Source organism: Janthinobacterium glycogeni (assembly GCF_051380725.1).
Lineage (GTDB): Bacteria > Pseudomonadota > Gammaproteobacteria > Burkholderiales > Burkholderiaceae_D > Janthinobacterium.
In genome coordinates, this window is sequence record NZ_JBNYXP010000001.1 from 1 (window position 1) to 228155 (window position 228155).

A 228155-nucleotide genomic window follows, 5' to 3' on the forward strand; every position below is an offset into this window, starting at 1 on the left:
AGCTGATCATCGGCGCCATGATGCGCAAGCTGGTGCACGTGGCATTCGGCGTGCTCAGGTCGGGAAAAATATTTGATCCGGCCTTGCACGCCGCTTGACGGGGATAACAGTATCTACATGCCAGGGGATACCGTAGGTCGGATTAGCGAAGCGTAATCCGACACATTGTTGCCATGAACAGCAACGTTCACTCCCCCGGCCGGTACCTGCGCTCCAGGTGCTTCGCCACGTCCTCGGGATAAAACAACACCTCCTTGAACTCGCCGCGCGCATACATGGCCGCCTGGTCCTTAAAGTGCGGCGACTTCGGGTCGCCGCTCTGGCCGCCCGCCAGGATGCTTTTCGCCTTGATGCGGGGGCCGAATTCCACGGCCGCGACAAAGCTGTTGCCGCGTTCGCCGTAAATCCTGCGCGTAGCGCTCTTGCTGCTCTGCCCATACGCGGCCAGCGCGCCCCAGTTGCCCGAAGCGTAAGGCACGGGCAAGCTGGGCTGCGCATCGTCGAACGGTTGCACGATATCTCCCGTCAGGCGCTGGTAGCGGTTGATCTCGCCCCACGGCGTTTGCCAGTGGCCGAAATCGCGCTGCAGCTTGGCCGCGGCACTTGCCAGGGCGTCCAGCCGCTGCGCCGCCGTGACCTTGTCCGTCGCCAGAAAATCGACCACGGGCACGCCCTGCTCGCGCGCCTGTTTTCCAACCAATTCGGCCAGTTCCTGGCCCCAGAACACGGCCAGGGACGTGGCGGTGGATGTCAGCGAATAGCGCCAGTCCCAGGCCCGCAGCAAGGCGATCTTGTCGGCCAGCGCCAGCTGTTGCGCGCCGCCGGCCGGCAGCGCATCGTATGCGGCGAACAGCGGCGGCAGCAGCGCTTCGAACGCCGTCAGTTCACTGTCATAGGAGGCGGCGATCAGGCTGTCGAGCGTAAAACCGGTCTTGTTCTGGAAGACCTTGACGGCGTGCAGGCCACGCGCGTTTTCGCCATACACAGACATGTAGGCGGGGTAATTGCCCTGACGGGGGCTGTCGGCGCCGGCCGCCGAATACGGCCAGTTATTCGTGTTCTGTATCCAGCCATTTTTCGGATTGAACAGCGTGATGGTTTGCGCCACCGTATGCAGCCCTTGCCATTCCGTGGCCGGGTCGCTGCCGTCGACGGGCTGCTTCCAGTTGAAGCGCGGGTCGCGCACGGGAATGAAATTGCCGTGAAAGTAGGCGATATTGCCGTCCGCATCCGCGTACACCGTATTGTTCGAGGAATTCGTGCGCAGTTCCATCGTCTTGTAGAAGGCCGCATAGTCGCGCGCCTTGGTGCGCGTGTACGACTGCGTGAGCGCCTTCAACGGTTCATGCATCAGGCGCACGGCCACCCATTTACCGTCCTGCGCGCGCACGATGGGGCCGTGGTGGCTGTAGTAGACGGTGATGGTTGTCGATCCCATGCGGCCATCGGCCAGTTTATAGGGCAAGGTGATCGGCACGGCTTTCAAAGGGCGCAGCCCGCCGTCATAACGGTAGCACCATGCGCCATCCTTGTCGACGATGCTTTCCAGGTATTCGTCGATGACGTCGCCGCCGCCCGAGGTATGCATCCAGCCCAGGCGGTCATTAAAACCCTGGTAGACGAAGAACTGCCCCCAGGTGACGGCGCCATATGCATTCAGGCCTTCCCCGCTGGTGACCTGCACTTCGGGACGGAAGTAGAACGAGGTGTGCGGGTTGATCATCAGCAGCGCATGGCCGTTTTTGGTAATCGCGGGCGCGATGGCGAAGCCATTCGAGCCGCTCGGCTCGGGGTCGAGGCCGGTCTCCACGCTGGTCAACGCCACAGCTACGGTTTGCTGGTCGTAGAACGCTTCGAGCTGCGCCAGGTTGATCGATTCGATATCGCCGCCGATGCTGCCCTCGCTGAAACTCAAGGCCATCCACGGTTCGAAATGTGCGATCAGCCGCGGTTTGACGTGCGGATGCGTGGCCAGGTAAAAATTGAGGCCGTCGGCAAAGGCATCCATCAGCTTGCGCAGCCACGGCGGGCTGGCGCGGTACTGCGCCTGCAGCTCAAGCGGATCGATGAACAGCTTCATGCGCAGGTCGCGGTACAGCTCCCGCTCGCCCTCCACTTCCGCCAGCCGCCCCATGGCGTTGATGTAATTGAGTTCCACGCGGGGGAAATCGTCTTCGGCCTGCGCATACATCAGGCCAAAGACGGCATCGGCGTCCGTCTTGCCCGTCACATGGGGCACGCCCCACGTGTCGCGCGCGATGCTGACGTTGGCAGCCTGCGCCTGCCAGCGGACCATGTCGGCGGCAGCAACGGCGGGCGCCGCCAGCGCGGAAGGAACGGCAACGATGCCGCAGGCGATGGCGGCGAACAAGGTACGGCTGTGCAGCATGCACTACTCCAATAGTCAGGATGCGTCGATCAAGGCGGCGATGCGCTGGTTGAGTTCCACATTTTCCGCCTGCAGCTGGGCCACCCGCTGTTTCAGGCTGGCGATCTCGCCGCGCAGGCGTTCCGCTTCGGACGGCGCCTGGGCTGCATTCTCGGCCCACGGTTCGTTGCCCGTTTCCGGCGTGTCCTGCGACACGTGGGGCGCTTTCGGCTCGCGCGGCGTGCGCGTGGCGGCGCGCTGTTCGCGGATTTCCTTGGCCGCCTGGCGCAGCAGTTTCTTGCCGCCGGCAACGGCGGCCACCTGCTCTTCCGGCGGCAAGGACGCCACGGTGGCCGCCGCGTTGATCGAGATCGTGCCCGAACGGACGGCTTCCACCAGTTCCGGCGAAGCGGCTTTCTGGATCTTCTCGATCTGGCTGATCTGGTTGCTGCTCAATCTCGCCGCCTTGGCCACCTCTTCGCGCGTGCTCATGGGGGGCTTCGGCGCGTTTTCGCCATCGGGCGCATCCTGGGCGCTGACGGGCGCCGGGCTGCGCGCGGCGACGATTTCCTTCTTGCGCAAGGCCAGCACGCCGCGCTGGAAGTCCGACACGCTGCGGCGCGCCAGGTGATTGTCGATCATCCACAGCATGACGTCGTCAAGCGAGGTAAAGCTGGTGTTCTGGATGGTCTTGAATTCGATGCCGTGCTGGCGGCAGATGGCGTAGCGGTTATGCCCGTCGATCAGCACGTCGTTCCACAGCACCAGCGCGTCGCGGCAGCCTTCGGCCAGCAGGCTGCGCTCGAGCGCCGCGTACTCACTGGCGGTGAGCGGGTCGATGTACGACTGCAGCACCTGATTGATAGTGATATTCATGGTTGTCCTCAATATTGCGGCGCGATGGTCCGCGCCGGCACGAATGCTACACCATCCGCCGTGCCTGGCCGGGTAAAATCACGGCGGCACAGCTCATACAAAAACACGGACCATGAAAAGAAAGTACGCCACCGCGATCATTTTTACCGTCGCCGCCATCGGCTTCACCTGGGTCAGTCCCTACATCGCCATGTACCGCATCAGCATCGCGGCGAAATCCGTGCGCCTGGAAAACCTGGCGCAGCAGGCCGACCTGCCCGCCATACGCGCCAGCGTGGCGCGCCAGCTGCGGGCAGGCGGCGAAACGGCGAATGAAGTGGATTTCAAGGAAATGCTCGACACCATCGTTTCGCCGCCCGGCATCACGGTGCTGATCCTGCATGGCAAGCAGGGGCCGGACGGCAAGCGCCACGATTTCGGCATGGCGTACCGTTCATGGAATGAAGTGGTGCTGCGGCGCGCCGGCGCCGGCCCCGCCGCCAGCCAGTTTCTGCTGCGCCGCCATGGCATCTGGGACTGGAAATTGATGGACATTACCCTGCCGCCGGAATTACTCTAAAGAAACTTGATCTAAAACAACACTTACCTAAACCGCCATGTTGATTTTGGGAAATATTATGTAGAATGCCAACACCTCAGGCGCACCGGGTCGCCAGGCATCCGAGAGATTGCACGATGAAAAGAATGATGCTTCTCGCTGTAGTGGCACTGGTCGCGCTGGCCGGCGCCTTCTATGGCAGCCCGTATTTCACCATGAACAAGATCCGCGCGGCGACCATGGACGAGGACACCCAGGCCTTGGCTGCGCAGATCGACCTGGCACAGCTGCGCGGCAGCCTGGGGCAGCAACTGCATGCGCTGTTCTCGGCGCCGGAAGTGGCCGACGACATCAGTCCCGACGTCATCGATCCCTTGCTCGATACCATGCTGATGCCCGAAGGCATCGTCGCCTTGATGAAGCTCAATGACCGCTACGAGAACCCGATCGCCAAGGTCAGCGACATCAGCGGCCGCAAGCGCAACACCAAACCCGACTACAGGCTGCGCTACACCTCATGGAACAGCGTCGTGGTGCAGCGCGCCCACAGCAAAAGCCATATCGGCGAACTGACCCTGACGCGCGACGGCCTGTGGCGCTGGAAGCTGGTGTCGGTGGCCCTGCCAAAAAACTTGCTGGCCGACGCGTAAAGCGCCCGCCTTTCGTATCGTCAATCCAGCGGCTATCCGACACCGTACACTGCTATCATCGGGTTTTGATTTCCAACGGAGGCAGCATGTCAGACCTGGTACAACACGCCCTGACCCACGCGGGCAAACCGGCCACCACGCCCTGGGTGGTCACCCTGGTCGGCGGTGAAAAACTCACCGGTCCCATTTCCCCGCTCAGCGACGGCTGCTACGCCATCGGCCTGGGTCAAATCAAGTATTTTTCCAGCGACAAGGTCGCCTGCCTGAATGTCTCGGGCGCGGGCGCCTTCCCCATCTGAACACCCTGGCAACGGACAAGACGCAGGACAGCGCAAGCCTGGCGGCGCAGCTGCTGGCGCTGGAAGCGGCGCTGCAAAGCCAGGCGGTGCGCGCCGACAGTGCCAGGCTGGCGGCCCTGCTGGCCGACGAGTTCGTCGAATTCGGCAGCTCGGGCAATCTCTGGACGCGCGCGGCAACCCTGGCGGACTTGCCGGCGGAAGACTTTTGCCAGCGCAGCATCCGCGATTTTCAAGCCCGCTTGCTGGCCGACGATGTTGCCTTGGTTACCTACCGCTCAGAGCGCCACGCCAGCGGCGCCCTGCCCGCCAGCGCCAGCTGGCGCAGTTCGCTGTGGACATGGCGCGACGGCCGCTGGCAAATGATTTTTCACCAGGGCACGCGCATTCCCGACTGATTCTCCTCCCCCAGATACTGTCCCATGCCCGATCAAGCGGCGCAGGAACCAGCATCCATGCCGAAAAGTTGTGTTTTGACACGCAAAATATCATTGATTTAATGAATTTTTTGTGCAACAATGAATTTAATAAATAAAACAAATAAATTATTGAAATCGGTTTTTTAGTTAATTCGATCCTCACACCACGAATCCGTGTTCTGGATAGAAAAGCACTGCGTAGGACTCGACCCGTCGCCAGGCAAGCGCCTGCCACCGGTCTCACGCAAGCCCCCTTTCTAATCATCACCACGTATTTTGGAGAGACATCATGGACAAATTCACCGTACGCACCCAGCTCACTCTGGCTTTCGGCCTGCTGGTCTTTTTCCTCATCGGCATATCAATCCTGTCCGTGCGGAGCTTTTCCAACTTCAACGCCAGTTTTGACCAGTATGTCAACGGCATCACCGCCCGCGCCAATACGGCGCACCGCGTACGTGACGCGATCGACATGCGTGCCGTAGCGGCCAGGAATCTGGTGCTCGTCACCAAGCCGGAAGACCTGGAGAGCGAACGCAAACAGGTCTTGCAGGCGCAGGCCGATGTCGTCAAGAACATGCAGCATCTGCTGCAGCTGACACAGCAGCCCGAGGTATCGGATGAAGTGCGCGCCATCGTCAACAAGATCGACGGCATCGAAAAACGCTATTCTCCCGTGGCGCTGGCTATCGTGGACCTGGCGCTGCAAAAGAAAACCGAGCAAGCCATCGTCAAGATGAACGAGGAATGCCGCCCGCTGCTGGCCGCCCTCGTCGCCGCCAGCGATGAATATTTCGCCCTGACGGACCGGCGCTCTACCGCCATCTTGCAGGAAGACAACGAGCGCTACATGCTCAACAGGAATATCCTCATCGGCGCCAGCCTGCTGTCCATCGTGCTGGCAGGCCTGGCGGGCTGGCTCATCACTCGCAGCCTGCTCAAGGCGCTGGGCGCAGAACCGAAGCAGCTGTGCGACGCCGTCAGCCTGCTGGCCGGCGGCGACCTGACGGGCAAACTCAACGTTGCACCGCACGATACCGCCAGCGTACTGTCGGCGCTGCAGCGCATGCAGGAGTCGCTGACCACGGTGGTGTCGTCCGTGCGCCAGGATTCCGACACCGTTTCTCTTGCCGCCGCGGAAATTTCCAGCGGCAACAGCGATCTGTCGCTGCGCACGGAACAGCAAGCCAGTTCGCTGGAAGAAACCGCTTCGTCGATGGAAGAGCTCACCAGCACCGTGCGCAAGAATGCGGAAAATGCCCGCGAAGCCAATGTGCTGGCCACGACGGCATCGGACGTCGCCAGCAAGGGCGGCGCCGTGGTGGGACAAGTGATGGGCACCATGGACCTGATCAGCGAATCGTCGCGCAAGATTGTCGACATCATCAGCGTCATCGACGGCATCGCCTTCCAGACCAATATCCTGGCCCTGAATGCCGCCGTGGAAGCGGCGCGTGCCGGCGAACAGGGCCGCGGCTTCGCCGTCGTGGCGACCGAAGTGCGCGGCCTGGCCCAGCGCAGCGCCAGCGCGGCCAAGGAAATCAAGGCGCTGATCGACGATTCGGTCAGCCGCGTCGATGCGGGCTCCAGGCTGGCGGCGCAAGCGGGCACGACGATGTCCGAGGTGGTCGCCAGCGTCGCCCGCGTCAGCAACATCATCGCTGAAATCACGGTGGCCAGCCAGGAACAGTCCGCAGGAATCGAGCAGATCAATCAGGCGGTGACCCAGATGGATAGCGTCACGCAGCAAAACGCGGCACTGGTGGAGGAAGCGGCGGCGGCGGCCGAATCGCTGCGCGAGCAGGCCGGCCACCTGGTGGAAACCGTGAGCATCTTCAAGACGCATGGCAGCCAGGTGGCGCCACCCGCACCAGCGCCAGCACCGGCACGCGCCAGCCACAAGCCGCTGCGCCTGGTACCGGCAGCGGCCAGCAGCCCCGCCAAGCGCCAGGCCGCACCGGCAAAACCCCGTGCGGCGCAAGCGGAAGCCGTGACGGCCGGCGACTGGGAAGAGTTTTAAGCAGATAGAGGCATGCAGCCACGCATGCCCCGCTTCACACGCACAGGGGAGAGCCGCAGCCGGCCTCCCCTGTCGCGTTGCAACAACACGCACCTCACATAAAAAATCCGCGGCAACTGTTGTATTTGTGCCGCCCCGGATCCCGCGACTACGCCGAAATGGCGCACGCTTTTTTGCGTCGCCGCAGGAAACCTCCGCGTCCTGTCCAGCCTTTTTTGTTCCCGCACAAGCCTGCCGGCACTCCACTATGCACCCGCCAGATATTGACGACAAATACGATTTTACTCGCGTATTGAGTCGAAACGGATATGAATAGCCATCATTGGAAAATGGCATGAATACCAAAATTTCCCGTGCTAGCATGATTTTTCGTTCAGCTGGCCAGCGCCAGCCTGCATGCCCCAACCATCTCGACCGACAGGAGCCGTTTCATGATGACACCGCACGCCAGCACAATACGCCACACCCTGATTGCCCTGGCAATCTGCGCCGCCTTCCCCCTGCAGGCGCAGGCCCAGGCCAGCAGCGCGGCGCCAGCCGCCGACGCGCCTGCCGCTCCGGCGGCACAGGCCGGTGCTGGCCAGCTGGAAACGGTGATCGTGACGGCGCAGCGGCGCGCGGAAAACATCAAGGACGTGCCGATGTCCATCGCCACCCTGAAGGGCGACAAGCTCGACACCCTGACGGCAGGCGGCGCCGACATCCGCTTCCTCAACAGCCGCTCGCCCAGCGTGTCCGTCGAATCGGATTACGGCCGCACCTTCCCCCGTTTCTACATTCGCGGCCTGGGCAATACCGACTTCGACCTGAACGCCTCGCAGCCGGTGGGCCTGGTGATGGATGACGTGGTGCAGGAAAACGCCATGCTGAAAGGTTTTCCCGTGTTCGACGTGGATCAGGTCGAAGTGCTGCGCGGCCCGCAAGGCACCTTGTTCGGCCGTAACTCGCCAGCCGGCGTGATCAAGTTCGATTCCGCCAAACCCGTCTTCAAGACGGAAGGCTACCTCAGCGGCGGCTTCGGCAAGGATGGCATGAAGAACCTGGAAGGCGCGTTCAACGTGCCCGTCAGCGACACGGTCGCCCTGCGCTTTTCCGGCCAGACGCAGCGCCGCGACGACCGCGTGCACAACCCGCGCCCCACCGGTACGCGCGACTTCGAAGGCTATGAAGACAGCGCCGCCCGCCTGCAGGTGCTGGTCAAGCCCACGCGCGACTTCACGGCCCTGTTCAACGTGCATGCGCGCAACCTCGACGGCACGGCCACCCTGTTCCGCGCCAATATCCTCAAGCAGGGCACGAACGACCTCGTCGACGGCTTTGATTACGACAACTACCCGACCGACGGCATCAACCGCCAGCACCTGAAAACCAAGGGTGCCAGCATGCGCCTGAAATGGGACTTGCCCGGCGTCACCCTGCATTCGATCACCGGCTACGAAAAACTCGATTTCTTCAGCCGCGCCGACGTCGACGGCGGCTATGGCGCCGTGTCCGCGCCGCCGATGGGCCCCGGCTTCATTCCATTCGTCGTGGAAACGGCCGACGTGATCCCCAACCACAAGCAGATTTCGCAGGAATTCCGCGCCGAGTCGTCTGCCCGCGGCCCGCTGCAATGGATAGCCGGCTTGTTCTACTTCAAGGAAGATATCCAGATCGACAGCATTGGCTTCAACAGCCTGGCGGCCGGCAATCCGCAAAGTCCGAACTACGCCACGCAAAACCAGAGCTCGAAGTCGTACGCGGCCTTCGGCTCGCTCAACTACACGGTCTCGGACGCCCTGAAACTGCGCGCCGGCCTGCGCTACACGACCGACAAAAAGGATTTCTCCGCCAAGCGCGTGGAAGCGACCACGGCCGGCCCCTTCGACTTGCACGACACCTCGCACAACGTCAGCTGGGACTTGAGCGGCACCTATGCGCTCACGCCGGAAACGAATGCCTACGCGCGCATCGCCACCGGCTACCGCGCGCCGTCGATGCAGGGACGCCTGAACGGCCTGGCCGACCGGCCCTCGTTTGCGGGCGCCGAGAAAGCGCTGTCCGTCGAGGCGGGCATCAAGCAAGACCTGTTCGACAAGCGCGCGCGCCTGAGCCTGGCCATATTCCAGTACCGCGTCAAGGACAAGCAACTGACGGCCGGCAGCGGCGCCGTCAACATGAACCAGCTGATCAACGCAGACAAGGCCACGGGCCGCGGCGTGGAACTCGATTTCCAGGCCAATCTCAGCGACTCCCTCAGCATGACCCTGGGCGGCAGCTACAACCACACGGAAATCCAGGACAAGAAGCTGTTCGTGCAAAGCTGCGGCAACGCGCAAAACAACCCGGCCAGCGGCTGCACCGTGACCGACCCGCTGGGCCCGTTCAAGGGCACGGCCTACATCGATGGCAACCCGCTGCCGCGCGCGCCGGAATGGCAAACCAACTTCACATTAAAGTACAGCATTCCCCTCGCCAATGGCGAGTTCTACGCCTACACGGACTGGGCCTACCGCACCAGCTACAACTTCTTCCTGTATGAAGCGAAGGAATACAAGGCCAAGGAACTGCTCGAAGGCGGCTTGCGCGTCGGCTACAAATGGGACAAATACGAACTCTCCGCGTACGGCCGCAACATCACCAACCAGGTCCAGTCGCTGGGTGCGATCGATTTCGACAACCTGGCCGGCATCGTCAACGAACCGCGCACGTATGGAGTGCAGTTCAAGGCGACGTTTTGACGGCGCGTAGATAAAACCGCGCCGTCCGGCGCAAACCGGACAGCGCGGCGCAGGCACTAGATGGCGTGATGCGCATCACCTGTGCTAGAATCTCGCCGCGCTGCCCGGATGGTGAAACTGGTAGACACTGGAGACTTAAAATCTCCCGCCTGTAAGGGCGTGCCGGTTCGATTCCGGCTCCGGGCACCAGCGCACAGAATTCAGAAACATCAACAAAGCCATTCATCCCAATAAAATCAACGGGTTAGTGGCTTTTTTTACGCCCCGATATTCCTGTTAATCCATACTAAACCCGACCAAAAACAGTAGCGATTACGCCAGATTTACGCCATGATTACGCGAGCGACGCCGACGCCGGCGCCGGCGCCATCATGGTGGCCCTGATCGCCTGGCTGAAAATCCACCAGCTCCACCTGATGGCCAACGAGGAAACCCGCAAACACGGCATCGCCTTCGAGGTGGATTTTAATAACCATGAAACGATCGACATTTCCATCAAGCTGGACCTGACCGAGCGCCTGGCCGTCAAGACCGGCGAGGCGGGCGCCTCGACATCAAGCACCTGGCTGAGATACAGCACATGCCGGCCTACGCGGACGAGTTCTGGAAGCTATACGCCGGCGAGACCCTGCTGGCCGAATGGCGCACGCCCGAGGCCACGCCATGAGCGGCGACCTGCACGCGCTGGAAGCCTGGGTCGGCGCCCTGCTGGCCAAGCTGCAACCGGCCCAGCGCCGCGCCATCAATCACAAGGTGGCCATTGACCTGCGCCGCAGCCAGGCTCAGCGCATCAAGGCGCAGCAGGGACCACATGGCGCCGCATATCCGGCGCGCAAGCGACGCAAGGAATTCAAGGGGAAGAACGGACGGATCAAGCGGCAGAAGGCGGTGATGTTTGCCAAAATCCGTACCGCCAAACATCTGAAAGTGAAGGCGACCGGCGATCAGATCGAGGTCGGGTTCTTTGGCTGGGTGGCACGCGTGGCGCATGTGCATCAGTTTGGCCAGCAAGACCGCTTGTCGAAAAAAGGCCCGTTGTACAAGTACCCGGAACGGCCGCTGCTGGGTTTGAGTGAGTCGGATCAGACTTTGATACGCGAGTCCATACTGAGACATATTGAAAAAAAATAAACTACACCAACACCAACTTCGACTGACTTTAGTTATCAAATGAGTTAGAGTTGTATGTTGCTGGTTATTTCGACCTATCAGCCAATATTCAGAATAAAACTCACAATTATTTAAACATGAAATTTTCCCAAGAAACCACCAAATTTCGAGAATATGCATTATGGGCTGGCATAATTCTTACTGCAGCCATTTTCATTCTTATTGCTTTGGCAATTTTTGATATATGTGAGATGCGTGGAAAGGTAAAAGATATTCAAACATTCTTGGGTGGCTTGGCAGTTCTCGCGGCAAGTCTTTACTCTTTCTATGCAAGTTCAGCAGCGGCTGCAGAAACTTTTCGAAAGAACTCTCAGGATGAAGAAACACTAAACAAAAACATAAGAGTAAATATGATTCTTATTGCTGAAACTCTAAGACAGCAAAGCCATGCCGGACTTACAGACTTAAATAATTATACAAATGGGTACACATTGCCGCAGATTCACTTTCAACATTTCGCTGGACTTGTCGTTACTGTTCCTGAGCAAGCGGCCCGCATATGGGAAAACATCGGAATAATTCCGCAAAATACCCAAGTGCAATATCTAAACTTAATAAATTTTTCAAATATGGTCGAACAAGCTCGCACAGGCGGAATGGCATTATGTAAATTTCTACGCGATGAAAACGCCATCCTCCTTGCAAAAGTAGAGAAAATCTTAGAAAAACAAGCCATCGAGGACCATATTCTTGACACCGCAAACAATTTAAATATCGAATGCAATAAAATTGAGTGGAATAGAATTGCTGGGCTTTTGGCAAACGTCAATAGCTCATCAATTGCACTTCTAAAGAAAATGGAAGAATCTAATCAATGGCAACCAGACGTACCACCTTACCCGCCAAACTTTAAACCACACGAGTACACAAAGCCTGAGATTAAAAGCTGACAAAGATTCTCGAATATAAATAAAATATGAAATCAAGACACCTTTCCTTAACGATATGAAATCACCATAGTCATTAAGCCACATATCACCCCCCCCCCGTGTGCATCCGCACGCGGACTTCGGCAACATGCACTGCATGAACGCCGACCTGCCCGACCTCCTCCGCTTGCTGCAAAACCTGATCCGCCTGGGCACCATCGCCGAGGTCAACGGGGCCAAGGCGCGCGTGCGGCTGGAGCCAGCCCTCACCGCCGAATGGCTGAAATGGCCCACCCGGCGCGCCGGCAGCACGCGCACCTGGTCGGCGCCGACCGTGGACGAACAAGTGATCGTCTTTTCCCCGGGCGGCGACCTGACACTCGGAATCATCATGCCCACGCCGTGCTCGCAGGCGTTTGACGCGTCCGAGTCCAGCCCCACCATCCACACCACGCATGACTCCAGTCGCCCGTGACCGTGCAAGGCTTCAAGCCGAGATCGACGCCACCGCATGACTACCGCTCAAGGGGATGCACAACCTGGACGGTAATGGTTTACTACGCGCGTGGAGCTTGAAACGAAAACGGAAGCGGTGGCGGCAGAACGCGAAGAGAAAAAGGAGCAGGACGAAGGCAGTACGGGCGTCGTCGCCACGTGGACAGATGTGGCGGAGAAAAAGACAGGGTAGCAATAGCCAGGCGCCAAGATACGCAAACAGCATGAACCTGCAACATATGCGCACGCTATGAGGCCACTTCCCCCTATTGGTTTGAGATGGAAATTCAGCCAGTCTGGAGTGCCCAGAGCCGCCGCATTGAACGACCGCCGACTGCTTGGCGGCCTGACCGTTGCCGCTCGATTTTTCAGCACAATAAGCCGGAAGCCGACATTCGCATCCAAACATGAAACTAATCCGGCTCCCTGCCAACTAATAGACAGCAAACCTATCGCATTGTAGCCCGAGCAAGCCCATCGCTACAGGCGGTACGAGCAAACATTCGCAATGCCTGGGGATTCTTCTGCCTTCTGGCAAGCCTCCACAGCATGAATTCAAATATAGCCTACGCGGGAGGAGTAATCATGCAGGATAGAAATGTTTATTGGGATGAGGTGAGGATGCAAAATGATTTTCATCAGCCATCGATTCTGGCAATTGGCGATAGCTGGTTTTGGTATTTATTTCCCGGCGGATCGCTCTTGAATAAACTAGGAAATTTAGTTGAGACGAAAGAACATTACATTCTGGCTCACGGCAACAATGGCGCCGCAGCCTACGATTATGTAGACGGAACCTACAAAAGAAGAATCCAAACCGCGTTACAACTGCATGGAGATTCGTTGTCAGCCGTATTTATCAGCGGCGGAGGAAACGACTTCGCCGGCCTGTCCGACCTGCGCCCGCTACTATTGAATGACTGCTCCGCTTGTACTACAGCTGAAGCCTGCTACCGGCATGGCGACGACGAGCAAAGCGTGGACTGGCTGTTAAACAAGGTGATCGCAAGCTACATCGCTCTTATCGACAAGATCATTGGAGCGACATGGAAGACGGCGCAAAATGCAAACGGGCCCACGAAGATCTATTTGCATAATTATGACTATGCCCGGCCAACCGGTGTCCATCTGCCATTTATCGAAAGTGCCAGCTGGCTGCGAGCTGCGCTAGTCGTCGCAAATGTGCCCATTCACCTGCAAGATGCCTGTATCCGTTTTTTGATCGACGAGTTCACCGCACGGTTGAAAGGGCTGGTCACTCGTTACCCCGGCCGTGTTCGTCTTATCGATAGCCGCGGCACATTAACTGACAACGACTGGGCGAATGAGCTTCATCCAACGCCGACGGGTTTCGGAAAGATTGCTCAAGTCTGGCGGCCCATATTGCAAGCCGACGGGCTTGCATCATAGTGAGCACTACCCACATGAAGGCTTTCTCATCTGAACTTCACCCATGCATGGGTGAAGTTGGTGCCAGAGCGAGCCTCCCGGACTCGCTCGCCCTACTTGCATTTTTACAACACCCTCCGAACCCCATCCCCCTTTTCTGCGGCCCCCTACTGATATAATACTTACAATCAAGTAATATTCCGAAATGTGCGCCTCCAGGCTCCCGCAACCGTCTGTGTACTGCTAAGCCCAGCCCATGCGCTCCCTTTTCGATCATGAGATCATCAAACAGCTGCACAGCGGTGCCCGCTCGCGGGTGTACCGCGCCAGGGCCGCCGATGGGACCGCGCTGATCGTCAAGAAGCCCAATCAGCAGTTCCCCTCCTTTCAGCAACTGGCGCAATTCAAGCGCGAGTATGCGATCGCGCGCCGCTGCCGCCATCCTGGCGTGGCGCATCCGCTGGCGCTGCAGCTGCACGGCGGGTGCTGGACGATGATCGTGGAAGATTGCGGCGGCCAGGCGCTCGACCAGGTGTTGCGTGCACAGGTGGCGGCGCGCAGGATGCCGTCGCAACCCGCATTGGCGCTGGACGACTTTTTCGACATCGCGCTGCAACTGTGCGCGGCGCTGGACGAGGTTCATCGTCAGGGCGTGATCCACAAAGACATCAATCCCGCCAATCTGGTGTGGAATGGCGACCGGCGCCTGCTGCAGCTGATCGATTTCGGCATCGCCTGTGAACTGCCTTACGAAAGCCATGGCATCGCCAATCTCCAGACCCTGGAAGGCACGCTGCGCTACATGGCGCCGGAACAGACCGGACGCATGAACCGGCGCGTCGATTGGCGCGCCGATTACTATGCGCTCGGCGCCACCTTCTACGAACTGCTGACCGGCCAGGCGCCGTTCGAGACGGGCGACGAGATGGAACTCGTGCATTGCCACATTGCACGCAGTCCCGACTGGTCGCACCCGGCGCTGGCAAGCTTGCCTGGCCAGCTGCTGCCGATCATCCAGCGGCTGCTGGAAAAAAATGCCGATCAGCGCTACCAGAGCTTGCAAGGCTTGCGCAGCGACCTCGAAGCATGCCGCGCGCAAAAGCCGACGCAGGCACTCAAGCTATCCGACCACAACGGCCGTTTCCTCGTGCCGCAAACGCTGCACGGGCGCGAGGATGCCATCGCCGTGCTGCTGGCGGCATTTGAACGCAGCGCCGCGGGCAGGTGCGAGATGCTGCTGGTGGCCGGCCATTCGGGCATCGGCAAGTCGGCGGTCGTCAACGAAGTGCAAAAGCCCATCATCGCGCGGCGCGGCTGCTTCCTGTCCGGTAAATTTGACCAGCTCCAGCGCGACGTGCCGTATGCCTCGCTGATCCAGGCCTTCCAGGGGCTGGTGCGCCAGCTGCTCGGCCAGCCCGAGGAAACGCTGCGGCAGTGGTCCGCCAAACTGCACGAGGCGCTGGGCAGCGGCATCGGCATGCTGGTCGAACTGATTCCCCAACTGGCGTTGATCGTCGGCCCCACGGACGCGGTGCCCGCGTCGGACCCGGCACAGGCCCAGCTGCGCCTGGACCGCCTCTTTCCCCGCTTCGTCGAAGTATTCGCCTGCGCCGGGCATCCGCTGGTATTGTTCCTCGACGACCTGCAATGGGCCGATGCGGCCACGTTGCGAATGATCGAACTGCTGATGGTCTCCTGCGACAAGAGCTGCATGCTGTTCATCGGCGCATATCGCGACAACGAAGTGAGCGACGCGCATCCGCTGATCGCGCAGCGCGACAAGCTGCTCGCGCGCGAGGTACGCCTGTCGACGCTGTTACTGAGCGCATTGACCGAGCCACAAGTTGCGCAGATGGTCTCCGCCACCGTGCGCGTGGCAACCCACGATTGTGCGCCGTTGACCAGTATTTGCTACCGCAAGACGGCCGGCAATCCCTTTTTCCTTAACCAGTTCCTCGCTTCGCTCAATGAGACGGGCCATCTGCGCTACCGGGCAGCCGACGATTGCTGGGACTGGGACCTGCCCGCGATAGAACAGGCCAAATATACCGACAACGTGGTCGAGGTGCTGCTGGAAAAAATCCGCCGCCTGCCCATGGTGACACAGCATCTGCTGCAACTGGCCGCCTCCTGCGGCAACCGCTTCACGCTCGATACGCTCGCGCTGGCAATGGACCGCGCTCACCGCAAAACGCAGCAAGACCTGTGGCCGGCGCTCAGGGCAGGCTTGATCCAGCCGCTTGACGAACGCTATAAGTACGTCAGTGGCGACAGCGATGCGGCCAACAGCGGCGTCGCTTACCGCTTCCTGCACGACCGGGTGCAGCAGGCCGCCTATCTGGTCGCCGACGACGATACGCGCGTGGCCAACCATCTGCTCATCGGCCGCTTGCTCCTGCGGCATACGGCGCCGCAGCACCAGGACGCAACACTGTTTGAAATCGTCGAGCAGCTCAACGCCGGTCGCGCGCTGATCAACGATGCGGACGAGCGTGTGCAGCTGGCGACGCTCAATCTCCAGGCCGGCGTCAAGGCACGGCGTTCCGCCGCGTTCCAGTCCACCCTGGAACACATGCGCATAGGTCTCGACCTGTTGCCGGCGCACGCATGGAGCGGCCACGCCAGCCTTTGGCTCGACCTGCAGCTGGGCGCGGCCGAAGCGGCTTACCTGTGCGGCCAGTTCGATACGGCCGAGGCGATCTACCCGCTGGTGCGCGCCCGCGCCTTGAGCCCCTTGCTGCAGGTGCGCTGCATTGCCATCCAGGCGCACCAGTATCAATTGCAGGGCCGCCTGCTCGACGCCATCGCCGTGCAGCGCGATGGCCTGGCGCTGCTGCACATCGACATTCCGCACGATGTGGCGCAGATGAAGGCGCGCTTCGCCGATATCCTCGCCGGCATCGGGCGTCAGCCTGGCGCGCATGCACCCGACACCTTGCTGGCAGCCGATGACATGTGCGAACCGGACGCCGTGGCCGCGATGCAGATGATGCAGGGCCTGTGGATGGCCAGCTACTACGCCGGCCAGCAGGATCTCAGCGCGCTGATGGTGGTGTCGATGACGCGGCTGTCGATGCAGCGGGGGAACAGCGATTTCAGCGCTGTCGCCTATGTCGGCTACGCGATGATGCTTGCGCTGTACAGCGGCGACATCGCGCGCGGCTACGCCTTCGGGGCGATGGCGATGGCGCTCGCCAGGCGCCGTGCCAACCTGCAGACGCGCACGCTCACGGCCCTGATGTTCGGCGCGCTCAGCAACCACTGGACGCAGCCGCTGCGCAGCTCCGACGCCCTGTACGAAGAAGCGTTTGGCTGGGCGCTGGAAATCGCCGACTTCGTGCAGGTCGGCGTGGTGGCGGCCGTGCGCGCCACCGACCGTATCATCCTCGGCGACTACCTGCCGCACCTGATGCACGACATCGAGCACGACCTGGCACTGATGCGCGCCAACGGCCAGCAGGCGATGGCCGATTGCTGCGTCGCCGCCGCGGTCCAGCCGATCAAATGCCTGATGGGTCTCCTGCCCCGTCACGACAGCTACGACGACGGGGCCTTCAGCGAGGCGCGCTTCCTCGATCAGTATGGCGACTCGCAGCTGTACCGCGCCTACTTCTTGCAGGGGAAAATACGCAACGCCTACCTGTTCGACAGCGCCGACGCCGAGCCGCTGGCCCGCCAGCTTGGCGGCGTCACCCAGATCATGCGCGGCCAGGCCAAGGTTGCCGAGTGCAGCTTCTACGCCGCGCTGATCCTGATCCGCGCCTTGCGGCGCGATCCTGCACGTCCCGATGCGGGCGATATGCTGGCCGTGGTCGACACGCTGCAAACGAGCCTCGCCGAATGGGCCAGGCAAGGCTCGGACAATAGCGACGCCAAGCATCTGCTGGTGATGGCCGAGATGGCACGCTACCGGGAAGACCTGCAGCTGGCCACGCGCCGCTACCAGCAGGCGATCGACGCGGCCGGCCTGGCGGGCTACGTCAACATGCAAGCGCTGGGCAATGAACTGTGCGGCGAAAGCTGGTGCGAGCAGGGACATGCGCGCGTGGCCGGCATCTTCATCCAGGACGCCATCGCGCACTACGGCCAGTGGGGCGCGCAGGGCAAGGTGGCGCAGCTGCAGGCGCGCCATGGAGCACTGCTGTCAAGGATGGACGGCCGCAGCGCGCAACGGCATTCCGTCTCCCACGCGCACGGCAGTTCTGCGCTCGACCTGGCGTCGCTGCTGAAAGCGTCGCAGATCCTGTCGAACGAAGTGGGCCTGCGCGGCGTACTGACGCGCCTCATCACCATCGTGTGCGAAAACGCCGGCGCGCAGGTGGCGCGTCTGCTGCTGCTGTCCGAAGGCAGCTACCAGCTGGAGGCCAATATCGATGGCGATGTCGTCACTGTCCTGCAAGCGCGTCAGTTCGACCTGAACGCCGCCAGCGACCCGCAGTTTCCGCTGTCGCTGCTGCGCTACGTCATTCGCACCGGCGCCGAGGTGATCGAAGATTGCATCACGGGCGTCTCGCGCTTTGCCGCCGATCCGTACGTGCAGTTGCACCGGCCGCGCGCCGTCATGTGCCTGCCGATACGGCACGGCGGCCAGATCGGCGGCATCCTGTACTTCGAGAACCGGCTTGCAGAAGCCTCGTTCACGGAGGAACGCATCGCGTTCCTGCGCATGCTCGGCGCCCAGGCGATGATCTCGATCTCCAGCGCCAGGCTGCATGACAGCCTCGAACGGCGCGTTGCCGAACGCACGGAACAGCTGGAAGACGCCAATCGCAAACTGGCGACCTTGTCCATCACCGACGGTCTGACCGGCCTGGCGAACCGGCGTCATTTCGACGATGTGTTGCGTGCCGAATGTGCGCGCGCCACGCGCATCGGCCGGCCGCTCGCCGTCATCATGCTCGATGTCGACTACTTCAAGCGCTTCAACGACAGTCACGGCCACCAGGCCGGCGACGCATGCCTGGTCCGGGTCGCGCATGCGCTGGCGGCCGGCATGCGGCGCGCGGGCGACCTGACGGCGCGCTATGGCGGCGAAGAGTTTTCGATCGTGCTGCCCAACACCGGCGCGGACGAAGCGCGCCAGATCGGCGAAGCACTGCGGCGGGCGATCGAAGATCTGCGCATCTCCCACGCGAACGCGGAGGCGCGGCAGGTGACGATCAGCGTCGGCATCGCGGTCCAGCCCGCACCGGGCACCGCCGATCCGGACGCCCTGCTGCGCCTGGCCGATGCCGCGCTGTACCACGCCAAGGACGAGGGGCGCAATTGCGTGGTGCTCAGGGTGCTGACGCCTGGCTGATCAGCATGTGGCACCTCAATCGCTGCCATGGCTGTTCTCGCGCGCCTGCTCCCGCGCTTTTTCGCTTGACGCCAGCCCGTTGAAGAACAGATTGAGCAGCACGGCGACGATGGCGGCCAGCAGGATGCCGCTGTGCAGCAACGGCGACAGGACTTTCGGCATGTGCTGCGCATATTGCTCGGCCACCAGCGGCAGCATGCCGAAGCCGATAGCCAGGGCCACGATGAACAGGTTGTTGCGGTTACTCTGGTAGTCGACGCCGGCCAGAATGCGGATGCCCGTGGCGGCGACCATGCCGAACATCACCAGCCCTGCCCCGCCCAGCACGAACGCCGGCACGGCTTCGGCCGTCTGCGCGATCTTCGGGATCACGCCCATGATGAGCAGAATGATGCCGGCCGCCACGCAGACCCAGCGGCTGCGCACGCCCGTCACGCCCACCAGGCCCACGTTTTGCGAAAACGAGGTGTACGGGAAGGTATTGAAAATACCGCCGATCAAGGTGCCCAGACCATCGACGCGCAAGCCGCGGCTGATGTCGGCCTGTTCGATACGCTTGCCCGTCATCTCGCCCAAGGCCAGGAACATACCCAGCGACTCGATCATGACGACGATCATCACCAGGCTCATGGTCACAATAGCAACCAGGTCGAAAGTCGGCATGCCGAACTGGAACGGCGTGACGATGGCGAAAGCCTTGGCGCTGGCCACCTTGGCGAAGTCGGCCTTGCCCAGCGCAAACGACAGGGCCGTGCCGGCGATGATGCCGATCAACACGGCGATATTCGACAGGAAACCGCGGCCATACCTGGCCACCAACAAGATGACGGCCAGCACGAAGAAAGCGATGCCCAGGTTGTCCAGCGCGCCGTAGCCGGGGTTGGCGATCAGGGGCGCGGGGCCGGCCGGCGCCGGCAAGCCGGCCGCCGTGGCGGCAGCGGCCATCTTGAGAAAGGCGGGATCGGCGATCTGCGCCATGGCGGGCGGCCCGCCCATGGCCCAGTTCACGCCCACGCGCATCAGCGACACGCCGATCACGGCGATGATGCTGCCCGTGACCACGGGCGGAAACAGGGCCAGCAGGCGGCTGATGAAGGGCGCGATCAGCATGGAAACGACGCCAGCGCCGATCACGGCGCCAAAGATGCCGGTGATGCCCAGGGCCGGATTGTTCGCCATGGCCAGCATGGGACTGACGGCGGCAAAGGTCACGCCCATCATGACGGGCAGGCGGATGCCGAAATGCTTGCCGATTCCCAAGGACTGAATCAGGGTCACGAGGCCGCAGCAGAAGAGGTCGGCACTGATCAGCGCCGCCACCTGCTCGGGCGGCAGCTTGAGCGCGCGGCCGACGATCAGCGGCACGGCGATGGCGCCCGCATACATGACGAGCACATGCTGCAAGCCCAGGGTGAACAGTTTTCCGGCCGGCAGCACTTCATCGACAGGCGATGGCGCGGCAGGAACGGCACCTGGCACGCTGCGGTGGATGGATTTCAGACGGGGGGAGGCCATTTACGCTCCATTTCCTGGGTTACCGCAGCCCGGATGGGTGCAGGTGAAAGGGAAAAGCAAGACAGAAACGGGACGACAGGAACACACTGGCGGCGGTTGATGCATGCGAAGCTCCTTGGGTTGGACGACCAGGGTATGCCATGCACGCTTCGTGCCAGGTGGAATTGTATACAGTTTGTGGCGACAAACCAGCATGAGGCGCATGGCGCCCTCCCCTTCGCACCGATTTCAGGCGCGCTGCCGTCAGCATGCACTAAAAGGGGACGCCAGCGCCGTCAGCGTCGCGTCCGCACCTCCTTGACGGCAGCGGCCGCATCGGCCGCCAGTTCACCGATATCCTTATCGCGGCGCCGGTCGAACCAGCGCACGCTGGCACTCACCAGCCACCACGCCGGCAAACCGACGAGCGCCATCAGCGGTGCGGCAATGAACAGAAAGCCCGTGGCCGGATCACAGCCATACAGCGCCGCCACCGTTTGCGCGCTGTCAAACAAGCCGGGCCACCACGCCAGCACCGCCGACACCAGGACGGGACCGGCAAACGTGGCAATGATGATGCTGGAGCAAATACGGATGAGCGCCTCCTTGCAGTTGCGTGGCCACATGACCATGAAGCTGAGCAAGGTGGCAAAGAAGGCGGCCAGCAAGGGGACGCCCAGCAGCTTGATCCAGGCAGCCCCTGCGGCGGTGATATCGATATGCATGATGTGCTTTCAGTTGCGGCAAAAAAAGCTGCGCTTGGCAGCTTGCTTGCTGTCATTCATTTGAGAAGGCGGCTTGCTGCCCTACCCTTGCGCCGGTCCGAACAGGGCCGCCACCAGCGGATCGCGGCGCGCCGCACCGCGCGGCCAGCTGGCCGTGCGCCGCACCTGCGGCGGCAGTTCGGCCCAGCCGTCAACCTCGTCGTCCTGCTCGCCCAGCGCATACAGGGCGGGCCGCTGGCGTCCCGGCTCCGTGCAATGGCGCTGCGCCAGGTGAATCTGCCCCATGCCGCACATGTGGCGCAGATAGCGGCTCATGGTGCCCGCATCGAGTCCCAGCAAGGCGGACAACTGCGCCGCGCTGGCCTGGCCCTGCTCGCGGATGTACTGCGCGATGCGGGCGATATGCAGCTGCGATTTCTTGCTGCGTCCCTGTAACTGGCGCCCCTGCCGCGGCGCCGCCCTGCTTTCAACCAACTGACTGCTGTTCAACATCTGCCTGACCTCCCGTGGTGCTGCCCGCCGGCAAACGCTGTAGTGCGTTTGCGACAGGCAACGAGTGGACTTTATCAATCGCTAATGTTAAAGTCAAGCATTTGGTAATTTATCAAACGGTAAATTTCAGGTTTAATGTGGAGATGAATATGTATCAATACAGACGCGACCGCCTGCTGGCCCTGATCCGCGAGCACTACGACAACACGCGCAAGAAGATTTCCGACGTCAGCGGCTGGAGCGAGGCGCGCATCTCGCAAATCCTCTCGCCCACGTACCGCGAGGGACGCGCCTTCAGCGAAAAGATCGCGCGCAAGCTGGAAGCGGACCTGCAGCTGGGCAGCATGTATTTCGACCAGGGCGCGGCGCCCGACCAGGCGGCCATGGCCGCGCGCGCGCTGGCCGGCGTGCAGCCCGTGATCGTGGAAGATGGCGAAGATGAGCGCTTCTACCCGATTCGCAAGGTGAAGCTGCGCCTGTCGGCCGGCATTACGGGCTTTGCCATCGAGCCGGAAACGCACGACGGCAGCACCATCAGCGTGCCGCGCAGCTGGGTCGAGCGCAATGGCTACCACCCTGAAAAACTGGTGGCGATCAAGGTCAAGGGCGAGAGCATGGAGCCGGCCCTGTACGAGGACGATGTGGTGATCATCAATACGGCCGACAACCGGCCGGCCGACGGCATCGTGTTTGCCATCAATTACGAAGGCGAGCCGGTGGTCAAGCGCATGGCGCGCGATATCGGCGAATGGTGGCTGACCTCGGACAACCCCGACCAGCGCAAATACCACCGCAAGCTATGCCGCGGCAATGAATGCCTGATCGTGGGCAGGGTCGTGCGCAAGGAAAGCGACCGGATTTGAGAACGAAGTTTATCGGTTGATAAACTTCGCTTTCTTCATGGCGTTTATGCCAGCGCCGCCTGGATCTGCTGCAGCGATGCCGGATCGTCCATCGACGTCAGATCGCCCGGGCTGCGGCCTTCGCAGATAGCCTGGATCGAGCGGCGCAGCAGCTTGCCCGAGCGCGTCTTCGGCAACTGCGCCACGAACAGCACGCGCGCGGGCCGCGCCACGGCGCCCAGCTGGCGGTCGACGACGCCCATCACTTCGCGTTCCAGCACCGCCTTCGCCTCGACGCTGTCATAGCCCTGCGGGTTCTTCAGGATCACGAAAGCCATCGCCACCTGGCCTTTGAGCTTGTCTTCCACGCCCACCACGGCCACTTCCGACACGTTCGGATGGCTGGTGATGCTTTCCTCGATCTCGCGCGTGCCCAGGCGGTGGCCGGCCACGTTGATCACGTCATCGGTGCGGCCCAGGATGAAGTAATAGCCGTCCGCGTCGCGCACGCCCCAGTCGAAGGTGGAATACACTTGCCGGCCGCTGAAGGTAGACCAGTAGGTGTCGACGAAACGCTCGTCGTCGCCGTAGACCGTCTGCATGCAGCCGGGCGGCAGCGGGCCTTCCAGCACCAGCACGCCCTTCTCGTTGGCGCCGCACTCCTCGCCCGTTGCCTCGTTGAGCAGCTTGACCTGGTAGCCGTACATGGCCATGCCCGGGCTGCCCAGGCGCGTCGGCGTGTCGGCCACGCCCTTGGCCACCGACAGGATGGGCCAGCCCGTCTCCGTCTGCCAGTAGTTGTCGATGATGTCGACTTTCAGTTCGTCGGCGATCCATTGCGACGTGGTTTCGTCGAGCGGCTCGCCCGCCAGGTACAGCGCCTTCAGCGAGGACAGGTCGTATTTGCGCATCAGTTCCACCGGGTGCTTGCGCAGCACGCGGATGGCCGTCGGCGCCGAGAACATGCGCGTGACCTTGTATTTTTCAACGATGCTCCACCAGATGCCCGCATCGGGGCAGATGGGCAAACCCTCGTACAGGATGGTGGCCATGCCGGCGATCAACGGGCCGTACACGATGTAGGAGTGGCCCACCACCCAGCCGATGTCCGAGGTGGCAAAGAAGGTTTCGCCGGGCTTGCCGCAGAAGTTGTACTGCATCGACGATGCCAGCGCCACCGCATAGCCGCCCACGTCGCGCTGCACGCCCTTCGGTTTGCCCGTCGTGCCCGAGGTGTACAGCACGTAGGACGGTTCGTTCGATTCGAGCCAGGCGACGGGCACCCGCGCGTCCAGATGCTGCTCGCGCAGGGCCGCGTAATCGACGTCGCGGTCCGGCGTCCGTTCCATCGGCACCAGGTGGCGGTCGACTAGCAGCACCCGCTGCGGCTTGTGCGCGGCGATGCGGATGGCCTCGTCGAGCAGCGGCTTGTAGGCAATCGCCTTGCCGTTGCGCGAGCCGGCATCGGCGGAAAACACCAGCTTGGGCTGCGCATCGTCGATGCGGCTGGCCAGGCTGTTGGCGGCAAAGCCGCCGAACACCACGGAATGGACGGCGCCGATGCGGGCGCAAGCGAGCATGGCAAACGCCGCTTCGGCGATCATCGGCATATAGATCAATACGCGGTCGCCCTTGACCACGCCCAGCGACTGCAGCATGGCGGCGCAGCGCTCCACTTCCCGCTGCAGTTCGCGAAAACTGTAGCTGCGCTCCGTGTTCGTTTCGGTGGAAATGGCGATCAGCGCGGCGGCATCGCCCTGCCGGTCCACCCAGCGGTCGACGGCGTTGTGGCACAAATTTGTGGTGCCGCCGACGAACCATTTGGCGAACGGCGGGCGGGAATAATCGAGGACCTGCGAAAACGGGGTATGCCAGTCGATCTTTTCCGCTTCTTCGCGCCAGAAAGCGTCAGGCGCGTCGATCGAGTGTTGATAGAATGCTGCGAAATTCATGTCTCCTCCGGTAGGCGTGCAATCTGTGTTTTTTGTTCGTGCAGGTTCTGCTTATCTGTTCATCTGCTTCCTCCATTGTGGCTATGCTGTGCGGCGAGCAGCTGCCCTGAAAACAATGCCGGCTGCGCCGCCGCGCAACTGTTGCGTTCCTGCGCGATCCGCGCGCGGTTTTCCTCGAGGCTGGCGTCATCGAGCGGCATGCCAAACTGCCCATCGCCAGGCGCATTATCCTGTGGCGACATCACGCGCTGCAGCACGATATCGCCCAGCGCCTTCTTGAAGTGTCCTGCCTCCCAGTACCAGCGCGTGGCAGTGCCCCGCTCATCGGCGGCGGGTATCGGCTCGCAGTTGTATGCGCCGTAGCCGCTGAAATCAGTGAGGGAAATATGCGCATCCGGGTAGCGCGCCTTGACTGCGCCAATTTCCTGCACCAGCTGTGCTTTCCATACTTCGAACAGGGGCCACAGCCCCGCAGCCTCGAACATGGCCAGCATTTGCGCGTGATACGGATAGATCACCAGCTTGATATCGGTCCCGGTGGCCGCCATCGCCAGCAAAAAAGTGCGCAGCAATTGAAAGTCCTCGGTGGCAAGCCCCCGCGTCGATTTGCGGCGCAAGTTGGCGGCGCTTTCCTGCGCCCGCTGCGTGAACATCTTGTGGTAGCCATCCCGGCGCGCATGGGCGCCGTACTCCAGCAAGGGATTGAAGCCATCGGCCGACAAGGTGGCAGCCTCATCGTCGTGCTGAATGCACAGCGTGTGCACCGCATCCTTGACGGAGGCCAGCGAAAACAGCGCATCGAAGCGCCAGAAGGCGCGGCCATGCGCTGGCGCGGCGGCCGCTGGCGCCGGACGTGCGGACGGTGCGACGGCGGGATTGAGAAAATCGATGAATTCCATGCCCACGATGACAGTGCGTGGCCGGACGCCGGCCTGGCGCAGTTGCGCAAACTGGCTGGCGGACGTCGCCAGGCCCGTGCCCGGAATCGCCAGATTGTAGCCGGCGCCCAGCGCCGACAAGGCGCTGGCGCGCGGATCGAAGCCGATCTCCGCGCGCGAATTACCGAGGATGATGAAGCGCGGCTGCCTGCGCAGCGCATGTTCCTGCTTGATCTGGTTCTGGTAGCGGCTCAGGCCCGGCTTGACGGCATTGAAATTATCGCGTCGGATGACGCCATACAGGCCATAAGGGTCGACGACGAAAACGAAGACGCCCACCAGCACGGCGCCCCCCGCCAGCACCAGCGCGAGTACGGCCAGATAGGATTTGAAAGGGGATGCCGTCATGATGTGCCCTTTCTAGAATTGAAAATACAGGAATTCAGCAGGCCGGTTCAGGGCCAGCATGCTCGCCAGCGCGAGCACGGCGATGGCGGCCGCCCAAGCAGGCGAGGCGCGCCAGGTGAGCCAGGCGCGCAGGTGTCGCCCGCCGGCAGAAAAATCCAGCGCCGGATCAAAGTGGCGCATGATCTGCTGCGTATTCGGCATGGAAAAAGTAATCAGCGCCGCCACCGCTATCCACGTCCAGCTTTCAATGAACACCGTGCCGCCGTCTAGGTAATAGCCCATGCCCATGGCGGCCAGCACAGGCTGAAGCGGCAGCAAATGGGGCGCCAGCGCATCGGGCAAGTCCAGGCCAAAACCGCCCGCCATGCCCTTGATGATTGTCAGGGCGGTTGCCATGTCGGGTGCGCGAAAGAAGACCCAGGCGACGCAGACGGCAATGAAAGTGAGGGCCGTCGCCAGGATGTTGCCAACGCGCGTATCGGACGGCAGGTGAAGCTTGCGCGTCACCGTGCTCCAGGCCTTTTGGATAGCCAGGTAAGCGCCATGCAGCGCGCCCCAGACGATGAAATTCCAGCCGGCGCCATGCCACAGGCCGCCCAGCACCATCGTGATCATGAGATTCAGGTAGCGCCGCACGGGCCCGCAGCGGTTGCCGCCCAGCGGGATATACAGGTAGTCGCGCAGGAAGCGCGACAGGGTCATGTGCCAGCGGCGCCAGAATTGCGCGATATTGCGCGCCTTGTAGGGCGAAGCAAAATTCAGCGGCAGCCGCACGCCAAATAATCTCGACAAGCCGATGGCCATGTCGGAATAGCCGGAGAAATCGAAGTATAGCTGGAAGGCGTACGCGAGCACGCCAGCCCAGGCGATCAGCAAGGATGGCGCGACGGGATCACTGAACAAGGGCGCCGAATAGGCGCCGACATTATCGGCAATCAGCACCTTCTTGGCCAGGCCGATGAAAAAAATCGTGCTGCCGATGGCGATATTGCTGGCCGACAGACGGAAGGTACGCCGGTCGGCGAATTGCGGCATCATTTCCTTGTGATGCAAGACAGGGCCGGCAATCAGATGCGGGAAATAGGTGACGAACAGCAGATAGTGGACGAAGCGGCTTTCCTGCGCCTTGCCTTTGCAGGTGTCGACCAGGAAGGCGATCTGCGTAAATGTGAAAAACGAGATGCCGATCGGCAGAATCACGTGCAAAGCGGGAATTGGCTGCTCCAGCAATTGCGCCAGACTGGCAACGAAAAATCCCGCGTATTTATAGTAGGCAAGCAAGCCGAGGTTGGCGGCAATGGCGACAGCCAGCATCCATGTCTTGCGCGGCCGGGGGCTGGCCGCCAGCCACGACGCGCAGCCATAGTTAAAGACGACGGAGCCCAGCAACAGCGGCAGGTAGCGGTAATCCCAGTAAGCGTAGAAGAACAGCGACGACGACGCCAGCCAGGCGGCAGCCCATAATTCGCTGCGTCGTCCCAGGATGAAAAAACCGGCCACCGTAATGGGCAGATACGCGAACAGGAAGACGTAAGAGTTAAATAACATCAGTTCACCCGTCGGGAAAAATGGGAGATCGCCGGCGTCTGCGCTGCACGCATCGCGGCTGACGCTCCCCCATTTTCCTTGTCGCTCAGTTTCTTTGCTAGCAGAAATATCAACTGATCTGCCTGCGCATCCGCCTACCTGGCCTTAAAACGCGTCGCCGGGGATGCGCACACGCCCTTCCATCAGCACGCGCGCGCTGCGGCTCATGATGGCCTTGGTGACGCGCCACTGGCCATCGACCTGCTGCGCTTGCGCGCCCACCGTCAGGGTGCCGGACGGGTGGCCGAAGCGCACCGAGTTGCGGGGTCCGCCGCCGGCCGCCAGGTTGACCAGGGTGCCGGGAATGGCCGCCGCCGTGCCGATGGCAACTGCCGCCGTGCCCATCATGGCGTGGTGCAGCTTGCCCATGGACAGGGCGCGCACGAGCAGGTCGATGTCGCCCGCCTCCACCTTTTTTCCGCTGGACGAGACATAGCGGGCCGGTTTGGCGACAAAGGCCACCTTCGGCGTGTGCTGGCGCTTCGCCGCTTCATCGAGATGGGAAATCAAACCCATGCGCAGCGCGCCATGCGCGCGGATGGTCTCGAAACGGGCCAGCGCGGCCGGATCGCCATTGATGGCGTCCTGCAGTTCCGTGCCTGTGTAGCCGATCGCGTGCGCATCGACAAAAATCGTCGGGATGCCGGCGTTGATCATCGTGGCTTTCAACACGCCGATGCCGGGCACGTCGAGGTCGTCGACGAGGTTGCCGGTAGGGAACATGGCCGAGCTGCCACCATCTCCGCCCTCCTCGTCCGCGGCCGGGTCGAGGAATTCCAGTTTCACTTCGGCGGCCGGGAAGGTCACGCCATCGAGTTCGAAGTCGCCCGTTTCCTGCACTTCGCCATCCGTCATGGGGACGTGGGCGATGATGGTCTTGCCGATATTGGCTTGCCAGATGCGCACCGTGGCGATGCCGTTTGCCGGCACGCGGGCGGCGTCCACCAGGCCGCTGGCAATGGCGAACGAGCCGACGGCGGCCGACAGGTTGCCGCAGTTGCCGCTCCAGTCGACGAAGGGCTTGTCGATCGAGACCTGGCCGAACAGATAGTCGACGTCGTGCTCCGGCTTCGTGCTTGTCGCCAGGATCACCGTCTTGCTGGTGCTCGACGTGGCGCCGCCCATGCCGTCGATCTGCTTGCCGTACGGGTCGGGGCTGCCGATCACGCGCAGCAACAGCGCATCGCGCGCTGCGCCCGGCACTTGCGCGCTGGCGGGCAAATCCTGCAGGCGGAAGAACACGCCCTTGCTGGTGCCGCCGCGCATGTAGGTGGCGGGGATTTTGATTTGAGGGGTGTGGGTCATAAGTTTTCCTGGAAAGAGGCAGGTCGGATCAGCGTGGCTTCGCCACGCGTAATCCGACACATTGTTGGCGCGTTTTGGCAGACAGCGTCGGATTACGCGCAAGCGCTAATCCGACCTACCGTTACGCGGCTTTCGAAGATTCGAGGAAATCCTGGGCAAATCGCTGCAGCACGCCACCGGCTTCATAGATCGACACCTCTTCCGCCGTATCGAGGCGGCAGGTGACAGGCACTTCGACCGTTTCGCCGCTCTTGCGGTGGATGACGAGGGTCAGGGTGGAGCGCGGCGTGCGCTCGCCCACGACGTCGTAGGTTTCGCTGCCATCGAGACTCAGGGTCTTGCGGTTCACGCCAGGTAAAAACTCCAGCGGCAGCACGCCCATGCCCACCAGGTTGGTGCGGTGGATGCGCTCGAAGCCTTCGGCCACGATGGCTTCCACGCCAGCCAGGCGCACGCCCTTGGCGGCCCAGTCGCGCGAGGAACCCTGGCCATAGTCGGCGCCGGCGATGATGATCAGGGGCTGCTTGCGCTCCATGTACACCTCGATGGCTTCCCACATGCGCGAAATCGTGCCTTCCGGCTCGATGCGCGTGAGCGAACCCGCCTTGACCTTACCGTCCTCGATGACCATCTCGTTCTTCAGGGTCGGGTTGGCAAACGTGGCGCGCTGCGCCGTCAGATGGTCGCCCCGGTGCGTGGCGTAGGAATTGAAGTCTTCCTCGGGCAAGCCCATCTTCGCCAGATATTCGCCAGCCGCGCTATCGAGCATGATGGCGTTCGATGGCGACAAGTGATCGGTGGTGATGTTGTCGCCCAGGACAGCCAGCGGACGCATGCCTTTCAATGGGCGTGCGCCAGCCAGCGCGCCCTCCCAGTATGGCGGACGACGGATGTACGTCGTCTGCGGACGCCAGTCGTACAGGGGGCTGACCTTGATGCCGTCGTCCACCTGCGCGGCAAACATCGGGATGTACACCTTGCGGAACTGCTCCGGCTTGACGCTGGAAGCGACGATGGCGTCGATTTCCTCGTCGGACGGCCAGATATCCTTCAGCAGGATAGCCTTGCCGTCCGCATCATGGCCCAGCACGTCCTTCTCGATATCGAAGCGGATGGTGCCGGCAATCGCATAGGCCACCACCAGCGGCGGCGAGGCGAGGAAAGCCTGTTTCGCATACGGGTGGATGCGACCGTCGAAATTGCGGTTGCCCGACAAAACGGCCGTGGCGTACAGGTCGCGCGATACCACTTCTTCCTGGATGACGGGGTCGAGCGCGCCCGACATGCCGTTGCACGAGGTGCAGGCAAACGCCACGACGCCGAAGCCCAGTTGCTCCAGCTCGGACATCAGGCCCGCTTCCTGCAGGTACAGTTCCACCGTTTTCGAGCCGGGCGCCAGCGACGATTTGACCCACGGTTTGCGCGTCAGGCCGAGGCGGTTCGCATTGCGCGCGATCAGGCCGGCGGCGATCATGTTGCGCGGGTTGTTCGTATTCGTGCAGCTGGTGATGGCCGCGATGATGACGGCGCCGTCCGGCATCTTGCCCGGCTCGTTTTCCACCACGCCGGAAATGCCGCGCGCGGCCAGTTCCGACGTCGGCACGCGGTTGTGCGGATTCGACGGACCGGCGATATTGCGCACCACGGACGACAGGTCGAAGCTCAGAACGCGCTCGTATTCGGCGTCTTTCAGGCTGTCGGCCCACAAGCCCGTCTCCTTGGCGTACAGCTCCACCAGTTTCACCAGTTCGTCGTCGCGGCCCGTCAATTTCAGGTACTTGATAGTCTGCTCGTCGATGTAGAACATGGCGGCCGTGGCGCCGAACTCGGGCGCCATGTTGGAAATCGTGGCGCGGTCGCCCAGGGTCAGGTGCGACGCACCTTCGCCGAAGAATTCCAGGTAGGACGAGACGACCTTCTGCTTGCGCAAAAATTCCGTCAGCGCCAGCACCGTGTCGGTCGCCGTGATGCCCGGCTGAGGCTTGCCCGTCAGCTTGACGCCGATGATGTCGGGCAGACGCATCCACGAGGCGCGGCCCAGCATCACGCTCTCCGCTTCCAGGCCGCCCACGCCGATGGCGATCACGCCTAGCGCGTCGACCATGGGCGTGTGCGAATCCGTGCCCACCAGGGTGTCGGGATAGGCCACGCCATCCTGCACCTGGATCACGGGCGACATGCGCTCCAGATTAATCTGGTGCAGGATGCCGTTGCCGGGCGGGATCACGTCGACGTTCTTGAACGCCTTCTTGGTCCAGTCGATGAAATCGAAACGGTCTTCGTTGCGGCGGTCTTCGATGGCGCGGTTCTTGGCGAAGGCGTCGGGGTCGAAACCGCCGCACTCGACGGCCAGCGAGTGGTCGACCACCAGCTGCGTGGGGACCACCGGGTTGACCAGGGCCGGATCGCCGCCCTGGGCCGCGATGGCGTCGCGCAAGCCGGCCAGGTCGACCAGGGCCGTCTGACCCAGGATGTCATGGCAGACGACGCGCGCGGGGAACCATGGGAAATCGAGGTCGCGGCGGCGTTCGATGAACTGGCTCAGCGAGGCGTTCAGGGTCGCCGGGTCGCAGCGGCGCACGAGGTTTTCCGCCAGTACGCGCGAGGTGTAGGGCAAGGTGGCGTAGGCGCCTGGGGCGATCGCATCGACGGCGGCGCGCGTGTCGAAGTAATCGAGCCCTGTTCCCGGCAAGGATTTTCGGTGCAGTGTATTCATGTTCGTAACCATTATTTACGGTCCTTGATCGGCACGAATTCCAGGTCTTCCGGACCCACGTAGTTGGCGCTCGGGCGAATGATCTTGTTGTCGATGCGCTGCTCGATGATGTGGGCGGCCCAGCCCGAGGTGCGCGAAATGACGAACAGCGGCGTAAACATCGCCGTCGGCACGCCCATCATGTGGTACGACACGGCCGAGAACCAGTCCAGGTTCGGGAACATGTTCTTGATTTCCCACATGACCGATTCCAGGCGCTCGGCGATGTCGAACATCTTGGTGGAACCGGCTTCCTGCGACAGCGAACGCGCCACTTCCTTGATGACCACGTTGCGCGGGTCGGAAATCGTGTAGACGGGGTGGCCGAAGCCGATCACCACTTCCTTGTTGGCGACGCGCTCGCGGATGTCCGCTTCCGCTTCGTCGGCATTGTCGTAGCGCTTCTGGATGTCCAGCGCCACTTCATTCGCGCCGCCGTGTTTCGGGCCGCGCAGCGCGCCGATGGCGCCCGTGATGGCCGAGTGGATGTCCGACCCCGTGCCGGCGATGACGCGGCTGGTGAAGGTCGAGGCGTTAAATTCGTGTTCCGCGTACAGGATCAAGGACGTGTGCATGGCTTTTTCCCACGACGCGGACGGTTTTTCGCCGTGCAGCAGGTGCAGGAAGTGGCCGCCGATCGAATCGTCGTCCGTTTCCACTTCGATGCGCTTGCCGTTATGGCTGTAGTGGTACCAGTACAGCAGCATGGAGCCGAACGACGCCATCAGGCGGTCGGCGATGTCGCGCGCGCCCGGCGCGTTATGGTCGTCCTTTTCCGGCAAGGTGCAGCCCAGCACGGACACGCCCGTGCGCATCACGTCCATCGGATGGGCGGCGGCAGGCAGCGCTTCCAGCGCCGCTTTCACGGCCGACGGCAGGCCGCGCAGGGACTTCAGCTTGGCCTTGTAGCCTTTCAGTTCGGCGGCGGTCGGCAGCTTGCCGTGCACCAGCAGGTAGGCGATTTCCTCGAACTCGCAGCTGTCGGCCACGTCCAGGATGTCGTAGCCGCGGTAATGCAAATCGTTGCCGGTCTTGCCGACCGAGCACAGCGCCGTGTTGCCGGCGGTGACGCCGGACAGGGCGACGGATTTTTTAGGCTTGAAAGTGGCGGCTTGCGGTGCGTTCATTGATTTCTCCAAAAATTGACTAGTCTCGGTTGCGTCACTGCGGGACCGGCTTGCGGTCCCTGCTTCTTTCTTTATTTCTTTTGCGCGGCGAACAGCGCATCGAGCTTTTGCTCGAAGTCGTGATAATTGATCGATTCATACAGTTCCATGCGCGTCTGCATGGTGTCGACGACATTCTTTTGCGTGCCGTCACGGCGCAAGGCGCGGTAGACGTTGTCCGCCGCCTTGTTCATGGCGCGGAAAGCCGACAGCGGGTACAGGGCCAGGCCCACGTGGGCGCTGCGCAGTTCGTCCAGCGTGAACAGCGGCGTGGCACCGAATTCCGTGATGTTGGCCAGAATCGGCACGTTGACGGCCTTGGCGAACGTGGCGTACATGTCCAGGTCCGTGATGGCTTCCGGGAAGATCATGTCGGCGCCCGCCTCGACGCAAGCGACGGCGCGCTCGAGGGCCGCTTCCAGGCCATCGACGGCCAGCGCATCGGTGCGCGCCATGATGACGAAGTTCGGGTCCGTGCGCGCATCGACGGCGGCCTTGATGCGGTCGACCATTTCTTCCTTGCTCACGATTTCCTTGCCCGGACGGTGGCCGCAGCGCTTGGCGCCCACCTGGTCTTCGATGTGCAGGCCGGCCGCGCCGAACTTGATCATCGATTTCACCGTGCGCGCCACGTTGAAGGCGGAGGCGCCGAAGCCTGTGTCGGCATCGACCAGCAGCGGCAGGTCGCACACGTCGGTGATGCGGCGGATGTCGGTCAGCACGTCGTCCAGGCTGGAAATGCCCAGATCGGGCAAGCCCAGCGAACCGGCCGCGACACCGCCGCCGGACAGGTAGATGGCCTTGTAGCCGGCGCGCTTGGCCAGCAAGGCGTGGTTGGCGTTGATGGCGCCGACGACTTGCAACGGGGATTCTTCCTGGACGGCCTTGCGGAATGCGGCACCTGCGGAGTATTGAGTCATGTGTTCACCTTATGGGTTTCGGATGGTCGCGAATGTTTCACGGAGTGGCTATGAGCATCAATATTGCAAATGCCGTGCCAGGCCAGCGCGGCACGGCGAAAAAGCCGTGACCGCAGATTGAAAACAAGGGACGCTGCGCTGGCCAGCGCCGTTCCAGCACTGTGCCGCCAGGGAACAGCGACGTCACGTTTGCCATGTGCAGCGTTTCATTTTTGTTTCAATATTTCATTTTGAAACATTATATTGAAACATGAAACAACACTGAGGGGAAAGAGGCAGGCCGACGCGCGGCCGGTAGCGCGCAAAAAAAACAGCCGGCGGATGCCGGCTGCGGGAACACAATGACTGAAAGAATAAAGAACTAGGCCAGCCGCACCAGCGGATTGGCGATGATGTTGTCGATCTGGCGCACGGCTTCTTCGCAGGCGGCGGCGATGGCGCCGTCCTCGTCGTCGCGCACGAATTGCATGGTCGAGCCTTCGAAGACTTCCAGGCCTTCCGCGGTAGCGCGTTCGATGTCGCAGCTGGCCGACCATTTGCCGTCGGTGGTGGGCACGGCCAGGGGAACGATTTCCCAGCCTTTATAGTGAATTTTAGAACTGCTATTCATGGGGTGCCTCCTTGGTGACTGACTCAATACTGGAAATCGTAGCATGAAGCGGGGCCGCTAGCGACGTGTTTCACGCGCCAGCGGGCAATCGGGCTAAACGATTTACGCTGGCTCAAGGACGCAGCAGATTGTCGACTTCCGTCCTGGCCACTTCCAGGCCAGCCGTGCAAGCGGTCTCGGGGGCCGCGTAGCCGCCCAGGGTGCGGCTGCGCGTGATCGCTTGCGCCGCAGGTTCGCCATCGCGCTGCAGGCGATAGGTAAAATCCCATAAATCGTCATTGTCCTTTTGCGGGGTCACGGAAATCGTAAAACCACGGTACTGTTCGCTGCGTGCAGTGATATCGTTCATGAATTCCTCCTTGGAAGAATGAGGTTACCATGCTGCAAGCGCCAGGGTGCGCACGACTGCGACGGGCGCTTATCTGTTTTTCGCATGCCAAATGTCACTTCGCAGCATTTTTTCAGCGAACTCTGGCGATATAATGCTATTCCCTTGCCCGCCCCTTGCTGCCGCGATGACTCCACAAATTCAAGCCTTCTTCGACCCCGCCACCGCCACCGTCACCTATGTTGTCTACGAGGCCGATGGCGGGGACTGCGCCATCATCGATTCCGTGCTCGATTACGACCCCAAGGCGGGCCGCACCTCGACCGCCTCGGCCGACAAGGTGATCGCCTTCGTGCGCGAACACGGCTTGCAGTGCCGCTGGCTGCTGGAAACCCATGCGCATGCCGACCACTTGTCCGCCGCGCCCTACCTGCAGCAGCAGCTGGGCGGCGACGTGGCCATCGGCGCCGCCATCCAGACGGTGCAGCGCGCCTTCGCCGCCGTCTACCACCAGGATGGCGCCAGGGCCGACGGCTCGCAGTTCGACCAGCTGTTCGCGCCCGACCAGGTGTTTCATATTGGCAAGCTGGAAGTGCGCGCGCTGCACGTGCCCGGCCACACGCCGGCCGACCTGGCCTATCAGATCGGCGACGCCGTCTTCGTCGGCGACACCCTGTTCATGCCGGATGTCGGTTCGGCCCGCTGCGACTTTCCCGGCGGCTCCGCTGCCCTGCTGTACCGTTCCGTGCAGCGATTGCTGTCGCTGCCGCCGCAGACGCGGCTGTTCATGTGCCACGACTACCCGCCCAACGGCCGCGCGCCGCGCTGGGAAGTGACGGTGGCCGAACAGCGCGCCGGCAACATCCATTTGCGCGACGGCATCACGGAAGAACAGTTCGTGGCCATGCGCACGGGCCGCGACGCCACGCTGGACATGCCGACCCTGATCCTGCCCGCTATCCAGGTCAACATCAACGCGGGCAAGCTGCCCGAGCCGGAAGACAACGGCGTGCGCTACCTTAAAATACCGCTGAACGCGATCTGATTGGCTCGGGCACTCCCCGCCCGCAGCTCTTCCTTTCTTGATACCACGCAAGTTCCACCTCAGGCAATCCGCATACAGTGCAGATTGCCTGGGTTTGCTTGGGCGCAGCTATTTTTCCTTCCCCATCCTGGATGGAGCGCCCGCATGTCGCCCGACCCTACGCTCGATACCAATTGCATCCTGCTCGCCGAAGCCGAAGGCACGACCTTGTTCAGCCATGCGCTGCTCAAGGCCGTCACGCGATTGCCGCGTCCCGGCATCATCATCTTTGTGCACGGCGTCAATTCCGACGGCGAATGGTATGAGCAGGCCGAACAAGGCCTGTGCGAAGGCCTGAATGCCCGCCTGAAACGCCGCGACGAGGACCTGGCAATCCCCGGCCCGGCCGCCGGGCAGATGCAGGCTGCCACTTACACACGCGAATTGACGGATGACGGTTTCCTCAACCCCAAGCGCAATGCCACCACCTTCCTGCAGGCCGACGACGCCAATTCGCCCGTGATCCGCTTCCGCTGGGGCTACAAGGCCAACGGCGAGGAATTGCAGGCATTTGGCGACGGCATCTATCTCAACGAAAAGAATTACTGGGGCGGCGGGCCGTTCGCCAACGGCTGCAGCGCCCTGCCCGATCTGTGGGGCCAGGGCTTGTCCGAGGAACTGTTCCTGTGGATGCATATCCAGCACATGAACCCGACGAATGACCGGCAAGTGTATGCCTGCCCGCCGCGCCCGTATTTCGTGTTCGCCGCGTGGCGCCTGGCGCATCTCGTGCAATCGATCAGGGCGTGCCAGCACGACGCACCCGTCACCATCGTCTGCCATAGCCAGGGCAATATGGTGGCCATGGCGGCCGCCTTTCTCGGTGAAACGCTGGGCGCTTCCGCCGTGGCCGACAGTTACGTGCTGTGCAATCCACCCTACAGCCTGCTCGACAGCAATTTCACGGAAAACTGGGTCAGCGGCCATCTGAAGGATGAACATGGCAATACGGGCCGGCAAAAGTACGAAGCACGCACGCAAACCTTGAAAGCGTTTTTCGACATCCTGCGCACACGCTCGGCCATGCAGCAGGATGCCGCCTTTGTCGACGAGTGCAGCGCCAATCGCAAGCCTGAACGCAAGGACAGCTACACGGCGGCGTTCGACCGCGCAGACCACGGCTTGCATGGCTCCACCTATGTGTATTTCAATCCGCACGACCAGGTGATTTCGGCCACGCCCGTGCAGGGCATAGGCTGGCGCGGCATGTCGGCGCAGGAAATTACCGATACGGGCGGCGAAGGCGTCTTCACGCAGCGCGTGTTTGCACAAAACCACCTTGTTGGCCAGGAAAATGAAAAGGACTACGATATCTGGCAGCGCCATGGCCAGCCCTTGACGCCGGACAGCCTCGATTTCTGGCACCCGCGTTCACTGGTCGCCGAGTACTCGATCGAAAAGGGCATGCGGGCCAGCAAAGGTATCGGGCGCAAGATACTGACCTTTTTGTTCGCGCCCATCGTCATCATTCTCGCCAAGACTGCCGGCACGCGCATCAACGCCCTGCCGCCCAAGTCCTGGCGGCTGCCGATGAAGGCGCCCAAGCTGCCCGAGGCATTCCTGCCGCACTCCAAACGCTTCGCCGACATCAGCGAACAATTTGACGAAGGCTGCGATGCCCCGGCCGACTCCCTGCACAAGGACCGCGCCGCCGAAGCCGATGACGCGTACGCGCCCTACCGTTCCCAGGGCAAGGGCGATGCGCAAGCCGAGGCGGCGCTGCGCTACGAACAGAATGGCATGCTGCGCATGCAGGCCAGGCGCGACGGCTTGGTCGAAAAAGGCAAGCCTGTGACGGCGGTGGACAAGCCGGAGGAGGCCAGCAAGGAATTCAATGCCTGGCGCAAGAACGAAATTCAGAACTACCTGGCCGCAAACATCGACACCCACGCCACCGATCACTCGACCATCATGACCAATCCCGAGCATGCGCAAAAGGCACTGGCGTATGACGTGGCGGTGGGGGTGTGCACGATCAGGCAGGAGGCGTTGCGCAAGTTACGGGTTGCGGCGGATTGGAGTCTGCTGAAGGGTGCATCTTTCGAGTCTGGAGAGTTCTTTGAATACTACGACAATGGCACATTTAAAAATGTATCTTTATTTACATGGGCAAATGACAAAGACAGCCCTGCCAGAAAGCCAAAAGACATCATAGACGAGCGTCAGAACGCCAGGCCTACCGACCCTTCCACCAACTTTGCGCTGAGGACTGACGGTGCGTAAGTTCATTGCCACGCCGCGCCAGCGATTGGCCTGGGCGCTCGCCGCATCTTTCATTGTCATTTGCCTTGCGCTCTGGCTCAACTGGCCAAGCTATGCAGATCACCAGACTATCCATTCACCTGGAGAACTCATGAAACAGTTCCTTGCGCTGCCCATGCTCGCCGCTGTCGCCCTGTACGCACTATTGACGGCCTGCGCCGTGCAACCTGTGCAGAAGGAAGATGATCTCCCAAAAAACACGACCCATGCTCCCTTCCGGGCACAAGTGGTGGGCCTGCAGTGGCTCAATCCGCTGCAGCGGCTCGACTATCCAACCGAGTGGCAACTGCTATGGACGTTGGGTCTGGCCAAACCCAACAAGAATGACGATATGGTCAGGACGGATCCCAGGGGCTTCAGTACCCTGCAGGCCGTCGCCCCCATTGCTCACGATCTCGATGGCACGGAAACGTTCAAGGGTTATCACCATAAATATCTGCGCGAGCTGATGAGCAATTTCCACGATATTTATTATTCCAGCCCCACCTACTTCTACCATGTCTATCCCAAGGATAAAAAACAGAACTGGCGCGAACTGGCGGGTATCCGCGTGGAATATGCCTTGCCTGAAGGAAAATTCGATCTGACAGAAGTACACCAATTCACGCAGCAAACCATCACCAACACCTTCAGCATCGGCAACACCCACTTCCCCACTCTCTGGACCCGCGCCACCCCACCCGACGTACGCATCACCCTGGGCGGCAACAATGCGGGCTTCGCCTCCCTGCAAGCCGCGCTGGCCTACCTGGAAGCGCATCCGCAGCAAACCGTGTGGGTCATGAACTGGGATGCGCCGAGCCGGCCAAAAACCATGCAGATCAATGAAAACCTGGTGCTGCTGGTGCTGGCCGGCCCCGATTACCAGACGGAGCGCGCGGCGCTGGCGTGGATAGGCTATCCGGCCACGAAAAGCATGGCGGACTTTGCACTGGCCAAGGACCAGCCGCCGCGCGGCGTGCAGGCCTGGCAGGCGCTATTTGCCGAGGCGGCACGCCATGGCGGCAAGACGGAAGAAGACATCGGCTACGTCATCCACGATGCCAATAAAACCCTGCCCACCTCCTCCGACCGTCTGGGTCAGCTGGCGCACGCGCTGACACTGGAAGTACCGGATTTCGACTTCCTGCCGCAGACCTTCAATACGCCTGCCCTGCTGGGCGAAATGGGTGCCGGCACGGCGCTGACCAATGTCGCCCTGGCCATCGCCCATGCGAACCACGTCGGCAAGCCGGTACTGGTGGCGGGCACCAGCGATCCTGCCAGCGTCACGGGCGTGCTGGTCTTGCCGCCGGCCAGCGTGCGCCCCATCAATCACGACAAGCCATGGTTCCGCGCGCGCGGCGAAAACAATGCGTATCTGCCGTGGTGGGGCATCCGCCACGATGCGGCGGACGATATGCAGGGCTACTCGCAGTGAGGTGGATTGATGGCTTACGTAATAAGTCAGCGCGAACTGCGCACATTGGCCGCCGTCGCCGCTTTCGCCATGTTTGCGCTATTGACGGCCTGCGCCGTGCAACCTGCGCAGAAGGAAGACGATCTCCCAACACTCACGGCCCACGTTCCCTTCCGGGCACAAGTGGTGGGCCTGCAGTGGCTCAATCCGCTACAGCGGCTCGACTATCCGACCGAGTGGCAACTGCTATGGACGTTGGGATTGGCCAAGCCCAACGAAAATGACGATATGGTCAGGACGGATCCCAGGGGTTTCAGCACCCTGCAGGCCGTCGCCCCCATTGCCCACGATCTCGATTGCACGGAAACGTTCAACGGCTATCACTATAAATATGTGCGAAAATTAACCAGCCTATTTCATGACATTTACTACTCCAGCCCCACCTACTTCTACCACGTCTACCCGAAGGATAAAAAACAGAACTGGCGCGAACTGGCAGGCATCCGCGTCGAATATGCCCTGCCTGCTGGCAAGTTGGACCCAGAAGAGGCAAGAAACACTACGCGCGAACGCATCACCGACACCTTCAGCATCGGCAATGTCAATTTCCCCACCCTCTGGACCCGCGCCACCCCACCCGACGTGCGCATCACCCTGGGTGGCAACAATGCGGGCTTCGTCTCCCTGCAAGCCGCGCTGGCCTATCTGGAAGCGCATCCGAAGGAAACCGTGTGGGTCATGAACTGGGATGCGCCGAGCCGGCCGAAGACCATGCAGATCAATGAAAACCTCGTGCTGCTGGTGCTGGCCGGCCCTGATTACAAAACGGAGCGCGCGGCGCTGGCGTGGATAGGCTATCCGGCCACGAAGAGCGTGGCCGATTTCGAACCGGGCAAGAACAAGCCGCCGCGCGCCGTGCAAGCGTGGCAGGCCGTATTTGCCGAGGCGGCACGCCATGGCGGCAAGACGGAAGAAGACATCGGCTACGTCATCCACGATGCCAATAAAACCCTGCCCACCTCCTCCGACCGTCTGGGTCAGCTGGCGCACGCCTTGAGCCTGGAAGTGCCGGGCTTCGACTTCCTGCCACAGACCTTCAATACGCCGGCACTGCTGGGCGAAATGGGTGCCGGCACGGCGCTGACCAATGTCGCCCTCGCCATCGCCCATGCGAACCACGTCGGCAAGCCCGTGCTGGTGGCGGGCACCAGCGATCCTGCCAGCGTCACGGGCGTGCTGGTGTCGCCGCCGGCCACGGTGCGGCCCATCCATCACGACCAGCCGTGGTTCCGCGCGCGCGGCGAAAACCATGCGTATTTGCCGTGGTGGGGCATCCGCCACGACGCGGCGGACGCTATGCAGGGTTACTCGAAGTGAGGAGACAAGCCGCCCCTTATTCCGACTGCTCCGGCGCCCGCCCGATCTCGCCGTCGAGATTGGCCAGGAACCACGCCAGCGACGACATCAGCGCCACGTTGCGCTTGAGGTTTTCCGGCTCGACCTTGTCCAGGGTGTCGGCCGGCGTGTGGTGGTAATGGAAATAGCTGTGGCTGTCGACCAGCGGCTCGAAGCTGGGCACGCCGCCCGTTTCCAGGCGATGCAGGTCGCCCGTGCCCAGCGCGTCGCGGCGCGTGAACGCGTGCGCGCCCATCGGCTGCAGGGCGGCGCGCAGCGGTGCGAACAGTTTTTCCGACTTCGGCCCGACGCTGGCGAGGATGCCGAACGGGCGGCCGGCGCCGCTATCCATCTCGATGGCCGCGTATTGTTTACCGAGCGCCTGCTTGTGGGCCTCGAAGTAGGCCTGGCCGCCACGGCCGCCGTTCTCCTCGTTCATCCAGGCGATCACACGGATGGTGCGGCGCGGGCGGTAGTCGAGCTTTTTCAGGGTTTCCACCACGCCCATGGCCGCCACGACGCCGGCGCCGTCGTCGTGCGCACCGGTGGCCAGGTCCCAGGAATCGAGGTGGCCCGAGACCACCACCACTTCGTCGGCCTTGTCCGTGCCCGGCCAGTCGGCGATCACGTTGTAGCTGTCCGCTTCCGGCAGGTTTTGCGGCGTCAGGGTCAGGTGCATTTTCAGCGGACCGCGCGCGGCCAGACGGCCGATCAGCAAGGCGTCTTCCACGGTGACGGCAGCGGCGGGAATGCGTTTATTCTCGTCCAGGCCCGTGGCGCCCGCGTGCGGGATGCGGAAGTTCGCGCCGCCGACCGAGCGCACCAGCGCGGCGGCCGCGCCCAGTTCCGCCGCCGTTTTCGGCCCGAGGAAGCGCGCGCGCGAACCCTGGCCATACGTGACGCCGGCCAGGCCCCGCTCGGCCATCTCCTGGTCGAACGGCGTGTCGATCAGCACGATGGTGCCCTTCACTTCCGCCGCGCGCGCCTTGAGTTCATCCAGGCTCCTGACGATGACCACGGGCGCCGTCAGGCCGGCGGCCGGCGTGGCGCCGGAGCCGCCCAGGGCCGTGAGCACCACGCGCTGCGACACGCCCTGCGGACGGCCCGCATAGTCGACGATTTCCGCCGTTTCCACGCCGCGCACCCAGTGCGGCACTTTCACGGGCTGCAAGGTGACGGTGGCGCCCAGCCGGCGCATGGTGTCAGCCACGTGCTGCACGGCGGCGGCCGCGCCGGCGGAGCCGGACAGGCGCGGGCCGATCAAGTCCGTCATGTCGGCCAGACGGGCGTAGGCCCAGTCGCTTTGCAGCGCCGTATCGCGCACCTGCGCCAGCGCTTGCGGCGTATTGCCCGGTGCGGCGGCAAAGGCGCCGGCGCTGACGAGGCAGCCAAGGGCGATGGATAAAACGGAACGGCGCAATGGCGCGCCAGTCAGGATGGTAGGCATGTGATGTCAGTTCCAGTCAACGAGGTCGAAGCGGGTACGCCGTGGCCATGGGCAAGGCGCGGCTGTCTACGATAGCGTATTTATTCTGTCATTGCAGCAACTTTTACCGGACCGATTGCCTCTTGCCCCCAGAGTCGATTACCATGAAGATTCGTGATCGCCACCGGAAACCGCCATGCTCAAGGGAACCCTCTGCTCCATCCGGCATTTGCAGGCCGCCGACCTGAATACCTATATTTCCCTCGTCAACGACCTGCCCTCGCGCGGCGAGTTTTTCTCGATGCAGTTCAAGTCGCCCGAGGCCATGCGGCGCGACTTCCTGCAATCGGGCTTTGTCACCGAGGACAGCGAGTTGTTCCTCATCGAAGATCACTCACAGCACATCATCGGCACGATCACGCACTTCAAGAGCCGCACGCCAGCCTCGCGCGAAATCGGTTACCGCCTGTTCGACCGGCAGCGGGACGGGCGCGGCTACATCAGCGAAGCGACGCGCCTGGTGGTCGATTACCTGTTCAGCGCCTATCCGTATCACCGGCTGGAGCTGCTGATGGACCCGCTGAACATCGGCTCCGAGCGGATCGCGCAAAAGAACGGTTTTACCCAGGAAGGCTTGATACGCCAGGCTTTCTTTATCAACGGCGTGATGCGCGACGTCAAAATGTACAGCCTGCTTCGTCCCGAATGGCAGGCGCGCCGGCGCTGACTTGTTACCGCCCCGCCCCGATTGTAATAAGTTGTATTAGACGTGGAACAAGCTTGCGGCAGCAGATATAGTCCAGTTCATGCAGATCATTGTGATCTCGCCGGAATGGAAGGAAATGCCATGTTGAACAAGAAACTCCTGGGTGCGGTAATGGTAGCGGCAGTGGCTGTGTCTTCGGCCGCAGTCGCCGGTGACCGCGACTTCAATACCGTTGCAGGCGCCGTTGTCGGGGCGGCCATTGGCAACAGCACCGGCGGACGCAATGGCGCCATCGTCGGTGGCGTGCTGGGCGCCGCCGTCGGCAACAGCATCAGCACGAATGACCGCTATTACGACCGTGGCGGCTATCGCGGCGGCTACCGCGAAACCTATTACGCGCCTGCGCCGCAACCGGTGTACTACGCCCCGGCGCCGCAGCCCGTGTACTACGCGCCGCCACCGCGCTACTACGGCCCGCCGGCTGTCGTCTACGTGCAGCCGGGCCGCGGCTACTACCGCGACCATGGCCGCTACGACTACTATGACCGTGGCCACGGTCACGGGCATGGCTGGGGCCATCGCCGCTAAGCACCGCCCTGCACCATGAAAAACCTGCGCCAGCCTGCTGCCGCAGGTTTTTTTGCGAAACAGGCAAGGTATCGCACCTGCACGATTTCGGCTAAGCTGTGTCCTACGATCAACATTGCTGGCCGCCTGGACCGCACCAACCGATGCATTTAATCAAAGACGAGCTCGACTTTGGCCCCTGGCTCGATGCCGCCGCCGGCACCAGCGTGGGCGCCGGCGCGATGCCGCGGCGCGAGAACCAGGATAACTTCCTGCTGATCGATGCCAGCGGCCACGCCGTCTGCCTGTCGCGGCAAGCGCCGTTCCACTGCCAGGTACCGGGCTGGCCGCGCGGCCATGTGCGTGCCGCCGTGCTCGACGGCATGGGCGGCCACGGCCATGGGCGCGAAGCGGCGGAAGCGGCCGTGCAAGGCTTGCTGACCATACCCGCCTGCCTCGACGCAGCCAGCCTGGCAGCCAGGCTCGACCAATTGCACACGCGGCTGCAAGACACCTTCGCCAGAACCGCGCCAGCCCAGGCGCGCCCGCCCGGCACCACCCTGACCTTGCTGGAAGTGCCGCCCGGCGAAGCGCCGCTGCTGTATCACGTGGGCGATTCGCGCCTGTATGAAATTGCCGACGGGGTTGCCAGCATCCTCACCGTCGACCACGTTCCAGCCACCGTGTACGCCATGCGCGGCGCGCTCGACGAGGCGCGCTGGCGGGCCGCCGTGCATGGCGAGCACCATCCGCAAATCTCGCAGGCCTTCATTTTAGGCAACGCCATCAGCGACAGCCTGCAGCTCGACAAGCCGCTGCGCGGCCTTGATGCAGCCACCTTGCCGCCCTTCCTGGCGCACCTGGGCGACCGCCGCGTGCTGCGCGTGCGCCCCGGCGCCCACTACCTGCTGGCCAGCGACGGCTTCTGGGCCTGCGAGGATCCGCTCGCCCTCACAGCCCGCTGGCCTGCCTTGTGTGCCGGCAAGACTGCGGCTCAGGCCGTCAGCACCCTGTTCGACGACTTCCTCCTGCATCCGCCAAAAGGCTTGTATAGCGACAACATTACCGTGGTGGTGCTGCGCTTCGATGCGGCATTCACCGTCCCAGGCGGCTAGCGGCCAGGTAGCCGGCCGTGGCCGACACGGCCGACAGCACGGCGCCCCACGCCATGTCGATCGCCGTCAAGGCCAGCGGCCAGTCGCGCAAGGTCGCATAGTTGCTCAAATCATAGGTGCCGTAGGCAAGCAGCCCGAGCAGCATGCCCAACGCCGCCGCCGTGCGTCCGCGGCGCGCCCGCAAGCCGGGCAAAATGGCAAACACCAGCAGCCCCGCCACGTACAGCAGGTAAAACAGCACGGCCGGCCCCCAGCGTGGCGTGTCCGCCAGCAACGGGCCCAGCGCCGCGGCGTATACGGGTTTCATCAGCACCGCCAGCCACAGGGCGTCGACGGCCACGAAGACGCACAAGGTGGCGCCATAGGCAATGGCAAGCTGGAATGGGCGTTGGGCAGGCATGGTCATCTTTCGGCGTCAGGCGGCGTTGTGGGCAACAGTTGCGCCAGCATAATGCAAAACGCCGCCACGCTCACGTCGGCCCGCATCAATGCAGCAGGCAGTGAACCATGCCCGTGGCGCGCGGTCTGATGGAAAGACCTCGCCAACGTCATAGGAGCATGCCATGAGCAACACCATTGCTACACCGCAGGCCGGCGCCGCCGGCGCACCCGACTACGCCGCCATCAAGCAACGCCAGCAAGCAGGCTGGGCCAGCGGCGACTTCGCCGTCATCGGCGTGACCCTGCAGCCGGTCGGCGAATCGCTGGCCGAGGCCGCCGATATCCGCGCCCTGGAAGACGTCATCGACATTGCCGCCGGCAACGGCAACGCCACCTTGGCGGCGGCGCGGCGCTTTGCCCGCGTCGTGTCCACCGATTATGTGCCGGCACTGCTGGACAAGGGCCGCGCGCGCGCCGAGGCCGAAGGGCTGGCCGTGACCTTCCGCGTGGCCGACGCCGAAGCCCTGCCCTTCGCCGATGCCAGTTTCGACGCGGCCCTGTCGACCTTTGGCGTCATGTTCGCGCCGGACCACCGGCGCGCGGCCAGCGAAATGCTGCGCGTACTGCGTCCCGGCGGACGCATAGCCATGGCCAACTGGACCCCGGACGGCTTCGTCGGACAACTCTTCAAGACCATCGGCAAATATGTGCCGCCCCCGGCAGGCGTGGTGTCGCCAGCCCGCTGGGGCGAAGAAGCGTATGTGCGCGACCTGTTCGGCCAGGCGGCCGAACAGGTGCACAGCCAGCGCAAGGTCTTCAATTTCCGCTACGCCTCCGCGCACCACTGGGTGCAGGTCTTCCGCGATTATTACGGCCCCGTCCACAAAGCTTTTGCCGCGCTGGACGCGCCTGGCGCCGAGGCGCTGGAGCAGGAACTGTTCGCCTTGCTCGAACGCCTGAATACGGCGGGCGCCCACTCGCTGGTGGTGCCGGGCGAGTATCTGGAAGTCATCGTCAGCAAACGGCGCAGCTGAACCCAGCAGGATTATCGATATCAAAATAACATATCCGGAAAGACATAAGATGTGTTTTTGAGCAATAGTTTCCATGGCATGCATGGCAAGATGTGACCAAGGGGATGAATTTGGGCAAAAAGAGCGCAGTCCGGCGCCGCGGAAGTTGCCAAGCAGGCGCAAAAGCGCGTAAGCTCTCATGTATAACAGAGGGCGCAATGTCCCCGCTCGATTCGAGTCAGAATGTCATGAAAAAATGCAGCAACCCGGCGCACCCGCACTGTACGTTCTGGGTCTTGCCTGGGGAAACCGTCTGCGCGGGCAACCATCCGCAGGCGACGAATGCCCCCAGCAGCTACGACCTGTTGACCGCACTGCGCAGCACCCGTTCCGAGCCATCGGCAACGGCGCTTCCGCACGCCCGCGCCCATGCCCGAGCTACTGCTATTCGCGATGCTGCTCAAACGGTGACGAGCCCCGTGCCGGCCTCGCCCTCCGCCGGCCTGCCAGCGTTTACCCCAGTGCCAGTTGCGCAGCCTGCCACTGCGCCCGCCTACCAGCCGATACAAGCGCACCTGCACATCAGCGGCTTCGACCCGCGCGCGGCAGGCGGACGGCAAACCCTGAAAATGGAATTGCGCGGCATGAGCGCCGCGTGCGCGCCGCAGCTGACCTTGCGCCTGCGCTCGGATCTGATCCCGCGCGGCGCCGTCCAGCATGATTTCGTGCGCACCACGCGCGGCGACTGGCGCCCCGTGTTTGTCGAGTTTTCTTCGCGTAACAAGGAACATGGGCAATACCAGATCGAGGTCGAAGTGCACAGCCACGTCGACGGCGCCGTCGCGCAGAAATGGGTGTGCACGTTTGTCATCCTCGTGCCGCGCCGCGACGCCACCCTGACGGAAATCCACCAGATTTTCCTCAGCACGCACAAGAACGTGCGCGTGATGGCCGACGACGCCTCGATCGCCCGCGTGACGGGCGGCGACGGCTGCAACCTCGACGTCACGGCGCGCAATGCCGGCATCGCCCACGTGGATTTATCCGCGCCGCAAGGCAAGATCGACATGGGCTTTACCACCATCGCCTGGGACGAGGAGTTGATCGAAGTCGACCTGCCCGCCGCCAGCCACTGCCATCCGCACCCGAGCCAGGCAGCCTGCCTCGTCAATGCGGCGCCGGAAGCGGGCGAACAGCGCCAGATCCGCCTGTTCGCGCTGGAAGAATGCATGCTGGGCCGCTTCGAGCTGGTGGACCCGGAAGCCGACGTGCTGCTCAGCCATTTCAGCCCCGACGGCCAGGACAACAATGGCTTGACGCGCCGCCTGTCAGGCCGCCATGCCATCATCCGGCGCGGCCAGCAAGGCTTTGAAATCGAAGACGTGTCGCGCTACGGCGTGCTGCTCGACGGCGTGTGGCCCGGCAAGCACAAACCCGTCGCCCTGCGTCTGGGCATGCGCATCGAATTGTCCGCCAGCATCAAAGGCATCGTCGTGCTCAGTGTCACGGCCCTGCTCGCGCACGGCGTGATCCTGCACCGCATCGACCACGGCGCCCGCGCCGAGTGTTTTTACCTGCTGCTGCCTGAGGCCCAGCCTGCACCGGCCAGCCACCTGGCCACGCCGCAGGCCAGCTGCCTGCCCGTACTATTCCACCGCCATGGCGGTTTCTGGCACCTGGACACGGCCAGCGGCAAGGAAACCGCGCTGGCCCCGGTCACGGCACTCGACAAGCTCAGCGGCTTCGCCCGGCACAACCGTTTCGCCAGCGAACCGTATCCGGAATGCTGGATCATCCGCACCGAAGGCGCGGCGCTGTGCGATAGCACCATGCAAACTGCCTGATACAACGCCTCCCGCCACCTGACCGCTAGCGTCTGAAAAATGGTCAGAGCAAGGCGCGCTGCCGAAGACAGTACGAATGTACGGCAAGGCAGTGCAACGCAGCTATGGCTTCGGACGCTAGCGTGGTACCAGCACGAGAAAAATCATCGACAGGCCGAGTATAAACACCGCTTCCAGCGTAAACACGATGGCGGGAATCTGCAATTCGCGCGGGATTTTCATGGCGAAACCTCTTCCAAACGTAGCACTGCTTTCAGCATAGCGCGCCCGGCGCCAATTACATTATCAGCCGCATAACACTCTTGACCGGCCGGCATGCCTTGCCCGGTTCGCTGGCAAGGCGGCCCCGACACATAATTTAACACTTTAATAGCAGATATTGCGCAAATAGCCCCAACGACGCCCTTGCGTACTGTATATTCATCCAGTTAATATCCATGACATTTCACAAAACGCCCAGAGGGCGTTTTACATTTTCTATGGCTTCCAACAAAGCGCATCATGCGACCGGTTGGGCTGCCGGCGTGATCGCCGCGGCCCTCGTCGCGCACGCTGGCGCCGGCGGTCCCTATCAAGTGCTGAGCATGCTCGCCTTTGTCATGGGAGCGCTGGGCGGCACGGCGCCGGACTGGCTGGAAGTGGCCTGGTGGGCGCGCACGCACAAGCTGTGGATCACGCACCGCACGTGGACGCACTGGGGCCTGGCCTGGATCGCCCTGCTCGTCTACACGTATCTGCAATTGCCGCACCACCTGTGGGCGCCGCCCCTGTTCGGCTTTGCCGCCGGCGGCATCATGCATCTGCTGGCGGACTGGCCCAATCCGCTGGGCGTGCCGTGGATTTTCCGCCGCCACTCGCTGCGCTGGTGGAAAAGCGGCCGCCACGACATCATCGTCATCATCGCCGCCTGGCTGGCCGCCACCATCGTGGCCGACCACGTGTTTTTCGACGGCATCCACTGGCAGCGCACCGTGCTGGCGTTCGAGGGCCTGCTGCGCTGGTCCGCCACTGCCCTGCAGCAAGCCTGGGCGGATCTGCAACAGTGGCAGGAGCGCTGGCGCCTCGGTGGCGGACAGTAATTGACGCCGCCCGCATGGCAATGTGATAATGAGTATCATTCTCAAACAGCCCAGCCAGCCGGCACCCCGCGTTCCGTCAGCCCAGCCCATCCCTTGCCTGGAGAACGCAGTGAGTACCGTCAGTCCCACCCATGCCAGCCACCTGAACACCTTGTACAGCGAACACCACGGCTGGCTGTATGGCTGGCTGCGCGGCAAGCTGGGCAACCGCGCCGAGGCGGCCGACCTGGCGCAGGACACGTTCTTGCGCCTGCTGGGCAAGCACGACGCGGCACCGCTGCGCGAACCGCGCGGCTACCTGGCGACCATCGCGCGCGGCTTGCTGATCGACCGCTACCGGCGCCAGGCGCTGGAACAGGCCTACCTGGAAGCGCTGGCCCAGCAAGCCGAGCCGATATCGATCTGCGCCGAAACGCACGCCATCATCATCGAAACCCTGCTCGCCATCGACCGCCTGCTCGACCGCCTGGGCGCACGCACGCGGGCCATCTTCCTGCTGGCGCAAATCGAGGAGCTCAGCTATGTGGACATCGGCCGGCGCCTCGGCGTGTCCCTGCCCACCGTGAAAAAGCACCTGGTGCGGGCCTACACGGAATGCCTGATGCTGGCGGCCGGCTGATGTTTCCCCCTTCCATCCCGCAGTCAGCGCCAATCCCCCGCACGGTGCTGGCCGCCGCCGCCCACTGGCATGTGGAACTCCAGTGCGGCAGCGCCGACCCGGCCGCCCTGCAGGCATGGCGCGATGCCAGCGCCGAGCATGACAGGGCCTGGGAACTGCTGCAGCGCATGGACGGCCAGCTGGCCACGATACCGGCAGCGCTGGCAATTCCTGCCCTGCAGGCGGCGCAGCAGCGCCGGCGCGCCGCCGCGAAAGTGCTGGCCATGCTGGTGGCGGCCGGCGGCGGCATCGCACTGGGCCAGGCAGGCTTGCAGTCCGCACCCTGGCAAGCGTGGACGGCCTCCTTGCGCACGGCGCCGGGCCAGCGCCGTCACGTGGCGCTGGCCGATGGCGGGCGCATGGAGATGAACACGGACAGCGCCGTCGACGTCGATTACAGCGCTGCGCGCCGCCGCATCCGCCTGCATCACGGCGAAATCATGATCACGACGGCGCCCGATGCGCGCCCCTTCCTCGTCGACACGCCGCACGGCGTGATCCGCGCGCTGGGCACGCGCTTCGGCGTGCGCTGCGACGACGGTGGCAGCGTCGTCAGCGTCTTCGAACACGCCGTGGAAGTGCGCTGCGCGGCGCGCCCGGACGCCGTCCGCCGCCTGGAAGCGGGACAGCAGCTGCGCTTTAGCGGCACCGGTCTGGAAGCCGTGCTGGCCATGCCGGCGCACCAGGACAGCTGGCTGCGCGGCATGCTGGTGACGGCAGACTGGCCGCTGCAACGGCTGGTCACGGAACTGGCGCGCTACCGGCGCGGACACCTGGCCTGCGACGCGAGCGTGGCGCAACGCCCCGTCACAGGCACCTACCGGCTCGACGATATCGACGCCGTGCTGGAAAGCCTGTGCGCCTCGCACGGACTGCAAGTGACCTACTTCACGCGCTACTGGGCCACGGTGTCGGCCCGGCCGGCCTGACTATTTTCAGTTTTTTTGCGCCAGGGGTTGGTGTTTCGCTGCGCTGCTTCGGCTTGATAGGTAAGTAGCCGATTCATACGCCAATTCTTATCCCTCTGAGCAGAAAGACCGAGCATGCAGCTGACCACCCCCGTCCTCCATCCCGCCGCCCGCGCCATCCGCCTGGCCGTCATCGCCATGGCGTGCGCCGCACCCGCCGCCTTTGTCGCCGCGCCCGCGCTGGCGCAAGGCCAGGTCGCCGCCACCGCCGCGCCGCAAGCCTATGCCGTGCCAGCCGGGCCGTTGGCCACCGCCCTCAACGACTTTGCCGTCGCCGCCGGCGTCAGCCTGTCGACCGATCCCGCGCAGACGCGCGGCCTGCGCTCGCCCGGCGTGCGCGGCAGCCACACTGTGGCACAGGGCTTTGCCCAGGTGCTGGCCGGCAGCGGCCTGGAAGCGGTGCAACTGCCGAACGGCGCCTATGTGCTGCGCCAGGCGGCGCCATCCTCCGCCTCGGCGTCCGGCGTCGAAAAGACCATGGCTCCCGTGGTCGTGAACGCCAGCATGGAGCGCGACCCCGTCAGTGAACACAGCAACTCGTATGCGGCGCGCGCCGTCACCGTCGGCAAGGGCGTGCAGACCCTGCGCGAAATCCCGCAATCGGTCAGCGTCGTCACGCGGCAGAAGATGGACGACCAGAACCTCAACACCATCGACGCCGTGCTGGCCAATACCACCGGCATCACCATGTACGACAGCCCGATGGGCGGGCGCTATGTGTATTCGCGCGGCTTCATGGTCGACACTTACCAGTTCGACGGCGTCAACCGCGCCATGTACTACCCGCAGGCGAACAGCTTCACCAGCAATACGGCCATGCTCGACCGCGTGGAAATCGTGCGCGGCGCCACGGGCCTGCTGCAGGGCACGGGCGCGCCCGGCGCCGCGATCAACATGGTGCGCAAGCGCCCGCTGGCGGAAAAACAGGTGCAGCTGGCGCTCGGCGCGGGCCGCTGGAACGACGTGCGCGGCGAAGTCGACGTCACCGGTCCTTTGACCGAATCGGGCAGCATCCGCGGCCGCGCCGTGGCCGCGCATGAGCAGCGCGACTATTTCTATGACGTGGCCGACAGCCGCACCGACGTGCTGTACGGCGTGCTGGAATTCGACCTGGCGCCGGGCAGCAAGCTGACGACGGGCGCCAGCTACGAGAAACTGCACTCGACGCCGTTCTTTTCCGGCATGCCCCGCTACCGCGACGGCAGCGACCCGAAACTGCCCCGCGCAACCTTCCTGGGCGCCGACTGGAACCGCTGGAACAGCAAGCAGACGGCCGTATTCGCCGAATTCGAGCACCGCTTCGATGCCGACTGGCTGTTCAAGGCCAGCGCCAACTACACGCGCGAGCGGCATGACGTGAAATACATGTTCAGCCAGGGCGCGATCCATCCCGCCACCCTGGCCGGCATGATGATGTACGGCGGCGTGTTCGACTACGGCACCACCAACAAGGGCATCGACCTGTCGCTCGATGGCAAGTTCAACGCCTTCGGCCGCCGCCACGGCTTCAGCGCCGGCATCAGCACCAACCGCCTGGAAAGCGACAGCGATTTCAGCCTGGCCCTGCTGCAGCAAGCGAACAACCCGCTGCAGCCCAATCACGGCGTGGCCGAACCGAGCGATGAATGGTTCCGTGCAAACAGCTACCGGGGCGATCCCAGTGTGACGACCATGACGCAGACGGGCGCCTACGGCGTGGCGCGCTTCAGCGTCAGCGATCCGCTCACCGTGGTGGCGGGCGCGCGCGTATCGAACTACAAGTCGAGCAGCGTGTACCGCGACACGGGCGAGGTGTACATCGACCCGTACCGCGAGCACGGCGTCGTCACGCCCTATGGCGGCGTGATCTACGCCTTCGACCCGCGCTGGTCCGGCTACGCCAGCGTTTCCGACATCTTCCAGCCGCAAAACCAGCGCACGGCCGACGGCGCCCTGCTCGACCCGCTCAAGGGCCGCAACCTGGAAGTGGGCGTGAAGGGTGAACTGTTCGACGGCAAGGTGAACACCTCGCTGGCGCTGTTCCGCATCGAGCAGCGCAACCGCGCGGAGCTCGACCTGGTCAATACCTGCTCCAGCGGCACGGAGTGCTATTTCTCGGCGGGCAAGGTGCGCAGCGAAGGCCTCGATGCGGAAATCAGCGGCGAAGTGGCGCCGGGCTGGCAGCTGTTCGCCGGCTACACGCTGAACAATTTCAAATACCTGGAGCAGACGTCGAACGCGGGCGTGATGTTCGCCAGCACCTACTCGCCGCGCCACATGCTGCGCGCGTGGAGCGACTATCGCCTGCCCGGCGCCCTGCAGAAGTGGAGCGTGGGCGGCGGCGTGAACTTCCAGACGGAGAGTTCGCGCGTCACGCAGAACATCACGGTGGCGCAGGGCGCGTATGCCTTGTGGAGCGCGCGCGCCGCCTACCAGATCGACGGCAACTGGACGGCTTCGCTGTCCGTGACGAACTTGCTCGACAAGCGCTACTACCAGACGGTGGGCGCGCCGGCCTGGGGCAATTTCTATGGCGAGCCGCGCAAGGCGCAGCTGACCTTGCGCGCGCGCTTCTAAGCCAGCTTATGCCGGAGGACGCAATGGCGCCTTCGGCAACGGAATGAATTCCGTTTCGCCCGGCACGCTCCCCATGCGCTGGGCGCTCCAGTCGTCGGCCGCCTGCGACAGGCGCTCCTTGCTCGACGAAACGAAATTCCAGAACAGGAAGCGGTGGCCGTCCAGCGGCTCGCCGCCGATGACGACGAACTGCACCGGGCCGCCGCCTGCCGTCACCACAGGCGCGGCGCCCGCCTCGACCAAGGCCATGGTGTGCGGCGCAAGCGCCACGCCGTCGAGCAGCACCTCCCCGCTGACCGGATAAATCGCCGCTTCCGGCGGCAAGCCTGCCAGGCGCAGCTCCTTGCCTGCCTGCAGCGTCACGTCGAGATACAAGGTCTGCATATAGGTGCGCACGGGCGACGTCCGGCCAAACGCCGTGCCGATCAACACTTTCACCACGCCGCCATCGAGCGTCACGACGGGAATGTCGGCCTGCGGCGTGTGCGTAAAACTCGGCACATCTTCCTCGTGCGCCTTCGGCAGCGCGGCCCACAGCTGCAAGCCGTGCGTGCGGTGCGGCTGCCCGGCCAGGTCGTGCGGCGTGCGTTCCGAATGCACGATGCCGCGTCCGGCCGTCATCCAGTTGATGGCGCCCGGCTCAATGCGCTGGTACGAACCGATGCTGTCGCGGTGATCGATCGCGCCCTCGAACAGATAAGTGACGGTGGCCAGGCCGATATGCGGATGCGGGCGCACGTCGTGGTTGGCGTCGGGCGCCACGTCGATGGGACCGAAATGGTCGAAGAAGATGAAGGGGCCGACCGCCTGTTTTGCCGCGGCAGGCAGCAAACGCCGCACGACGAAGCCGCCGCCTAGGTCCTTCTCGTGGCTTTTCAGGATGGCCGCGCTCATGCCAGCACCGTCGTGATTTCCGTGGTGACGGCCGTCATCAGCTTGTGGATCGGGCATTTGCCGGCCACGGCCAGCAATTCCTGGCGCTGCGCATCCGTCAGTTCGCCCGTCAGGTGCACGGTGGCGGCCAGGCGGTACACGCCCTTGCGCTCGTCGCTGGCATCGCGCTCGGTCGACACTTCCACGTGTTCCAGCGGGATGCCCTTGTGTCTGGCGTACCAGACGACGGTGAGCGCCTTGCAGGCTGACAGGGCCGCGTCGTACAGGTCGTGCGGCGAAGGGCCGGCGTCGCCGCCGCCCTCCTCGACGGAGGCGTCGGCGGAAATGATGTGATCGCGCACGTGCACGATATGGCGCATGGGTTGCGACTGGTCGCGGATGGCTTTGATGGTCATGGCGTTCCTTGGTGCGTTTGGAAAGCCACAATTTACACCGTTTGCCCGCCTGGCGCAGCCCGCGCCCCTGCCACCTGGTCATATGATACGGAAGACGGCGTCGGTCACCAGCGCCATTTCTCCCGGATCCGGCGTGACGACGCTATGCGCCGTACTTGCCTAATCGAGCGTGCGCGCCACCCGAAATCCCACGATATCGTTCGACAGCACGGTGGAAAAGCCGTTGCGCAGGGCAGAACGCAGGTAGCGCGGGTGGTACAGCCAGGAGCCGCCGCGCAGGATGCGCCGGCTGCTGTCGCTGCCCTCTTCCCATGCGCTGCCGTCGACGGGCGCGCCCTCGTAATTGTCGTGCACGACGTCCTGCACCCATTCCCACACATTGCCATGCATGTCGAACAGGCCCCAGGAATTCGGTGCGAACGTGCCCAGCGGCGTGGTGCCGCCCCGGTACACGCCGCGCGGGCCGCCGTTGTACACGTACAGGCCGTCGTAGTTGGCCTGCTCGGTGCTGATGGTGTCGCCCACGTTGAAGGCCGTGCGCGTGCCGGCGCGGCAGGCGTACTCCCATTCCGCTTCGCTGGGCAGACGGTACTTGCGCCCGGTACGCTCGCTCAGCCACGCCAGGTACAGCTGCGCGTCATTCCAGCTCACGCCCACCACCGGGTGCTGGTCGTTCTGCACGAAACCGGGATTGTCCCAGTCCGTCTCTGAACCGCCGGCCCATCCCGTCGCCTTGACGAAGGCGCGCCATTCGCCCACGCTGACGGGATGCCGGGCCAGCGCGAACGGGCGCTCGATGCCGACCCAGTGCTGCGGCATCTCGCGCTCGAGCCAGGCCTGTTGCGAACCGGCCTGAATGGCGGCCTTGTGCTCCGTCTCGTGCGCGCCCATCTGGAAACGGCCGCTGGGAATGAGCACCAGTTCCGGCCCCTGTCCCGAGCCATCGAGAAAATCGTCGCGCAAGACGCCTTCCGCATTGGGCACCGGTTCCACGTGTTCCGCTTCCGGCGTCGGCGTCGGCGCGGATGCCGGCGCCGGTACAGCGGCTGCGGCGGCGCGGCTGGCCTCTTCGCGGCGCGCCCGTTCCTGCTCGGCGCGGTAGGCCGCCTCCGCCTTGGCGACGATGGCCTTGCGCTGCAATTCCTGGTGTTCCTGCAGGGCCGTGGCGGCATCGGCTTCGCGGCGCGCGCGCAACTGACCGCGCAGCGCCTCCTTGCGCAGCTTGCGCGCCTCTTCCGCTTCGAAATGGCGCTGCGCCTCCTGCTCGCGGCGCAGTTTGTCCTGGCGCTGCTTTTCCAGCGCCGCGGCCTGGATTTCCGCCTTGCGGCGCTGGTCCAGTTCTTCCTGGCGCGCACGGGCCTCTTTGACCGCCGCCTCGCGCGCCTGTTCGGCGGCCAGCGCCGCCTCCTTTTGCTGCTGCGCAGCGCGCGCCTGCTGCTGGCGCGCCTGCTCCGCCAGTTCCTCGGGCGACGGCCCGGCCGCGCGTTCCAAGTTTTCCAGCAGGGCTTGCACCGATTGCGGACGCAATTCCGCCGTCAGCGAAAACCCGTTCTGCAGCACCTGCCACTGCTGCGCGTTGAGCGCTTGCGGCGCCGATGGCAGATGGCTGGCGCTGCGCGCGTCGTCGAACGGCATGCGCCCTTCGAGCATCTGGTAAATCATCACGGCCACCGCATACACGTCCAGGCGCGGGCTGGGCTGGCGCTGGTTGGCGCCTGCCTCGGGCGCACGGTAGCCGTGCGTGCCCGCATTCGGCATGTCCAGCGCCAGGCTGCTGTCCGCATTGCGCACGCGCGAGGCGATGCCGTAGTCGAGCAGCTTGACGTCGCCCTTCGCCGTCAGGAAGACATTGCCCGGCTTGATGTCGCGGTGCACCAGCTTGTGCTTTTCCCACGCATACGACAGGGCGTCGGCAACCGGCTGCAGCAGTTGCTGCACGGTGGACAGGGGCAGCGCGCCCTCGCGCGCCAGATAGTGCTCGAGGTCTTCGCCGTCCAGGCATTCCATGATGATGAAATAGCTGGCCGTGGCCGGGTCCTGCGCCCACTCGTAGACGCGCACGATGTTTTCATGCGCGAGTTTTCTCGCCTGGGTCGCTTCCTCGATCAGCAGCTTGGCGTGCGTGGCGCTTTGCGTCAGCTGCGGCGGCAAGATCTTCAGCGCCACCATTTCGCTGCTGCCCAGCTCCGCGTGCGTGGCCAGGTCGGTCGCTTGCCACACCTGCCCCATGCCGCCCGTGCCGATCAGCCGTTCGAGCCGGTAGCGGCGGTTCTGCGGGCCGATTTCCTGGCCCGTCATGAAGCCCAGCTCCGTTCCCTGGCGCACGGGCAGCGGCGCGGCCACAGGCGCAGCGCCGGGCGGCGCGTACTCGGCGTCGAGGATGGCGTTTTTGCGGCGTTCAAATTCCTGCTCGCTGAGCAGCCCGTCATCGTGGAGGGCGCGCAGTTCCCGCAGTTTGTCTCGTGCTTTTTGCATCATCTGGGGTGAAACGCTTCCATCAAGGCTGCAGGGCGACACCGCAGGCGGCGCAGAATTTATCTTCCGGATGGCCGGCGCGCTGCGCATGGCCGTTCTTGCAGCGGGCCGGCGCGGCAACGGCGCCGGGCTGCAGCGCCTGCGCCACGGCCACGCCCAGCTGCGCCTGCGCTGACAGGCCGTGCGCGTGCGCCGCGTTCTGCAGGTTGATCAGGTCCAGCTGCTGGCGCCGTTCGCGCTCCGCCTGGCCTTCCAGATAGCTGCGCTCCTGCGCCACGCTGTCCTGCGCCATGCGCAGCGCGTCCAGCGGCGCGACGCTGTTCTCGGCCGCCGCCAGCGCCGCCAGCGCGTGAATCTGTTCGGCGCTCATGCCCGCCTGCAGCTGCACCTTGAGCACTTGCGCCAGCGCGGCCGCGTTTTGCCCGGCGGCCATGGCCACCTTGCCCGTGTCGCTCAAGCTGCCGATTTTCTCGATGCGGTCGATATCGATGCGCGCCAGTTCGGCCGCATGCGCCTGTTGCGCCAGCAAAGCTTCATATTCTCCCTTCCAGCGCGCGTAATCGCTTTCGCGCTGCTGCGCCATGGCCAGCAGGTCGCGCTGCCATTGCGCCTCCTGCTCCAGCTGGCGCAGCTGCTGGCGCTGTTCCTCGATGGCCAGCGCGTCGAGCTGCGCCAGCTGCAATTGCTGCTGCAGCTGGCGCGCGTGCACGCCGTCAGCCTCGATGGTGCGCAGCAGTTTTTCCTGCTGCGCGACGGCCTCTTCGCGCGCGCCGCCGCGCCGCAGCGCCGCCACCTTTTCCGCGATCTCCGCCGCCTGCACCTGGGCCGCTTCATCCTTGTGCGCCTCGGCGCGCAGCAGTTCGCGCTGGCGCGCCAGCTGCATCTGGTCTTCCCACTCCTGCACCCGCTCGGCCTCGCGCTTGCGCGCCGCATTCGCCAGCATCAGGCCCTGCCAGGCCGCCTGGTGCTGCTCCGCCTCCAGCTGCGCCTCGCGCTGCGCCGCATCCGCTTCCGCCTGGCGCAGGCGCGCCAGCTGGGTGCGGCGGCCCGTCTCGTCGTCGATCAGCAGCGCGCTTTCCACTTGCTGCGCGATCGACTGCAAGTGGACCTGATGCGTAAAACGCTGCTGCGCCAGCTGGATCTGTTCGCGCCCGTGCAGCTGCGACAATTCCAGCTCGCTGCGCATCTTGATGGCGGCCAGCGCGCGCACGTGTTCCCAGCTGGCCGCTTCATCGGCGCGCTGCGCGCCCTTTTGCGCCAGTTCCTGTTCCAGCTCGCCCAGCGCCAGCGCGGCGCCATGGTCGAGCGCCTGGCGCCGCGATTTCGCTTCCAGGATGCGGCCATACAGGTCGATCTGGCGTCCGCGCAGCGCTTGCAGGCGCTCCGCTTCCTGATGGTTCAGTTCCGCTTTTTCCAGCGTCGCGTCCTGCGTCAGTTCGGCGCGCCGGTGCGCATGGCGCGCCGCCAGTTCCTCGCGGCGGATGCGCTGCCATTCTTCCTCGTCATACAGCTGGTCGAGCTGCTTCATGCGTTCCAGGCTGTGCTGCTCCAGTTCCTGCGCCGGCACGCCGCCCAGCCACAGGGTGCCGATGGCGGCATCGCCGTTGCCGTCGCGCTTGTCGTGCCGCAGGCTCAGCGTTTCCACGCGCGCCACGGCCAGGCCGGACGGCGCCAGGCGCTGCGTCAGGGCCGATTGCAGGCGTTCGTTCAATTCGGGCCGCAGGTCGGCATTCGCATCCATCTCGCGCAGCGCGCGGCTGCCGATGAATTCCAGCGCAATCTGGCGCACGGACGGCAGCAGCAAGGCGTGCAGGTGGGCGCGCGTGACGGCGCCCGGCGCGCGCATGAACTGGCGCGCGAACGCATCGGGCTGGCCCAGCGCGATGTCCACGCGCAGCGAGGCGGCGATGTTCAGCAGTTCCGTGCTGGCCAGGCCGGGCAGGTCGAATTCCAGGCTGACGGCGTCGGCGCGCGCGATCAGCACTTCGGCCGGGCGCGCCGGCAGCAGCGCGGGCAGGCGCGCAAAGAAGGCGGCGCTGTCGTAATCGCCAGCCGGTATCAAGGTGAAAGCGTCCGATTGCACGATCCAGGCGCGCGACTCGGCCGGCACCTGCAGGCGGCGTGCGGCGCTGCCGAACAGCGAGGACAGTTCGCGCACGCCGAAGAACAGGGCCAGTTGCCCATCAGCAAGATGCCATTGATTGGCATGCAGCACCGCGTCGCTGTCGGGCGCGCCCAGCGACAAGCCGCATTGCGCGCAATAGCCGGCGGCAGCGCCGTTCTTGTGCTCGCAGCGCGGGCAGCGGGCGCCGCCAAAACCAAACAATTGGAACATGTATCACTCCTGATGAGAATTATTGTGCGCGCAGCACGGCTGCCATGCCGATTCTAGCAGGACAGCCGGCGCAGCACCTGCCGCGCGCCGAGCGTGCGCAACACGGCGCACAACACGGTGCAGTGTCAAATAATGCCATGCGGCAAGTGCATTCATATGCACGGATACAGGGCTAATTAGGCCTCAATTCAAGCAGTCGCCCGCGCAGGCATTTCAGCGCCGTTTTTTTGCAGGCCATCCCGCCAAAACCACGGCTGGTCGCATGCGCATGGCGCGTCGGCGCGCGCCTGGCTACAGTGCATGCATACCCACCCGCCACCCGAAAGGAACCATCATGAAAACCTTGAAAAACATGGAAGTCATTTTCACCGTCGCCGTCGCCATCGCCTGCGGCGCCAGCTATGTCAGCTTCATGCAGCCATCGGCAGCCAGGACGACCGCTGCGGCGCAGGCGAACGCCATCCCCGTCGTCGTCGTCAGCGCCAAGCGCCTGACGGAACAGGAAAAGAAAATCTCGCTGATCGAGGAACGCCAGGCCGTGCTGGGCAACACCACCGCCAGCGCTCTGTGAGCCACCGATGCTGACTCCACGCCGCCTGGCGCCAGTGTGCACGCGCCCGCGCCAGGCCGCCATTTGTATCGGCGACGGATACACGGACACACAGCATTGTGTCAATTGTAATAAGTTGAATCAAAGGCGAAAAACCGCCGGCAAGCGCCTATAGTCCATTTCACGCAATCACCGAAATGGAGCACATCATGAAACCCATCACACTCTACGCAGCAGCCATGCTTGCCATCAGCACCGCGGCCTTCCTGCCCGTGCAGGCCATGGCACAGAATCAGCTCGGCGTCAGCATTGTCGTCGGCAACGCCCCGCCTCCGCCACGGTTTGAAAGCGTGCCAGCACCGCGCGCCGGCTATGTCTGGGCGCCAGGCTACTGGAACTGGGATGGCCAGCGCCATGTGTGGAACAACGGCGAATGGCTGCGCGAACGCGGCGGCAACCAGTACCGCCGCGCCGCCTGGATACAAGAGAACAACCGCTGGCGCCTGGACCGTGGCGGCTGGGTCGCCGCACAGGTGCAGCCAGTGCGCTATGACGAGATCCGCATCGCCCCGCCGCCGCCGCGCCGCGAAGCCATCCCGCGCGCGCGCCATGGCTATGTCTGGGCCCCGGGCCACTGGGAATGGCGCAGCCAGCGCTACGCCTGGACGCCGGGCGTGTGGATCGCCGAACGCCCCGGCTACGTGTATGCGGCGCCCGCCTGGAACCAGCGCGATGGCCGCTGGCAGATGGAGCAAGGCCGCTGGTCGCCACGCGGACCGAACGGCGACCGTGACCGCGACGGCATCCCGAATCGTTATGACCACGACAATGGCAACCGCCACGACCGCGACAATGGCAACCGCCGCGACCGCGACGGCGATGGCGTCCCCAACCGCGACGACCGGCGTCCGGACAACCCGAACCGCAGCTGACACGCGCTTGTAATTACCGACAAGGCCACCGTTCGCGGTGGCCTTGTCATTTTCCGGACATATCCGTGTATTAACATCGCGCGACGATCAATCACACTGCGCGAGAAAGATTCACGATGGCGATGGAAACTGCCGGTTTCACCTACGGCTCGGACACCTCGGGCCTGGTCTGGGGCTTCCTGTTTGGCCGCGACGGGCAGCCGCTGGCGCTCGACTCGACGGCCGCGCTGGCCTGGCTGGCCGATGGCGCGGCGCGGCCGGCGCAGGAATTCGTCTGGCTGCATTTTAATTTGTCGCATGCTGCCAGCGAAAAATGGCTGATGACGCATACGCAGCTGGCCGACGAATTCTATGAAACCCTGCACCAGGGTTCCCGTTCCACGCGCATCGAGCAGGCGGAAAACACCCTGATCGCCGTGGTCAACGATGTGGTGCACAATTTCTCGTTCGAAGCGTCCGACATTTCGACCATGTGGGCCAGCGTGGCGCAAAATCTCGTCATCACGGCGCGCCGCGCGCCGCTGCAGTCGATCGAGCGCCTGCGCCAGGCCGTCATCAAGAACCACGAGCCGATCCGCTCGTCGGTGGAATTGCTGATCCATCTGCTGCGCGACCAGGCCGACGTGCTGGTCAACATCGTGCGCGACGCCGTGGCGCGGGTCGATGATATCGAGGATCACTTGCTGGCCGGGCGGCTGGTGCCGAAACGCGAAGACCTGGGCGCCATGCGGCGCGTGCTGGTGCGGCTGCAGCGCCTGCTGGCGCCGGAACCGGCCGCCCTGTTCCGCCTGCTGCAACGCCCGCCCGCATGGGTGTCTGAGCTGGACAGCCTGGAACTGCGCCAATCGACGGAGGAATTTTCGGTGGTGCTCAGCGATATGTCCTCGCTACAAGAACGCATCAAGCTGCTGCAGGAAGAGATCGCCGCCAGCGTCAACGAGGAAAACAGCCGCAGCCTGTTCGTGCTGACCATCGTCACCGTGCTGGCCCTGCCGATCAATATCATCGCCGGCATGCTGGGCATGAATGTGGGGGGTATTCCGCTGGCCCAGCATCCGCAGGGCTTCTGGATCATCGTCGCCATCATCGTCACATTTACGGTCGTGGCGGGATGGCTGGTGGTGCGCGTGCAGCGAAACAGTTAGTTTCCGTCCCGGCACGGCCTGGCAGGCGAACGGCAGGCGCCGTCCGCCGTCACTGCTTAGCGGTGGTATTCGCCGGCCCGTTCAGGCTGATAGACGATTTCCTCGATCTTCACCTTCACCACGCCGCCCGGCATGGGCCAGGCGATGCTGTCGCCCACGGACAGGCCCAGCAGCGCGCTGCCGACAGGCGCCAGCACGGAAATGCGGTCGGCCTGGCCTTCCACATCCTTCGGATACACGAGCGTCAGGCAAAACTCTTCCTTGTTTTCCACCGTGAAGCGCACGGTGGAATTCATCGTCACGACGGTCGGTGGAATCTCCTGCGGCTCGAGCACCTCGGCGCGGCCCAGCTCATCGAGCAAGGCGGCCTTGTCCGGCGATAAGTTATTACCCAAGGCATACAACAACGCTTCCAGTCGTTCCAGGTCTTGTGACGACAAAATAATTTTTGGTTTTTTTTCCAAGATATCCTCACTATTGATCATTAGGGCGGCGTCCGGTTTTGCTGGCGGCGACTTGCTTGGCCGCGGCAGACAAAACAAACAGCATCAGAACGTCCATCATCAGCGGATTATGGACGAACTCGCGAAGCAAGGCCATAGCGTTCGCGCATTCTTCATTAAAATTTATAAAAATCAATGACTTGCAATGACCGATACAGTCAAAAAGTTAATCCGTGCCGGAATGGCCGGGCACATTGAAGTTATTCTTGGCGGTATTTTGTTTACCTTCAGCATGTTTTTAGAGAAAAAAACCGGCAGGCAAAAAAAGGATTAAACTTCGGCATGGATTATTATTAGAAAGACACGTCCGCCTTTTCCGCCTGTCTTGTCGCCTTGTCTGCCGCCAGCGGTGCCTGGCATGCATACTAAATTGCCGCGCACCCTGTACTTTCACGCTGCAAAATGACAATATGTCGGCCTTAGCAACACTTGGCAACACGTTGAGAGTTCCGGCTCACTTCGGTTTTCATCAGACTGGAACGTAAAGTATGGCAGGGCGAGGCGCGATCACACGGGGCGGCGGCAAATGGGGCCGGCAGGAGGAAGCGTCATGATGACGCCGTTGATACTGCCGTCCGTGCAATTGCGCGGCGACCGGATAGCCCGGCTGAACTTGCTGGCCGCGGCGGCCATGCTGGCCATAGCCAGCGTGCTGCTGATCCTCTTCCAGTTGTTTTCCCTCCAGGCCTCTTTCCAGCGCAACCTGCAGATCCAGGCCGACATGCTGGCGCCCGCCGCCACCGAGGCCATGCGCCAGGACAATCGCCTGGCGGCGCAACAACTGCTCGCTCCCCTCGCCGCCGCCCCGCATGTCCGGCAAGCAATCCTCTACAGCCCGTATGGCACGCCGTTTGCCCGCTATGCGCGCAGCGGCACCGATGCCGCGCCCACCGCGCCGCGCAACGGCGCGCACCTCGATTACCTGGACGGCAGCGCCGCCATCCTGACGGCCTTGCCCGGCGGCGGCGCCCTGTACCTGCGCGCCAGCCTGGCGCCGCTGTACGCCAGCCTGGCGCAATTTGCCGCCTTCACCCTGCTCGTCTGCCTGTGCGCGTTCGGCCTGACCTTCCTGATGGTGCGCCGCACGCGCACCGCCGCCCAGCATGCGGAAAGCCACTTGCACTACCTGGCCCACGTCGACTCCGTCACACAGCTGCCGAACCGCCATGAATTCAACGACGCGCTGGCCTACGCGCTGGCGCGCGCCGACCGCCAGGACAGCAGCGTGGGCCTGCTGCTGCTGGACCTGGACAACTTCAAGGTGGTCAACGATACGCTGGGCCACCACTGCGGCGACCAGTTGCTCAAGCTCGTCGCCGAGCGCCTGGTGGCCATCCTGCGCGGCACCGACATCATCTGCCGCATCGGCGGCGACGAATTCGTCGTCATCGTCGAACCGGCCGACGACGCCTCGGAAATGGCCAGCGTGGCGCGCAAGATCCTCGCCGTGCTGGCCGAACCGTTCGGCCTGGAAGGCCACCAGTTGTATGTCAGCGCCAGCATCGGCGTGAGCCTGTATCCGTTCGACGCGCAGGACGTGGCCACCCTGACGCGCAATGCCGATACGGCCATGTACCACGCCAAGCACCAGGGCAAGAACCGTTACGCGGTGTTCAAGGCCGAAATGGAATTGCGCGCCCAGCGCCGCCTGCGCATGGAAGCGAACCTGCGCCGCGCGCTGCAAAACGAGGAACTGTATCTGCACTACCAGCCGCAGATCGACTTGCGCAGCGGGCGCATCGTCGGCGTGGAAGCGCTGATACGCTGGAACTGCCGCGAGATGGGCCAGCTGAGCCCTGCCGAATTCATCCCCGTGGCCGAGGAAAGCGGCATCATCGTCGATCTGGGACGCTGGGTGCTGCAAAGCGCCTGCCGCCAGGCCGCCCTCTGGTGCAAGGCGGGCCTGCTCGACTCGCTCGAGCACGTCGCCGTCAACCTGTCGGCCTGCCAGGCGCGCGACCCGGGCCTGATGGACGACATCCGCGCCATCCTGCACGAAACGCAGCTGCCGCATGGCTTGCTGGAGCTGGAAATCACGGAAGGGGTCTTGATGGACAACGTCCACGCCAACGTGGAACTGATGCGGCGCCTGCAGGAAACGGGCATCCATTTGTCGATCGACGATTTCGGTACCGGCTATTCCTCGATGTCGTATTTAAAACGCCTCCCGATCGACCAGCTGAAGATCGACCGCAGCTTCGTGCACGACCTGCCCGGCGAGGGCGAAGCCATCGTCACGGCCATCATCGCCATGGCGCACAGCCTGCACCTGAAAGTGGTGGCCGAAGGGGTGGAGACCTTGCAGCAGGTGGAATTTTTGAGAACAGCGGGCTGCGACAACGTGCAGGGCTTTTTCTTTGCGCGTCCGATGACGGCGGCGCAGCTGACGGCATTGCTGCTGGAGCGGCGCGACTGGAGCACGCGCACGAGCTTGCCGGCTTGAGGTCTGGCCAACGATATTGTCGGATTACGGCCTTCGGCCTAATCCGACCTACGTCATGCACAGGCAGGTCGGGTTAGCGCAACGCGCCCATGCCCCCCGTAGGTCGGGTTAGCGCGCAGCGCGTAAGCCGACACCACCCACATCAGGCCAGCTTGGCCGAATGCTCGCGCGTCGCGTGGAACGTCAATTTAGGCCAGCGCTCTTCCGTCAGGCGCAGGTTCACGCCGGACGTGGCCAGGTAAGCCATGTTGCCCGCCGCATCGTAGGCCACGTTGTGGCCCAGCGCGTTTTCGAAATCCTGCAGGACGCGCTTGTCGTCGCAGCTGACCCAGCGCGCGCTGCTGATGCTGGTGCCTTCGAACACGGCGTCCACGCCATACTCGTTGAGCAAACGGCTGGCCACCACTTCGAACTGCAGCACGCCGACGGCGCCCAGTACCAGCTCGCCGCCCTGCACCGGTTTGAAGACCTGTACCGCGCCCTCCTCGCCCAGCTGCTGCAGGCCCTTGTGCAACTGCTTGATCTTCAGCGGATTACGGATGCGCACCGAGCGGAAGAAATCTGGCGCGAAGTACGGGATGCCCGTAAACGTCAGCATCTCGCCTTCGGAAAAACTGTCGCCGATCTGCATGTTGCCGTGGTTCGGCAAGCCGATGATGTCGCCCGCGTACGCCTCTTCCACCTGTTCGCGCGAGGACGCCATGAAGGTCACCACGTTCGACACCTTGATCTCGCGCCCCAGGCGCAAATGCTTGACCTTCATGCCGCGCTCGAAACGTCCCGAGCATACGCGCAGGAAGGCGATGCGGTCGCGGTGGGCCGGATCCATGTTCGCCTGGATCTTGAAGACGAAGCCGGTGAATGGCTGCTCGGTCGGATCGACGGAACGCACGGTGGCGTCGCGCGGGCGCGGCGCCGGCGCCCAGTCGACCAGGGCCGACAGGATCTCGCGCACGCCGAAGTTGTTGATGGCCGAACCGAAGAACACGGGCGTCTGCACGCCGGAGAGGAATTCCTCCAGGTTGAACGGGTTCGACGCGCCGTGCACCAGTTCCACTTCCATGCGCAACTGGTCCATCTCCAGCGGGAACATCTCCTGCAGGCGCGGGTTGTCGATGCCCTTGATGATTTCGAAGGCGCCGTCGGCCTTCTCTTCACCGGCCTTGAACAGCATGATCTCGTCGTTCAGCAGGTGATACACGCCGCGGAAGTTCTTGCCCATGCCGATAGGCCAGGTGACGGGCGCGCACTGGATCTTCAGCACCGATTCCAGTTCGTCGAGCAGGTCCAGCGGATCGCGCGTCTCGCGGTCCATCTTGTTCATGAAGGTGACGATGGGCGTATTGCGCATGCGGCACACGGCCAGCAGCTTGATCGTCTGCGCTTCCACGCCCTTGGCCGCATCGATCACCATCAGCGCCGAGTCGACCGCCGTCAGCACGCGGTAGGTATCTTCCGAGAAGTCCTGGTGGCCCGGGGTGTCGAGCAGGTTGACGACGTGGTCGCGGAATTCGAACTGCATCACCGAGGAGGCGACGGAAATGCCGCGCTGCTTCTCGATCTCCATCCAGTCCGACGTCGCGTGGCGGCCCGACTTGCGGGCCTTGACGGTACCGGCCATCTGGATCGCGCCCGAGAACAGCAGCAGTTTTTCCGTCAGCGTGGTTTTACCCGCATCCGGGTGGGAAATGATGCCGAAGGTGCGGCGGCGCTGCACTTCGCGCGCGATCACGGCCGGCGCCTTGCTGCTCGCCGGCGCTGCGGCGTTGTCCGCGCTGTCGCTGGAATCGGGGGTAGTGATGTCGTTCTCGTTGGCCATATTGGTGACCATAATATGGCCCTCGCAAAAAACCCTCGATTTTACAGAAGGATCGGCCTTCCGTGTGAACTGCTTCACTCTGGCGAACGGCAAAATTGGCTGCATCGCGGCGCACTTCATCAAGGGGTCACAATACGCAGGCAACATTGCACTGCAGAAATGTTGTCACCCTACCCTGGAAACCCGATGAAAATGCTCCTCACTCCCGCCATCCGCCTCATGCAGCGCCTGCGCCTGCTGCCCAAATTCATGCTTGTCTGCCTGGTCTTCCTGCTGCCGCTGGCGCTGGCGACCACCCTGCTGATCTCGGAGCTGGGCAAGTCGCTGGCCCAGGCGCAGGATGCGCAGCGGGGCGTGGCCTACGTGCGCCAGCTGCAGGAAGGCACGCGCCTGCTGCAGCAACGGCGTGGCCTCGAGCACTTGCGCCTGAGCGGCAAGGCGGGCATGGACAACACGGCTCTCAACGCGCGCATCACGGCGTCTCTGGCGGCCCTGGCGCGCCTGCCGGCGGGCGCCGGCCTGCCCCAGGCGGCCGAACTGACGAAGCAATGGCAAACCCTGCTGGGCCGCCAGGCGGGCCTGGCGGCGCGCGACAGCTACGCGGCGCACACGGCGCTGCTGCGCCAGGCGGCCAAACTGGGCCAGCTGGTGGCCGACCGTTCGCACCTGAGCCTGGACCCGGACGCGGGCGCCAACCATCTGAGCGCCGTCTTCACCGCCACCCTGCCCGACCTGGCCGAGAGCCTGTCGGACATCGGCGGGCGCGGCGCCGCCTACATCGACACGGGCCTGTTCGAGGCGAATGAAGACCAGCTCGTCAACGCCAACGCCCTGATCGCGCGCCATGAACTGGAACGCCTGCCAGCCCGCTTCGACGAAATCCTCGCCGCCAGGCCGGAATTGCGCGCCAGCCTGCAGCCGGCCCTGAAAGCCGTGCCGGCCGCGTTGGCTTTCCTCGAACGGACAAAAAATGAAGTGACGAATTCCTACGACCAGACCTCGGGCGCGCAATTCCACGCGGCCGGCATGCTGGCGATCGACGCCCTGCAGGCGCTCTCCGACGCCTCGGCCACGGCGCTGGACGACTTGCTGGCGCAACGCATCGCCCGCGACGAGGCGCGCCGCGCCCTGATCCTGGCGGCCATGCTGCTGGTGCTGCTGGCCGCCGCCTACCTGTGCGCAGGCTTTTATACCGCGTTCGCGCGCGACGTAACGCAATTGCGCGTGGCCGTCGGCGCGGCGGCGGCGGGCGACCTGTCGCAGCGCATCACCTCGCAGGCGCACGACGAAATCGGCGACCTGGTGCGCGACTTCGGCGCCATGACGCACGGCCTGGCCGCCCTGGTACAGGAAATCCGCGGCGGCGCGGCCGTTATCGCGGCGGCCGGCGCCGATATCGCCCAGGGCAACGCCGCCCTGTCCGGCCACACGGCCACGCAGGCGGACGCACTGGGCGCCACCGTGGACTCGATGCGCGAGCTGACGGCCACCGTGGGCCGCAACGAAGCCCACGTGGGACAGGGACGCACGCTGGTGGCGACGGCGGCAGACGTGGCCCTGAAAGGCGGACAGACCGTCGGCGCCGTGGTCGAGACCATGGCCTCGATCAAGGCCAGCTCGCACAAGATCGTCGACATCATCGGCGTCATCAACGGCATCGCCTTCCAGACGAACATCCTGGCCCTGAACGCGGCCGTGGAAGCGGCACGCGCGGGCGAACAAGGGCGCGGCTTTGCCGTCGTGGCGTCCGAGGTGCGCAGCCTGGCGCAGCGCTCGAACGAGGCAGCGCTGGAAATCAAACGCCTGATCGGCGATTCCGTCGCCACCGTGGACGCGGGCGGCGACCTGGTCAATGCAGCCGGCAGCACCATGCGCCAAGTCGTCGACGCCGTGCAGCAGGTGGCCGTGGTGATCGGACGCATCAGCAGCGCGGGCGCCGAGCAGAATGGCGAGATCGCCCGCATCAACGGCGCGCTGGCGCAAATCGACGACATGACGCGCCAGAACGCGGGCCTGGTCGACGAGGCCCGCGCCGGTTCGCAGCGCCTGCACCAGGAAGGCGAGGCGCTGACGCAGGCGGTCAGCCGCTTCCGCCTGGGAGAACACGAGACGCCAAACGCACGCCAGACGTCCGCTGCGGCCGTGCGCGACGGCTTGCCCAGCGTGCGTCCGGCCGGCCTGTGGAGCGCCAATAAACCGCGCGTCATATCACAAAATCGCGCGGAACGGCGCAAGGCTAGCTAGTCAAAAGTGCGCACGTAGGACAAGGACTACAATTTCGCCTCAAAAGAGACTACAAAGTGGCGACTGCTAATCTTATGTTCGCCACTTACATAAGCTCTTAAAGTAGCTACATCGCGATCTGCACCGCGCGGTCGAACAAAACGCCGTTATCACATGAGTACGGCAGCTTTTTTTTGACCAGCAACGCGGCAGTCGCACTCCGATGTAAAAAGCCTGTGAGGAATACTATGAGCCATACTCAACTTATCGCCCCGGTCCAGAAGAACCAGTTGCTGCCGCGCGCCATGCCGGCGGCCGGACGGGAAATCAAGCTTGCGTCGCGGGTTAGCCTCAGCAGTGCCCAACAGAATGAATTGCTGGCCGCCCTGCCGCGCGCCGCCCTCGAATCGCTGTTCGAAGACCTGGAACTGGTGGAACTGCCTTTCGGCAAGGAGTTGTATGCCTACGGTAACAACCTGGAATACAGCTACTTCCCCACCACCGCCATCATTTCGCTGCTGTATGTCATGGAAGACGGCGCCACGACGGAAATCGCCGTGGTCGGCCATGAAGGCGTGGCCGGTGCCTCGCTGCTGGCAGGCGAGCGCGCCATGTGCACGGCTGTTGTGCAAAGCGCCGGCTACGGCTACCGTCTGAAAACGCAAAGCCTGCGCGACGCCTTCAATCAAGGCGGCGCCCTGCCCCAGCTGCTGATGCGCTACACCAACGCCCTGTTTGCGCAGATGGCGCAGAACGCCGTCGGTGGCCGCCACAGCTCGATCGAGCAAAAGCTGTGCCGCTGGTTGCTGGACCGCCTGGACCGTTCGCCATCGAATGAATTGAAAGTCACGCAAGAGCTGATCTCGATCATGCTGGGCGTGCGTCGCGAAAGCATCACGGCCGCCGCCGGCAAGCTGCAGGAAGAAGGCTTGATCCATTATCGCCGCGGCAATATCACGGTGCTGGACCGCGCCGGCCTGGAATGCTATGCGGGCGAGTGCTACAAGGTCGCCAAGACGGAATACGACCGCTTGCTGCGCGACGTTTCACGCTGCTGATCGGGAAAGATAGTTAACAAAATGGCCGGGCTGCATGCCCGGCCATTTTTTTGCTTGAAGGAAAATTACGCCTCGGCATCGGCATCGGCATCGATATCTTCCGGCTCCGGCGTCAGCGGCATGGGAATCACGGCTTCCACACAAGTCCCCTTCCCTTCCGGCCCCTGGCGCACGGTGAGGGTGCCGCCCAGCAGCAGGGCCCGCTCGCGCATGCCCAGCAAGCCGTGCGACATCGGTTTTTGCAGCGCGTCTTCCGTGATGCCGATGCCGTCGTCGATCACGCGCAGCACCAGGCCGTGCTCGTTGCGTTTCAAGGTCACGCTGACCATGCCGGCGCGCGCATATTTGAGGATATTCGTCAGCGATTCCTGCACGATGCGGAACAGGGCGATCGTCAGCGTCGCTTCGCGGTTGTCTATATTGATGGCCACGTCCGTTTCGCAGCGCACCGAACTCATGCGCGCAAAATCCTCGCAATAACTTTCGATGGCGGCGCACAGTCCCAGGTTGTCCAGCAGGCTGGGGCGCAGGTCTTCCACGATGCGGCGCTTCAGTTCCACCGTTTCCAGCAAGGTAGCCTTGGCATGGCGCAACTGCGCGGCCAGTTCCGGCTGCGTTTGCGCCAACTGCTGCGTGACGGCGCCCAGATCCATGCTGATCGAGGTCAAGTTGGCGCCCAGTTCATCGTGCAGCTCGCGCGCCAGACGTGCTTTTTCCACTTCGTTGACACTGATCAAATGACGCGACAGCACGGATAACTGCTCGGTACGCTTACTGACCGTCGATTCCAGGGTGTCGTTAGCATTTTGCAATGCATACTCGACGGCTGCGCGGTTCTGGAAGCTGCGCCGCACCAGCTGGTAAAACATGATCAGCACAAGGATGGCCAGGGCATTGATGCCGATGCCGAGCAGCACGGCTTTCTGGTACTCATGATAAAAGGCGGCACTGCCGGTCGACAGCGCTTCATTCTGCTCGCGCGTCATGATCACCACCTGCAGACGGATCTCGTCCATCGTGGCGCGGTCATCGGTCACGCGGGAAATGTTGACGATCTCGGCCAATCCGCCCTGCTTGTAGACATCGATAGACTGTTGCAACATCGACATTTTTCGACGGATCAGGCTTTTCAGCTGGCCCAGGTTTTTCAGCTGGGTCGGACTGCCCGCGAGCAAGGTTTGCAGCTCATTGAATTCATTGTCGATTTCAGTGGCGGCGGTCTTCGACGGCCCCAGATAGGTTTCGGAGCCGGAAATGAAATAGCCGCGCAAGCTGCTTTCCGCATCGAGCACGAGCACGTTCAAATACTGCAGGCGGTCGGCCACGCGGGCGCTCTGGCTGAGCAAGGCATTCGTGCCCTTCAGCGACTCCAGGTTATGGTAAAGACTGAAACCATTCAATACAAGCAACAAGGCGCACGTCACGCACAGGATCGTCTTGTACAGGGGCAGGCGGTGATTCGGGGCCGGTTCAGCGGTGAAATACATCCTGGTGTGCATCCTTAGCAAGGTTCGGCGCGGGAGAGAGCGCCGGCGCCGGCCAATTATAGTCCTCGCCACAAACTGCTGCACTGCACAACATCAAGTCGTGCCCGGCTAGCTGGCTGAGCGATCATGTTTCCATGATCGCACCGCAGCGCTAGTCAAGCAAATTGTTTTTCATTGCGTAATAGGTCAAGTCGCTGTTAGATTGCAAGCCCATTTTTTCCATGATGCGCGTACGGTAGGTACTCACCGTCTTGATGCTGAGCGACAAGGCCACGCCGATATCGGACACGGTGGCGCCGCGCGCCAGGCGCAGGAAGACCTGGAACTCGCGGTCCGACAATTCCGTATGCAGCGCGGCATTCGTGTCGCGGTCGAACGACTGCGCCAGCAACTCGCCCACGGTGGAGCTGACATAGCGGCGTCCCTGGAATACGGTGCGCACGGCCGTCATCAGCTCGTCGGCTTCGCATTCCTTGTTCAGATAGCCATTCGCGCCCATCTTGAACAGGTTCAGCGCATATTGCTGCGCGGGATAGCCGCTGAGGATCAGCACGGGCAATTCCGGCTGGCCCTGGCGTATCGTGCGCAAGGTATCGATGCCGCTCTGATCGGGCATGGCGATATCGAGCAACAGCACGTCGCAAATTTCGCGGCGGGCGATATCGAGCGCTTCGCGCCCCGTACCGGCTTCCGCCACCACACTGAAATCGTCTGACGACGAAAAAATCTGTTTGAATCCAGCTCGTACTATTTGGTGATCATCACAAATGGCAACGCGTATCATTGTTTCCCCTTAAATTTTCCTGGCCTGGGAAAGACTACCGGAACCTGAACGCTGCTCCGGCTTAGCGTCACTAACAAAAACGCAACATTAACATTATATTCAAAATATGGCGCGCCGTACGGTAGCGTCAGCACCAAGGCGGAGCGCCCATGCAGTATAGTCAACTTAGTCAACCGCTACCGGACAACCCCACCTATATTGGTACAAATCTTATTTTAGCAAGTTTAAAATCGCAATTAATTCATTGCGTATCCACACGCGGTCCAGCGGCGCTTCCTGCGGCACGGCAGGCATCGCCGGCAGCACGGGCAGTTCTTCGGCGATGGCATGCGATGCGCCACGGCTGTCGAGCTTGTTGCGCGCGCCGCTGATGGTAAAGCCCTGCTCGTACAGCAATTCGCGGATGCGGCGTATCAGCAGCACCTCATGGTGCTGATAATAACGGCGGTTGCCGCGTCGTTTGACCGGCTTGAGCTGGGAAAACTCCTGCTCCCAGTAGCGCAGTACGTGCGGTTTGACGCCGCACAACTCGCTCACCTCGCCGATCGTGAAATAGCGTTTCGCCGGAATGGGCGGCAAGGCGATCAACTCGGTTTTACTGATTCGCTCGTTCATCGCCACTCACTCAGGCAGCACGTGCCAACGGACTGGTCTCTTCGACCATGCTCTTCAGCTTCTGGCTCGCATGAAAGGTCACGACACGGCGTGCCGTGATGGGAATCTCTTCACCCGTCTTCGGATTGCGGCCCGGCCGCTGCGGTTTGTCGCGCAACTGGAAATTGCCGAAACCGGACAGCTTGACGGCTTCGCCACGCTCGAGCGCATTGCGGATCTCGTCGAAAAAGGTCTCGACCATATCCTTCGCTTCGCGCTTGTTCAGGCCCACTTGCTCGAACAACAGTTCGGCCAGTTCCGCCTTGGTCAAGGTGGGTAAATCTTTTTCCGCTTCCTGGCGCACTTTGGCAACCAGCATGGCCCGATGCAAATCGGCGGCCAGTGCGGATTGCAGTACGGCGGAATCAACGTCGCTGTTATTAATTTTCCTGCCCTGCCTTTTCTGTGCGCCCGAGCCCGCCACATGGCAAGCTCGTCTACGGTTGACGACGGAAAGGCCGTCACGCAAAAAGCGACGGCCAGTCCGGTAATTACGAACGCAGTTTCGCGTCGTGGCCCTGCTTGGCGGCATCGATCAGGACAGCCATCAGGCCATCGACGACATCGTCTTGCAGGGTGTTTTGAGTATCTTGCAAGCTAATCCGGAAAGCAAGGCTTTTTTCATCCGCTTCCAGACCTTTTCCACGATATTCATCAAATAAAACAATGGCTTGCACGATACGCGCCGCAGGGCCTGCCTTGGCGGCGGCATGGAAGCTGTCGAGCAGATCCTGCACGGCCACCGATTGCTTGACGACCACGGCCAGGTCGCGGCTGGCGCCAGGGAATTTCGAGATTTCCTGGTACACGGGCACGACTCTTTGCGTCAGGGCAGCGGCGTCGACTTCGAACAGCACGGGCGCCAACGGCAAGTCGTACTTTTGCATCCAGCGCGGGTGCAATTCGCCGATGAAACCGATGACCTTGCCGTCGAGTTCCACGTTGGCCGAACGACCAGGATGCAGGGCCGGATGTTCCGCCTTGGTGAAACGCAAGACCAGCGGCGCGAACAGCGCTTCCAGGTCCGCCTTCACGTCGAAGAAATCGACCGTGCGCGCAGCCTGGCCCCACTGCTCGTCGGCCACCGCGCCGTAGGCCATGGCGGCCACGCGCTTGGGCTGGGCGTAACCGGCCACCGACAAGGGGCCGTTTTCCACGCTGTCGTCGCGCTGGTAGATGGCGCCCACTTCGAAGATGCGCACGCGGTTCGTCTTGCGGTTCAGGTTATAGCGCACATTGGCGATCAGGCTGCCGATCAGCGAGGAACGCATCACGCTCATCTGGCTGGCGATCGGATTCTGCAATTTGATCGGGTTCGTGTTGCCCGAGAAATCGCGCTCCCACGCCGCATCGACAAAGCTCATGTTAACCACTTCCTGGAAGCCCAGGTCGGCCAGCGCATGACGCACCGCAAACAAGGAGCGGGTATTTTCCGGTGCGATCTGCATCACGTTCGCTGCCACGGGCGGCAAGGTCGGGATGTTCTCGAAGCCGTACACGCGCGCCACTTCCTCGATCAAGTCTTCCTCGATCTCGATGTCGAAACGGTAGCTGGGCGAGGTCACGGAAAACACGCCGTCGGCCAGGGTGAATGGCAGGGCCAGGCGCGTGAAGATGTCGGCGATCAACTCGTCGTTGAGCGGCACGCCGATGACTTTTTGCGCGCGCGCCGTGCGCATGGCCACGGGCTGGCGTTGCGGCAAGTTCACCACGTGGTCGTCGACGGGGCCGACGGTCGTGGCCGGCGTGCCGCAGATTTCCACGATCAAGGCCGTGATGCGCTCGATATGCTCGACGGTGGTGGCGAAGTCGACGCCGCGCTCGAAGCGGTGCGCCGCATCGGTCGAGAAATTCAAACGGCGGGCGCGGCCCTGGATGGCGTTCGGCCACCAGAATGCCGCTTCCAGGTAGATGCTGTCCGTATCGTCCGACACGGAGCTGGCGTCGCCGCCCATGATGCCGGCCAGCGATTCGATTTCCTGCTCATCGGCGATGACGCCGAGCCACTCGTCGACGGCGATGGTGTTGCCATTCAACAGCTTGACGGATTCGCCCGCCTTGCCCCAACGCACGTCGAGGCTGCCGTGGATCTTTGCCAGGTCGAATACGTGGCTGGGACGACCCAGTTCCAGCATGACATAGTTGGAGATGTCGACCAGGGCCGACAGCGGACGCTGGCCGCTGCGCTCGAGGCGCTGCTTCATCCAGTCCGGCGTGGCCGCCTTGGCGTTCAAGCCGCGGATGACGCGGCCCGTGAAACGACCGCACAGGTCCGGCGCGCTGACTGTCACTGGCAACACCTCGTCGCTGGAAACGGGCACGGTACGGAACTGCGGCGCATTCAGGGGCACGCCCGTCAATGCCGACACTTCGCGCGCCACGCCCAGCACGGACAGGCAATCCGCCTTGTTCGGCGTCAACTTGATGGTGAATTTCAAGTCGTTCAAGGCAAAGTAATCGCGGAAATTCTGGCCGATCGGCGCGTCGTCAGGCAATTCCAGCAAGCCGGCGTTTTCTTCCGACAATTTCAATTCGCGCGCGGAGCACAGCATGCCTTGCGACTCGACGCCGCGCAGCTGGCCCACCTTGATTTCAAACGGCTTGCCATCGGCGCCAGGGGGCAGCACGGCGCCCGCCATCGCGCAGACGACTTTCAAGCCCGGGCGCACGTTCGGCGCGCCGCAGACGATGTTGAGCATGGTGCCCGTGCCGACGTCGACCTGGCACACATTCAGGCGGTCCGCATTCGGATGTTTTTCCATCTCCAGGACCTGGCCCACCACCACGTTCGAGAACGGCGGGGCGACAGGATCAACGTCCTCGACTTCGAGACCGGACATGGTCAGCAGATGGGCCAGTTCGTCCGAAGTCATCTTCGGATCGACCATGGTACGGAGCCAGTTTTCGGAAAATTGCATAATCAAGCCTTCAAAGGGTCAAAGCTCACAGCGCGAGCGCACAGGCGCTCAAGCGCCATGAATCAAACGGAACAATGCTTAGTTGAACTGCTTCAGGAAACGCAAGTCGCCTTCATAAAACAGACGCAGGTCGTTGATGCCGTAACGCAGCATCGTCAAGCGTTCCAGGCCGGAGCCGAAAGCAAAACCGATGAATTTCTCGGGATCGAGGCCGAAGTTCTTCACCACGGTCGGATGCACCTGGCCGGCGCCCGACACTTCCAGCCAGCGGCCCTTCAAAGGACCGGAGCCGAAGGCGATGTCGATCTCGGCCGACGGTTCCGTGAACGGGAAGTACGACGGACGGAAGCGCACTTGCAGGTCGTCCGTCTCGAAGAAGGCCTTGACGAAGTTCAGGTACACGCCCTTCAGGTCGGCAAAGCTGATGTCTTCGGCGATCCACAGGCCTTCGACCTGGTGGAACATCGGCGAATGGGTGGCATCGCTGTCGACGCGGTAGGTGCGGCCAGGCGCGATGACCTTGATCGGCGGCGTGTGCGTGCGCGCATAACGCACCTGCATCGGGCTCGTGTGCGTGCGCAGCAGCAAGGGCTTGCCATCGGTGTCGTTGCCGTCGATGTAGAACGTATCTTGCATGGAACGGGCCGGATGATTTTCCGGGCTGTTGAGCGCCGTGAAGTTGGTCCAGTCGTTCTCGATTTCGGGGCCGTCGGCCACGTCGAAGCCGATCGAGCGGAAGATTTCCTCGACCCGCTCCCACGTGCGCATCACGGGATGGATGCCGCCTGGCATGCGGCCACGGCCTGGCAGGGTCACGTCGATCGCTTCGGCGTTCAGACGACCTTGCATTTGGGCATCGGCCAGCGCATCACGGCGCGCCGTCAGCGCGTCCTCGATCTGCACTTTGACGGCGTTGATCAGGGCGCCCTGCGCCTTGCGCGCGTCCGGGTCCAGCTTGCCCAGGCCCTTCATCATTTCGGTAATCTGGCCAGTCTTGCCCAGGTAGCGGGCTTTGGCGTTTTCAAGTGCGGCAGCGTCTGCGGCGGCGATAAAGTCAGCCTGGGCCGAGACGACGAGTTCTTCTAGGGAGTTCATGCGGCTTTTCCTGTTTTGGAAATCAATCCTGGATTTAGTAATCTAGAACCCAACAATCAAAAACGGAAACGGGGCATAAGGTTCACACCCCTGCCCCGCTCTTTATAACGTCACCCTGGGGATGACGTTGTGCAATAACCGATGCTTACGCAGCGATTTTTGCTTTCACTGCGTTGACAATCGCAGCGAATGCTGGCTTGTCCATCACAGCCATATCGGCCAGGACTTTACGGTCCAGTTCGATATTTGCTTTTTTCAAGCCGTTCATGAATACGCTGTACGTCACGCCATGCTCACGGGAAGCGGCGTTGATACGGGCGATCCACAGGCGGCGGAAAACGCGCTTCTTGTTGCGGCGATCGCGGTAAGCGTATTGGCCAGCGCGCATAACTGCTTGCTTGGCAACACGGTATACACGGCTGCGGCGACCACGGTAGCCTTTAGCTTGAACAAGAATCTTCTTATGACGGGCACGAGCTGTAACCCCACGTTTTACTCTAGGCATAGTAACTCCTTAAATTGAGTGTGAGATTAAGCAGTCGGCATCATGCGCATGACGGATGTGACATCCGATGCGTTGATGTTACGGGTACCGCGCAACTGACGTTTGTTTTTGGTGGTTTTCTTGGTCAGGATGTGGCGTTTGAACGCGTGACCCGACTTGACTGTTCCACCTGGACGCACGCGAAAACGTTTTTTCGCGGAGCTTTTGGTCTTCATTTTAGGCATAGCAATCTGTCCTCTTACGGACAGCTCCATTTATAACAGGATTGCAGGTGGCAACACGACGCTGCGCTTAGATGCCTGCTTTCACATGTTGTGCAGCGGATGCGAGTCCGCTACAGTTCACGCGGCCCGCACATTGCTGAGCGGGCCGCGCAAATTCTGCCTGGAATCTGGTGTCGCACCAATGCTGGCACAAACCACGTCGATCCACAGTAAAACGCTATTGTAGCTTACTTCTTCTTCTTAGGCGAAAGAACCATGATCATTTGGCGGCCTTCCATCTTCGGGAACTGCTCGACCTGGCCGTACGGCTCCAGATCGGCTTTCAGACGTTCCAGCATGCGGAAGCCAATATCCTGGTGCGCCATCTCACGACCGCGGAAACGCAAGGTGATCTTGGTTTTATCGCCATCTTCGAGGAACTTGATGAGATTACGCAACTTGATATTGTAGTCACCATCATCAGTCCCCGGACGGAATTTGACTTCCTTCACGAGGATGATCTTTTGCTTCAATTTGGCTTCGTGAGCTTTCTTTTGCTCCGAATACTTAAATTTGCCGTAGTCCATCAAACGGCACACCGGTGGCTGCGCGGTAGGCGCAATTTCCACCAGGTCGACGTTTGCCTCTTCCGCCAGGCGGAAGGCTTCAGCCAAACTTACGATACCGAGTGGCTCGTTATCGACCCCGCTTAAACGCATTTCAGGGGCAGTGATTTCGCCATTGATGCGATGTGACTTGTCAGTAGCTATTGTAATTTCCTTTAAAAATCTTGTAAGACGGTCGTGCAGCGAGTTTCCTCGTCAGGCCTTGGTGTCGACTTCATGTTTGAGTCGCTCAATCAGGGCATCGACGGACATGACGCCCAGATCGACATTGCCCCGCGCCCGCACGGCCACTGTATTCGCATCCCGCTCTTTGTCGCCAATTACTAAGATGTAAGGCAATTTTTGTACGGAATGTTCACGTATTTTATAGGTAATCTTCTCGTTACGCAAATCAGCCTGTACGCGCAGCCCCGCTTTGCGCAGTTTTGTTGTAACTTCCTGTACATAGTCGGCTTGAGCGTCGGAAATATTCAACACCGACACTTGCACCGGCGACAACCACAGCGGCATGGCGCCTGCATAGTGTTCGATCAGGATACCGATGAAACGTTCCAGCGAACCGACGATCGCGCGATGCAGCATGATAGGCACCTGGCGTGTATTGTCCACGGCCACGTATTCGGCGCCCAGGCGGCCCGGCATCGACGGGTCGATCTGCACGGTGCCCACCTGCCATGCACGGCCCAGGCTATCCTTCAGGTGGTATTCGATCTTCGGACCGTAGAACGCGCCTTCGCCCGGCAATTCCGTCCATTCCACGCCACAGGCGCGCAGGGCCGAACGCAACGATTCCTCGGCGAAATCCCACGATTCTTCCGTGCCGATGCGGTTATCGGGGCGCAGGGCCAGTTTCACATCGATATTCGTAAAGCCGAACGCCGTGTACACATCCATCGCCTGCTGGTGGAACGCCGTCACTTCGCCGGCGATCTGCTCTTCCAGGCAGAAAATGTGGCCGTCATCCTGCGTGAAGCCGCGCACGCGCATCATGCCGTGCAAGGCGCCCGACGGCTCGTTGCGGTGGCATTGACCGAATTCGCCGTAGCGCAATGGCAAGTCGCGGTAGCTGCGCATGCCATTGTTGAAAATCTGAATATGGCCGGGGCAATTCATCGGTTTCAGCGCATAGGCGCGGTTTTCCGATTCCGTGATGAACATGTTTTCACGGTAATTATCCCAGTGACCGGTTTTTTCCCACAGGCCACGGTCGAGGATTTGCGGCGCCTTGACTTCCTGGTAGCCGTTGACCTGGTACACATTGCGCATGTATTGCTCGACCTGCTGCCAGATCGACCAGCCTTTCGGGTGCCAGAAGATCAGACCCGGCGCTTCTTCCTGGAAATGGAAGAAATCAAGCTGCTTGCCCAGTTTGCGGTGATCGCGCTTTTCCGCCTCTTCCAGGTTGTGCAGGTACAATTCCTGGTCTTCCTTCTTGGCCCAGGCCGTACCATAGATACGCTGCAGCATCTCGTTTTTCGAGTCGCCGCGCCAGTAGGCGCCGGCCAGCTTCATCAGCTTGAACACTTTCAGCTTGCCCGTCGACGGCACGTGGGGGCCGCGGCACAAGTCCGTGAACTTGCCTTCGGAATACAGCGACACTTCCTGGTCGGCCGGAATCGAGCCGATCAGTTCAGCCTTGTAGGCTTCGCCGATGCCCTTGAAGTAGTCGATGGCTTCGTCGCGCGCGACAACCTTGCGCGTCACTTGCTCATCCTTCTTGGCCAGTTCCGCCATTTTCTTTTCGATCGCGACCAGATCTTCCGGCGTGAACGGGCGCTTGTAGGCGAAGTCATAATAAAAGCCGTTGTCGATCACGGGGCCGATGGTCACTTGCGCGTCCGGGAACAATTCCTTGACAGCATACGCCAGCAAGTGGGCCGTCGAGTGGCGGATCACTTCCAGGCCGTCGGCGTCCTTGTCCGTCACAATCGCCAGTTCCGCGTCTTGCTCGATCAGATAGGAGGTATCGACCAGCTTGCCGTCAACCTTGCCCGCCAGGGCAGCCTTGGCCAGGCCGGTACCAATATTGGCCGCAACCTGGGCCACGGTGACCGGACCGTCGAATTGACGGGCGGAACCATCGGGAAGTCGGATTGTAAGCATATTGATCTCCATATCGGCGCTGGCGCCAGGTAAAACTGCAATGAATGGTGTGGACTGAAAAACTGAAAGGAAAACGCAGACGCAAAAAAACGCGGACTAGCCGCGTTTTTCACTTTTTTGAGACAAAGGAAACCCGTTCGACTAGCGTCACTCCCAAAGCTTGGTAGTAGTTCGCGGTGTCATAACCGGTTTACCCTTTCTCTCTAACTGCATTCTGGTGGGCGGTGAGGAATTCGAATCCCCGACCCCTTGGATGTCGACCAAGTATTCTAACCAGCTGAACTAACCGCCCGTAAAACTTTTGTTGATCATTGTATTTCGAATGACCGCTTGCGGCTTGCGCCAGCTTAAAACTCTTGAAAACTGCCTGCTGCTAAATTCTGGTGGGCGGTGAGGAATTCGAATCCCCGACCCCTTGGATGTCGACCAAGTATTCTAACCAGCTGAACTAACCGCCCCGAAGACCAGCATTATAGAGAGGCTTTCCCAGAATGACAAGGGCTGTTTTACAGGAAACTTTAATCTGTTTTTGATCCGCTTCCCGGGCGTCAGCCCTCTTTATACAGAGTCGGCCCGGCGCGCGCGGAATGCCGCTAGAATCGCGGCATGAACTCCACCCTATTCGCCTGGCTGAAAACCCTGAGCCGCATCTGCGGTTTTGAAACGGCCGACTCCTTCCCGCCCAATCACCCCTACGCGCGCACGCGCTGGGAAGCCGCGTATTTCGATATCGCCTCCGACGTGAAGCCCGACGAGATCGAACGGCGCATCTGCGCGGCCATCGCCAACACGCCGAGCGTCTTCGCCTATATCACCAATCCCACGCCGCGCATGCAGCGCGCGCTGCTGAACGTGATCCACGACCGGCTGCGGCGCCAGCCCGGCGCGGGCGCCACGGACCTGGTCTTGTTATTGATCAATGCCTACGCCAGCGACCACATCGCGGAAGCCGTGCCCGGCCTGCGCGCCTTGATCGTCAACACGGAACATGAAGACACGAACCTGCGCGTGCATGCGATCCTGGAATTACTGGTGGGCACGCCGCGGGGACTGGACGTGATCGATATGTGATCGTCAAGCGTGATTCGCGGGCACGTAGCGCGCTCGCCAGCGCATGAACGGCGTTTCCACCACTCTATATAAGAGCCAGCCCGTGACGATGCTGACAGCGATACTGGCCAATATCGCAGGGATGCTGTCCGGACCATATCCGATATCCTGCAAAAGCGGGCGCAGCAGAATGCACAACTGCTTGTGCAGCAAGTAAATCGCATACGACCACAGGGCCAGGCTGGCCGCGCCCGGCACGCGCAGTTGATAGAGCGCACTGCCGGGACTCAGCGCGGCAATCAGCAGCAAAGCAAAACTGGCGGCCAGGGCCGGATAGCCGAACACCGTCACCCAATAGCCATAGTGATCGGTCAAAAACACATAAAACATCAGCGCCGTGCCCGCGATTCCCGCCAGCATGGTGCGGTTGCCGTATGAGGTGAGGCGCGTCCAGGCGATGGGGTGGTAGTTCTTCAGCAGCGCCAGCGCCACGCCCGCCACCAGCTCGTCGAAGCGGCACCACGAGGCATAGTAGATGTACTTGTAATAGCCGAAGCCGCCGCGCGGCAGCTGCACGTATTCATCCCACAGATACGCGCGCACCAGCATGCCGGCGATAAAGCTTGCGGCCACGGCCAGCCAGGCCCACAGCAGCGACTTGCGGCAGGCGGCGATCGCCAGCGCCACGGCCGGCAGCAACACGTAGAACTGCTCTTCCACGCACAGCGACCACGCATGCGAGAACGCCGTGCCCGGCGTGAGATGGATGTTTTGCGTAAAGGTCAGGAATTTCCACAGCGGCAATAGCGCGCTGTCACCGCGAAACGCGGGCCACAAATAATACAGGGCCAGCACGGCATAGAAACTGGGCAAGGTGCGCAGGAAGCGCCGCGCATAGAAGCGGGACAGGGAAAAACCGTGTTCGCTGCGCAGCGCTGCAAAGATCTGGTTGCCGATCAGATAACCGCTGAGGGCAAAGAACAGGTCGACGCCCACCCAGCCGATTTCGCCCCAGAAACCGAACGCCCCGCCCTCGCTGACGAACAGCAAATAATGGTTCATGAACACGAGCACGATGGCCAGCGCGCGCAAGGTATCGAGGCCGTACAGGCGCGAAGAAGAGGAAGAAAACGACATGGATCTCGGCAAGGAAAAACAACGGTGGCGCCGATCATGCCATGGCGCACCCTGCCATGGCCAACTTTTTGCAGGCGTGCACGGCGAATCCCGCTAAAATATGCCGACCCCGCTTTCCCCCTCCCGCAACAGCATAGGATATGTCCAGCATGAGCAGCGCACTCCACTTCAAGTCCATCAACTACACGGGCCAGGGCAGCGGCCCGCGCCTGATCGTCACCGGCGCCGTGCACGGCAATGAAACCTGCGGCACCAAGGGCATCCACCGCGTGATGGCTGAACTCGACAGCGGCGCTCTCTCGATTCTCGCCGGCAGCGTCACCTTCGTGCCCATCACCAACCCGCTCGCTTACGCCAAGGGCGTGCGCAGCGGCGACCGCAACCTGAACCGTAATTTGTTCCCGAACGACCATCCGCAGGATTTCGAGGACCGCATCGCCAACTGGCTGTGCCCGCTGCTGGGCCAGCACGACGTGCTGCTGGACTTGCACTCGTTCAATGCCGACAGCCAGCCCTTCGTCATGGTAGGTCCGCGCAACAACGATGGTCCGCTGCAACCGTTTCAACATGAAGACAAGGAACGCGCGCTGGCGCGCCGCCTGGGCGTGCGCCGCTTCGTCGACGGCTGGCTGCATGCGTATGGCCAGGGCGTGCAGCGCCGCCTGGGCAATAGCGACCAGGTGGGCCTGGTCCTGCGCTACGGCGTGGGCACGACCGAATACATGCGCTCGACGGGCGGTTACGCCCTCACCCTGGAGTGCGGCCAGCATGCGGACCCGGCCGCGCCGGACGTGGCCTACCGCGCCATCATGAACACCCTCGCCTTCCTCGGCTTCATCGACGCGCCGCAGCCGGAGCCGATCGCCGACGCCGACATGGAAGCGCTGAACATGGTCGTCGTGCACGACAAGCTGCATGCAAGCGACCGCTTCATCAAGACCTGGTCCAGCTTTGACAAGGTGAAACAGGGCGAGCAGATCGGCGTGCGCGCCGATGGCACGCCCGTGACGGCCGAGTACGACGCCTACATCCTGTTCCCGGACGTCAACGCGCAAGCCAATGCCGAGTGGTATTACCTGGCGCGGGTGGCCAGCAGCTTTTGATTAATGTCCGACGGATTTTGAAAACAAATTGATCACTAACACGCCGGCAATGATCAGCCCCAGGCCGATCAGGGCTGGCGTGTCCAGGCTTTGCTTGAACCAGAACCAGCCGACGGCAGAGATGAGCACGATGCCCACGCCGGACCAGATGGCATACACGATGCCGGTAGGAATCACCTTCAAAGTCAGCGACAGGCACCAGAAGGCGATGCTGTAGCCGACCACGGTGATGATGCTGGGCCACAAGCGGCTGAAGCCGTCGGACGCCTTCAAGGCGCTGGTGGCGATCACTTCGGCGATGATGGCGATGGCCAGGTAGAAATACGTCATGGCAAGACTCATGCTCGCATCCTTTATTGAGGGCTGAGCAGCTTCAAGCCCAGGATGCCCGACACGATCAGGGCGATGCAGGCGATGCGCGCGGCGCTGGCCGGCTCGCCCAGCACCATGATGCCGAAGATGGCCGTGCCGACGGTGCCGATGCCCGTCCAGATGGCGTAGGCCGTGCCCAGCGGCAAGGTGCGCAAGGCCAGGCCCAGCATCACCACGCTGCCCAGCATGGACACCGCCGTCAAGACCGATGGCACGAGGCGGGTAAAACCGGCACTGTACTTGAGGCCGATGGCCCAGCCGATTTCCAGCAAACCCGCCAATACTAAAATAATCCACGCCATCGTACTCTCCTGAGGCGGCAGGGTCGTCCCCGCCATGCAGCCCCCACATCGAGCGGGGTCGTCCCCACAGGAGCAAAAGGAAAAGTATACCATCGGGTGAAGGCTCTTGCCGCCAGAACATTTTTTCTGGTGCTATTGCCAAAAGATATGCGGATGGCAGCATAATTGGGCATCCATCCACTCCCGGGAACAATGATGCTGCTGCTGGCCCAAATCCTTACCGCCCTCATCCTGCTGCTGCACGTCTACATCGTGCTGCTGGAAACCGTGCTGTTCGATGCGCGCGGACGCAAGGTGTTTGGCTTGTCCAAGGAAAAGGCGGAGATCGTGCGCCCCGCCATGTCGAACCAGGGCTGCTACAACGGCTTTCTCGTCGCCGCCCTGGCGCTGGGCTTTTTTCACCCGGACGCCGCCATCGCCCATGCATTCACCGTCTTCGGCCTCGCGTGCATCGCCGTGGCCGGCGTGTGGGGCGCGGCCACCGTCATGACGCGCATCCTCTATCTGCAAACGGTGCCTGCCGTCATCGCCCTGCTGCTGTTCCACTTCGCCTGATACTTGCCTGAAATATCCGCCGGCCAGCATGTTTTTTGAATATATCGTAAAATTCCGATATTGAAATTCATAAAAGACGAACCATATATCGTTTGAAGACGAATATGACCAGGAGAAAACAGCATGGACATCGACGCCATTCACAAGGCGCTGGCCAATCCCGTACGGCGGCAGATTTTGCAGTGGCTGAAGGAGCCGGAGCAGTATTTTTGCGAACAGGACCATCCGCTCGACTTCGGCGTCTGCGCCGGCCTGATCGATCGCCGGCTGGGACTATCGCAATCGACCGTCTCGGCACACCTGAGCACCCTGCAAAAGGCCGGCTTAATTTCCACCAGAAAAGTTGGCCAATGGAGCTTTTTCAAGCGTAATGAAGCCACCATCCAGGCCTTTCTGGACCACATGCAGCAAGGTTTGTAACAGCAACCCCATCCATATCGCCGTTCGCGGCACTCTCGACAGGAAAGATAGCAATCATGGCAACTTTATTCGACCCCATCACCATTGGCAGCCTGCAACTGAAAAACCGTATCATCATGGCGCCGCTGACGCGTTCGCGCGCCGGCAATCCTGGCCGCGTGCCCAACGCCCTGATGGCCGAGTACTACACGCAGCGCGCCTCGGCCGGCATGATCATTTCAGAAGCGACGGCCGTCACGCCGCAGGGCGTGGGCTATGCCGACACGCCCGGCATCTGGTCCGACGAGCAGGTGGAAGGGTGGAAACACGTCACCAAGGCCGTGCATGACGCGGGCGGCCTGATCGTGCTGCAGCTGTGGCATGTGGGCCGCATTTCCGCGCCCGTCTTCCTCGATGGCGACCTGCCTGTGGCGCCCAGCGCCGTCAAGCCGGCCGGCCATGTCAGCCTGGTCCGCCCGAAACAGGAATACGTCACGCCGCGCGCGCTCGATGCGGAAGAAATTCCCGGCATTGTGGCAGCCTACCGCCTGGGCGCCGAAAATGCGAAAAAAGCGGGCTTTGACGGCGTGGAAATCCATGGCGCCAATGGCTATCTGCTCGACCAGTTCCTGCAAGACAGCACCAACTTACGCACCGACAACTACGGCGGCTCGATTGAAAACCGCGCCCGTTTGATGCTGGAAGTGACGGACGCGTGCATAGCCGTGTGGGGCGCCGACAAGGTCGGCATGCACCTGGCGCCGCGCCGCGATGCGCACGACATGGGCGATTCGAACCCGCGCGCCACCTTCGGCTATGTGGCGCGTGAGCTGGGCAAACGGGGCATCGCCTTCATCTGCGCTCGCGAAGCGCTCGGTGACGACCGCCTGGGCCCGTACCTGAAGCAGGAATTTGGCGGCGTGTACATTGCCAACGAGAAAATGGACAAGGCGGCAGCCGAAGCCTTGCTGGCCAAGGGAGAAGCCGATGCCGTGGCGTTTGGCCTCTGGTTCATCGCCAACCCCGACCTGCCCGTTCGCCTGCACAGTGACGCGCCGCTCAATCCGCTGAACCCGGACACCCTGTATGCACCGGATGCTGCCGGCTACACGGACTACCCGGCACTGGCGGCACAAGCCTGAACGGCACCCTGAAAGCACGCTGAGCGGCACTGCGCCGCTCACCCTCTTGGCGGCGGACGCAACGATACCAACGCAACTGACTGCGTGACGATCGCAGCGCCCGCCGCCTTCTTATTGCGCCACCGTTTCCCCGGCTTCAGCGCCATCGGCGCCGTGCCGGCCGCGCCGGGCGACGCGCCTGCACACTGCTGAAGACGCGGCGTATCACCTCGACCGGTACCGCGTGTTCGCGCAAATAGGCGGTCGCCACCGTCCGCCCCAGAGTGTGATGGAAAGCGACGCCCCGCTCGACGAGCTCGGCCATCACTTTGTCCGTTCGCACCTGCTCCCCAGTTACATCGTCGCTGCTGTTTTTCATGCCCTGGCTCCCTGTCGGGTGGATCAACGCTGCATCAAGTTTTGACCACATTGTGCGCATTTAGTGCCCGACACAGTGACAATGCATCGTTAAAATAGCGGCAGCAACGGCCCCGACACCGCATGAATAGCGGCCTCGGCTGCTTGTCGCCATCGCCAGCCCCGTATAGAATGCCTGCGCAGAATTTTGCTTCAAGGAAAATGGCCACCAGCGCCATCCCATTAGAACAGTGTCACTGAAGGGTATCAATGGACGATTTATTTGTACAAGCGGGCGACTTGCCGACCTGGCACCAGCGCTGCGCGCTGCGCGTGCTGCACCTGTTCGGCTGGCGCATGCGCTTTCGCCCCTTGCCGGGGCCGCGCGGCATCGCCGTCGTCTACCCGCACACGTCCAACTGGGATTTCATGGTGGGTCTGTTCGGCAAATGGGCACTGTCCTTGCCCTTCCGCTGGCTGGCCAAGGATTCATTGTTCCGCGGCCCGATGGGCAAGGTGCTGCGCTACCTCGGCGGCGAACCCGTCGACCGCAGCACCACCAGCGGCACGATCCAGCGCCAGGCCGAACGCATGCTGGCCGCCGACTGGTACTGGCTGGCCATCACGCCGGAAGCGACGCGCAGCTACCGTCCGAACTGGAAAAGCGGCTTTTATCACCTGGCCGTGGCCGCCAAGGTACCCTTGCTGCTGGTCTACATCGACTACCCGAACAAGGTGCTGGGCGTCGTCGACCATTTATACTTGACGGGCGACAAGGAGGCCGACATGGCCACCATCGCCGCCGTGTATGCGGGCCACCAGGGCCTGCATCCTGAAAAAGCGGCGCCCATCGTGCTGTCGGAGCGCCGTCCCGGTTCTTAATTCAGTCCCATCAGCACCACGCCGGCGGCCGTCAAGGCCACGCCTGCCAGGCGCAGCATGCGCTCGGCCAGCACCTGGCCGATGAAACGTCCCGCGCACAGCAGGATAGCCGAGGCCAGCATGAAGCCGCATGCGGCCGCTGCGGCCGGCAATTCCTGGCCATGCGCATTGCCATGCGCCAGCGCAAACAGGCCCACCAGTCCCATGCCGAGCCAGTTCGGCAAGGCCAGCGCCAGCGCGATGGCCAGCCCCACCAGCGCCACCGTGGCGGCGATGCCCGCTTCCAGCCCGGGCACCGTCAAGCCCGCCATGCCGGCCAGTGCGCCCAGCAGCATCATGCCGAGAAAAGCGGCGGGCTGGGCCAGGCTGAGGCGCTGCTGGCCGCCCCAGAGACCCACGCCCAGCATGGCCAGCAAATGGTCGATGCCCGTGAACGGATGGACGAAGCCGGCCAGGAAGCCGGCGCTCTCGCCATGACCGGGGTGGGCCATCGCTGGCAAGGCCAGCAGGCACAGGGCCGCCACGGCGGCTGTTTTCTTCATCAGTCTTGCCCTCATTGCAGCTCCTTGCCTGGTTGATCGAGCAAACCTTGCTCGCGGATAAAATCGATGACGACCTGCACGCCGTCGCCGCTGCGCAGGTTGGTAAACACGAAGGGGCGCTCGCCGCGCATGCGTTTGGCGTCCTGCGCCATGATGTCCAGGTTGGCGCCCACGTACGGCGCCAGGTCCGTCTTGTTGATAATGAGCAAATCCGAGCGCGTGATGCCGGGCCCGCCCTTGCGCGGGATTTTTTCGCCGCCAGCCACGTCGATCACGTAAATCGTCAGGTCCGACAGTTCCGGGCTGAAGGTGGCGGCCAGGTTGTCGCCGCCCGATTCGACCAGGATCAAGTCAAGATCGGGAAAATCGGCCTGCATGCGCGCGATCGCTTCCAGGTTGATGGACGCGTCTTCGCGGATGGCTGTGTGCGGGCAGCCGCCCGTCTCCACGCCCATCAGCCGCTCGGCCGGCAAGGCATCGGCGCGCAGCAGGATTTCCATGTCTTCCTTGGTGTAGATGTCGTTCGTGATGACGGCCATGTCGTAGCGCTCGCGCATGCCCTTGCACAGCATTTCGCACAGGGCCGTCTTGCCCGAGCCGACCGGGCCGCCTATGCCCACGCGCAAGGGATTGGAGGTAATCGATGTCATGTTTGCTCTCTCGTTGAATAGTTCAGGAACGGTACAAGCGGCTGTACTGCACTTCGTGCCGCATCGACAGCAGCGACAGACCTGGCGCCCAGTTGCCCATCTCGTCGTCTGCCAAGGTTTGCGCCGTGACGGCCGCCGCTTCCAGGTCCGGCCGCAGCGACAGCAATAGTCTCTGGCCCGCCACCTGCCCCAGCGGCACGGATTTCACGCAGACGAGCACCTGGTTTTCCGCCCACGCGAACAGCATGGCCAGCAGCGCCTCTTCGCGCGGAATGGTCAGCGCCGCCACGGCGCAGGCATAGGCCGTGGGCAGGGCCACTTCGGGCTGCCCCTGCAGCATGTCGATCAGCACACCGTCGGCCACGCCCAGCTCGGCCAGGAGCTTGGTCAGCGAATAGCCCATCTGGATGGTTTCGGCGCGAAATTCCGCCGTGTCGCGCGAAGCGATGAAGCGCTCGCTCCAGCGCTGCACGGCACGCAGATCCTGCGCTTCAAACGCCTGCATCAAGCGCCAGCACAGGGGCGCCTCCCAGCGCGCCACCACCTGCGCCAGATGCTGCGCGATCCAGTCGCGCGCCGTGGCCGCGTCGTGCACCAGGCCCGATTCCAGCGCCGCTTCCAGCCCCTGCGAATAGCTGTAGGCGCCGATCGGCAAGGCCGGGCTGGCGAACTGCAGCAGATGCAGCAGGGCCGATGCCTGCATCATGCGGCGCCTGGCGTGTCGCCGGGGCGGTGGATTTTCTGCCGCAGCGGCACGGGAGCCAGCAAGTGCTGGCCGTGGCCGTCGTGGTGGCCATGGCCGCCGCCATACGCGCCCGCCTCCGGCTCGAACGGCGCGCTTTCTTCCGTCACAGTCGCTTGCAAGCCTTCGAGCATCTCCTTGAGCACCACGTCCTTGCGGATGCGCAAAAAGCCGTCACCCACCTGCGCCTGCGTATGGCGGTTCCCCAGATGAAAAGCGCAGCGCAGCAGGGTGTGCGCATCCGCGCAGCGCACCAGATAGGTCGGCTCGCGCGCGGCGACGATCTGCACCACCTGCCCTTCCGGCCCGGTCATGCGCTCGCCGTCGCGCAGCACCGTGCCGCGCACGGTGAACACGGCGACGTCCTCGCCATTCGACAGCACGGCGCGCAGCCGGCATTTTTCGCGCTGGTCGTAGGGCAGCACGAGTTGGGCAACGGCGGCGCGGTGATCGTCCGCCGCCAGTTTGGTATGCAAAGTGAGCATGCTTGTCTCCCGCTTAAAATAGAAAATAGCGCTGCGCCATGGGCAGCACGGCGGCCGCCTCGCACACGAGCAGCTGGCCGTCGGCGCGCACGGCGTAGGTTTCCGGGTCCACTTCCATGTGCGGCGTGGCGCCGTTATGGATCATGTCCGCCTTGCGCAGGCCGCGCATGTTTTTCACGGCGATGAGGGATTTATTCAGTTTCAATTGATGCCCGATATCGAGGTCGTAGGCCGCCTGCGACACAAACGTAAACGACTTTTTCAGGCCGCCGCCGAAGGCGCCGAACATCATGCGGTAGTGCACGGGCTGCGGCGTGGGAATCGACGCGTTCGGGTCGCCCATCTGCGCGGCCGCGATCATGCCGCCCTTGAGTATCATCGACGGCTTGACGCCGAAGAAGGCGGGCTTCCACAGCACGATATCGGCGATCTTGCCCGCCTCGATGGAGCCGACCACGTGCGAAATCCCGTGCGTGATGGCCGGGTTGATCGTGTACTTGGCGATGTAGCGCTTGGCGCGGAAGTTGTCGCTGCGCGCCGTGTCGGGCGCCAGCGCTCCCCGCTGCACCTTCATCTTGTGCGCCGTCTGCCAGGTGCGCATGATCACCTCTCCGACGCGCCCCATCGCCTGCGAGTCGGACGACATCATCGAGATGGCGCCGATGTCGTGCAAGATATCTTCGGCGGCGATGGTTTCGCGGCGGATGCGCGACTCGGCGAACGCCACGTCTTCGGCAATCGCCGGATCCAGGTGGTGGCACACCATCAGCATGTCCAGGTGCTCGTCGAGCGTGTTGACGGTGAAGGGGCGCGTGGGGTTGGTCGACGAGGGCAGCACGTTGGACTGGCCCACGGCGGCGATGATGTCGGGCGCATGGCCGCCGCCCGCCCCTTCCGTGTGAAACGTGTGGATGGTGCGGTCCTTGAAGGCGGCCAGGGTGTGCTCGAGGAAGCCGCCTTCGTTGAGGGTATCGCTGTGCAGCGCCACCTGGATGTCCATGCGCTCGGCCACCGACAGGCAATTGTCGATGACGGCCGGCGTGCTGCCCCAGTCTTCGTGCAGTTTCAGGCCGATGGCGCCCGCGCGCACCTGCTCTTCCAGCGGCAGCGGCAAGCTGACGTTGCCTTTGCCCATGAAGCCCAGGTTCATCGGGAAGGCGTCGGCCGCCGCCAGCATGGCGTGCAAATGCCACGGCCCCGGCGTGCAGGTGGTGGCGGCCGTGCCCACGGCCGGCCCCGTGCCGCCGCCCAGCATGGTCGTCACGCCGCTCATCAGCGCTTCCTCGATCTGCTGCGGGCAGATGAAGTGGATGTGCGTATCGACGCCGCCGGCCGTGACGATCATGCCTTCGCCGGCGATGATCTCGGTGGCGCCGCCGATGGCCAAGGTCACGCCGGGCTGGATGTCGGGGTTGCCCGCCTTGCCGATGCCGAAAATCAGACCGTTTTTCAGGCCGATGTCGGCCTTCACGATGCCCCAGTGGTCGAGGATGACGGCATTCGTGATGACGGTGTCCATCACCTCGGCCGCGCAGCGCTGCGACTGGCCCATGCCGTCGCGGATCACCTTGCCGCCGCCGAATTTCACTTCCTCACCGTAGATCGCGTAGTCATGCTCGATCTCGATGAACAGTTCCGTGTCGGCCAGGCGGATGCGGTCGCCCTTGGTGGGGCCGAACATCTCGGCATACGCGCTGCGGGGAATGCTGGCCATCTCAATCCTTTCCCGGTGGTGTGTCCTGCAGTTCGCCCATCACTGCGCCGTTGAAACCGTAAACCTTGCGCTCGCCCGCCAGCGCCACCAGTTCCACCGTGCGCTGCTGGCCCGGCTCGAAGCGCACGGCGGTGCCGGCAGTGATGTTCAGCCGCATGCCGTAGGCGCGCCAGCGCTCGAAGGCCAATGCCGGATTGACTTCAAAAAAGTGAAAGTGCGAACCGACCTGGATCGGCCGGTCGCCCCGGTTGGCCACCACCACGGTGGCCGTGGCGCGCCCCGCGTTCAAGCTGATTTCGCCTTCTTCCAATTGGTATTCGCCTGGGATCATGAGGGGCTCCTGTCAATGTCGCTTGGTTGGTTACGGTATCGGGTGGTGCACGGTCACCAGCTTGCTGCCGTCAGGAAACGTCGCTTCCACCTGGATGTCGGGGATCATCTCGGCGATGCCGTCCATGACGTCGGCGCGCGAGAGTATCTTGGTGCCGTCCGACATCAGCTGCGCCACCGACTTGCCATCGCGCGCGCCTTCCATGATGGCGGCGCTGATCAGGGCCACCGCTTCCGGATAATTCAATTTCAAGCCGCGCGCGAGGCGCCGTTCGGCCAGCAGCGCGGCCGTAAAAATGAGCAGTTTGTCTTTTTCGCGGGGAGTCAGGTCCATGGTTTTCCTTGCGCTTCTTTCCTGATTAAGTGTTCCAGATGCGGGGCACGACGGCGTCGCGTCCCAGCATGGCGGGGCGCAGCAACTGCCATGCTGCCAGCATGATGCGGCGCGCCGCCTCGCTGTCGCCGCACAGCAGGCGCACCACCACCAGCGATTTCATGTGCGTGGCGCCAAACGCGGCGCCGGCCGGCACGGCGATCTCGCGCACGGCCGCCAGCACGGCGGGCGAAACTTGCGTGCCGACGGCGATCAGGGTGGCGCACACGGTGTGCCCACCCAATCCCAGCGGGCTGGCCATCAAGGCGCCGCCGGCGGCCAGCACGCCCTGCTCCCACCACAGCAGCTTGCCGCCGCGGCGGATCTGCACCTGCTGGCTGATGCTGCCCGTGTTAAAAATTTCGCCTGCGGCGCTGCGGCCCAGGCAAACGATGTCGCAGCCGATGTAGCCGGCATCCGCCGCCAGTTCCACCTCATGGCGCAGGCGTACGCAAGCCTGGTCGAAGAAAATGCTTTCCTGCGGCAGCCACTCGATCGCCGCACCGCTGCCCGCGCGCAGCGCGATGTGCTGGCCCGAGACATGGCCGTTGGCGCGGTACCACTTGGCGGCGCCCGGTGACGTGAGCAAGGCGTGCGCGCCCTCGCCCGCCGTGGCGTCGACGGCCAGCTGGTCGCCGCCCACCACGCCGCCGGGCGGATGGATGATGATGGCGTGGCAGACTGCATCGCCTTCCGGGTACAGGGGCTTTTGCACGCGCAGGGGACCGCTGTGCGCGCGCTCGACGAGGCGGCTGACGCCATCGTGCAGCGCAAAGCCCAGGCGCAGGTGCGCCTGCCAGGCGCCGTGTGCGCTCGCTGGTGTCGGCATGACTGGAGGATGGCTGCTGTCTGGCATGCGGGGCAATCGCGTAAATAAGCGATTACCTAAGCAGGATATGTGCCAGCGTCAGGTGACGGAACAATGAGAATCGTGCACCGCGCTGCAGCGGACGCACCGGCTTGGTGCATCGACCGCACCGCGGCGCTTATGCCCAGGCCATGGCCAGGGTGCGCCGTTCGCGCAGCAAGGCCGTAAACAGTGCGGCGCCCAGGGGGCGGCTGAAATAATAGCCCTGCATTTCATCGCAGCCGTGTTCCGTCAGGAAGGCGACCTGCTCGCGCGTTTCCACGCCTTCGGCGATGACGCGCATATCGAGGTTGTGCGCCAGCGAGATGACGGAGCGGGCGATGGCCGCGTCGCTGCTGCTGGTGGTGACGTCGTCGACGAAGGATTTGTCGATCTTCAGCACGTCGATGGGAAAGCGCTTTAGGTAACCGAGGCTGGAATAGCCGGTGCCGAAGTCGTCGAGCGAAATGCCCACGCCGATATCCTTCAGGCGCGTGAGGGCCGCCACGGCCTTGTCCGGGTCGCCCATCACCGTGCTTTCCGTGATCTCGATGCCGAGGCAGGCGGGCGCGATGCCGTACTTGCGCAGGGCCGCCTCGACGAAAGGCACGGTGCGGTCCTGCGCGAACTGCTTGCCGGACAGGTTGACGGCCACCTTGATGCTGCCCAGGCCCGCATCGTGCCACACGCGGATCTGCGCGCACACGCTTTCAAGCACCCATTCTCCGATAGCCGTGATCAAGCCGTATTCCTCCGCCAGCGCGATGAACAGGCCGGGAGGCACCTTGCCCAGCACCGGATTTTCCCAGCGCAGCAAGGCTTCCGCGCCCAGCAAGGCGCCCGTGCGCAGGCACATCTGGGGCTGGTAGTGCACTTCGAATTCGTCGCGGCCGATGGCGCCGCGCAGCTGCTGCTGCATGGCCAGGCGGGCGCGGATATCGCTGCCCATGCGCTCCGTGAAGAAGGCGTAATGGTCGCGCCCCATTTCCTTGGCGCGCACGAGGGCCGTGTCGGCGTGGCGCAGCACGTCGTCGAGGCTGTCGCCGTCGGCCGGGCACATGGCGATGCCGATGCTGGTGGTCAGCGCCAGGCGCTCGCCGTCAACACTCAATTCTTCGCGCAAGCCGGCCAGGATGGTTTGCGCCAGCCCCAGGGTGCGCCCCAGCAGGGCATCGTCCTGCAGCAGGATCTGGAATTCGTCGCCGCCCTGGCGCGCCACGGTATCGCCCTCGCGTACGCAGCCGGACAGGAAGCGCGCCACCACTTGCAGCGCCTTGTCGCCCACGGCCTGGCCGTGCGAATCGTTGATGTTCTTGAAGCGGTCCAGGTCCAGGCACATCAGCACCACCTGCTGGCTGTCGCGCACGGCGTTCGCGCGCGCCTGTTCGAAGCGTTCGCGCAGCAGCACGCGGTTCGGCAAACCCGTCAGCGCGTCATGGTAAGAGAGGAAGTCGATCAGATGCTGTTCGGCTTTGCGCTCGCTGATGTCGAGGAAGACGCCGATGTAGTTGACGACGGCGCCATCCGGGCCGTGCACGGTGGAGGCGCTGAGCAGGCAGGGATAGGTGTCGCCGCTCTTGCGCCGCGTCTGCACCTCGCCCGACCAGCAGCCGCTGCTGCGCAAGCCCTGGCGCAGGGCCTGCAGCACCGCTTCGCCCGTGTGTTCGGCGTGCAGACGCAGGATGTCCGTGCCCACCACTTCCTGCGCCGCGTAGCCGGTGATGCGCGTAAAGGCGGGATTGGCCGTGACGATGACGCCGGCGGGATCGGTGATCAGGATGGCGTCCTGGGTCGCTTCGAAGACCTGGCCCGACAGGCGCAGCAATTCCTCATTCGCGCGGCGGATCTGCACTTCGCGCGCCAGGGTGCTGGCCACCTGCTCCAGTTCGGCCGTGCGTTCGGCCACGCGCCGTTCCAGGTTGGCGCGCTCCTGCGCCAGCTGCAGCTGCGCCCGCGCCAGGCGCACGTGGGCGTCGGTGCGGGCCAGGATTTCCTCGGCCTGGAAGGGCTTGGCGATGAAATCGACGGCGCCCAGCGCAAAGCCGCGCACCTTGTCGTCCGTATCGTACTGGGCCGACAGGAAGATCACCGGCACCTGGCGCAGGGACGGTATCTCCTTCAGGCGGCGGCATACTTCAAAGCCGTCGAGGCCCGGCATGCGCACGTCGAGCAGGATCAGCTCCGGCGGGCGCGCCTGGGCTGTCCACAGGGCCAGCTCGCCGTTCGGCGCCTGGCGCACCGCGTAGCCGGCGCCGCCCAGCAAATCGCTCAACAGCTTCAGCGAAGCCGGCGTATCTTCAACGATCAGTACTTCGCCCTTAGCATTCACTTCGGAAAAATCGCGGTGCATGTAGCAGTTCTCTCAGCTTTGGATGAGGCGCGGCGGTCCGTTGCCACGCTGGACAAGACATTTTCTTTGCGATGAACTACGTACTATCATCATAATCTTTATTGCAATTCAGCACCATCCATCGGCCCCACTTAGTCCGTCTTTTCAGCGAAACCGATGTTGTCAGCCCACACTTTTACGTGTGCGTCAGCACTCCCTCATTCTCCAGCAAGCCGCACAGCTGGCGGTACTGATGCTGGTCGAGCATGGCCTGCAGCGGCGCCTGCAGCGGCGCCGCCGCCGCTGGCAAGGCCGCCAGCAGCAGGGCCACCCTGGCCAGGTTCAATTCGCGCAGCGCCACCAGCAAGGCGGCGCGTTCCTCCCCTGTCAGCAGCAGCAAGTCTTGCGCCCGCAGTGCCGGCAACGCCTCGGGCACGGGCGCCACGGGCAGCGGCATGGTCGCCTGCACGGGCGCCTCGGCCGCCTGCGCGGGTATGCTGAAGCGGAAGGTGGCGCCCTGCCCCGGCTTGGACTCCAGCGTCAGTTCGCCGTTCATCAGCTGCACGAATTCGCGCGAGATGGCCAGGCCCAGGCCCGTGCCATCCCTCGGTCCCGCGCTGTCGGCCTGCACGAAGGGCTCGAAAATGCGCTGCTGGTCCTCCGGGGCGATGCCGATGCCCGTGTCGCTGACGGCGAATGACAGCAGCCATTGATCGCCATCGCGCCGCTCGCCGCGCACGCGCAGGGTGACTTCGCCGCCGCCGGCGAACTTGACGGCGTTCGACATCAGGTTCAGCAGCACCTGGCGCAAGCGCGTCGCATCGAGCAGCACGGCCGCCGGCAGGTCCGCGCAATCGAGGCGCAGGACCAGCCCCTGCTGCTCGGCGCGCATGCCCAGCATGTCCATCACTTCCTGCAGCAGCGGCGCCAGCGCCACCACGACCGTCTGCGCCTGCAGGCGCCCCGCCTCGCCCTTCGACAGTTCGAGGATTTCATTGATCAGGGTGAGCAAATGGTTGCCGGAGCGGTGGATGATGGCCAGGTTGCGCTTCTCATTGTCCTGCATGTTCGGCGAGGCGGCCATCAGGCGCGAAAAGCCGATCACGGAATTGAGGGGCGTGCGCAGCTCATGGCTCATGTTCGCCAGGAAGGTGCTCTTGGCGCGGTTCGCCGCCTGCGCCTGGCTGACGGCGACCGACAGGGCGCTCGTGCGCTCGGCCACCAGCTCTTCCAGGTGATGGCGGTGGCGCAGCAGTTCCAGTTCCGCCTCGCGGTGCGCGGTGATGTCGTAGTTCGAACCCACCAGGCGCATGGGGCGCCCCTGGCCGTCGCGGAAGATCACGGCGTCGGCCTTGATGTAGCGGATGGTGCCGTCGGGCCACAGGATGCGGTACTCGTGCGTGAACGCCTGCCCGGCGCCCAGCGCGGCGCGCAGGGCCTCCTTGACGGCAGGCACGTCGTCCGGCATCAGCGCCGCGCGCCAGATCGCCTCGGGCGCCACGCCGCCGCCAGGATCGGCCTTGAACTGCGCATACATCTGCTCATCCCACTGCAATGCATCGCGGCTGACGTTCCAGTCCCAGATGCCGATGCTGGCCGCGCCGGTGGCCATCTGCACGCGCTCTTCGCTGCGCTGCAGGGCGCGGTAGCGGCTGTCGAGCAGCGCCACCATGTCGCGGATGGAACGGTACAAGGTGCGCAGCTCGCCCAGGAACCACGCTTCCGGCGGCGTGCCGGACGCTTCGCCCTGCCCCGCCTGGATGCCGGCCGCATACTGGCCGATCGCCTTCAGGGGTTTGAGCATCAGCCACCACATGAGCAGCCAGATGCTGGCCACGAGGATCACGTCGAGCGCCACGATCATGGCGCCGATGCCCAGCGCGCGCTGGCGCAGCTGCGCGTGCAGCAGGGCCGGCGTCGCATACACGGCCACACTGCCGATGACCTGTCCGCCCATCGTCACGGGGCGCCGCTGCACCAGCCAGCCCGGCTCCGCGGACAGCGAAGAAAAGCTGCCGATGGCGCCGGACGCAGTGCGGCGCAGGACCAGCGCTTCCTTGCCGATGCCCGGCGTGAGGGAACTGGCCACCAGGTCGCGCTTGCCCAGCATGCTGCGCATGATGGCCTGCATCTGCTTTTCATCGAGATTCCACAAGGGCAGTTCGATGGCCACGGCCAGCTGGTCCGCGCTCACGGACAGGCTGCGCTGCAGGTGTTGCCAGCGCTGCTCGCGTTCGGACTGGTAAAACAGCACGGCAAACACCAGCAGCAGCGCGGTGACGACAAAGGTCAGCGCCACGCTGACGGCCAGCACGATGGAGACGCCGCCCAGGCGCGCCTCTTTGGGTGCGTATGGCGTCATGCGCCTTCGCCCTGCGGCTCGCCGGCCGGCTGCACCAGCAGGGCGCACAGCGGCTGGTACTGGTGCTGCTCCAGCATGGCGGCGATGTGCGCGGTCAGCTGCGGCAGGCTGGTCGCCACGCCGGCCAGCACGATGGCGCTGCGCCGCAAATCGAGGGCTTGCACGGATTCGAGCAGCGCCTGCCGCTGAGCGGCGCTCAGCTGGCCCAGCGCCTGTTGCAGGTCGAAGGCGGCGCCCGGCACGCGCGGCGCCTGGGCGGCAGTGCGCTGGAAGCGCAGGCCCAGTTGCTGCTCCAGCATGGCGAACAGGTGTTCCTGCTCGATCGGTTTGCGCAGGAAGCCGTCGGCGCCGGCCGCCAGCGCTTCCTGCTTTTCTTCCTCGAAGGCCGAGGCGGTCATGATCACCAGGCGCGGCTGCACCAGCGCCGGCTGCGCGCGCAGCCAGCGCGTCAGCGCCAAACCGTCCATGTCCGGCATGCGCCAGTCGCTGAGCACGATGTCGTAGCGCTGCGCCGCCAGCATCGCTTGCGCCTGCACGCCGCCCGCCGCTTCCTGCAGCTGGAAGCCCAGCGGCGCCAGCAAGCCGGCCAGCAGCTTGCGGCAGTTGTCGTCATCATCGACCAGCAGCACCATGCGCCCGCGCTGCGCCGGCGGCAGGCGCGCCACGCGGCCCGGCGCCTGCGCCGCAAGGGCCGGCTGCCGCAGCGCGGGCGCGTGCAACTCGAAACTGAAGCGGGAACCGGCGCCCAAGGTCGATTCGACGCGCAGCTCGCCGCCCATCAGGCGCACGAATTCGCGCGAAATGGTCAGCCCCAGTCCCGTACCGGCCTGCGCCACGGCGCTGTCGGCCTGCACGAACGGTTCAAAGATGCGTTCCAGGTCCTCTTCCGCGATGCCGCTGCCCGTATCGCGCACGGCAAACGCCAGCGCCATTTGCCCATCGCCGCCCGCCTGGCAGGCTAGCGACAGGGTCACGCTGCCCTGCTCGATGAACTTGAGCGCGTTCGACAGCAAATTGAGCAGCACCTGGCGCAGCTTGGCGCCGTCGAGGCGCACCAGCGGGGGCACGCCGTCGCGCTCGAGCCGCAGCGCGATGCCCTGGTCGCTCGAACGCATGCGCACCATCTCGAGCACCTCGTCGAGCAAGCCATTCAAGTCCACGGGTCCCGCCTGCAGCTGCATGCGGCCCGCCTCGATTTTCGACAATTCCAGGATATCGTTGATCAGGGTCAGCAAATGGTGGCCGGCGCGGTTGATGATGGCCAGGTTGTGTTTTTCTTCCTCGAACATGCTGCTCGAATCGGCCATCATCTGCGAGAAGCCGATCACGGAATTCAGCGGTGTGCGCAATTCGTGGCTCATGTTGGCGAGAAAAACACTTTTCGCGCGGTTCGCCGATTCGGCCTCGGTGACGGCCACCGACAGGGCGGCCGTGCGCTGCTGCACCAGTTCTTCCAGGTGGTCGCGGTAGCCGAGCAGCTCCTGCTCGCTTTGCTTGCGCTCGGAAATATCGACGATGCCGCTGCGCACCAGACGCCGCCCTTCCATCGGCAAGCGCACCAGCCGCACTTCACAGGGAAAGACGCTGCCGTCGGCGCGCCGAACATGGCGCTCGACCAGGATGGGTTCACCCAGCATGGCGCGGCGCAGATGCTCTTCCATCATCAGGCCCAAAGGCATGCCGTCGGGCTGCTCCGTGCTATACAGATCGAACGGCCCACGCGCCAGCAGCGCTTCGCGCGACATGCCCAGCATGCGCTGCGCACTGCTGTTGGCATCGATGAAGCGGTCCTGGTCCAGGTCATACACGACGATCGCTTCAGGCGCATGCTCGACGAGGATGCGGAAACGCTGTTCGCTTTCGCGCGCCTCGCTCTCTGCGCGGCGCAAACGCCGCCGCTGCAGCAGCAAGGCGCTCAGCAAGCCGGCCATCACGATGAAGACGCCGGCCGCCAGCAGCACGGCGGCGCGGTGTTCGTGCCACAGCTGCGGCGGGCGGTTGAAGAACAGCGTGTCTGGCGGCAGCTGGCTGATGTCGGCATCCCAGCGCTGCAGCTGCTCCCAGTCGTACATGGGCACGGGGCGGACCGGCGGCAGCAAGGCGCCCGGCGCGGCTGGCGCCTTGCCGGCCAACACGGCCAGCGACATCTGCGCCACCTGCTGCGCGGCTCCTTCGATGTGCAGGAGGGAGCCGCCCAGGATGCCCTTGCCCACGTTCGTGTTGTACATGCCGAAGGCGGGCACGTTCGCCAGCCGCGCCAGTTCGCCGGCAAACTGCACGGGTGTGGCGATGGCGCCGGCCACGTCGCGGTTGACATTGCCGGCCACCAGCAGCGTATCGGCGGGCAGGTGCGCTACCTTCACGCGCATCTGCGCCAGGGTCAAGCCGTCGAGATACTCCATGTACACCCTGCCCTGCAACGCCTGCGCCGCCTGCTGCATGCCGCGTTTCAAGGCCTGGTCGCCCTCGCTGACGCCAACGGCCATGACGATGGTTTTGGTTTCCGGGAACAGCGCCATCGCTTGCGCCAGGGTGCCGGGAAAATCGACGTTCGCCTCTTGCTGCCAGATGGCCAGCGGACTGCCGGCCGGCAAGGCCTTGCCCGAAGTGTTAATCGCCAGCACGGGCACGCCGCGCGCCAGCGGCGCCAGGTCGGACAACAAAAAATCGAGCGCCGGCTGCTGCATGGTGATGATCAGGTCGGCCTTGCGCCCCATCATCTGAGTGTATCTTAAAAGCAACAAATCACGCATCTCGTTGCGCAGCGCCGGGTCGCCCTGGGTATTGAGGTTCAGGTGCTCGACCATGATGTCTTCGCTGGCCAGGCCCGCGGCGGCCATGGCGGCCACATAGGTGCGCGTGTACGATTCCACGCCGGCGCGGCCGTAATCGTAGGCGTTGAGGACCAGCACGCGCTGGCCCTGGTGCGGCGGCGCAGCGGCCGACACGGCGGCCGGAGCCGCGGCGACGCAGAATGCCAGCAGCAATGCGCGGCCGCAGCGGTACACCGCTGCCCTGCCCGTCCCGCCGCCAGGCACATCACGCATCATTCGCCATGCCCATGCTCACCCTCGCCTGTCACCATGTTTCAACTATGCGCCGACCATTCAGCCACCGACACTTACAAAAACATGATAACGTCAACTGCTGGGGCAAGTCTATTCCTTAGGGCAATCTTTTGACAATACACCGGCTCGTAACGGCCAACCATCGTTACGCGGCGGTGCCACTGATACCGAACAATTCCAGCTTCAGCCCTTTTATGCCGGACGGCACATAAATCGCAATCGCCTGGGCCTTGATCATGCTGTCATAGATACTGCCCTTGTTATCGATCGAAAAGTAATACGTATTGGGCCGTACTGGCACCTCGGCGGGAACCTGAGCCATATGGCGCAACTCGGCACCCGGCAGCGCCCGGCCCAGTAGCAGTTCGATATTGTCCGGAGATGAAATCTTGAACTGCAACGGCACCGTGGCGACCAGTTCCAGGGCCGGCATCTCTGCGTTTACCGCAAGACAGAGTTCGGTCTGACGGTCAATCCGCTTGGCATCGAGCAAGCCGTAATAGTGGGTGTTCTGTTGCGCGTCGTTCGATAGCGCGATCGGGAAATAACGCGACAGGAGCACAGTATCGATCAGGTCACGAATGATGCCATCGAGCTTGCCGAAGCCGGCAGCCGCGTCATCGTGACAATAGGCCGGCAAGTCGCTCAGTGTGTATTTCTTCGAAAACGTCATCAACCCGCCAGCCAATGCCATCAATTTTTCGAACAGATACACGGGATGGTGGCTCCGGTAACTGGCGCAATGACTGAGCGTGGCGCTGGCCATGCTCAAGGTATGGAGCATCCAGAACGAGGCAACATCACCGCCATGAAATTCCACCGTATTGTTACCGGGCTGACGGTGGCGGCTGTATAAGGCCTCGATTTTCGCGCCCATACGGTCGATCAGCGAATCGAGCATTTTCCGCAGCGAGGGCTCTGCACTGATGGTCAGGCCGGGTGGGATGAAGGAGGCATCGATTTCAAAGCCGCCATTGCCAGCGCGGTACAAACGGATCACCGGGATGGCAAGGTAATCGTTCAGAGGGTCCAGTTGGGACAGCAGATACACGCGTTTCTTCAGGAAAGCCACGTCTATGCTGACTGCCTCGCTGTACAGATCCGGTGTTTCGATCTCCGCCTGGACATAGCGCGCACCGGCAGAGCTCACATTGCCGCCATGTGCCTGCAGCGCGGGCAGCGCGGCATAAAAAGTAAAACTATGTTCGCTGGAAGGGAGTTTGGACAGGTCGACCGCACTGGGCAACACATCGCCCAGCGGCGCCTCAAACAGTTCTCCATCCTGAAAGACAAGCGACATGGCGTCCGCCCGCAGGCTATTGTTGGCCAGCGCATCCGCATTCCAGCTGACGCCGTACACGCCCCATAAATGTGGATTGATTAATGAAGCCAGACGTTGCAGGCGCGCTTCATGGTAGCGGTCCAGCTGTTGGAATTGCTGGGGACCGATGGCCAGGCCTTCGGACCAAAGCAATTTGGATGGCAATGTCATTGCGTTCTCCGTGTTGACCGTTGGAATCTTTCTGCTTTGCCAGTCTGATGTTGCCAGCGTGGAAGTCCTTGATGTTGCGCAGTAACCCTGTTCAATTATTTGCGCAAACGCAATTTACCTTGGAGTAAACGCTCGGATACTGGCCATTCCGCCGCGAAGACACAGGAAATGAAAGATGGAGGACTTGCTGCCGTATTTCGAACGCGAACTGGTGATGCTGCGGCGGCATTGCCGTGAATTCTCCGAACGCTATCCGCGAATCGCCGGCAAATTGCATATGTCCGGCGAATCTTGCGAAGATCCGCACGTGGAACACTTGATCGAATCGGTGGCCATGCTGGCGGCACGCATCTCAAAACGGCTCGATGACGACTATCCGCAATTTACCGAAGCCTTGTTCGAAGCCCTGTTCCCCCATTATCTGCGCCCCTTCCCATCGTGCACCATCGTGCATCAGCCCCCTCCAGCGGCCGGGGCGGGCGCATTGCACCTGCCGGCCGGCAGTGAAATGGACGCAACGCCGGTGCGCGGCGTGCGCTGCCGCTTCAAGACGGCCTACGATATGACGACCGGGGCATCGGTACTGGACAGCGCCGTTTTCGATGCGATGATCAAGGCGCCGCCAGGCGTACGCCTGCCAGCATCGGCCAGCTCCTCGCTGAACATCGGCATCCGGCATCTCGATGCGGCGCCCGCGTCGCTGCGCGTTTTCATCGATGGAGAAGCTTCCTTTTCCGCCGCATTGCGCGATGCCTTGTTCATGCATACCGTCTGTGCTTTTGTGTCGACCGACGCGGCGCAATGGACGGCCTTGCCCGCCGTCCCTTTGACCCCCGTCGGCTTCGCCGACACGGACGCCTTGATACCGTTCGGTGCCCGTTCGCAGCCGGCATACCGCATCCTGAGCGAGTATTTTGCGTATCCGGAAAAATTCAATTTCTTCGACATCGATATCGCGGCGCTGACTGCCGCCTTGCCGCTTGCTTGCCAGCGCTTCACCCTGCATCTGTGCATGGCCGGTTTGCGACCCGATTCCGCTACGGCGCGCATGTTGTCCAGCATTTCCAGCGAAAACTTGAAGCTGGGCTGCAGTCCGGCGGTCAATCTCTTCCGCCAGGAAGGCGTGCCGATCTCCGTCACCCGGCAGAAAACCGACTATTCCGTGCTGGCCCATGCCACCCATGCGCATGGTTACGAAGTCGTCTCCATCGACTCCGTGCGTTTGCTGCGCCAACGCGGCGGCGAAAGCACACTGACCGAATTCCGCCCGCTGTACAGCCTGCGCCACGGCGAGGGTACGGCGCACCAAGGCCATTACTGGATCATGCGCCACGATACGGCCTTGGCCATCAACAGTCCGGGGCACGAAAAGAAAATCACGCTGGTCGACAGCGACTTCAATCCCCTGATCCATGAAAAGGCCAGTTTGTCGCTGTCGCTGACATGCAGTAACCGCGATCTTCCGCTGGCACTCAAATACGGCCAGCCGCAAGGAGACTTGCAACCGTGCGCTGGCGGACCCGCGCTGCACATGCTGCGACGCCCCAGCCAGCCGCGACGCTTTTCGCCAGGCGCAGGCCTGCATTGGCGCCTGATTTCGCATCTGGCGCTGAATCATCACGCACTGGTCCAGGAGGGACTGCCGGCGCTGCGCGAAATGCTGACGCTGTACGACCTGTCCCAATCGGCAAGTTCGCAACGCCAGATAGGCGGCATCGCCGCGCTGGCGCACTCGCCAACCACGACATGGCTGCGGCACAGGCGCGGCACCTCGCTGGCGCATGGCGTGGAAGTGCGCATCACGCTGGACGAGGAAGCCTTTATCGGCAGCGGCATGCACCTGTTCGTGCAGGTGATCGACCACTTTCTTGGCCTGTATGTGCAAATCAACAGTTTCATCGAACTGGTAGTGCTGTCACTGCAAAGCGGAGAGGAGCTGATCCGATGCAAGCCAAGAAGCGGATTGCAGAATCTGGTGTAATGCACCACTTGCTCGCCGAGCCTTACCGCTACCAGTTCGTACAGGCGGTGCGTATTCTGCTGTGCTGGCTACGTCAGCAGAACGTGTCCCATACACAAGCCTTCAGCCAGGTGCTGCGCTTCAAGAACAGCCTGTCGTTGAATTTTCCAGCCAGTGAAATCGAACGGCTTTCACTCGACGACAATGAACAGCTGTCTCTGATACCGACGTTCATGCGTTTTCTGGGCGTCGGCGGCACCTTGCCCTTGCATCACTCGGAACGTATTGCCGCCTACCGCCTGTCGAGCAGGGATGCCGGCGTCTCGGCCTTCCTTGATATCTTTTCGCACCGCATGGTCTCGCTGTATTGCCAGGCATGGGAAAAATATCGCCTGGAGTCCGCACGCGAGACCCATGCAAAAGATGCGCAACTGCCCTTGCTGACGGCGCTCGCTGGCGTACCGCGCGATGCGCTGCCATCGAACGGCGAAGCCGGCGCCGTGACGCAGGACGTCGCAGCCTGGTACGCGGGTCTGCTGCGCTGCCGTCCCGTCTCCGCGCAAGCGATTGGCCCCGTGCTGGCCGAATATTGCGGCGTACCCGTCGCCCTGCAACAATTTGTCGGGGGCTGGGACTATCTGGAAAAAAACCGGCGCAGCCTGCTGGGCAGTGTCAACTTCGTTCTGGCGCGCGGCGCAACTATTGGCCTGCGGCTGTGGCGCCAGGACATGCGCGTCTGCCTGCATATCGGCCCGCTGGATACTGCCGGCCTGCAACGCTTCCTGCCGCACAGCGCAGGTGCGGCGGCACTGGCAAAGATGCTGGCGCTGTTTGGCGTACCGGATTTGCAATATGAAGTGCGGCTGATACTGAGTCCGCCGTGCATCCGGCCCCTGCTCCTCAGTTCCAACCCGTCAGAAAGACGACGCCTCGGCTGGACGACGTTCCTGCAGACGGCACAGGGCAAGGTACGCGGCGCCGAAGTGCGTTATTTGCTGCAACTGGCTTGAGCAGTTTATCCCTGAAAGCGAGGCAAGCATGCAACATGCGGGACGCGGCGTCATCCGGCTCGGAGACGCAACCGATCACGGCGGCAAGGTCACCAGTGCATCGTCGGACAGCACGGTGATGGGGAAGACGGCGGCGCTGGCCGACGACATGACTTTCTGTCCCAAGTGCAAGGGTAGCTTTCCGATCACGCCGGACGGCGCCGGCGCAAAGCACATGGGCAAGCCGTACGCCTATGACGGCGATGCCACCGCCTGCGGCGCCCGCCTGATCACATCGCTATAAGGGAGGCAGGCCATGCATGCAAGCATACAGGCGGCGTTATCGGCCTTCGACCTCGCCGCGCAAGAGCGGCGCCTGCTGAAGATCGATTTCCCCCATGCAGATGGACCGGCCGGCGCCATCCTGCTGGTCAATTCGCTGACCGCCAGGGAAGAAGTATCGCGCGACTTCCGTTTCGAGGCCGAACTGCTGTCGGACGATGCGCATATTGCCCTCAAGGCCATGATGGGCCGCATGGTGACCATTTCCATGGTGCGCGACGATGGCACGCTGCGCCACTTTAACGGCTATGTGGGCGAATTTTGCCTGCTGCGCGCCGACGGCGGCTTCGCCTGGTACCGGATGGTGCTGCAGCCGTGGCTGGCCTTTGCCCGGCTGCGCCAGGACAACGTCTCCTTTCATGGCCAAAGCGTGATGCAGCTGACCGAAACAACGTTTGCGCACTACGGGCAGCGCGACTGGAAAACCAGCATCCATGGCGACGATCCACAGATCACCTGCGCCAACCAGCACAATGAAACCAACTACAACCACCTGCACCGGCGCTGGGAAGCCCTCGGCTGGCATTACTGGTACGAGCACCGTGCCGATGGCCATACCTTGTGGCTCGCGGACAACAGCACCCTGGCTGACATGATCGCCACGGCATCCGGCGACGACGCCATGCGTTTCCACTCCGAGTCGGGTTCCCTGGAAGACGATGGCCTGCAACAATGGCAAGCCGTGCGCCGGATCGGCTCGGGACAGCTGACCTTGTCCAGTTTCGACTATAAAAATCCGCAGCCACGCCTTGCCAGCGGCTACTCGCTGAATCGCCAGGGCGACGTATTTGCCCACGAGTTGTATGAAAACACGGGCGCCTATGGCTATAGGAATGTCGATGATGGAGAGTCCCTGGCACAGCGCCGCATGGAAGAAAGCGACCATCTGCGCCAGTATTTCGAGGCGGCAGGCAATCACCGTGGCGCACAGCCCGGCCTTTGTTTCCGGCTCGACGGCCATTTCAGCGCCGAGGAAAAGCGCTATCAGCCTGGCCAGGAGCGCCCGGACAGTATCGCCGAACGCGAATACCTGATCCTGTCGGTCGAGCATACCGCCAGCAACAATTATCAGGCGGGGCCCAGCGCGCCATCGGATTATGCGAACACGCTGGTGTGCGTGCGGCGGGACATCCGCTGGCGCCCGGGCCGCGGCCACAACAGCACGCCGTGCGTGGTTGCCGGCGTGCAAACGGCACTGGTGGTCGGGCCGGCCGGGGAAGAAATCCATACCGATGCCCTGGGACGCATTCGCCTGCAATTTCACTGGGACCGCCTGGGCAAATTTGATGAGCGCAGCTCGCCATGGATACGGGTCATGATGCCGATGGCGGGACCGCAGATGGGACAGATCGCCCTGCCGCGCGTGGGTCAGGAAGTCGTCGTGCAATTCCAGGATGGCAATATCGATCACCCCATCGTCATCGGCGTGGTCTACAACAGCGCCAATCCGCCGCCATGGCAACTGCCGCAGCAGCGCGCCCTGTCCGGCGTGCGCAGCCGCGAACTGGGCGCCCGCAGTGCCAACCATCTCGTGCTCGACGATACCAAGGGAGCGATCCAGGCACAGCTGCGCAGCGAGCACCAGGATAGCAGGCTGTCATTGGGCAACATCACCCGCATCGACGACAATGCCGGGCGCAAGGAAGCACGCGGCGTGGGCTTTGAATTGAGCAGCAATGCCTGGGGCGCCCTGCGCGCTGCCAGAGGCATGCTGATCACCACGGAAACGCCGGCAGGAACGGGATCGGTCAAACAGCTCGACGAAACACAGTCCCGCCTGGCGCAGGCCCGCCAACTGCAAGAGGGACTGGCCGGCATGGCCGTCGACGCGGGCGCGCAGGACAGCGTCGCACAGCAAGGCGCCGTGGCCGACGCCATCCAACGGCAAAACGCCGCCATCAAGGGCAGCGGCGGCGATTTCCCGGAACTGTCCGAACCGCATCTGCTGCTGGCCAGCCCGGCCGGCATCGAACTGAGCACGGCACAGTCGATCCACCTGGCCGCCAGCGAGCATGTGGCGCTCACCAGCAGCAAGCATATTTCACTCGCCAGCGGCGACAGTATCTTTGCCAGCATCGCCAAATCCTTCAGCCTGTTCGTGCACAAGGCCGGCATGAAACTGATCGCCGCCAGCGGCAAGGTGTCCATCGAGGCCCACAGCGACGAGGTGGAAATCCTCGCCCAGAAAGTGCTGTCGCTGATCAGCGAAGCGGACTGGGTCAACATCAAGGGCAAGAAAGGCGTACGCCTGCACGGCGCCAAGCACATGCTGGAAATCAGCGACAAAGTGCAATTTTTCACCTCCTCGCCCGTGCTTTTCAACGGCAACCTGGAAACCCTGGCGCCGAAGAGCGTGTCGCAGGAATTCAATGAGCGGCCGCATAGCAGTTTTGATCAGGAGGTCTTGCTGGTGAATGCCGACGATACGCCGGCCATTGGCGTTGCTTTTGAAATCCTGCGCGATGACGGCAACGTGGCCGGCAAAAGCGCGGAGGATGGCTCCACGCAACTACAAAAATCCACCGGCATGGACAGCTACATCATTCGCTATAAGGGAGAACTGCCATGAGTGACAACGATGAGTTGAACAAACGAGGTAATCATCCAAGACAATTTACACAAGGTGTGGGCGGATGGGCAGAGTATGCAGTACAGATGACCAGAACTAGCGATACAGCACGTCATGAAGTCGCAAAGCCACCCGGAAAAGTGATACCGATCATTTTTCTGCCAGGTGTCATGGGCAGCAACTTACGTATGTCCAAGGCGCGGCAAAAGCGGTTGGAGCGCCCAGACAATCGAGCATGGCGACCGGACGACTTGATGGGGGTGGGAGGAATGGCAGATGTTGCCGCCGGAACTGGTTTGGGAGGATGGTTCAAAGAGGCTACGCCTCAACAACGTCAGCTGGTGTTTGACCCAAATGAAACAGAAGTCGAATACTACCATTACACAGAAAACAATGGGCGATTTGACGCGGAGGGACCACAAACAATGGCTTCCGATACACGACATCAGAACGTTCCTGACAGTCTGACACCCATCCCTCCTCTGATGGGCTCGAACAGAATCGCCCCTGGTAGTCGTCCTGTACAAGGGAAACCGCAAGCGTTCGCAACTCCAGCGCAGGTAGCGCGATGGCGCGGCTGGAGCGAAGTGTTATTTGATGGAGCTTATGGCTCCATGCTCCAACATACTGAAAAGCACATGAACAATATAGTGGCAGGCGGAAAACTGCATCCAGTCTGGCGCGGGACAAGTGGCTTGAGTGCGTCGGTGATGAAAGATCCTTCCACGTTTGGCGGCTTAGCAGGCAATCCCATAACGGAAGAAGACTTGAAAAAAATCGCGGCATGCTGGTACCCAGTTCACGCGATGGGCTACAACTTTGTGCAGAGCAATGGCGTCACTGCCGTGACCATTACCAAACGCCTAAAAGGCCTGGTCAAAGGTTATCGTGAGCGAGGATTCGAATGTCATGAAGTCATTCTAGTCACGCACAGCATGGGGGGCCTGCTGGCCCGCGCCTTGATACATCCTGACTATGGAAAAATAGTCAACGACAATGACCTGACAATACTTGGTATTTATCATAGTGTTATGCCAGCCATCGGCGCCGCCGGAGCATATAAGCGCATGCGCTTCGGTTTTCAGGAAAAAGACACTACTGCGGGTGAATACGAAGCAGAGGTACTTGGCATTAATGGCATCCATGCGACCGCTATTCTGGCGAATGCTCCGGCACCGCTGGAGATGATGCCTGGCGTCGTCTACGGTGAAAAATGGCTCAGGGTGGTAGATCAGCAAGACAAAGAACTGTGGAGCTGGCCGCGCGAGGGTGCAACAGCACTGGATTCTATATATTTGCAGCCACCGAATGCGTGGTGGCGGCTGATAAATCCGGAATGGATAAATCCGGCAAATATAGAAGAAAAAAATGGTGGTGGTTTGATGGAAGTTAATCGCAGACTTAAAAACGCGTTTGAATTTTTAGAATCAATAAAAGATACGTTTCACCCTCTTACTTATGCAAGCTACTGCGCTTCACCGAAGCGTTCAAGTTATGGCAATGTCACATTCAAAGTAATCGATGGACTCAACAGCGGGTTACCAGCCGCCAAAGAAAAACTCAATTCATTCCCTCCCGAAAAATGGATACTACATGGAGACAACGCCAAAAATGAGCTGATTGTCCAAGCTGGATCTCGAAAATTACGATTAAATCTAATGCCAGCCAGTGCCGCTGGCGATGACACAGTGCCCTCAAAAAATTTAGAAAAGTGTTTTAAAAAAGAAAGACTATTTATTCATGGTGTGAAAGATGGCACTGATTACGGACATCAAGATAGCTATTCACATCCCAATGTCCTTTCCTCAATGTTGTATTCCATCATAAAAATTGCAAAAACAGCAAAGTGGACTTCATCATGATCAGTCAAAAAAAGAAAATATTAATTCTTTTCACCACCATTGCAGTGTTTGGATTAGTTAAACCTTTCAAAGCGCGAAGTGCGATTGAGGAGAATCCCGTGTCAGAGAATATCGCTCATACTAAACGTCTTGAGATGCTCTTTCTGAAAACGAAATTGGTATGTTTTGGGCGTTATGCCCTGCGTATACCGCAAGAGACAGAGTTGATTTTTGGGGAAACATCGCTACCATCGACGATTGAAATAAGAACCGATGGACTAGCAGGGCGGGACAAGCAAGTTTCAGATGATATTGAACGAATAAAATTCAACAACCCCACTTCGGAAATCATCTACAGTGGAAAATCTCCAATCGAAGACAGCTGGCAGATTCAATATTTCTCCAATAAATATGCCAAAGATGAAGGAAATGTATATTTTAATACATACATCACCAAAGGAAATATCACATTTACTATTGGAGATTCTACGCCGGAAGGAAAAACAAGAATAGATGCCAGTGCCAAACAAATAGTTCGTGCAAATAGCCTGCGATTACGTGAAGAATCCGATATACCGACTGAACCGGGAAATTGCATTCCTTACGGATTTATTAAGGAAAACAGCTATGACGAACAAGAAATAGTTAGTGCAGGCCTGCATTTTCCCACTTTTCCTGACGTCACATTTTCAGTAAGCTCAAATAAAAATGCATATATGGATTATTCAAGTGATTTGTATGAAAAAATGCAAACTGAGCTATCCCTATTGGGACGTATTAATATAGCCAAAAAAAGACAAGGCAAGAACTATCCCAGCCGCACCTTGCTGCGTGAAGGCAAACGACAAGTGCAACATTGGCAGGGCGAAGAATCGCTGATACGACGAACAGATGGCGTACACGATTTTGAATGGGCCCTGGTCGGCAAACCGCGCGATGTCGCGAATCCGTCTGTACTGGAGGTGCATATGTACACCAAGGTTGCCTACAACACAGTAGGCGCAGCCAAGGCGGCATCGCTCACTGATGACGAAGCCATTGCCTTATGGGACAAGCTGCTGTCCGGCCTGAAGTTCCGCGTGAAAGTGCCGGGCGCGCCACCGGGTTCGTACTATATCGATCCGGACCAGCCGGCGCAGTGACGGCCGGATAAGCTCGTGCTGGCACCATGCAAGCCATTGCGCTAGCATGGCCTTTTGCCCGGAAAGCTTCCATGACCATCACCCTGCGCCCCGCCCTGCCCTTTGACATAGCCGCCCTGTGGGCCTTGCGCACCGTGGCCGTGCGTGTCAGTTGCGCCACGCACTATGCGCCGGAGCAGATTGCCGCGTGGAGGGCTTCGCCCGTGCCGCCTGCATATGCCGCCATGCTGGCCGCGGGTGGCGGCGTCGTGGCGATGCAGGACGAGGCCATTGCCGGCTACGCCATGCTGAACGTCGACAAACATGAAGTCGATGCCGTGTTTGTCGATCCGGCGCGCGCGGGACTCGGTATCGGCCGGCAGTTGCTGATGGCGCTGGAGCAGCTGGCGCGTCAGCGCGGCATGGCGCGCCTGCGCCTGTCCGCGTCGCTGAACGCCGTGCCGTTTTACCAGGCCGCCGGCTTTGTTGCCTTGCGCGCGGAAGCGTATGCGCATCCGAGCGGCATCAGCCTGGCCAGCGTGGCGATGGAAAAGGAGTTGACGCCTGCCTGAGCCTTCAGTCGGGCGCCGCGCCCGCCTCGGACTCGGCCAGGCATTGCTGCAGCTTCGCGATCAGCGCGCGCACTTCGTCGTCGCCCAGGTCCAGCGGGTCGCCCAGCGAGCCGACGGCGATCAGGCAGATGGCCGAGCCGTCGTACCAGGCGTCGAGGCGTTGTTCACTCATACTGCTCTGCCTCCTCTTTCAACTCAGCCAGTAAATCGCAGGGCGCCGCGACGCTGGCGCTGCCTTGCGGCACGGGAAAGACAAAAGCGAGCTGGTCATTGCCCGCCATGCCGGGCAGCCATTTGTTCAAGAAATCGCCGAGCGCGATGGCGCGCGGCTGGCAATGTTCCCAGTCGCCGCTGGCGCACGCCTGTGCAAACGCTGCTTCCGGCCAGAACGGTATCGCCACCTTGCCGTCCACCTGCGCCGTGGCCCAGCCGTCGTGGTACAAGCCCCACACTTCTTGCGTATCGGCTACCTTGCGCACAAAATAGCCATGGCGTTCGGCGGACGGCAGGCCCATCACCTGCTTGAACTTTTCAGGATGCACGGTTTTCCCCTAGCTCGTCCCATACCCGCAGCTGCGGCGTGCACCAGCCCGTCACCATGTCGAGGGCGTCCAGTATCACGTCTTCCCGCGCCTCATCCTGCGCGCCGTCCTGCGCAGACGCGCGCAGCTCCTGCAGCAAGGCAGCCACTTGCGCGGCCGTCACGCCGCTGGCCTTGTAGCGCAGCAGAATGGTGCGCAATGCGAGCAAGCCCGCCCTGGCGTCGAGCGCGGCCAGCAAGTCCCGGTCGATGTCGGCGATGACGGTATGCGGCATATCAATCCGCTTCCCACGCAACGCCGGCAGGCCGCGCGCCGACTGTCCTGAAAAACGCGACGAAAGCCTGCTGGCAGTGTTCCACGTCCACGCACCAGCTTTCCGGATATTCATCCACCTGGCCGTTCGCCAGCAGGTAGCTGCAAACGCCGTCTGCCTCCTCGTCGCCCAGCGAGTGAAAACTCAGGTCATCCTGGCCCGACAGATACATCAGCCAGGCGTTGCCGCCATTGCGCAGCATGCACAGGGCCGGGCCCTGCTCCGCATCCTCGGCCAGGGTCAGCCACAGTTCGCACTGCGCCAGGGCGCGCGCTTCCTGCAGCGCCTGTTCCAATGCAGCAATGGTATCAACGGCGCGCGGCGCGCCATGCAGATTCAATTCCATTGTCATGTTGTGCTCCCGCTCAAATCGTTCATCGCCAGCGCCGTGCTCAGATACAGCTTGCCGCTGAGGTCTTTCAATAAACTGCTCTGGCGCAAACGGTCCATCACGGGGCCCTTCACCTCGGCCAGGTTCAGGCTGATGCCGCGCTTGGCCAGCGTGCTGTTGAGCTCGATCAAGCCCAGCAAGGCCGTGCTGTCGATCTGGTTGACGGCCGACAGCACCAGCACCAGGTGGCGCGCCGTCGGGTGGCCGCGCAGCTCGTCTTCCACGCGCTCCGTGACGGCTTCGATGTTGCCAAAGAACAGGCCCGCATCTATGCGCAGCAGCAAGACGCCGGGCAAGGTCTGCGCCTCGTAGCGCTCCACGTTGCGGAAGTGCTCGCTATTCGGGATACGCCCCAGCACGGCGATGTGCGGGCGGCTGGCGCGCCAGATCAGGGTGCCCATCGACAGCAGCACGCCGATGACCACGCCCGCTTCCACGCCCAGCACCAGCACGCCGGCCGTCGTCGCCAGCAGGGCCAGCGCATCGCTGCGGTCGTAGCGCCACGACAATTTCAAGGTATCCCAGTCCAGCAGGCTGGACACGGCAAAGATGATGGTGGCCGCCAGCACGGGCAGCGGCAGCAGGGCCAGCCAGCCCGTGGGCGCCACCAGCGCCAGCGCCAGCAGGACGGCCGTGATGATGCTGGCCAACGGCGTGTTGGCGCCCGCCTGGAAATTGACGGCCGAGCGCGAAATCGAACCCGTGACGGGAAAGCCGCCCGACAGCGCGCTGGCCACGTTGGCAGCGCCCAGGCCCAGCAGTTCACGGTTCGTATGCAGTTTTTCGCCGCGCTTTTGCGCCAGGGTCTGGGCGGCGGACATACTCATCAAAAAGATGATGAAGGCGATCAGCAGTGCCGGCGACAGCAGGGTGCGCCAATGGGCGCCGGAGGTGGCCAGGTTCAGGCCCGGCAAGCCGCTGGGCACGTGGCCCGTCGTCTGCACGCCCATCGCTTCCAGGCCGCCATAGGCGACGAGAGCGATGCCGGCCAGTACCAGCGCCATCGGCGCCAGGCGCGCGCCCACGTCGGCCGCCACCTGGTTCAAGCCGCAGCGCTGCAGCAGGCGCGACGCGTAGCGCTTGGCCAGCCACAGGAACAGCAGGCCGGACAGTCCCAGCACGAGGCTGGGCGCATGCCAGTGGGGCCAGGTGGCGCCCAGCAAGGGCGTGATCTGGCCCCAGATGATCAGGATCGCCGCGCCATTGCTGAAGCCGCTGATCACGGGGCGCGACAGGAAACTGGCCATGAAGCCCAGGCGCAGCACGCCGCACAGCAGCAGGACGAGGCCGCTGATGAAGGCCAGCTGGGCAGCCAGCACGATGTACAGGGAAGAGCCGGGGTCGGCCAGCGGCGCCAGCGCGGCGGCCGTCATCAGCGAGACGATGGCCATGGGGCCCACCGATTGCGTCATGCTGCTGCCGAACAAGGCGTACAGCACGGGCGGCAAGATGCTGGCGTAGATGCCCACGACGGGCGGCAAGCCCGCCACCAGCGCGTAAGCCATGCCTTGCGGCACCATCATCATGGCGACCACGATACCGGCGGTGATGTCTCCGGCCAACAGAGGACGCCGGTATTGCCTGAGCCAGAGCAGCATGGATAATCCCGAAATCTGAAAACCGAAGCCTATCATGCGACGAGGCCGGCTGACAGGGGGAGCGCCATCAGTCTTGCAGCAATTGCGCCTTCACGGCGTCGAGGATTTCCATCGACAGCGCTTCGTCATCGATTGCGCGCGCCAGCACCATGGCGCCCACCATGGCGGCAAACGTGGCGATCGCCTGCTGGCGCCGCCGCTCGGGCGTACCATCAGGCAGCAAGCCTTCCAGCAGCGCGAACTGCTGCCGCGTGACTTGCGTAAACGCGGGACGCGCGCCGGGCGACATGCGCGCCACATCCGCCCCCATGGCCGCCGCCGGGCAGCCGCCGCCCGGCTGGTCGCGGTGCCGGGCGGTCAGATAACTGTCGATGATGGCCGGCAGCGCCCGCTGCGGGTCGCTGGCGACTTTCGCCCGCCAGCCGTCCAGCGACGTATTCAAGGCATGCTGGCACGCCTCGATCATCAAGTCTTCCTTGGACGCGAAATGGCCATAGAAGCCGCCATGCGTGAGGCCCGCGTTCTTCATCAGGTCGGCCACGCCGATGCCGTCATAGCCCTTTTCGCGGAACAATCTTGCCGCCACGTCGACGACGCGCTCGCGATTCAGCGCCGCCTGCTCCCTGCTCACTTTCATGCTGCCCTCCTACATTTATGTCGGTCATCATATAACTTTGCGCCCGTTTGCGCCACTCTGTTAGCAAGCGCACCGTTTGATGGCGGCGCCGCGCCGATACTGGATCTTCGTTTCCAGGGAGGCCAGCATGAACGAAAACAAAGACCAGTCCGCCGGCAACTTGCAGCGCGCCATCCAGCAGGAGCAGGATGGCCGCGACGCCGTAGCAAAAGGCAAACAGGCCAGCAAGCCCCCCGTGCAGACGGGCCACCGCAGCCAGCCCGGCACACCCCTGCCCGCCCAGCACCTGGACAAGCCGGGCATCGAGGGGCAAATGCAGTTGAAACCGCGCTTCCTGGCGCCCGATTACTGCGGCAGCGGCAAGCTGGCCGGCATGGTCGCCGTCATCACGGGCGGCGACTCGGGCATCGGCCGCGCCGTGGCCGTGCTGTATGCGCGCGAAGGGGCCGATGTCGCCATCATTTACCTGAACGAACACGCGGACGCCAACGAAACGAAGCGCTACGTGGAAGCGGAAGGCCAGAGCTGCCTGTTGATCCCCGGCGACGTGCGCGACCTGGGCTTTTGCCAGCAAGCCGTCAGCCAGGTGCTGGACAAGTTCACGCACATCGACGTGCTGGTCAACAACGCCGCCTTCCAGGAACACGCGGAATCCTTGCTGGACCTGAGCGAAGAACGCTTCGACCTGACCATGAAGACCAATGTCTACGGTTATTTTCACATGGCCAAGGCCGTGCTGCCCCACTTGCAGCGGGGCGCCTCCATCATCAACACGGGTTCCGTGACGGGTTTGCAGGGTTCCAAGCACTTGCTCGACTATTCCACCACCAAGGGCGCCATCCATGCGTTTACCATGGCGCTGGCCGGCAATCTGCTCGACAAGGGCATCCGCGTCAACGCCATCGCACCCGGCCCCGTCTGGACGCCGCTCAATCCGGCCGACAAGTCGCCCGAGGACATCGAGAAATTCGGCCAGGACACGGACATGCGCCGCCCGGCCCAGCCCGAGGAACTGTCGCCCGCCTACGTCTTCCTGGCCTCGCCCGCCTGTTCCAGCTACATCAGCGGCATCGTCCTGCCCGTCACCGGCAGCGTGGGGGACTAGGCGATGGCGCGCGCACTGTGGAAAGGCGCCATCAGCTTCGGCCTCGTGCACATCCCCGTCGAGCTGATTTCTGCCAGCCTCGACCACGAACTGGACTTGTCCATGCTGGACCGGCGCGACTTCGCGCCCATCGGCTACAAGCGCTACAACAAGCAGACGGGCAAGGAAGTCGAGTGGGACGACATCATCAAGGGCTATGAATACAAGACGGACGAGTACGTGGTGCTATCCGACGAGGATTTAAGGCAGGCGAACGTGAAGGCCACGCAAACCATCGACATTTTCACCTTTGTCGATGCGGCGGAAGTGCCGCTGACCTTTTACGAGCATCCGTATTACCTGCTGCCCGCCAAGGGCGGCGAGAAAGTCTATGCGCTGCTGCGCGAAACCTTGCGCAAAGCCAATAAAGTGGGTATCGCCAGCGTGGTCATGCGCACCAAGCAGCATCTGTGCGCACTCGTCTGCGTGGAAGACGCCATCGTGCTCAACACCCTGCGCTACGCCGATGAAATCCGCCCCACGGACGATCTGGACTTGCCCGCCAGCACCCTGAAGGCGGCCGGCATTTCCGACAAGGAACTCAAGATGGCCCTGTCGCTCGTCGAAGGCATGAGCGAAGCGTGGGAACCGGAGCAATACCACGACAGCTACCGCGAAGACGTGCTGGCGCTGGTCAAGAAGAAAATCAAGGCGAAACAGACCAAGACCATCACGCCGCCCGCGCCCGAACCGGAAGAGGAACACGGCAGCAATGTGATCGACCTGGTCGCCCTGCTGCAGCAAAGCCTGGGCAAGAAAGCGCCCGCCGCGCCGGCCCGCAAGCGAACGGCCTCGTCCCCTGCCCGCAAGCCGGCGCCAGCCAGGCGCAAGGCGGCCTGAACCACGCCACCCGGCCCGGCAAGATCGGCAGCCATATAAATGCATTGACTTTGATCAAGCTTCTCGCTACGTTATGCACAGGCCTGCCACCCGGCAAGCCCTGTCATGTGTGCGGAAAAAATGGATGCCGAGTTAGATCAGCTTATCCTCAGCGGCGCCCCTGGCGGCGTTGTCGTCACCAACGAAAACCATGCCGTCGTGCGCTGGACGGATGGGGCGCAGCGCATTTTCGGCTATGCCAGCGAGGAGGCGCTGGGCCGCACGCTGTGGGAACTGATCTCCTTGCCCGGACAGGCCGAAGCGGCCCTGCTGATCGACGAACAGCTGACCCTGCACGGCAGCTACGACCGCGAATCGCTGCGGCGGCGCAAGGATGGCGAACTCATCCACGTTGACGTGGCGTGCCAGGCCGCGCAGACCGGGGCGGATGCGCCCCGCTACCTGATTTCCACCATGAAGGACACGACCTTGCTGAAGGCGGCGCGCGACGCCCAGTTCGTCGAGGTGCGCTACCGCGTGCTGTTCGAATCGACGCCGGACAGCGTCATCATGGTCAATGCCACCGGCGCCATCGTGCTGGCCAACCAGCAGGCGCAGCGCCTGTTCGGCTACGCGGAAGGCGAATTGAACGGCAGGCAAATCGATAGCCTGCTGCCGCAACGCCTGCGCCATTCGCATGTGGCGCACCGCGCGCGCTATTTCGACCAGCCCCGCACGCGCACCATGGGCGCCGACCTGGAATTGCTGGGCTTACGCAAGGACAACGTCGAATTCCCCGTCGAAATCAGCCTGTCGCCCATCCAGACGGAGATCGGCACCTTCGTCATCAGCGCCATCCGCGACGTCAGCGACCGCCGCCGGGCCGAGCAGAAGTTCCGCGGCTTGCTCGAATCGGCGCCGGACGCCATCGTCATCGTCAACGGCGATGGCGAGATCGTGCTCGTTAACTCGCAGACGGAACGCCTGTTCGGCTACTCGCGCGCGGAGTTGCTCGGGCGCAATGTGGAAGTGCTGATCCCGGCACGCTACGCGATGGACCATCCGCGCCACCGTCATGCGTTTTCCACGGCGCCCCGCGCCCGCTCCATGGGCGCAGGACTGGAACTGTACGGTTTGCGCCGCGATGGCACCGAATTCCCCGTCGAAATCAGCCTGTCGCCGCTGGAAACGGACGAAGGCGTGCTCGTGTCGTCGGCCATCCGCGACATCTCCGAGCGCAAGCGCATCGAACGCACGCTCAACGAACAGAAAGTCGAACTGGAGCGGGCCAGCCAGGCGAAGGACCGTTTTCTCACCAGCATGTCGCACGAGCTGCGCACGCCGCTGAACGCCATCCTCGGCTTTGCCCAGCTGCTGGCCAACGAAGCCTTGCCCGCCACCGTGCAGCAAAAGCGCACCTTCGTGCAAAACATCGTCACCTCGGGCCGCCACCTGCTCACCCTGATCAATGAAATCCTCGACCTGGCGAAGATCGAATCAGGCAGCCTGAGCCTGTCGATGGAAGCGGTGACGCTGCCCGCGCTGATCGAGGAAGTGCGCGTGATGGTGGAAGAACAGGCGCAGCAGCGCCAGATCCACCTGATCTTTCCGGCCTGCGACGCACTGACGCTCAGGGCCGACCATACGCGCCTCAAGCAAGTGCTGCTGAACCTGCTGTCGAACGCCATCAAGTACAACCGCCCGGCCGGCAAGGTGGAGCTGGAAATTTCGCAGCCCGATACGCAGTGCGTGCGCATCGCCATCCGCGACACGGGCAAGGGGCTGGACGACGCGCAGATGGCCGAACTGTTCCAGCCGTTTAACCGCCTGGGGCAGGAGGCCGGCAGCGAAGAAGGCACGGGCATCGGCCTGGTCGTCACCAAGCGCCTAGTCGAACTGATGGGGGGACGCATGGGCGTGCACAGCTGCCTTGGCGAGGGCAGCGTGTTCTGGATCGAACTGGACACCATGGCCGCGCCGCCCAACAGCATGCCGCTGGAGATGGAAGGGTTGCCCGAGCCTGCCGGCAACGCCGGGAACGACGCCAGCGGCCAGGCCCTGCTGCTGTACGTGGAAGACAATCCGGCCAGCCTGCGCCTGGTGGAAGACATCGTCAGCTTCCTGCCGCATCTGCGCATGATCTCGGCCACCGATGCGCGCCAGGGCATTGCGCTGGCGCTGGAACGCCAACCCGATGTCATCCTGATGGATATCAACCTGCCCGGCATGAACGGCAACCAGGCGCAACGCATTCTGCGCAACGATCCGCGCACGGCGCACATTCCCGTCATCGCCCTGACGGCCAACGCCATGAAGGGCGATATCCGGCATGGCCTGGCCGCGGGCTTTTTCCGCTACCTGACCAAACCCGTCGAAATTCCCCAGCTCAACGCCGCCATCGACGAAGCCCTGCAACTGGCGCGCGCCACCGTGCCATTCAAGCCGGAGGCGTAGAGGCCAGCTTTTTCATCGCCGCATCGAGCCCTTTCGCGCTGCGCGCATAGCCAGCCCACGGCGCGTTGCCCACGTCGAGGCGGCTGTGGACGTTGCCCACGTTCCATTGATCGCCCGCCTTCAGCTTGTCGAGCTCATCCCAGGCCAGCGGCACGGAAATGCCCAGCCCCGAACGCGTGCGGGCCGACCACGCGCACACGGTGGTGGCGCCCCGGCCATTGCGCAAATAATCGATGAAGATCTTGCCGACCCGGTTAGACGGTCCGCTTTTCAGGACGAAACGCTGGGGAATGTGCTGGGCCATGTGCGCCACGATGGCTTGCGAAAACGCCTTGACGGTATCCCAGTCGTGTTTCGGGCGGATCGGCACGACCACGTGCAAGCCCTTGCCGCCGCTGGTCTTCAGCCAGGCGGGCAAGCCCAGTTCCGTCAGGAAGGCGCGCAGCAGCACGGCCGCTTCGCGGATGGCGGGCCAGGCCACGCCCTTGCCCGGGTCCAGGTCGAACACCAGGCGGTTCGGCGTGTCGTAGGCGCTGGCCAGCGCGTTTTGCGTGTGAAATTCCACCACATTCCACTGCGCCGCCGACAACAGACCCTGTACGCTGGCCACTTCCAGCATGGAAGCATGCTCGGGATCGAGGCCGGGATCGAGCTGCCTGACGCCGGGCATGCTGGACGTGTCCGCATGCTTCTGAAAAAACAGCTCGCCGCCCACGCCGGACGGCGCGCGCACCAGCGACACGGGCCGGCCCCGCAAATGCACGAGCATCAACTTGCCCACGAGCGCGTAGTAGCGCACCAGGTCGATCTTCCTGGCGCCGCTGTCCCTGTCGATCACCCTGTCCGCATGACTGACCTTGAAACTGGCCGGCAAGACGCTGTCCGGCTCGGATTGGTTTGGCATCGTCTTCTCCCTGTCGATTCGCTGTGGCCGCTCGCGCACGATGGCGGCCGGCTGTTTATCCGCGCGCAAGCCATGGAACACGGCGTGGCGGACGGCGCCGCCGCTGGTCCATTGCGCAAAACCGACCTCGGCCACCAGTTCCGGCTTGACCCAGATGGGCTGGCGCACGCCGCCCGCCTTGCCCGTGAACGGACTGGCATCGCTGGCCAGTGCGTCGAGGCGGCGGCGCACATCGCGCAGGCTTGCCGCGTCAAAGCCGCTGCCCACATTGCCCGCATAGCGCAGCTTGCCCTGGTCATCGTGCACGCCCAGCAACAGCGAACCGATGCCTTCGCGCTCCCCCTGCGGCGCCGTATAGCCGCCGATGACAAATTCCTGGCGCAGCCCGCATTTGAGTTTGATCCAGTCGCCGGAACGCTTCATGACATAGGCCGAGCCGCGCCGCTTGCCGATCACCCCTTCCAGCCCCAGGCGGCAGGCGTGCGCCAGCAGTTGCCGGGGCTTGGCGTCGAGCGTTTCGCTAAAGCGCACCAGCGGCGAAACGGGCAAGCTCTTCAGCAGCCCTTGCAGCAAGGCCCTGCGCGCCTCGACCGGCTGGCCCCGTAGGTCGTGGCCATCGAAAAACGGCACGTCGAACAGGTAATACACAATGTCGCTGGTCGTTTCCACATCGAAGGCGCGCTGCAAGGCGCCAAAATCCGGGTGGCCGCTGGCGTCGTTGACGACGATTTCGCCGTCGTACCAGCCAGCCGGCAAGCCCAGCTGTTCCAGCGCCTGCCGCAGCTTCGGCAGTTTCGCCGTCCAGTCGTTGCCATTGCGCGTGATTAATGCAATATGATCGCCATCGCAACGCGCGAGGATGCGGTAGCCGTCGAATTTCACCTCGAAAATCCAGTCTTGCGCGTCTGGCGGCGGCGCATCGACGAGGGTGGCCAGCTGCGGCGACAGGGCGGCGGGCAGCTTCGCGGCCGGCGCTGCCGCCTGCGGCGCGCCTTGTTTGCGCCTGGGCATGGCCTTGTGCTTGACGCTGTCGGGGAACTCGTCGACCACTGAAAATTCCAGCGCCGGCCGGGCATATTCGTCTTTTTCCTTGATCAACAGCCAGGCGGGCTGCTTTTCGCCCTTGTCCTTCATGCGCACGAGCACCCACTTGCCGTGCATCTTGTGGCCATGCACGGTGAATTTCAGCTCGCCGGCCGCCAGCGCCTTGCGCGCATCGGGCGTGGCCGGCTGGGGCTGCCACGTGCCCTTGTCCCATATGATGACCTTGCCCGCGCCATACTGTTTTTCGGGGATCGTGCCCTCAAAGCTGGCATAGTCCAGCGGATGGTCTTCCACCTGCACGGCCATGCGCTTATCGCGCGGGTCGTAGCTGGGGCCTTTCGGCACGGCCCAGCTTTTCAGCGTGCCGTCCAGTTCCAGGCGAAAGTCATAGTGCAAACGGCTGGCCCAGTGCTTCTGGATGACGAAGGTGAGCACGTCGTGCGCGTCCTCGCCCCCGCCTGCAGGCTCGGGCGTGACGGCGAAATTGCGCTTGGATTGATAGGTTTTCAAGGCGGCTTTCATGGCGGCCCCATGCGGTGACGATGGCATCGAGTCTAGGCCGCCGCAGGCCCCGGCGCGGTACGCCAGCTAACAGAGCGCCTGCCCCGGCAATTGTAAGTGTTTGTAATTAACCGGGAACGTGTCAACGCAATTGCCGCACGGCGCGTTTTTGCCTCAGTGACAGGGGATCGATCTCCTGAACTACAACCCCACTTCTCGAGGAACTGCACCATGAAAAAAGTAATCGCTACTCTGATCGCCGGCTTGTTCGCTACCGCAGCCTTTGCTCAAACCCCAGCACCAGCAGCGCCGGCCAAGGCCGAAGCCAAGCACACCAAGGAAGTGGCTAAAGCGGAAGCCAAGGAAACGAAGGCCGTGGTGAAAGCCGATGCGAAAGAAGCCGCCGTCGCCGCCGATGCGAAAGCCGATGTCGCCAGCGCCAAGGCCGATGCCGCCGCCACCAAAGCCAAAGCCCACAAAAAAGCGAAAAAAGCCAAGGCCAAGGCTGACGAAGCCAAAACTGAAGCGACCGCCGCAGCAGCCAAATAATCGGCTCCGCGCCTTTTTTGCGCCACGAAAAAAGACAGCTTCGGCTGTCTTTTTTCGTTTTCATGCCCACATCACACAGCAACAGCCGATAAAACACCTGATTGTAAGAAAGTGTAAACAAGGTCAACGGTAAGCTTCCGGGGCGCGTTTTATGCTCAGTGATACGGGAATCATCCCGGCACCAACAGACATAACAGACAAACCACCACTGAGGACTGCACCATGAAAAAACGCATTTTCAACCTGAGCGCTACCCTGATCGCCGGCCTGTTCGCAACCGCTGCCTTTGCCCAGACGCCTGCGGCTCCTGCAGCCACCCCGGCAGCCTCGGTTCCCGCCAAAGTCAAAGCGGCCCACACCAAGGCCGTCGTAAAAGCGGACGCCAAGGAAGCGCAAACCGTCGTGAAAGCGGACGCGAAAGAAGCGAAAGCCGTCGTCGCCGCGAAAACGGAAGTTGCCAGCGCCAAGGCGGAAGCGGCCACCACGAAAGCCAAGGCGCACCACAAGGCCAAGCACACGAAAGCCAAGGCCGATGCAAAGCTGGCTTCGGCCACCGCTGAAGCAGCGCCGGCAGCAGCCAAGTAATCCCCCATACAATCGTTTACCACTCGCCAGGACAATACAATGAAAAAAGTTATCGCCACCCTCGTCGCCAGCCTGTTCGCTACCGCAGCCTTCGCCCAAACCCCTGCCGCCCCGGCAGCACCGGCTCCCGCCAAGGCGGAAGCAGCCCACACGAAAGCCGTGGTCAAGGCTGAAGCCAAGGAAACCAAGGCGGTCGTGAAAGCCGATGCGAAAGAAGCAGCCGTCGTCGCCGATGCGAAAGCCGACGTGGCCAGCGCCAAGGCCGACGCCAAGGTCAGCAAGGCCAAAGCCCATCACAAGGCCAGCAAAGCCAAGCTGAAAGCGGACGCAACTAAAGCGGCAGAAGCCGTGCCGGCAGCGCCAGCGAAGTAATCGCTGCGACTCAGGAAAAAGACAGCTTCGGCTGTCTTTTTTTTATGCCCGGCAATGGCTGCGCATGACCGATACTTACGCCCGGAAGCCGCCGCCTTCGACGTAAAACCATGTGAAGATGTAAAAAAACAACGCTTTTCAGTCACAAAAAGTTCCCATTCCGGCGCCTCCTCAAATAGAATTGAGAATTATTCTCATTCTCATCCTTGATTCAGGAGCCGTTTAAATGCCAGGTCGCATCACCCCTTCCGCCGCACCGTCCACCCCATCCTCCCCCGCCACGCTGTCGTTGCGCCCGCTGGCCCTGGCCATTTCACTGGCGCTCGGCGCCGGCATGGCGCATGGCGCCGAGGGCGCCGCCGCCGATGACGCTGGCGAAGATACGCCCGTGATGCAAACCATTACCGTCACGGGCAGCAGCGACGCGACCGCCTACACCGCGCGCAAAAGCGCCTCGGCCAGCAAGTTCGACCTGTCGCTGCGCGAGACGCCGCAGGCCGTTTCCGTGGTCACGCGCGCGCAAATGGACGATTTCAGGCTCGATAACGCCAGCAAGGTGCTGGCGCAAACGACGGGCGTGACGGTGGAGGCGGTGGAAACGGACCGCACCTATTACACGGCGCGCGGCTACGACATCACCAACTTCCAGTTCGACGGCGTGGGCATTCCTTTCGTCTTCGGCAATGTGATGGGCGACCTCGATACGGCGCTGTTCGAGCGCGTCGACATCGTGCGCGGCGCGAATGGCCTGATTTCCTCGACCGGCAATCCGTCGGCCACCGTCAACTTCGTGCGCAAGCGCCCGACGCAAGGCCTGGCCGCTGCCGCCGGCGTCACGCTGGGCTCCTGGAATACGCGCCGCGTCGATGCCGATGTCTCGACGCCGCTCGGCGCCGACGGCAAGGTGGCGGCCCGCTTCGTCGTCGCCCACGAGGAAGGCGATTCCCACCTGGACCGCTACTCGCCGCGCAAGGATGTCGCCTACGCCATCGTCGAAGCGAAACTGACGCCGGACACCCGCCTGGCCGTGGGCCACAGCTACCAGAACAACCTGGCCAGGGGCGGCATGTGGGGCGCCTTGCCCGTCGCCTACACGGACGGCACGCCGACCGACTACCCGATTTCCGCCTCGACGTCGGCCGACTGGTCGCGCTGGAGCATCCTCAACAACAGCACTTTCGCCGAACTGGCGCACCAGTTCAATGCCGACTGGCGCGTGACAGCCACGGCCACCTACAACCGCTCCACCTCCGACTCGAAACTGTTCTACGTCTACGGCACGCCGGACAAGGCCACGGGCGACGGCTTGTTCAGCTACCCTTCGCGCTATGCTTCGACCAACAAGCAGCGCCTGCTTGATGTCGCGGCCACGGGCAGATTCACGCTGGCCGGGCGCCAGCATGACCTCAGCATGGGCCTGGCCTGGTCGAAGTCCACGCTCGACGACGTGTCGTATTATGGCCGCGGCATCGGCACGGCCCTGCCGAACGGCACGGCCTTCGACGGCTCCTACCCCGAACCGCTCTTCGACGCCTCCACCGATGGCAGCGCCTACAAGGACGAACGCAAGAACGCATACCTGGCCGCCCGTTTCAACCTGGCCGACAACGCCAAGCTGCTGGCGGGCGTCAACACCGTCAAGGCCGATAGCACGGGCAGCGCGTACGGCGTCAGCCAGGCCAAGTCGCAGAGCGACACGACGCCCTATGTCGGCCTGGTGTACGACATCGGCCGCCATGTATCGGCCTACGGCAGCTACACGGAAATCTTCAACCCGCAAAGCAACATCGACCGCACGGGCGAGACCCTGGCGGCGGCCACCGGCAAGAGCCTCGAAGCGGGCTTGAAAAGCGACTGGTTCGACGGCCGCCTGAACCTGTCCGGCGCCCTGTTCAAGACGCGCCAGAAGAACGTGGCCGAAGCGGCCGGCACCACGCCCGGCCTCAAGACGTTCTACAAGGGCGTCGATTCGGAGTCGCAGGGTTTCGAGCTCGATGCCTCGGGCGAGCTGGCGAAAGGCTGGCAGGCGAACGCCGGCTATGCGCAGCTGCGCATCCAGGGCGACGACGGCAAGGATGCGCGCACCTTCATCCCGCGCAAGCGCTTCCACCTGGCCACCACCTATCACATGCCGGCCGTGCCGGCGCTGAAGGTGGGCGCCAGCCTCACCTGGCAGGACGCCATCTACAACAAGGTCGACGACAGCACCACCCTGCACCAGGGCGCCTACGCGCAACTGAGCCTGATGGCCAGCTATGACATCAGCCGCAACGTCAGCCTGTCGCTGAACCTGAACAACGTGACGGACAAGAAGCACCTGACCAGCCTGTACTGGACCCAGTCGCTGTACGCGGCGGGGCGCAACGGCAGCGCCACCCTGAACTGGAAATACTAGGGAGCCGCCATGCGACTGCGTCCCCCCATGGTTGTTCTGCACCGCTGGTTCGGCCTGGCGGTGGCGCTCTTCCTGTTCATTTCCGGCCTGACGGGCGCCGTGATCTCGTGGGATCACGAGCTCGACGCCTGGCTCAATCCGCAGCTGTTCCACGCCGCCGGCGCCGCCGGTGACGGCCCCGCAAAATCGGGGCTGGAACTGGCGCGCCAGCTCGAGGCGCAGGACCGTCGCCTGCGCGTGAACTACGCGCTCACGGCGATCGAGCCTGGCCACACGGCGCTGATCTCGGTGGAAGGCCGGCCCGACCCGGCCACCGGCAAGCCGTTTGAACCGGGCTTCAACCAGGTGGCCGTCGACCCGGCCACAGGCGCGATCCAGGGCACGCGCCAGTGGGGCGCGGTCTCGCTGACGCGCGAAAATCTGCTGCCCTTCCTGTATAAACTGCACTACACCATGCACATTCCCGATGGCTGGGGCATCGAACTGGGCGTCTGGTTCATGGGCATCATCGGCATCGTGTGGGTCGTTGACTGCGGCATCGCCCTGTATCTGTCGTTTCCGAACTGGCGCAGCTGGCGCAAGTCGCTGGCCTTCCGCTGGCGCGAAGGGGGCCACAAGCTGAATTTCGACCTGCACCGCTCGGGCGGCGTGTGGGTCTGGTTGCTGCTGCTGGTGCTGGCCGTCACCTCCGTGTCGATGAATCTGCAAACCCAGGTGATGCGTCCCCTGGTGGCGAAGTTGTCCACGCTCAGCCCGAACGCCTTCGACAGCCGCACGCCGCAGCCGCCAGAGCACCCCATCGAGCCGCTGCTGACGCGCGAAGAGGCGGTGGCGCTGGCGAAGACGGAAGCGGCAAGGCGGGGCTGGACGCTGCCGGCGGGCGGCGTGTTCTATTCTTCCGCCTACGGCCTGTATGGCGTCGGGTTCTTCACGGCGGACAACGATCATGGCGACGGTGGCCTTGGCAATGCATGGCTGTACTTCGACGGGCGCGACGGCAAGCCGGCCGGCGGCGTGGTGCCCGGCACCGGCAGCGCGGGCGACATCTTCCTGCAGGCGCAATTCCCGCTGCATTCGGGCCGCATCCTGGGCCTGCCCGGGCGCATCCTGATTTCCGCCATGGGCCTGGTGGTGGCCATGCTGAGTGCGACAGGCCTGATCATCTGGCTGAGAAAACGCCGCGCCTGCGCGGCACAAACCGGCAAGGCGGCGCCGCCGCTGCATGCCAACTTCAGCAAACAGGTGCAGTAAAACGCCACAAAACGGCGCAACTGGGCGACACTGGCAATCCGACCATCGCCACGAAAGCTGTCCATGCGCCGCCTGTCCTTGTCCCTGCTGACTCCCCTCCTCCTGTCCTGCTCCGCCCTGGCGCAGGACAGCGCCCCCGCCGCCATCGCGCAAGTGCTGCAAGCCCAGGACCGCGACAGCCATGGCGATCTGCGCGCCGTCGTCGTGCTGCGCAACGGCGCCATCGTCGCCGAACGCTATTACAACGGCGAGACTGCCGATACCTTGCACGACATCCGCTCGGCCGGCAAGAGCATTACCGCCCTGCTGGCGGGCGCGGCCGTGGCGCGCAGCCAGCTGGCGACGACAAAAACCGTGGGCGACTACTGGCCCGAAGTGGCCGGCAGCCCGGCCGGCAAGGTCGTCCTCGACGACTTGCTGACCATGCGTTCGGGCCTGGCCGCCTTCGATGAAGACGAACAGTCGCCCGGCAATGAAGACAAGCTCGATGCCGCGCCCGACCCCGCCGCCTTCGTGCGCGGCGTGCCGGCGGCCACGGCGCCGGGCGGCGCGTACCGCTATAACTCGCTGGGGGCGTACATCGCCGGCAGAGTGGTGGAAAACGCCAGCGGCGCCGACCTGGAAGACTACGCCGCCAAGGTCTTGTTCGCGCCACTGGGCATCACGCGCTGGCGCTGGGGCCGCGACGTGGCCAACCATCCGAAGGGACAGGGCAATCTGTCGCTGCGCGCGCGCGACACGGCGAAAATCGGCCAGATGGTGCTCGACGACGGCGTAGTCGGCGGCAAGAGAATCATCGACGCCGCCTGGCTGCACGCGGCGCTGGCGCCGCGCGTGGCCATCGGCGCCGCCGACCGCTACGCCTACAGCTACGGCTATTTCTGGTACGCGAAGACGCAGGACATCGGCGGCCGAAAAATTCCCGTGTATTTCGCCTCGGGCAATGGAGGCAACAAGATCTATGTGATACCCGCGCGCCGCATGGTGGTGAGCGTGGCGTCCAGCGCGTATGGCAAGGGCTATGGACAGCGCCGTTCGGAGGACATCCTGAAGGCCATCCTGAAAGCGGACGCCACGCAGATGTAAGCGTTTGTAATGACAGTCAACGCAAGCGTCCCGGGGCGCGTTTTATGCTCAGTGACACGGGAATCATCCCGGCACCAACAGACATACAAGACAAACCACCACTGAGGACTGCACCATGAAAAAAGCAATTGTTACCCTGATCGCCGGCCTGTTCGCAACTGCAGCCTTTGCCCAGACGCCAGCAGCTCCTGCAGTGCATGCCACCGCGGCGGCCTCGGTTCCCGCCAAAGTGGAAGCGGCCCACACCAAGGCCGTCGTGAAAGCCGACGCCAAGGAAGCGCAAGCCGTCGTCAAAGCGGACGCCAAAGAAGCGAAAGCTGTCGTCGCCGCCAAGACGGACGTCGCCAGCGCCAAAGCGGAAGCGTCCACCACCAAGGCCAAAGCCCACCACAAAGCCAAGAAAACCAAGGCCAAGGCTGACGAAAAGCTGGCATCGGCCACCGCTGAAGCGGCTCCAGCGAAGTAATTCCTTCACACTGCATCCACCCGAAAAAATACCAAGGATCTCATCATGAAAAAAGTTATCGCCACCCTGATCGCCAGCCTGTTCGCCACCGCCGCTTTCGCCCAGACGCCAGCCGTCGCCCCAGTCGCTCCAGTGGCACCGATTCCTGTCGTCGCCCCTGTCGTCAAGGCTGAAGCCCCGGCAGCCGCCGTCAAGCCGGCGACGCACAAGAAAGCCAAGCATCACAAGGCGAAGAAAGCTGCGCCGGCAACGCCTGCGACGCCTGCAGCTCCGGCCGCAGCGGCAGCTTCCGCACCGGCAGCAGCGCCAGCCAAGTAATCGCGGCGGCAGCAAGCAAAAAGACAGGGTCTTCCCTGTCTTTTTTTTCGTCCGCTTATTTTGGCATCAGCACCGTGTCGATGACATTGATCACGCCATTCGACTGGTACACGTCATAGGTGCTGATGTTGGCGCTGTTGCCGCCCCCAGCCATCACGACGATGTTGTGCATGCCGTTCATGGCGAACATCAGCTTGCCCCCGCCGTCCGTCGGCAAGGTAGCTTTACCGTCGTGCATCTTGATTTCCTTCGCCAGCGCCTTGAAGTCGTATTTGCCGGGCACCGCGCGGTAGGTGAGGATTTCGTCAGGGTGCCTTGTTTTCCGGCTTGACCAAGTTCTCGACGGTGCCGGCCGGCAGCTTGCCGAAGGCCGCAGCATGGAGGTGATGAACAGAGCTGCGGGAACGATGGTGCGCATCATAGTATCTCCTGGATGACTGCGTTTGCGTGATTGCAGGACTAATTACGCGACCTGTCCGCAAACGGATTGAACTGATTGTCGGCTTACGCGCTGCGCGCTAAGCCGACCTACGCAAGCCATAAAAAAACGGCACCGTGCAAGCGCACGACGCCGTTCCCGATAGGTATCCCTTGCCGCGGGCTGGAGTACTCCAGCCCGCGCTGCCGGGAAACTAGTTGGCCGCCACTTGCGGCTCCGTCTCGCCCCAGCCGCCGCCCAGGGCGCGGATCAGCGCCACCGTGGTGACGGCGCGGTTACCGCGCAATTGCACGGCGTTGCGCTCGATGGCCGCCAGGTTGCGCTGCGCGTCGAGCAAATCGAGGTAGCTGGAACGGCCCGCGTCGTACAGCTTTTGCGCCAGGTCGGCCGAGCGGCGCGCCGAGACGACGGCTTCGTCGATCTGCTGCGTCTGGCCCGACAGGATGCGCAGGCCGGCCAGGTTGTCTTCCACCTCGGCGAAGGCCACCAGCACGCTCTGGCGATACGTCGCCACCGACTCTTCCAGCTGCGCTTCGCTGCGCGTCACGGCAGCTTTATTGCGGCCGCCGTCGATGATCGGCATCGACATCAGGGCGCCCAGCAGCCAGGAGCGGCTGCTCCACTTGAAGATGTCCGAGAACGTGTCGGATGCGCCGCCGCCGGAAGCGTTCAGGGTCAAGGCGGGGAACATGGCCGACTTGGCCACGCCGATGCGCGCATTCGACGCTTCCATGGTGCGCTGCGCCGACGCGATGTCGGGACGGCGCTCCAGCAGCGACGACGGCATGCCGGCCGGGATCACGGGCAGGAAGCCGCTATCCTGCAGCGGGTTGACGGTCGCCGTGAAGCTGGCGGCCGGCTTGCCCAGCAACACAGCCAGCGCATGTTCGCTGGTGGCGCGCTGGCGCTGCAGGCCGATGGCTTCGGCGCGCACGGTCGACAGCTCCGTGCGGGCACGCGACAAATCGAATTCGCCGATGTCGCCCAGGTCGTAGCGGCGCTGGTTCACATGCACGCTTTCTTCGCGCAGGCGCACCGTCTGTTCCAGTGTCGCCAGCTCGGCGTCCGTGGCGCGCAGCTGGAAGTAGGTTTGCGCCACGTCGGCCTGCAAGGACAGCAGCACCGAGCGGTAAGTCGCTTCCACGGCCAGCGCATCGCTGCGCGAGGCACTGACATTCGATGCCACTCTGCCGAACAGGTCGACTTCGTAGCTGGCCGTCAGGTTGGCCTGGTAGACGTTGGCGGCCGCCACCGGCGCGCCGTTCGGCAAGCCGAGCGACACGGCCGAGGCGCGGTTGCGCTGGCCGCCCACGTTCACGCCCACTTGCGGGATGCGGTCCGCTTCGGCGATGCCGGCAATGGCCCTCGCCTGCTTGACGCGGGCGGCGGCCACGGCCAGGTTGGCATTCGCCTGCGTGGCTTCGTTGATCAGGCTTGTGAGGGCCGGATCATTGAAGGCCAGCCACCATTCGCCGCGCGCCTGGCGCTCGGCTGGCACGCCCTGCTTCCAGCGCGTGCCATCGGCCGCCGTCTGCACGGCGGGCAAGGTTTGCGCTTCCTTGAACGCGGCCGGCGTGTCGATCTGCGGCTGCTTGAACTCGGGCGCCGCGCAGGCGGCCAGCAGCACCGCGGCGGCCATGGCGGTCAAGGCCGTGCGCAGGACGGTTGCCCGTGTAGTTGCGTTGGTTTTCAATATATATCTCCTTCCAGGTCCAGCGCTGGCGCGGCGACAGGCTTGGCGGCAGCGGCGGCTGGTTTTTTCTCAAAACGCTGCGCCAGGGTGCGCAGCAGTACGTAGAACACGGGCGTCAGGAACAGGCCGAAGAAGGTCACGCCCAGCATGCCGGCGAAGACCGCCACGCCCATGGCATGGCGCATTTCCGAACCGGCGCCGTGCGAGAACACCAGGGGCACCACGCCCATGATGAAAGCGATCGACGTCATCAGGATCGGACGCAGACGCAGACGGCACGCTTCCAGCGCCGCTTGCACGACGGTGCGGCCATGCTCTTCCAGTTCGCGGGCGAATTCCACGATCAGGATGGCATTTTTTGATGCCAGCCCCACCAGCACGAACAGCGCGATCTGGGTGAACACGTTGTTGTCGCCACCGGTCAATTTGACGCCCAACAAGGCGCACAGGATCGACATCGGCACGATCAGGATCACGGCCAGCGGCAGGGTCCAGCTTTCGTACTGGGCAGCGAGCACCAGGAATACCAGCAGCACGCACAGCGGGAAGACATAGATCATCGTATTGCCGGACAAGATGTCCTGGTAGGTCAGCTCCGTCCATTCATACGAAATCCCCTGCGGCAGCACTTCCTTGGCGATGCGTTCCAGCGCAACTTGCGCCTGGCCGCTCGATACGCCAGGGGCTGCGCCGCCGTTGAAATCGGCTGCGGCGTAGGCGTTGTAGCGCTGCACGCGGTCAGGACCATAGCTGTCCTTGACGCGCATCAGCGACGACAGCGGGATCATTTCGCCCTTGTCATTGCGTACCTTCAGCTGCGCGATATCCTGCGCATGCGAACGAAATGCCGCATCGGCCTGCACGCGCACCTGGTAGGTGCGGCCAAACTGGTTGAAGTCATTCACGTACAGCGAACCGAGGTTGATCTGCAAGGTCTGGTAGATCGTTTGCAGCTGCACGCCCATCTGCTTGGCTTTCACGCGGTCGACGTCGGCAAACAGCTGCGGCACGTTGATCTGGTAGCCCGAAAACACGCCCGCCAGTTCCGGCGTCTGGTACGCTTTTGCGGCCAGTGCCTGGGTGGCGTTGTACAGCGCGTCGTAACCGAGATTGCCGCGGTCTTCGATCATCATCTTGAAGCCGCCGATGGTACCGAGGCCATTCACAGGCGGTGGCGGGAAGACCATGATGAAGGCGTCCTGGATGCCGCCCAGGCGCTTGTTGATCTCGGCCGCGATGGCGCCGCCAGACAGCTCCTTGGTAGTACGCTCATCGAACGGCTTCAGGGTGGCGAAGACGATGCCGGCGTTCGGCGCATTGGTGAAGTCGTTGATCGACAGGCCGGGGAAGGCGATAGTTGATTCGACGCCGGGCACCGACTTGATGACGTCGGACATGCGGCGCACGACATCTTCCGTGCGGTCCAGCGAAGCGGCGTCGGGCAATTGCGCAAAGCCCACCAGGTATTGCTTGTCCTGCGCCGGCACGAAGCCGGCCGGCACGGACTTGAAGGTGAAGATGGCGGCGACGACCAGCAGCGCATACACGCCCAGCGAGGCGCTCTTGCGGCCCAACACGCCCTTCACGCCCGCTTCGTAACGGTGCGAAGCGCGGCCGAAGAAGCGGTTGAACCAGGCGAAGAAGCGGCCGAAGACCATGTCCATGCCGCGCGTCAGCGCGTCTTTCGGCGCATCGTGCGGTTTCAGGAGCGCAGCCGACAGGGCTGGCGCCAGGGTCAGCGAGCTGAAAGCGGAAATCACGGTCGAAATGGCGATCGTCAGCGCGAACTGGCGGTAGAACTCGCCGGACAAACCTGGCACGAAGGCGATCGGTACGAACACGGCGCACAGCACCAGGGCGATGGCGACGATGGGACCGCTGACCTCTTTCATGGCCTGGATGGTGGCGTCGCGCGGCGAGAGGCCTTCCTCGATATTGCGCTCGACGTTTTCCACCACCACGATGGCGTCATCGACGACGATACCGATGGCCAGCACGAGGCCGAACAGCGACAGCGTATTGATCGAGAAGCCAAAGCCCAGCATCACGGCAAAGGTACCGACAATCGACACGGGAACGGCCAGCAGCGGAATGATCGATGCGCGCCAGGTTTGCAGGAAGATGATCACCACCAGCACCACCAGGGCGATCGCTTCGAGCAGGGTATGGATCACGGCTTCGATGGACGAGCGCACGAACTGCGTGGGGTCGTACTCGATGCGGTATTCCACGCCTTGCGGGAAGTCTTTTTTCAGTTCATCCATCTTGGCGCGCACGTCGGACGACAGTTGCAGCGCGTTGGCGTTCGGGGCTTCGAAAATACCCATGCCGACGGCAGGATTATTGTTCAGCAGCGAACGCAGCGAGTAGCTGTTGGCGCCCATTTCCACGCGCGCCACGTCCTTCAGGTGCGTGACGGCGCCGTCGGCGTTGGTACGCACGATGATGGCGCCGAATTCCTCGGGCGTCTGCAGACGGCCCTGGGTGTTGACGGTCAGCTGGAAGTCCGAGTTCTTCGCCGGCGAGGCGCCGATGACACCTGCAGCCACCTGCACGTTCTGCTCGCGGATGGCGTCGACGACGTCATTGGCCGTCATGCCGCGCGCCGCTACCTTTTGCGGGTCGAGCCAGATGCGCATCGCATAGTCGCCCGCGCCGAAGATCTGAATGTCGCCCATGCCGGGCAGGCGTGCCAACTGGTCCTTGACGTTCAGCACCGCGTAGTTACGCAGGTACATATCGTCATAGCGCTTGTTGGGCGAGACCAGGTGCACGACCATGGTCAGATTCGGCGAGGACTTCACGGTCGTCACGCCGATCTGGCGCACTTCCTCGGGCAGGCGCGGCAAGGCGCGCTGCACGCGGTTCTGCACCTGCGTCTCGGCCTGCTCGACGTTGGTGCCGATCTTGAAGGTCACGGTCAGCATCATCGCGCCATCGGACGTGTTTTGCGAGGACATGTAAAGCATGTTCTCGACGCCGTTGATCTGCTCTTCGAGCGGCGCGGCCACGGTTTCGGCGATCACTTTCGGGTTGGCGCCCGGGTATTGCGCGCGCACCACCACGGATGGCGGCACGACGTCGGGATATTCGGAGATGGGCAGGCCGAATATCGACAGCAGCCCGGCCACGAATATGACAATCGACAGCACCGCCGCGAAAATCGGCTTGTCGATGAAAAAGCGGGAAAAATTCATGTTTATTCCTTGGAAGTCGATGCTGCTTTCGCGGCGATCTTGGCGTCTTTTACTTCAGGTTTTGCGGGAGCGACGGGCGCGGTCGGGTCGAAATCCATCGCCACCATCTGCGGCGTCACGGGCGCGCCGGGGCGCACGCGCTGCAAGCCGTTGACGACGATTTTCTCGCCCGCTTTCAAGCCTTCGCGCACCACGCGCAAGCCGTCCGAGGTCGGGCCCAGCTTGACGGCACGGTATTCGGCCTTGTTGTCGGCGCCTACCACGTACACGTATTTGCGGCTTTGGTCCGTGCCGACGGCGCGGTCGGAGATCAACAGCGCCGTGCTTTGCGCGTGCGGACCGTTGCCGCCATCGAGCTGGATGCGCGCGAACAGGCCGGGTACCAGCTGGCGCTCGGCGTTGGCGAAGGTGGCGCGCATGCGCACGCTGCCCGTGGCCGGGTCGAGCTGGTTGTCGACGAATTCCAGCTTGCCTTCGTGCGGGAAGCCCGTTTCGTTGGCCAGGCCCACCTTGACGGTGACGGGCGTGCCCTTTTGCGCCGTGCCGGCCACGCGCAGATACGTATCTTCATCGCCGTCGAAGCTGGCGTAGATGCGGTCCGTCGATACCACCGAAGTGAGGATGGCGGACGCGTCGATCAGGTTGCCGACGGTGATTTCCGCCTTGCTGACGCGGCCGCTGATCGGCGCCTGCACCTGCGTGTACGACAGGTTCAGCCTGGCCGCTTCATACGCGGCTTGCGCTGAGCGGACGTTCGCGTCCAGCTCTTTCAGGCCCGACGCCTTTTCATCGAATTCGCGCTGGGCGATGGCTTTTTCGGCCAGCAGCTTTTCAGCGCGCGACAGTTCCAGCTTGGCCAGTTCCGCCTTGGCGCGGGCCGAGGCGGCCGTGCCTTCGGCGCGCGACACTTCGGCCTGGAATGGGCGCGGATCGATCACGAACAGCACGTCGCCTTTTTTGACTTCACTGCCCGGCTTGAAGTTGACGGCCGTGATAAAGCCGCCGACGCGGGAGCGGATTTCCACGCGCTCGATCGCTTCCAGGCGGCCCGAGAATTCCTGCGTTTCCGTGATCTGTTTTTCAACGACGGCGGCGGCCGAGATGGGCGGGCCGCCGGCCGCTGGCGCGTCGGGTACCTTGCTGTTGGCCGAATCGCAGCCGGCCAGGCTCACCGCCACCAGTCCCGCCAGCGCGAGCGAGGCCGCCAGGGGCTTGAGCAGAGTGGAAAATTGTTGAACGTTTTTCATTTTATTTCCCTGTTTTATGAAAATTTCTAATGGTATGGGCGGCAGGAAGCAACCCAGCTGAAAAAGTGAATGGTGGTGCCATGGCGCCCGACGGCGCTCGATCAAAGGTAAACAGGCCGCCAGCTGCTTGAAAGCGGACGGGGACGACGAAGCTGGCTGTGCGAACGCACAACGCAGACAGGAAGGGAACTACACTGCGTAGTGTAGCAACCGAAATTCAAAAAGTAAACTGATTAGTGTAATTTTTTTGCAGTGCCGCAGATGGCGGCTTTATGACTCGGGCTCCTGCCCCAGTCCGGCGACGAAACTGCTAATTTCGCTCAATACCTGCACCTTGCAGGCGCATTCATTACGGGCGGTAGCGTCTTGCAGCGGCGCGGCGGCCATGCGCCGCACGGTGGTCTTGATGCCGCAGGCAATCAATTTGCTGCCGTATTGTTCAGCCTCGTCGCGCAATGGGTCGTCTTCGCTGGACAATATCAAGGCTGGCGGCAGGTTCTTCAGGCGGCTCGACTGCAATGGCGACGCGTACGGATGGGTACGGTCAGCGGCATTCGGCAGGTAGCCGCGGTAGGCGGCGGCGCACTGGTCCGCCACTTCGGCCAGGTCCGGACAGGTCGGCAAGGAGCGCATCGAGCAGGTCGACAGGCCGGGGTCGAGCATGGGCATGATCAGCACCTGGCCCGCGAGGGGCGGTCCGCCCCGGTCGCGTGACATCATGGCGCACACGGCGGCCAAATTGGCGCCCGCTTCGATGCCCGACACCACCATCTGCTTGCCCGTCCAGCCCAGCTTGGACTTGTTCTTTTTCGCCCACAGCAGCACGGCATGCGCGTCTTCCACGGCGGCGGGAAAGGGCCGCACCTTCGCCAAAGTGTAGTTCGCGGCCAGCACCACGTGGTCGGGGTTGCTCAGCACGAGGCAGCGCAGGAAGTCGTCCGCGTCGTCGAGGTCGCCGCCGACAAAGCCGCCGCCATGGAAGAAGACGATCAGGCTGGGCTGTTTTGCGCCCGGCACGCCGGCCGTGTAGACGCGCGCGGCCAGCGCATCCTGCGCGCCCTGCACTTCAATGTCGCGTATCTTCAGCGCCTGGCCAGGCGCCAGTTCGACGGCGGTGTCGGCAACGCTCATTGCGCCACCACCGGCTGCACCGCGACATCGAGCACCGTGTCGTTCAGGCACAACAGGACGCCGCCGCCAACTTCATGGGTCAGGGCGCTATACCCGCTCGCTTCGCTTTGCGCCGCCATCGAGTATGCATCCGTCGATACCATCGCGGCCAGAGCGAGCGAGCTCATAGCGAGAGCAAGCACTGCAAAGATTCCATTCCGATGACCCATGATTTTTCTCCTGTTGTACTTCCTGCGGCATCACATTTATGCTGCAGTACAACAACTATAGACTTGATCTACAATCTGATAAAGAGTGCAATGACGAATTGATTGTTCAGAATTCTGAATAATCGCGCTGAACATGATAAGGAGTCAAGTGAACAAGCTGCAAGCCATGGAAGTTTTCATTCAAGTCGTCGATGCGGGCGGCTTTACGCGCGCGGCGGAAAACATGCAGCTGCCGAAAGCCACCGTGTCGACCCTGATCCAGTCGCTGGAAGCGAGCCTGTCGGTCAAGTTGCTCAACCGCACCACGCGCCACGTCAGCATCACCGCCGACGGCGCCGCGTATTACGAGCGCTGCGTGCGCATCCTGTCCGATGTGCGCGAGGCCGAGGAATCGCTGTCGCGCACGCGCTTGAGCCCCAGCGGACGGTTGCGCGTGGATGCGCCCACGGCGCTGGCCAGCGAATTGCTCATCCCCGCCCTGCCCGATTTTTTTGCCCGCTATCCGGACATCTCGCTGGAACTCGGTTGCAGCGACCGCCCCGTCGACCTGATCGAGGAAGGCGTCGATTGCGCCGTGCGCGGCGGAGAATTGGGCGACCTGAACCTGATCGCGCGCCGGGTCGGCGTATTGCATTTCATCACCTGCGCCTCGCCCGGCTACCTGGCCCGGTACGGCACGCCGCTGCACCCGAGCGACCTGGCGCAGCACCGCGGCGTGAATTTTTTCTCCGCCAAGACTGGTAAAACGTTTGAGTGGGATTTCACGCGCGCTGGCGAACGCATCCAGATGTCCATGCCCAGCCATATCGCCCTGAACGACTCGAACGCCTACGCGGCGGCCGGCCTGGCGGGCCTGGGCATCGTGCAAATGACGCACTTCATGCTTGCGCCCCTGATAGAACAGGGCAAAATGGTGGAATTGCTGGGCGATTGGGAATGCGACCCGCTGCCCATCCACGTGATCTATCCGCCCAACCGCCACCTGTCCGCCAAGGTGCGCGTGTTTGTCGAATGGGTCGCCGACATGTTTACCAACCACCCGGCCACGCAGCTGAAGGGCAAGAGCAGCCTTCCCGCGCGTGCCGCCCAGACCGAGGCCCAGCCATGACCGCAGCAAGCACATCGCCGCAACCGCACCGCATCGTCTTTCTCGACCGCGACAGCCTGATCGCCAGCGTGCGCCCGCCCGCCTTCGCCCACAGCTGGGAAGAACATGCGCACACCAGGGGCAGCGAACAGACGGTAGCCCGCCTGCAGGGCGCCACGATCGCCATCACGAACAAGGTGCCGCTGCGCGCGGCCGAGCTGGCGCAGCTGCCGGACCTGAAAATGATCGCCGTGGCCGCCACCGGCACGGATATCCTCGACCTGGCCGCCTGCCGCGAGCGGGGCATCGTCGTGGCGAACATCCGCGACTATGCGCGCGCCACCGTCCCAGAGCATACGCTGGCGCTGATGCTGGCCCTGCGCCGCCAGCTCATCGCCTACCGCGAGGACGTGGAAGCGGGCCTGTGGCAGGCGTCCGACCGCTTCTGCCTGTTTGGCCACCCGATCCGCGACCTGGCGGGCAGCCGCCTGGGCCTGCTCGGTTACGGCGCGCTGGGCAAGTCCGTGGCGCAGCTGGGGTGCGCCTTCGGCATGCAGGTGCTCGTCCACAACCGTTCCCCGGTCCAGGAAGATGGCGTGCAGGAAGTGAGTTTTGATGAGCTGCTGGCCACCTCCGACGTGCTGAGCCTGCACCTGCCCCTGACGGAGAAGACGCGCAACATCATCGGAGCAAAGGAATTGGCACGCATGCAGCCGACATCGCTATTGATCAACACGGCGCGGGGCGGCCTCGTTGACGAGGCGGCGCTGGCCGACGCCTTGACCCGTGGCGTGATCGCCGGCGCCGGCTTCGATGTGCTTTCCAAGGAACCGCCCCCGCCCGACAACCCGCTGTTGAACTTGCGCCTGCCCAACTTCATCCTCACGCCGCACACGGCCTGGGCCAGCGGCGAGGCCATGCAAAAGCTGGCCGACATCCTGATCGGCAATATCGAAGCGTTCGAGCGGGGCGCCCCCAGGAACGTGGTGGCATGAACGTCGTGCACGCACTCGATGCACTGCTGCGCAGCGACGACGAGGAATACGACCGCCTCGACCTGTTTCTCGAGGCGGACGAGCTGATCGGGCAACTGCAGCTCGCCGACGTGCCGGCGCTGCTGGCGCTGTGGCGAGTTCGCAAGCTATCCTGGCAGCAGCGTTTCACGCAAGCGGGCAGCAACATCGACGGCGCCGTGCTGCGCGCCCTGCTGGCCGGTTTGCTGCAGGTCAAGGAGACGCCGCACGGCGTGTTGGAACTGATGAGCCGCCTGCCGCCCGTGGCCGACGCCTCCCCGCTCAGCGACGCGCTGCTCGCTTACGCCGAGCAAGCCTGGCACGCGGACCCGGCACGACACCGGCAAATCCAGATCAGCTGCTGGAGCTGCGGGCTGTCGGGCCGGCTGTTGAAACGGCTCGGTTTGTCCTCATGGAAAGAAGCGGGCTTGTAGGAACTATGGCGCGGCGGGCCGCTCAAAGGAAAAGCCAGGCGCATACGCGTGATAACCATCGAAATCGCCCTTGCCGATGGCCGCGCCGGCGCTGCGGGCGATCGCATACGCCATGCTGAAGTGAAAGTAGAAATTCGGCAGGATGTACAGATTCAAGTACTCATCGGCCGGCAGCGCGATGTCGGCAAAGCCGGCGCGGTCGCGGCAGATGCGCTCAGGCGGCCCGTCGAAGCGCTCGGGGGGGATGGCCTGGAGGTAGTGCATGGTCTGCGCGATCTGTTGCTGCAGGCTGGCGGCGGCGCTGAAATCGGCCACCTCCAGCCCCGCCAGCGGGCAGCAGCCGCGCAGGGAAAAACTCACGGCCGCGCGCACCTGCTGGGCGAAGGGCAGCATGTTCGGGTGCAGCCGCGCCGCCAGAAGCTGCGGCGCGGTGCCGGTCTTGTCCAGCATGGACGACAGCTGCGCCAGCGAGCGGCAAAAGATGGCGGCGGGGTGAATCGGCATCGCGTCCGTCATGACAAGCCCTCCTGTGCGGCGACCTGCTTCAGCACGCGGATCAGCCGGCGTTCATGGCGGCCCACGGCGGCCCAGTCCCAGGCGTCGGTCGGGCCGAACGCCGGGTAATGGCGCTGCCATTTTTCCGCGCGCTTCTGCGAATTGGCGCCCACATGCGACGCCAGGCCCTTGCCGCTGGACAAACGCAGGTAGACGCGGATGACGCCCCAGCCTTCGCACACATAACGGTAGGTGAGGCCGCCGCACTGGGCCGGATCGAGCGCGATACGGTGCGAGGCAAAGTGTCCGCCCATGTCCGGGTAATGGACGGCCAGGAGCACCTCGCTGGCGCCTTCGGCCTCCAGCCTGGCGGCATACGCGCACAGCTCGGCAGGCGAGTGGAAATGCAGCGTTTCCCGTTCCGCCTCCGAATACGCCTGCGCCACGGCCGCGCCGGGCCTGGCAAAGATCGCCTCGGCCATGGCCGCGATACCTGCTGTTGATAATCCCACTGTGCCTGCCTTTCCTGTTGCCTGATGGTTACGCCATGCGCCGCCATCCTAGCATGGCGTCAACGCCGATGGCGGCTGAAAAATTCCCATATCACCTCATTCGCATCGATGGCGCGCGTGGTCTTGCCGATCGGCAGGCCAACATTAAAAGCGTCGGCGCCGGGCCACGTGTGGCCGCCGTCCTTGACGGTGACCAAGGCCACGCTGGCGCCGCCGGCACCACTCTCCTGCTCCAGCCAGTTCACTTGCGTGGCGTCGCCGGCAGGCCCGGGAATCAGGCGCGGCTGCGGCGCGGCGCCGTCGATGCCGTTGTGCCTGCGCCAGTAGGCAAACGTGTCGTCGGCCGACAGGTAGCTGGCCGCCTTGCCCTCAAACAGCACGACCTTGTCAGCCGTGCCCTGCATCAGCAGCATGCCCACCTTCTCCGTCTGCTTGTGGTGCTGCAGCACCGGTTCCGGCATGGGCGCCCCCACCGAGGCGACGGCGGCGAACTGTTGCGGCAACTCGGCTGCCAGGCGCAGGGCAAAGAAACCGCCGCGCGACAGACCCGTCGCATACACGCGCTTGTCATCGATGCGGTAATCCTGCTTGAGTTTGCTCAATATCGCCTGCGTAAAACCGACGTCATCGGTGCCCGCCAGGTAATCCATGCCGAAGCCCACGTTCCAGTCGTGCTTGATGCCTTGCGGATACACAACGATGAACCGGTGCCGCTCGGCAGTCTTGTTCATCTGCGTGTACAGCATCTGTTCCGCCATGCTCATGCCGCCGCCATGGAAATTGAAGACGACGGGAAACGCTTGCTGCGGCGCCTGGTTGTAGGCGGCGGGCGTATAGACGATGTAGCGGCGCTTTTCCTCCTTGTGGACGAGGCTGCTCACTTGCGCCAGCGCGGGGATGCTGGTGCACGCCAGCACCAGCAGGCTGATAAGAAATTTCATGCGGTTTTCTCCCTTAATCAAGAGCCTGCAGCTTATGCAAGCGCCGGTGAAATCGCGGTGAAATCTCCCTGCTTTTTATCGCCTCAGGAGCGGAAGAATGTCGACGCGGTAGTAATCCTCGCCCGCATGGAAACGGATATCCCAGCGCATGGCCTGCGTCACGCGCCCCAGCAAACTTTGTCCATGCGCAAATCCCTGGATGCGCCGTGGCTGCCCCGCCTGCACGGTATTGCTGATGCTCAGGCAACCTTGCGCATACGCGATGCGGATGCGGCAAGCGGGACCGCCATGGAACAGGGCATTCGCCAGGCAGTTATTGAGAAGCAACATCGTCAGTTGCGGATTGCCGACGACATCTAAGCGCTCGGGCAAGTCCAGCGCCAGCAGGCTGGCGTCCCAGCGGTATTCGTCGAGCAGGCGCAGCAGGCATTGCTCGATACAGCCGCGCAACTCCACCACGTCACCCGGCAACTGCTCGGCCCGCGCCAGCGCGAACAGCACCTCGATGGTGGCGCGCATCTCGTCGACACCCTGGCGCAGCTGCGCCTGCCCGTCTGCCGCCAGGGGCTGCGCGCCGGCCAGCGCCAGGCTGTTGTGCATCAAGGTCAGCGGCGTGCGCAGTTCATGGCTGACGTCGCGGGCGAACGCCTGTTCTCGCCGCAACACCGCTTGCAGTTCGGTAAACGTGGTTTCCAGGCGGCGCGCCAGGAAACCGATCTCGTCGGGGCGATCGCGCTCGCTGAAATGGACGGCGCCGCCCGGCGCCAGCTGGCGCGCTTCCCGGGCCAAACGCTGCAGGGGCAGCACGAGGCGCCGCGCCAGCCAGTACGCCAGCAACAAGGCCAGGGAGATCAGCGCCAGCGCCACGCCAGCGACGACACCGCCCACCTCCCGCACCAGGCGCTGCACCACCAGCAAGGGCGCCACGTCGGCCAGCAGATACGCGCGCCGCGGCTGGCCGGCGGCAACGAGGTCCAGCGCCAGCACGTGATAATGCTGGCCCGCCGTCGTAAACACTTCCCCGCGCGGGGCAGACGGCGACACTTGCGCGCGGACGGCTTGAGGCAAGTCAAGGTAGCGGCCATAAACCGTGATGAGGTCGCTGCCAGACGGCGTAAGCTCACCGTACTGGCGCAAACGCTGGCTGACCACCGCCGCTTCGCGCTCGAGCAGGCGCTGCACCAGCATGTCTTCCGTCACATAGGCGATCACGAGCGCCAGGCCCGTGTAGCACAGGCACAGCAGGACGGTGAAGCCGGCCAGGGCCGCAAACAGCCGGTGTCGGATCGACTTAGCCATCGCCGGCCGCCGCATCGAAGGCCAGGCGGTAGCCCAATTGCGGTATGGTCACGAGCACGCCCGCCGCACCGGCCCCGCCAACCAGTTCCAGCTGCTTGCGCAGCGCGTAGATGTGCGATTTGAGCGCGTCGCTGTCGGGCGGCTGGCTGCCCCACAGGGCTTGCAGCAAGGCCGAGCGCGACACGGCGTGCGGATGTTCGCGGCACAGCAATAGCAGTATCTTGAAACCCGTCTGCGTCAATGGCAGCGGTACGTCGCCGACCAGGGCGCGCCCTGCGCGCGTCTGCAAGGTGAACGGCCCCACGCGCATTTCCTGGTGCACGTGCAACTGCTGCCGGCGCGCCAGCGCTTCGCAGCGCAAGGCCACCTCGCGCAAGTCGAAGGGCTTGGTCAGATAGTCGTCGGCGCCGTCGCGAAAGCCGCGTGCCTTGTCTTCATAAGCGTCGCGCGCCGTCAGCATCAGAATCGGCACATTGCTGGGCGCGCCCGCCTTGATGGCGCGGCACACCTGCAAGCCATCGATGTCGGGCAGGTTCAGGTCCAGCAGCACCACGTCATAAGCGTTGCGCGTGGCCAGCGCGACACCAAGCGCGCCCGTGCCCGCATGGTCGGTCTGCCAGCCCAGGCCGTCGAGGAAGTCGAGCACCTGGCGCGCGATGGCCAGGTGGTCTTCCACCAGCAGGATGCTCAAGGGAGCTTTGCTCATGGAATACCGGCGATACGTGCATACAGCCAGAAGTTGCCCGATCTTCCACGGATTTGCCGATAGCTGCGCAAATAGCCTTCTCGCTCGAAAGCGCAGCGTTCGAGCACGCGCAGTGAACGTGCATTGCTCTCCAACACAGTCGCCTGGATGCGCAGCAAGCCCAGGCGCTGGAAACCCCAGTCCACGACAGCATTTACGAGGGACGTGGCCACGCCCCGCCCCCACACGCCAGGAGAAAGATCGTAGGCGATTTCGGCCGTACGGTGCTGCGGGGAAATCGCATTGAAGCCGATGGTACCTACCAGCTGGCCGCCTTCGCGCAGCACCACGGCCAGCCGAAGGGATGACGCCGGCTGAGCCGATGCATAATCATCGAAATTGGCCTGCAGATCGTCGATGCTGCGCAAGTCCCAGCTCGTGTGTTCGACGACGGCAGGGTCGGCCAGGTAGGCATACCAGGCGGACGCGTCGCTGCGTTCCAGCGGGCGCAAGGCCACCAACGGATGGGCAACAGCAGGTAAATCAACAGCGTGCATTGCTTTGCATCCTCCTCAGGCTAGCGGGCAATCGGCGGCCAGCCAGGCGGCGAAATCATCGGCGGCCCACTCGAAATCGTCGCGCTGCATCGAGCCATGGCCCACCAGGTACACGGCGCGGTCGCTCCCGTCGAGGGCCAGCATGACGGCGCGCCCGCCGCTGTCGTCGCCGATAGTGAGGTAGCCGGGGCAGGACTGCTGCGTGTCATATGTTTCGTTGCGTTCCATCAAACTCTCTGCCCCGTACAGCAATACCTGCTCGCCGCGCATGCCTTCCTGCCCATCCTGCAGAAAACGCAGGTAATGCGCCGGCAAGGGGGCGCCCAGCCAGCGTTCAAGCGCGTCGATCGCTTGCCCGTTCACGCTACGCCCTTGCGCCGCGCTTCCCACTCGCGCCGCAGCAAGCCGTACAGTGCCGAGTCGCTGACGTGGCCGCCCACGATCCAGCGTTCAGGCAAAAAGCCTTCCCTGTTAAAACCCTGACGCTCGAGGGCGCTGGCCGAGCCGGCGTTGAGCGGGTCGATATCGGCTTCCAGGCGGTTCAGGTCGCGCTCGACGAAGGCGTATTCGATCAGCGCCGACAGCGCTTCATGCATATAGCCACGGCCCCAGTGCGGACGCGCCAGCGCATAGCCGATCTCGGCACGGCGGTTCTGGCGGTGCACGGAAAACAGCGTGCAGCTGCCCAGATATTCGCCCGTCTGCCGCAGTTCGATGGCGAAGCGGAAGAACTCTTCATTCTCAAAGGCGGCGCTGTCCTCGGCGATCTGGCGCGCCGCGCGGCCGGCATCGTCCCAGGGCGGTTCGCTGAAATAGCGCATCACTTCGGGATCGGCATGCATGGCAAACAGGGCCGCCTCATCGGATGGCTGCGGCTTGCGCAGGATCAGGCGTTCGGTGGCGATGGTCTTGCTGTAGGTCATGGCGCTCCAGTCTGGCGGCAAACGGACGAATGCTTATTATTCCATGCAACTATAACGAAGTGGCAATTTTGTGACGGTGCTTTTAATGTAATATGGCAATATTTTCGACCATATCATTGATGCAACTTCATGATCTGCTCATGCACGTAGTAAAACACGCAGCCAACCCCGAAGCCGACCATGTCCATCCCTAAAATCCACCTCACCATGCCGCTTGCCCTCGGCGCACTGGCCGTCTGGCTGGCCTTGAGCATGGGCGGCCGCTGGCTGGAATCCGCCGGCTACGCCTTGCCGGGCGCAGCCGTCACCGGCCGTATCGGCCTGGCATGGGCACTGGCAGCCCTGTTCGCGCTGGCGTTGCTGCTGGCATCCAGCGAGCGCCGCGAAGCGGGCCTGTGCGCGCCGCAGCCATGGAAAAGCACGTGGCTGGTCTGTCCGCCCCTGCTGTATGCGCTGCTGATGCTGGTGCTGGCCTGGGCCGGCGGCTGGCCGCAACCGCGCGTGCTGCTGATCGTCGCGTGCAATGCGGCGCTGGTGGCCATCTCGGAGGAATTGATGTTCCGCGCCATCTTGCTGCAGGGTATGCTGGACCGCTACGCCGTCTGGCCCGCCGTCCTGATGTCCTCTGCACTGTTCGGCCTGGCCCATACGGCCAACGGCCTGGGCACTGGCGACGTCAGCGGCGCCCTGTGGCAAGCCGTGGCCGCCACCCTGCAAGGCGTCGGCTACGCCGCCATCCGCCTGCGCACCCGCTCCATCTGGCCCATGGTGCTCGTGCATGGACTGTGGGACTACGCGCTGGTGACGGCCACCTTGCCGAACCCGGCCGAGGACGGCGCGTCGATCCTGCCGTACATCGCCCTGCTGGCCGTGCTGCCCTTGTGCCTGTACGGCGTCTACCTGTTGCGCCCCAGCCAGCGGGCGGCCATATCTCAACTGCAACGATAGGAACAGACATGGCGTTTTTTTCACGCGAGTACGAAGTATTCCTGCTGCTGGCCGCGCCCGATGCGCCGCCGCTGTGGGAAGCGGCGCAATGGACGCCGTTTGCCGCCAGCCTCGACGGCCTGATGGCGCAAGCGCGGGGCAAGGCCGGCGTGCGCAGCCATCAATACAATCCCAAGGGCAAGCCGATTGCCTTTGGCCGCCTGGGCTGGGATGCCAAATCGCACGCGAAGTGGACGCACACGCCGGCCACGACGCAAGCGCGCTTCATGAGCCTGGAAGCATGGGCGCCCACCTGGACCAGCTGCGAAAAGGACGACCAGGCGCCCGACGTGTTCCTGGCCCTGGCCAATGAATCGCTGCTGGGACTGGCCGGCAAATCCCTGCAATTCGGCCAGCGCCTGGTGTGCGCCATCGCCACGGACATGGGAGCGGACGCCGCTGCCACCTTGCAGGCAGCGCTGGCGCAACTGGCCGCGCAGCAAGACGCCGTCGTCTTCGCCCGCAGGCAACGCCAGTGGGGCAGCGCCTCTCCCTACGGCGGTTTCACGGATGCCATCCAGGATATGCTGATCGGCGGCCTGTTCCGGCAAGACGACCCGCATGCGCACCCGCTCGATGACGCCACGTTCCGCGAAAAGTGGACCTTGCTCGACCTCCCCCATGCATGAACGGACTCCCATGCCACGCCTGACCTTCGCCATCCTGCTGTGCTGCAGCGTCCATGCGGGCGCCTTCGAACTGAGCGGCACCATCCGCAGCAACGGCCCGCCGCTGCCGCAAGCCATCAGCATCGTTGCCGAGCGCATGCACGGCGAGCAGCAGATACATGGCACGGTCGAAAATGGCCGCTACCGCATTGATGTGCCGGAAGGCAGCACACTGGCACTGCTCCTGCAATCGCCGGGCTGGGAAGCGGAACCCAAGCTCATCTTCAGCGCGGCCACGGCGGGCGCGCTGGACTTCCTGCTGTATCCGGCCGCGCTGCCCGAAGCGGCGCTGGCGCAGGAATTGCGGACCATGGAACAGGAAGACCAGGCCGCGCGCACGGCGTGGCCGGCAACGGGATCCGATGCGCAGGCACGCCGGCGCATGCGCGAGACGGACGACAAAAACGAAGCGCGGCTGCGGCAAATCATCGCCAGCAAAGGCTGGCCCACGCAAACGATGGTCGGCTACAAGGCGGCGGGCAGCGCCTGGCTGATCGCCCAGCATGGATCAAGTGCCTTCCTCAAAAGCAGCCTGGTCCTGATGCGCGCAGCAGCGGCACGGGGAGAGATCACGCCTTCGAAGCTGGCACTGGCGATCGACCGCGACTTGTGCAGCGACAATCAGCCGCAGCTGTACGGCAGCCAGTTCCAGACTGGCAGCGACGGCAAGACGGCCCCCTGCCCCATCGATGATCCGCAGCGCCTGGAGCAGCGCCGCGCCAGCATGGGCATGGAACCCTATGCGCAATACCGGCAGTTATTCGAACAGGACAATTGACAACGCCATCGACCGCATGGCATTGTTGCTCCATGCAATCGATACACCGCCCCCTGCCCTCCATTATTGCCGCCATTCCAACGAGGGTGGCTGGGCAGGAATGAGATTGCCAAAGCCGCCTGCAAGGCGGCTTTGATCTGCAACAAACAATCAAGACGTCTCGCAGGTTTTAGTTTTCACTTTCAGCGAGCGACCATGCACACCACTTCCGGTACCACCGTTCCCACCACGCCCACCCTGCACCTCGTGTGCGGCAAGATTGCCTCGGGCAAATCCACCCTGACCGCCCGGTTGGCCAGCGCGCCGCATACCGTGCGCATCAGCGAAGACAGCTTGCTGGCGCAGCTGTATCCGGGCCAGATCGCCAGCCTGGCCGACTATGTGGCGTGCGCGGCGCGGCTGCGCGCGGCCATCGCCCCTCTGGCCCTGCAGATGCTGCGGGCGGGCGTGTCCGTCGTGCTCGATTTCCCCGCGAATACGCCGGCCAGCCGCGCCTGGATGCGCGAACTGTTCCAGCAGGCGGGTACGCCGCACGTGCTGCATTACCTCGACGTGCCGGACGAAGAATGCAAGGCGCGCTTGCGCCGGCGCAATGCCAGCGGGCTGCACCCGTTCTCCACCAGCGACGCGCAATTTGATGACATCACGCGCCACTTCGTGCCTCCGTCAGCAGAGGAAGGCTTTGATATCGTGCGGATTGCCGCTTAAAACGTCCCCGGCAGCAGGATCTTCTTGTCCACCTGCTGCAGGTCGCGCAAGCCGCAGAAGGCCATCGTCAAATCGAGTTCATTGCGGATGATGTCCAGGCACTTGGTCACGCCCGGCCCGCCCATGGCGCCCAGGCCATACAGGAACGGGCGGCCGATGTAGACGCCCTTCGCACCCAGCGCCACGGCCTTGATCACATCCTGGCCCGAGCGGATGCCGCCGTCCATATGCACTTCGATCTGGCTGCCGACGGCGTCGACGATGGCGGGCAAGGCTTCGATCGACGATTGCGCGCCATCGAGCTGGCGCCCGCCATGGTTCGAGACGATCAGCGCGTCGGCGCCGCTTTCCACTGCCAGGCGCGCGTCTTCGGGGTCCATGATGCCCTTGATGATCAGTTTGCCGCCCCAGCGTTGCTTGATCCATTCCACGTCCGCCCATGACAGGCTCAGGTCGAACTGCTGCTGCGTCCAGGCCGACAGCGACGACATGTCGGAGACGGACGTGGCGTGGCCGACAATGTTGCCGAAACCGCGGCGTTTCGTGCCCAGCATGCCGGCCACCCAGCGCGGCTTGGTGGCCATGTTGAGGATGTTGGGGAGCGTGAGTTTCGGCGGCGCCGACAGGCCGTTGCGCAAATCCTTGTGGCGCTGGCCCAGCACCTGCAAGTCGAGGGTCAGCACGAGCGCGCCGCATTTCGCCGCCTTGGCGCGGTCGATCAGGCGGTTGATGAATTCGCGGTCCTTCATCACGTACAGCTGGAACCAGAACGGTTTCGTCGTGTTCGCCGCCACGTCCTCGATCGAGCAGATGCTCATGGTCGACAGGGTGAACGGCACGCCGAAGCGCTCGGCCGCCTGGGCCGCGAGGATTTCGCCATCCGCATGCTGCATGCCCGTCAAGCCCGTGGGCGACAGGGCCACCGGCATGGAGACGGCCTGCCCCACCATGGTCGAGGCCAGGCTGCGGTTTTCCAGGTTGACGGCCACGCGCTGGCGGAATTTGATCCTGGCGAAATCGCTGTTGTTGGCGCGGTACGTCGATTCCGTCCAGGAGCCGGAATCGGCGTAGTCGTAAAACATGCGCGGCACCCGTTTCTGGGCCAGCACGCGCAAGTCTTCGATGCAGGTGATGATACTCATGCGTTTCCTCGGTCGATGGCTAGTCGGACCATGATCGTGCATTTGCCGGCAATTGTCTATCCGGCAGGCAATGCCGCCGGCGCCGACGCCACGCTTACCAGTCGCGCGCGCCGAGGATCTTCTCGCCCAGTTCGCTCAAGCGCGCCTGCGGGTAGCGCAGCTGTTCCTTTTGCTCGGGGTCGCCGGGAAACGCATACCCCTGTGGCGCGCTGCGCTCGCGCCAGCTTTGCACGCGCCAGTCGCGCAAGGCTTGATTGTCTTCCTGGGCGGGCGTAAAGGAAATGTATTGCGCCAGGCGCACCTGGTCCGTCGACGTGTTCGGGCGGATGCCGTGCGCCAGCAGGCTGTTGAAGATCAACAGCTCGCCCTTTTTCATGGCGATGAATTCCATCGGGTACGGCACCGTCGCCAGGTCCGGCTGCCACGGGTTGCGGTCCAGCGGCACGGTCTTGCGCCACGCCAGCAAGTTGTTGAACAGTTCCGGATAGCACTGGAAACCGCCGCTCTCGGGCGAGGTGTCGGACAGGGCCAGCACGCCCTGCACGTTGACGGGCAGCGGGTCGAGCGTGGTGTCCGCGTCCCAGTGGATGAAGCCGCCAAACTTGCGCTTGCCGTTGTTCGGCGTGTTCAGGTTGGCGCGGTCGATCGTCACCCACAAATCCTGACGGTCCCAGATGTCGACGAAGGCGTCGTAGACACGCTGGGTCTGGCGGTTATCCCACAGCGTCTGGTTGTGATAGGCCTCGACCATGCCGGAACCGTTGAGCTCTTTCATCGCGTGGTCGCGCAATTGCTCCCGGTTCCAGGTGGCGGGATCATGCTGGTCGAGTCCCTGGAATTCCCACAGGAAATCTGTCGTGCGCCGCACCTGTTCCGGCGTCACCGCGTCCTTGACGATGACGTAGCCATAGGTTTGCCAGTGCAGGAAATCGCTGGCGGACAGCACGCGCAGGGGCAGCTGCTTGCGGATGTCGCGCAACTGGGTCTGTTCCGTGTAGGCCACGGACGGATTGCCGGGACGGTCTTCGCCGTATTGATATCGATCTTCTTGCATCGCTGTCTCCTGTGTTGGTGTGAGACAGATTGTGCGATGCCTGCGTCCGCTGAAATGCGCGCTGAGCGGCCAATACTGATACTATCCTGACTATTCATACGCTGCAAACGTCACAATGACGCCTTTATTTGAACAAGTCACGATCCCGACGGGCCACTCCTGGGGCTTGCTGTGGCGCGAACTCGATGCCATTCCCTTCATCTGGCACTACCACCCGCAATTCGAGCTGACCCTGACGGTGAATGCGCGGGGGCAGCGCTACATCGGCGACCACCTGGGCGACTTCGAACCGGGCGACCTGGTGCTGCTTGGGCCGAACCTGCCGCACACGTGGTCGGCCAGCGAGCGCATCGACAGCCGCCAGCCGATGCTGGCCGTCGTCGTCTGGTTTTCATTGGAGTGGCTGGAGCGGCTGGCGGCCTGCTTTCCGGAGTTGCACAGCTTGCGGCAACTGGCGGCCCGCGCCGGCCCGGCCCTGCATTTTTCAGCGGACACAAGCGCGCGCTGCGCGGCCAGGCTGCTGCAACTGAATGCCCTGCCCGTGCCGCAGCGCCTGCCGCTGCTGCTCGACGTGCTGCTGGACCTGGCGGGCGATACGGGCGCGCGGCCGCTGGCCTCGACGGCGCAGGCGCCGCTGCCCGATGGGCAGCAAAAACGCATGGCCGGCGTGTTCGATTTCATGCACGCGCATTTCCGGGAAGAGATCGCACTGGAGAGCCTGGCGCAGCGGGCGGCCCTGTCGCTGGGCGCGTTTCACCGCTGTTTCAAGCGCCACGCGCATTGCACGCCGGGCGAGTATCTGGCGCGGCTGCGCATCGGCCGCGCCTGCCAACAGCTGATCGAGAGCAATCTCGCCATCGCCGTCATCGCGCAAGAGGCGGGCTACCGCAACCTCGCGCATTTCAACCGCCAGTTCCGCGCCGCCAAGCACGTCACGCCGCGCGCGTTTCGCCTGCAATACCGGCGCGGCGCCAACGACCCATCCTAAATCCGTTCGGAAACGAAAAAGGGGGTCAGATTTTACAATCTGACCCCCGATATTCTGGTGCGGCTGGCAGGAATTGAACCCACGACCCCTTGGTTCGTAGCCAAGTACTCTATCCAGCTGAGCTACAGCCGCCTAAGACAAGATTATAGCAGGGCTTTGCAGAATGGCAAAGGGCGTGGCGGCGATATTTCACAATTGACGCCCTCCCCCGGTTTGTCAGCAGTCGCCCCGCTCACTTGCATTCTTGATCACATTGATTTTCTGATTGCGGCGCAAAACCGACACGCTGATGACTGATTGGCCATTATTAATGCATCCAAGAAAAATAAATTGCAATTCATGGAAAACTTTGAGAATGTTTACTGGCAGTAATTCCAAAAAAATACCAAGGGGATGTCATGAAAATAAACTTGCATAAATTGCCTCTGGCCGCCGCCTGCGCGGCCGCCCTCCTTCTTGCCGCCTGTGGCGGCGGCAGTAGCAGCAGTCCCGCCGACCCGGTTCCGCCCGTCGCGCCGCCGCCGGAAACGACGCTCAGCGGCACTGCCGCCGTCGGCGCGCCCATCTCGGGCAGCGTGGTGGCCATCGACAGCAAGGGCAAAGTCTCCACGGCGGTCAGTACCGGCGCCGGTGGGGCATTTACGGTCGACGTGGCCGGCATGACGGCGCCGTTTTTCCTCAGCATCACCGGCTCGTCCGGCGGCAGGCAGGTGACGCTCAATTCCATCGCCACCGCGGCGGGGCAGACCGTCAACATCACGCCGCTGACCGATCTGATCGTCTCCACGGCGTCGGGCCAGCCCGGCGGCACGGCCCTGGCCGCCGTCTGCGCGCCCGTCGCCAATACGGTATCGGCCGCCTGCACCTCGGCCCTGGCCAATGCCGCGACCCAGCAACGGCTCGATGCGGCCGTGGCCGCCGTCGTCGCCATGATCAAACCGATTAATACCGGCAATACCAATCCGCTGACGGGCGCCTTTGTTGCCAACGGCACGGGCATGGACGCCGTGCTGGACCAGATCCTCGTCGCGCCCGCGGAAGCGCAGGGCGCCATGGCCACCGTTACCCTGATTGCCACCAACAGCGCGCTGGGCAGCGTGACCCTGCCGGCCGCCGCCGGCGGCGCGCCGACGATACCGGCAGCGACGCCGCCATCGGACGCCGACCTGACCAAGGCGACGGCCGCGGCCACTGTCTTGCCGGAAATCCGCGCCTGCATGGCCTCGCTCAGCGCCCTGTATCCGAAGACGGGCTTCGTCGTGCCGTCGGCGGCGGCCGTGTCGCCGTTCATCGACAGCTCCTTCAACATGGGCGCGGCGGTGGGCAAGGCTGAAATCCTGGCCGCCCTGACCAGCAAGGACCAGGCCGCCCACGCGGGCCTGACCATCGAAGCGCTGGGTTTAGCGGGCGTGGACATGCAGCCTTTGAGCTCGGGCGAGATTGCCACGCTGACGTCCGCGAGCAGCACCTCGACGACGCGCGTCGCCGACTTCATCGGCAATCGCCTCGGTGCCGGGGCGACGGCCATCGCCTTCACCTCCGGCAAGCCCAGCAGTGCATGGGTGCAGTTGCGCATCGGAACAGATGCGGGCATGCTCAACTGGAAGCTGGTCAAGACGGGCGACACCAGCGGCTGCGCCGGCGGCTGGAAGCTGGCCGGCAGCGGCCACCTGGACATGCACATGAATGCGCGCATCCAGCGCAGCGTCGATACGGCGGGCACGGCCAGCTTTGCCCGAGAATGGGCTGCCCACGTCGAGCTCGACACCGTGCTGCAGGAAAATCCGGCCGTCAACAAGATCGACGTACGGGGACCGGGCCTGACGACGTTCGGCGACTTCCAGATACCGGGCTCGGCCGGCAGCAAACTGCAGCTGATCCTGCCGGCCACCGGCTACACCCACATGCGGGTGGCCGACAGCAATGGCGCCGCCAGCTCTTTCTACAATAACGCGGAAGCCATCCAGAGCTGCCAGGACCTGGCCAGCCTGCCCGCCAATACGCCGGGCCTGGGCGCGGGTACGGCTTGCATCGACGAAACGAAAGTGGCGCCTGGAAAAATCTACGTGTGGACCCTGAAAACGCCGAATGGCGCCGTCAGCGCCTTCCCGTTCCAGATCAATGCCGTGCCCCTGTCGAAAGCGTTTGCCAAGGCCAACCAGGCCAGCCTGTTCGCCACGCTCACCAGCATCACGCCGGCGAAACTGTCGTCCATCCCGGCCGCCGCCCTGCTCGATGGGGCGGTGACCTTCAACTATACGCAGTCGGCCACCTACGGATCGAAAATGGATAATTGCGGCCTGTACTTGTTCAATGGCGCCACGCCGGTGCTGAACGCGGAGCAAAATGCGGTTGGACAGGAAACCTCGTGCACCTTCACGACCTCGGGGCTCAATGCGCTGGCGTCGAACGCGGCAGACCCGGCGCAGGCGGGCGCCTCGCTGTTCAAGTTCACCGGTCCCGTGACCAGCGGCGGACTGTGGGTGACCACCATCGTCCTGGGCAACCAGGCGTCGTCGGGCCAGCCTTATCCGAATTGACGGGGCCCGGCCACTGCAGCGCGCCGCGATGGGGGCGGCGCGCTGCAGGCTTGCCTTTCGGGCGGACGAAAAAAAAACCCGGAAAGCGAACTTTCCGGGTTTTTTTCACTACTGCTGATACTGGTGCGGCTGGCAGGAATTGAACCCACGACCCCTTGGTTCGTAGCCAAGTACTCTATCCAGCTGAGCTACAGCCGCAAACTCTGACACACTTCGCCGAACGGCGCGAAGCTTGAAACTTTCATCAGAACGAAGCGAACTTCATTCCGGCAACGATACTAATAAATACTGGTGCGGCTGGCAGGAATTGAACCCACGACCCCTTGGTTCGTAGCCAAGTACTCTATCCAGCTGAGCTACAGCCGCAAAACTTCTACAACATTCCATCAACAACATGGAGGTGAAACTTGTCACAACAAAACCAGGCAAAGTCTGATTTTCAGTATTCTGGTGCGGCTGGCAGGAATTGAACCCACGACCCCTTGGTTCGTAGCCAAGTACTCTATCCAGCTGAGCTACAGCCGCGCAGGCAAACATTATAGCGTATTCATTTCGCTTTGAAAAGTTCGATTTTTCAATCGCTTAGCTGATTTTGCAGAATACCGCCCCACATGATCGACTACCTTTTCACTGCCAAAAAGCTGACGCCTTTTTATCGATAGGCACTTCTGCTTCCACAGTCATGTCCAGCGAATCGAGGAGTTGCTGCCTCGAAAGAAGCGGGATTATAGGGACTGCTTCCCAGCCTGTCCAGTGCTATCTGCAGGCGGCGCGCAAGCGTGCGGTGGCGGTGCGCCGCTTGGGGCTACAATACCAGCCAGACAGGGGCGCTTTTGCCTCCCCTGATGCATGACGGCGGACATTGAGCATCATGACCTATTTAACTGAGCTTAGCGACGGCGGCCCGCCGGGACAAGAGCCCGTGCGGCAGATTCATTGTTGCAGGATTTCCGATGGCCAAGCATGACCGCGAGCAAGATCTGCTTCCCCCATCAGCGCCGCTGAGCCTATCCGACGAGCGCCTGTCCAACTTGCTGGAAAGTATTACCGACGGCTTTTGCCTGCTCGACCGCGACTGGACCATCCGCTACCTCAATACGCGCGGCGCCGCCATGCTCGCGCCGCAACACGCGCCTGGGCCCAGCATGGCAGGCAAGAACTTGTGGCATGCCTGCCCCGCCCTGCATGGCACGGAACTGGAAACGCAGTACCGGCGAGCCATGGCGCAGCAGCTCAGCTGCAGCTTCGAACTGCTGTATCCGCCGCTGGGGCGCTGGCTGGAAGTGCGCATCTTCCCATCCAGCGAAGGCTTGACCACGTATATCCAGGACATCAGCCAGCGCAAGGCGGCCGAGGAAAACTTGCGCCACAGCGAGGAAGACTTGCGCGCACTGGCCAATTCCATCCCGCAACTGGCCTGGATCGCCGGCTTCGACGGCACCATCGCCTGGTACAACCAGCGCTGGCACGACTACACGGGCACCACTGCCGAACAGATGGCGGGCGACGGCTGGAGCATCGCCTATGACGCGCAGCACCTGCCTTCCATGCTGCAAGCCTGGAAGACGGCCTTGCGCGATGGCACGCCCTTCGAAATGGAGTTTCCCATCCGCGGTGCAGACGGCCAGTACCGCTGGTTCCTGACGCGCGCCAATCCCGTGCGCGACCGGGGCGGCCAGCTGCTGCGCTGGTTTGGCACGAGCACCGACGTCGACCAGGTCAAGCGGGCGCAGGAAGCCTTGCGCGATGAAACGCGCGTGCTGGAGCTGCTCAACAATACGGGCGCGGCCCTGGCCAGCACCCTCGACTTGCCGGCCCTGCTGCAGGAAACCGTCGATGCGGCCACGCGCATCAGCGGCGCGCGCTTCGGCGCCTTTTACTATGATGATGCGGCCGATCTCCACGACGATCCCGACGCCCTGCCCGCGGCACGGGCCATCAACGGCATCAGCCTGCGCCAGGCCGATGCCATCGCCACGGAACTGCGCCAGGGAGCGGCCATGCGCCAGAATGACTTGCAAGCCGCGCCAGAGGCCAGCGCTGGCGGCGCGCCGCCGCTGCGCAGCTGCCTGAGCCTGCCCGTCAGTTCGCGCTCGGGCCTGTTGCTGGGGCGCTTGCTGCTCGGTCATCCGCAGGCGGGCATGTTCAGCGCGCGCAGCGAACGCATCGTCTCGGCCATCGCGGCCCAGGCCGCCGTCGCGCTCGACAATACGCGCCTGTACGCGGCCGCCACGCGCGCCGCCGAAGAGCGCAAGGTGCTGCTCGACAGCGAACGCGAGGCACGCGCCGACGCCGAACGCACGAACCAGCTGAAAGACGATTTTCTCGCCACACTGTCGCACGAACTGCGCACGCCGCTGTCGGCCATCCTGGGCTGGGCGCAAGTGCTGCGGCGCGGCACGCGCGACCAGGCCGACCTGCATCGCGGCCTGCAAAGCATCGAACGCAATGCGCGCGCGCAGGCGCAACTGATCGAAGACTTGCTCGACATGAGCCGCATCACTTCCGGCAAGGTGCTGCTGGACCTGCAAACCATCGTGCCCGCCAGCATCATCGCCTCGGCCGTCGAAACCCTGCGCCCGGCGGCCGACGCCAAGCACATCGCCATCCACAGCAACATCGCCAGCGATGCGGGCAGGATCACGGGCGACCCCAGCCGTATCCAGCAAGTGATCTGGAACCTGCTGTCGAATGCGCTGAAGTTCACGCCGCAAGGCGGCCGGGTCGAGATCGGCGTGCGCCGCGAGGCAAGCCGCCTGGCCATCACGGTGAGCGACAACGGTGTCGGTATCAAGAAAGACTTCCTGCCCCACGTGTTCGACCGCTTCCGCCAGGCCGACGCCTCCACCACACGCCGGCATGGCGGCCTGGGGCTGGGACTGGCGATCGTCAAGCACCTGGTGGAGCAGCATGGCGGCACGGTCACGGTCAGCAGCGCCGGCGACATGCAGGGCGCCAGCTTTACCGTGCGCCTGCCCCTGGGGACGCCGACCGCGCGGGCGCTGCCAAAGGGCGGCGAGTTACCCGCCAGCCATGACTTGCGAGGCGTCACTGTACTGCTGGTCGATGACGAGGCCGATGCGCGCGAACTGACGGCGCGCATCCTGCGCGAGCACCATGCCGAAGTGCACGATGCCGGCAGCGTGGCGCAAGCGCTGCAACTGCTGGACCAGGTACACCCGCATGTGCTGGTCAGCGACATCGGCATGCCCGACGCCGACGGTTTCGACTTGCTGGCGCAAATCCGCGCGCATGCCTCCCCTGATGCGGCGCGGCTGCCCGCGCTGGCGCTGACGGCGTTCGCGCAACCGCAGGACCGCCAGCGGGCGCTGGCCAGCGGCTTTCAGGCCTGGGTCTCGAAACCGCTGGACCCGGCCGAGCTGCTGGCGGCCGTGGCGCAACTGGCCGCAACGCGCCCGCTCACGCAGCGGCCTGAAGAGGGCAGCAATGCGCCGCCCTAAAAAGATGATGCAAAGAAATACATGATGCAGTACAAAATGACTATTTTCATGGGTTGGCCTTCCTACTTTCAGACGCGGCTCTGTCCTACAAGCAACTGAGATAAAGTTTGCTACACTGAAATGCAAAAGCGCACCTGCACGGCAGGCTGGAGACGGCGGCCTTGTCCGACGAGAACGTCAAAAGCGAGCTCAAACGCTGTTGTGCGCCCTAACTTGTTGCAAGGCGCTAATATCTTCCCCACCGCCGTCAGCCCATCATCTGCGGTGGAAGCCAGCGTTGCATAGACCGTATAACCGAGACCTTACATGCCCAGCCAAGATGAGATTTTGAAAGCCAAAATTTTGGTCGTCGACGATTCACCCGACAATGTTGACCTGATGCTGGAAATCCTGCGCGATGCCGGCTACACCAATGTGACGGCCACCATGCGTCCAGCCCAGGTTTGCCCCCTGCACCGGGAGCATTGCTACGACCTGATCTTGCTGGATCTGCAAATGCCGGAACTGAATGGTTTCCAGGTCATGAAAGGCTTGAAAGAAATCGAGCATGGCGGCTACCTGCCCGTGCTGGCCCTGACGGCACAGCCTAGTTTCAAGATCGCCGCCCTGGAAGCGGGCGCGCGCGACTTCATCAGCAAACCCTTCGACCTGATGGAAGTGCACAAGCGCATCCACAACATGCTGGAAGTGCGCCTGCTGTACAAGGAACTGGCGCAATACAGCAAGCAGCAGCAGGAACTGGCGCTGCACGATCCGCTGACGGGCTTGCCGAACCGGCGCCTGCTGGAAGACCGCATCGAACATACCTTGCAGCAGTCGGCCCGCAGCCGCGGCAAGTCGGCCATCCTGTACCTGGACCTGGACGGCTTCAAGGCCATCAACGACAGTTACGGCCACGGCTATGGCGATGAAATCCTGAAAATGGTGGCGGCCCGCCTGGTGAGCGCATCGCGCAAGGAAGACACGGTTGCGCGCATCGGCGGCGACGAATTCGTCATCGTGCTGGGCAATCTGGCCGGCAAGGGCGACGCGCGCGAACCGGCCGCCAAGCTGATCGAAGTCATTTCCGAGCCGTATTTCATCAACGACCTGACCCTGCGCCTGTCTACCAGTATCGGCATCGCCATCTACCCGGACGACGCCAGCACCGTCGAATCCCTGCTGGGCGCGGCCGATACGGCCCTGTACGAAGCCAAGCGCGCGGGCAAGAACCGCTTTTGCTGCATCCCGCACGAGGTGATCGCCTTGCAGGTGAATATGCAAAAAAACAACATTCCCTCGATCGCCTGAGTTTTTACGCCGCGCCGCACATGAAAAAAACCGGCAAGCCACGTTGATGGCTTGCCGGTTTTTTTCATGTGCACGGTCTTTTATTTCTTGCCAGCTGTCACTTCATGCTGGCCCGCATGCTGGTGGTCCGTTTGCGCATCGACGGTTTCCGGCGGTACTTCGATGCGCGTGATGCCGGCATCGACTGAGATCGGGTCGCTGGCGGGGAAGGTCATTTCCACGGCGTCGTCAAGCAACTCTTCCTTGGCCCGCTCTTCGCCGCTCATACCCTCTTCATCGGCCAGGATGGCCAGCGCGCTGGCCCATTTGACGAAATTAAGGTTGGACAATTCGCGTACGGTGGTCACGCCAAACGCTTGCTGCAAGGCCTTCGCATCCTTCGCGCTGACACCGCGCAAGGCGCTGATGGGGGCATTGACGATGTCGCGGAAGCTTTTGTCGAGGTATTCCTTGTCGACGATGGTTTCGATATTCATGGCATGTCCTTTCGTTTCGGTAAACGGGCCTGTACTGCACCCTGCGCCGCGGGGCGGCTATGCTGCATGGAAAAATGCACAACCCCACTATGGCAGCGTGCGGCGTCCCGGTATGTGCGCAGCCGTACGTAAAGACTGGAACAACTTCCTCCTGGCGCAAACAGAAATATTGCTTATCATATAAAAATGATGGGAGGAGATTAAAATTGCCGAAAAGACAGAAATTTTCCATCCATGCGCCCCGCGATGAAATCCTCATGTATGATCCACAACTTGAATTTGGTCCACCTTTCACCATTCACGGGGCGCTATGTCCGCACAAACAGATCCGAACAAGGAAGCGGCCCAGGCCGATGCGGAACGCGCCGCCGATCTCAGCGAGTTGCTCGGTCATGTCAACACCAGCTGGGACAATGAACGGCGCGCCCTGTCGCGCCAGCTGCACGACAGCCTCGGCTCGTCGCTGACGGCGCTGACCATGCACCTGTCGCTGCTGACGCAAAAAATGCCGCAGGAAGCGGCCTTGCTCGACCGCGCCGCGACCATGAAGCAATTGCTGCTGAATGTGATCGAGACCAACCGGCAGATGCAGATGAAGCTGTGGAACGACAAGCTGGAGTTTCTCGGGGTGAATGTGGCGCTGGGCGAGCTGGCCGCGCAATTTGCGGAACAGCACAAGATCACCGTGCGCTGCAGCCTGCCCGAAGATGAGCTGATTTGTCCGCGCAACGTGGGCGTGGCCCTGCTGCGCACCCTGGAAGAGGCGCTCAGCAATATCGCCGCGCACGCGCAGGCAAGTGAAGTGGATATCATCATCGACGACAACGACGAGGCGCTGATGATGACCGTCAAGGATAACGGCAGCGGCTTGCCGGCCAGCGAGCCCGTCGAAATGAGCAAGCACGGCCTGCGCGCCGTGCGCGAGCGCGTGCATTACCTCGGCGGCAGCCTGAGCCTGACGGCGAATCCGCAAGGCGGCATGGCCCTGACCGCCGTCCTGCCGCGCATTAGCCCGAAGGAATAGCCCGCACTTTCTCCCGCCTCAAGGCCCGGGGAACGGTAGCGGGTCCGGCAGCGGCACTGGCGCGCCACGGGCCTGCCCGCCTGTCACCGCCCATGCGGCGATCACGCCATGAAAAAATTCCTGCGCCGACAACGGCAGTTCGCAGACCAGCGCCAGCATGCCGCCTTGCGCGCCAGGCGGGTCGCGGCGCAAGGACAGGGTCACGTCAATATTGCCAATTTGAACCGTTTCCCGGGATGGATACGGACCGTCCGGCGATAAGCGGAAGACAGACGGCGTCGGCGCCGCGTCGGTGGATACCTGGCATTCCAACCATGCCTGTTGCCCGCCCGTCCAGGCGACGCGGACAAGCTGGTTGCCGCGCGCGTGCATGCTCCACTGGCCTTCGCCGCCCTGGAAACCATCGCTGCGCTGCGGCGTGAAAGAATCGTGCATGATTGCTCCTGGTATGGTTTAAGCCGTGCATGTCATTCCATAAAGTATAGGTTTTTTCCACGGACGCTTCAATTGTGCAGCGCGCATCGGCTACACCGCGCCAGAACACTGCTGGGCCGTCATTCTTAGATGACATATTTCAACGACAGGAGACCGCATGCAACGATACGCAAGCACGCTGCTGGCAGCGCTGCTGGCCGTGGGCGCCGCCCAGGCCGCCGACAAGACCGTGCCGCCGCCGGAAACCGTGGACAAGCTGGCCTGGCTGGCCGGCTGCTGGAACGTCGACGGCGCCGAACCCGGTTCCGGAGAACAATGGAGCACGGCCGCCGGCGGCACCATCCTCGGCACCAGCCGCACCGTCAAGGGCGGCAAGACGACGGCCTTTGAATTCGTGCAGATCCGCCTCACGGAGCCGGGCCAGCTGGCCTACATCGTGCAGCCGTCGGGCGAGCCGCCCGTGACCTTCAACCTGCTGCGCCAGGACAAGCCGAATGAATTCATCTTCGCCAACTTGGACAACGACTTCCCCAGTCGCATCATCTACCGCCACGACAGCGAGCGCATCCTGCATGCCAGCATTGTTGGCACCTTGAAGGGCAAGCTCACCACCATCGCCTTCCCCATGACGCGGGGCCGCTGCGAAGCGGCGCCCCTCGCGCGCGGCAAATAAAAAGGCTCTGTCATCGGCAAGTAGGGGACATGCCGGAATCTTCCCATGGCGGTGCTGTCTGACTCTGCATACCCGCCACACAGGGAGCAGATCATGCAGCCAGCCGAATGGATCCGTTTTATCGCGCAGTTTGCGCAGTTGAACCGGCGCCAGCGGCAGGCAGGCATGGCCCTGCTGCGTGGCAACACGCCACACGACGCGACCGTCGCGCTGCTGGAGGGCGTGGCGCAGCCGCGCCTGGCCTGTCCCGCCTGCTGTTCGGCTCACCTGCACCGGCATGGTCATGCGCAACGGCGCGGCATATCGACCGAGCAAGTCTGCATCCTGGTGGCGCGCGACCGCACGGGCCAGACCCTCGATTTCGTCGCGGGCAAAGGGCAACTGACGAAGGCGCAATTGCACCGCTATTTGTTGCCTGTCGTCGATAAGGATATCCTGCTGGTCACGGATGGCCATGCCGCCTACCGGGCGTTTGCGCGGGAAGCGGGCCTCAGCCACCAGGCGGTCAATGTGCGCGCCGGCATCCGCGTGCGCGGTGCCGCGCACATGCAGAACGTCAATGCGTATCACAGCCGCTTGCGAGAATGGTTAAGGCCGTTTCACGGCGTGGCCACGCGCTACCTGCCAAACTACCTGGGATGGCGCTGGATACTCGATGCCAGGCGCATCCGCTCACCCGAAACGTTATTGAAAGCAACATTGGGCGCATTCCCACATCTGACGGTGACATAGCCAATAAAAAAGGGGCCGCAAGGCCCCTGGTTTTGATGCGGCGCAAAACCGCTTCATGCAGCACTGCTTAGTGCAGCTTGACCTGCGGCGAGCTGCGCTTGATCAGGAAACGGCCCATGGCCATGACGGCCGTGCGCACGGTGCCCAGCACGGCGTTGTGGTGCATCAGGTGCAGGCTGACGTACATCATGCGCGCGACAAAGCCTTCGACGAACCAGCTCAGGCCCTTCAGCGACCCCATCAGGGTGCCGACCGAGGTGGTGCGGCCAAACGATACCAGCGAACCGTAGTCCAGATATTCGTACGGCCTGGTTTGCGGCGGCTTGCCCTTCGCCTGCAGCAGGAACGTTTTCAGCAGGTAATCGGCTTGCTGGTGGGCAGCCTGTGCGCGCGGCGGCACCAGCTTGCCGTCGGGGCCCGTACAGGCGGCGCAGTCGCCCAGCGCGAAGATATTCGCATGGCCCTGCACATTGAGCATGCCCGTCACTTCCAGCTGGCCGGCGCGGTTGGTGGGCAGGCCCAGAGTGGCGAGGAATTCCGGCGCGCGGATGCCGGCGGCCCACACGCAGATGTCGGCCGCATAGCTGGTGCCGCTGGCCACCGTCACCTTGTCCGCTTCGATCGTGGTGACGCGCGTATCGGTCACCACCGTGATGCCATGCTGGTGCAGCAGTTTCGAGGCGGCGATGGAGACGCGCTCGGGCAGCGGCGCCAAAATGCGCGGCGCCCCCTCGAGCAGGGTGATGCGCACATCCTTGATGGCGTTGAGATTCTGGAAACCATACGCGGCATACACGCCGCTCGCTTCGCGCAATTCGGCCGCCAGTTCCACGCCCGTCGCGCCGCCGCCGATGATGACGATGTCCACACCGGGGTGGCCCGCGTCGCCCTGGCGCTGCTCGGCCATGGCCAGCAGTTTCAGCAGGGTCAAACGGAAACGTTCAGCGTCTTCCGTGGCATTGAGGGAAATCGTGTTTTCCTGGGCGCCGGGTACGCCGAAGTAATTCGAGGTGCTGCCCACGGCCAGCACCAGCTGGTCGTAGCTGACCTGGCGCTGCGGCAAGAGCTGCTCATCCTTGTCCGTGGCGATGGCGCCCACGGTGAGGCTGTTCGACGCCGCGTCGAGCCCGATCAGGGGACCATAGACATAGGTAAAACCATTGTCATGGGCCAGCATCTGGTACGACAGGCCCTCTTGATGAATGTCCAGGGTGCCGGCCGCCACTTCATGCAGCGACGGCTTCCAGATGTGGTACAGGCGGCTGTCGACCAGGGTGACCTGGCCTGGGCCGAGCTTACGGCTGAGTTTGCAGGCCAGCTCCAGGCCGCCAGCACCTCCTCCTACGATAACGATTTTACTATGCAAAGATCCTCCTGCTTGTTAATCCCTGTGCCCGTTGCCATTGCCGTGACCATTGCCATGGCCCTTGCCCGGCTTGTCATCATGCTTGTCGCGCTTGTCATAGTGCTTGTCGTAGTGCTTGTCATGCTTGTCGTCATGACGGCCGCGGTCGCCGTAATCGGGACGGCCATGGTCGCCATGCTGCTGGCGGTAACGGGGCACATATTGGTTGTTATACCAACCATCTTGGACGAAATATACCTCTTGGTTACAGGCATTATACTTGCGGCAGTGCTTGGACCAGTGTTTGGCATGGCCGGGCGGTACGCGCAGGTAGATCGGTGCGGCCGAATAGTATTGCGGGCGCTGCACGATGACGGGCTGGGCGTAGATCAATTGCGGCGCGGGATAGTCGCCTATGTCGATGCGGCCGTAAAAGCCGGGCTGGCCGACGGTGACGGAAACCTGGGCAACGGCGGCGGTACCTGCCGACAGCAGGACGGCGGCGAGAATGAGGGTTTTCATGAGGACACTCCTTTTATCAGTTATGCCGCAATTGTAGACCTTGTGCAACCAACTGTTTGTTCGCAAGGACACATAAGGAATCCCGTCGCAATCTCACCACAGCTTGCCCAAAGGCACCACCAAGCCGCTGAACAGCGACCAGTCCGGCGACGCCGCCGTCAAGCCGCGCGCCATGCCGATGTCGATGGCCAACCGCGGCGTGGGGCTGTAAGTGGCGGCCAGCAGCAGCTGCGCCGTGGCCGGCGCGCCGCGCAAGCGCGTGCCCGACACTTCCGCCGTGGCGCCCCAGCGCTCGCTGACGGGCGTGGAAAAGGAAGTCGCCCAGCCCGTTTGCACCCTGCCCGCACCGGGGTCGGACGCTCCCAGGCGCGTGGCGTTCAGGTTGGCGTCCATGTGCACGGCGCCCAGGTCGCGGCTGAAAATACCGTTCAACGAGACGTCGCTCTTGCCGCTGCCGATGCTGTCCTTGGCAGTGGGCAACTTCCAGCCCAGCTCCAGGCCCAGCGCCGTGGCGCTGTCGAGCAAAAAGGCACGCTTGAGCACGACCGTCGTGTCGCCCACGCCCGTCTCGCGCCGGCCCGTGCCATCGCGCGCGCGCACGAAGCCCTCGCCTTCGAGCAGCACGCCCCATTCTGGCGTGAACGCCAGCTTGAACGTGTACGGCAAGCTGGCGCGGCGCGTGTCGTCCGTTTTCGACAGCAGGCCGCCGGCCTCGAATTCCAGCTGGCCCGGCACGGGCAGCTGGGCGGGACTGGCCACCGAAGGACGGTAAGGCAGGACGGGATCGCCCTCCTGCGCCTGCGCCAGGGGCGCCAGGGACAGCAGCAACAGGGAGAAACTTAAGGAGGACAGGAAAGAAGATGGCATGGGGAACCCGGAAGTGGCAAACGCGCAATAGCGACAGCCTACCACCGCCGCGCCGATTGCGCCCGAACCAGCCGCTGTCAGGCCAGGCGCCGCACTTCCTGCCTGGCGGCCGGTACTGGCCGGCGCAGCGGCGTGACGTTGCTCGATGCCGGCACGGCGATGCGTTCGGCGTGGGCATGCAGGCGGAACACACCCACCAGTTCTGTCAGCGTCTGCGCCTGGTCCTGCAGCGATTCGGCCGCCGCAGCCGCCTCTTCCACCAGGGCCGCATTCTGCTGCGTCACCTGGTCCATTTGCAGCACGGCCTGGTTGACTTGCTCGATGCCGGCGCTTTGCTCGGCGCTGGCGGCCGTGATTTCCTGCATGATGTCGGCCACCTGGCGCACGCTGATCACCACTTCATCCATCGTCTTGCCCGCGTCATGCACGAGTCTGGAACCGATTTCCACCTGCTCGACGGAGTCGCCGATCAAGGTCTTGATTTCCTTGGCGGCACTGGCAGAGCGTTGCGCCAGGTTGCGCACTTCCGCTGCGACGACGGCGAAACCGCGCCCCTCCTCACCCGCCCTGGCCGCTTCCACGGCCGCGTTCAAGGCCAGGATATTCGTCTGAAAGGCGATGCTGTCGATGACGCTGATGATGTCGACGATCTTGCGCGAAGACGCATTGATCGATTCCATCGTCTGCACCACCCGCCCCACCACGGCGCCCCCCTTGCCGGCCACGTCGGACGCGGCGCCGGCCAGCGCATTGGCCTGGCGCGCATTGTCCGCGTTCTGCCGGACGGCCGAGGTCAGCTGCTCCATCGATGACGCCGTTTCTTCCAGCGAACTGGCCTGCTCTTCCGTGCGCGACGACAAGTCGAGGTTGCCCTGGGCGATTTCGCTCGAGGCCGTGTTGATGGTGTCCGTACCCGAGCGCACCTGGCTGACGATGCCCACCAGCTTGTCGCGCATGGCTTTCATGGCGAACAGCAGGCTGGCATTGTCATGGCTGGCCGTGCGGATATCGACGGTGAGGTCGCCCTCGGCGATGGCGCCGGCGATCCTGACGGCGTACGCCGGTTCGCCGCCGAGCTGGCGCGTCAGTCCGCGCGTGATCAGCGCCCCCAGCGCCAGGCCGGCCGCCATACTGCCCAGCACCAGCGCGACCATGAAGCTGCGGCTGGCCTGGTACACGCCCGAGGCCTGCTCGGAAGCGGCCTTGGCGCGCGCTTCCTTCTGCAGCGAGAGTTTATCCAGCATACCGTCGAGTTCATCGGCATGCTGGCGCGTCTTGTTGAGCAGTTCGACCAGTCGTGCGCTGCGCTGGGCCAGCGGCTCGGCCGCCGCCAGCGCCAGGGCCTGCTGCATGGTGGCAATGTACTCCGCTTCGACAGCGGCGAAGCGGGCAAACAATTCCTTGGCGGCTGGCGTGACGAACAGCGGCTGGGCCTTGGCCAGATAGCTTTTATTCAACTCCAGGAATTTGCCGATGTCGGCCTGGCGCGTGGCGCGCTCCTCGGCAGTCGTGGCCAGCAAGAAATTGCTGCGCGCCCGGCCCACCTTGATCAAGGCGATATTGGCTTCCTTGATGTACGACAACCCCAGCAATTCATGGTTGTACATCTGCCCCGCCATGGTATCGATCTTGCCCATGTTGAAGATGCCGATGCCGGCCACGATGGCCCCCATCAGCGCGACGCAAAAGAAGGCAGCGAGCAGGCGCGTCCCCACTTTCATTTTACTCAACATGTTTCCTCCCAGACAAGACGGTAGCCAATAATTTAAGCTCTGACTTGAATATAAGGAAAAAACTGTCACTAAAATGCTCGGATTGTCACTAACCAACAATTCCTTGATACAAAGCAACATGCCCCGGGACTTGCCATGCTAGCAATTCCCGGGAGCGCCTCAATGACCGCTGTGCCCGCCTGGCTTGCGCACCGTCATTTCCACGCCGCTTTTTGCCGCCGGCTTGCCCGCGCCCTGGCCGCGCACCGGTTCCGGCAAGGCGCCCGTCCATTCATAGGCCACGCTGCCGACCGGGTGCTTGTACCAGCCCGGGTCGCGGTAATCGCCCGGTTTCTGATCCTTGCGCACCTTGACCGTGGTAAACATGCCGCCCATGCCGATGGCGCCGAAGGGCCCGTCGCCGGCCATCATCGGCAAGGTATTGTCGGGGATCGGCATTTGCATTTCGCCCATGTCGGCCATGCCCCGCTCGCCCATTACCATGTAGCCGGGCACGAGCTGGTTGATCTTTGCCGCCACGCCCTGGTGATCGACGCCGATCATGGTGGGCACGTCGTGCCCCATGGCACTCATCGTGTGGTGCGACTTGTGGCAGTGGAAAGCCCAGTCGCCCAGGTCCGTGGCGGTAAACTCCACGGCGCGCATCTGGCCCACGGCGATATCGGTCGTCACTTCGGGCCAGCGCGATTCGGGACGCGTCCAGCCGCCATCCGTGCCCGTCACTTCGAATTCATGGCCATGCATGTGGATCGGGTGGTTCGTCATGGTCAGATTGCCGACGCGCACGCGCACCTTGTCGCCCTGGCGCACGACCATCGGGTCGATGCCGGGGAACACGCGGCTATTGAAGGTGAACAGATTAAAATCCGTCATGGTCATGATCTTCGGCGTGTAGCTGCCGGGGTCGATGTCATAGTTGCTGAGCAGGAAGACGAAATCGCGGTCCACCTTCATGAAGTTCGGGTCTTTCGGGTGCGTGACCCAGAAACCCATCATGCCCATGGCCATCTGCGTCATTTCATCCGCATGCGGGTGGTACATGAAGGTGCCGGGCCGCCTGGCGACGAATTCATAGACGAAGGTCTTGCCGGGAGGAATGCCCGGCTGGGTCAGGCCCGTGACGCCATCCATGCCGTTCGGCAAGCGCTGGCCATGCCAGTGCACGCTCGTGTGTTCCGGCAATTTGTTGGTGACGAAGATGCGCACGCGGTCGCCCTCCACCACTTCGATGGTGGGACCGGGCGACTGGCCGTTGTAGCCCCACAGGTTGGCTTGCATGCCGGGCGCCAGTTCGCGCACGACGGGCTCGGCCACCAAATGAAATTCCTTGACGTTGTTGTTCATGCGCCAGGGCAAGGACCAGCCATTCAGGGTGACGACGGGATTGTACGGACGCCCGTTCGGCGGCGGTGGCGGCGCCTTCGTCTCGGCGCCGGCCATGCTGACGGCTTCCGGCAGCGATGCCGCACCCACGCGGCTGACGGCCGCGGCACTGAGGGCGACGGCGCCCGCGTTCATGAAAAAGTTTCTACGTGTAATCATCATTATTCCTTGTTGGCTGGGCCGCTGCCATTGATGGCGCCTTGCAGTTCGGTTTGTGCGATCCAGAAATCGCGCTGGGTGTCGATGGCGCTGTTCACGCTGGCGACTTGCTCGCGCGCGTCGGCCAGCAGCTCGAACACGCTGGCCAGCATGCCGTTGTAGCGCAGCAATACTTCATGCGAGATCGTCTTGCGCAGCGGCACGACTTCATCGCGGTAGTGGCGCGCCAGGTCGTAAGCCGTGCGGTAGCTGGAATACGCCTCGCGCACTTCCGAGCGGGCCTTGACGGCCGTGCCCGCCGTGCGCTGCAGCGACTGTTCATATAACGCTTGCGCCCGGGCATTGCGCGCCGACCCCCAGTCGAACAGCGGCAATTCCAGCGACACTTCGTAGCCATTCTCGCGCGGCGCCTCGCTGGTGCTCTTGTTGGTATAGCCCACGTCGAGCACATTGATGAAACCCGTCACCTTCGACAGGCCCAGCGCGCTGGCCGTCGCGTGCGCGTCGAGTTTCGCCCTTTGCACGTCGAGGCGCTGCTCCATCGCTTGCGCCTCGATATTGCCCGCCTCGGCTGGCTTGGCCGGCAAGTCGGGCAAACGCGACGGCAAAGTAAAGCTGGTCTGCTTGCCCCACAGGCCCAGCAAGCGCGTCAGGTGTTCACGCGTGGCCGTGGCCTGGTGGCGGGCGCGGGCCAGGTCGCCGACGGCGTCCGCGTAAAACACTTGCTGGCGCGCCTGGTCGAGGCGGCTCCAGTTGCCCGCCTGCTGCAAGCGCGTGGCCAGTTCCGCGCCCGCCTCGGCCGACAGCAGCGCCCGCTGCATGAACTGTTCCGTCTGCACGGCGGCGACGGCGTTGAAGTAGGCGCGGCGCGTGTCCGACGCCAGCTGCACGGCGCTGCCGGCGGCCTGCAACTTGGCCTGTTCAAAACGGCCCCGCTCGATGTTCACGCGCATCGGCATGGTCAGCAAGCCGGCCAGGTCGAAGCTGACGCCGCGGTCGATTTCATTGCCGTGGCTGCCGTGCGAACGGCCGAAGGACAGCCCGGGATTGCGCAAGCGCCCCGCCTGCACCAGGTCCGCCTCGGACGCGCCCAGTTCGGCCAGCGCCACTTTCATGCCGTGGTTGTTCATCAGGGCGATGCGCACGGCGCTGTCGGCGTCCAGGGGCTGGGCCAGCAAAGAGGCCAGCTTTTCCTCGCCGCCCTTGTCCGTCAATGCCGCGGGGGCGCCCGTGCGGGCGTCGGCCAGCGCGGACACGTCCTGCATGCCGCCATCGGGGCTGAAGCTGGCGCAGCCGCCGAGCAGCAGGACGGCCGCCAGGGCCAGCGGCGTCAAACAAGTTGATTTTGTGTAGCTGGCCATGTCAATGTCCTTCATGCTGGTATGGCTGATGTTGCGGGGCCGGCTGGGCGGCCGGCTTGGGGCCGGGCTTCTCCATCGGCATCGTGTGGCCTTCCATCTTGTTGCCCTCCATCTTGTGGCCTTCCATCTTCATCATGCCCATGTGGCCGCCGGCCTTGCCGACTTTGTCGTTGAGGGCGCGCCAGGCCTGGTCGGGCGTGGCGTCCTCCTCGGCGGCGGGACGGTAGCCGGCGAAGGCGGAGCGGTAAGTGGTGGCCGGCACGGGCGCTTGCGCCTCTTGCGGTGCTGGCGTGGATGTGACCGGGCCGGCGGCGCTGGCGGCCAGCGGCAGCACAGCCAGCGCGAAGCTGAACAGGTGTTTCATGGTATTCCTTGAATGACAGGGTATGGCGCGGCGGGCGCGCTACTGGAACGTCGGCGTACGGCCGGCACGGCCCCGATGGACGTGCGGCGGCGGCACCGCCGGGTTCACGGGCGGTCAGGCGGAGCGCGTGCTTCTCGGGGGACGTTCGAGGCCGGAGGGGATATGCCCGGCAAACAGGGAGTCGGGCGCCAGCGCCGGAGGCGGCGCGCGCAGGGTCAAGGCGTGCACGGCAGGCATGCCGGGCGGCGCCGTGGCGCCCACCGTGCAGGCGCCATGGTTGCTGCAATCGTGGCCGTGGTGCGTGGCGCCGCCATCGTCCATGGCCACGTTCAGCGGCTGGTCCGCCATCTGCATGGCGATCATGTCGCCCATGTCGTGGCATTGGGGCGCCTGCATGGCCTCCACCGTCACGGTGACGGCGACCGCCCGCTCCTCCACGCAGCAGCTGCGCATGGCCGACGCAAAGCCCTGCAAGGGCAAGGTGACGGCCAGCAGCCAGAGCAGCGAGCGGGCGAGAAAGCGGAAAAAGGCACGGTTCATGGCACGACTATAAACCTTCCCATACGAGGAAGGTCAAGCCCCTATTTGCGCCCGTCGCCGTGCGTCAGCCAGACGACGTAGACGCCGTAGTAGCCCTGCCCTTCCAAGATGACCTGGCCGTCGGCAAAAGAGATTTTCTGCACTTCATTGACGGTGAAATAGGCGCGGCCATCGGCCGCCTCCACGTCGCCCCAGTAACGGGCGCGGGGTGGACAGTAGCCGCTGGCGCGCCCGATCGCCCCCATCAGGTCGCCGATCATGAAGTCATGCAGCATTTCGGCCAACAGCGGCCGGTGGCCCGCCAGCATGGCCGTGATGTCGGGGTAGCCGGCGTGCATCAGTTCAGGCAAATCGCTTTCCTCGTACTGCACGTCGTCTTCGCGGCAAGTCTGGATAAAACTGTTGAACGGTTCGTCGAGCAGCGGCGCCAGCACCGCTTCCGGCACGCTCAGGCGGAACGGGTGCAGCGGCAGCACGCTGTGCTGGCCGTAATTGAGTTCGCGGCATCCGAGGAAGGCCAGCGGATGGAGCTGATCACCGACCTCGCAGCGGATGCCAAGCTCTTGCTCAAACGTCATTGATATCCATCCCTGCCATGCCCGTTGTCCTCGTTATACGTCTGATTACCACATGGTAAGCGCTGTCGGGCAAACGGGACAGGCTCAGATGCAACAGAAAACAACGGATCAGTTCATGCTGTACTGCAATACTGTCAGGCCGGTTCCGTGATGCGCACGCAATTGCGGCCATTTTCCTTGGCCACGTACAGGGCCGCGTCGGCGGCCAGCAGCACGGCGTCCGTGCTGCGCTCGCCGTGCGACGACGAGACCACGCCCAGCGAGACCGTGATGGCGCCCGCGCCCGGAATCACGGCGGCGGCCACCTTGGCGCGCAGGCGCTCGGCCACTTGCATGGCCACGTCCAGGTCGGCATCGGGCAGCAGCATGATGAATTCGTCGCCGCCATTGCGGCACAGCACGTCGGCATCGCGCGAACAGGCGCGCATCAGCTGCGCCAGCCGCAGGATGACTTCATCGCCGACGGCATGGCCCCAGCGGTCGTTGACTTGCTTGAAATGGTCGATATCGATGGCGATGACGGAAAACGGCCGTGCCTGCGCCTGCCAGACGTCGAGCGCCGCCGCCATGCCGCGCCGGTTCGACAGGCCCGTCAGCGGGTCCGTCTCCACGTCGGTCTTCAACTTGCCTATCCTGTTTTGCAACAGCGCCAGGCCCTTCAGCAAGGCTTTCTTGATCTGCGCCGCCTCCACATACCAGGCACGGATGGAGGCGATGTGCTCAGCCGTGCCAGGCACATCCATGCGCCGCGCGCCCTCGGCCAGTTGCATCAGGGGCCGCGAAATCAGGCTGGCCAGCCACCAGATGAATGGCAGGCTCAGCAAGGCGATCGGCAGGGAGTGCCATACCGTATTGGCCATCAGCTGGTTCAGCGGGGCCAGGGTCATGGCCGTGGGACGCTGCGCCACGATGCCCCAGCCCGTCGACGGCATGACGGCGTAGCCGGCCAGCATGTCCACACCCAGGCTGTTATGCATGCGCCGGTTGCCGCCGCCCCGCTGCGCGATGATGGTGTCGATGACGGCATTGCTGCCGGCCACGTCGCCCAGGCGCTCGGGGTCCGGGTGGTACAGCAGGCGCCGGTTCTGGTCGACCACGTACAGGTAGGAGCCGTCGCGGTAGTAATGCTGGCCCAGCATGGTGTACAGGATGTTTTTCTGTTTCAGGTAGATGCTGCCGCCCACATAACCGAGGTAGCGGCCATCCTTGCCGACGATGGGATGCGAAATGAACACCACCAGGTTGCCGACCGAGGAGACATAGGGCTGCGTCACCAGCGGGCGCCGTTCGCGCAGCGCCTGGATGGCGCCGGCCGAATCGAGCGTGCGGTTTTTCAGGGCCAGGGTTTCCGGCGACACGCCCAGCACCTTGCCCTGGGCATCGACGATGAGCACGGAATTGAAGCTGTTCGTTTGCAGGCGCAGGCGCTGCGCCTCGCCCGTCAGCCATTGCTCGTCCCCCATGCGCGATGGCAGGCTGCCGGCGCTGTAGGCGAGCTGCTGGCGCGCCGACTGCAGAAAATCCTCGGCCGTGCTGGCCAGCTTGCTCGCATACGCGTGGTTCGCTTCGAGAGTGGTATCGATCAGCAACTGGCGCTGCACGCTGTAGCTGGCATAAAACGTGTTGGCCAGGGACACCAGGGCGCTGGCGAAGGCCACGAGCACGATCAAACGGCGCAAATTCATGCGCAGAACAGGTTTATTCCACATGAGGTCGGCAAGAATCGGGAAAGTATTGCGCTAAAGAAAGGGCGCATTATACCGAGACACCCGTGCCAATATTGAAATCCTGGCATCTATGCTCAAAGAAAGTGTAGAAGCGGCAACATAGAACGCTGCCGCCTTGACCTGCATCAAGCGTGGAATCAAGCGTGGATGGCGTGCTTGCGGACCCAGTCCACGTAGCGCTGCATCCAGCCCTGGAAGAAACCGAGACTGGCCGGACCGATGCCGCCGTGCTCGTCAAACAGGCCGTCCTTGGCTTGGATAAACATTTCTGGCTGGCCCAGCAGCGGCACGTCCAGGTAAGCGAGCACATTGCGCAAATGCTGCTGCGCCAGGGCCGTACCGGTGGCGCCCACGGACACGCCGAGCACGGCGCCCGGCTTGCCGCCCCACACGCTCTGACCATACGGACGCGAACCGTGGTCGAGGGCGTTTTTCAGCACGCCGGGGATCGAGCGGTTGTATTCGGGGGTGAGGAAGAGCAAGGCTTGCGAGGCGGAAATGTCGGATTTGAGGCGCAGCACCTGCTCGGCCTGCGCGCCATCGTCGTCCTGGTTGTACAGCGGCAAGTCGCCGATTTCAATGTGCTTGAAGGAAAACTCGGGCGGCGCCAGCTTGATGATGGCGTCGGCCAGCTTGCGGTTGAAGGAATCCTTGCGCAGGCTGCCGACGATGATTGCAACGTTATATTGACTCATAGATATCCCCGATGATGGTGAAAAAAATAGCCCTGGAGTGAACTTCACTGCAGGACTATCTTGCCACACAATCATGGGTTTTGCGCTGCTTAGCGTGCGCCGCCAGCCAGGCCTTGATACTCACGGTAATAGCGTCCGCCCAGGTTAGTCAGCACCTCGTAGCCGATGGTATTGGCCATGGCCGCCACGGCGTCGACCGGGTGTTCGGCGCAGATCAGGTCGACCAGGCTGCCCGGCGCGACGCGTTCCTCGGCGATGGCGCTCACGTCCAGCGTGATGGAATCCATCGAGATGGCGCCGATCTGCGGCACTTTCACGCCGTCGACGATGGCCAAGCCCTGGTTGCTCATGCTGCGCAGCCAGCCATCGGCATAGCCGACGGAAATAGTCGCCACCTGGCGCGGCTCGCTGGCCGTGTAGCGGCGGCTGTAGCCCACGTGGTCGCCGGCGGCGATCGTGCGCGTCTGCATGACCTTGCCTTGCAGGCGCACGACCGAGCGCAGGGGATTCGGTTCGCCGCCCTGCGGCCCGATGCCGTACAAGGCAGCGCCGGGGCGCACCAGGTCGAAGTGGTAGTCGGGCGACAAAAAGATGCCCGAGGAATTGGCCAGGCTGGCGCGATACTGCGGCAAACGGGCGCGGATGGCGATGAAACGGGCCAGCTGCTCGCCGTTCATCGGGTTGGCGCGCTCGTCGGCGCAAGCCAGGTGGCTCATGATGTAGCGCACCTTGATGCCGTCGAGAAAGTGTTCATCAGCCAGCCAGGCGTCGATTTCCTGCGGCGACAAGCCCATGCGCGACATGCCGGTGTCGACCTGCACGACGGCGTCCAGGGCGGTGCCCAGCGCTGCTGCGTGCTGGCGCCAGCCCGCCACCTGCGGCTCGCTGTTAAGCACGGGAATCAAGCCGTGGGCCGTGAATTCGCCTTCCGTGCCGACGGGCGGGCCGTGCAGCACGAAGATGGCCGCGTCGGGCGCCACGTGCGGGCGCAGGCTGATGCCCTCTTCCAGATGCGCCACAAAAAAGTGCCGGCACCCTTCTTCATACAGGGCCGCGCCCACTTGCGCGGCGCCCAGGCCATACGCATCGGACTTCACGACGGCCGAGCAGGCGGCCGGGTGCGCCTTGTCGCGCAGCAAGCGGTAGTTGGCGCGCACGGCATCGAGATCCACCGTCAGGATGGCGCCGCTACGTTCTTTCGCAGGCATGCTGGCCCCCATCTCAAGCCACCGCGTGTTGCAGTTTGCCATTGGCCTGCGCGCCGCTGTAGCGGCTGACGGACAGGTCGTCGGCCAGAATCGCCGGTTTTTTCGACGACATCAGGTCGGCCAGCAATTGCGCCGAACCGCAGGACATGGTCCAGCCCAGAGTGCCGTGGCCCGTGTTCAGGAACAGGTTGCGCAGCGGCGTGCGGCCGACGATCGGCGTGCCGTCCGGCGTCATCGGGCGCAAGCCCGTCCAGAACGTGGCCTCGGCCGTGTTGCCGCCGCCGGGGAACAGGTCGTTGACGACCATTTCCAGGGTTTCGCGGCGGCGCGGGTTCAGGTTCAGGTTGTAGCCGGCGATTTCCGCCATGCCGCCCACGCGGATGCGGTCGTCGAAACGCGTCACGGCGATCTTGTACGTTTCATCGAGGATGGTCGACACGGGCGCCTTGGCCGCGTTGACGATAGGCACGGTGATCGAATAGCCCTTCAATGGATAGACAGGAATGTCGAGCAGCGGCTTCATGAAGCCCGTCGAGTAGGAGCCGAGCGCCACCACATAGGAATCGGCCTTGATGACTTCCGCGCCGCATTGCACGCCGGCGATTTCATCGCCCTGCGTCAGCAAGGCATCGATGGAGACGCCATAGCGGAACTTCACGCCCAGCGCCTCGGCCATCTCGGACAGGCGGGTAGTAAACAACTGGCAATCGCCCGTTTCATCGTTGGGCAGGCGCAAGCCGCCAAACAGTTTACCCTTGACCGCTTCGAGGGCCGGCTCGGCGCGCGACAACTCATTGCGCTGCAGCACTTCGTACGGCACGCCCGCGTCTTTCAACACTTCGATATCCTTGGCGGCGTCGTTGTATTGCTTTTCCGTGCGGAACAATTGCATCGTGCCTTGCTGGCGGCCTTCATACGTGATGCCGGCCTCGGCACGCAGCACCTTGAAGCAGTCGCGGCTGTATTCGGCCAGGCGCACCATGCGTTCCTTGTTCACCGCATACGCTTCCGGTGTGCAATTACGCAACATCTGCCACATCCATTTGAGCTGGGCGGCGCTGCCGTCGAGCGAGATGGCCAGCGGCGCGTGGCGCTGCATCATCCATTTCACGGCTTTCAAAGGAATGCCGGGCGCAGCCCATGGCGAAGCGTAGCCGGGCGAGATCTGCCCCGCATTCGCAAAGCTGGTTTCCAGTGCCGGGCCCGGCTGGCGGTCGATGACGGTCACCTCATGTCCTGCCTTGGCCAGATAGTAAGCACTGGTGACGCCGATGACGCCGCTACCCAGAATCACGATACGCATAGTTTCCTCATTATATTTTTTTAGGCTGACGCCAGATTAACCGCTATCATATTGGGAAAGAGCCAGTATTTGTTCACGTATAAATCGAGATATTCAGCAATAAATCATGAGAATCCTTAAAGAATCGGCACGTGGCCTCGACAAGCTGGATCGCCACATCCTGCGCATCCTGCAACAGGATGGCCGCATCTCGATGAAAGACCTGGGCGAACAGGTGGGCCTGTCCATCACGCCCTGCATCGAGCGGGTCAAGCGCATGGAGCGCGACGGCGTCATCACGGGCTACCACGCCAAGGTGAACCCGGCCGCGCTGGGCGCCAAGCTGCTCGTCTTTGTAGAGATTACTCTCAATCAAAAGTCGGCGTCCGCCTTCGAGCAATTCCGCCGCGAAGTACTGCAGATTCCCGAGGTGCAGGAATGCCACCTGGTATCGGGCGACTTCGATTACCTGATCAAGGCGCGCATCCATGAAATGGCCGAATACCGCAAGCTGCTGGGCGACATGCTTCTGCAGCTGCCGGGTGCCGCGCAGTCGAAAAGCTATGTGGTGATGGAAGAAATCAAGGAAACCTTGGCGCTCTCGACCGACGTGCTGCAGAACCGGTAAAAGTACCGTCAGCCGGCACCGCCGGCATCATTTTTTGCGCCTTTGTATAATTTTGTAGCACATTCGCAGCGGCGCAAGCACACTCCTATCCTGACATCACGCCCGTCCCCTCTGAGATTGGAAGCAGTGATGCACACTGGGAGTCCCTATGAACACATTGATAAAACTGGCAGCTTCCTGCCTCGCGGGCCTGGCCGTGGCCATGTGCACCGCCAGTGAATACAAGGTCAACCGCGCGCCCGACAATGGCGCCATCTATCAGAACATCCAGGTCGGCAAGACCACCCGCCTCGACCTCGACGCGGCCCTGGGCAACGCCACCGTCGTCAGCTTCGATCCCGGCTATGAAGTCTGGGTCTACAAGAATCAGCTGAAAACACCGAGCGTGACGCGGCTGATCCCCCTGCTGGGCGAAAAAGGCACGCGCGAAGTGGCCGTCATGTTCGACCAGGCGGGCATCGTCAGGAAATTCCGGATACACGAGCCGCGCAAGTAGGCGCACAGCGAACGGGCGCCGCCTGCCACGCTGGCTGGCTATACTGACTGCTGGCTACCGCCGCCCACCGCTCACCTACCCAGCAAGGAGTTCCCATGCGCCTGCCCCTGATCGCTCCGCAAGACCTGACGCCCGAACAGCAGCCGCTGTATGACGATATGCGCAAAGGCATCACCAGCAATTTCAACGATTTCATCGCCGTGCGCGAAGACGGCGCCCTGATGGGGCCATGGAATCCCTGGCTGCACGAACCGGCCATCGGCAAGGCCATCTGGGACCTGACGCTGGCCATGACGGCCAACGCCACGCTGCCCGACAACGTGCGCCAGATTGCCATCCTGGTGGTCGGCGCGCGCTACAACGCCGCCTATGAAATCTACGCCCACATCGCCGTCGCGGAGCGCGAAGGCATGTCGGCCGAGCGCCTGGCCACGCTGGTGGCCGACGTCAAGCCCGTCGACCTCGACAAGCATGAGAGCATCGCCTACGACCTGGCCTACGCGCTCAGCGGCGGCGGCACGCTGCCGGAGCCCTTGTACCGGCTGGCGCTGGCCACCTTTGGCCAGCACGGCACCAACGAGCTGATCTACCTGGTGGGCCTGTACGCGCTGGTCTCGACCACCTTGAACGGCTTCAACGTGCCGGTGCCGGAACGCGACTGAAGGGCCTTGCCCCTGCCCAGGTGCCGTGACAGGGAACGCCGGTGGACGCGCTCTTGCTCTACACTGGCGTTTTATCCTCTGCAACCTCCATGCAATTACCTGTAAACCTCGCCCGCATCTCGGTCGAACAAGACTGGCAACACACGACAGCATATCCACCGCTCGGCTTCACTCCGTTCGCCGAAGGCGCGCTGGGCAATGGCGACACGTTCGGCCTGTACTGGCCCATCGGGCGCGAAGCGGCGGAACCGATCGTCGTCGAAACCTGGCACGACGAGTGGCGCCTGCAGCCGCACTTTTCCAGCCTGGCGGCGTTTCTGTCAGCCTACGCAACGGCGGAAGACGAGTACGTCGCCATGCCGTCTCTGGCCGAGGACCCCGCCTCGCCGCGCGCTGCGTTCCTGGAGGCCAAGGAATTGATTGCGCAGCGCAAGCCGGACGCCGCCATCGCGCTGCTGGAAGCGGCGCTGGCCATCGTGCCCGAATACACGGACGCTCTGACCTTGCTGCATGGCCAGTATGTGCGCGCGGGCAGAATCGATGACGCCGTCAAGGTGGCCATCCAGGCCATCATCTCTCCACCGTCGTTTGGCGGCCCGCCATTCAAGGCCTTGCAATGGCTGCGCACGCAGCCGGTGCCGGATGGGGAACCAGACCCCATCTGGCGCGCCTGCGGGCAATTGTCGTTCAACTTCGGCGGCAGCAAGGAAAATGCCGACTACCCCGTGCTGCTGGCCGCCATCGACACCTATCTGGAACAAGGCAAGCATCTTTCCGCCTCGACCCTGATGCAGACGTATGCCGAACTGATGAGCGCGGAAACCGTCTCGTTCCAGGAACGCTACGCCTTCGCGCCGGCCGCCTTCATCGCACGGCAAATCGCCGTCAGCGCGATGCTGCCGCAGGGCAGCCGGGACCCGGCAAGGCTATGGTCAAGCGAGCTGGCCTAGCTGTTGCCTGAACAGCTTGCGATAGGCCGACGGCGACGTCTGCAAGCTGGCCCGGAAATGCTGGCGCAAGGACAGGGCCGTGCCGAAGCCGGCTTCCTGCGCCACGACATCGATCGACGCCGCGCTCTTTTCCAGCAAGCCTTGCGCATGCGCCAGACGCTGGTTCAGCAGCCATTGCTTGAACGACGTGCCCGTGGCCTGGCGGAAGTGGCGCGTGAAGTTGCGCCGGCTCATGGCCGCCCGTTCGGCCAATGCATCGATACTGTGGGCCATGCCCAGGTTGGCCGTCACGCAGGCCAGCACCTCGGCGAAACGCCCTTCGCTGCCGGACACGGGCAGCGGACGCTCGATGAACTGCGCCTGCCCTCCCTGGCGGTGCGGCGCCACCAACAGCCGGCGCGCCACCCTGTTGGCCACTTCGGCGCCCGCCAGCTGGCGCAGCAGGTACAGGCAGCAATCGAGGCCCGCCGCCACGCCGGCCGACGTCAGCACGCCGCCATCATCCACGTACAGCACTTCGCGGTCCACCCTGACCTTGGGATAGCGGGCCGCCAGCCGGTCCGCCATGCCCCAGTGCGTGGCGGCACTCTTGCCATCCAACAAGCCCGCCTGCGCCAGCGGAAACGCGCCCAGGCACAGGCCCACCATGCGCGCGCCGCGCCGGCTGGCCGTCTGCAGCGCCGCGACCAGGGGCGCCGCCGCGTCGCGGCAATCGTCGTGCCAGGCCGGCATGATGACGATATCGGCGCCGTCCAGCCCTTCCAGGCCGAACTCGGGCGTGATGCCGAAGCCGGCCGCCGTGCGCAGGGGCGCGGGGTCGGCGGCGCACACGCACACGTGGAAAGGCGGCAGGTCGGCCTCGTCCGTCTGGGCGCCGAACACGAGGCAGGGCACGGACAAGTGGAATGGCGTCATGCCGTCGAAGGCGATCACGGCGATGGTCAGGGGGCTGGCAGGAGCAGAAGAAATAGGCATGGCCCGATTTTATCGCAGATAGGCCTTCGGGCCACTTTTTTGTTTGCAGCGCGCGGCCTGAAAATGACTGCATCGAGGAAGACCTTCCTCTTTCACCCATTCAGGAGAATCCATGTCTAGCCAAGCTTCCACCGCACCACGCCGCGCCCTGCTCGTCATCGACGTGCAAAATGAATACTTCACGGGCGACCTGCCCATCGAATATCCGTCCGTCGATATTTCCCTGCCGAACATTGTCACGGCCATGGCCGCCGCCCGTGCCGCCGGCGTGCCCGTCATCGTCGTCCAGCACGATGCGCCGGAAAGCTCGCCCATCTTCGCCAGGGGCAGCGACGGCTGGCAATTGCATCCGCAAGTGGCCGCCTTTGCCGCCGACCAACGCATCAACAAGGTCATGGGCAGCGCCTTCGCGGGCACGGACCTGCGCGCCTGGTTGTCCAGCCACGGCATCGACACCCTGACGGTGATCGGCTACATGACGCACAACTGCGACGCGGCCACCATCTACCACGCCGCACACGACGGTTTGCAGGTCGAGTTCCTGCAGGACGCCACGGGCACCCTGCCCTACGCGAATGCGGGCGGCACGGCCAGCGCCGAGGAAATCCACCGCGTCTTCAGCGCCGTGTTCCATTCGAATTTCGCCGCCGTCGCCAGCACGCAGGCGTGGCTCGATGCCGTGCGCGAGGGCAAGCCGCTGGACAAGGACAATATTTATCTGTCGAACCAGCGCGCGCGCAAGGCGCAGGCGAACTGACGCCGGCGGGAATGGGCGGGTATCATGCGTCCATTCCTTCTTATTTGATGATGCTCTATGCGAAAAATAATTGTGCTGGGCTTGACGACTGCTGCTGTTTTCCTGCTGGCTACCGCCGCCTTGGTACTGGCGGGGCTGAACGACAAACTGGCCCCGGCCGACGTGATCGTCGTGCCCGGCAACACGATCCTTCCCGACGGCACGCCCAGCCCCCGCCTGCAGGCGCGGCTCGATGCGGCGCTGACACAGTTCCAGGCACACCGGGCGCCGCGCATTCTCGTCAGCGGTGCGACAGGCAAGGAAGGATTCGACGAGGCCGCATCGATGGTCCGCTACCTGCAGTCGCGCGGCGTGCCGGCCGGCGCCATCATCGAGGATAATCAAGGCTGGACCACGGACGCCACGGCCCGCAACGCGGCGCTGCTCATGCGCGCGCACGGCTGGAAGACAGCCATGGTCGCCACGCAATACTTTCACGTGCCCCGCTTCCGGCTGGCCCTGGAGCGGGCCGGCATCGCCGTCAGCGGCCAGGTACATGCCCCCTACTTCGAGCTGCGCGACCTGTATTCCGTGCCGCGCGAAACGGTCGGTTACGCCGTATATTTCATGCGGCCCTGACCACGCGTTTTCACTCGCTCCAGTCGCGCGAGCGCTCCACGGCGCGCTGCCACTTGTGCAGCCGGCTCAAGCGCTCGTCGGCCGCCATGGCCGGCTCGAAGCGGCGTCCCACCTGCCATTGGGCGGCGATTTCTTCCTGCGATGCCCAGAAACCCACGGCCAGGCCCGCCAGGTAGGCGGCGCCCAGGGCCGTCGTTTCCGTCACCACGGGACGCACCACGGGCACATTGAGAATGTCGGCCTGGAACTGCATCAGCATGTCGTTGCGGGCCGCGCCGCCGTCGACACGCAATTCCGATAGCGCAATGCCCGCGTCATCCTGCATGGCGGACAGCACGTCCACGTTCTGGTACGCCACGCCTTCGAGCGCCGCGCGCGCGATGTGGGCCTTGCCCGTACCGCGCGTGATGCCGATCAGGGTGCCGCGCGCGTACGGGTCCCAGTACGGCGCGCCCAGGCCAGCAAACGCGGGCACGAAGACCAGGCCGCCCGAATCGGGCACGCTGGTGGCCAGCGCTTCCACTTCGGACGAATCGCGGATGATGCCGATACCGTCGCGCATCCATTGCACGGCAGCGCCTGCGATAAAGGCGCTGCCTTCGAGTAAGTAATCGGTCTGGTCGCTACCGGCGCCCAGGCTCCAGCCCACCGTCGTCAGCAGCCGGTTTTTCGAGGGCAGCGGGCGCTTGCCCACGTTCATCAGCATGAAGCAGCCCGTGCCGTAGGTATTCTTCGCCATGCCCGGTTTCAGGCACGCCTGGCCGAACGTGGCGGCCTGCTGGTCGCCTGCGATACCGGCGATGGGCACGGACACGCCCAGCAATTCTGTGTAAGTGTGCGCCGCCACGCCGCTCGAGGGCACGACGTCGGGCAGCAGGGAGGCGGGAATGTCCAGCAGCGCCAGCAGGTCCGTGTCCCATTGCAGGGTGTGGATATTGAACAGCATGGTGCGCGCCGCGTTGCTCGTGTCCGTCAAGTGGGCGCCGCTCATCTTGTAGATCAGCCAGCTGTCGACCGTGCCGAAGGCCAGCTCGCCCCGTTCGGCGCGCGCGCGGGCGCCGGGCACGTTGTCGAGCAGCCATTTGAGTTTGGTGGCGGAAAAGTAGGCGTCCAGCACCAGGCCCGTTTTTTTCTGGATCACGTCCGCCTTGCCTTGCTCGACCAGCTGCTCGCAATAGGCGGCATTGCGGCGGTCTTGCCAGACGATGGCGTTGGCGACGGGCTCGCCCGTGGCGCGGTCCCACAGCACCGTCGTTTCGCGCTGGTTGGTCACGCCGATGGCGGCCACGTCGGAGGCCGCCACGCCGCTGTCGCGCAGCACCTGCCGCAGCACGCCTTCCTGCGACGCCCAGATTTCGCCCGCGTCATGCTCGACCCAGCCCGGCTGGGGGAAAATCTGCCGGAATTCTCGCTGCGCGCTGGCGTGCGGCCGGCCCGCATGGTCGAACAGGATGGCGCGCGAACTGGTGGTGCCCTGATCTAAAGCAAGTATGTATTTGGTCATGGTCGCTACTACGGCTATACAGTAAAAAAAGGCACGGGCAAAGGCCCGTGCCCCGGGAAAGCGGCGGCAGAAGTTTACACGACTACTTTACCTTGCCTTCTTTCCAAGCCTGCAATAATTTATCGTAGGCAATCGTTTCACCCTTCGGCTTTTCATTCGCCAGCTTTTTCCACGGCGCATGCTGGTCCGACAGGTACTGGTTCGGATCGCCTTTCGGATTGAGCTTGGGTGCGCACGCCTTCATGCCGGCCCGCTGCAGGCGCGCCATGACCTGGTCCATTTCCTCGGCCAGGTTATCCATGGCGGCTTGCGGCGTTTTTTCCGCCGTGATGGCCGTGGCCACGTTTTTCCACCACAGCTGGGCCAGCTTCGGATAGTCGGGCACGTTGTTGCCCGTCGGCGTCCACGCCACTCTGGCGGGGCTGCGGTAGAACTCGATCAAGCCGCCGTACTCGTTCGCGTGTTTCGTAAAATAATCGTGGCGGATGTCGGAATCGCGGATAAACGTCAGGCCGACGATCGATTTCTTCAGCGACACGGTTTTCGAGGTGACGAATTGCGCGTACAGCCAGGCGGCCGCCTTGCGGTCATCGGGCGTGGACTTGAACAGGAACCAGGAACCGACGTCCTGGTAGCCGTTCTGCATGCCCTCTTTCCAGTACGGTCCGTGCGGTGACGGCGCCATGCGCCATTTCGGCGTGCCGTCCTTGTTGACCACTGGCAAGCCCGGTTTTGTCATGCCGGCCGTAAACGCCGTGTACCAGAAGATTTGCTGGGCGATTTCGCCCTGCGCTGGCACGGGGCCCGATTCCGAGAAATTCATGCCGTTCGCCTGCGGCGGCGCATATTTCTTCATCCAGTCGATATATTTCGTCAGCGCAAATACGGCCGCCGGCGAATTGGTGGCGCCGCCGCGCGACATCGAGGCGCCCACGGGCGTGCACTTGTCGGCCGCCACCTTGATGCCCCATTCGTCGACGGGCATGCCGTTCGGAATGCCCTTGTCGGCCGCGCCAGCCATCGACAGCCACGCATCGGTGAAGCGCCAGCCCAAGGAAGGATCTTTCTTGCCGTAATCCATGTGGCCATAGACTTTCTTGCCGTCCAGTTCCTTCACGTCGTTCGTGAAGAAGTCGGCGATGTCTTCATACGCGGACCAGTTCTGCGGCACGCCCAGCTCGTAGCCATACTTGGCCTTGAACTTGGCTTGCAAATCCTTGCGCGCAAACCAGTCGGCACGGAACCAGTACAGGTTGGCGAATTGCTGGTCGGGCAACTGGTACACCTTGCCGTCCGGCGCCGTAGTAAAGCTGATGCCGATGAAATCTTTCAAATCGAGACCGGGATTGGTGAATTCCTTGCCCTTGGCGGCCATGTAGTCGGACAGCGGCTCGACGGCGCCATAGCGGTAGTGGGTGCCGATCAGGTCGGAATCGGAAATCCAGCCGTCATAGATGCTCTTGCCGGACTGCATCGACGTTTGCAGCTTTTCCACCACGTCGCCTTCCTGGATGATGTCGTGGCGCACCTTGATGCCCGTGATTTCCTCGAAGGCCTTGGCCAGGGTCTTCGATTCGTAGACGTGGGTGTCGATGGTTTCCGAGACCACGGAAATTTCCTTGATGCCCTTGGCTTTCAGCTTGGCCGCCGCATCGATGAACCATTTCATTTCAGCAAGCTGTTGCTGCTTGCTCAGGCTGGATGGCTGGAATTCCTTGTCGATCCAGGTTTGTGCCTGCTTGGCGTCCGCCAGGGCCGCATTCGACACAAGCATGGCCGCAGCCGCGAAGACCGTGAACTTCAATTTCATCGTGAATCTCCTTTTATAGTTTTTACCGGCCGCCTGCTGGCGGTCCGGCATCCATCAACACCGGCAAGCCGGTTATCCCCAACGCATTACAATTAGCAGTAAAACAAAACTGATGCCGGCCCCGATGGCCTGCTGCATTTCCGTGAACCCCGCCCAGGCCAGGTTGACATAGGCCGCCGTGAGCAAGCCGATGAACAGGCGGTCGCCGCGCGTGGTCGGCATGGGCAGGAAGCCTTTTCGTTCGATGCTGGGCGAACGGATTTGCCAAACCGTCATGCCAGCGAGCATCAAGCCGATGCAAAGGAAGAAGATGGCCACTTCCGGCGTCCAGGCCATCCAGCCGAACAGGCTGGCCGTACTATCGCTAGTATTTTCCATGTCACACCCTCCCCATCGCGAAACCCTTGGCAATGTAATGCCGCACGAACCAGATCACCAGCGCGCCAGGCACGATGGTCAGCACGCCGGCGGCCGCCAGCACGCCCCAGTCCATGCCGGCCGCCGACACGGTGCGCGTCATGGTGGCGGCGATGGGCTTGGCATTGACGGAAGTCAAGGTGCGCGCCAGCAGCAGTTCCACCCAGCTGAACATGAAGCAGAAGAAGGCCGTCACGCCCACGCCAGACTTGATCATCGGCAAGAAAATGCGGATGAAGAAGCGGGGAAAGCTGTAGCCGTCGATATACGCCGTCTCGTCGATTTCCTTCGGCACGCCGGACATGAAGCCTTCCAGTATCCACACGGCCAGCGGCACGTTGAACACCATGTGCGCGAGCGCCACGGCCAGGTGCGTATCCATCAGGCCCACCGTCGAATACAGCTGGAAGAACGGCACGAGGAAGACGGCGGGCGGCGTCATGCGGTTGGTCAGCAGCCAGAAGAACAGATGCTTGTCGCCCACGAAGTTGTAGCGCGAGAACGCATACGCGGCCGGCAAGGCCACCGTGACCGACATGACCATGTTCAAGGCCACGTAGATCATGGAATTGATGTAGCCGCTGTACCAGGACCGGTCCGTGAAGATCGTGTGGTAGTTGGCGAACGTCAGTTTCTGGGGCCACAGGCTCAGCACGCCGACGATTTCCTCGTTGGTCTTGAGCGACATATTGAGCATCCAGTAGATGGGCAGCAAGGAGCCCAGCAGGAAGACGGTCAGGATGGCGCTGCTCATTTTCTTGTGCATCATTTCTGGTCTCCCGTGCCGACGCGCTGCATCCACGTGTACAGCACAAAGCAGAACAGCAGGATGATGAGGAAGTAAATCAATGAAAACGCCGAGGCCGGCCCCAGGTCGAACTGCCCCACGGCCTTTTGCGTCAGGTATTGCGACAAAAAGGTGGTGGCATTGCCTGGTCCGCCGCCCGTCAGCACGAACGGCTCCGTGTAGATCATAAAACTGTCCATGAAGCGCAGCAAGACGGCGATCATCAGCACATTGCGCAGCTTCGGCAGCTGGATGTAGCGGAACACGGCCAGGCGCGAGGCGCCGTCGATGCGGGCCGCCTGGTAATACGCGTCGGGTATGGCGCGCAAACCCGCATAGCACAGCAGTACCACCAGCGGCGTCCAGTGCCAGATATCCATCACCATCACCGTCAGCCAGGCGTCGAGCGAGTTGCCGTTGTAGTTGTAGTCGAATCCCAATTGATTCAGGGTGTAGCCCATCAGGCCGATGTCGCCGCGGCCGAAGATCTGCCAGATGGTGCCCACCACGTTCCAGGGAATCAAGAGGGGCAGCGCGATGAGCACCAGCGCCAGCGACGCCTTCCAGCCATCGGCCGGCATGCACAGGGCAATCAAAATGCCCAGCGGAATCTGGATCGCCAGCACGGAGCCGGAAAACAGCAGCTGGCGCAGCAAGGCGCTGTGCAAGTCGCCGTCGAGCATGACCATGCGGAACCATTCGGTGCCCACGAACACCTTTTGCGTGGGGCTCAAAATATCCTGCACGGAATAGTTCACCACCGTCATCAGGGGCAGGATGGCGGAAAAGGCCACGCACAGCAGCACAGGCAGGATCAAAAGCCAGGCGCGGCGGTTGTTATCGGTTTTACCGTTATGTATCATCAGGCCACCCGCTTATCGTTGACATAGAACAAGGTGCGTTGCGGCGGAAAGCGCAGCCGCACAGCATCGCCGGCGACGGCATCGATGGCGCGCAGCTTGGCCGCCACCGTCGCGCCGCCCAGCTGGAATTCCGCCAGGTAATGCGTGCCCATGTTGCGCACGGCCGTCACCGTGGCGTCGAGGCAATGCTCGCTCCCATCGCCACCCTCGCCCGCCTTCCGGCATTCGACGAATTCCGGCCGCACGCCCAGCGTGATTTTGCCTGGCGCGCCAGACAGCGCCGCGCGGGCGGCGGCGGATACGGCCAGTAGCTGCCCCGCCACGCGCACGCCGCCATCGTCCAGGGTGCAATCGAGCAAGTTCATGCCCGGGTTGCCGATGAAATAGCCGACAAACGTGTGCTCCGGTTCCTCGAACAGCGCCTGCGCGCTGCCCGTCTGCACCACTTCGCCCTGCGTCATGACGACCACCTGGTCGGCAAAGGTCAGCGCTTCCACCTGGTCGTGCGTGACATAGATCAGGGACAATTTCAGCTCGTGGTGGATTTCCTTCAACTTTCTGCGCAACAGCCATTTCAAATGCGGGTCGATCACCGTCAGCGGTTCGTCGAACAGCACGGCCGCCACGTCGGGACGCACCAGGCCGCGGCCCAGCGAAATCTTTTGCTTGGCGTCCACGGACAAGCCGCTGGCGCGCAGTTTCAGGTCGCCCGTCAATTCCAGCATCTGCGCCACCTGCTGCACGCGCTTTTTGACTTCCGTCTCTTTCCAGCCGCGATTGCGCAGCGGAAAGGCAAGATTGTCGTGCACGGTCATGGTGTCGTAGATGACGGGAAACTGGAACACTTGCGCGATATTCCTCGCCTCGGTCGGCAGTTGCGTGACGTCCTTGCCATCGAACAGCACCTTGCCGTGCGACGGCTTCACCAGGCCGGAAATAATGTTGAGCAAGGTCGTCTTGCCGCAGCCGGATGGCCCCAGCAAGGCATACGCGCCGCCGTCATGCCACTCCATGCTCATGGGCCGCAGCGCGTAATCGGCCGGCGCCGTCGGGTTCGGTTTGTAGGCGTGGGCCAGGTCCACCAGTTCGATGCGCGCCATGTCAAGCTCCTCCTTGCACAGGAGCGAACAATAGCCCGCCATCATCGGCAAAGATCAGCAAGGCGTGCGGCTGGCAATACACGGTGCAGGCGCTGCCGATCTCCAGGTTGTGCACGCCGCCCAGCTGCGCCACCAGGGCCAGCTCGCCGCGGCGCGCATGCACATAGGTTTCCGAGCCGCTGATTTCCGCCAGGTCCACCTGCGCGGCGATGGCCACGTCGCCATCGGACTGGGGCGACAGATGCAGGCTGTGCGCGCGCACGCCGAGGATCACGTCGCGCCGCTCACCGAGGCGGGCGCGCTGCGCGCCGCTCAGGTGGATCGACAGGCCGTCCGCCGCCTGCGCCACGCCCTGCGCATCCACGCGGGCGGGGATCAGGTTGATGGGCGGGTCGCTGAAGGTGCGCGCCACGGCTATGGAATTGGGCGCGTTGAAGACGTCCAGGGTCGGTCCCTGCTGCAGCAGCCGTCCCTCGTGCAGCACGGCCACGTGGCCGCCCAGCTGCAGCGCTTCCAGCGGTTCCGTCGTCGCGTACACGACCGTCGTGCTGCCGCTGGAAAACAGTTCCGTCAATTCACGGCGCAATTCCTCGCGCAATTTGTAGTCGAGGTTGACCAGGGGTTCGTCGAGCAGCAGCAACGATGCATCCTTGATCAGCGCGCGCCCCAGCGCCGTGCGCTGCTGCTGGCCGCCGGACAACTCTCCCGGCGTGCGCTGCAGGTAGGGCGTGATGTGCAGGCGCTCGGCCAGCGCCAGCACTTTCGTCCGTATCTGCTCCTCGGGCACCTTGCGCAAACGCAAGGGCGAAGCGATATTGTCGTAGACGGTGAAGGCCGGATAATTGATGAATTGCTGGTACACCATGGCCAGGTTGCGTTTGCTGACGGGCACGCCCGTCACGTCGACACCATCGGCCGTCACCGTGCCCGCGCTGGGCTTGTCCAGGCCCGCCATCACGCGCATCAGGGTCGTCTTGCCGGCACGCGTGGTGCCCAGCAAGACGTTGATGGCGCCGGGCACCAATGCCAGCGACATCGGATATAAAAAGTCGTCAGCCCCCTGCTTCCTGCTGATCTTGTCCAGTACCAGTTGCACGCGTTTCTCCTCCAGTGATGGTTTCTTATTCTTCGCCGCACCCTCTGCGGGGCGCGGTCGCTTACGTGTGCTGCTTACGGCTGCTGCTTATGACAACGGGTGCTGCAACAGCCAGGCGTCGAGCGTGTCCGCCGTTTCGCGCGGCAGGTGCAGGCCCAGCTTGGAGCGCCGCCACAGGATGTCGGCCGCGCTGGCGGCCCATTCGTGGCGCCGCAGATAATCGACTTCCGCCGCGTACAGGCCGGCGGCGATTTCCTCGCCCATGGCCGCCACGTCCGCCCGACCGGCCAGCAGCACGTGGATGCGCGTGCCGTAGGCGCGTGCATAGCGCGCCACCAGCGCCGCCGGCAGCCACGCATACTCGCGCTGCAAGCCTTGCACGAACTGGCCGAACTCGCGCACGGAGCGGTTCTGCGGCGTGCTGCCGAACACATCGCCGCCGGGCAGGCAGGCGCTGGCCGTCCAGGCCGGCAGCGTGTTACCCAGCAAGGGCGCCAGCATGTCCATGGCCTCCTCGGCCAGCTTGCGGAAGGTGGTGATCTTGCCGCCGAAAACACTGAGCAGCGGCGCCCCTTCCCGGTCCAGTTCGAAACGGTAATCGCGCGTGACGGCCTTGGCGTCGGCCGCTGCATCTTCCACCAGCGGACGCACGCCCGCATACGTCCACACCACGTCGGCCGGCAGGATGGGCTTGCTGAAATAGTAACTGGAAAGCTCGCACAAGTAACGAATTTCCTCGTCGTCGATTTCCACCTTGCCGCTGTCGCCGTGATAGTCGAGGTCGGTCGTGCCGATCAGGGTGAAATCGTGCTCATACGGAATGGCAAACACGATGCGCCCATCCGGATGCTGGAAGATATACGCGTGATCATGCGCGAACAGGCGCTTGACGACGATATGGCTGCCCTTGATCAGGCGCAAATGCCGGCCCTGCCCGCCGGGCGCCGCCTGCTGCAGGAATTCGGCCGTCCACGGCCCGGCCGCATTGACGACGCTGCGCGCGCGCACGGCCAGTTCGCGGCCGTCGCCTTGCTGCAGGGTCGCCTGCCAGCAAGCGTCCGCCCCCGCGCCGTCGCGCCGCAGGGCCGTGCAGCGCGTCTGCGTCAGGATGGTCGCTCCCTTGTCCGCCGCGTCGATGGCGTTCAGGACCACCAGGCGCGCATCGTCGACCCAGCCGTCGGAATACACGAAGCCGCGCTTGAACTCGGGTTTTAACGGTTGGCCGACCGCGTGGCGCGTCAGGTCGATGCCGCTGGAGGCGGGCAGGATTTCCCGCTTCGCCAGCATGTCGTAGAGGAACAGGCCGGCGCGTATCAGCCAGGCGGGGCGCTGGCCCTGCGCATGCGGCATGACGAAGCGCAGCGGCCACATGATGTGCGGCGCCGAGCGCAGCAGCACTTCGCGCTCGATCAGCGCCTTGCGCACGAGGCCGAATTCATAGTATTCGAGGTAGCGCAGGCCGCCGTGTATCAGCTTGGTGGAGGCCGACGAGGTGTGGGCCGCCAGGTCGTCCTTTTCGCACAGCACCACGGACAAGCCCCGCCCGGCCGCATCGCGCGCGATGCCGGCGCCATTGATGCCGCCGCCGACCACCAGCACGTCGCATGCCATCGTTGTCTCCACACCTTGCCGTGCTGCCGCCATCGGGACTCCATGTCTGTCGGGGACTCGCCGGCGAGGAAAGACTAGGCATCGCCGGCGACTGTCGTTAAGATCAATACAGATGTAATTCGAATGCAATATGGATAAGATACGCCAGATTGCGAATCGATAGCAACATATTTTTATCACTATTTGTTCGTTTTTGTTCGTTTGTGATTTTTAAAGAGACAAAGCCATGATTTTGAATCCCCGCCAGCGCCGTCTGCTCGAAGTGGTGCGCCAGAAGGTCACCATGTCCGTCGAAGAGCTGGCCCAGCAGCTGGACGTGACGCCGCAAACCGTGCGCCGCGACGTCAAGCAGATGGAAGAAGCGCGCCTGCTGGCCCGCTATCACGGCGGCGTGGGCTTGCCCTCGTCCGTGGAAAACATCGATTACAGCCAGCGGCAAGTGTTCAACAGCGACGCCAAGCGGCGCATCGCCGCCGCCGTCGCCGCGCAGGTGCCGCACGGCTGTTCGTTATTGATCAATATCGGCACGACGACCGAGGAAGTGGCGCGCGCGCTGGGCCGGCACACGGGCTTGCACGTGGTGACGAACAACCTGAACGTGGCCGCCATCCTGGCCGACAACGCCGCCTGCGAAGTCATCGTGGCCGGCGGCGTGGTGCGCGGGCGCGACCGCGGCATCGTCGGCGAAGCCACCATCGACTTCATCCGCCAGTTCAAGGTCGACATCGGCATCATCGGCATTTCCAGCATCGACGAGGACGGCAGCCTGCGCGACTTCGACGCGCGCGAAGTCAAGGTGGCGCAAGCCATCATCGAACAGTCGCGCGAAGTGTGGCTGGTAGCCGACCAGCATAAATTCGGCCGCAAGGCGCTGGTGCGCCTGGCCGACCTGGCGCAAGTCGACATCCTGTTTACGGACGCGCCGCCGCCGCCCCGCTTTGCCGAAGTGCTGCGCGACGCCAGCGTGAAAGTGCATGTCGCCGCCTGACGGCGACGGTGTCCCGGCCGGCTCAGTGCGCGATGGCAAGCTTGCCGAAATGGCGCCCGCCGGCAGCCAGCTGCGCATACGCTTCGGCCGTGTCGCCGAGGCCGAACACGCGGTCGATGACGGGCACGATGCCATGCGCGGCGATGGCCTGAGCCGCCTGCGCCAGGTCGGCCACGGAACCGGTGTTGTTGCCGACGATGCGCAAGGCCTTGACGATGACGGGCAGCAAGTCGATGCTGGCCGCAGTGCCGCCGACAAAACCCACCGTGAAGATCGTGCCGCCCACCGCCGCCGCGTTGAGCGAGCGCGCGATGGTGGCGCCGCCCACCGTTTCGACCACCAGGTCGGCGCCCCGCCCGCCCGTCAGTTTCAGTACTTCCACATCCCAGGCCGGCGTGGCCCGGTAGTTGATCAGGTGATCGGCGCCCAGCTGGCGCGCCCGCTCCAGCTTGTCATCGCTGGACGACGCGAGGATCACCGTGGCGCCCGACGCCTTGGCGAACTGCAAGGCAAACAGGCTGACGCCGCCCGTCCCCAACAGCAACACCACCGATCCGGGGCGCACTTGCGCCGAACGCACGGCATTCCACGCCGTCGTCGCCGCGATGGGCAGCGCCGCGCCCTGGACAAAATCAAGGTGGGCCGGCAAGGCAACCAGGCTGGCGGCGGGGACGGCCACGTATTCGGCCAGCGAGCCTGGCAAGGTGACGCCGCGCATCGCGCCCACGTTGTGCGGCGTGATGGCGCCGCCCTGCCAGTGCGGCATGAAGTGCGGGATGACGCGGTCGCCGACGGCCAGGCCGCTGACGCCCTCGCCCAGCGCCGCCACCTCGCCCGCGCCGTCGGCGACGGGAATCAGCGGAAAGGCCGCGCCGGCAAAGTTGCCGGCCGCAATGGCCACGTCGAGAAAGTTCAGCGTGGCGGCGCGCAGGCGCAGCAGCACCTCGCCCCGGCCGGCCTGCGGCTCGGGCAGCTCGGTCTGGCGAAACGCGGTGAGGGAAGGAGCGGTCAGTTGTATGGCTTTCATGGTCTGTTCTCAGGCAATGTGTCAGGGTGGCCGCGCGCTGGCGGGACAAACAGCAGTGTCATTTAAAATCATTAATAGATAAACTATGGTTTGATTCAATGATTTGACACTCAGGATTGCCAATGGACTTGCTCGACAGCATGAAGGTGTATGTACTGGCCGTGGAAAAAGGCAGCTTGAGCGCCGCCGCGGCGGCCTGCGGGATCTCCGCGACGATGGCCGGCAACCACCTGCGGACGCTGGAAAAGCGCCTGGGCATGCAGTTGCTCCAGCGTACCACCCGGCGCCAGCACCTGACGGCCTTCGGCGAGGATTACTATGCGCGCTGCAGGGAAATCCTCAGGCTGGTGGCCGAAACCGATGTCCAGGCGCAAAACCTGCAACTGGCGCCCGCCGGCAAGCTGCGCATCACGGCGCCCCTCACCTTCGGCGCGGAAGCGCTGATGCCGGCCATGGCCGCGTACCTGGAGCGCTATCCCGACGTGAGTATCGATGTCTCCCTGAGCGACCGCGTGGTCGACCTGGTGGAGGAAGGTTTCGAGGCCGCCATCCGCATCGGCCAGTTGCCCGATTCCTTGCTGATCGCCAGGCCGCTGGCGCCCTACCGGCTGATGATCTGCGCCTCTCCCGACTATCTGGCGCGCAGGGGAACGCCGCGCCACCCGGCCGAGCTGAGCCAGCACGACTGCCTGTCCTTCTCGCCCGCCGCCCTGGCGCATTGGCGCCTGACAGGCGAGGACGGCGTCTGCAGCGTGCCCGTCTCGGGCCGCCTGCAAGTCAACCACGGCCAGGCGCTGCGCGTTGCCGCATTGCATGGCATGGGCATCGTGCTGCAACCGGCCCTCCTGCTGGAAACGGACGTGCGGGCGGGCCGCCTGGTCCAGCTGTTTCCCGCGCACGCGCTGCCCAGCCGCCCCTTGCACGTGGTCTACCTGCCGGACCGTTATCGCTCTCCCAAGTTGCGCAGCTTCGTCGATTTTCTCGTGGAACGGTTCAGCTGATTCGCACCGGCAACACACCTGTGCCATGCGACAGTCATCGCGGTTGAAATATTTATCAATTCGGCAAAATTCATGTTACCATTGATACAACATGAGTTATTTTTTTAATCTTCCTCTCTAGCAATACGATTATTCGCTTGATATTGCTTTTTATATATTTAGAGCAAGAAAAAAGGAAAAACTTTTTACCGCTGAATGATTTCCTGTGCAAACAGTGTTAGAAATACCTCAAGCACGACGATTGTTCCCAAACAAACCACTCGACAGCAAGCGTGAAGGCCTTAACCATGCCGGCAACGCCGCCCAGTGAAGGAAGAGAAATGAGCCATAATTTTGAATCGGCCGCCACGCAAGCCGCCCATCCCGACAGCGTTCCCGTCAGCGAACTGGAAGCCCATCTCGGTTACTGGCTGCGTTTCGTTTCCAACCACGTGTCCCACAGCTTCCAGAAAAAAGCCGAAGCCAATGGCGTGACGGTGTCCGAATGGGTGGTGCTGCGTGAAATGTTCCGCCTGGGCTGCACCTCGCCCACGGTGCTGGCGCAAGTGTCGGGCATGAGCAAGGGCGCCGTATCGAAACTGATCGACCGCCTGGAAAGCAAGGGCATGGTCAGCAAGTCCATTCTGCTGGCCGACCGCCGCCAGCACTCGATCGAACTGACCACGGAAGGCGAGGCGCTGGTGCCCGTGCTGGCCGAGATGGCCGATCAGAACGACGAGGAATTCTTCGGCAAGCTGCCGCGCCAGCTGCGCGACGACCTGCTCGAAGCGATGAAGGAAGTGGCGCGCACGCACCAGCTCAAAAGCGCCCCGCTGAACTAACAGCAGTAACACACGCGACAAGGGTGACGCGGCGGCACGGGTGCTTCGGCTATGATGCTGGCCTGACTGTTTACCAGGAACACGCATGGCCCTGCACATCGAAACTCCCTTGCTCAACTCGCGCGCCCTGAGTCTGCTCAGCGAACGCGCCATCTGGCTCAAGCTTGAAGCCTTGCAGCCGCCCGGCTCCTTCAAGATCCGCGGCATCGGCCTCGCCTGCGAAGAATACGCGCGGCGCGGCGCCAGCCGCTTCATCTCCTCTTCCGGCGGCAATGCCGGCATCGCCGTCGCCTATGCGGGACGCCAGCTCGGCATTCCCGTCATCGTCGTCGTGCCGGAAACGACGAGCGAACGGGCCAGGGCCCTGATCGCCCAGGAAGGCGCCGAAGTCATCGTGCACGGCGCCGCCTGGCAGGAAGCGAACGCGCTGGCCCAATCGATGCTCACGCCGCAAGACGCCTTTCTGCACCCGTTCGACGACCCGCTGCTGTGGCAGGGCCATGCCGGCATGATCGATGAAGTGGCGCGCGCGGGCCTGAAACCGGACGCCGTCGTGCTGTCGGTGGGCGGCGGCGGCCTGCTGGCCGGCGTGGCCGAGGGCTTGCAGCGCAACGGCTGGGATGACGTGGCCATCGTGGCCGTCGAAACGCAAGGCGCCGCCTCGCTGGCGGCGGCCGTGTCCGCGCGCGAACACGTGGCCCTGCCCGCCGTGACCAGCATCGCCACGTCGCTGGCCGCGCGCCAGGTGTGCGCCCAGGCATACACCATCAGTCAGACGCGTTTGCTGCACAGCGTGGTGGTGTCGGACCGCGCCGCCGTCGAGGCCTGCCAGCGCTTTATCGCCGACCAGCGCCTGGTGGTGGAACCGGCCTGCGGCGCGGCGTTGGCGGCCGTCTACGGCAAGGCGCCGGCACTGGCGCCCTACCGCAATGTGCTCGTCATCGTCTGCGGCGGCGTGACGGCCACCACGCAGCAGCTCGACCACTGGAGCGCCACCCTGTAGTCGCTACGGCGCCGCCTCGCGCAGCGCCACGCCGTCGCGGCCCTGCCCCTTGGCCGCATACAGGGCCTGGTCGGCCAGATCCAGCAACTGCGCCGGCGTCAGCGCGCCCTCGCGAAAGATGGCGATGCCGATGCTGGTCGTCACCGGCAGCGGGCCGCCGGCCAACGCAAACGGCTGACGGATGGCCTCGACGATCTTGGCGCCGACCTGGCGCACTTCGGCCGCGCCGTTCACGCCTTCGAGAATGATCACGAATTCATCGCCGGCCAGGCGCGCCACCAGGTCGCTGGCGCGCACGCTGCGCACAAGGCGCGCGGCGAATTCCTTCAGCACCTCGTCGCCCGCCTTGTGTCCCAGGCTGTCGTTGATGGCCTTGAAACGGTCGATATCGAGATACGCCAGCGCCATCGGCGCGCGCGCGGTCCGCGTGCGCTGCATGCTTTGCGCCAGCTGCTCGTCGAAGCGGCGCCGGTTGGCGATGCCCGTCAGGGTATCGGTGGCGGCGGCAAACTGCAGCGCCGTGTGCACGGCCCTGGTCTTGGTGATTTCGTGGATCAGGCCGTACACGCCTTCCACCGCGCCACTCTCGCCCACATCGGGCACGTAGCTGGTCTGGAAGGCGCGCTGGCCAGCGTCTCCGTCGCCGCCGATGGTGAACTCATATTCGACCTCCTCGCCCGAGAAGGCGCGCCGCAGGTACTGCTCGCGCAACTGGTAGGCTTCCTCGCCCAGCACCTCGCGGATCGACTGCATCATGCTTTCCTGCTGCGACCTGCCGAACCATTTTTCAAACGTCGCGTTGATGAACTGGTAGCGGTGCTCGCGGTCGATGTAGACGATCACCACGGGTACGTGGTCCGTCAGCAGTTTCAAACGCCGCTCGCTGTCGCGCGTCTGCGCCTCGGCGATTTCACGCTCGGCCACGAGCGAGTAGAAGTCGCGGCTCAAGTCGCCGATCTCGTCGCGCCGCTCGATTTGCAGCGCCTCGATGCCCAGGCGCTGGCGGCGGATCTGGTGCACCTGGCGGCGCAAGCGCTCCAATGGCTGCAACAGGCGCAGCACCACGCGCCAGCCGGCCAGGCCCGCCAGCGCCGCCAGCAGCACGGCGGCCAGCAATATCTTGCTGCGGATGGCGTGCAGCGGCGCGAACGCGTCGTTCATGGGATACACGGACGCCAATATCCAGCCCGTCGACGCGATGCGGTGGTAGGCGAACAGGGCATCGACGCCATGCGTGGTGGTGCCCGTCAGCCAGCCCTCGAAACCCTGCATGGCGCGCCGCGTGGGCACGCTGAGGGGGCCATGGGCTTCGATATGCTGCATGATGCGCGACTTGTCGGGATGCTCGACGATGATGCCTTCGCCGGTCATGATATACAGGTAGCCGCCCGTGCCCGGCTTGAGCGCGCCGAGGCGGCCCAGGAAATCGGGCTGGCGCAGGTTCACGCTGGCCGCCAGCACATAACGCACGGCGCCCTGCGCGTCGAAGACGGGCTGCGTCACCACGACGATGGGCATGCCGGAAATGCTGCCGTTGAGGGGCGCGGAGATCACCGAGCGCCGGGTCGCCAGCGTCTGTTCAAAGTAAGGGCGGCCCTTCACGTTCAGCCCCGCCTGCGGTTTGAAGGGACCCACGCTGGCCAGCACGGCGCCGTCGATGCCGACCACGCCGGCCGTATAGAATTCCTTGCCCAGCACGGTTTGCGCGGCCAGGAAACGCTGCAGGCTGGCGCCGTCGTGCGCGCCGCTGGCCGCCAGGCTGTCGGCGATGGCGCGCAGCACATTGCGCTTCGCGTCGAGCTCTTCATCGATGAAGACGGCGGCGCTGGACAGCGATACGTACTGCTGGCGCCCCGTCACGTCGCGCATGCCGCGCTCGGCCACGGCCAGGGTGGCCAGCGCCAGCGAGGCCACGGCAGCGAGCACCAGCAGGAAGACGACCACGCTCATGCGCGCCTTCAGGCTGGCGGGCAGGCGCCGGCGCAGCCGATTTCGCCAGTTCATCACTGGCGCTGCTGCAAAAGCCGGCACAGACGCGCGACCGACTCGTCCAGCGCCAGGGCACCCGCATCGAGGGTCAGCGCGGGCGCCAGCGGCGCTTCATAGGGCGCGGAAATGCCTGTGAATTGCGCCAGCCGCCCCGCCCGCGCCTTTTCATACAGGCCCTTGGGGTCGCGCGCCTCGCACACGGCCAGCGGCGTGCTGACGTGGACTTCGATGAAATGCGCCGCGCCGATGATGGCGGCGGCCATGGCCCGGTCTGCGCGGCAGGGGGAGATGAAGGCGGCGATGACGGTCAAGCCCGCCCCGTTCATCAGGCGCGCCACTTCGGCCACGCGGCGGATGTTTTCATGCCGGTCTTCCGGCGTAAAACCCAGGTCGCGGTTCAAGCCATGGCGTAACTGGTCGCCGTCGAGCACCGCCACGGCGCGCCCCTGCGCCTTGAGCTGGCGCGCCAGCGCGTCGGCGATGCTGGACTTGCCGGCGCCGCTCAAGCCCGTCAGCCAGACCGTGTCGTATTGTCCTGCCGTCATCACATTGCCTCTCCCCTTGTAGAGCTGGCAATATAGCAAAGCCGCGCGGGAAAGGACAGATTATCAGGCCGCGCTGCGGGCCTCAAGCAGCAATTGTCGTATCTCCGGCACGCAGGAGCCGCAATTGCCGCCCGCCTTGACGCAGGCCGTCACCTGCGCCGTCGTCGTCAGTTTTTGCTCGGCGATGGCCGCGCAAATGGTGTTGCGCCCCACGCCAAAGCACGAGCACACGGTGGGACCGGCGTCCACGCCCTTGCCGATGGGCTGGCCCAGCAGCACGCCGGCGCGATCAAGCGCATCCATTTGCGCATGCGCAAACAGGCCCGCCAGCCAGCTGCGCGACGGCAGGTCGGGACGGGGCGAGACATACACGCATTGCGCGATGCGTCCTTCGTCCAGGTGCACGGCGCGGTACACGCCGGCGCTGGCATCCGCGTAATCGAGCCAGTCGGCGTTGTCGTCCGTCACGCCGAGCAGCGTGCGCGCCCAGGCGCCCAGGTCGTCGATGCGCTGGCGGCCCGCCAGTTCGTAGCGCAGGAACTGCTCGCCCTGGATGCGCGTCCAGTGCGCCACGCCGTCCAGGTCCAGGGACGTGCGGCTCAGGACAAACGCATGCCAGTGCACGCGGAATTGCTCGATGCGCACGGGCGTGTGCTTGAATTCCGGCTCGCCCGAGACGGGATCGACGACCGGATTGACGACGGCGCCCACGCGCGCGTCGGACGCATTCGCGTCGCTCCAGTGGATGGGCACGAAGACCTGGCCGCGCGCGATGCCGCCGCCATGTACGACGCGCGCCACCATCGCGCCCCAGGCGCTGGAAATGCGCGCCAGTTCGCCCTCGCGCACGCTGTACAGCAGCGCATCCTGCGGGTGGATGTCGATGAACGCTTCGGCGACGTGGCCCGACAGTTTGGCCGCCTTGCCCGTGCGCGTCATCGTATGCCACTGGTCGCGCACCCGGCCCGTGTTCAGGATCAACGGATAGTCCTCGCCGGGCATGTTGTGCGGCGCGCGCGGCGCCGTCGGCACGAAGCGCGCGCGGCCATCCGCATGCGCGAAGCGGCCGTCGCCGAACAGGCGCGCCCGGCCCTGCGGCCACTGCTGCGGCGCCAGGGCGTCGTATTGCGCCGCGTCCAGGCCCGCCAGGTGGCCCAGGTTGAACAGGCGCGCCGTTTCCGCCGCGTTGCGGAAGGCGGACAGGCGCGCGTGTTCGTCGAAGATGGCCTGCGGCGACGCGAAATCGAAGCCGGCATAACCCATGCGCCGCGCCACGTCGCACAGCACGTCCCAGTCGGCGCGCGCTTCGCCCGGCGCCGGCAAAAACGCGCGCTGGCGCGAGATGCGGCGCTCGGAATTGGTCACAGTGCCATCCTTCTCGCCCCAGCCCAGGGCCGGCAGCAGCACGTCGGCATGGACGTTCGTATCCGACCCGGAGCTGATGTCCGACACCACCACCAGCTCGCACTTGGCCAGCGCGCGGCGCACCTGGTCGGCGTCCGGCATGCTGACCAGCGGATTGGTGGCGATGATCCACACGGCTTTGACTTTACCCGCCTCGATCGCGTGGAACAGGTCCACCGCCTTCAAGCCCGGTTTGGCGGCCATGCGGGGAGAGTCCCAGAAGGTTTGTACTGTATCGCGGTGCAGCGGATTGTCCAGTTCAAGGTGCGCCGCCAGCATGTTGGCCAGGCCGCCCACTTCCCGCCCGCCCATGGCGTTCGGCTGGCCCGTGAGCGAAAACGGCCCCATGCCCGGCTGGCCGATGCGCCCTGTCGCCAGGTGGCAGTTGATGATGCTGTTGACCTTGTCCGTGCCGGAGGACGACTGGTTCACGCCCTGCGAAAAGGCCGTGACGACCTTGCGCGTGGCGGCAAACGCCTGGTAAAACGCCAGCAAGGCTTGCGGGTCGACCTTGCAGATGCGCGCCACCTGCAGCGGGTCGCCGCAGTCCGCATGCGCGGCCGCCAGTGCTGCGTCGAGGCCGCGGCTGTGCCGCGTGACGAAATCGCCCGCGATCACGCCCTCCTTCGCCAGGTAGCACAGCAAGCCGTTGAACAGCCACACGTCGGTGCCCGGTTTCACGGGCAGATGCAGATCGGCCAGCTCGCAGGTGGCCGTGCGGCGCGGGTCGATCACCACCAGTTTGACTTCGGGCCGGGTTTCGCGGATGCGGGCGATGCGCTGGAACAGGATCGGGTGGCACCAGGCCGTGTTCGAGCCCACCAGTACGACCATGTCGGCCAGCTCCAGATCTTCATAACAGCCCGGCACGATGTCCTCGCCGAACGCGCGCTTGTGGCCGGCGACGGCCGACGACATGCACAGGCGCGAATTGGTGTCGATGTTCGCGCTGCCCACATAGCCCTTCATGAATTTGTTGGCGATGTAATAGTCTTCCGTCAGCAGCTGGCCCGAGACGTACAAGGCCACGGCGTCGGGGCCGTGTTCATCGATGATGGCGCGCAGGCCGCCGGCCACCCGGTCCAGCGCGGCATCCCAGGAAGCGCGCCGCAGCACGCCATTGGCGCGCACCTGCGGGTAGAGCAGGCGCTGGTCGAGGTCCAGGGTGTCGCCCAGGGCCGAGCCTTTCACGCACAGGCGGCCCAGGTTGGCCGGGTGGCTGGCATCGCCGGCGATGCGGATGGCGCCGTCGGGCAGGCGTGTCGCTTCCACGCCGCAGCCGACGCCGCAATACGGGCAAGTGGTTTTCACGGACGTGCAGCTGGTCATGAAAGTATCCTGTTGGTCGCTGTCAGGCGGCCTGGGCGCACAGCGCCTGGCCAAACAATAAATGGGCGCGCAGCTTGCTGATGTCGCGGCGCTGCTGGATCAGGTCGAAATACCAGGGACCGTCCTGCACGTCGCCATACAGCACGGCGCCGGCCAGGCGGCTGCCCTGCACCACCAGGCGCTTGTAGACGCCGCGCCTCGGATCGCGCAGCACGAGGTCTTCGCTGCCCTCGCCGCCAAGGATGTCGCCGGCCGAATACAGGTCGATGCCCGTCACTTTCAACTTGGTGGCGCTGGCTTGCTGCACATAGCGGCGGTGCCCGGCGCCGGCCAGATGCGCGCCGCACACGCGCGCCTGTTCCCAGATGGGTGCGACCAGGCCGAAGGTGGCGCGGCGGTGCTGCACGCATTCGCCCACCGCGTACACGCGCGGGTCGTAGCTTTGCAGGCAGTCGTCGACGACGATGGCCCGTTCGCAGTGCAGGCCGGCCGCTTGCGCCAGGGCGATGTTGGGGCGCACACCGGCCGTCATCACCACCAGGTCGGCGGGGATCGACGTACCATCGGCAAAGCGGACGCCCTGCACCCGGTCGGTGCCGAGGATTTCCGCCGTTTGCGCCTGCATCAAAAACCGCAGGCCGCGCGCTTCCAGCGCCGATTTCAGCAGCATCGAGGCGGGTGCGTCCAGCTGCTGGTTCATCAGGGCGCCGCTCATGTGCACCACGGTGACGTCCATGCCCTGGCGCTGCAGGCCGTTGGCCGCTTCCAGCCCCAGCAAGCCGCCGCCGATGACCACCGCGTGGCGGTGCTGGCGCGCCGCCCGCAACATGGTGTCGACATCGTCGATATCGCGAAAACCGATCACGCCGGGCAGCGCGTGGCCCGGCACGGGCACGATGAAGGGCGTGGAACCGGTGGCCAGCAGCAGGCGGTCGTAGCGCACTTCGATGCCAGACAGCGCCTGCACGGTGCGTGCCTGGCGGTCGATGCGCACCACGGGGTCGCCCGCGTGCAGGGTGATGCCGTGCTGCGCATACCAGTCGCGCGTGTGCAGCATGATGTCGTCCACCGTCTTTTCGCCGGCCAGCACGGGAGACAGCAGGATGCGGTTGTAATTGCCGTGCGGTTCGGCGCCGAACACGGTGATGTCGTACAGGTCCGGCGCGAGTTTCAACAGTTCCTCGACCGTGCGCATGCCGGCCATGCCGTTGCCGACCACCACCAGCGAGGGACGCGCAGTGGCCCTGACTGGCGGGTTCACAGGGCCACCCACACCATGTCGGCAAACACGCGCGCGGGCCAGGCGGCAACCGAGTGTTCTGGCGCTTCGATGCACTCGCCGCTGGCCAGGTCGAAATGCTGCTTGTAGATCGGCGAGGCGACGACGACGCGCTCGCCGATGCTGCCCACGAGACCCCGCGACAGCACGGAAGCACTGGCGTTCGGGTCGATATTGTCGATGGCGTACACGCGCGGCGATGCGTCGCCGACGCGGAACACGGCCACGTGGCGGCCGCCCAGCAGCGCGCACACGCCCGTGTCGGGCACGATGTCCGTCAAGGGACAGATGGCCACCCAGTTGTCGGCGGTGGCGCCGGAAAGTTCATTCATCGCATTCATGGCTCACGCCTCCACGGCAAGGATGGGGATCACGGTGCCGCGACGTTCATCTGGCGTGGCGGGCCGGATCTGGCCCCGCTCTTCCACGAACACCACGTTTTCATCGTTCTTCTCGCTGTTGACGAAATGGCGGAAACGCTGGCGCACGGCGGGGTTGGAGACGGCTTCCTGCCACTCGCAGGCATAGGTGTCGACCACGTGCTGCATGTCCGCTTCCAGCTCGGCGCCCAAGCCCAGGCTGTCGTCGATGATGATGCGCTTGAGGTAATCGAGCCCGCCTTCCAGGTTGTCGCGCCACACGCTGGTGCGCTGCAGGCGGTCGGCCGTGCGCACGTAAAACATCAGGAAGCGGTCGACATAGCGCACCAGGGTCGCTTCGTCCAGGTCGGACGCCAGCAGTTCCGCGTGGCGCGGCTTCATGCCGCCATTGCCGCACACGTACAGATTCCAGCCCTTTTCCGTGGCGATCAGGCCGACGTCCTTGCCCTGCGCCTCGGCGCATTCGCGCGTGCAGCCGGACACGCCGAACTTGATCTTGTGCGGCGTGCGCAAGCCCTTGTAGCGGTTTTCCAGCGCGATGGCAAAGCCCACGCTGTCAGCCACGCCGTAGCGGCACCAGGTGGAGCCGACGCACGATTTCACCGTGCGCAGGGATTTGCCGTAGGCGTGGCCCGATTCGAAGCCGGCCGCGATCAATTCTTCCCAGATGGCTGGCAACTGGTCGACGCGCGCGCCGAACAGGTCGACCCGCTGGCCGCCCGTGATTTTCGTGTAGAGACCGTATTTTTTCGCCACCATGCCCACGGCGATCAAGCCGTCGGCCGTCACCTCGCCGCCCGGCATGCGCGGCACGACCGAATACGTGCCATCCTTCTGGATATTGCCGAGAAAATAATCGTTACTGTCCTGCAAGCTGGCATGCACGGGCGAGAGCACGAAATCGTTCCAGCACGAGGCGAGGATATTCGCCGCCACGGGCTTGCACACGTCGCAACCGAGACCCTGGCCATGCGCGCCCAGGAGTGCGCCGAAGCTGCGGATCTTGCCCACGCGCACCAGGTGGTGCAGTTCCTGGCGCGAGTACGCAAAGTGTTCGCACACGTGGTTGTTCACCATCAGGCCCTGCTTCTGCATTTCCGCCTTCATGATCTGCGTCACCAGCGGCACGCAGCCGCCGCACGCGGTGCCGGCTTTCGTGCAGGATTTTAGTGCCCCTATGGTCGTGGCGCCCTCCGCGACGGCCGCGCACAGCGCGCCTTTCGACACGTCGTTGCACGAGCAGATTTGCGCCGAGTCGGGCAAGGCGTCCACGCCCAGGCCCGCCTTTTGCTGGCCGTCCGCCTGCGGCAGAATCAGGAATTCGGGCGATGCCGGCAGCTCGATTTTATTGAGCATCATCTGCAGCAAGGTGCCGTATTCGCTGGCGTCGCCCACCATCACGCCGCCCAGCAGGTACTTGCCGCAGTCGGAGACGACGATCTTCTTGTAGATCTGCTTGCGCTCGTCCATGAACTGGTAGGAGCGGCTGCCCGGCGCATTGCCGTGCGGGTCGCCCAGGCTGGCCACGTCCACGCCCATCAGTTTGAGCTTGGTGCTCATGTCGGCGCCCTTGAACGAGGCTTCGCCCGCTTCTCCTTCTTCCTCCTGCAGCACATGGCGCGCCGCGATGCGCGCCATTTCATAGCCGGGCGCCACCAGGCCGAAGACCAGGCCGCCCCACAGCGCGCATTCGCCGATGGCGTAGATGTCCGGGTCGGAGGTGACGCAGCTGTCGTCGATGGCGATGCCGCCGCGTGGCCCCACCTCCAGGCCGCAGGCGCGCGCCAGTTCGTCGCGCGGGCGGATGCCGGCCGAGAAGACGATCATGTCCGCTTCCAGGTGGCTGCCGTCGGCGAACTGCATGCGGTGCGTGGCCGCCTCGCCGTCGACGATGGCCAGCGTATTCTTTTGCGTGTGCACGGTCACACCCAGTTCCTCGATCTTGCGGCGCAGGACGCGCGCGCCGCCCTCGTCGACCTGCACGGCCATCAGGCGCGGCGCGAATTCCACCACGTGGGTGTCGAGTTTCAGGTCGCGCAAGGCTTTCGCGCATTCGAGACCCAGCAAGCCTCCGCCGATCACCACGCCCGTGGTGGACTTGGCGCCCCAGGCCAGCATGGCTTCCAGGTCTTCGATGGTGCGGTAGACGAAACAGCCGTCGCGCTCCTTGCCCGGCAGCGGCGGCACGAACGGCGTCGAGCCGGTGGCGAACACCAGCTTGTCGTAGGCCAGCACTTCGCCCGTGCTGGCCGTGACGGTTTTCGCCGCGCGGTCGACGGACACGGCGCGCGCATTGAGTTTCAGGACGACGTTGCCCTTGTCGAAGAAGCCGGGCGCCACCAGCGACAGGTCCTCGGCCGATTTGCCGCTGAAAAATTCCGACAGGTGCACCCGGTCGTAGGCGGGGCGCGGCTCTTCGCACAGCACGGTGACGTGCAGGTGCGGCGCGTTTTCCAGGGCCAGGCGTTCGAGGAATTTATGCCCGACCATGCCATGGCCAAGGACGACGATGTTCAAGGGGTGGTGCATGGTGTTCTCCTCAGGCCGCAGCCATGTTCGGTTCGGCCGCCAGGCCCGTGAAACGGGCGGCGATGGCGCACAGGGCCGAGATCACCACCAGCGCGCTGAGGATGATCAGGGTCTGGCGGATGTCGCCCGTGCCCTTCATCAGGAAACCGGCCGCCACGGCGCCCACATTGCCGCCCGCGCCGATGATGCCGGCCACGCCGCCCAGGGCACGGCTGTCGATGAAGGGCACCAGCGCGTAGGTGGCGCCGCAAGCCATGTGGGTGAACAGGCCGAAGACCAGCATGGCGATGACGGCGTAGGTGACGCTGTCGACCTTGGCAAACCACAGCAAGCCCACGCCTTCGCCGATCATCAGCATGAACAGCAGGGTCACGCGGCTGTTCAGGTTGCCGCGCAGGGCCAGCTTGTCGGACAGCCAGCCGCCCAAAGCGCGGGCAAACAGGGCCAGCAAGCCGAAGCTGCCGGCGGCCAGGCCGGCCGATTTCAGGGACAGGCCGAAATGGTCGACGTAGTAGACGGCGGCAATGTTATGGATGAAGATTTCGATGCCGAAGCAGGCGCCGTAGGTGACAAACAGCAGCCAGACGCGATAATTGCTGCTGGCGGCCTTGAAGCTGTCCCAGCCCCCCTTCTTGCCACCCTCGATAGGCACGCCAGCGGCGCGCAAGTCCGAGTAATTGCCTTCAGGGCAATCCTGCGTATAACGCCAGTACAGGGCGGCCATCACCAGCATCAGCACGCCCGGCACCAGCAGGGCGATGCGCCAGCCCAGCGATTCGGACACGCCCAGCATCAGCACGGCGCCGAGCAGCAGCGGCATCAGCGCCTGCGCCGCGCCGCCGCCTGCATTGCCCCAGCCGGCGGCGGCCGCATTCGCCGTGCCGACGACGCGCGGGGCGAACATCACGGACGTGTGATATTGCGTGATGACAAAGCTGGCGCCCACGGCGCCGATGCCCAGGCGGAAGAACAGAAAGCTTTCATAGCTTTGCGATGCGGCCACGCCCAGCACGGGAATGGCGCCCAGGAGCAGCAAGCCCGTGTAGGTCTTGCGCGGGCCGTAGCGGTCGCACAAGGGTCCGACGATCAGGCGCACGAGGATGGTGATGGCGACGGCCGCGATATTGATGTTGGCAACTTGCGCCAGGGACAGGCCGAACTCGCCCTTGATGACGGGCATCAGCGGTGCGCAGGCGAACCAGGCGAAGAAACACACGAAAAATGCCATCCACGTCAGGTGGAATGCCCGCATGGGCGGCGTGGCGAGGGAGAAGAGCGCGATGCGCGTAGCTTTTTGGCTGGCCATGATGGTTTCCCGAAGTATCCCGAAAATAACAAAGATGCAAACAAAAACGGCGCCCGCCCCCGCCGATGAAAAAAATCAGCCAGAGCGGACGCCGTTGTCCAGGTGGTCCGTCGTTGGACCGTTGTGCGTTTATTCAGGGGATCGCCGTTGATCCGTACCTTCTGTCTAGCAAGCGCCGTGCCAGGCACGTCCCAGGGGGCCGCCTGCCGATTTGGACGGACTTTGCGCCAGGTCATGGCACCTGGCGGTGCAGGCACGCCTCTTCTTGGTGCGCAAAGGAACTCAAAAGTGCAATGTTTGTCTAATTGATATTGAGTTCATGAAGCGGAGGCCGGCATGTTCTGGCAACTGCGGCAATGGCAGCCACGGCGCGGCTTGGCGCGCGCGCTGGCATGCGTTTGCGTGGGTGCGCTCTTGATCGCCTGGAGTAACACTGCCGCAGCGCAAGATGGTTCTGCCGAACCCAGGGAGCACAGCGAACTGGACGCCACGGTATTCGCGCCCTTCCACGCGGCGCGCGGCGAGCGGGTCACGCAGGCGCGCGCATTTGTCGTGCGGCTCAGCTATCCGGACGAAGGCCGCGCCCATGCCGTGCGCTGGACCTTGACCTTGTCCGGTCCCGGCCCGCAGGGCGCCGTGCTGCGGCGCTGGTCGGGCACGCAACAGGTGGGCGCCGGCGGCACAAGCGTCAGCTTGCCCTGGGATGGCCGCGCCGACGCCGATGCGCGCGAACGGCGCATGCTGGCGCCGGACGGCTTGTACCAACTGCGCCTGCTGGCCGTGGCCGATGCGGGCACGCCGCAAGAGGCACAAGTGGAGCAGCAATGGCAAATCCAGGTGCAGCGGGGCGCCAGCACGGCGCCCAGGGTGCCCTCCTTCCAGGCCGGCCTGCGACACCTGTCCAGCCTGGATGACCAGGTGGACTACCGCATCGTCTACGCCAACCTGCACAGCCAGACGCGCCACAGCGACGGCGGCGCGGCGCTAGACGCCTGCCATGGAGCGCAGGAGCCGCAAACGGCGCCGTTCGGCCCCATCGATGCCTATAAGTATGCGCAGGATCACGGCCTGGACGCCTTGCTGACGTCCGAGCACAACCATATGTATGACGGCTCGGACGGCACCAACCCCGCAGCCACTCCTGCCGAAGCCAAGGCCCTGTACCAGACGGGGCTGGCCAAAGCGGCCGCCTACACGGCAGCCCACCCCGGTTTCCTGGCCCTGTACGGCATGGAATGGGGCGTCATCAACAAGGGTGGCCATCTGAACATATTCAATAGCGACCAATTGCTGGGCTGGGAAAAGAATGCCCAGGGCGAATTGCTGGCCGACGTGGAAACGCCGAAAAGCGACTACGCCGCCCTGTATGCGCTGATGCGCGAACGGGGCTGGATCGGCCAGTTCAACCACCCTGCCTATGCGGGCCAGTTTCTCGTCGATGGCCAGCCCCTGGGCTACACGCCGGACGGCGACGCGGCCATGGTGCTGTGCGAGGTGATGAACACGTCCGCCTTCTCCACCAACGTCCAGGAAACGGAAACGCGGCGCAGCAATTACGAGGCGGCCTGCAACCGCGCCCTCGCGGCCGGCTACCATGTGGCCTTCAGCAGCAACCAGGACAACCACTGCGCCAACTGGGGCGCCGCCTTCAGCAACCGCACGGCCGTGCTGGTGGCCAGCCCGGCCGCCGGCATGCCCGTGTCACGCGACAGCTTCCTCGACGCGCTGCGCGCGCGCCGTGTGTTTGCCACCATGGACAAGCACGCGCAGCTGCTGTTCACGGCCAATGGCAAGCTGATGGGCGAGCGTTTCGACAACCACGGGCCGTTGCAACTATCCGCCAGTTTCAGCAACAGCGCGGGCCGGCAAGCTGCCGCCGTCGCCATCTTCCACGGCGTACCGGGCGGCAACGGCTCCGTCACGCAAGTATCGAACCAGGCCGAGCTCATGGTCACGCCCGCGCCCGGCCCCCATTTCTACTATGTGCGCCTGACGCAGGACGACGGCAACATCGTCTGGTCGGCGCCCGTGTGGGTCAATCAGCTGCCGTGAACGCCGCGGATCAGGGCACGGATTGGTACACCGAGTGCCGCAGATTCTACGGCCCCGCTCTTTTCCAGCAAACAATATTGGAAAAGTAACTATTTTTTCAGGTAGCCGTCCATAGACACTGGTTCCTCGCAGCAATCCATGGCACCATGGCTGCGCCGTTTTGCCTGCAACGCGGCCTCCATCGGACCAACCAGGAACCTTACATGTCGTCATATCGCATTCTCGCCGGCAGCATGCTGCTCGGCCTGGCCGCAGCGGGCCTCGCCCATGCGCAAGCCCCCGCCCCTGCCGCCGCCACCACCGATCCCCACCTGTGGCTGGAAGAAGTCCTCGGCGACAAGCCGTTGGCCTGGGTCAAGCAGCACAATGCCGTCACCACCAAAGAGCTGGAAGCCCAGCCTGGCTTCCAGGCCCTGCAGGCGCGCCTGAAAACCATCCTCAACTCGAAGGAGCGCATTCCCTACGTCAGCAAGGAAGGCGAGTTTTACTACAATTTCTGGCGCGATGCCCAGCACGTGCGCGGCATCTGGCGCCGCACCACCCTGGCGCAGTACCAGCTGGCCGAACCCGCGTGGGAAACCGTGATCGACCTCGACCAGCTGGCCGCCGGCGAGAACGAAAACTGGGTCTGGGGCGGCGCCTCCTGCCTGTATCCGAAGGGCGAACGCTGCCTCATTTCCCTGTCGCGCGGCGGCGGCGACGCCAAGGTGGTGCGCGAATACGACGTGACCAAGCGCGCCTTCGTCGACGGCGGCTTCACCCTGCCCGAAGCGAAGGGCAGCGCCAGCTGGATCGACCAGGACACGCTGTTCGTGTCCACCGATTTCGGCCCCGGCTCGATGACCAGCTCGGGCTACCCGCGCATCATCAAACAGTGGCAGCGCGGCACGCCGCTGGCGCAGGCGCACACCTTGTATGAGGCCAAACCCGACGACCTGAGCGCGGGCGCCTACAAGGACTTCACGCCCGGCCATGAACACCAGTTCATCGAGCGGCAAATCGATTTCTACAGCGGCGAAATGTTCCTGCGCGATGGCGCCGAGTTGAAAAAAGTGCCGAAGCCGGACGACGCGACGGCCTTCACCGTGCGCGACCAATTGATCCTCACCCTGCGCTCGGACTGGAAAGTGAACGGCAAGACCTATCTGCAAGGCTCGTTGCTGGCGTCCGACTTCAAGGCCTTCATGCAGGGCAAGCAGGAGCTGGAAGTGCTGTACGCGCCCACGGCCACCTCGTCGCTGGACAATGTCACGGCGACGAAATCGGCCATCCTCGTCACCACCCTGGACAAGGTCAAGAACCGCCTGACGGAACTGCGCCACGTGAACGGCAAGTGGCAGCGCCGCGCCGTTGACGCGCCGAAGCTGGGCACCCTGGCCGTCAGCGCGCTCGACCCCGTCGACTCGGACCAGTATTTCCTGACGGTGACCGACTTCCTCAATCCGACCACCCTGTACCTGGCCACGGCGCAGAGCGACAAGCGGACAAAAATCAAGTCGCTGCCCGCCTACTACGATGCCACGCCGTACAAGGTGGAGCAGTTCGAATCGACGTCGAAGGATGGCACCAGGGTGCCGTATTTCGCCATCATGGGCAAGAAGACGAAGTTTGACGGCAGCAACCCCACCGTGCTGTATGGCTATGGCGGCTTTGAAGTGTCGCTCAAACCGAGCTACAGCGGCACCACGGGCGTGGCCTGGCTGGAAAAGGGCGGCGTGTATGTGCTGGCGAATATCCGCGGCGGCGGCGAATTCGGCCCCCGCTGGCACCAGGCGGCCTTGAAGGAAAACCGCCAGCGCGCATATGACGATTTCATCTCCGTGGCGCAGGACCTGATCAAGCGCAAGGTCACCAGTCCGCGCCACCTGGGCATCATGGGCGGCAGCAATGGCGGCCTGCTGACAGGCGCCGTGCTGGTGCAGCGTCCCGACCTGTTCAACGCCGTCGTCAGCCAGGTGCCGCTGCTCGACATGCGCCGCTATAACAAGATGCTGGCGGGCGCTTCGTGGATGGGAGAGTACGGCGATCCGGACGTGCCGGAACAATGGGCGTACATCAGCAAGTATTCGCCGTACCAGAACGTCTTCAAGGACAAGAAATATCCGCGCGTGCTGTTTACCACCTCGACGCGCGACGACCGGGTCCACCCCGGCCATGCGCGCAAGATGGTGGCGAAGATGGAAGAGCAAGGCCACGACGTGCTGTACTGGGAAAACACGGAAGGCGGCCACGCGGGCGCGGCCAACAACGACCAGCAGGCGCTGATGTGGGCGCTGACCTACACCTTCCTGCTGGAGCAGCTGAAGTAATGTGGTGGTGTCGGATTACGCGCTCACGCGCTAATCCGACCTACCGGGCTGTCGGTAGACGTAGGTCGGCGTAGGTCGGCTTAGCCCAACGGGCGTAAGCCGACAACATCGTTGAAGCGGGCCGCACGCATTGCCTACTTCGCCTGCGCGCTGGGGCGTTCGGCGATGCGGTCGCGGTAGGCCTGCAGATGCTGCAAGCCTTCCGCGCCGGGACGGTACTTCATCAGGCCGCGCGCAAATTCCAGCGCGCAAAAGGCCGTGATGTCGGCAATCGTAAAGCGCTCGCCGGCGATGTAGGGCTGGCGGGACAGCACCTGGTCCAGCCATTGCGCCGTCTCGCGCAGCTTGCCCGCCTGCGCCGCGGCGAAATCGGGAAACTGCGGGTTTTCCAGCGCCACCAGGGCCGGATGGCCGTGACGCACCCAGTTGGCGGCGGCGCTGAACAAATGCAGTTCCACGCGGCGGTCGGCCATCTCGATGAAGGCGCGCTCCTCGAAACCTTCGCCCATCAGGTTCGGCTGCGGCTGCAAGCCTTCCAGGTAGGTGCAGATGGCGCGCGTCTCGGTCAGCACGCGCCCGTCGTCCAGCTCCAGCACGGGCACGCGGCCCAGCGGGTTTTTCGCCAGGAAGGCGGGGTCGCGGTGATGGCCCGCCATCAGGTCGAGCGCCACTTCTTCGATGCCGGTGATGCCCTTCTCGGCAATGAACATGGTGACGCGGCGCGGATTGGGCGTGCGGGGGCTGATAGTCAGTTTCATGTGCAGGTCTCGTCTCGTTATGGTGGTGGCCAATCAGGCGCGGCACCAGCCTGTGGCAATGTAGTCAGACGCCCATCATACCAGCGCACAGTGATGGTGCGGCGCCCCTGGCGCGTTGACTTTGCCCGCGTTTCGCCTTAGATTGCTGTACGGGAACGCTGGCCGCCAGTTCCAGCGATGTCCCCCACACGTCATCAACGCCCGCAGCCTATCCGGCTGGCGGGCGTTTTATCCATGAACCAAGGGCATACCATGCATCGCACACCGACTCCGCGCTTCCGGCGCAGCCAACTGGCCGCCGCCGTCCTGGCACTGGCTTCCATCACCGCAGCCCATGCGGGCAACGCCGCTCCCGCCGCCAGGTACGTCTCGGCCAGCCATGCACCCGGCACCACCACGCAGCTGCCGCGCGGCGTCACGCCTCTGCACTACATCGTGTCGATCACGCCGGACGCCGCGGCCGCCACTTTCAAGGGCGAGGCCGCCATCAAGGTGGCGGTCGATGCACCGACCGCCAGCATCACCTTCAATGCCCTGAACCTGGCGTTTGCCGCCGCCGCCATCGAAGGCGCGGGCGGCAGCAAGCAGGTGACGCGCAAGATCGACTTCGACGCGGACAAACAGACAGCCACCGTGCATTTCGCCGAGCCCGTGGCCAAGGGCGAGTACCTGCTGCGCATCGATTACAGCGGCAAGATCGGCACGCAGGCCGCGGGCCTGTTCTCACTCGACTACGACACCCCCGAAGGCCGCCAGCGCGCCCTGTACACGCAGTTCGAAAACTCGGATGCGCGCAGCATGCTGCCGTCGTGGGATGAACCGGACTACAAGGCCACCTTCGCCCTGGACGTGGTCGTCCCGAGCAAGCAGATGGCCGTCGGCAACATGCCCATCGTCCGCAGCGAAGAGCTGGGCAATGGCAAGAAGCACGTGTATTTCGCCACCACGCCGCGCATGTCGACCTACCTGCTGTTCTTCGGCCTGGGCGACTTCGAACGGGCGACAAAGATGGCCGACGGCACGGAGATCGGCGTCATCACGAAGAAGGGCGCGCTGGCGCAAAGCCGCTTCGCGCTCGACGAGTCGGCCGCCCTGCTGCGCGAATACAACGATTATTTCGGCGTGCGCTATCCGCTGCCCAAGCTCGACAACATCGCCGCGCCGGGCCGCAGCCAGTTCTTCGGCGCCATGGAAAACTGGGGCGCCGTCTTCACCTTCGAATACGGCCTGCTGCTCGACCCGGCCATCTCGACCCAGGCCGACAAGGAAAACATCTACACCACCCTGTCGCATGAAATGGCGCACCAGTGGTTCGGCGACCTGGTCACCATGCGCTGGTGGGACGACCTGTGGCTCAACGAAGGCTTTGCGTCGTGGATGGAAAGCCGCACCACGGAGCGTCTGCACCCCGAGTGGAACACGGCCCTGTCCAGCGTGAGCGGGCGCGAGTCGGCCATGAGCCAGGACGCGCTGCGCACCACGCATCCGGTGGTGCAGCGCATCGCCACCGTGGAACAGGCCAGCCAGGCGTTCGACGGCATCACCTATCAAAAGGGCGAGGCGGTGATCCGCATGCTCGAAGCGTATGTCGGTGCCGACACGTGGCGCACGGCCGTGCGCAGCTACATGCGCAAGCATGCGTATGGCAATACGGTGTCCGACGACCTGTGGCGCGAAGTCGATGCGGCCGCCGGCAAGCCTGTCAGCGCCATCGCCCATGATTTCACCCTGCAGCCGGGCGTGCCGATGATCACGGTGAACGACGCCGTGTGCAGGAACGGCAATACGCGCGTGCGCCTGACGCAGACGGAATTTTCCAAGGACCAGCCGAATAAAAGACCGCTGTCGTGGAAAGTGCCGGTGATCGCCTCGACGGTCGGCAACGGCAAGCTGGCCACGGTGCTGGTCAGGAATGGCAAAGCGACATTCAACGTGCCCGGCTGCGGCGCCCTGCTGGTGAACGCGGGCCAGAGCGGCTACTACCGCACCGTGTACGCGCCCGCCAACACGCGCGCGCTGGCGCGCAGCTTCGCGCGCCTGGCGCCGATCGACCAATTGGGCTTGCTGGCGGACAGCCAGTCGCTGGGCCTGGCGGGTGCGCAAAACCTGGCCGATTTCCTGGAACTGGTGAAAGCGACGCCGCTGTCGGCCGATCCGCAGGTGCTGGGCAAGGTGGCCGCCTCCCTGGGCAGCCTGTACGAACAGTACGCCGGCGATGCCGTGCGCCAGCAGGCCTTCGGCCGCTTTGCCGTGGCGCGCCTGGCGCCGATGATGGCGCAGACGGGCTGGGAAGCGCGCGCGGGCGAAGCATCGAGCGTGGCGACCCTGCGCGGACAGCTGATCGCCATCCTTGGCGACATGGGCGAGCCGGGCGTGATCGCCGAGGCGCGCCGCCGCTACGCGGCCAGCGAGCAGGCCGGTGAGCGGGCCGCCATGCCCGCGCCGCTGCGCCGCACCATCCTGGGCGTGGTGGCGCAGCATGCGGACGCCGCCACGTGGGAGCAGCTGCACGCCCGGGCGCAGCAGGAAAAGACGCCGCTGGTCAAGAACCAGCTGTACGACTTGCTGGCCTCGAGCGACGATCCCGCCCTGGCGCGGCGCGCATTGGCGCTGGCGCTGACGGATGAACCGGGCGTGACCAACAGCCCGGCCATGATCTCGCGCGTATCGCGCACGCATCCGGAACTGGCCTTCGACTTCGCGCTGGCGCACCTGGAGCAAGTCAATGCGCGCATCGACGCCAGTTCGCGCAGCCGCTACTTCCCGCGCCTGGCCGCCGGCTCGGCACAGCCGGACATGGTCGCCAAGCTGGAAGCGTACGCGCAGGCGCACCTGCCGGCCGGCGCGCGCGGCGACGCCGACAGTTCCGTGGCCGGCATCAAGTACCGCATCAAGCTGCGCGCCGAACGGCTGCCGGCCGTCGATGCGTGGCTGGCGAAACAGGCGGGCTAAGTGCTTTCCCGGCGCCGCGGCGCCGGGAACCGACGAAAACGCAGACAAAAAAAACCGGCTTCGCAAAGTGCGGTAGCCGGTTGAAACGCTGTTTCAGAGCGCAGGGATAAAACGGGAAAACATGAAAAACACATGAAAAAGTGGAAATCGTGCCGGTCATTGAGGTGTCCGGCAACCTTGCGCCCGGGGTCTCCGTGCGCCATGTATCCACTATGCCAGTCCTTCGCTCTGGCAGGCTTAGGACTTCATTAAAGCCCCCGCCCGATTCCTGCATTTCCCCTGCCCTGCAATCATTACTATAAAACAAGTTTTACGTGTCTGGTGCCGATGGTTGAGCTCACCGGCTAAGCTGTTGAGTCATGCCTGCATCCTATCGCTCCCGGAGCGTAGTGATGTGCGCAATGCATGCTGTGTGCCAACGAAAGCATCATAGCAGCGGCATATGACCGCCATATGACGTAGCTCTAACATTGCGCGCGCGCCGCCGCGCGGATCACGTACTATTCTCCCATCGCCCTTGTCCCGTCTACCCATGCCCACCCAGAACCACCGCCTGCCGTCAGCCATCCGCACCACGTTTCTGCTTGCCTGCGCCTTGCTGGCATCGTGCACGCCCTTGCCGCCCGCGCCGGCTCCCGCGCTGGCCGTTCCTGCCGCCCCTGCCGCCTTGCCCGCGCCCGCATGGCAGCGGCAAGGCGTGCAGCTGCTGCACATCGCGCCCGAAGAATCGCTGCTGACCATCACCGTACGGCGCGGCGGCGCACTGGCGCGGCTCGGGCATGACCACGTGGTGGCCAGCCATACCCTGCAGGGCGTCGTGGCGCCCGCGCTGGGGCGCGCGCAGTTGCGCTTCCGGCTCGACGAGATGCGTGTGGATGAGGAAAGCCTGCGCCAGGCGGCCGGCTTGACGACGACGCCGTCGGCCGACGCCATCGCCGGCACGCGCCACAACATGCTGGTGCGCGTGCTCGAGGCGGAACGCTATCCTTGGGTCAGCATCGAGGCGCGCCGCACGGGCGACAAGCAAGTGTTTGATGCGGACATCACCCTGCATGGCGTGACGCGCACGGTGCAGCTGCCGGTGCGCGTCGAGCAAGCGGCCGATGGACGCCGCCTGCAGGCCAGCGGCAGCCTGTTGCTGAAGCAGAGCGACTTCGGCATCGTGCCGTTCGCCGTTCTGGGCGGCGCCATGGCCGTGCAGGACCAGATGGAACTGGCGTTCCGCATCACCGCCCGGCAAGAGGTCAGCGCGCCAGGATCAGGCGCAAGCCCAGGCCGATGAAGATGGTGCCGGCCACCCGGTCCAGCCACAGGCCGGCGCGCGGACGGCGGTTGAGCCACAGGCCGACGGCGCCGGAGAAATAGCCGAGCAGGCCGAACAGCACGCAAGCCTGTGCCGTGAAGACCAGACCCAGCTGTGCCGTCTGCCAGCTGGCATTGCCGTGACCCGCGACGATGAACTGCGGCAGGAACGAGAGGAAAAACAGCACGACTTTCGGATTGATACTGTTGGCAAACAGTCCCTTGCCGAACAGGCGCAGCAAGGACTCGTCGGGCAAGGCGGCCGCGCCATCGACTCTGGCGCCGCCACGGCTGCGCAAGGCGCCGATGCCCAGCCATACGAGGTACAGACCGCCGGCCACTTTCAGCGTCGTAAAGGCCGTGGGCGACGCGGCCAGCAGGGCCGACACGCCGATGGTCGCCAGCACGGTGTGCGTGAGGCAGCCAAGGGCGCAGCCCAGGCCGAAGGCCATGCCCTGACGGCGCCCGCGCGACATGCCCACGCCCAGCACCATCAGGTTGTCAGGGCCGGGGCTGGCGGTGATCAAGACGGCGGCGGCCAGGAAGGCCAGGAACTGGTCGGGACTGAGCATGAATATCTCGCGGGCAAAAGCGCCATGATACCGGAGCGGGCGCCAAGCGGACAGGACATGAAATTGCCCGTATGTCACCGAGAGTCGATTAAAATGGGCACTCCACAGCAAACGGCGTTGCCGCCCATTCCCGCGCGACCATCTCCCATTCCATCGATGCCAGCCCACTCGCCCCCTCCCTGCCACCGCGCTTCCAGCTTCCGCGTCAGCGCCTGGCTATGCGGCTGGCCGCTCGTGCTCAGCCTGCTGTTCGGCCTGCTGGGTCTGGCGGGTGCGGCGCAGGCGACGCCCTTGCCTCTGAGCCAACAAGGCATCGCTCACCTGGGCAAGGGGGGACAACTATTTCTTGCCGGAAATGAAGCCGCGCCTGCCGATGCCGCCGCCCTGCCCGCCTGGCTGGCGCGCCGGCGCCCGGCCGACCAGGTCGACCTGTTCGGCGGCGCCTACTGGCTGCATGCGCAGGTGCGCAACGACAGCAGCGAAGCGGCCTGGGTCATCGACCCGAACGACACCCTGATCGACCTGGTCGACCTGCACGTGTATGGCCCCGGGGCGCACACGGCGCCGCGGACCTTGTTGACGGGCTACCAGCGTCCGCACGAATATTTGCTGCACTACGGTATGAATGTACAGTTGGCGCCTGGCGCCACGTACGACATCCTGATCCGCTTTTCCAGCCCCTACTACGCGCGCGCCCCCCTGTTCGGCGTGAAGACGCAGCAGGACTACCGCAAGCTGGTGGGCAAGGAAAACTTCCTGATGGTGGCGTCCATCGGCGCCCTGCTGGCGCTGGGCCTGTTCAATTTTTTCATCTTTTCCATCACCCTGGAAAAGGCATCGGCCTATTACGCGCTGTACGTGCTGACGTATGGCCTGGCCTGGGCCATGACCTTCCACGTCTTTGCCGACCTGTTCGACTGGCACCAGCTGCAGCTGCATTACGTGCCGTTTTTCCTGCTGCCCGTCTTCAGTACCCTGTTTTACATGCATTTCCTGCGCCTGCGCGACTACTCTCTGCTGCTGTACCGTCTCAGCAAGGTCAATCTGGCGTTGCCCTTGCTGCTGCTGCCCAGCTGCTTTTTCGCCCTGTCGTATGCGCACACGCTGGCCACCATCGCCATCAGTATCTGGATGCTGCTGGCGCTGATCTGCGGCATCGTCGTCTGGCGCCGCGGCTACCAGCCGGCGCGCTTCTTCGTGCTGGCCTTCGTCGCGCTGATGCTGCCCGGCTTTCTGATCCTGCCGGCCAACCTGGGCCTGATGCCGGCCATGGTGGCCAACGCCCAGCTGGTGACCCTGCTCGGCGGCACCTTCGACGGCTTGCTGCTGGCCTTTGCCCTGGCCGACCAGATCCGCCTGCTGCGCAACAACCTGGAACAGCGGGTGCAGGAACGCACCCTGGCCCTCACCCTCAGCAACGACGCCCTGCTGAAGGCCAAGGAGCACGCGGAAGTGGTCAGCCGCCACCGCATCGATTTTCTGTCCGCCATGAGCCACGACATCCGCACGCCGCTGGCCGGCGTGATCGGCATGCTGAAATTCGCCCTGCGCGACCAGTCCGTCAAGGGCCGCACGCAGGAATACCTGCGCATCGGTTTGCACAATGGCGTGTCGCTCCTGACCATCCTCAATGACATCCTCGACTTTTCCAAGATCGACGCGGGCAAGCTGACGCTGGAAACCGTGGACTTCGACCTGCTGGCGCTGATCGGCGACGCGTCCGGCATCGTGCAGGGCCAGGCCGACGCCAAAAGCCTGCTGCTGCGCCGCGAACTGGCGCTGGACCTGCCGCGCTACGTGCGCGCCGACCCCACGCGCCTGCGGCAAATCCTCATCAACCTGCTGGGGAACGCGCTGAAATTCACGGCCAATGGCGAAGTGCTGCTGGAAGTGCGGCGCGCCCGCACGCCGCCGCGCCGCGATGGCCGAAGCGAGATCGAATTCATCATCAGCGATACGGGTCCCGGCATCGACGCGGACACCTTGCCGCGCCTGTTCCAGAAATTCGAGCAGGCCGACCATTCCACCACGCGCCGCTACGGCGGCACGGGCCTGGGCCTGGCCATCTGCAAGGAACTGGTCGAACTGATGCAGGGCACGATCGGCGTGGAAAGCCGGGTCGGCATCGGTTCGCGCTTCCACTTCAGCTTGCCGCTGGAAGACGGCAGCGCGCCGGCGGCCGACGCGCGCCGGCCGGTGCGGCAGGCGCGCCACGCCTGCCGCCTGCGCATCCTGTGCGCCGAAGACGTGCGTACCAACCAGATCATCATCGGCACCCTGCTCGAAAGCATGGGCCATGAGGTAACCATCGTGGAAAACGGCGAACAGGCGCTGCGCGCGCTGGGATCTGGCCCCTATGACTGCGTGCTGATGGATGGCCGCATGCCGGAAATGGATGGCGAACAGGCCGCCCGCCTGATCCGCGACGGCGGCAATGCCCAATTCCCCATTCCCGACGCGCAGATTCCCATCCTTGCGCTGACGGCCAACGCCAGCGAACATGACCGGCAACGCTACCTGGCCGCCGGCATGGACGACTTCCTCAGCAAGCCCGTCGACGAGGCGCTGCTGTTCGAGAAAATCGACGCCATCATCGACCTGCTGCTGGCGCGCGGTCACGCGCTGCCGCAGGCCATACAGGCCGACGACGACACCCTGGCGAGCCAGTTCGGCCTGGACGAAGCCGACGACGCGCAGGCGCAAACGCCGGCGCCGGCCGATCCCATGACGGCGCCCGTGCACATTCTGCCGCTGGCAGGCCTGTCGCCGCAGCACTTGCAGCGCATCGCGCAAGCGTTCCTGACGGAAGCGCCGCGGCGCCTGGACCTGGCTTGCCACGCCGTACGCGACGGCAATGCCAGCGCCGCGGCCGCCGCCTTCCACGCCTTGAAGGGCAGCGCCGGCTACCTGAGCCGCCCCACCTTGCACGGCCTGTGCCACCAGCTGGAAACCCTGGCCTCGAACGGCCAGCTCGATAACGTGGAACAGTTCCTGCCGCAGCTGCGGGCAGCGCTGGACGTGGCGCGGCGGGACCTGGAAACTCAGCCCGCAGGCTGAGACATCCAGCCGCGCGATCGCAGCCACGCCAGCAGCAGTTGCGGCCACGCGGCCGGTTCGCTGCCCGGCTTGCCCAGGCCCCAGCCATGGCCGCCGTGCCGGAACTGGTGCAGTTCCACAGGCACGCCCGCGCGGTCCAGGGCGCTCGCCATCAATGTACTGTTTTCAGGAGGCGACACGCGGTCATCGAGCGCCTGCGCGATGAAGGCGGGCGGCGTGCGCGCATCGACCTGCCTGTCCACCGACAGCGCATCGCGCGCCGCCTGCGTGGGGTGAGCGCCCAGCAGCTCTTTCTTCGCATGCGTCGTGTCGAAAGGCGCTTCCATGGTCAGCACGGGGTACAGCAGCACGACGAAATCGGGCCGCGCGGAGACGGCGTCGAGCGCATCGGCGGGCGCATACAGGGCGGCGTCCGGCTGGACGGCCGTCATGCCGGCCAGGTGCGCGCCGGCGGAAAAACCGAGCATGCCGATACGCGCCGGGTCGACGCCCCACTCGGCCGCACGCGCCCGGATCACGCGCATGGCCCGCTGGCCGTCCTGGAACGGCGCGGCCGCCCCGCCGCCTTCCTGCGGCAAGCGGTACACGAGCTCAAACGCCGTGATGCCCTGCGTTTGCAGCCAGGCGGCGGTGGGGCCGCTTTCCTTGCCCGCCTCGATATGCGCATAGCCGCCGCCGCTGACCAGCAAGATCGCCGTGCCGTTCGGCCGCGCCGGGCGGTGTGCGATCAGGTAAGGCTGCTCCACCTGCGTGATGGCGCCCTTGGCGCTGTCGCGCTGCGGACCCGGTGCCGCGCCGCCGGGCGGCGCACCGGGCCACAGCACAATGGCGCACGGCGGCGCGGCGCCCGCGTGCTGGTGGATCAGGACAAGACACAACAGCATCAGGCCCCGCATGCCTAGAAATCCGTCTCACCCTGGATCACGGCCGGATAGCCCGTCATGGCGCGCGAGGTCTGCATGCCGGCCATCACGGCCGCCTCGACGCAGCCCGCGTTCAAGCCCGTCCTGATCCAGTCGCCCGTCAGGAACAGGTTGCTGAAGCCCGACTGGTCGGTCGCCAGCCGGTACTGCGTGCTGCCCACCACCGACATCACGTAGCGCTCGGACGGGTCGACGTTGGCGCGCCAGTACTGGCTGTCGAAGCGCGCCGGCCCCGTCCCCTCCTTCGCATCGACCAGCCATCGCCACGGGAACGCGCCCGGCCCGCCCGCCTCGGGCCACAGCGCGCCGATCTCGCGTTCCAGCTGGTGCAGCGCGCCCTGTTTCGCCTGGGCGGCGCAGCGGGCGGGAAAACCCGTGTCGGTGACGGGCGGGTAGCTGTCGACGGGGAAGGCGCTGCAAAAATACGAGACGTTTTTCGGTTCCAGCCCCGCCGGCCAGTCCTCGCGCGCCAATAGCTGGTCCATCGGCGCCCACGTGTCGTACGGCTCCGTGAAGGCCGACAACACGGGTTGCTGGCCCTTCGGCTGCGTGGTCCAGCCCAGCTGATGCAAATCCTTGTTGAGCCACACCTGGTAAGCCTGCGTGGCCACCGTTTTCACCTTGTCGGCAGCCAGTTGCAGGGCCGGGCTTTGCGCCAGCAGTTGCGGACACAGGGCTTGCAGCGAGCCGATGGAAATGCCGAACACCACCTTGTCGAAATCGACGCCCTTCTTCAAGACCGTGGCGGGCAGCGCGCGGCCGAACGCCTGCGCATACTGCTGCGGCCAGTCGCTCCAGTACGATTCCAGGTTGACGTCCTGCGCCTGCAGCAGCGCCGCCTGGGCCGGTTCGAGCTGCGCGTAATCGGGCGCGCTGGGCCAGCAAGCGAGGCCCTTCACGTCCACCAGCGGCGCGTAGCCGGCGGCCGGGTCCTTCAATTGCACCTGCTGCGTGATGCGGATGCTGTCGATGTCGCCCGCGCCCGGCACCAGTTCCTCCACGCGCTGGAAGAACCTGAATTCCACGCCCCTTTTTTTCAGCACTTCGTACAGCGGCGTGAAAATCGTGTCGCCCATGCCGGCCTGCATCTTGAACATGATGCCGCCCTTGTAGGCCAGGCCGATGCGCGCCATCGCCCGCAAGAGCGTTCCCGCCTCGATGTTCGGCTTGGCGAAATCGCCGCCCTCGTAGGCGAACACCAGGTCGTAAAAGCCGCGCACGGGCGCCGAGTTGACGCTGAACTGCTCGTCGCCTCCATGCTTGCGCAGCCAGGCGCGGAAATCGATGTCGTTGATGACGTCAAAACCGTTCTTGAACACGCCATCCTCGAACATGCCCTTCATGACCGTGATGCCCAGGTCCAGGCAGGTGAACAGGCGGCGCAATTCATCGTCGCCATCGATCAGCGCCCGGTAGCGCAGGCGCAGCCAGGCGCGGATGCCGTTCAGGGTGCTGGCCAGCAGCTGGTGGCGGGCCTGATCGTGGCGCCTGGAGTCGGGCGCGAGGTCGGCCACCAGCGCCGCCAGCGCGCCCACGGACAGGCCCACGTCGAGGCCCAGCTCATCGGCCTGTCCCACCACTTCGTCGGCCAGGCGGCGCAGCCAGCCCGGCCACACGCCCTCGCCCTGCGAGGCGCTGGCGCGCACGATGCGCGCGTCGGCGTCCGCCACCTGCCGGATCTGGCGTATCCACTGCTCGATCCAGCCCACCATGGCGATGGCCATCTGCCACAGGGTGACGTCTTCGCCGCCCTCGCCCGGCTCGCCCGGCAAGGTGGGAAAGACGATGGACCAGTTGCGCCATTGTCCCTTGACGTCTTCCGACAGGGCCACGTAATCGTGTTGTTTAAAAGCGTCGCGCCAGGTGGCCAGCGGTGCGCCGGGCGGGCGCTCCAGGCTGGCGTAGGCTTCCTTGATCATCCTGAAGGCGTTCGCATAAAAGCCGAACCAGATGTGCAGGCCGTGTTCCTCGATGCGCTGGCCCGCTTGCGCATTGCGCCCGCTGGCGCCCTTGCCGCCCAGGCGCCAGCCCAGCTGGTAGACGGTGATGGCGTGCCGGTTTTGCCAGCCCGGCTGGTTCGTCAGATAATACGCGGCGGTCATGGCCGCCACGCCGCCGCCGAGGATGGCGATCTTTTCCGGCGCGATGCGGGAATTGTCGACCAGTTCCTCGCCCGGCATGGCCGTGAAATCGAAATTCACATTGAAGGGCAAAATCGCCGCCTGCGGTCCCAGCTGCAAACCCAGGGTCTGGTCCAGCGGGAAGCTGTCGAAGGCGTGCAGCGTGCACTCGTACTCATAGCCGAGCAGGCGCGCGCTGTGCAGGCGGTTGATCTCGGCCGGCGCGGCCACCAGGGCCTGGTACACGGCTTTCACGCCCGCGCTGTCGGGGAATTGCTTGAGGAATATCTGGTCGATGCGCGGGTTGCGCAGCAAGGACAAAATATCGGCCCAGCCAGCCTGGTCCATGTCGAAGAAATCGGGAATCGAGAGGAAAATCTGGAACGCCTGCTCGATGAGCTCCAGGAAACTGTTGACGGGTTTGTGCGGCCCCGTCTGCACGGTGGCATTGACTTCCAGCAGCGGGTGCAGGGCCAGTTTCGTTTCCGGCGAAAAATGCTGGAAGCCCTTGGCGGCGACGGAACAGCGCAGCGGCTCGCTGCCGGCGGCGGGAATCTCGTAGTCGCACAGGTATTTCGGATAGCCGAACAGCTCGCGCCCGTTGATCAGGGCCATCGCGTCATCGACGAAAATATGGCACGGATACCAATAGACATGCGCGAGCTTGCCGCGTTCATCCATCTGCCCCACCATGATCCAGGTGACGATGTCGACTTCCGTGATCCAGCCCTTGGCCTGGTCGACGGGGTTGGCCGAGTCCGCATGGTTGACGCGCGTAAACGTCAGCATCACATACGGCGACAGGGCTTTCAGCGTCATCTTGCTGCCCGCCACCTGGTTCAGGGTGGTGTTCACGGTCGCTTGCAGCTTGGCCAGGTCGCCCCTGACGAAATAGCCGTACATTTCCGACTGCTTCAATTGCAGCGGCGAATGCATCATCACCGAACCGCCCTGATAAATATACGAAGGTCTTGCCGAAGGTATCGCCGTCATTGCCCTGCCCCTAAATGAAGTTTCAGACAAACAAGATTGCTATAGTGTATTTGAGAAAGAACAATGAATGATATGAAATAAATTAAAGGATTTGCCAAGATGCATAGGCTCAGCAGCCAGACGCTGTGCACGGCAGCCGGGGCAAGCCCATGCCATCGGGTGTACGATGAAGCATCTTGAGCGTTCCGAGCACCATGCCATGGCAATGATTACCACCGACTACGTTTCCACTTATTCAGGCAACCGTTTTTATCCCTTGCGCCCGCATATCGACAAGGTCGCCATCGAGGACATCGCGCACGGCCTCGCGTACCAGTGCCGCTTCAATGGACAGACGCAAGTGTTTTACTCGGTCGCCCAGCACAGCCTGATCGTCGCCGAACTGGTGCCGCCCCATTTGCGCCTGACCGCCCTGCTGCACGACGCGGCCGAAGCCTACCTGGGCGACATGGTGAAACCCTTGAAAGTGTTGCTGCCGGAATTTGCCGTGCTGGAAGACAAGGTCAGCGCCATCATCGCCGCCACGTATGGGCTGGATTTTTCCGACTACGCACCGATCAAGCGGGCCGACCTGATCGCGCTGGCCACGGAAAAGCGCGACCTGATGCCGCACTCGGCCGAACGCTGGGCTTACCTTGACGGCATCACCCCCTTGCCCGGTATAATCGAGGCCATGGGTCCGGCCGAAGCCAAGCAGCGCTTCCTGCACGCTTTTGCCCAGCTGGGCGGGCTTGGGCTGGCCGCATGACATGCTGCCACCTTGCCGCATGAATGGGCGCTAAGCCCCGGTTTTTGCACAGCTTTTTTAGATATCCACAGCAACTGTGGATAAAGTTGTTGATAAGCCCCTCTTGACAAGCCGCAACACCAGTATTGATGCGGGTTTCAACAATTTGCTGATTTCACAGGCAATTTTTTACCCTAATGAAATCAATGACTTGCAATCACGAATTTGCGCTCAAGCAAAGTTACTTCACCACCATGAAAATATATTTTGCTGTGCATAAGCAATCCTGGCGCCTGGCCGTCTTGCTTGAACAGCATTGTTTTGACAAACCCCGTAGACTGGCATAGTGTGGAGTAGCAAGCACGATCAACGGTGGATAAACGCATGAACATGGATAGCGACAGCGCCGCCAAGGGAGCGGACGAACCGGACTGGCTGGTCGACGAACCGCTGGAACGGGCAGACGCGGCGGCAGAGCCTGCCACCGCGGCGCCATGGCGCGTGCTGATCGTCGATGACGATGTCGACGTGCACGTGGTGACCAAGTTCGCCCTCAGTCAGGCCAGCTTCCAGGGCCGCAGGCTGAGCTTTTTGCACGCGTACTCGGGCGCCGAGGCGCTTACCTTGCTGCGCAGCACTCCCGATATCGCCGTGGTACTGCTCGATGTGATCATGGAAACCCAGGATGCCGGACTGCAAGTAGCGCGCCAGGTCCGCGAAGAGCTGCACAACAGCGCCGTGCGCATCATCCTGCGTACGGGCCAGCCCGGCCAGGCACTGGAACACCGCATCATCATCGATTACGACATCAACGATTTCTGGTGCAAGACGGACCTGACCACGCGCAAGTTGTTTACCACCGTGATCGCCTCGCTGCGCACCTATGCCACCTTGCGCGAAGCGGAGCAGCAGGTCGCCGAACTGGCTGCCGCCCTGGCCCAGTGCGGCGACACGCCAGCGGCGCCGGCCGGCGGCACGCCCTGAACGGGGCAGCTACTTTCAGTCATAAAAACAAGAGCACTGGATAGGCATACAGGCTTGTGGCATGCCCCATTTTGGCCCATCTTGACGCCCCTTTGCATGCGCCGAGCGGCCCCCATTTCCTAAGTGGCGGATTGTTAAGCGCTTTTTCAGATATCCACACGGACTGTGGATATCTTTGTGGATAAGGGCCTATTGACAGCCCTCAAAGCCACAGCCCGTGCGGCTTTCAATAAACTGCTCAATCAAACAGCAAAAATAAAATCCATTAAAATCAAACACTTAGAAAGTCACACATAATCACAAGAAAAATATTTCGCCAATTTCGTTAGCCCATCATTTGTGCATAACTGAGCCGTAATGATCAATCCGACAACACCGGGCTGACGTTGTCGGCAACACGGTTGCCGTTCGGATACTCAATGCACGGTCTGGCGGCGCTGCTCCGGATGCAGCAGCACGCGCTCGATCAGGTCGGGGGCGACATTGTATGACTTCAGGTATTCCAGCGCGCACAAGGTGCTGAAGGCTGCCTGCACGGCGATGCCCAGATTGACGATATCGGACATCTTCTGGTCGATGCGGGCATGCAGCACCACGGTTTTGGCGGGCATATGCAGCGTTTCTGTGGAATGAGGCATGATAAGCGACTCCTGCGAAGGGGACGGAGGGAGGGAGATGGCGTAGCGGTGCGCACCGCGCCAGCGCGGACAGGGACAGCGGTCATGTTGCCGATAAAAGTATTGCTGATAAACTCTCGATGTCAATGGCAGGGAAACATGAGTCACGGTTTTTTTCTTCCAGGCACAACCGCAGCCGAAAGCGATGGACAAGCGCGATCGGCCACGGCGATAATCAGCCATGCCCGCCCCCGCCTCCATCCAGCCCGACCCGCCCCGCCCGCAGCCCGCCTCGCTTGCCGACCTGTTCTTCTCGTTCACCTGGCTGGCCCTGCAAGGCTTTGGCGGCGTGCTGGCCGTGATCCAGCGCGAAATGGTCGAACGCAAGTGCTGGCTGACGCAGGAGGAATTTCTGGAAGACTGGGCCGTGGCACAGATCATGCCCGGGCCGAATGTGGTCAACCTGTCCTTGATGGTGGGCGGGCGCTATTTCGGTTTGAAAGGCGCGCTGACGGCGCTGGCCGGCATGCTGACCGCGCCCCTCGTCATCGTGCTCGTGCTGGGCGTACTGTACACGCGCTTTGGCGACAATCCGCAGATGGCGGGCGCCCTGCGCGGCATGGCGGCTGTCTCGGCCGGCATGATCGCGGCCACGGGCGTGAAGCTGGCGGCCGCGCTGGCCAGGCATCCGCTGCCCCTGTGGCTGACCTTGCCCATCACCGTGCTCGGCGTGCTGATGGTGGCGATCTTCCGCTGGCCCCTGCTCTACATCCTGCTGGGACTGGGCGGCATAGGCTGCCTGCTGACGTATCGAAAGCTGTCCGCATGAATCCGCCCCTGCAGCTGGCCTTGAGCGCGGGCGACTGGCTGAACCTGTTCGGCCACTACCTGATGCTGTCGCTGATGTCGATCGGCGGCGCTATTTCCACCACCTCCGAAATGCACCGCTTCCTCGTCGAACAGCATGGCTGGCTGACGCAGGCGCAATTCAACGAGTCGATCGCCATCGCGCAGGCGGCGCCCGGCCCGAACGTGCTGTTCGTCGCCCTGATGGGCTGGAACGTGGGCATGAATGCGGGCAGCTACACGGCAGCGTATCTTGGCGTATTCATCACGATGGTAGGCATCATGCTGCCCAGCACCACCCTCACCTACGTGGCGGCCCAGTGGGGCTACCGCAACCGCGACCTGCGCCCCGTGCGCGCCTTCAAGCAAGGCATGGCGCCCATCGTCGTCGCCCTGCTGATTTCCAGCGGCATGATTTTGGGCGGCGCCAACCACCAATGGAGCACCGACTGGCCCCTGTGGACCCTGTCCATCGTGGCGGGCATCATCATCTGGCGCACGAAGATCCATTTATTGTGGCTGCTGGCGGCCGGCGCCGTGCTGGGGTGGCTGCAACTGGTGTAGTGCTACACGGCCAGGTGCCGCTTCACGTCTTCGCCATCCATCTGTTCCGCTGTGCCGCTGGCCACCACCTGTCCGCGCGACAGCACGATGAAGTCGTCGGCCAGTTCGCGGGCGAAATCGAAATACTGTTCGCACAGCACGATGGCCATGTCGCCCCGCTGTTTCAACAAGGAAATGACACGGCCGATATCCTTAATGACGGAAGGCTGAATGCCCTCGGTCGGCTCGTCAAAGATGATCAGTTGGGGCTCGGCCAGCAGGGCGCGGGCGATGGCCAGTTGCTGCTGTTGCCCGCCAGACAAATCTCCGCCGCGCCGCTGCAGCATCTCCTTGAGCACTGGAAACAGTTCATACACGTGGGGATCGATGCGCGACGCCTGCCTGCCCCGCTTCACCGCCATGCCCATCAACAAGTTTTCCTCGACCGTCAGGCGCGCAAAGATGTCGCGCCCCTGCGGCACGTAGGCGATGCCCAGCTTGGCCCGCGCATGCGGCGCCAGCCTGGTGATGTCGCGCCCATGGAACGCCACCTTGCCCTGCGCCACGGGCAGCACGCCCATCAGGCATTTCAGCAGGGTCGTCTTGCCCACGCCATTGCGCCCCAGCAAGGCCAGGCATTCTCCCTTGCGCGCCGACAGGTTGATGCCGCGCAAGGTGTGCGAGGAACCATAGTATTGGTTCAATTGTTCGACTTCCAGCATAGTCTGTGATCTCCCCTATTACCTTCCCAGATAGACTTCGATGACACGCTCGTCGGCCTGCACTTCATCCATGCGGCCCTGGGCCAGCACGGAACCCTCATGCAGCACGGTGACGATGCCTTGCCGGGCGATTTCCGTGACGAAACCCATGTCATGCTCGACCACCATGATCGAATGCTTGCCGCGCAATTCATTGAGGAGTTCCGCCGTGCGCGCCGTTTCCGCGTCCGACATGCCGGCCACCGGTTCGTCCAGCAGGATCAGCTGCGGCTCCTGCATCAAGAGCATGCCGATTTCCAGCCACTGCTTTTGCCCGTGCGACAGCAGTCCGGCCGGCCGCGCCTCGTGGCCGTTCAAGCGGATCAGGCGCAAGACCGCTTCGATCCTGCCTGCCTGCTCGGAAGACAAGCGCGCAAACAGGGTGGGCGCCACGCGCTTGTCCATCTTCATCGCCAGTTCCAGGTTGTCGAACACCGTGTGCTGCTCGAACACGGTGGGACGCTGGAACTTGCGGCCGATGCCCGCGTGGGCGATCTGCGCTTCCGTCATCGTGGCCAGATTCATGGTCTGGCCGAACCAGGCCGTGCCGGACGTGGGCCGCGTCTTACCGGTGATCACATCCATCATCGTCGTCTTGCCCGCCCCGTTCGGGCCGATGATGCAGCGCAGCTCGCCCACGGAAATATCGAGACTCAGCTTGTTGATGGCCTTGAAGCCGTCAAACGACACGCTGATGTCTTCCAGATACAGAATCGCGCCATGCGTCGTATCGACGCCCTCGCCTTTCACGCGCGCATACGTGGGGCCAGCCTCGGTGCCGGCCATGCCGGGCAACATGCGGATGCTCATGCGGCCTCCTCCGCCACGATGGCGGTCTTTTTACGTTTGAGCTTGTTCAACACACCGAGCATGCCCTGCTGCATGAACAGGGTGACGCCGATGAACAGCAAGCCCAGTGCGAACAGCCACAGTTCCGGCAAGACGGCCGTGAACCAGCTTTTCAAGCCGTTGACGGTAAACGCGCCCAGGATGGGGCCGAGCAAGGTGCCGCGCCCGCCCACCGCCACCCACACGA

201 protein-coding genes, 7 tRNA genes and 1 pseudogene (1 of these 209 running past the window's edge) are annotated in these 228155 nt (G+C 63.5%); 91 read left to right on the top strand and 118 right to left on the bottom strand.

What is annotated here, in order from left to right; genetic code table 11:
* Nucleotides 1–187: 187 nt before the first annotated feature.
* Together ACQ4W4_RS00005 and ACQ4W4_RS00010 are read right to left on the bottom strand one after the other, a co-directional pair.
* Complete coding sequence (locus tag ACQ4W4_RS00005; protein ID WP_436540279.1) at nucleotides 188–2389, bottom strand: acylase; 2202 nt, start codon at nucleotides 2387–2389, stop codon at nucleotides 188–190.
* A gap of 15 nt (nucleotides 2390–2404) precedes the next feature.
* A complete protein-coding gene (locus ACQ4W4_RS00010) occupies nucleotides 2405–3244 on the bottom strand; it encodes a hypothetical protein (RefSeq protein ID WP_436540280.1) in 840 nt (279 codons plus the stop codon).
* Between the two features lie 112 nt (nucleotides 3245–3356).
* Between ACQ4W4_RS00010 and ACQ4W4_RS00015 the strand changes: the two genes are divergently transcribed.
* From ACQ4W4_RS00015 to ACQ4W4_RS00045, 7 genes are all read left to right on the top strand, one after another.
* Nucleotides 3357–3803: a DUF2939 domain-containing protein gene (locus ACQ4W4_RS00015; RefSeq protein ID WP_436540281.1), complete on the top strand. Its 447-nt coding sequence runs from the start codon at nucleotides 3357–3359 to the stop codon at nucleotides 3801–3803.
* Nucleotides 3804–3928: 125 nt separating this feature from the next.
* Nucleotides 3929–4432, top strand: a complete 504-nt coding sequence (locus ACQ4W4_RS00020; protein WP_436540282.1) for a DUF2939 domain-containing protein — start codon at nucleotides 3929–3931, stop codon at nucleotides 4430–4432.
* Nucleotides 4433–4518: 86 nt separating this feature from the next.
* Complete coding sequence (locus tag ACQ4W4_RS00025) at nucleotides 4519–4731, top strand: hypothetical protein (protein ID WP_086136650.1); 213 nt, start codon at nucleotides 4519–4521, stop codon at nucleotides 4729–4731.
* A 59-nt stretch (nucleotides 4732–4790) separates the two neighbouring features.
* Nucleotides 4791–5126 carry a nuclear transport factor 2 family protein gene (locus tag ACQ4W4_RS00030; protein ID WP_436541097.1) on the top strand — a complete coding sequence of 112 codons (336 nt, stop codon included), beginning with the start codon at nucleotides 4791–4793 and terminating at the stop codon, nucleotides 5124–5126.
* A gap of 310 nt (nucleotides 5127–5436) precedes the next feature.
* Nucleotides 5437–7167, top strand: coding sequence for a methyl-accepting chemotaxis protein (locus ACQ4W4_RS00035; RefSeq protein ID WP_436540283.1), 1731 nt, complete (start codon nucleotides 5437–5439; stop codon nucleotides 7165–7167).
* Between the two features lie 434 nt (nucleotides 7168–7601).
* Complete coding sequence (locus tag ACQ4W4_RS00040) at nucleotides 7602–9887, top strand: TonB-dependent receptor (protein ID WP_436541098.1); 2286 nt, start codon at nucleotides 7602–7604, stop codon at nucleotides 9885–9887.
* Between the two features lie 102 nt (nucleotides 9888–9989).
* Nucleotides 9990–10076, top strand: a tRNA-Leu gene (locus ACQ4W4_RS00045).
* A gap of 134 nt (nucleotides 10077–10210) precedes the next feature.
* Here the strand turns inward: ACQ4W4_RS00045 and ACQ4W4_RS00050 are convergent.
* The gene (locus ACQ4W4_RS00050; RefSeq protein WP_436541129.1) at nucleotides 10211–10363 is read right to left on the bottom strand and encodes a hypothetical protein; all 153 of its coding nucleotides are present in this window, start codon (nucleotides 10361–10363) and stop codon (nucleotides 10211–10213) included.
* Between ACQ4W4_RS00050 and ACQ4W4_RS00055 the strand changes: the two genes are divergently transcribed.
* From ACQ4W4_RS00055 to ACQ4W4_RS00080, 6 genes are all read left to right on the top strand, one after another.
* The gene (locus ACQ4W4_RS00055) at nucleotides 10304–10651 is read left to right on the top strand and encodes a phage tail protein (protein ID WP_436541099.1); all 348 of its coding nucleotides are present in this window, start codon (nucleotides 10304–10306) and stop codon (nucleotides 10649–10651) included. The genes ACQ4W4_RS00050 and ACQ4W4_RS00055 overlap by 60 nt on opposite strands.
* Nucleotides 10551–11018 carry a phage virion morphogenesis protein gene (locus ACQ4W4_RS00060; RefSeq protein WP_436540284.1) on the top strand — a complete coding sequence of 156 codons (468 nt, stop codon included), beginning with the start codon at nucleotides 10551–10553 and terminating at the stop codon, nucleotides 11016–11018. Before ACQ4W4_RS00055 ends, ACQ4W4_RS00060 begins: the two co-directional genes overlap by 101 nt.
* Before the next feature lie 116 nt (nucleotides 11019–11134).
* On the top strand, nucleotides 11135–11947 hold the full coding sequence (locus ACQ4W4_RS00065) for a hypothetical protein (protein ID WP_436540285.1): 813 nt from the start codon (nucleotides 11135–11137) through the stop codon (nucleotides 11945–11947).
* A gap of 136 nt (nucleotides 11948–12083) precedes the next feature.
* On the top strand, nucleotides 12084–12401 hold the full coding sequence (locus tag ACQ4W4_RS00070; protein WP_436540286.1) for a phage baseplate assembly protein V: 318 nt from the start codon (nucleotides 12084–12086) through the stop codon (nucleotides 12399–12401).
* A 605-nt stretch (nucleotides 12402–13006) separates the two neighbouring features.
* The gene (locus tag ACQ4W4_RS00075; RefSeq protein ID WP_436540287.1) at nucleotides 13007–13831 is read left to right on the top strand and encodes an SGNH/GDSL hydrolase family protein; all 825 of its coding nucleotides are present in this window, start codon (nucleotides 13007–13009) and stop codon (nucleotides 13829–13831) included.
* A 235-nt stretch (nucleotides 13832–14066) separates the two neighbouring features.
* Entirely contained in the window at nucleotides 14067–19109 is a 5043-nt protein-coding gene (locus ACQ4W4_RS00080; protein ID WP_436540288.1) for a diguanylate cyclase domain-containing protein, read from the top strand.
* A 15-nt stretch (nucleotides 19110–19124) separates the two neighbouring features.
* Here the strand turns inward: ACQ4W4_RS00080 and ACQ4W4_RS00085 are convergent, their stop codons facing one another.
* The 3 genes from ACQ4W4_RS00085 to ACQ4W4_RS00095 all read right to left on the bottom strand — a co-directional run bounded on the left by ACQ4W4_RS00085 (nucleotide 19125) and on the right by ACQ4W4_RS00095 (nucleotide 21820).
* Nucleotides 19125–20624: a nucleobase:cation symporter-2 family protein gene (locus ACQ4W4_RS00085; RefSeq protein ID WP_436540289.1), complete on the bottom strand. Its 1500-nt coding sequence runs from the start codon at nucleotides 20622–20624 to the stop codon at nucleotides 19125–19127.
* A 275-nt stretch (nucleotides 20625–20899) separates the two neighbouring features.
* The gene (locus tag ACQ4W4_RS00090) at nucleotides 20900–21328 is read right to left on the bottom strand and encodes a hypothetical protein (protein ID WP_071076698.1); all 429 of its coding nucleotides are present in this window, start codon (nucleotides 21326–21328) and stop codon (nucleotides 20900–20902) included.
* Nucleotides 21329–21409: 81 nt separating this feature from the next.
* A complete protein-coding gene (locus ACQ4W4_RS00095; protein ID WP_436540290.1) occupies nucleotides 21410–21820 on the bottom strand; it encodes a FeoC-like transcriptional regulator in 411 nt (136 codons plus the stop codon).
* 149 nt (nucleotides 21821–21969) lie between these two features.
* Between ACQ4W4_RS00095 and ACQ4W4_RS00100 the strand changes: the two genes are divergently transcribed.
* Complete coding sequence (locus ACQ4W4_RS00100; RefSeq protein ID WP_436540291.1) at nucleotides 21970–22683, top strand: S24 family peptidase; 714 nt, start codon at nucleotides 21970–21972, stop codon at nucleotides 22681–22683.
* A gap of 44 nt (nucleotides 22684–22727) precedes the next feature.
* Here the strand turns inward: ACQ4W4_RS00100 and ACQ4W4_RS00105 are convergent, their stop codons facing one another.
* The 9 genes from ACQ4W4_RS00105 to ACQ4W4_RS00145 form a co-directional block, all read right to left on the bottom strand.
* Complete coding sequence (locus tag ACQ4W4_RS00105) at nucleotides 22728–24614, bottom strand: propionate--CoA ligase (protein WP_436540292.1); 1887 nt, start codon at nucleotides 24612–24614, stop codon at nucleotides 22728–22730.
* Nucleotides 24615–24673: 59 nt separating this feature from the next.
* Nucleotides 24674–25900 carry a hypothetical protein gene (locus tag ACQ4W4_RS00110; RefSeq protein WP_436540293.1) on the bottom strand — a complete coding sequence of 409 codons (1227 nt, stop codon included), beginning with the start codon at nucleotides 25898–25900 and terminating at the stop codon, nucleotides 24674–24676.
* Nucleotides 25901–25912: 12 nt separating this feature from the next.
* Entirely contained in the window at nucleotides 25913–27448 is a 1536-nt protein-coding gene (locus ACQ4W4_RS00115) for an MBOAT family O-acyltransferase (protein WP_436540294.1), read from the bottom strand.
* A 144-nt stretch (nucleotides 27449–27592) separates the two neighbouring features.
* Nucleotides 27593–28792, bottom strand: a complete 1200-nt coding sequence (gene prpF, locus ACQ4W4_RS00120; protein ID WP_436540295.1) for a 2-methylaconitate cis-trans isomerase PrpF — start codon at nucleotides 28790–28792, stop codon at nucleotides 27593–27595.
* Nucleotides 28793–28913: 121 nt separating this feature from the next.
* Nucleotides 28914–31508 carry a Fe/S-dependent 2-methylisocitrate dehydratase AcnD gene (gene acnD / locus ACQ4W4_RS00125; RefSeq protein ID WP_436540296.1) on the bottom strand — a complete coding sequence of 865 codons (2595 nt, stop codon included), beginning with the start codon at nucleotides 31506–31508 and terminating at the stop codon, nucleotides 28914–28916.
* Nucleotides 31509–31519: 11 nt separating this feature from the next.
* Nucleotides 31520–32674, bottom strand: a complete 1155-nt coding sequence (gene prpC, locus ACQ4W4_RS00130) for a bifunctional 2-methylcitrate synthase/citrate synthase (protein ID WP_436540297.1) — start codon at nucleotides 32672–32674, stop codon at nucleotides 31520–31522.
* 71 nt (nucleotides 32675–32745) lie between these two features.
* Nucleotides 32746–33633 carry a methylisocitrate lyase gene (gene prpB / locus ACQ4W4_RS00135; RefSeq protein ID WP_436540298.1) on the bottom strand — a complete coding sequence of 296 codons (888 nt, stop codon included), beginning with the start codon at nucleotides 33631–33633 and terminating at the stop codon, nucleotides 32746–32748.
* 361 nt (nucleotides 33634–33994) lie between these two features.
* Nucleotides 33995–34243 carry a hypothetical protein gene (locus ACQ4W4_RS00140; RefSeq protein WP_436540299.1) on the bottom strand — a complete coding sequence of 83 codons (249 nt, stop codon included), beginning with the start codon at nucleotides 34241–34243 and terminating at the stop codon, nucleotides 33995–33997.
* Nucleotides 34244–34355: 112 nt separating this feature from the next.
* A complete protein-coding gene (locus ACQ4W4_RS00145; protein ID WP_436540300.1) occupies nucleotides 34356–34592 on the bottom strand; it encodes a hypothetical protein in 237 nt (78 codons plus the stop codon).
* A 166-nt stretch (nucleotides 34593–34758) separates the two neighbouring features.
* Here ACQ4W4_RS00145 and ACQ4W4_RS00150 point away from each other — a divergent pair, with 166 nt between their 5' ends.
* The 4 genes from ACQ4W4_RS00150 to ACQ4W4_RS00165 all read left to right on the top strand — a co-directional run bounded on the left by ACQ4W4_RS00150 (nucleotide 34759) and on the right by ACQ4W4_RS00165 (nucleotide 40693).
* On the top strand, nucleotides 34759–35616 hold the full coding sequence (locus ACQ4W4_RS00150; protein WP_436540301.1) for an MBL fold metallo-hydrolase: 858 nt from the start codon (nucleotides 34759–34761) through the stop codon (nucleotides 35614–35616).
* A 144-nt stretch (nucleotides 35617–35760) separates the two neighbouring features.
* Nucleotides 35761–37878: a T6SS effector phospholipase Tle3 domain-containing protein gene (locus ACQ4W4_RS00155; RefSeq protein ID WP_436540302.1), complete on the top strand. Its 2118-nt coding sequence runs from the start codon at nucleotides 35761–35763 to the stop codon at nucleotides 37876–37878.
* A gap of 130 nt (nucleotides 37879–38008) precedes the next feature.
* Nucleotides 38009–39337, top strand: coding sequence for a hypothetical protein (locus ACQ4W4_RS00160; protein WP_436540303.1), 1329 nt, complete (start codon nucleotides 38009–38011; stop codon nucleotides 39335–39337).
* Nucleotides 39338–39346: 9 nt separating this feature from the next.
* Nucleotides 39347–40693 (top strand): hypothetical protein, encoded by a 1347-nt coding sequence (locus ACQ4W4_RS00165; RefSeq protein ID WP_436540304.1) that lies wholly within the window; start codon nucleotides 39347–39349, stop codon nucleotides 40691–40693.
* 16 nt (nucleotides 40694–40709) lie between these two features.
* On the opposite strand, the gene ACQ4W4_RS00170 is transcribed toward ACQ4W4_RS00165, so the two are convergent.
* On the bottom strand, nucleotides 40710–42158 hold the full coding sequence (locus ACQ4W4_RS00170; RefSeq protein WP_436540305.1) for a M20/M25/M40 family metallo-hydrolase: 1449 nt from the start codon (nucleotides 42156–42158) through the stop codon (nucleotides 40710–40712).
* A gap of 175 nt (nucleotides 42159–42333) precedes the next feature.
* Here ACQ4W4_RS00170 and ACQ4W4_RS00175 point away from each other — a divergent pair, with 175 nt between their 5' ends.
* The 3 genes from ACQ4W4_RS00175 to ACQ4W4_RS00185 all read left to right on the top strand — a co-directional run bounded on the left by ACQ4W4_RS00175 (nucleotide 42334) and on the right by ACQ4W4_RS00185 (nucleotide 44525).
* Nucleotides 42334–42864 carry a GNAT family N-acetyltransferase gene (locus tag ACQ4W4_RS00175; protein ID WP_436540306.1) on the top strand — a complete coding sequence of 177 codons (531 nt, stop codon included), beginning with the start codon at nucleotides 42334–42336 and terminating at the stop codon, nucleotides 42862–42864.
* A gap of 120 nt (nucleotides 42865–42984) precedes the next feature.
* On the top strand, nucleotides 42985–43431 hold the full coding sequence (locus ACQ4W4_RS00180; protein WP_070289651.1) for a glycine zipper 2TM domain-containing protein: 447 nt from the start codon (nucleotides 42985–42987) through the stop codon (nucleotides 43429–43431).
* A gap of 143 nt (nucleotides 43432–43574) precedes the next feature.
* Nucleotides 43575–44525 (top strand): PP2C family protein-serine/threonine phosphatase, encoded by a 951-nt coding sequence (locus ACQ4W4_RS00185; protein ID WP_436540307.1) that lies wholly within the window; start codon nucleotides 43575–43577, stop codon nucleotides 44523–44525.
* On the opposite strand, the gene ACQ4W4_RS00190 is transcribed toward ACQ4W4_RS00185, so the two are convergent.
* Nucleotides 44506–44925: a DUF2177 family protein gene (locus ACQ4W4_RS00190; protein WP_436540308.1), complete on the bottom strand. Its 420-nt coding sequence runs from the start codon at nucleotides 44923–44925 to the stop codon at nucleotides 44506–44508. The two genes, ACQ4W4_RS00185 and ACQ4W4_RS00190, sit on opposite strands and share 20 nt — an antisense overlap.
* Before the next feature lie 163 nt (nucleotides 44926–45088).
* On the opposite strand from ACQ4W4_RS00190, the gene ACQ4W4_RS00195 reads away from it, so the two are divergent.
* From ACQ4W4_RS00195 to ACQ4W4_RS00220, 6 genes are all read left to right on the top strand, one after another.
* A complete protein-coding gene (locus tag ACQ4W4_RS00195; protein ID WP_436540309.1) occupies nucleotides 45089–45940 on the top strand; it encodes a class I SAM-dependent methyltransferase in 852 nt (283 codons plus the stop codon).
* A 227-nt stretch (nucleotides 45941–46167) separates the two neighbouring features.
* Entirely contained in the window at nucleotides 46168–47763 is a 1596-nt protein-coding gene (locus tag ACQ4W4_RS00200; protein ID WP_436540310.1) for an FHA domain-containing protein, read from the top strand.
* A gap of 479 nt (nucleotides 47764–48242) precedes the next feature.
* Nucleotides 48243–48842, top strand: coding sequence for a metal-dependent hydrolase (locus tag ACQ4W4_RS00205; protein WP_436540311.1), 600 nt, complete (start codon nucleotides 48243–48245; stop codon nucleotides 48840–48842).
* A gap of 109 nt (nucleotides 48843–48951) precedes the next feature.
* Entirely contained in the window at nucleotides 48952–49461 is a 510-nt protein-coding gene (locus tag ACQ4W4_RS00210; RefSeq protein WP_436540312.1) for a sigma-70 family RNA polymerase sigma factor, read from the top strand.
* Entirely contained in the window at nucleotides 49461–50429 is a 969-nt protein-coding gene (locus ACQ4W4_RS00215) for a FecR domain-containing protein (protein ID WP_436540313.1), read from the top strand. The genes ACQ4W4_RS00210 and ACQ4W4_RS00215 overlap by 1 nt, the downstream gene beginning before the upstream one ends.
* Before the next feature lie 114 nt (nucleotides 50430–50543).
* On the top strand, nucleotides 50544–53024 hold the full coding sequence (locus ACQ4W4_RS00220) for a TonB-dependent siderophore receptor (protein WP_436540314.1): 2481 nt from the start codon (nucleotides 50544–50546) through the stop codon (nucleotides 53022–53024).
* Between the two features lie 6 nt (nucleotides 53025–53030).
* Here ACQ4W4_RS00220 and ACQ4W4_RS00225 read toward each other — a convergent pair whose 3' ends face one another.
* From ACQ4W4_RS00225 to ACQ4W4_RS00240, 4 genes are all read right to left on the bottom strand, one after another.
* A complete protein-coding gene (locus ACQ4W4_RS00225; RefSeq protein WP_436540315.1) occupies nucleotides 53031–53918 on the bottom strand; it encodes a pirin family protein in 888 nt (295 codons plus the stop codon).
* Complete coding sequence (locus ACQ4W4_RS00230; protein ID WP_436540316.1) at nucleotides 53915–54313, bottom strand: OsmC family protein; 399 nt, start codon at nucleotides 54311–54313, stop codon at nucleotides 53915–53917. The genes ACQ4W4_RS00225 and ACQ4W4_RS00230 overlap by 4 nt, the downstream gene beginning before the upstream one ends.
* Nucleotides 54314–54472: 159 nt before the next feature.
* Nucleotides 54473–56791: an SUMF1/EgtB/PvdO family nonheme iron enzyme gene (locus ACQ4W4_RS00235; RefSeq protein WP_436540317.1), complete on the bottom strand. Its 2319-nt coding sequence runs from the start codon at nucleotides 56789–56791 to the stop codon at nucleotides 54473–54475.
* A 19-nt stretch (nucleotides 56792–56810) separates the two neighbouring features.
* Nucleotides 56811–59123, bottom strand: coding sequence for a coiled-coil domain-containing protein (locus ACQ4W4_RS00240; protein WP_436540318.1), 2313 nt, complete (start codon nucleotides 59121–59123; stop codon nucleotides 56811–56813).
* 334 nt (nucleotides 59124–59457) lie between these two features.
* Here ACQ4W4_RS00240 and ACQ4W4_RS00245 point away from each other — a divergent pair, with 334 nt between their 5' ends.
* The 3 genes from ACQ4W4_RS00245 (at nucleotide 59458) to ACQ4W4_RS00255 (ending at nucleotide 61750) form a co-directional block, all read left to right on the top strand.
* On the top strand, nucleotides 59458–59694 hold the full coding sequence (locus ACQ4W4_RS00245; RefSeq protein ID WP_436540319.1) for a hypothetical protein: 237 nt from the start codon (nucleotides 59458–59460) through the stop codon (nucleotides 59692–59694).
* Between the two features lie 188 nt (nucleotides 59695–59882).
* On the top strand, nucleotides 59883–60605 hold the full coding sequence (locus ACQ4W4_RS00250) for a YXWGXW repeat-containing protein (protein ID WP_436540320.1): 723 nt from the start codon (nucleotides 59883–59885) through the stop codon (nucleotides 60603–60605).
* 116 nt (nucleotides 60606–60721) lie between these two features.
* Complete coding sequence (locus tag ACQ4W4_RS00255; RefSeq protein ID WP_185982122.1) at nucleotides 60722–61750, top strand: transporter; 1029 nt, start codon at nucleotides 60722–60724, stop codon at nucleotides 61748–61750.
* 56 nt (nucleotides 61751–61806) lie between these two features.
* On the opposite strand, the gene rnk is transcribed toward ACQ4W4_RS00255, so the two are convergent.
* Nucleotides 61807–62214 carry a nucleoside diphosphate kinase regulator gene (gene rnk, locus ACQ4W4_RS00260; protein ID WP_162835757.1) on the bottom strand — a complete coding sequence of 136 codons (408 nt, stop codon included), beginning with the start codon at nucleotides 62212–62214 and terminating at the stop codon, nucleotides 61807–61809.
* Nucleotides 62215–62398: 184 nt separating this feature from the next.
* Between rnk and ACQ4W4_RS00265 the strand changes: the two genes are divergently transcribed.
* Nucleotides 62399–62527 carry a hypothetical protein gene (locus tag ACQ4W4_RS00265; protein WP_436540321.1) on the top strand — a complete coding sequence of 43 codons (129 nt, stop codon included), beginning with the start codon at nucleotides 62399–62401 and terminating at the stop codon, nucleotides 62525–62527.
* A 276-nt stretch (nucleotides 62528–62803) separates the two neighbouring features.
* A complete protein-coding gene (locus ACQ4W4_RS00270; protein WP_436540322.1) occupies nucleotides 62804–64696 on the top strand; it encodes a putative bifunctional diguanylate cyclase/phosphodiesterase in 1893 nt (630 codons plus the stop codon).
* A gap of 142 nt (nucleotides 64697–64838) precedes the next feature.
* Here ACQ4W4_RS00270 and ACQ4W4_RS00275 read toward each other — a convergent pair whose 3' ends face one another.
* Nucleotides 64839–66515, bottom strand: a complete 1677-nt coding sequence (locus ACQ4W4_RS00275) for a peptide chain release factor 3 (protein WP_436541100.1) — start codon at nucleotides 66513–66515, stop codon at nucleotides 64839–64841.
* A gap of 186 nt (nucleotides 66516–66701) precedes the next feature.
* Here ACQ4W4_RS00275 and ACQ4W4_RS00280 point away from each other — a divergent pair, with 186 nt between their 5' ends.
* Complete coding sequence (locus ACQ4W4_RS00280) at nucleotides 66702–68759, top strand: methyl-accepting chemotaxis protein (protein ID WP_436540323.1); 2058 nt, start codon at nucleotides 66702–66704, stop codon at nucleotides 68757–68759.
* A gap of 227 nt (nucleotides 68760–68986) precedes the next feature.
* Nucleotides 68987–69796, top strand: a complete 810-nt coding sequence (locus ACQ4W4_RS00285; protein ID WP_034783188.1) for a Crp/Fnr family transcriptional regulator — start codon at nucleotides 68987–68989, stop codon at nucleotides 69794–69796.
* A gap of 65 nt (nucleotides 69797–69861) precedes the next feature.
* Here ACQ4W4_RS00285 and ACQ4W4_RS00290 read toward each other — a convergent pair whose 3' ends face one another.
* From ACQ4W4_RS00290 to ACQ4W4_RS00345, 12 genes are all read right to left on the bottom strand, one after another.
* Nucleotides 69862–71283, bottom strand: coding sequence for a sensor histidine kinase (locus tag ACQ4W4_RS00290; protein ID WP_436540324.1), 1422 nt, complete (start codon nucleotides 71281–71283; stop codon nucleotides 69862–69864).
* 151 nt (nucleotides 71284–71434) lie between these two features.
* A complete protein-coding gene (locus tag ACQ4W4_RS00295) occupies nucleotides 71435–72067 on the bottom strand; it encodes a response regulator (protein ID WP_010399201.1) in 633 nt (210 codons plus the stop codon).
* Between the two features lie 210 nt (nucleotides 72068–72277).
* Nucleotides 72278–72682 carry a MerR family transcriptional regulator gene (locus ACQ4W4_RS00300; RefSeq protein WP_152250967.1) on the bottom strand — a complete coding sequence of 135 codons (405 nt, stop codon included), beginning with the start codon at nucleotides 72680–72682 and terminating at the stop codon, nucleotides 72278–72280.
* Between the two features lie 10 nt (nucleotides 72683–72692).
* Nucleotides 72693–73040, bottom strand: a complete 348-nt coding sequence (locus ACQ4W4_RS00305; RefSeq protein WP_010399205.1) for an integration host factor subunit alpha — start codon at nucleotides 73038–73040, stop codon at nucleotides 72693–72695.
* Nucleotides 73041–73212: 172 nt separating this feature from the next.
* Nucleotides 73213–75639 carry a phenylalanine--tRNA ligase subunit beta gene (gene pheT / locus ACQ4W4_RS00310; protein WP_436540325.1) on the bottom strand — a complete coding sequence of 809 codons (2427 nt, stop codon included), beginning with the start codon at nucleotides 75637–75639 and terminating at the stop codon, nucleotides 73213–73215.
* A gap of 78 nt (nucleotides 75640–75717) precedes the next feature.
* Nucleotides 75718–76734 carry a phenylalanine--tRNA ligase subunit alpha gene (pheS, locus tag ACQ4W4_RS00315; RefSeq protein WP_034751917.1) on the bottom strand — a complete coding sequence of 339 codons (1017 nt, stop codon included), beginning with the start codon at nucleotides 76732–76734 and terminating at the stop codon, nucleotides 75718–75720.
* Nucleotides 76735–76879: 145 nt separating this feature from the next.
* Nucleotides 76880–77239, bottom strand: a complete 360-nt coding sequence (gene rplT, locus ACQ4W4_RS00320; protein ID WP_010399214.1) for a 50S ribosomal protein L20 — start codon at nucleotides 77237–77239, stop codon at nucleotides 76880–76882.
* A gap of 26 nt (nucleotides 77240–77265) precedes the next feature.
* Entirely contained in the window at nucleotides 77266–77463 is a 198-nt protein-coding gene (rpmI, locus tag ACQ4W4_RS00325) for a 50S ribosomal protein L35 (RefSeq protein WP_038493025.1), read from the bottom strand.
* Nucleotides 77464–77690: 227 nt separating this feature from the next.
* Nucleotides 77691–78251 carry a translation initiation factor IF-3 gene (infC, locus tag ACQ4W4_RS00330; RefSeq protein ID WP_205711303.1) on the bottom strand — a complete coding sequence of 187 codons (561 nt, stop codon included), beginning with the start codon at nucleotides 78249–78251 and terminating at the stop codon, nucleotides 77691–77693.
* A 12-nt stretch (nucleotides 78252–78263) separates the two neighbouring features.
* Nucleotides 78264–80171 (bottom strand): threonine--tRNA ligase, encoded by a 1908-nt coding sequence (gene thrS, locus ACQ4W4_RS00335; protein WP_071326353.1) that lies wholly within the window; start codon nucleotides 80169–80171, stop codon nucleotides 78264–78266.
* Between the two features lie 215 nt (nucleotides 80172–80386).
* Nucleotides 80387–80463: transfer RNA gene (locus ACQ4W4_RS00340), tRNA-Val, on the bottom strand.
* 89 nt (nucleotides 80464–80552) lie between these two features.
* Nucleotides 80553–80629 (bottom strand) — tRNA-Val (locus ACQ4W4_RS00345).
* A gap of 148 nt (nucleotides 80630–80777) precedes the next feature.
* Here ACQ4W4_RS00345 and ACQ4W4_RS00350 point away from each other — a divergent pair.
* On the top strand, nucleotides 80778–81242 hold the full coding sequence (locus ACQ4W4_RS00350) for a hypothetical protein (protein WP_436540326.1): 465 nt from the start codon (nucleotides 80778–80780) through the stop codon (nucleotides 81240–81242).
* A gap of 3 nt (nucleotides 81243–81245) precedes the next feature.
* Here the strand turns inward: ACQ4W4_RS00350 and ACQ4W4_RS00355 are convergent, their stop codons facing one another.
* Entirely contained in the window at nucleotides 81246–82358 is a 1113-nt protein-coding gene (locus ACQ4W4_RS00355; RefSeq protein WP_436540327.1) for an acyltransferase family protein, read from the bottom strand.
* A gap of 140 nt (nucleotides 82359–82498) precedes the next feature.
* On the opposite strand from ACQ4W4_RS00355, the gene ACQ4W4_RS00360 reads away from it, so the two are divergent.
* Entirely contained in the window at nucleotides 82499–83461 is a 963-nt protein-coding gene (locus ACQ4W4_RS00360) for a M14 family metallopeptidase (RefSeq protein WP_436540328.1), read from the top strand.
* Here ACQ4W4_RS00360 and ACQ4W4_RS00365 read toward each other — a convergent pair whose 3' ends face one another.
* Both ACQ4W4_RS00365 and sugE read right to left on the bottom strand, forming a co-directional pair.
* A complete protein-coding gene (locus ACQ4W4_RS00365) occupies nucleotides 83462–83791 on the bottom strand; it encodes an SMR family transporter (RefSeq protein ID WP_436504389.1) in 330 nt (109 codons plus the stop codon).
* A 23-nt stretch (nucleotides 83792–83814) separates the two neighbouring features.
* A complete protein-coding gene (sugE, locus tag ACQ4W4_RS00370) occupies nucleotides 83815–84135 on the bottom strand; it encodes a quaternary ammonium compound efflux SMR transporter SugE (RefSeq protein WP_070217981.1) in 321 nt (106 codons plus the stop codon).
* Between the two features lie 192 nt (nucleotides 84136–84327).
* Here sugE and ACQ4W4_RS00375 point away from each other — a divergent pair, with 192 nt between their 5' ends.
* The 3 genes from ACQ4W4_RS00375 (at nucleotide 84328) to ACQ4W4_RS00385 (ending at nucleotide 86231) form a co-directional block, all read left to right on the top strand.
* On the top strand, nucleotides 84328–84690 hold the full coding sequence (locus ACQ4W4_RS00375; protein ID WP_035819959.1) for a DUF1304 domain-containing protein: 363 nt from the start codon (nucleotides 84328–84330) through the stop codon (nucleotides 84688–84690).
* Nucleotides 84691–84813: 123 nt separating this feature from the next.
* Nucleotides 84814–85110 (top strand): ArsR/SmtB family transcription factor, encoded by a 297-nt coding sequence (locus ACQ4W4_RS00380; protein ID WP_436495310.1) that lies wholly within the window; start codon nucleotides 84814–84816, stop codon nucleotides 85108–85110.
* Between the two features lie 56 nt (nucleotides 85111–85166).
* Nucleotides 85167–86231 (top strand): alkene reductase, encoded by a 1065-nt coding sequence (locus ACQ4W4_RS00385; RefSeq protein WP_436540329.1) that lies wholly within the window; start codon nucleotides 85167–85169, stop codon nucleotides 86229–86231.
* A 136-nt stretch (nucleotides 86232–86367) separates the two neighbouring features.
* Here ACQ4W4_RS00385 and ACQ4W4_RS00390 read toward each other — a convergent pair whose 3' ends face one another.
* Nucleotides 86368–86589, bottom strand: a complete 222-nt coding sequence (locus ACQ4W4_RS00390; protein WP_436540330.1) for a hypothetical protein — start codon at nucleotides 86587–86589, stop codon at nucleotides 86368–86370.
* Between the two features lie 248 nt (nucleotides 86590–86837).
* Here ACQ4W4_RS00390 and ACQ4W4_RS00395 point away from each other — a divergent pair, with 248 nt between their 5' ends.
* Nucleotides 86838–87449 carry a 1-acyl-sn-glycerol-3-phosphate acyltransferase gene (locus ACQ4W4_RS00395; protein ID WP_436540331.1) on the top strand — a complete coding sequence of 204 codons (612 nt, stop codon included), beginning with the start codon at nucleotides 86838–86840 and terminating at the stop codon, nucleotides 87447–87449.
* On the opposite strand, the gene ACQ4W4_RS00400 is transcribed toward ACQ4W4_RS00395, so the two are convergent.
* The 12 genes from ACQ4W4_RS00400 to tssK all read right to left on the bottom strand — a co-directional run bounded on the left by ACQ4W4_RS00400 (nucleotide 87446) and on the right by tssK (nucleotide 102383).
* Nucleotides 87446–87991, bottom strand: a complete 546-nt coding sequence (locus tag ACQ4W4_RS00400; RefSeq protein ID WP_436540332.1) for a HupE/UreJ family protein — start codon at nucleotides 87989–87991, stop codon at nucleotides 87446–87448. The genes ACQ4W4_RS00395 and ACQ4W4_RS00400 overlap by 4 nt on opposite strands.
* Before the next feature lie 11 nt (nucleotides 87992–88002).
* Nucleotides 88003–88641, bottom strand: coding sequence for an urease accessory protein UreG (gene ureG, locus ACQ4W4_RS00405; protein WP_436540333.1), 639 nt, complete (start codon nucleotides 88639–88641; stop codon nucleotides 88003–88005).
* A gap of 22 nt (nucleotides 88642–88663) precedes the next feature.
* Entirely contained in the window at nucleotides 88664–89344 is a 681-nt protein-coding gene (locus tag ACQ4W4_RS00410) for an urease accessory protein UreF (protein ID WP_436541101.1), read from the bottom strand.
* Complete coding sequence (ureE, locus tag ACQ4W4_RS00415) at nucleotides 89344–89868, bottom strand: urease accessory protein UreE (protein ID WP_436540334.1); 525 nt, start codon at nucleotides 89866–89868, stop codon at nucleotides 89344–89346. Before ureE ends, ACQ4W4_RS00410 begins: the two co-directional genes overlap by 1 nt.
* A 13-nt stretch (nucleotides 89869–89881) precedes the next feature.
* Nucleotides 89882–91582, bottom strand: coding sequence for an urease subunit alpha (gene ureC, locus ACQ4W4_RS00420; RefSeq protein ID WP_436540335.1), 1701 nt, complete (start codon nucleotides 91580–91582; stop codon nucleotides 89882–89884).
* Nucleotide 91583: 1 nt separating this feature from the next.
* Nucleotides 91584–91913, bottom strand: coding sequence for an urease subunit beta (locus ACQ4W4_RS00425; protein ID WP_436540336.1), 330 nt, complete (start codon nucleotides 91911–91913; stop codon nucleotides 91584–91586).
* 30 nt (nucleotides 91914–91943) lie between these two features.
* Nucleotides 91944–92246 (bottom strand): urease subunit gamma, encoded by a 303-nt coding sequence (locus ACQ4W4_RS00430; RefSeq protein ID WP_034751936.1) that lies wholly within the window; start codon nucleotides 92244–92246, stop codon nucleotides 91944–91946.
* A gap of 25 nt (nucleotides 92247–92271) precedes the next feature.
* The gene (locus ACQ4W4_RS00435) at nucleotides 92272–93114 is read right to left on the bottom strand and encodes an urease accessory protein UreD (RefSeq protein ID WP_436540337.1); all 843 of its coding nucleotides are present in this window, start codon (nucleotides 93112–93114) and stop codon (nucleotides 92272–92274) included.
* A gap of 157 nt (nucleotides 93115–93271) precedes the next feature.
* Nucleotides 93272–95482 (bottom strand): EAL domain-containing response regulator, encoded by a 2211-nt coding sequence (locus ACQ4W4_RS00440; RefSeq protein ID WP_436540338.1) that lies wholly within the window; start codon nucleotides 95480–95482, stop codon nucleotides 93272–93274.
* 175 nt (nucleotides 95483–95657) lie between these two features.
* A complete protein-coding gene (locus ACQ4W4_RS00445; RefSeq protein WP_436540339.1) occupies nucleotides 95658–97823 on the bottom strand; it encodes a sensor histidine kinase in 2166 nt (721 codons plus the stop codon).
* The gene (locus tag ACQ4W4_RS00450) at nucleotides 97820–100873 is read right to left on the bottom strand and encodes a sensor histidine kinase (protein ID WP_436540340.1); all 3054 of its coding nucleotides are present in this window, start codon (nucleotides 100871–100873) and stop codon (nucleotides 97820–97822) included. Before ACQ4W4_RS00450 ends, ACQ4W4_RS00445 begins: the two co-directional genes overlap by 4 nt.
* A gap of 163 nt (nucleotides 100874–101036) precedes the next feature.
* Nucleotides 101037–102383, bottom strand: a complete 1347-nt coding sequence (tssK, locus tag ACQ4W4_RS00455; RefSeq protein WP_436540341.1) for a type VI secretion system baseplate subunit TssK — start codon at nucleotides 102381–102383, stop codon at nucleotides 101037–101039.
* 175 nt (nucleotides 102384–102558) lie between these two features.
* Between tssK and tssF the strand changes: the two genes are divergently transcribed.
* The 7 genes from tssF (at nucleotide 102559) to ACQ4W4_RS00490 (ending at nucleotide 111777) form a co-directional block, all read left to right on the top strand.
* Nucleotides 102559–104364, top strand: a complete 1806-nt coding sequence (tssF, locus tag ACQ4W4_RS00460) for a type VI secretion system baseplate subunit TssF (protein ID WP_436540342.1) — start codon at nucleotides 102559–102561, stop codon at nucleotides 104362–104364.
* Entirely contained in the window at nucleotides 104328–105353 is a 1026-nt protein-coding gene (gene tssG / locus ACQ4W4_RS00465; protein WP_436540343.1) for a type VI secretion system baseplate subunit TssG, read from the top strand. Before tssF ends, tssG begins: the two co-directional genes overlap by 37 nt.
* Nucleotides 105354–105381: 28 nt before the next feature.
* Entirely contained in the window at nucleotides 105382–105636 is a 255-nt protein-coding gene (locus ACQ4W4_RS00470; RefSeq protein WP_436540344.1) for a PAAR domain-containing protein, read from the top strand.
* Nucleotides 105637–105648: 12 nt separating this feature from the next.
* A complete protein-coding gene (locus tag ACQ4W4_RS00475; protein ID WP_436540345.1) occupies nucleotides 105649–108243 on the top strand; it encodes a type VI secretion system Vgr family protein in 2595 nt (864 codons plus the stop codon).
* Nucleotides 108240–110105 (top strand): esterase/lipase family protein, encoded by a 1866-nt coding sequence (locus ACQ4W4_RS00480; protein WP_436540346.1) that lies wholly within the window; start codon nucleotides 108240–108242, stop codon nucleotides 110103–110105. Before ACQ4W4_RS00475 ends, ACQ4W4_RS00480 begins: the two co-directional genes overlap by 4 nt.
* Nucleotides 110102–111226 (top strand): T6SS immunity protein Tli4 family protein, encoded by a 1125-nt coding sequence (locus ACQ4W4_RS00485; RefSeq protein ID WP_436540347.1) that lies wholly within the window; start codon nucleotides 110102–110104, stop codon nucleotides 111224–111226. Before ACQ4W4_RS00480 ends, ACQ4W4_RS00485 begins: the two co-directional genes overlap by 4 nt.
* 71 nt (nucleotides 111227–111297) lie before the next feature.
* The gene (locus ACQ4W4_RS00490) at nucleotides 111298–111777 is read left to right on the top strand and encodes a GNAT family N-acetyltransferase (protein WP_436540348.1); all 480 of its coding nucleotides are present in this window, start codon (nucleotides 111298–111300) and stop codon (nucleotides 111775–111777) included.
* 4 nt (nucleotides 111778–111781) lie between these two features.
* Here ACQ4W4_RS00490 and ACQ4W4_RS00495 read toward each other — a convergent pair whose 3' ends face one another.
* The 6 genes from ACQ4W4_RS00495 to ACQ4W4_RS00520 form a co-directional block, all read right to left on the bottom strand.
* The gene (locus ACQ4W4_RS00495; protein ID WP_436540349.1) at nucleotides 111782–111949 is read right to left on the bottom strand and encodes a hypothetical protein; all 168 of its coding nucleotides are present in this window, start codon (nucleotides 111947–111949) and stop codon (nucleotides 111782–111784) included.
* Nucleotides 111942–112319 carry a DUF2750 domain-containing protein gene (locus ACQ4W4_RS00500; protein WP_436540350.1) on the bottom strand — a complete coding sequence of 126 codons (378 nt, stop codon included), beginning with the start codon at nucleotides 112317–112319 and terminating at the stop codon, nucleotides 111942–111944. Before ACQ4W4_RS00500 ends, ACQ4W4_RS00495 begins: the two co-directional genes overlap by 8 nt.
* A complete protein-coding gene (locus tag ACQ4W4_RS00505; RefSeq protein ID WP_436540351.1) occupies nucleotides 112309–112593 on the bottom strand; it encodes a hypothetical protein in 285 nt (94 codons plus the stop codon). The genes ACQ4W4_RS00500 and ACQ4W4_RS00505 overlap by 11 nt, the downstream gene beginning before the upstream one ends.
* A 1-nt stretch (nucleotide 112594) precedes the next feature.
* Entirely contained in the window at nucleotides 112595–112984 is a 390-nt protein-coding gene (locus tag ACQ4W4_RS00510) for an Imm1 family immunity protein (RefSeq protein WP_436540352.1), read from the bottom strand.
* Entirely contained in the window at nucleotides 112981–114621 is a 1641-nt protein-coding gene (locus tag ACQ4W4_RS00515) for a SulP family inorganic anion transporter (protein ID WP_436540353.1), read from the bottom strand. The genes ACQ4W4_RS00510 and ACQ4W4_RS00515 overlap by 4 nt, the downstream gene beginning before the upstream one ends.
* A 67-nt stretch (nucleotides 114622–114688) precedes the next feature.
* The gene (locus ACQ4W4_RS00520; protein ID WP_436540354.1) at nucleotides 114689–115258 is read right to left on the bottom strand and encodes a TetR/AcrR family transcriptional regulator; all 570 of its coding nucleotides are present in this window, start codon (nucleotides 115256–115258) and stop codon (nucleotides 114689–114691) included.
* A gap of 127 nt (nucleotides 115259–115385) precedes the next feature.
* Between ACQ4W4_RS00520 and ACQ4W4_RS00525 the strand changes: the two genes are divergently transcribed.
* The 3 genes from ACQ4W4_RS00525 to ACQ4W4_RS00535 all read left to right on the top strand — a co-directional run bounded on the left by ACQ4W4_RS00525 (nucleotide 115386) and on the right by ACQ4W4_RS00535 (nucleotide 119675).
* Nucleotides 115386–116363 (top strand): SDR family oxidoreductase, encoded by a 978-nt coding sequence (locus ACQ4W4_RS00525; RefSeq protein ID WP_436540355.1) that lies wholly within the window; start codon nucleotides 115386–115388, stop codon nucleotides 116361–116363.
* Between the two features lie 3 nt (nucleotides 116364–116366).
* A complete protein-coding gene (gene ku, locus ACQ4W4_RS00530) occupies nucleotides 116367–117242 on the top strand; it encodes a non-homologous end joining protein Ku (protein WP_436540356.1) in 876 nt (291 codons plus the stop codon).
* Between the two features lie 120 nt (nucleotides 117243–117362).
* Nucleotides 117363–119675 carry a PAS domain S-box protein gene (locus ACQ4W4_RS00535; protein WP_436540357.1) on the top strand — a complete coding sequence of 771 codons (2313 nt, stop codon included), beginning with the start codon at nucleotides 117363–117365 and terminating at the stop codon, nucleotides 119673–119675.
* Here the strand turns inward: ACQ4W4_RS00535 and ligD are convergent.
* The gene (ligD, locus tag ACQ4W4_RS00540) at nucleotides 119659–122145 is read right to left on the bottom strand and encodes a DNA ligase D (RefSeq protein WP_436540358.1); all 2487 of its coding nucleotides are present in this window, start codon (nucleotides 122143–122145) and stop codon (nucleotides 119659–119661) included. The two genes, ACQ4W4_RS00535 and ligD, sit on opposite strands and share 17 nt — an antisense overlap.
* Nucleotides 122146–122355: 210 nt before the next feature.
* Between ligD and ACQ4W4_RS00545 the strand changes: the two genes are divergently transcribed.
* From ACQ4W4_RS00545 to ACQ4W4_RS00580, 8 genes are all read left to right on the top strand, one after another.
* Nucleotides 122356–122673 carry a hypothetical protein gene (locus tag ACQ4W4_RS00545; RefSeq protein WP_436540359.1) on the top strand — a complete coding sequence of 106 codons (318 nt, stop codon included), beginning with the start codon at nucleotides 122356–122358 and terminating at the stop codon, nucleotides 122671–122673.
* A gap of 222 nt (nucleotides 122674–122895) precedes the next feature.
* The gene (locus ACQ4W4_RS00550; protein ID WP_436540360.1) at nucleotides 122896–123258 is read left to right on the top strand and encodes a hypothetical protein; all 363 of its coding nucleotides are present in this window, start codon (nucleotides 122896–122898) and stop codon (nucleotides 123256–123258) included.
* A 39-nt stretch (nucleotides 123259–123297) separates the two neighbouring features.
* Nucleotides 123298–123630, top strand: coding sequence for a hypothetical protein (locus ACQ4W4_RS00555; RefSeq protein ID WP_436540361.1), 333 nt, complete (start codon nucleotides 123298–123300; stop codon nucleotides 123628–123630).
* 226 nt (nucleotides 123631–123856) lie between these two features.
* Nucleotides 123857–126025, top strand: coding sequence for a TonB-dependent siderophore receptor (locus ACQ4W4_RS00560; RefSeq protein ID WP_436540362.1), 2169 nt, complete (start codon nucleotides 123857–123859; stop codon nucleotides 126023–126025).
* Between the two features lie 15 nt (nucleotides 126026–126040).
* The gene (locus ACQ4W4_RS00565) at nucleotides 126041–127276 is read left to right on the top strand and encodes a PepSY-associated TM helix domain-containing protein (protein WP_436541102.1); all 1236 of its coding nucleotides are present in this window, start codon (nucleotides 126041–126043) and stop codon (nucleotides 127274–127276) included.
* 63 nt (nucleotides 127277–127339) lie between these two features.
* Nucleotides 127340–128362, top strand: coding sequence for a serine hydrolase domain-containing protein (locus tag ACQ4W4_RS00570; protein WP_436540363.1), 1023 nt, complete (start codon nucleotides 127340–127342; stop codon nucleotides 128360–128362).
* A gap of 115 nt (nucleotides 128363–128477) precedes the next feature.
* Complete coding sequence (locus ACQ4W4_RS00575; protein ID WP_436540364.1) at nucleotides 128478–128828, top strand: hypothetical protein; 351 nt, start codon at nucleotides 128478–128480, stop codon at nucleotides 128826–128828.
* Between the two features lie 45 nt (nucleotides 128829–128873).
* Nucleotides 128874–129146, top strand: coding sequence for a cell envelope biogenesis protein TolA (locus tag ACQ4W4_RS00580; protein ID WP_152251006.1), 273 nt, complete (start codon nucleotides 128874–128876; stop codon nucleotides 129144–129146).
* A gap of 55 nt (nucleotides 129147–129201) precedes the next feature.
* Here ACQ4W4_RS00580 and ACQ4W4_RS00585 read toward each other — a convergent pair.
* From ACQ4W4_RS00585 to ACQ4W4_RS00610, 6 genes and pseudogenes are all read right to left on the bottom strand, one after another.
* Nucleotides 129202–129520 (bottom strand): annotated as a pseudogene (locus ACQ4W4_RS00585) (fasciclin domain-containing protein); the annotation flags it as partial.
* A gap of 258 nt (nucleotides 129521–129778) precedes the next feature.
* A complete protein-coding gene (locus tag ACQ4W4_RS00590; RefSeq protein WP_436541103.1) occupies nucleotides 129779–131224 on the bottom strand; it encodes an efflux transporter outer membrane subunit in 1446 nt (481 codons plus the stop codon).
* Between the two features lie 50 nt (nucleotides 131225–131274).
* Nucleotides 131275–134475, bottom strand: a complete 3201-nt coding sequence (locus ACQ4W4_RS00595; RefSeq protein WP_070219500.1) for an efflux RND transporter permease subunit — start codon at nucleotides 134473–134475, stop codon at nucleotides 131275–131277.
* A gap of 2 nt (nucleotides 134476–134477) precedes the next feature.
* Nucleotides 134478–135722 (bottom strand): efflux RND transporter periplasmic adaptor subunit, encoded by a 1245-nt coding sequence (locus ACQ4W4_RS00600; RefSeq protein WP_436540365.1) that lies wholly within the window; start codon nucleotides 135720–135722, stop codon nucleotides 134478–134480.
* A 270-nt stretch (nucleotides 135723–135992) separates the two neighbouring features.
* The gene (locus ACQ4W4_RS00605) at nucleotides 135993–136853 is read right to left on the bottom strand and encodes an alpha/beta hydrolase (RefSeq protein ID WP_436540366.1); all 861 of its coding nucleotides are present in this window, start codon (nucleotides 136851–136853) and stop codon (nucleotides 135993–135995) included.
* Nucleotides 136850–137020: a hypothetical protein gene (locus tag ACQ4W4_RS00610; RefSeq protein WP_166446692.1), complete on the bottom strand. Its 171-nt coding sequence runs from the start codon at nucleotides 137018–137020 to the stop codon at nucleotides 136850–136852. The genes ACQ4W4_RS00605 and ACQ4W4_RS00610 overlap by 4 nt, the downstream gene beginning before the upstream one ends.
* 190 nt (nucleotides 137021–137210) lie before the next feature.
* On the opposite strand from ACQ4W4_RS00610, the gene ACQ4W4_RS00615 reads away from it, so the two are divergent.
* Genes ACQ4W4_RS00615 through ACQ4W4_RS00625 form a run of 3 tightly spaced genes read left to right on the top strand, consistent with a single transcriptional unit; the run spans nucleotide 137211 to nucleotide 139596 of the window.
* Nucleotides 137211–138170 (top strand): LysR family transcriptional regulator, encoded by a 960-nt coding sequence (locus ACQ4W4_RS00615; RefSeq protein ID WP_436540367.1) that lies wholly within the window; start codon nucleotides 137211–137213, stop codon nucleotides 138168–138170.
* A complete protein-coding gene (locus ACQ4W4_RS00620) occupies nucleotides 138167–139144 on the top strand; it encodes a D-2-hydroxyacid dehydrogenase (protein ID WP_436540368.1) in 978 nt (325 codons plus the stop codon). The genes ACQ4W4_RS00615 and ACQ4W4_RS00620 overlap by 4 nt, the downstream gene beginning before the upstream one ends.
* Nucleotides 139141–139596 (top strand): hypothetical protein, encoded by a 456-nt coding sequence (locus ACQ4W4_RS00625; RefSeq protein WP_436540369.1) that lies wholly within the window; start codon nucleotides 139141–139143, stop codon nucleotides 139594–139596. Before ACQ4W4_RS00620 ends, ACQ4W4_RS00625 begins: the two co-directional genes overlap by 4 nt.
* A gap of 3 nt (nucleotides 139597–139599) precedes the next feature.
* Here ACQ4W4_RS00625 and ACQ4W4_RS00630 read toward each other — a convergent pair whose 3' ends face one another.
* From ACQ4W4_RS00630 to ACQ4W4_RS00665, 8 genes are all read right to left on the bottom strand, one after another.
* Nucleotides 139600–140112, bottom strand: coding sequence for a DUF1993 family protein (locus tag ACQ4W4_RS00630; protein ID WP_436540370.1), 513 nt, complete (start codon nucleotides 140110–140112; stop codon nucleotides 139600–139602).
* A complete protein-coding gene (locus ACQ4W4_RS00635) occupies nucleotides 140109–140603 on the bottom strand; it encodes a hypothetical protein (protein ID WP_436540371.1) in 495 nt (164 codons plus the stop codon). Before ACQ4W4_RS00635 ends, ACQ4W4_RS00630 begins: the two co-directional genes overlap by 4 nt.
* 59 nt (nucleotides 140604–140662) lie before the next feature.
* Nucleotides 140663–141544 (bottom strand): CE1 family esterase, encoded by an 882-nt coding sequence (locus tag ACQ4W4_RS00640; protein ID WP_436540372.1) that lies wholly within the window; start codon nucleotides 141542–141544, stop codon nucleotides 140663–140665.
* Between the two features lie 75 nt (nucleotides 141545–141619).
* Nucleotides 141620–142843: a sensor histidine kinase gene (locus tag ACQ4W4_RS00645; protein WP_436540373.1), complete on the bottom strand. Its 1224-nt coding sequence runs from the start codon at nucleotides 142841–142843 to the stop codon at nucleotides 141620–141622.
* Complete coding sequence (locus ACQ4W4_RS00650; protein WP_436540374.1) at nucleotides 142836–143549, bottom strand: response regulator transcription factor; 714 nt, start codon at nucleotides 143547–143549, stop codon at nucleotides 142836–142838. Before ACQ4W4_RS00650 ends, ACQ4W4_RS00645 begins: the two co-directional genes overlap by 8 nt.
* Nucleotides 143546–144085 (bottom strand): GNAT family N-acetyltransferase, encoded by a 540-nt coding sequence (locus tag ACQ4W4_RS00655; protein WP_436540375.1) that lies wholly within the window; start codon nucleotides 144083–144085, stop codon nucleotides 143546–143548. The genes ACQ4W4_RS00650 and ACQ4W4_RS00655 overlap by 4 nt, the downstream gene beginning before the upstream one ends.
* Before the next feature lie 15 nt (nucleotides 144086–144100).
* Nucleotides 144101–144448, bottom strand: coding sequence for an SMI1/KNR4 family protein (locus ACQ4W4_RS00660; RefSeq protein WP_436540376.1), 348 nt, complete (start codon nucleotides 144446–144448; stop codon nucleotides 144101–144103).
* Nucleotides 144445–145008: a GNAT family N-acetyltransferase gene (locus ACQ4W4_RS00665; protein ID WP_436540377.1), complete on the bottom strand. Its 564-nt coding sequence runs from the start codon at nucleotides 145006–145008 to the stop codon at nucleotides 144445–144447. Before ACQ4W4_RS00665 ends, ACQ4W4_RS00660 begins: the two co-directional genes overlap by 4 nt.
* 180 nt (nucleotides 145009–145188) lie before the next feature.
* Between ACQ4W4_RS00665 and ACQ4W4_RS00670 the strand changes: the two genes are divergently transcribed.
* The 4 genes from ACQ4W4_RS00670 (at nucleotide 145189) to ACQ4W4_RS00685 (ending at nucleotide 148149) form a co-directional block, all read left to right on the top strand.
* On the top strand, nucleotides 145189–145956 hold the full coding sequence (locus ACQ4W4_RS00670; RefSeq protein WP_436540378.1) for a CPBP family intramembrane glutamic endopeptidase: 768 nt from the start codon (nucleotides 145189–145191) through the stop codon (nucleotides 145954–145956).
* A gap of 8 nt (nucleotides 145957–145964) precedes the next feature.
* Complete coding sequence (locus tag ACQ4W4_RS00675) at nucleotides 145965–146624, top strand: hypothetical protein (protein ID WP_436540379.1); 660 nt, start codon at nucleotides 145965–145967, stop codon at nucleotides 146622–146624.
* Nucleotides 146625–146634: 10 nt separating this feature from the next.
* Nucleotides 146635–147441, top strand: coding sequence for a DUF6624 domain-containing protein (locus ACQ4W4_RS00680; protein WP_436540380.1), 807 nt, complete (start codon nucleotides 146635–146637; stop codon nucleotides 147439–147441).
* A 195-nt stretch (nucleotides 147442–147636) separates the two neighbouring features.
* On the top strand, nucleotides 147637–148149 hold the full coding sequence (locus tag ACQ4W4_RS00685; RefSeq protein WP_436540381.1) for a P-loop nucleotide/nucleoside kinase family protein: 513 nt from the start codon (nucleotides 147637–147639) through the stop codon (nucleotides 148147–148149).
* On the opposite strand, the gene ACQ4W4_RS00690 is transcribed toward ACQ4W4_RS00685, so the two are convergent.
* Both ACQ4W4_RS00690 and ACQ4W4_RS00695 read right to left on the bottom strand, forming a co-directional pair.
* Entirely contained in the window at nucleotides 148146–149291 is a 1146-nt protein-coding gene (locus ACQ4W4_RS00690; RefSeq protein ID WP_436540382.1) for an alpha-hydroxy acid oxidase, read from the bottom strand. The two genes, ACQ4W4_RS00685 and ACQ4W4_RS00690, sit on opposite strands and share 4 nt — an antisense overlap.
* A gap of 94 nt (nucleotides 149292–149385) precedes the next feature.
* Nucleotides 149386–150345 (bottom strand): phytanoyl-CoA dioxygenase family protein, encoded by a 960-nt coding sequence (locus ACQ4W4_RS00695; RefSeq protein WP_436540383.1) that lies wholly within the window; start codon nucleotides 150343–150345, stop codon nucleotides 149386–149388.
* Between the two features lie 115 nt (nucleotides 150346–150460).
* Between ACQ4W4_RS00695 and ACQ4W4_RS00700 the strand changes: the two genes are divergently transcribed.
* Nucleotides 150461–151333 (top strand): helix-turn-helix domain-containing protein, encoded by an 873-nt coding sequence (locus ACQ4W4_RS00700; protein WP_436540384.1) that lies wholly within the window; start codon nucleotides 150461–150463, stop codon nucleotides 151331–151333.
* Nucleotides 151334–151388: 55 nt separating this feature from the next.
* Here ACQ4W4_RS00700 and ACQ4W4_RS00705 read toward each other — a convergent pair.
* Nucleotides 151389–151465, bottom strand: a tRNA-Arg gene (locus tag ACQ4W4_RS00705).
* A gap of 278 nt (nucleotides 151466–151743) precedes the next feature.
* On the opposite strand from ACQ4W4_RS00705, the gene ACQ4W4_RS00710 reads away from it, so the two are divergent.
* On the top strand, nucleotides 151744–153873 hold the full coding sequence (locus ACQ4W4_RS00710; protein WP_436540385.1) for a hypothetical protein: 2130 nt from the start codon (nucleotides 151744–151746) through the stop codon (nucleotides 153871–153873).
* Between the two features lie 121 nt (nucleotides 153874–153994).
* On the opposite strand, the gene ACQ4W4_RS00715 is transcribed toward ACQ4W4_RS00710, so the two are convergent.
* From ACQ4W4_RS00715 to ACQ4W4_RS00725, 3 genes are all read right to left on the bottom strand, one after another.
* Nucleotides 153995–154071 (bottom strand) — tRNA-Arg (locus ACQ4W4_RS00715).
* 91 nt (nucleotides 154072–154162) lie between these two features.
* Nucleotides 154163–154239, bottom strand: a tRNA-Arg gene (locus ACQ4W4_RS00720).
* A gap of 82 nt (nucleotides 154240–154321) precedes the next feature.
* A tRNA-Arg gene (locus tag ACQ4W4_RS00725) sits at nucleotides 154322–154398 on the bottom strand.
* A 428-nt stretch (nucleotides 154399–154826) separates the two neighbouring features.
* On the opposite strand from ACQ4W4_RS00725, the gene ACQ4W4_RS00730 reads away from it, so the two are divergent.
* Both ACQ4W4_RS00730 and ACQ4W4_RS00735 read left to right on the top strand, forming a co-directional pair.
* Nucleotides 154827–157334 carry a hybrid sensor histidine kinase/response regulator gene (locus tag ACQ4W4_RS00730; RefSeq protein WP_436540386.1) on the top strand — a complete coding sequence of 836 codons (2508 nt, stop codon included), beginning with the start codon at nucleotides 154827–154829 and terminating at the stop codon, nucleotides 157332–157334.
* Between the two features lie 306 nt (nucleotides 157335–157640).
* A complete protein-coding gene (locus ACQ4W4_RS00735) occupies nucleotides 157641–158624 on the top strand; it encodes a response regulator (RefSeq protein WP_436540387.1) in 984 nt (327 codons plus the stop codon).
* An 80-nt stretch (nucleotides 158625–158704) separates the two neighbouring features.
* Here ACQ4W4_RS00735 and ACQ4W4_RS00740 read toward each other — a convergent pair whose 3' ends face one another.
* Nucleotides 158705–159100: a hypothetical protein gene (locus tag ACQ4W4_RS00740; RefSeq protein ID WP_070219229.1), complete on the bottom strand. Its 396-nt coding sequence runs from the start codon at nucleotides 159098–159100 to the stop codon at nucleotides 158705–158707.
* Nucleotides 159101–159410: 310 nt separating this feature from the next.
* On the opposite strand from ACQ4W4_RS00740, the gene ACQ4W4_RS00745 reads away from it, so the two are divergent.
* Nucleotides 159411–160124: a sensor histidine kinase gene (locus ACQ4W4_RS00745; RefSeq protein WP_099411482.1), complete on the top strand. Its 714-nt coding sequence runs from the start codon at nucleotides 159411–159413 to the stop codon at nucleotides 160122–160124.
* 18 nt (nucleotides 160125–160142) lie between these two features.
* On the opposite strand, the gene ACQ4W4_RS00750 is transcribed toward ACQ4W4_RS00745, so the two are convergent.
* Nucleotides 160143–160559: a hypothetical protein gene (locus ACQ4W4_RS00750; protein WP_436540388.1), complete on the bottom strand. Its 417-nt coding sequence runs from the start codon at nucleotides 160557–160559 to the stop codon at nucleotides 160143–160145.
* Nucleotides 160560–160716: 157 nt separating this feature from the next.
* On the opposite strand from ACQ4W4_RS00750, the gene ACQ4W4_RS00755 reads away from it, so the two are divergent.
* Both ACQ4W4_RS00755 and ACQ4W4_RS00760 read left to right on the top strand, forming a co-directional pair.
* Nucleotides 160717–161232, top strand: coding sequence for a DUF6265 family protein (locus ACQ4W4_RS00755; protein ID WP_436540389.1), 516 nt, complete (start codon nucleotides 160717–160719; stop codon nucleotides 161230–161232).
* 93 nt (nucleotides 161233–161325) lie between these two features.
* Nucleotides 161326–161964 (top strand): IS1595 family transposase, encoded by a 639-nt coding sequence (locus tag ACQ4W4_RS00760; protein WP_436540390.1) that lies wholly within the window; start codon nucleotides 161326–161328, stop codon nucleotides 161962–161964.
* A 67-nt stretch (nucleotides 161965–162031) separates the two neighbouring features.
* Here ACQ4W4_RS00760 and ACQ4W4_RS00765 read toward each other — a convergent pair whose 3' ends face one another.
* From ACQ4W4_RS00765 to ACQ4W4_RS00825, 13 genes are all read right to left on the bottom strand, one after another.
* The gene (locus ACQ4W4_RS00765; protein ID WP_436540391.1) at nucleotides 162032–163330 is read right to left on the bottom strand and encodes an NAD(P)/FAD-dependent oxidoreductase; all 1299 of its coding nucleotides are present in this window, start codon (nucleotides 163328–163330) and stop codon (nucleotides 162032–162034) included.
* Between the two features lie 15 nt (nucleotides 163331–163345).
* Nucleotides 163346–163831: a hypothetical protein gene (locus ACQ4W4_RS00770; RefSeq protein ID WP_436540392.1), complete on the bottom strand. Its 486-nt coding sequence runs from the start codon at nucleotides 163829–163831 to the stop codon at nucleotides 163346–163348.
* Nucleotides 163832–163924: 93 nt separating this feature from the next.
* The gene (locus ACQ4W4_RS00775) at nucleotides 163925–164698 is read right to left on the bottom strand and encodes a transporter (protein WP_436540393.1); all 774 of its coding nucleotides are present in this window, start codon (nucleotides 164696–164698) and stop codon (nucleotides 163925–163927) included.
* A gap of 77 nt (nucleotides 164699–164775) precedes the next feature.
* Complete coding sequence (locus ACQ4W4_RS00780) at nucleotides 164776–166431, bottom strand: methyl-accepting chemotaxis protein (protein WP_436540394.1); 1656 nt, start codon at nucleotides 166429–166431, stop codon at nucleotides 164776–164778.
* A 159-nt stretch (nucleotides 166432–166590) separates the two neighbouring features.
* Nucleotides 166591–167973, bottom strand: coding sequence for a multicopper oxidase family protein (locus tag ACQ4W4_RS00785; RefSeq protein WP_436540395.1), 1383 nt, complete (start codon nucleotides 167971–167973; stop codon nucleotides 166591–166593).
* Nucleotides 167974–167975: 2 nt separating this feature from the next.
* Nucleotides 167976–169334 carry a TolC family protein gene (locus ACQ4W4_RS00790; RefSeq protein ID WP_436540396.1) on the bottom strand — a complete coding sequence of 453 codons (1359 nt, stop codon included), beginning with the start codon at nucleotides 169332–169334 and terminating at the stop codon, nucleotides 167976–167978.
* 1 nt (nucleotide 169335) lies between these two features.
* Entirely contained in the window at nucleotides 169336–169698 is a 363-nt protein-coding gene (locus ACQ4W4_RS00795) for a hypothetical protein (RefSeq protein WP_436540397.1), read from the bottom strand.
* A gap of 114 nt (nucleotides 169699–169812) precedes the next feature.
* On the bottom strand, nucleotides 169813–170238 hold the full coding sequence (locus tag ACQ4W4_RS00800) for a hypothetical protein (RefSeq protein WP_436540398.1): 426 nt from the start codon (nucleotides 170236–170238) through the stop codon (nucleotides 169813–169815).
* A 41-nt stretch (nucleotides 170239–170279) separates the two neighbouring features.
* Nucleotides 170280–170816 (bottom strand): hypothetical protein, encoded by a 537-nt coding sequence (locus ACQ4W4_RS00805; protein WP_436540399.1) that lies wholly within the window; start codon nucleotides 170814–170816, stop codon nucleotides 170280–170282.
* Between the two features lie 134 nt (nucleotides 170817–170950).
* Nucleotides 170951–172525 carry a sensor domain-containing diguanylate cyclase gene (locus tag ACQ4W4_RS00810; protein WP_436540400.1) on the bottom strand — a complete coding sequence of 525 codons (1575 nt, stop codon included), beginning with the start codon at nucleotides 172523–172525 and terminating at the stop codon, nucleotides 170951–170953.
* Between the two features lie 155 nt (nucleotides 172526–172680).
* Complete coding sequence (locus ACQ4W4_RS00815; protein ID WP_070222187.1) at nucleotides 172681–173238, bottom strand: NADPH-dependent FMN reductase; 558 nt, start codon at nucleotides 173236–173238, stop codon at nucleotides 172681–172683.
* A gap of 89 nt (nucleotides 173239–173327) precedes the next feature.
* The gene (gene alr / locus ACQ4W4_RS00820) at nucleotides 173328–174446 is read right to left on the bottom strand and encodes an alanine racemase (protein ID WP_436540401.1); all 1119 of its coding nucleotides are present in this window, start codon (nucleotides 174444–174446) and stop codon (nucleotides 173328–173330) included.
* A gap of 13 nt (nucleotides 174447–174459) precedes the next feature.
* The gene (locus ACQ4W4_RS00825) at nucleotides 174460–175749 is read right to left on the bottom strand and encodes a D-amino acid dehydrogenase (protein ID WP_436540402.1); all 1290 of its coding nucleotides are present in this window, start codon (nucleotides 175747–175749) and stop codon (nucleotides 174460–174462) included.
* 106 nt (nucleotides 175750–175855) lie between these two features.
* Between ACQ4W4_RS00825 and ACQ4W4_RS00830 the strand changes: the two genes are divergently transcribed.
* The 4 genes from ACQ4W4_RS00830 to ACQ4W4_RS00845 all read left to right on the top strand — a co-directional run bounded on the left by ACQ4W4_RS00830 (nucleotide 175856) and on the right by ACQ4W4_RS00845 (nucleotide 178464).
* Nucleotides 175856–176356: an Lrp/AsnC ligand binding domain-containing protein gene (locus ACQ4W4_RS00830; RefSeq protein ID WP_070222192.1), complete on the top strand. Its 501-nt coding sequence runs from the start codon at nucleotides 175856–175858 to the stop codon at nucleotides 176354–176356.
* A 148-nt stretch (nucleotides 176357–176504) separates the two neighbouring features.
* A complete protein-coding gene (locus ACQ4W4_RS00835) occupies nucleotides 176505–176852 on the top strand; it encodes a hypothetical protein (RefSeq protein WP_131686327.1) in 348 nt (115 codons plus the stop codon).
* A gap of 95 nt (nucleotides 176853–176947) precedes the next feature.
* Nucleotides 176948–177514 (top strand): carboxymuconolactone decarboxylase family protein, encoded by a 567-nt coding sequence (locus ACQ4W4_RS00840; protein ID WP_436495186.1) that lies wholly within the window; start codon nucleotides 176948–176950, stop codon nucleotides 177512–177514.
* A gap of 89 nt (nucleotides 177515–177603) precedes the next feature.
* Entirely contained in the window at nucleotides 177604–178464 is an 861-nt protein-coding gene (locus ACQ4W4_RS00845; RefSeq protein ID WP_436540403.1) for a tetratricopeptide repeat protein, read from the top strand.
* Here the strand turns inward: ACQ4W4_RS00845 and ACQ4W4_RS00850 are convergent.
* A complete protein-coding gene (locus ACQ4W4_RS00850; RefSeq protein ID WP_436541104.1) occupies nucleotides 178447–179409 on the bottom strand; it encodes a GlxA family transcriptional regulator in 963 nt (320 codons plus the stop codon). The genes ACQ4W4_RS00845 and ACQ4W4_RS00850 overlap by 18 nt on opposite strands.
* A gap of 142 nt (nucleotides 179410–179551) precedes the next feature.
* Here ACQ4W4_RS00850 and ACQ4W4_RS00855 point away from each other — a divergent pair, with 142 nt between their 5' ends.
* Nucleotides 179552–180196 (top strand): cysteine hydrolase family protein, encoded by a 645-nt coding sequence (locus tag ACQ4W4_RS00855; RefSeq protein WP_436540404.1) that lies wholly within the window; start codon nucleotides 179552–179554, stop codon nucleotides 180194–180196.
* A gap of 57 nt (nucleotides 180197–180253) precedes the next feature.
* Nucleotides 180254–180814 carry a YdcF family protein gene (locus ACQ4W4_RS00860; RefSeq protein WP_436540405.1) on the top strand — a complete coding sequence of 187 codons (561 nt, stop codon included), beginning with the start codon at nucleotides 180254–180256 and terminating at the stop codon, nucleotides 180812–180814.
* Between the two features lie 10 nt (nucleotides 180815–180824).
* On the opposite strand, the gene glpK is transcribed toward ACQ4W4_RS00860, so the two are convergent.
* The 8 genes from glpK to glpD all read right to left on the bottom strand — a co-directional run bounded on the left by glpK (nucleotide 180825) and on the right by glpD (nucleotide 190002).
* Nucleotides 180825–182318, bottom strand: a complete 1494-nt coding sequence (gene glpK / locus ACQ4W4_RS00865; protein ID WP_436540406.1) for a glycerol kinase GlpK — start codon at nucleotides 182316–182318, stop codon at nucleotides 180825–180827.
* Between the two features lie 82 nt (nucleotides 182319–182400).
* A complete protein-coding gene (locus ACQ4W4_RS00870; protein WP_099411501.1) occupies nucleotides 182401–184128 on the bottom strand; it encodes an ABC transporter substrate-binding protein in 1728 nt (575 codons plus the stop codon).
* Between the two features lie 72 nt (nucleotides 184129–184200).
* Nucleotides 184201–184476, bottom strand: a complete 276-nt coding sequence (locus ACQ4W4_RS00875) for a DUF2160 domain-containing protein (RefSeq protein WP_436541105.1) — start codon at nucleotides 184474–184476, stop codon at nucleotides 184201–184203.
* A gap of 31 nt (nucleotides 184477–184507) precedes the next feature.
* A complete protein-coding gene (locus tag ACQ4W4_RS00880; protein ID WP_436540407.1) occupies nucleotides 184508–185314 on the bottom strand; it encodes a carbohydrate ABC transporter permease in 807 nt (268 codons plus the stop codon).
* Entirely contained in the window at nucleotides 185311–186195 is an 885-nt protein-coding gene (locus ACQ4W4_RS00885) for a carbohydrate ABC transporter permease (protein WP_034754965.1), read from the bottom strand. Before ACQ4W4_RS00885 ends, ACQ4W4_RS00880 begins: the two co-directional genes overlap by 4 nt.
* The gene (locus tag ACQ4W4_RS00890; RefSeq protein WP_436540408.1) at nucleotides 186195–187295 is read right to left on the bottom strand and encodes an ABC transporter ATP-binding protein; all 1101 of its coding nucleotides are present in this window, start codon (nucleotides 187293–187295) and stop codon (nucleotides 186195–186197) included. Before ACQ4W4_RS00890 ends, ACQ4W4_RS00885 begins: the two co-directional genes overlap by 1 nt.
* Before the next feature lies 1 nt (nucleotide 187296).
* Nucleotides 187297–188391 carry an ABC transporter ATP-binding protein gene (locus ACQ4W4_RS00895; protein WP_436540409.1) on the bottom strand — a complete coding sequence of 365 codons (1095 nt, stop codon included), beginning with the start codon at nucleotides 188389–188391 and terminating at the stop codon, nucleotides 187297–187299.
* A gap of 87 nt (nucleotides 188392–188478) precedes the next feature.
* Nucleotides 188479–190002: a glycerol-3-phosphate dehydrogenase gene (gene glpD / locus ACQ4W4_RS00900; protein WP_436540410.1), complete on the bottom strand. Its 1524-nt coding sequence runs from the start codon at nucleotides 190000–190002 to the stop codon at nucleotides 188479–188481.
* 226 nt (nucleotides 190003–190228) lie between these two features.
* On the opposite strand from glpD, the gene ACQ4W4_RS00905 reads away from it, so the two are divergent.
* Nucleotides 190229–190990, top strand: coding sequence for a DeoR/GlpR family DNA-binding transcription regulator (locus ACQ4W4_RS00905; RefSeq protein ID WP_436540411.1), 762 nt, complete (start codon nucleotides 190229–190231; stop codon nucleotides 190988–190990).
* A 22-nt stretch (nucleotides 190991–191012) separates the two neighbouring features.
* On the opposite strand, the gene ACQ4W4_RS00910 is transcribed toward ACQ4W4_RS00905, so the two are convergent.
* On the bottom strand, nucleotides 191013–192017 hold the full coding sequence (locus tag ACQ4W4_RS00910; protein WP_436540412.1) for a zinc-dependent alcohol dehydrogenase family protein: 1005 nt from the start codon (nucleotides 192015–192017) through the stop codon (nucleotides 191013–191015).
* A gap of 122 nt (nucleotides 192018–192139) precedes the next feature.
* Here ACQ4W4_RS00910 and ACQ4W4_RS00915 point away from each other — a divergent pair, with 122 nt between their 5' ends.
* The 3 genes from ACQ4W4_RS00915 (at nucleotide 192140) to ACQ4W4_RS00925 (ending at nucleotide 194842) form a co-directional block, all read left to right on the top strand.
* On the top strand, nucleotides 192140–193018 hold the full coding sequence (locus tag ACQ4W4_RS00915) for a LysR family transcriptional regulator (RefSeq protein ID WP_436540413.1): 879 nt from the start codon (nucleotides 192140–192142) through the stop codon (nucleotides 193016–193018).
* Nucleotides 193019–193338: 320 nt separating this feature from the next.
* A complete protein-coding gene (locus ACQ4W4_RS00920) occupies nucleotides 193339–193839 on the top strand; it encodes a MarR family winged helix-turn-helix transcriptional regulator (protein WP_436540414.1) in 501 nt (166 codons plus the stop codon).
* 85 nt (nucleotides 193840–193924) lie between these two features.
* Nucleotides 193925–194842 carry a pyridoxal-phosphate dependent enzyme gene (locus ACQ4W4_RS00925; RefSeq protein ID WP_436540415.1) on the top strand — a complete coding sequence of 306 codons (918 nt, stop codon included), beginning with the start codon at nucleotides 193925–193927 and terminating at the stop codon, nucleotides 194840–194842.
* 3 nt (nucleotides 194843–194845) lie between these two features.
* Here the strand turns inward: ACQ4W4_RS00925 and ACQ4W4_RS00930 are convergent, their stop codons facing one another.
* The 7 genes from ACQ4W4_RS00930 to ACQ4W4_RS00960 all read right to left on the bottom strand — a co-directional run bounded on the left by ACQ4W4_RS00930 (nucleotide 194846) and on the right by ACQ4W4_RS00960 (nucleotide 205603).
* A complete protein-coding gene (locus ACQ4W4_RS00930; protein WP_436540416.1) occupies nucleotides 194846–196846 on the bottom strand; it encodes a diguanylate cyclase domain-containing protein in 2001 nt (666 codons plus the stop codon).
* Entirely contained in the window at nucleotides 196846–197376 is a 531-nt protein-coding gene (gene cysC, locus ACQ4W4_RS00935; protein WP_436540417.1) for an adenylyl-sulfate kinase, read from the bottom strand. The genes ACQ4W4_RS00930 and cysC overlap by 1 nt, the downstream gene beginning before the upstream one ends.
* Nucleotides 197377–197439: 63 nt before the next feature.
* On the bottom strand, nucleotides 197440–200109 hold the full coding sequence (locus tag ACQ4W4_RS00940; RefSeq protein WP_436540418.1) for a molybdopterin-dependent oxidoreductase: 2670 nt from the start codon (nucleotides 200107–200109) through the stop codon (nucleotides 197440–197442).
* Between the two features lie 22 nt (nucleotides 200110–200131).
* Entirely contained in the window at nucleotides 200132–201370 is a 1239-nt protein-coding gene (locus ACQ4W4_RS00945) for an NAD(P)/FAD-dependent oxidoreductase (protein ID WP_436540419.1), read from the bottom strand.
* Nucleotides 201367–201720, bottom strand: coding sequence for a nitrite reductase small subunit NirD (gene nirD / locus ACQ4W4_RS00950; protein WP_436541106.1), 354 nt, complete (start codon nucleotides 201718–201720; stop codon nucleotides 201367–201369). Before nirD ends, ACQ4W4_RS00945 begins: the two co-directional genes overlap by 4 nt.
* A 12-nt stretch (nucleotides 201721–201732) precedes the next feature.
* Nucleotides 201733–204297, bottom strand: a complete 2565-nt coding sequence (gene nirB / locus ACQ4W4_RS00955) for a nitrite reductase large subunit NirB (protein ID WP_436540420.1) — start codon at nucleotides 204295–204297, stop codon at nucleotides 201733–201735.
* Nucleotides 204298–204307: 10 nt separating this feature from the next.
* Nucleotides 204308–205603, bottom strand: a complete 1296-nt coding sequence (locus ACQ4W4_RS00960) for an MFS transporter (RefSeq protein WP_436540421.1) — start codon at nucleotides 205601–205603, stop codon at nucleotides 204308–204310.
* 336 nt (nucleotides 205604–205939) lie between these two features.
* On the opposite strand from ACQ4W4_RS00960, the gene ACQ4W4_RS00965 reads away from it, so the two are divergent.
* The gene (locus ACQ4W4_RS00965) at nucleotides 205940–207655 is read left to right on the top strand and encodes a CehA/McbA family metallohydrolase (RefSeq protein ID WP_436540422.1); all 1716 of its coding nucleotides are present in this window, start codon (nucleotides 205940–205942) and stop codon (nucleotides 207653–207655) included.
* A 203-nt stretch (nucleotides 207656–207858) separates the two neighbouring features.
* On the top strand, nucleotides 207859–209964 hold the full coding sequence (locus ACQ4W4_RS00970; RefSeq protein WP_436540423.1) for a prolyl oligopeptidase family serine peptidase: 2106 nt from the start codon (nucleotides 207859–207861) through the stop codon (nucleotides 209962–209964).
* Between the two features lie 134 nt (nucleotides 209965–210098).
* Here ACQ4W4_RS00970 and ACQ4W4_RS00975 read toward each other — a convergent pair whose 3' ends face one another.
* Complete coding sequence (locus ACQ4W4_RS00975; RefSeq protein WP_436540424.1) at nucleotides 210099–210722, bottom strand: glutathione S-transferase family protein; 624 nt, start codon at nucleotides 210720–210722, stop codon at nucleotides 210099–210101.
* A 252-nt stretch (nucleotides 210723–210974) separates the two neighbouring features.
* On the opposite strand from ACQ4W4_RS00975, the gene ACQ4W4_RS00980 reads away from it, so the two are divergent.
* Together ACQ4W4_RS00980 and ACQ4W4_RS00985 are read left to right on the top strand one after the other, a co-directional pair.
* The gene (locus tag ACQ4W4_RS00980; protein ID WP_436540425.1) at nucleotides 210975–213674 is read left to right on the top strand and encodes a M1 family metallopeptidase; all 2700 of its coding nucleotides are present in this window, start codon (nucleotides 210975–210977) and stop codon (nucleotides 213672–213674) included.
* 532 nt (nucleotides 213675–214206) lie between these two features.
* A complete protein-coding gene (locus ACQ4W4_RS00985; protein WP_436540426.1) occupies nucleotides 214207–214956 on the top strand; it encodes a YceI family protein in 750 nt (249 codons plus the stop codon).
* Here ACQ4W4_RS00985 and ACQ4W4_RS00990 read toward each other — a convergent pair.
* Nucleotides 214919–215548 (bottom strand): LysE family translocator, encoded by a 630-nt coding sequence (locus ACQ4W4_RS00990; RefSeq protein ID WP_436540427.1) that lies wholly within the window; start codon nucleotides 215546–215548, stop codon nucleotides 214919–214921. The genes ACQ4W4_RS00985 and ACQ4W4_RS00990 overlap by 38 nt on opposite strands.
* Before the next feature lie 93 nt (nucleotides 215549–215641).
* Here ACQ4W4_RS00990 and ACQ4W4_RS00995 point away from each other — a divergent pair, with 93 nt between their 5' ends.
* Nucleotides 215642–218605, top strand: a complete 2964-nt coding sequence (locus ACQ4W4_RS00995; protein ID WP_436540428.1) for a hybrid sensor histidine kinase/response regulator — start codon at nucleotides 215642–215644, stop codon at nucleotides 218603–218605.
* Here the strand turns inward: ACQ4W4_RS00995 and ACQ4W4_RS01000 are convergent.
* Together ACQ4W4_RS01000 and ACQ4W4_RS01005 are read right to left on the bottom strand one after the other, a co-directional pair.
* Nucleotides 218590–219489 carry an alpha/beta hydrolase gene (locus tag ACQ4W4_RS01000; RefSeq protein WP_436540429.1) on the bottom strand — a complete coding sequence of 300 codons (900 nt, stop codon included), beginning with the start codon at nucleotides 219487–219489 and terminating at the stop codon, nucleotides 218590–218592. The genes ACQ4W4_RS00995 and ACQ4W4_RS01000 overlap by 16 nt on opposite strands.
* A gap of 14 nt (nucleotides 219490–219503) precedes the next feature.
* Entirely contained in the window at nucleotides 219504–222641 is a 3138-nt protein-coding gene (locus tag ACQ4W4_RS01005) for an NAD(P)-binding protein (RefSeq protein WP_436540430.1), read from the bottom strand.
* A 199-nt stretch (nucleotides 222642–222840) separates the two neighbouring features.
* Between ACQ4W4_RS01005 and ACQ4W4_RS01010 the strand changes: the two genes are divergently transcribed.
* Together ACQ4W4_RS01010 and ACQ4W4_RS01015 are read left to right on the top strand one after the other, a co-directional pair.
* The gene (locus ACQ4W4_RS01010) at nucleotides 222841–223389 is read left to right on the top strand and encodes a phosphohydrolase (protein ID WP_436540431.1); all 549 of its coding nucleotides are present in this window, start codon (nucleotides 222841–222843) and stop codon (nucleotides 223387–223389) included.
* A gap of 363 nt (nucleotides 223390–223752) precedes the next feature.
* Nucleotides 223753–224352 (top strand): hypothetical protein, encoded by a 600-nt coding sequence (locus ACQ4W4_RS01015; RefSeq protein WP_436540432.1) that lies wholly within the window; start codon nucleotides 223753–223755, stop codon nucleotides 224350–224352.
* A gap of 416 nt (nucleotides 224353–224768) precedes the next feature.
* On the opposite strand, the gene ACQ4W4_RS01020 is transcribed toward ACQ4W4_RS01015, so the two are convergent.
* The gene (locus ACQ4W4_RS01020; protein WP_070290717.1) at nucleotides 224769–224990 is read right to left on the bottom strand and encodes a hypothetical protein; all 222 of its coding nucleotides are present in this window, start codon (nucleotides 224988–224990) and stop codon (nucleotides 224769–224771) included.
* Between the two features lie 220 nt (nucleotides 224991–225210).
* On the opposite strand from ACQ4W4_RS01020, the gene ACQ4W4_RS01025 reads away from it, so the two are divergent.
* Both ACQ4W4_RS01025 and ACQ4W4_RS01030 read left to right on the top strand, forming a co-directional pair.
* On the top strand, nucleotides 225211–225798 hold the full coding sequence (locus ACQ4W4_RS01025) for a chromate transporter (protein ID WP_436540433.1): 588 nt from the start codon (nucleotides 225211–225213) through the stop codon (nucleotides 225796–225798).
* Complete coding sequence (locus ACQ4W4_RS01030; protein ID WP_436540434.1) at nucleotides 225795–226379, top strand: chromate transporter; 585 nt, start codon at nucleotides 225795–225797, stop codon at nucleotides 226377–226379. Before ACQ4W4_RS01025 ends, ACQ4W4_RS01030 begins: the two co-directional genes overlap by 4 nt.
* A gap of 2 nt (nucleotides 226380–226381) precedes the next feature.
* Here ACQ4W4_RS01030 and urtE read toward each other — a convergent pair whose 3' ends face one another.
* The 3 genes in view from urtE to urtC are tightly spaced (at most 18 nt apart) and all read right to left on the bottom strand, a layout consistent with a single transcriptional unit that may run on beyond the window.
* The gene (urtE, locus tag ACQ4W4_RS01035; RefSeq protein WP_436540435.1) at nucleotides 226382–227080 is read right to left on the bottom strand and encodes an urea ABC transporter ATP-binding subunit UrtE; all 699 of its coding nucleotides are present in this window, start codon (nucleotides 227078–227080) and stop codon (nucleotides 226382–226384) included.
* An 18-nt stretch (nucleotides 227081–227098) separates the two neighbouring features.
* A complete protein-coding gene (gene urtD, locus ACQ4W4_RS01040) occupies nucleotides 227099–227929 on the bottom strand; it encodes an urea ABC transporter ATP-binding protein UrtD (RefSeq protein ID WP_436540436.1) in 831 nt (276 codons plus the stop codon).
* Nucleotides 227926–228155, bottom strand: the final stretch of a protein-coding gene (gene urtC / locus ACQ4W4_RS01045; protein ID WP_436540437.1) for an urea ABC transporter permease subunit UrtC. Its footprint extends 892 nt past the window's final position; only the last 230 of its 1122 coding nucleotides appear in the window; its start codon lies off the right edge, out of view — the gene reads right to left on this strand; it ends in the stop codon at nucleotides 227926–227928. Before urtC ends, urtD begins: the two co-directional genes overlap by 4 nt.

Coding starts and splice junctions, on each gene's coding strand:
- alr (WP_436540401.1), bottom strand. CDS start 174,446: ATGCCTGCGAAAGAACGTAGCGGCGCCATCCTGACGGTGGATCTCGAT.
- ACQ4W4_RS00230 (WP_436540316.1), bottom strand. CDS start 54,313: ATGACCATCAAAGCCATCCGCGACCAGTCGCAACCCATGCGCCATATC.
- ACQ4W4_RS00040 (WP_436541098.1), top strand. CDS start 7,602: ATGACACCGCACGCCAGCACAATACGCCACACCCTGATTGCCCTGGCA.
- ACQ4W4_RS00670 (WP_436540378.1), top strand. CDS start 145,189: ATGTCCATCCCTAAAATCCACCTCACCATGCCGCTTGCCCTCGGCGCA.
- glpD (WP_436540410.1), bottom strand. CDS start 190,002: ATGGCATGCGACGTGCTGGTGGTCGGCGGCGGCATCAATGGCGCCGGC.
- ACQ4W4_RS00090 (WP_071076698.1), bottom strand. CDS start 21,328: ATGCATATCGATATCACCGCCGCAGGGGCTGCCTGGATCAAGCTGCTG.
- ACQ4W4_RS00620 (WP_436540368.1), top strand. CDS start 138,167: ATGACCGCAGCAAGCACATCGCCGCAACCGCACCGCATCGTCTTTCTC.
- ACQ4W4_RS00505 (WP_436540351.1), bottom strand. CDS start 112,593: ATGCCGCATACCGTCATCGCCGACATCGACCGGGACTTGCTGGCCGCG.
- ACQ4W4_RS01020 (WP_070290717.1), bottom strand. CDS start 224,990: ATGCCTCATTCCACAGAAACGCTGCATATGCCCGCCAAAACCGTGGTG.
- tssF (WP_436540342.1), top strand. CDS start 102,559: ATGGAGGACTTGCTGCCGTATTTCGAACGCGAACTGGTGATGCTGCGG.
- ACQ4W4_RS00815 (WP_070222187.1), bottom strand. CDS start 173,238: ATGAGTCAATATAACGTTGCAATCATCGTCGGCAGCCTGCGCAAGGAT.
- ACQ4W4_RS01010 (WP_436540431.1), top strand. CDS start 222,841: ATGGCAATGATTACCACCGACTACGTTTCCACTTATTCAGGCAACCGT.
- ACQ4W4_RS00285 (WP_034783188.1), top strand. CDS start 68,987: ATGAGCCATACTCAACTTATCGCCCCGGTCCAGAAGAACCAGTTGCTG.
- ACQ4W4_RS00700 (WP_436540384.1), top strand. CDS start 150,461: ATGACGCCTTTATTTGAACAAGTCACGATCCCGACGGGCCACTCCTGG.
- ACQ4W4_RS00490 (WP_436540348.1), top strand. CDS start 111,298: ATGACCATCACCCTGCGCCCCGCCCTGCCCTTTGACATAGCCGCCCTG.
- ACQ4W4_RS00795 (WP_436540397.1), bottom strand. CDS start 169,698: ATGAAACACCTGTTCAGCTTCGCGCTGGCTGTGCTGCCGCTGGCCGCC.
- ACQ4W4_RS00695 (WP_436540383.1), bottom strand. CDS start 150,345: ATGCAAGAAGATCGATATCAATACGGCGAAGACCGTCCCGGCAATCCG.
- ACQ4W4_RS00860 (WP_436540405.1), top strand. CDS start 180,254: ATGCGAAAAATAATTGTGCTGGGCTTGACGACTGCTGCTGTTTTCCTG.
- ACQ4W4_RS00205 (WP_436540311.1), top strand. CDS start 48,243: ATGGCTTCCAACAAAGCGCATCATGCGACCGGTTGGGCTGCCGGCGTG.
- ACQ4W4_RS00365 (WP_436504389.1), bottom strand. CDS start 83,791: ATGACGTATTTCTACCTGGCCATCGCCATCATCGCCGAAGTGATCGCC.
- cysC (WP_436540417.1), bottom strand. CDS start 197,376: ATGACGGCAGGACAATACGACACGGTCTGGCTGACGGGCTTGAGCGGC.
- ACQ4W4_RS00845 (WP_436540403.1), top strand. CDS start 177,604: ATGCAATTACCTGTAAACCTCGCCCGCATCTCGGTCGAACAAGACTGG.
- ACQ4W4_RS00355 (WP_436540327.1), bottom strand. CDS start 82,358: ATGTCGTTTTCTTCCTCTTCTTCGCGCCTGTACGGCCTCGATACCTTG.
- ACQ4W4_RS00295 (WP_010399201.1), bottom strand. CDS start 72,067: ATGATACGCGTTGCCATTTGTGATGATCACCAAATAGTACGAGCTGGA.
- prpF (WP_436540295.1), bottom strand. CDS start 28,792: ATGACCCACACCCCTCAAATCAAAATCCCCGCCACCTACATGCGCGGC.
- ACQ4W4_RS00055 (WP_436541099.1), top strand. CDS start 10,304: ATGGCCAACGAGGAAACCCGCAAACACGGCATCGCCTTCGAGGTGGAT.
- glpK (WP_436540406.1), bottom strand. CDS start 182,318: ATGACCAAATACATACTTGCTTTAGATCAGGGCACCACCAGTTCGCGC.
- ACQ4W4_RS01015 (WP_436540432.1), top strand. CDS start 223,753: ATGAACATGGATAGCGACAGCGCCGCCAAGGGAGCGGACGAACCGGAC.
- ACQ4W4_RS00395 (WP_436540331.1), top strand. CDS start 86,838: ATGGACGATTTATTTGTACAAGCGGGCGACTTGCCGACCTGGCACCAG.
- ACQ4W4_RS00015 (WP_436540281.1), top strand. CDS start 3,357: ATGAAAAGAAAGTACGCCACCGCGATCATTTTTACCGTCGCCGCCATC.
- ACQ4W4_RS00110 (WP_436540293.1), bottom strand. CDS start 25,900: ATGACGGCATCCCCTTTCAAATCCTATCTGGCCGTACTCGCGCTGGTG.
- ACQ4W4_RS00920 (WP_436540414.1), top strand. CDS start 193,339: ATGAGCCATAATTTTGAATCGGCCGCCACGCAAGCCGCCCATCCCGAC.
- ACQ4W4_RS00570 (WP_436540363.1), top strand. CDS start 127,340: ATGCGCCGCCTGTCCTTGTCCCTGCTGACTCCCCTCCTCCTGTCCTGC.
- ACQ4W4_RS00580 (WP_152251006.1), top strand. CDS start 128,874: ATGAAAAAAGTTATCGCCACCCTGATCGCCAGCCTGTTCGCCACCGCC.
- ACQ4W4_RS00925 (WP_436540415.1), top strand. CDS start 193,925: ATGGCCCTGCACATCGAAACTCCCTTGCTCAACTCGCGCGCCCTGAGT.
- ACQ4W4_RS00930 (WP_436540416.1), bottom strand. CDS start 196,846: ATGAACTGGCGAAATCGGCTGCGCCGGCGCCTGCCCGCCAGCCTGAAG.
- ACQ4W4_RS00070 (WP_436540286.1), top strand. CDS start 12,084: ATGAACGCCGACCTGCCCGACCTCCTCCGCTTGCTGCAAAACCTGATC.
- tssG (WP_436540343.1), top strand. CDS start 104,328: ATGCAAGCCAAGAAGCGGATTGCAGAATCTGGTGTAATGCACCACTTG.
- ACQ4W4_RS00630 (WP_436540370.1), bottom strand. CDS start 140,112: ATGACGGACGCGATGCCGATTCACCCCGCCGCCATCTTTTGCCGCTCG.
- ACQ4W4_RS00050 (WP_436541129.1), bottom strand. CDS start 10,363: ATGGTTATTAAAATCCACCTCGAAGGCGATGCCGTGTTTGCGGGTTTC.
- ACQ4W4_RS00170 (WP_436540305.1), bottom strand. CDS start 42,158: ATGCCTACCATCCTGACTGGCGCGCCATTGCGCCGTTCCGTTTTATCC.
- ACQ4W4_RS00905 (WP_436540411.1), top strand. CDS start 190,229: ATGATTTTGAATCCCCGCCAGCGCCGTCTGCTCGAAGTGGTGCGCCAG.
- ACQ4W4_RS00645 (WP_436540373.1), bottom strand. CDS start 142,843: ATGGCTAAGTCGATCCGACACCGGCTGTTTGCGGCCCTGGCCGGCTTC.
- ACQ4W4_RS00300 (WP_152250967.1), bottom strand. CDS start 72,682: ATGAACGAGCGAATCAGTAAAACCGAGTTGATCGCCTTGCCGCCCATT.
- ACQ4W4_RS01000 (WP_436540429.1), bottom strand. CDS start 219,489: ATGCTGTTGTGTCTTGTCCTGATCCACCAGCACGCGGGCGCCGCGCCG.
- ureE (WP_436540334.1), bottom strand. CDS start 89,868: ATGCTCACTTTGCATACCAAACTGGCGGCGGACGATCACCGCGCCGCC.
- ACQ4W4_RS00870 (WP_099411501.1), bottom strand. CDS start 184,128: ATGAAATTGAAGTTCACGGTCTTCGCGGCTGCGGCCATGCTTGTGTCG.
- ACQ4W4_RS01030 (WP_436540434.1), top strand. CDS start 225,795: ATGAATCCGCCCCTGCAGCTGGCCTTGAGCGCGGGCGACTGGCTGAAC.
- ACQ4W4_RS00910 (WP_436540412.1), bottom strand. CDS start 192,017: ATGAAAGCCATACAACTGACCGCTCCTTCCCTCACCGCGTTTCGCCAG.
- ACQ4W4_RS00400 (WP_436540332.1), bottom strand. CDS start 87,991: ATGAAGAAAACAGCCGCCGTGGCGGCCCTGTGCCTGCTGGCCTTGCCA.
- ACQ4W4_RS00680 (WP_436540380.1), top strand. CDS start 146,635: ATGCCACGCCTGACCTTCGCCATCCTGCTGTGCTGCAGCGTCCATGCG.
- ACQ4W4_RS00655 (WP_436540375.1), bottom strand. CDS start 144,085: ATGCACGCTGTTGATTTACCTGCTGTTGCCCATCCGTTGGTGGCCTTG.
- ACQ4W4_RS00485 (WP_436540347.1), top strand. CDS start 110,102: ATGATCAGTCAAAAAAAGAAAATATTAATTCTTTTCACCACCATTGCA.
- ACQ4W4_RS00495 (WP_436540349.1), bottom strand. CDS start 111,949: ATGAGTGAACAACGCCTCGACGCCTGGTACGACGGCTCGGCCATCTGC.
- prpB (WP_436540298.1), bottom strand. CDS start 33,633: ATGACTCAATACTCCGCAGGTGCCGCATTCCGCAAGGCCGTCCAGGAA.
- ACQ4W4_RS00270 (WP_436540322.1), top strand. CDS start 62,804: ATGATGACGCCGTTGATACTGCCGTCCGTGCAATTGCGCGGCGACCGG.
- ACQ4W4_RS00575 (WP_436540364.1), top strand. CDS start 128,478: ATGAAAAAAGCAATTGTTACCCTGATCGCCGGCCTGTTCGCAACTGCA.
- ACQ4W4_RS00995 (WP_436540428.1), top strand. CDS start 215,642: ATGGGCACTCCACAGCAAACGGCGTTGCCGCCCATTCCCGCGCGACCA.
- ACQ4W4_RS00450 (WP_436540340.1), bottom strand. CDS start 100,873: ATGATGCGTGATGTGCCTGGCGGCGGGACGGGCAGGGCAGCGGTGTAC.
- ACQ4W4_RS00290 (WP_436540324.1), bottom strand. CDS start 71,283: ATGTATTTCACCGCTGAACCGGCCCCGAATCACCGCCTGCCCCTGTAC.
- ACQ4W4_RS00025 (WP_086136650.1), top strand. CDS start 4,519: ATGTCAGACCTGGTACAACACGCCCTGACCCACGCGGGCAAACCGGCC.
- ACQ4W4_RS00785 (WP_436540395.1), bottom strand. CDS start 167,973: ATGATTACACGTAGAAACTTTTTCATGAACGCGGGCGCCGTCGCCCTC.
- ACQ4W4_RS00145 (WP_436540300.1), bottom strand. CDS start 34,592: ATGAACGATATCACTGCACGCAGCGAACAGTACCGTGGTTTTACGATT.
- ACQ4W4_RS00350 (WP_436540326.1), top strand. CDS start 80,778: ATGAACTCCACCCTATTCGCCTGGCTGAAAACCCTGAGCCGCATCTGC.
- ACQ4W4_RS00980 (WP_436540425.1), top strand. CDS start 210,975: ATGCATCGCACACCGACTCCGCGCTTCCGGCGCAGCCAACTGGCCGCC.
- ACQ4W4_RS00560 (WP_436540362.1), top strand. CDS start 123,857: ATGCCAGGTCGCATCACCCCTTCCGCCGCACCGTCCACCCCATCCTCC.
- ACQ4W4_RS00915 (WP_436540413.1), top strand. CDS start 192,140: ATGGACTTGCTCGACAGCATGAAGGTGTATGTACTGGCCGTGGAAAAA.
- ACQ4W4_RS00770 (WP_436540392.1), bottom strand. CDS start 163,831: ATGAAAACCCTCATTCTCGCCGCCGTCCTGCTGTCGGCAGGTACCGCC.
- ACQ4W4_RS00065 (WP_436540285.1), top strand. CDS start 11,135: ATGAAATTTTCCCAAGAAACCACCAAATTTCGAGAATATGCATTATGG.
- ACQ4W4_RS00590 (WP_436541103.1), bottom strand. CDS start 131,224: ATGGCCGCCGCGGTGCTGCTGGCCGCCTGCGCGGCGCCCGAGTTCAAG.
- nirD (WP_436541106.1), bottom strand. CDS start 201,720: ATGAATGAACTTTCCGGCGCCACCGCCGACAACTGGGTGGCCATCTGT.
- rpmI (WP_038493025.1), bottom strand. CDS start 77,463: ATGCCTAAAATGAAGACCAAAAGCTCCGCGAAAAAACGTTTTCGCGTG.
- ACQ4W4_RS00610 (WP_166446692.1), bottom strand. CDS start 137,020: ATGAGCTCGCTCGCTCTGGCCGCGATGGTATCGACGGATGCATACTCG.
- ACQ4W4_RS00975 (WP_436540424.1), bottom strand. CDS start 210,722: ATGAAACTGACTATCAGCCCCCGCACGCCCAATCCGCGCCGCGTCACC.
- ACQ4W4_RS00550 (WP_436540360.1), top strand. CDS start 122,896: ATGAAAAAACGCATTTTCAACCTGAGCGCTACCCTGATCGCCGGCCTG.
- ACQ4W4_RS00380 (WP_436495310.1), top strand. CDS start 84,814: ATGGACATCGACGCCATTCACAAGGCGCTGGCCAATCCCGTACGGCGG.
- ACQ4W4_RS00760 (WP_436540390.1), top strand. CDS start 161,326: ATGCAGCCAGCCGAATGGATCCGTTTTATCGCGCAGTTTGCGCAGTTG.
- ACQ4W4_RS00555 (WP_436540361.1), top strand. CDS start 123,298: ATGAAAAAAGTTATCGCCACCCTCGTCGCCAGCCTGTTCGCTACCGCA.
- ACQ4W4_RS00825 (WP_436540402.1), bottom strand. CDS start 175,749: ATGCGTATCGTGATTCTGGGTAGCGGCGTCATCGGCGTCACCAGTGCT.
- ACQ4W4_RS00360 (WP_436540328.1), top strand. CDS start 82,499: ATGTCCAGCATGAGCAGCGCACTCCACTTCAAGTCCATCAACTACACG.
- nirB (WP_436540420.1), bottom strand. CDS start 204,297: ATGCACCACCCCTTGAACATCGTCGTCCTTGGCCATGGCATGGTCGGG.
- ACQ4W4_RS00115 (WP_436540294.1), bottom strand. CDS start 27,448: ATGTTATTTAACTCTTACGTCTTCCTGTTCGCGTATCTGCCCATTACG.
- pheS (WP_034751917.1), bottom strand. CDS start 76,734: ATGAACTCCCTAGAAGAACTCGTCGTCTCGGCCCAGGCTGACTTTATC.
- ACQ4W4_RS00155 (WP_436540302.1), top strand. CDS start 35,761: ATGTCGCCCGACCCTACGCTCGATACCAATTGCATCCTGCTCGCCGAA.
- ACQ4W4_RS00150 (WP_436540301.1), top strand. CDS start 34,759: ATGACTCCACAAATTCAAGCCTTCTTCGACCCCGCCACCGCCACCGTC.
- ureG (WP_436540333.1), bottom strand. CDS start 88,641: ATGACATCGATTACCTCCAATCCCTTGCGCGTGGGCATAGGCGGCCCG.
- ACQ4W4_RS00510 (WP_436540352.1), bottom strand. CDS start 112,984: ATGACAATGGAATTGAATCTGCATGGCGCGCCGCGCGCCGTTGATACC.
- ACQ4W4_RS00480 (WP_436540346.1), top strand. CDS start 108,240: ATGAGTGACAACGATGAGTTGAACAAACGAGGTAATCATCCAAGACAA.
- ACQ4W4_RS00140 (WP_436540299.1), bottom strand. CDS start 34,243: ATGAATAGCAGTTCTAAAATTCACTATAAAGGCTGGGAAATCGTTCCC.
- ACQ4W4_RS00690 (WP_436540382.1), bottom strand. CDS start 149,291: ATGAGTATCATCACCTGCATCGAAGACTTGCGCGTGCTGGCCCAGAAA.
- ACQ4W4_RS00800 (WP_436540398.1), bottom strand. CDS start 170,238: ATGAACCGTGCCTTTTTCCGCTTTCTCGCCCGCTCGCTGCTCTGGCTG.
- ACQ4W4_RS00160 (WP_436540303.1), top strand. CDS start 38,009: ATGAAACAGTTCCTTGCGCTGCCCATGCTCGCCGCTGTCGCCCTGTAC.
- ACQ4W4_RS00185 (WP_436540307.1), top strand. CDS start 43,575: ATGCATTTAATCAAAGACGAGCTCGACTTTGGCCCCTGGCTCGATGCC.
- acnD (WP_436540296.1), bottom strand. CDS start 31,508: ATGAATACACTGCACCGAAAATCCTTGCCGGGAACAGGGCTCGATTAC.
- ACQ4W4_RS00005 (WP_436540279.1), bottom strand. CDS start 2,389: ATGCTGCACAGCCGTACCTTGTTCGCCGCCATCGCCTGCGGCATCGTT.
- ACQ4W4_RS01025 (WP_436540433.1), top strand. CDS start 225,211: ATGCCCGCCCCCGCCTCCATCCAGCCCGACCCGCCCCGCCCGCAGCCC.
- ACQ4W4_RS00750 (WP_436540388.1), bottom strand. CDS start 160,559: ATGCACGATTCTTTCACGCCGCAGCGCAGCGATGGTTTCCAGGGCGGC.
- ACQ4W4_RS00390 (WP_436540330.1), bottom strand. CDS start 86,589: ATGAAAAACAGCAGCGACGATGTAACTGGGGAGCAGGTGCGAACGGAC.
- ACQ4W4_RS00440 (WP_436540338.1), bottom strand. CDS start 95,482: ATGCACCGCGATTTTTCCGAAGTGAATGCTAAGGGCGAAGTACTGATC.
- ACQ4W4_RS00035 (WP_436540283.1), top strand. CDS start 5,437: ATGGACAAATTCACCGTACGCACCCAGCTCACTCTGGCTTTCGGCCTG.
- ACQ4W4_RS00195 (WP_436540309.1), top strand. CDS start 45,089: ATGAGCAACACCATTGCTACACCGCAGGCCGGCGCCGCCGGCGCACCC.
- ACQ4W4_RS00985 (WP_436540426.1), top strand. CDS start 214,207: ATGCCCACCCAGAACCACCGCCTGCCGTCAGCCATCCGCACCACGTTT.
- ligD (WP_436540358.1), bottom strand. CDS start 122,145: ATGAAAGCCGCCTTGAAAACCTATCAATCCAAGCGCAATTTCGCCGTC.
- ACQ4W4_RS00545 (WP_436540359.1), top strand. CDS start 122,356: ATGAAAAAAGTAATCGCTACTCTGATCGCCGGCTTGTTCGCTACCGCA.
- rplT (WP_010399214.1), bottom strand. CDS start 77,239: ATGCCTAGAGTAAAACGTGGGGTTACAGCTCGTGCCCGTCATAAGAAG.
- ku (WP_436540356.1), top strand. CDS start 116,367: ATGGCGCGCGCACTGTGGAAAGGCGCCATCAGCTTCGGCCTCGTGCAC.
- thrS (WP_071326353.1), bottom strand. CDS start 80,171: ATGCTTACAATCCGACTTCCCGATGGTTCCGCCCGTCAATTCGACGGT.
- ACQ4W4_RS00180 (WP_070289651.1), top strand. CDS start 42,985: ATGTTGAACAAGAAACTCCTGGGTGCGGTAATGGTAGCGGCAGTGGCT.
- ACQ4W4_RS00240 (WP_436540318.1), bottom strand. CDS start 59,123: ATGTTCCAATTGTTTGGTTTTGGCGGCGCCCGCTGCCCGCGCTGCGAG.
- ACQ4W4_RS00075 (WP_436540287.1), top strand. CDS start 13,007: ATGCAGGATAGAAATGTTTATTGGGATGAGGTGAGGATGCAAAATGAT.
- ACQ4W4_RS00385 (WP_436540329.1), top strand. CDS start 85,167: ATGGCAACTTTATTCGACCCCATCACCATTGGCAGCCTGCAACTGAAA.
- ACQ4W4_RS00600 (WP_436540365.1), bottom strand. CDS start 135,722: ATGAAAAACGTTCAACAATTTTCCACTCTGCTCAAGCCCCTGGCGGCC.
- ACQ4W4_RS00435 (WP_436540337.1), bottom strand. CDS start 93,114: ATGCCGACACCAGCGAGCGCACACGGCGCCTGGCAGGCGCACCTGCGC.
- ACQ4W4_RS00595 (WP_070219500.1), bottom strand. CDS start 134,475: ATGAATTTTTCCCGCTTTTTCATCGACAAGCCGATTTTCGCGGCGGTG.
- ACQ4W4_RS00235 (WP_436540317.1), bottom strand. CDS start 56,791: ATGATGCAAAAAGCACGAGACAAACTGCGGGAACTGCGCGCCCTCCAC.
- ACQ4W4_RS00250 (WP_436540320.1), top strand. CDS start 59,883: ATGAAACCCATCACACTCTACGCAGCAGCCATGCTTGCCATCAGCACC.
- ACQ4W4_RS00890 (WP_436540408.1), bottom strand. CDS start 187,295: ATGGCGCGCATCGAACTGGTGGACCTGGCCCACGCCTACAAACCGAAC.
- ACQ4W4_RS00375 (WP_035819959.1), top strand. CDS start 84,328: ATGATGCTGCTGCTGGCCCAAATCCTTACCGCCCTCATCCTGCTGCTG.
- ACQ4W4_RS00525 (WP_436540355.1), top strand. CDS start 115,386: ATGAACGAAAACAAAGACCAGTCCGCCGGCAACTTGCAGCGCGCCATC.
- ACQ4W4_RS00060 (WP_436540284.1), top strand. CDS start 10,551: ATGAGCGGCGACCTGCACGCGCTGGAAGCCTGGGTCGGCGCCCTGCTG.
- ACQ4W4_RS00735 (WP_436540387.1), top strand. CDS start 157,641: ATGCCCAGCCAAGATGAGATTTTGAAAGCCAAAATTTTGGTCGTCGAC.
- ACQ4W4_RS00445 (WP_436540339.1), bottom strand. CDS start 97,823: ATGACGCCATACGCACCCAAAGAGGCGCGCCTGGGCGGCGTCTCCATC.
- prpC (WP_436540297.1), bottom strand. CDS start 32,674: ATGAACGCACCGCAAGCCGCCACTTTCAAGCCTAAAAAATCCGTCGCC.
- ACQ4W4_RS00255 (WP_185982122.1), top strand. CDS start 60,722: ATGGCGATGGAAACTGCCGGTTTCACCTACGGCTCGGACACCTCGGGC.
- ACQ4W4_RS00730 (WP_436540386.1), top strand. CDS start 154,827: ATGGCCAAGCATGACCGCGAGCAAGATCTGCTTCCCCCATCAGCGCCG.
- sugE (WP_070217981.1), bottom strand. CDS start 84,135: ATGGCGTGGATTATTTTAGTATTGGCGGGTTTGCTGGAAATCGGCTGG.
- ACQ4W4_RS00535 (WP_436540357.1), top strand. CDS start 117,363: ATGGATGCCGAGTTAGATCAGCTTATCCTCAGCGGCGCCCCTGGCGGC.
- ACQ4W4_RS00650 (WP_436540374.1), bottom strand. CDS start 143,549: ATGAGCAAAGCTCCCTTGAGCATCCTGCTGGTGGAAGACCACCTGGCC.
- ACQ4W4_RS00755 (WP_436540389.1), top strand. CDS start 160,717: ATGCAACGATACGCAAGCACGCTGCTGGCAGCGCTGCTGGCCGTGGGC.
- ACQ4W4_RS00470 (WP_436540344.1), top strand. CDS start 105,382: ATGCAACATGCGGGACGCGGCGTCATCCGGCTCGGAGACGCAACCGAT.
- ACQ4W4_RS00175 (WP_436540306.1), top strand. CDS start 42,334: ATGCTCAAGGGAACCCTCTGCTCCATCCGGCATTTGCAGGCCGCCGAC.
- ACQ4W4_RS00605 (WP_436540366.1), bottom strand. CDS start 136,853: ATGAGCGTTGCCGACACCGCCGTCGAACTGGCGCCTGGCCAGGCGCTG.
- ACQ4W4_RS00190 (WP_436540308.1), bottom strand. CDS start 44,925: ATGCCTGCCCAACGCCCATTCCAGCTTGCCATTGCCTATGGCGCCACC.
- ACQ4W4_RS00225 (WP_436540315.1), bottom strand. CDS start 53,918: ATGAGCGCGGCCATCCTGAAAAGCCACGAGAAGGACCTAGGCGGCGGC.
- ACQ4W4_RS00425 (WP_436540336.1), bottom strand. CDS start 91,913: ATGATCCCAGGCGAATACCAATTGGAAGAAGGCGAAATCAGCTTGAAC.
- ACQ4W4_RS00305 (WP_010399205.1), bottom strand. CDS start 73,040: ATGCTGGTTGCCAAAGTGCGCCAGGAAGCGGAAAAAGATTTACCCACC.
- ACQ4W4_RS00990 (WP_436540427.1), bottom strand. CDS start 215,548: ATGCTCAGTCCCGACCAGTTCCTGGCCTTCCTGGCCGCCGCCGTCTTG.
- ACQ4W4_RS00640 (WP_436540372.1), bottom strand. CDS start 141,544: ATGAAATTTCTTATCAGCCTGCTGGTGCTGGCGTGCACCAGCATCCCC.
- ACQ4W4_RS00685 (WP_436540381.1), top strand. CDS start 147,637: ATGCACACCACTTCCGGTACCACCGTTCCCACCACGCCCACCCTGCAC.
- ACQ4W4_RS00885 (WP_034754965.1), bottom strand. CDS start 186,195: ATGATACATAACGGTAAAACCGATAACAACCGCCGCGCCTGGCTTTTG.
- ACQ4W4_RS00095 (WP_436540290.1), bottom strand. CDS start 21,820: ATGTTGAACAGCAGTCAGTTGGTTGAAAGCAGGGCGGCGCCGCGGCAG.
- ACQ4W4_RS00100 (WP_436540291.1), top strand. CDS start 21,970: ATGTATCAATACAGACGCGACCGCCTGCTGGCCCTGATCCGCGAGCAC.
- ACQ4W4_RS00220 (WP_436540314.1), top strand. CDS start 50,544: ATGCAGCTGACCACCCCCGTCCTCCATCCCGCCGCCCGCGCCATCCGC.
- ACQ4W4_RS00410 (WP_436541101.1), bottom strand. CDS start 89,344: ATGCAGGCATCGGCCCTGCTGCATCTGCTGCAGTTCGCCAGCCCGGCC.
- ACQ4W4_RS00625 (WP_436540369.1), top strand. CDS start 139,141: ATGAACGTCGTGCACGCACTCGATGCACTGCTGCGCAGCGACGACGAG.
- ACQ4W4_RS00780 (WP_436540394.1), bottom strand. CDS start 166,431: ATGTTGAGTAAAATGAAAGTGGGGACGCGCCTGCTCGCTGCCTTCTTT.
- ACQ4W4_RS00835 (WP_131686327.1), top strand. CDS start 176,505: ATGAACACATTGATAAAACTGGCAGCTTCCTGCCTCGCGGGCCTGGCC.
- ACQ4W4_RS00970 (WP_436540423.1), top strand. CDS start 207,859: ATGTCGTCATATCGCATTCTCGCCGGCAGCATGCTGCTCGGCCTGGCC.
- ACQ4W4_RS00880 (WP_436540407.1), bottom strand. CDS start 185,314: ATGATGCACAAGAAAATGAGCAGCGCCATCCTGACCGTCTTCCTGCTG.
- ACQ4W4_RS00265 (WP_436540321.1), top strand. CDS start 62,399: ATGACCGATACAGTCAAAAAGTTAATCCGTGCCGGAATGGCCGGGCAC.
- ACQ4W4_RS00745 (WP_099411482.1), top strand. CDS start 159,411: ATGTCCGCACAAACAGATCCGAACAAGGAAGCGGCCCAGGCCGATGCG.
- ACQ4W4_RS00965 (WP_436540422.1), top strand. CDS start 205,940: ATGTTCTGGCAACTGCGGCAATGGCAGCCACGGCGCGGCTTGGCGCGC.
- ACQ4W4_RS00245 (WP_436540319.1), top strand. CDS start 59,458: ATGAAAACCTTGAAAAACATGGAAGTCATTTTCACCGTCGCCGTCGCC.
- ACQ4W4_RS00010 (WP_436540280.1), bottom strand. CDS start 3,244: ATGAATATCACTATCAATCAGGTGCTGCAGTCGTACATCGACCCGCTC.
- ACQ4W4_RS00665 (WP_436540377.1), bottom strand. CDS start 145,008: ATGACCTACAGCAAGACCATCGCCACCGAACGCCTGATCCTGCGCAAG.
- ACQ4W4_RS00520 (WP_436540354.1), bottom strand. CDS start 115,258: ATGAAAGTGAGCAGGGAGCAGGCGGCGCTGAATCGCGAGCGCGTCGTC.
- ACQ4W4_RS00740 (WP_070219229.1), bottom strand. CDS start 159,100: ATGAATATCGAAACCATCGTCGACAAGGAATACCTCGACAAAAGCTTC.
- ACQ4W4_RS00960 (WP_436540421.1), bottom strand. CDS start 205,603: ATGGCCAGCCAAAAAGCTACGCGCATCGCGCTCTTCTCCCTCGCCACG.
- ACQ4W4_RS00840 (WP_436495186.1), top strand. CDS start 176,948: ATGCGCCTGCCCCTGATCGCTCCGCAAGACCTGACGCCCGAACAGCAG.
- ACQ4W4_RS00805 (WP_436540399.1), bottom strand. CDS start 170,816: ATGACGTTTGAGCAAGAGCTTGGCATCCGCTGCGAGGTCGGTGATCAG.
- pheT (WP_436540325.1), bottom strand. CDS start 75,639: ATGCAATTTTCCGAAAACTGGCTCCGTACCATGGTCGATCCGAAGATG.
- ACQ4W4_RS00940 (WP_436540418.1), bottom strand. CDS start 200,109: ATGACCAGCTGCACGTCCGTGAAAACCACTTGCCCGTATTGCGGCGTC.
- ACQ4W4_RS00275 (WP_436541100.1), bottom strand. CDS start 66,515: ATGGCCAACGAGAACGACATCACTACCCCCGATTCCAGCGACAGCGCG.
- ACQ4W4_RS00515 (WP_436540353.1), bottom strand. CDS start 114,621: ATGCTGCTCTGGCTCAGGCAATACCGGCGTCCTCTGTTGGCCGGAGAC.
- ACQ4W4_RS00200 (WP_436540310.1), top strand. CDS start 46,168: ATGAAAAAATGCAGCAACCCGGCGCACCCGCACTGTACGTTCTGGGTC.
- ACQ4W4_RS00085 (WP_436540289.1), bottom strand. CDS start 20,624: ATGGCCTCCCCCCGTCTGAAATCCATCCACCGCAGCGTGCCAGGTGCC.
- ureC (WP_436540335.1), bottom strand. CDS start 91,582: ATGGCCAGCATTCCCCGCAGCGCGTATGCCGAGATGTTCGGCCCCACC.
- ACQ4W4_RS00080 (WP_436540288.1), top strand. CDS start 14,067: ATGCGCTCCCTTTTCGATCATGAGATCATCAAACAGCTGCACAGCGGT.
- ACQ4W4_RS00020 (WP_436540282.1), top strand. CDS start 3,929: ATGATGCTTCTCGCTGTAGTGGCACTGGTCGCGCTGGCCGGCGCCTTC.
- ACQ4W4_RS00855 (WP_436540404.1), top strand. CDS start 179,552: ATGTCTAGCCAAGCTTCCACCGCACCACGCCGCGCCCTGCTCGTCATC.
- ACQ4W4_RS00215 (WP_436540313.1), top strand. CDS start 49,461: ATGTTTCCCCCTTCCATCCCGCAGTCAGCGCCAATCCCCCGCACGGTG.
- ACQ4W4_RS00790 (WP_436540396.1), bottom strand. CDS start 169,334: ATGGCCAGCTACACAAAATCAACTTGTTTGACGCCGCTGGCCCTGGCG.
- ACQ4W4_RS00475 (WP_436540345.1), top strand. CDS start 105,649: ATGCATGCAAGCATACAGGCGGCGTTATCGGCCTTCGACCTCGCCGCG.
- urtD (WP_436540436.1), bottom strand. CDS start 227,929: ATGAGCATCCGCATGTTGCCCGGCATGGCCGGCACCGAGGCTGGCCCC.
- ACQ4W4_RS00775 (WP_436540393.1), bottom strand. CDS start 164,698: ATGCCATCTTCTTTCCTGTCCTCCTTAAGTTTCTCCCTGTTGCTGCTG.
- ACQ4W4_RS00430 (WP_034751936.1), bottom strand. CDS start 92,246: ATGGACCTGACTCCCCGCGAAAAAGACAAACTGCTCATTTTTACGGCC.
- urtE (WP_436540435.1), bottom strand. CDS start 227,080: ATGCTGGAAGTCGAACAATTGAACCAATACTATGGTTCCTCGCACACC.
- ACQ4W4_RS00810 (WP_436540400.1), bottom strand. CDS start 172,525: ATGTGGAATAAACCTGTTCTGCGCATGAATTTGCGCCGTTTGATCGTG.
- tssK (WP_436540341.1), bottom strand. CDS start 102,383: ATGACATTGCCATCCAAATTGCTTTGGTCCGAAGGCCTGGCCATCGGT.
- ACQ4W4_RS00105 (WP_436540292.1), bottom strand. CDS start 24,614: ATGAATTTCGCAGCATTCTATCAACACTCGATCGACGCGCCTGACGCT.
- ACQ4W4_RS00165 (WP_436540304.1), top strand. CDS start 39,347: ATGGCTTACGTAATAAGTCAGCGCGAACTGCGCACATTGGCCGCCGTC.
- ACQ4W4_RS00675 (WP_436540379.1), top strand. CDS start 145,965: ATGGCGTTTTTTTCACGCGAGTACGAAGTATTCCTGCTGCTGGCCGCG.
- ACQ4W4_RS01005 (WP_436540430.1), bottom strand. CDS start 222,641: ATGACGGCGATACCTTCGGCAAGACCTTCGTATATTTATCAGGGCGGT.
- ACQ4W4_RS00830 (WP_070222192.1), top strand. CDS start 175,856: ATGAGAATCCTTAAAGAATCGGCACGTGGCCTCGACAAGCTGGATCGC.
- ACQ4W4_RS00280 (WP_436540323.1), top strand. CDS start 66,702: ATGAAAATGCTCCTCACTCCCGCCATCCGCCTCATGCAGCGCCTGCGC.